The 229723-nt window shown below is 71.2% G+C and carries 203 protein-coding genes and 3 tRNA genes (2 of these 206 only partly in view); 138 read left to right on the top strand and 68 right to left on the bottom strand.

Annotated features, from left to right (window positions below):
• From AC3EU2_RS03425 to AC3EU2_RS03360, 14 genes are all read left to right on the top strand, one after another.
• Positions 1–28, top strand: the end of a protein-coding gene (locus AC3EU2_RS03425) for a hypothetical protein (RefSeq protein WP_488178345.1). 1373 nt of this gene lie to the left of the window's left edge; 28 of the gene's 1401 nt are visible here — the last part of the coding sequence; the start codon falls outside the window, past its left edge; the stop codon is at positions 26–28.
• A gap of 64 nt (positions 29–92) precedes the next feature.
• Positions 93–1580, top strand: a complete 1488-nt coding sequence (locus tag AC3EU2_RS03420) for an SCO6880 family protein (protein ID WP_488178344.1) — start codon at positions 93–95, stop codon at positions 1578–1580.
• Positions 1577–1789, top strand: coding sequence for a hypothetical protein (locus AC3EU2_RS03415; RefSeq protein ID WP_488178343.1), 213 nt, complete (start codon positions 1577–1579; stop codon positions 1787–1789). Before AC3EU2_RS03420 ends, AC3EU2_RS03415 begins: the two co-directional genes overlap by 4 nt.
• Positions 1777–3300 (top strand): ATP-binding protein, encoded by a 1524-nt coding sequence (locus tag AC3EU2_RS03410; RefSeq protein ID WP_488178342.1) that lies wholly within the window; start codon positions 1777–1779, stop codon positions 3298–3300. The genes AC3EU2_RS03415 and AC3EU2_RS03410 overlap by 13 nt, the downstream gene beginning before the upstream one ends.
• Before the next feature lie 14 nt (positions 3301–3314).
• Entirely contained in the window at positions 3315–4388 is a 1074-nt protein-coding gene (locus AC3EU2_RS03405) for a peptidoglycan DD-metalloendopeptidase family protein (RefSeq protein WP_488178341.1), read from the top strand.
• A gap of 30 nt (positions 4389–4418) precedes the next feature.
• The gene (locus tag AC3EU2_RS03400) at positions 4419–4892 is read left to right on the top strand and encodes a hypothetical protein (protein ID WP_488178340.1); all 474 of its coding nucleotides are present in this window, start codon (positions 4419–4421) and stop codon (positions 4890–4892) included.
• Positions 4889–6340 (top strand): type IV secretory system conjugative DNA transfer family protein, encoded by a 1452-nt coding sequence (locus AC3EU2_RS03395; protein ID WP_488178339.1) that lies wholly within the window; start codon positions 4889–4891, stop codon positions 6338–6340. Before AC3EU2_RS03400 ends, AC3EU2_RS03395 begins: the two co-directional genes overlap by 4 nt.
• Entirely contained in the window at positions 6337–6591 is a 255-nt protein-coding gene (locus AC3EU2_RS03390) for a hypothetical protein (protein ID WP_488178338.1), read from the top strand. The genes AC3EU2_RS03395 and AC3EU2_RS03390 overlap by 4 nt, the downstream gene beginning before the upstream one ends.
• Before the next feature lie 711 nt (positions 6592–7302).
• Positions 7303–8757 carry a type I restriction-modification system subunit M gene (locus AC3EU2_RS03385; protein ID WP_488178337.1) on the top strand — a complete coding sequence of 485 codons (1455 nt, stop codon included), beginning with the start codon at positions 7303–7305 and terminating at the stop codon, positions 8755–8757.
• On the top strand, positions 8754–9920 hold the full coding sequence (locus AC3EU2_RS03380) for a restriction endonuclease subunit S (protein WP_488178336.1): 1167 nt from the start codon (positions 8754–8756) through the stop codon (positions 9918–9920). Before AC3EU2_RS03385 ends, AC3EU2_RS03380 begins: the two co-directional genes overlap by 4 nt.
• 3 nt (positions 9921–9923) lie before the next feature.
• Entirely contained in the window at positions 9924–11009 is a 1086-nt protein-coding gene (locus AC3EU2_RS03375; protein WP_488178335.1) for a hypothetical protein, read from the top strand.
• A gap of 9 nt (positions 11010–11018) precedes the next feature.
• Complete coding sequence (locus tag AC3EU2_RS03370) at positions 11019–14369, top strand: DEAD/DEAH box helicase family protein (protein WP_488178334.1); 3351 nt, start codon at positions 11019–11021, stop codon at positions 14367–14369.
• On the top strand, positions 14366–16630 hold the full coding sequence (locus AC3EU2_RS03365) for a KAP family P-loop NTPase fold protein (protein ID WP_488178332.1): 2265 nt from the start codon (positions 14366–14368) through the stop codon (positions 16628–16630). Before AC3EU2_RS03370 ends, AC3EU2_RS03365 begins: the two co-directional genes overlap by 4 nt.
• A 294-nt stretch (positions 16631–16924) precedes the next feature.
• On the top strand, positions 16925–17638 hold the full coding sequence (locus AC3EU2_RS03360; RefSeq protein ID WP_488178331.1) for a hypothetical protein: 714 nt from the start codon (positions 16925–16927) through the stop codon (positions 17636–17638).
• Positions 17639–17880: 242 nt separating this feature from the next.
• Here the strand turns inward: AC3EU2_RS03360 and AC3EU2_RS03355 are convergent, their stop codons facing one another.
• The 4 genes from AC3EU2_RS03355 to AC3EU2_RS03340 all read right to left on the bottom strand — a co-directional run bounded on the left by AC3EU2_RS03355 (position 17881) and on the right by AC3EU2_RS03340 (position 26399).
• Positions 17881–18765 (bottom strand): hypothetical protein, encoded by an 885-nt coding sequence (locus AC3EU2_RS03355; RefSeq protein ID WP_488178330.1) that lies wholly within the window; start codon positions 18763–18765, stop codon positions 17881–17883.
• A 131-nt stretch (positions 18766–18896) separates the two neighbouring features.
• The gene (gene mobF, locus AC3EU2_RS03350) at positions 18897–24263 is read right to left on the bottom strand and encodes a MobF family relaxase (protein ID WP_488178329.1); all 5367 of its coding nucleotides are present in this window, start codon (positions 24261–24263) and stop codon (positions 18897–18899) included.
• Between the two features lie 270 nt (positions 24264–24533).
• Positions 24534–25730 (bottom strand): MFS transporter, encoded by a 1197-nt coding sequence (locus tag AC3EU2_RS03345; RefSeq protein ID WP_488178328.1) that lies wholly within the window; start codon positions 25728–25730, stop codon positions 24534–24536.
• A gap of 3 nt (positions 25731–25733) precedes the next feature.
• Positions 25734–26399 (bottom strand): GntR family transcriptional regulator, encoded by a 666-nt coding sequence (locus AC3EU2_RS03340; protein WP_488178327.1) that lies wholly within the window; start codon positions 26397–26399, stop codon positions 25734–25736.
• A gap of 261 nt (positions 26400–26660) precedes the next feature.
• On the opposite strand from AC3EU2_RS03340, the gene AC3EU2_RS03335 reads away from it, so the two are divergent.
• The 11 genes from AC3EU2_RS03335 to rraA all read left to right on the top strand — a co-directional run bounded on the left by AC3EU2_RS03335 (position 26661) and on the right by rraA (position 39795).
• Positions 26661–27833 carry an ABC transporter substrate-binding protein gene (locus AC3EU2_RS03335; protein ID WP_488178325.1) on the top strand — a complete coding sequence of 391 codons (1173 nt, stop codon included), beginning with the start codon at positions 26661–26663 and terminating at the stop codon, positions 27831–27833.
• 35 nt (positions 27834–27868) lie between these two features.
• On the top strand, positions 27869–29647 hold the full coding sequence (locus AC3EU2_RS03330) for an ABC transporter permease (protein ID WP_488178324.1): 1779 nt from the start codon (positions 27869–27871) through the stop codon (positions 29645–29647).
• Entirely contained in the window at positions 29640–30770 is a 1131-nt protein-coding gene (locus tag AC3EU2_RS03325; RefSeq protein WP_488178323.1) for an ABC transporter ATP-binding protein, read from the top strand. Before AC3EU2_RS03330 ends, AC3EU2_RS03325 begins: the two co-directional genes overlap by 8 nt.
• A 28-nt stretch (positions 30771–30798) precedes the next feature.
• A complete protein-coding gene (locus tag AC3EU2_RS03320) occupies positions 30799–31890 on the top strand; it encodes an isocitrate/isopropylmalate dehydrogenase family protein (protein ID WP_488178322.1) in 1092 nt (363 codons plus the stop codon).
• Positions 31891–31901: 11 nt separating this feature from the next.
• The gene (locus AC3EU2_RS03315; RefSeq protein WP_488178321.1) at positions 31902–32603 is read left to right on the top strand and encodes an aspartate/glutamate racemase family protein; all 702 of its coding nucleotides are present in this window, start codon (positions 31902–31904) and stop codon (positions 32601–32603) included.
• Entirely contained in the window at positions 32603–33856 is a 1254-nt protein-coding gene (otnK, locus tag AC3EU2_RS03310) for a 3-oxo-tetronate kinase (protein ID WP_488179429.1), read from the top strand. Before AC3EU2_RS03315 ends, otnK begins: the two co-directional genes overlap by 1 nt.
• Positions 33853–34509: a 3-oxo-tetronate 4-phosphate decarboxylase gene (gene otnC, locus AC3EU2_RS03305; protein ID WP_488178320.1), complete on the top strand. Its 657-nt coding sequence runs from the start codon at positions 33853–33855 to the stop codon at positions 34507–34509. Before otnK ends, otnC begins: the two co-directional genes overlap by 4 nt.
• Positions 34506–35573, top strand: coding sequence for an Ldh family oxidoreductase (locus AC3EU2_RS03300; protein WP_488178319.1), 1068 nt, complete (start codon positions 34506–34508; stop codon positions 35571–35573). Before otnC ends, AC3EU2_RS03300 begins: the two co-directional genes overlap by 4 nt.
• The gene (gene acnA / locus AC3EU2_RS03295) at positions 35570–38224 is read left to right on the top strand and encodes an aconitate hydratase AcnA (protein ID WP_488178318.1); all 2655 of its coding nucleotides are present in this window, start codon (positions 35570–35572) and stop codon (positions 38222–38224) included. The genes AC3EU2_RS03300 and acnA overlap by 4 nt, the downstream gene beginning before the upstream one ends.
• A 47-nt stretch (positions 38225–38271) precedes the next feature.
• A complete protein-coding gene (locus AC3EU2_RS03290) occupies positions 38272–39258 on the top strand; it encodes an amidohydrolase family protein (protein WP_488178317.1) in 987 nt (328 codons plus the stop codon).
• A 69-nt stretch (positions 39259–39327) separates the two neighbouring features.
• Positions 39328–39795, top strand: coding sequence for a ribonuclease E activity regulator RraA (gene rraA / locus AC3EU2_RS03285; RefSeq protein ID WP_488178316.1), 468 nt, complete (start codon positions 39328–39330; stop codon positions 39793–39795).
• 30 nt (positions 39796–39825) lie between these two features.
• On the opposite strand, the gene AC3EU2_RS03280 is transcribed toward rraA, so the two are convergent.
• Positions 39826–40278 carry an Lrp/AsnC family transcriptional regulator gene (locus tag AC3EU2_RS03280; RefSeq protein WP_488178315.1) on the bottom strand — a complete coding sequence of 151 codons (453 nt, stop codon included), beginning with the start codon at positions 40276–40278 and terminating at the stop codon, positions 39826–39828.
• 121 nt (positions 40279–40399) lie between these two features.
• On the opposite strand from AC3EU2_RS03280, the gene AC3EU2_RS03275 reads away from it, so the two are divergent.
• Genes AC3EU2_RS03275 through AC3EU2_RS03260 form a run of 4 tightly spaced genes read left to right on the top strand, consistent with a single transcriptional unit; the run spans position 40400 to position 43297 of the window.
• Complete coding sequence (locus AC3EU2_RS03275; RefSeq protein ID WP_488178314.1) at positions 40400–41032, top strand: LysE family translocator; 633 nt, start codon at positions 40400–40402, stop codon at positions 41030–41032.
• Positions 41033–41065: 33 nt separating this feature from the next.
• Positions 41066–41566 (top strand): PaaI family thioesterase, encoded by a 501-nt coding sequence (locus AC3EU2_RS03270; RefSeq protein ID WP_488178313.1) that lies wholly within the window; start codon positions 41066–41068, stop codon positions 41564–41566.
• Positions 41567–41604: 38 nt separating this feature from the next.
• The gene (locus AC3EU2_RS03265) at positions 41605–42537 is read left to right on the top strand and encodes an MBL fold metallo-hydrolase (RefSeq protein ID WP_488178312.1); all 933 of its coding nucleotides are present in this window, start codon (positions 41605–41607) and stop codon (positions 42535–42537) included.
• A 55-nt stretch (positions 42538–42592) separates the two neighbouring features.
• Entirely contained in the window at positions 42593–43297 is a 705-nt protein-coding gene (locus AC3EU2_RS03260) for an RraA family protein (protein ID WP_488178311.1), read from the top strand.
• A 517-nt stretch (positions 43298–43814) separates the two neighbouring features.
• Here the strand turns inward: AC3EU2_RS03260 and AC3EU2_RS03255 are convergent.
• On the bottom strand, positions 43815–44831 hold the full coding sequence (locus AC3EU2_RS03255; RefSeq protein ID WP_488178310.1) for a LacI family DNA-binding transcriptional regulator: 1017 nt from the start codon (positions 44829–44831) through the stop codon (positions 43815–43817).
• 357 nt (positions 44832–45188) lie between these two features.
• Between AC3EU2_RS03255 and AC3EU2_RS03250 the strand changes: the two genes are divergently transcribed.
• The 15 genes from AC3EU2_RS03250 (at position 45189) to AC3EU2_RS03180 (ending at position 66895) form a co-directional block, all read left to right on the top strand.
• A complete protein-coding gene (locus tag AC3EU2_RS03250; protein WP_488178309.1) occupies positions 45189–46286 on the top strand; it encodes a sugar ABC transporter substrate-binding protein in 1098 nt (365 codons plus the stop codon).
• A gap of 25 nt (positions 46287–46311) precedes the next feature.
• A complete protein-coding gene (locus tag AC3EU2_RS03245) occupies positions 46312–48006 on the top strand; it encodes an ABC transporter permease subunit (RefSeq protein WP_488178308.1) in 1695 nt (564 codons plus the stop codon).
• Complete coding sequence (locus tag AC3EU2_RS03240; protein WP_488178307.1) at positions 48006–48935, top strand: sugar ABC transporter permease; 930 nt, start codon at positions 48006–48008, stop codon at positions 48933–48935. The genes AC3EU2_RS03245 and AC3EU2_RS03240 overlap by 1 nt, the downstream gene beginning before the upstream one ends.
• A gap of 57 nt (positions 48936–48992) precedes the next feature.
• Positions 48993–50186 carry an ABC transporter ATP-binding protein gene (locus tag AC3EU2_RS03235; protein ID WP_488178306.1) on the top strand — a complete coding sequence of 398 codons (1194 nt, stop codon included), beginning with the start codon at positions 48993–48995 and terminating at the stop codon, positions 50184–50186.
• Between the two features lie 73 nt (positions 50187–50259).
• Positions 50260–51597, top strand: coding sequence for an alpha-amylase family glycosyl hydrolase (locus tag AC3EU2_RS03230; RefSeq protein ID WP_488178305.1), 1338 nt, complete (start codon positions 50260–50262; stop codon positions 51595–51597).
• A 244-nt stretch (positions 51598–51841) separates the two neighbouring features.
• Positions 51842–53512: an alpha-amylase family glycosyl hydrolase gene (locus AC3EU2_RS03225; protein ID WP_488178304.1), complete on the top strand. Its 1671-nt coding sequence runs from the start codon at positions 51842–51844 to the stop codon at positions 53510–53512.
• Positions 53493–54419, top strand: a complete 927-nt coding sequence (locus AC3EU2_RS03220; protein ID WP_488178303.1) for a glycosyl hydrolase family 32 — start codon at positions 53493–53495, stop codon at positions 54417–54419. Before AC3EU2_RS03225 ends, AC3EU2_RS03220 begins: the two co-directional genes overlap by 20 nt.
• A 1485-nt stretch (positions 54420–55904) precedes the next feature.
• The gene (locus AC3EU2_RS03215; RefSeq protein WP_488178302.1) at positions 55905–56810 is read left to right on the top strand and encodes a hypothetical protein; all 906 of its coding nucleotides are present in this window, start codon (positions 55905–55907) and stop codon (positions 56808–56810) included.
• A 466-nt stretch (positions 56811–57276) separates the two neighbouring features.
• A complete protein-coding gene (locus tag AC3EU2_RS03210) occupies positions 57277–57807 on the top strand; it encodes a hypothetical protein (protein WP_488178301.1) in 531 nt (176 codons plus the stop codon).
• A gap of 144 nt (positions 57808–57951) precedes the next feature.
• Positions 57952–58335 (top strand): DUF3311 domain-containing protein, encoded by a 384-nt coding sequence (locus AC3EU2_RS03205; protein WP_488178300.1) that lies wholly within the window; start codon positions 57952–57954, stop codon positions 58333–58335.
• Positions 58332–60014, top strand: a complete 1683-nt coding sequence (gene mctP / locus AC3EU2_RS03200; RefSeq protein ID WP_488178299.1) for a monocarboxylate uptake permease MctP — start codon at positions 58332–58334, stop codon at positions 60012–60014. The genes AC3EU2_RS03205 and mctP overlap by 4 nt, the downstream gene beginning before the upstream one ends.
• A gap of 88 nt (positions 60015–60102) precedes the next feature.
• On the top strand, positions 60103–62235 hold the full coding sequence (gene malQ, locus AC3EU2_RS03195) for a 4-alpha-glucanotransferase (RefSeq protein WP_488178298.1): 2133 nt from the start codon (positions 60103–60105) through the stop codon (positions 62233–62235).
• Positions 62236–62342: 107 nt separating this feature from the next.
• Positions 62343–63431 carry an SDR family oxidoreductase gene (locus tag AC3EU2_RS03190; protein WP_488178297.1) on the top strand — a complete coding sequence of 363 codons (1089 nt, stop codon included), beginning with the start codon at positions 62343–62345 and terminating at the stop codon, positions 63429–63431.
• Between the two features lie 15 nt (positions 63432–63446).
• On the top strand, positions 63447–65558 hold the full coding sequence (locus tag AC3EU2_RS03185; RefSeq protein WP_488178295.1) for a dehydrogenase: 2112 nt from the start codon (positions 63447–63449) through the stop codon (positions 65556–65558).
• Positions 65555–66895, top strand: a complete 1341-nt coding sequence (locus AC3EU2_RS03180) for a wax ester/triacylglycerol synthase family O-acyltransferase (protein WP_488178294.1) — start codon at positions 65555–65557, stop codon at positions 66893–66895. Before AC3EU2_RS03185 ends, AC3EU2_RS03180 begins: the two co-directional genes overlap by 4 nt.
• A 31-nt stretch (positions 66896–66926) precedes the next feature.
• Here AC3EU2_RS03180 and AC3EU2_RS03175 read toward each other — a convergent pair whose 3' ends face one another.
• The 8 genes from AC3EU2_RS03175 to AC3EU2_RS03140 form a co-directional block, all read right to left on the bottom strand.
• Entirely contained in the window at positions 66927–67649 is a 723-nt protein-coding gene (locus AC3EU2_RS03175) for a VIT1/CCC1 transporter family protein (protein ID WP_488178293.1), read from the bottom strand.
• A complete protein-coding gene (locus AC3EU2_RS03170) occupies positions 67642–67950 on the bottom strand; it encodes a 4a-hydroxytetrahydrobiopterin dehydratase (RefSeq protein ID WP_488178292.1) in 309 nt (102 codons plus the stop codon). The genes AC3EU2_RS03175 and AC3EU2_RS03170 overlap by 8 nt, the downstream gene beginning before the upstream one ends.
• 138 nt (positions 67951–68088) lie before the next feature.
• Positions 68089–68946, bottom strand: a complete 858-nt coding sequence (locus AC3EU2_RS03165; protein ID WP_488178291.1) for a trypsin-like serine protease — start codon at positions 68944–68946, stop codon at positions 68089–68091.
• Positions 68947–69062: 116 nt separating this feature from the next.
• Positions 69063–70223, bottom strand: coding sequence for an ABC transporter ATP-binding protein (locus AC3EU2_RS03160; RefSeq protein WP_488178290.1), 1161 nt, complete (start codon positions 70221–70223; stop codon positions 69063–69065).
• Positions 70220–71251 carry an ABC transporter ATP-binding protein gene (locus AC3EU2_RS03155; protein WP_488178289.1) on the bottom strand — a complete coding sequence of 344 codons (1032 nt, stop codon included), beginning with the start codon at positions 71249–71251 and terminating at the stop codon, positions 70220–70222. Before AC3EU2_RS03155 ends, AC3EU2_RS03160 begins: the two co-directional genes overlap by 4 nt.
• A 7-nt stretch (positions 71252–71258) precedes the next feature.
• Positions 71259–72269, bottom strand: a complete 1011-nt coding sequence (locus AC3EU2_RS03150) for an ABC transporter permease (RefSeq protein ID WP_488178288.1) — start codon at positions 72267–72269, stop codon at positions 71259–71261.
• 5 nt (positions 72270–72274) lie between these two features.
• A complete protein-coding gene (locus AC3EU2_RS03145; protein WP_488178287.1) occupies positions 72275–73285 on the bottom strand; it encodes an ABC transporter permease in 1011 nt (336 codons plus the stop codon).
• 86 nt (positions 73286–73371) lie between these two features.
• Entirely contained in the window at positions 73372–75057 is a 1686-nt protein-coding gene (locus AC3EU2_RS03140) for an ABC transporter substrate-binding protein (protein WP_488178286.1), read from the bottom strand.
• Positions 75058–75250: 193 nt separating this feature from the next.
• Here AC3EU2_RS03140 and AC3EU2_RS03135 point away from each other — a divergent pair, with 193 nt between their 5' ends.
• From AC3EU2_RS03135 to AC3EU2_RS03110, 6 genes are read left to right on the top strand one after another with little or no spacing between them, the layout of a single operon-like run.
• On the top strand, positions 75251–75688 hold the full coding sequence (locus tag AC3EU2_RS03135; protein WP_488178285.1) for a (deoxy)nucleoside triphosphate pyrophosphohydrolase: 438 nt from the start codon (positions 75251–75253) through the stop codon (positions 75686–75688).
• Positions 75689–75713: 25 nt separating this feature from the next.
• Positions 75714–77618: a translational GTPase TypA gene (gene typA, locus AC3EU2_RS03130; RefSeq protein ID WP_488178284.1), complete on the top strand. Its 1905-nt coding sequence runs from the start codon at positions 75714–75716 to the stop codon at positions 77616–77618.
• A gap of 41 nt (positions 77619–77659) precedes the next feature.
• On the top strand, positions 77660–79468 hold the full coding sequence (locus AC3EU2_RS03125; RefSeq protein ID WP_488178283.1) for an ABC transporter substrate-binding protein: 1809 nt from the start codon (positions 77660–77662) through the stop codon (positions 79466–79468).
• Complete coding sequence (locus tag AC3EU2_RS03120) at positions 79465–80331, top strand: PIG-L family deacetylase (RefSeq protein WP_488178282.1); 867 nt, start codon at positions 79465–79467, stop codon at positions 80329–80331. Before AC3EU2_RS03125 ends, AC3EU2_RS03120 begins: the two co-directional genes overlap by 4 nt.
• Positions 80328–80834, top strand: coding sequence for a flavin reductase family protein (locus AC3EU2_RS03115; RefSeq protein WP_488178281.1), 507 nt, complete (start codon positions 80328–80330; stop codon positions 80832–80834). The genes AC3EU2_RS03120 and AC3EU2_RS03115 overlap by 4 nt, the downstream gene beginning before the upstream one ends.
• A 37-nt stretch (positions 80835–80871) precedes the next feature.
• A complete protein-coding gene (locus AC3EU2_RS03110; RefSeq protein WP_488178280.1) occupies positions 80872–82590 on the top strand; it encodes a VanW family protein in 1719 nt (572 codons plus the stop codon).
• A gap of 18 nt (positions 82591–82608) precedes the next feature.
• On the opposite strand, the gene AC3EU2_RS03105 is transcribed toward AC3EU2_RS03110, so the two are convergent.
• Positions 82609–83625: a GNAT family N-acetyltransferase gene (locus AC3EU2_RS03105; RefSeq protein WP_488178279.1), complete on the bottom strand. Its 1017-nt coding sequence runs from the start codon at positions 83623–83625 to the stop codon at positions 82609–82611.
• 20 nt (positions 83626–83645) lie between these two features.
• Here AC3EU2_RS03105 and fdxA point away from each other — a divergent pair, with 20 nt between their 5' ends.
• The 3 genes from fdxA (at position 83646) to AC3EU2_RS03090 (ending at position 86507) form a co-directional block, all read left to right on the top strand.
• Positions 83646–83972, top strand: a complete 327-nt coding sequence (fdxA, locus tag AC3EU2_RS03100) for a ferredoxin (protein ID WP_035913128.1) — start codon at positions 83646–83648, stop codon at positions 83970–83972.
• A complete protein-coding gene (gene dapC, locus AC3EU2_RS03095; RefSeq protein WP_488178278.1) occupies positions 83969–85105 on the top strand; it encodes a succinyldiaminopimelate transaminase in 1137 nt (378 codons plus the stop codon). The genes fdxA and dapC overlap by 4 nt, the downstream gene beginning before the upstream one ends.
• Positions 85106–85208: 103 nt before the next feature.
• On the top strand, positions 85209–86507 hold the full coding sequence (locus tag AC3EU2_RS03090; protein ID WP_488178277.1) for a citrate synthase: 1299 nt from the start codon (positions 85209–85211) through the stop codon (positions 86505–86507).
• Between the two features lie 92 nt (positions 86508–86599).
• Here the strand turns inward: AC3EU2_RS03090 and AC3EU2_RS03085 are convergent, their stop codons facing one another.
• The 5 genes from AC3EU2_RS03085 to dapD form a co-directional block, all read right to left on the bottom strand.
• On the bottom strand, positions 86600–88960 hold the full coding sequence (locus tag AC3EU2_RS03085) for an MMPL family transporter (RefSeq protein WP_488178276.1): 2361 nt from the start codon (positions 88958–88960) through the stop codon (positions 86600–86602).
• Between the two features lie 65 nt (positions 88961–89025).
• Positions 89026–89607 carry a TetR/AcrR family transcriptional regulator gene (locus AC3EU2_RS03080; protein WP_488178275.1) on the bottom strand — a complete coding sequence of 194 codons (582 nt, stop codon included), beginning with the start codon at positions 89605–89607 and terminating at the stop codon, positions 89026–89028.
• Positions 89608–89730: 123 nt separating this feature from the next.
• Positions 89731–91752: an HNH endonuclease signature motif containing protein gene (locus AC3EU2_RS03075; RefSeq protein ID WP_488178274.1), complete on the bottom strand. Its 2022-nt coding sequence runs from the start codon at positions 91750–91752 to the stop codon at positions 89731–89733.
• A 186-nt stretch (positions 91753–91938) separates the two neighbouring features.
• On the bottom strand, positions 91939–92802 hold the full coding sequence (locus AC3EU2_RS03070) for a hypothetical protein (protein WP_488178273.1): 864 nt from the start codon (positions 92800–92802) through the stop codon (positions 91939–91941).
• A gap of 20 nt (positions 92803–92822) precedes the next feature.
• Positions 92823–93746 carry a 2,3,4,5-tetrahydropyridine-2,6-dicarboxylate N-succinyltransferase gene (gene dapD / locus AC3EU2_RS03065; RefSeq protein WP_488178272.1) on the bottom strand — a complete coding sequence of 308 codons (924 nt, stop codon included), beginning with the start codon at positions 93744–93746 and terminating at the stop codon, positions 92823–92825.
• Positions 93747–93839: 93 nt separating this feature from the next.
• Here dapD and dapE point away from each other — a divergent pair, with 93 nt between their 5' ends.
• The 9 genes from dapE (at position 93840) to AC3EU2_RS03020 (ending at position 102306) form a co-directional block, all read left to right on the top strand.
• The gene (dapE, locus tag AC3EU2_RS03060) at positions 93840–94946 is read left to right on the top strand and encodes a succinyl-diaminopimelate desuccinylase (RefSeq protein ID WP_488178271.1); all 1107 of its coding nucleotides are present in this window, start codon (positions 93840–93842) and stop codon (positions 94944–94946) included.
• The gene (locus AC3EU2_RS03055) at positions 94943–95737 is read left to right on the top strand and encodes an LOG family protein (RefSeq protein ID WP_488178270.1); all 795 of its coding nucleotides are present in this window, start codon (positions 94943–94945) and stop codon (positions 95735–95737) included. Before dapE ends, AC3EU2_RS03055 begins: the two co-directional genes overlap by 4 nt.
• A gap of 46 nt (positions 95738–95783) precedes the next feature.
• Positions 95784–96098 (top strand): cell division protein DivIVA, encoded by a 315-nt coding sequence (locus AC3EU2_RS03050; RefSeq protein WP_488178269.1) that lies wholly within the window; start codon positions 95784–95786, stop codon positions 96096–96098.
• Complete coding sequence (locus AC3EU2_RS03045) at positions 96079–96498, top strand: SRPBCC family protein (protein WP_488178268.1); 420 nt, start codon at positions 96079–96081, stop codon at positions 96496–96498. The genes AC3EU2_RS03050 and AC3EU2_RS03045 overlap by 20 nt, the downstream gene beginning before the upstream one ends.
• A complete protein-coding gene (locus tag AC3EU2_RS03040) occupies positions 96495–98675 on the top strand; it encodes a hypothetical protein (protein ID WP_488178267.1) in 2181 nt (726 codons plus the stop codon). Before AC3EU2_RS03045 ends, AC3EU2_RS03040 begins: the two co-directional genes overlap by 4 nt.
• Positions 98672–100039: a hypothetical protein gene (locus AC3EU2_RS03035; protein WP_488178266.1), complete on the top strand. Its 1368-nt coding sequence runs from the start codon at positions 98672–98674 to the stop codon at positions 100037–100039. The genes AC3EU2_RS03040 and AC3EU2_RS03035 overlap by 4 nt, the downstream gene beginning before the upstream one ends.
• A 129-nt stretch (positions 100040–100168) precedes the next feature.
• Positions 100169–100345, top strand: coding sequence for a DUF3117 domain-containing protein (locus AC3EU2_RS03030; RefSeq protein WP_082569572.1), 177 nt, complete (start codon positions 100169–100171; stop codon positions 100343–100345).
• An 84-nt stretch (positions 100346–100429) separates the two neighbouring features.
• Positions 100430–101944 (top strand): leucyl aminopeptidase family protein, encoded by a 1515-nt coding sequence (locus tag AC3EU2_RS03025; protein ID WP_488178265.1) that lies wholly within the window; start codon positions 100430–100432, stop codon positions 101942–101944.
• Positions 101941–102306 carry a hypothetical protein gene (locus AC3EU2_RS03020; RefSeq protein WP_035940423.1) on the top strand — a complete coding sequence of 122 codons (366 nt, stop codon included), beginning with the start codon at positions 101941–101943 and terminating at the stop codon, positions 102304–102306. Before AC3EU2_RS03025 ends, AC3EU2_RS03020 begins: the two co-directional genes overlap by 4 nt.
• A gap of 22 nt (positions 102307–102328) precedes the next feature.
• Here the strand turns inward: AC3EU2_RS03020 and AC3EU2_RS03015 are convergent, their stop codons facing one another.
• Positions 102329–102964, bottom strand: a complete 636-nt coding sequence (locus tag AC3EU2_RS03015) for an O-methyltransferase (RefSeq protein ID WP_488178264.1) — start codon at positions 102962–102964, stop codon at positions 102329–102331.
• 102 nt (positions 102965–103066) lie between these two features.
• Between AC3EU2_RS03015 and sigE the strand changes: the two genes are divergently transcribed.
• From sigE to AC3EU2_RS02995, 4 genes are read left to right on the top strand one after another with little or no spacing between them, the layout of a single operon-like run.
• A complete protein-coding gene (gene sigE, locus AC3EU2_RS03010; protein WP_488178263.1) occupies positions 103067–103714 on the top strand; it encodes an RNA polymerase sigma factor SigE in 648 nt (215 codons plus the stop codon).
• Entirely contained in the window at positions 103714–104301 is a 588-nt protein-coding gene (locus tag AC3EU2_RS03005; RefSeq protein ID WP_488178262.1) for a hypothetical protein, read from the top strand. The genes sigE and AC3EU2_RS03005 overlap by 1 nt, the downstream gene beginning before the upstream one ends.
• The gene (locus AC3EU2_RS03000; RefSeq protein ID WP_488178261.1) at positions 104298–105656 is read left to right on the top strand and encodes a S1C family serine protease; all 1359 of its coding nucleotides are present in this window, start codon (positions 104298–104300) and stop codon (positions 105654–105656) included. Before AC3EU2_RS03005 ends, AC3EU2_RS03000 begins: the two co-directional genes overlap by 4 nt.
• 25 nt (positions 105657–105681) lie before the next feature.
• Positions 105682–106086 carry a twin-arginine translocase TatA/TatE family subunit gene (locus tag AC3EU2_RS02995; protein WP_488178260.1) on the top strand — a complete coding sequence of 135 codons (405 nt, stop codon included), beginning with the start codon at positions 105682–105684 and terminating at the stop codon, positions 106084–106086.
• 97 nt (positions 106087–106183) lie between these two features.
• Here AC3EU2_RS02995 and AC3EU2_RS02990 read toward each other — a convergent pair whose 3' ends face one another.
• Genes AC3EU2_RS02990 through AC3EU2_RS02975 form a run of 4 tightly spaced genes read right to left on the bottom strand, consistent with a single transcriptional unit; the run spans position 106184 to position 109739 of the window.
• Positions 106184–107329: an Mrp/NBP35 family ATP-binding protein gene (locus AC3EU2_RS02990; protein WP_488178259.1), complete on the bottom strand. Its 1146-nt coding sequence runs from the start codon at positions 107327–107329 to the stop codon at positions 106184–106186.
• 9 nt (positions 107330–107338) lie between these two features.
• A complete protein-coding gene (locus AC3EU2_RS02985; RefSeq protein ID WP_488178258.1) occupies positions 107339–107923 on the bottom strand; it encodes a DUF1003 domain-containing protein in 585 nt (194 codons plus the stop codon).
• Positions 107916–109193, bottom strand: coding sequence for a magnesium transporter MgtE N-terminal domain-containing protein (locus AC3EU2_RS02980; RefSeq protein WP_488178257.1), 1278 nt, complete (start codon positions 109191–109193; stop codon positions 107916–107918). The genes AC3EU2_RS02985 and AC3EU2_RS02980 overlap by 8 nt, the downstream gene beginning before the upstream one ends.
• Before the next feature lie 9 nt (positions 109194–109202).
• A complete protein-coding gene (locus AC3EU2_RS02975; protein ID WP_488178256.1) occupies positions 109203–109739 on the bottom strand; it encodes a hypothetical protein in 537 nt (178 codons plus the stop codon).
• A 54-nt stretch (positions 109740–109793) separates the two neighbouring features.
• Between AC3EU2_RS02975 and AC3EU2_RS02970 the strand changes: the two genes are divergently transcribed.
• The 4 genes from AC3EU2_RS02970 to AC3EU2_RS02955 all read left to right on the top strand — a co-directional run bounded on the left by AC3EU2_RS02970 (position 109794) and on the right by AC3EU2_RS02955 (position 114164).
• On the top strand, positions 109794–110894 hold the full coding sequence (locus tag AC3EU2_RS02970; RefSeq protein WP_488178255.1) for an HpcH/HpaI aldolase/citrate lyase family protein: 1101 nt from the start codon (positions 109794–109796) through the stop codon (positions 110892–110894).
• Positions 110894–111781, top strand: coding sequence for an HpcH/HpaI aldolase/citrate lyase family protein (locus tag AC3EU2_RS02965; protein WP_488178254.1), 888 nt, complete (start codon positions 110894–110896; stop codon positions 111779–111781). Before AC3EU2_RS02970 ends, AC3EU2_RS02965 begins: the two co-directional genes overlap by 1 nt.
• 208 nt (positions 111782–111989) lie before the next feature.
• The gene (locus AC3EU2_RS02960; protein ID WP_488178253.1) at positions 111990–113189 is read left to right on the top strand and encodes an IS110 family RNA-guided transposase; all 1200 of its coding nucleotides are present in this window, start codon (positions 111990–111992) and stop codon (positions 113187–113189) included.
• Between the two features lie 264 nt (positions 113190–113453).
• A complete protein-coding gene (locus AC3EU2_RS02955) occupies positions 113454–114164 on the top strand; it encodes a L,D-transpeptidase family protein (protein WP_488178252.1) in 711 nt (236 codons plus the stop codon).
• Positions 114165–114175: 11 nt separating this feature from the next.
• Here AC3EU2_RS02955 and AC3EU2_RS02950 read toward each other — a convergent pair whose 3' ends face one another.
• Positions 114176–115027, bottom strand: a complete 852-nt coding sequence (locus AC3EU2_RS02950; RefSeq protein WP_488178251.1) for a serine protein kinase RIO — start codon at positions 115025–115027, stop codon at positions 114176–114178.
• A gap of 261 nt (positions 115028–115288) precedes the next feature.
• On the opposite strand from AC3EU2_RS02950, the gene AC3EU2_RS02945 reads away from it, so the two are divergent.
• From AC3EU2_RS02945 to AC3EU2_RS02935, 3 genes are all read left to right on the top strand, one after another.
• Positions 115289–116503: an acyl-CoA dehydrogenase family protein gene (locus tag AC3EU2_RS02945; RefSeq protein WP_488178250.1), complete on the top strand. Its 1215-nt coding sequence runs from the start codon at positions 115289–115291 to the stop codon at positions 116501–116503.
• A gap of 69 nt (positions 116504–116572) precedes the next feature.
• Positions 116573–117172: a YflT domain-containing protein gene (locus AC3EU2_RS02940; protein ID WP_488178249.1), complete on the top strand. Its 600-nt coding sequence runs from the start codon at positions 116573–116575 to the stop codon at positions 117170–117172.
• Positions 117173–117203: 31 nt separating this feature from the next.
• Positions 117204–117953: a PIG-L deacetylase family protein gene (locus tag AC3EU2_RS02935; RefSeq protein ID WP_488178248.1), complete on the top strand. Its 750-nt coding sequence runs from the start codon at positions 117204–117206 to the stop codon at positions 117951–117953.
• Between the two features lie 12 nt (positions 117954–117965).
• Here AC3EU2_RS02935 and AC3EU2_RS02930 read toward each other — a convergent pair whose 3' ends face one another.
• Positions 117966–119459, bottom strand: coding sequence for an aminopeptidase P family protein (locus AC3EU2_RS02930; RefSeq protein WP_488178247.1), 1494 nt, complete (start codon positions 119457–119459; stop codon positions 117966–117968).
• Positions 119460–119477: 18 nt separating this feature from the next.
• Between AC3EU2_RS02930 and AC3EU2_RS02925 the strand changes: the two genes are divergently transcribed.
• Positions 119478–120506, top strand: coding sequence for a DUF2332 domain-containing protein (locus AC3EU2_RS02925; protein ID WP_488178246.1), 1029 nt, complete (start codon positions 119478–119480; stop codon positions 120504–120506).
• Between the two features lie 92 nt (positions 120507–120598).
• Here the strand turns inward: AC3EU2_RS02925 and AC3EU2_RS02920 are convergent, their stop codons facing one another.
• The gene (locus AC3EU2_RS02920; protein WP_488178245.1) at positions 120599–122311 is read right to left on the bottom strand and encodes a glycerol-3-phosphate dehydrogenase/oxidase; all 1713 of its coding nucleotides are present in this window, start codon (positions 122309–122311) and stop codon (positions 120599–120601) included.
• A 29-nt stretch (positions 122312–122340) separates the two neighbouring features.
• Here AC3EU2_RS02920 and AC3EU2_RS02915 point away from each other — a divergent pair, with 29 nt between their 5' ends.
• On the top strand, positions 122341–123246 hold the full coding sequence (locus AC3EU2_RS02915) for a serine hydrolase (protein ID WP_488178244.1): 906 nt from the start codon (positions 122341–122343) through the stop codon (positions 123244–123246).
• A 23-nt stretch (positions 123247–123269) separates the two neighbouring features.
• Here AC3EU2_RS02915 and glpK read toward each other — a convergent pair whose 3' ends face one another.
• Positions 123270–124784: a glycerol kinase GlpK gene (glpK, locus tag AC3EU2_RS02910; RefSeq protein WP_488178243.1), complete on the bottom strand. Its 1515-nt coding sequence runs from the start codon at positions 124782–124784 to the stop codon at positions 123270–123272.
• Positions 124785–124918: 134 nt separating this feature from the next.
• Here glpK and AC3EU2_RS02905 point away from each other — a divergent pair, with 134 nt between their 5' ends.
• From AC3EU2_RS02905 to AC3EU2_RS02895, 3 genes are read left to right on the top strand one after another with little or no spacing between them, the layout of a single operon-like run.
• The gene (locus AC3EU2_RS02905) at positions 124919–125935 is read left to right on the top strand and encodes a type IV toxin-antitoxin system AbiEi family antitoxin domain-containing protein (RefSeq protein WP_488178242.1); all 1017 of its coding nucleotides are present in this window, start codon (positions 124919–124921) and stop codon (positions 125933–125935) included.
• Positions 125936–125993: 58 nt separating this feature from the next.
• A complete protein-coding gene (locus AC3EU2_RS02900) occupies positions 125994–126533 on the top strand; it encodes a MaoC family dehydratase (RefSeq protein ID WP_488178241.1) in 540 nt (179 codons plus the stop codon).
• Between the two features lie 23 nt (positions 126534–126556).
• Positions 126557–126961 (top strand): VOC family protein, encoded by a 405-nt coding sequence (locus AC3EU2_RS02895; protein ID WP_488178240.1) that lies wholly within the window; start codon positions 126557–126559, stop codon positions 126959–126961.
• Positions 126962–126964: 3 nt separating this feature from the next.
• Here AC3EU2_RS02895 and AC3EU2_RS02890 read toward each other — a convergent pair whose 3' ends face one another.
• The 6 genes from AC3EU2_RS02890 to AC3EU2_RS02865 all read right to left on the bottom strand — a co-directional run bounded on the left by AC3EU2_RS02890 (position 126965) and on the right by AC3EU2_RS02865 (position 130775).
• The gene (locus AC3EU2_RS02890; protein WP_488178239.1) at positions 126965–127981 is read right to left on the bottom strand and encodes a hypothetical protein; all 1017 of its coding nucleotides are present in this window, start codon (positions 127979–127981) and stop codon (positions 126965–126967) included.
• Positions 127974–128471: a SigE family RNA polymerase sigma factor gene (locus AC3EU2_RS02885; protein ID WP_488178238.1), complete on the bottom strand. Its 498-nt coding sequence runs from the start codon at positions 128469–128471 to the stop codon at positions 127974–127976. The genes AC3EU2_RS02890 and AC3EU2_RS02885 overlap by 8 nt, the downstream gene beginning before the upstream one ends.
• A gap of 88 nt (positions 128472–128559) precedes the next feature.
• Positions 128560–129441, bottom strand: a complete 882-nt coding sequence (locus tag AC3EU2_RS02880; RefSeq protein WP_488178237.1) for a hypothetical protein — start codon at positions 129439–129441, stop codon at positions 128560–128562.
• A complete protein-coding gene (locus AC3EU2_RS02875; RefSeq protein ID WP_488178236.1) occupies positions 129438–129944 on the bottom strand; it encodes a SigE family RNA polymerase sigma factor in 507 nt (168 codons plus the stop codon). Before AC3EU2_RS02875 ends, AC3EU2_RS02880 begins: the two co-directional genes overlap by 4 nt.
• 131 nt (positions 129945–130075) lie before the next feature.
• Complete coding sequence (locus AC3EU2_RS02870; protein WP_488178235.1) at positions 130076–130384, bottom strand: hypothetical protein; 309 nt, start codon at positions 130382–130384, stop codon at positions 130076–130078.
• A gap of 88 nt (positions 130385–130472) precedes the next feature.
• Positions 130473–130775, bottom strand: coding sequence for a hypothetical protein (locus AC3EU2_RS02865; RefSeq protein WP_488178234.1), 303 nt, complete (start codon positions 130773–130775; stop codon positions 130473–130475).
• Positions 130776–130907: 132 nt separating this feature from the next.
• On the opposite strand from AC3EU2_RS02865, the gene AC3EU2_RS02860 reads away from it, so the two are divergent.
• From AC3EU2_RS02860 to AC3EU2_RS02830, 7 genes are all read left to right on the top strand, one after another.
• Entirely contained in the window at positions 130908–131753 is an 846-nt protein-coding gene (locus tag AC3EU2_RS02860; RefSeq protein WP_488178233.1) for a PHP domain-containing protein, read from the top strand.
• Positions 131750–132643 carry a formyltetrahydrofolate deformylase gene (gene purU / locus AC3EU2_RS02855; protein WP_488178232.1) on the top strand — a complete coding sequence of 298 codons (894 nt, stop codon included), beginning with the start codon at positions 131750–131752 and terminating at the stop codon, positions 132641–132643. Before AC3EU2_RS02860 ends, purU begins: the two co-directional genes overlap by 4 nt.
• A gap of 51 nt (positions 132644–132694) precedes the next feature.
• Positions 132695–133576 (top strand): RecB family exonuclease, encoded by an 882-nt coding sequence (locus AC3EU2_RS02850; protein ID WP_488178231.1) that lies wholly within the window; start codon positions 132695–132697, stop codon positions 133574–133576.
• 88 nt (positions 133577–133664) lie between these two features.
• Positions 133665–137066: a formate dehydrogenase gene (gene fdh / locus AC3EU2_RS02845; RefSeq protein ID WP_488179428.1), complete on the top strand. Its 3402-nt coding sequence runs from the start codon at positions 133665–133667 to the stop codon at positions 137064–137066.
• Positions 137066–138175 carry a 4Fe-4S dicluster domain-containing protein gene (locus tag AC3EU2_RS02840; protein ID WP_488178230.1) on the top strand — a complete coding sequence of 370 codons (1110 nt, stop codon included), beginning with the start codon at positions 137066–137068 and terminating at the stop codon, positions 138173–138175. Before fdh ends, AC3EU2_RS02840 begins: the two co-directional genes overlap by 1 nt.
• The gene (gene nrfD, locus AC3EU2_RS02835; protein ID WP_488178229.1) at positions 138172–139314 is read left to right on the top strand and encodes an NrfD/PsrC family molybdoenzyme membrane anchor subunit; all 1143 of its coding nucleotides are present in this window, start codon (positions 138172–138174) and stop codon (positions 139312–139314) included. Before AC3EU2_RS02840 ends, nrfD begins: the two co-directional genes overlap by 4 nt.
• A 29-nt stretch (positions 139315–139343) precedes the next feature.
• Entirely contained in the window at positions 139344–140654 is a 1311-nt protein-coding gene (locus AC3EU2_RS02830) for an L-lactate MFS transporter (protein WP_488178228.1), read from the top strand.
• A 9-nt stretch (positions 140655–140663) separates the two neighbouring features.
• On the opposite strand, the gene AC3EU2_RS02825 is transcribed toward AC3EU2_RS02830, so the two are convergent.
• The gene (locus AC3EU2_RS02825; RefSeq protein WP_488178227.1) at positions 140664–141077 is read right to left on the bottom strand and encodes a rhodanese-like domain-containing protein; all 414 of its coding nucleotides are present in this window, start codon (positions 141075–141077) and stop codon (positions 140664–140666) included.
• A complete protein-coding gene (gene selD / locus AC3EU2_RS02820; protein WP_488178226.1) occupies positions 141074–142093 on the bottom strand; it encodes a selenide, water dikinase SelD in 1020 nt (339 codons plus the stop codon). The genes AC3EU2_RS02825 and selD overlap by 4 nt, the downstream gene beginning before the upstream one ends.
• A gap of 37 nt (positions 142094–142130) precedes the next feature.
• On the opposite strand from selD, the gene AC3EU2_RS02815 reads away from it, so the two are divergent.
• The 3 genes from AC3EU2_RS02815 to AC3EU2_RS02805 all read left to right on the top strand — a co-directional run bounded on the left by AC3EU2_RS02815 (position 142131) and on the right by AC3EU2_RS02805 (position 145460).
• A tRNA-Sec gene (locus AC3EU2_RS02815) sits at positions 142131–142226 on the top strand.
• A gap of 46 nt (positions 142227–142272) precedes the next feature.
• Complete coding sequence (gene selA, locus AC3EU2_RS02810; RefSeq protein WP_488178225.1) at positions 142273–143607, top strand: L-seryl-tRNA(Sec) selenium transferase; 1335 nt, start codon at positions 142273–142275, stop codon at positions 143605–143607.
• Positions 143604–145460 (top strand): SelB domain-containing protein, encoded by a 1857-nt coding sequence (locus AC3EU2_RS02805; protein ID WP_488178224.1) that lies wholly within the window; start codon positions 143604–143606, stop codon positions 145458–145460. The genes selA and AC3EU2_RS02805 overlap by 4 nt, the downstream gene beginning before the upstream one ends.
• Here the strand turns inward: AC3EU2_RS02805 and AC3EU2_RS02800 are convergent.
• Positions 145436–146437 carry a hypothetical protein gene (locus AC3EU2_RS02800; protein ID WP_488178223.1) on the bottom strand — a complete coding sequence of 334 codons (1002 nt, stop codon included), beginning with the start codon at positions 146435–146437 and terminating at the stop codon, positions 145436–145438. The genes AC3EU2_RS02805 and AC3EU2_RS02800 overlap by 25 nt on opposite strands.
• A 43-nt stretch (positions 146438–146480) precedes the next feature.
• Here AC3EU2_RS02800 and AC3EU2_RS02795 point away from each other — a divergent pair, with 43 nt between their 5' ends.
• The 3 genes from AC3EU2_RS02795 to AC3EU2_RS02785 all read left to right on the top strand — a co-directional run bounded on the left by AC3EU2_RS02795 (position 146481) and on the right by AC3EU2_RS02785 (position 148921).
• On the top strand, positions 146481–146915 hold the full coding sequence (locus AC3EU2_RS02795) for a VOC family protein (protein WP_488178222.1): 435 nt from the start codon (positions 146481–146483) through the stop codon (positions 146913–146915).
• A gap of 97 nt (positions 146916–147012) precedes the next feature.
• Positions 147013–147795 (top strand): ParA family protein, encoded by a 783-nt coding sequence (locus tag AC3EU2_RS02790; RefSeq protein WP_488178221.1) that lies wholly within the window; start codon positions 147013–147015, stop codon positions 147793–147795.
• A 64-nt stretch (positions 147796–147859) separates the two neighbouring features.
• The gene (locus AC3EU2_RS02785; protein WP_488178220.1) at positions 147860–148921 is read left to right on the top strand and encodes an NAD(P)-dependent alcohol dehydrogenase; all 1062 of its coding nucleotides are present in this window, start codon (positions 147860–147862) and stop codon (positions 148919–148921) included.
• 107 nt (positions 148922–149028) lie between these two features.
• Here the strand turns inward: AC3EU2_RS02785 and AC3EU2_RS02780 are convergent, their stop codons facing one another.
• The gene (locus tag AC3EU2_RS02780) at positions 149029–150654 is read right to left on the bottom strand and encodes a DEAD/DEAH box helicase (protein ID WP_488178219.1); all 1626 of its coding nucleotides are present in this window, start codon (positions 150652–150654) and stop codon (positions 149029–149031) included.
• Positions 150655–150853: 199 nt separating this feature from the next.
• On the opposite strand from AC3EU2_RS02780, the gene AC3EU2_RS02775 reads away from it, so the two are divergent.
• Positions 150854–151531 (top strand): ferritin-like fold-containing protein, encoded by a 678-nt coding sequence (locus tag AC3EU2_RS02775; protein ID WP_488178218.1) that lies wholly within the window; start codon positions 150854–150856, stop codon positions 151529–151531.
• 236 nt (positions 151532–151767) lie between these two features.
• On the opposite strand, the gene AC3EU2_RS02770 is transcribed toward AC3EU2_RS02775, so the two are convergent.
• From AC3EU2_RS02770 to AC3EU2_RS02760, 3 genes are all read right to left on the bottom strand, one after another.
• Entirely contained in the window at positions 151768–152037 is a 270-nt protein-coding gene (locus tag AC3EU2_RS02770; protein ID WP_035939695.1) for a GlsB/YeaQ/YmgE family stress response membrane protein, read from the bottom strand.
• A 192-nt stretch (positions 152038–152229) separates the two neighbouring features.
• Positions 152230–152466 (bottom strand): DUF3107 domain-containing protein, encoded by a 237-nt coding sequence (locus tag AC3EU2_RS02765; RefSeq protein ID WP_488178217.1) that lies wholly within the window; start codon positions 152464–152466, stop codon positions 152230–152232.
• Positions 152467–152518: 52 nt separating this feature from the next.
• Positions 152519–153160 (bottom strand): TetR/AcrR family transcriptional regulator, encoded by a 642-nt coding sequence (locus AC3EU2_RS02760; RefSeq protein ID WP_488178216.1) that lies wholly within the window; start codon positions 153158–153160, stop codon positions 152519–152521.
• 94 nt (positions 153161–153254) lie between these two features.
• Here AC3EU2_RS02760 and AC3EU2_RS02755 point away from each other — a divergent pair, with 94 nt between their 5' ends.
• From AC3EU2_RS02755 to AC3EU2_RS02745, 3 genes are read left to right on the top strand one after another with little or no spacing between them, the layout of a single operon-like run.
• Positions 153255–154475 carry a ThiF family adenylyltransferase gene (locus AC3EU2_RS02755; RefSeq protein ID WP_488178215.1) on the top strand — a complete coding sequence of 407 codons (1221 nt, stop codon included), beginning with the start codon at positions 153255–153257 and terminating at the stop codon, positions 154473–154475.
• Positions 154476–154522: 47 nt separating this feature from the next.
• Complete coding sequence (locus AC3EU2_RS02750) at positions 154523–157663, top strand: ATP-dependent helicase (protein WP_488178214.1); 3141 nt, start codon at positions 154523–154525, stop codon at positions 157661–157663.
• A gap of 8 nt (positions 157664–157671) precedes the next feature.
• Entirely contained in the window at positions 157672–161034 is a 3363-nt protein-coding gene (locus tag AC3EU2_RS02745) for an ATP-dependent helicase (RefSeq protein ID WP_488178213.1), read from the top strand.
• On the opposite strand, the gene AC3EU2_RS02740 is transcribed toward AC3EU2_RS02745, so the two are convergent.
• Positions 161000–162457 (bottom strand): macrolide 2'-phosphotransferase, encoded by a 1458-nt coding sequence (locus AC3EU2_RS02740; RefSeq protein WP_488178212.1) that lies wholly within the window; start codon positions 162455–162457, stop codon positions 161000–161002. The genes AC3EU2_RS02745 and AC3EU2_RS02740 overlap by 35 nt on opposite strands.
• 40 nt (positions 162458–162497) lie before the next feature.
• On the opposite strand from AC3EU2_RS02740, the gene nudC reads away from it, so the two are divergent.
• Positions 162498–163442 (top strand): NAD(+) diphosphatase, encoded by a 945-nt coding sequence (gene nudC, locus AC3EU2_RS02735; protein ID WP_488178211.1) that lies wholly within the window; start codon positions 162498–162500, stop codon positions 163440–163442.
• 10 nt (positions 163443–163452) lie between these two features.
• Here nudC and AC3EU2_RS02730 read toward each other — a convergent pair whose 3' ends face one another.
• A complete protein-coding gene (locus tag AC3EU2_RS02730) occupies positions 163453–163713 on the bottom strand; it encodes a mycoredoxin (RefSeq protein ID WP_488178210.1) in 261 nt (86 codons plus the stop codon).
• A gap of 58 nt (positions 163714–163771) precedes the next feature.
• Here AC3EU2_RS02730 and AC3EU2_RS02725 point away from each other — a divergent pair, with 58 nt between their 5' ends.
• The 7 genes from AC3EU2_RS02725 (at position 163772) to AC3EU2_RS02695 (ending at position 168721) form a co-directional block, all read left to right on the top strand.
• Positions 163772–165922, top strand: coding sequence for an ATP-dependent DNA helicase UvrD2 (locus AC3EU2_RS02725; RefSeq protein WP_488178209.1), 2151 nt, complete (start codon positions 163772–163774; stop codon positions 165920–165922).
• A gap of 166 nt (positions 165923–166088) precedes the next feature.
• Positions 166089–166316: a hypothetical protein gene (locus tag AC3EU2_RS02720; RefSeq protein ID WP_488178208.1), complete on the top strand. Its 228-nt coding sequence runs from the start codon at positions 166089–166091 to the stop codon at positions 166314–166316.
• Between the two features lie 144 nt (positions 166317–166460).
• Entirely contained in the window at positions 166461–166748 is a 288-nt protein-coding gene (locus AC3EU2_RS02715; RefSeq protein ID WP_488178207.1) for a WhiB family transcriptional regulator, read from the top strand.
• 58 nt (positions 166749–166806) lie between these two features.
• Positions 166807–166938, top strand: coding sequence for a hypothetical protein (locus AC3EU2_RS02710; RefSeq protein ID WP_488178206.1), 132 nt, complete (start codon positions 166807–166809; stop codon positions 166936–166938).
• Positions 166939–167206: 268 nt separating this feature from the next.
• Positions 167207–167704, top strand: coding sequence for a cysteine dioxygenase (locus tag AC3EU2_RS02705; RefSeq protein ID WP_488178205.1), 498 nt, complete (start codon positions 167207–167209; stop codon positions 167702–167704).
• Positions 167701–168114: a rhodanese-like domain-containing protein gene (locus AC3EU2_RS02700; RefSeq protein WP_488178204.1), complete on the top strand. Its 414-nt coding sequence runs from the start codon at positions 167701–167703 to the stop codon at positions 168112–168114. The genes AC3EU2_RS02705 and AC3EU2_RS02700 overlap by 4 nt, the downstream gene beginning before the upstream one ends.
• Positions 168115–168145: 31 nt before the next feature.
• Complete coding sequence (locus tag AC3EU2_RS02695; protein ID WP_488178203.1) at positions 168146–168721, top strand: HhH-GPD-type base excision DNA repair protein; 576 nt, start codon at positions 168146–168148, stop codon at positions 168719–168721.
• Between the two features lie 284 nt (positions 168722–169005).
• Here AC3EU2_RS02695 and AC3EU2_RS02690 read toward each other — a convergent pair whose 3' ends face one another.
• The 3 genes from AC3EU2_RS02690 to AC3EU2_RS02680 all read right to left on the bottom strand — a co-directional run bounded on the left by AC3EU2_RS02690 (position 169006) and on the right by AC3EU2_RS02680 (position 171254).
• Complete coding sequence (locus tag AC3EU2_RS02690) at positions 169006–170340, bottom strand: ABC1 kinase family protein (protein ID WP_488178202.1); 1335 nt, start codon at positions 170338–170340, stop codon at positions 169006–169008.
• On the bottom strand, positions 170337–170948 hold the full coding sequence (locus tag AC3EU2_RS02685) for a hypothetical protein (RefSeq protein WP_488178201.1): 612 nt from the start codon (positions 170946–170948) through the stop codon (positions 170337–170339). The genes AC3EU2_RS02690 and AC3EU2_RS02685 overlap by 4 nt, the downstream gene beginning before the upstream one ends.
• A 144-nt stretch (positions 170949–171092) precedes the next feature.
• Positions 171093–171254: a DUF5679 domain-containing protein gene (locus AC3EU2_RS02680; RefSeq protein ID WP_009775774.1), complete on the bottom strand. Its 162-nt coding sequence runs from the start codon at positions 171252–171254 to the stop codon at positions 171093–171095.
• A gap of 215 nt (positions 171255–171469) precedes the next feature.
• On the opposite strand from AC3EU2_RS02680, the gene AC3EU2_RS02675 reads away from it, so the two are divergent.
• Positions 171470–172069: a M48 metallopeptidase family protein gene (locus tag AC3EU2_RS02675; RefSeq protein WP_488178200.1), complete on the top strand. Its 600-nt coding sequence runs from the start codon at positions 171470–171472 to the stop codon at positions 172067–172069.
• Between the two features lie 6 nt (positions 172070–172075).
• On the opposite strand, the gene AC3EU2_RS02670 is transcribed toward AC3EU2_RS02675, so the two are convergent.
• Together AC3EU2_RS02670 and AC3EU2_RS02665 are read right to left on the bottom strand one after the other, a co-directional pair.
• Complete coding sequence (locus AC3EU2_RS02670) at positions 172076–172636, bottom strand: NUDIX hydrolase (protein WP_488178199.1); 561 nt, start codon at positions 172634–172636, stop codon at positions 172076–172078.
• A 46-nt stretch (positions 172637–172682) separates the two neighbouring features.
• A complete protein-coding gene (locus AC3EU2_RS02665; RefSeq protein ID WP_488178198.1) occupies positions 172683–174107 on the bottom strand; it encodes a zinc-dependent metalloprotease in 1425 nt (474 codons plus the stop codon).
• Positions 174108–174196: 89 nt separating this feature from the next.
• Between AC3EU2_RS02665 and AC3EU2_RS02660 the strand changes: the two genes are divergently transcribed.
• A complete protein-coding gene (locus AC3EU2_RS02660) occupies positions 174197–174652 on the top strand; it encodes a molybdenum cofactor biosynthesis protein MoaE (RefSeq protein ID WP_488178197.1) in 456 nt (151 codons plus the stop codon).
• Positions 174649–175788, top strand: coding sequence for a YlbL family protein (locus AC3EU2_RS02655; protein WP_488178196.1), 1140 nt, complete (start codon positions 174649–174651; stop codon positions 175786–175788). Before AC3EU2_RS02660 ends, AC3EU2_RS02655 begins: the two co-directional genes overlap by 4 nt.
• Before the next feature lie 12 nt (positions 175789–175800).
• Here the strand turns inward: AC3EU2_RS02655 and AC3EU2_RS02650 are convergent, their stop codons facing one another.
• A complete protein-coding gene (locus AC3EU2_RS02650; protein WP_035936626.1) occupies positions 175801–176337 on the bottom strand; it encodes a PPA1309 family protein in 537 nt (178 codons plus the stop codon).
• 89 nt (positions 176338–176426) lie between these two features.
• Here AC3EU2_RS02650 and AC3EU2_RS02645 point away from each other — a divergent pair, with 89 nt between their 5' ends.
• The 5 genes from AC3EU2_RS02645 to AC3EU2_RS02625 all read left to right on the top strand — a co-directional run bounded on the left by AC3EU2_RS02645 (position 176427) and on the right by AC3EU2_RS02625 (position 183895).
• Complete coding sequence (locus tag AC3EU2_RS02645; protein ID WP_488178195.1) at positions 176427–179543, top strand: UPF0182 family membrane protein; 3117 nt, start codon at positions 176427–176429, stop codon at positions 179541–179543.
• Positions 179544–179650: 107 nt separating this feature from the next.
• A tRNA-Met gene (locus tag AC3EU2_RS02640) sits at positions 179651–179727 on the top strand.
• 90 nt (positions 179728–179817) lie between these two features.
• Positions 179818–181203 carry an NAD(P)/FAD-dependent oxidoreductase gene (locus AC3EU2_RS02635; RefSeq protein ID WP_488178194.1) on the top strand — a complete coding sequence of 462 codons (1386 nt, stop codon included), beginning with the start codon at positions 179818–179820 and terminating at the stop codon, positions 181201–181203.
• A gap of 50 nt (positions 181204–181253) precedes the next feature.
• Positions 181254–182540, top strand: a complete 1287-nt coding sequence (locus AC3EU2_RS02630; protein ID WP_488178193.1) for a M16 family metallopeptidase — start codon at positions 181254–181256, stop codon at positions 182538–182540.
• Positions 182537–183895, top strand: coding sequence for a M16 family metallopeptidase (locus AC3EU2_RS02625; RefSeq protein ID WP_488178192.1), 1359 nt, complete (start codon positions 182537–182539; stop codon positions 183893–183895). Before AC3EU2_RS02630 ends, AC3EU2_RS02625 begins: the two co-directional genes overlap by 4 nt.
• A 13-nt stretch (positions 183896–183908) precedes the next feature.
• Here AC3EU2_RS02625 and hisN read toward each other — a convergent pair whose 3' ends face one another.
• Positions 183909–184691: a histidinol-phosphatase gene (gene hisN / locus AC3EU2_RS02620; protein ID WP_488178191.1), complete on the bottom strand. Its 783-nt coding sequence runs from the start codon at positions 184689–184691 to the stop codon at positions 183909–183911.
• 221 nt (positions 184692–184912) lie between these two features.
• Here hisN and AC3EU2_RS02615 point away from each other — a divergent pair, with 221 nt between their 5' ends.
• The 5 genes from AC3EU2_RS02615 to AC3EU2_RS02595 all read left to right on the top strand — a co-directional run bounded on the left by AC3EU2_RS02615 (position 184913) and on the right by AC3EU2_RS02595 (position 190936).
• Positions 184913–186553, top strand: coding sequence for a peptide ABC transporter substrate-binding protein (locus AC3EU2_RS02615; protein WP_488178190.1), 1641 nt, complete (start codon positions 184913–184915; stop codon positions 186551–186553).
• Between the two features lie 276 nt (positions 186554–186829).
• Positions 186830–187759 carry an ABC transporter permease gene (locus tag AC3EU2_RS02610; RefSeq protein WP_488178189.1) on the top strand — a complete coding sequence of 310 codons (930 nt, stop codon included), beginning with the start codon at positions 186830–186832 and terminating at the stop codon, positions 187757–187759.
• The gene (locus AC3EU2_RS02605) at positions 187752–188669 is read left to right on the top strand and encodes an ABC transporter permease (RefSeq protein WP_488178188.1); all 918 of its coding nucleotides are present in this window, start codon (positions 187752–187754) and stop codon (positions 188667–188669) included. Before AC3EU2_RS02610 ends, AC3EU2_RS02605 begins: the two co-directional genes overlap by 8 nt.
• Entirely contained in the window at positions 188632–189717 is a 1086-nt protein-coding gene (locus AC3EU2_RS02600) for an ABC transporter ATP-binding protein (protein ID WP_488178187.1), read from the top strand. Before AC3EU2_RS02605 ends, AC3EU2_RS02600 begins: the two co-directional genes overlap by 38 nt.
• Positions 189710–190936, top strand: coding sequence for an ABC transporter ATP-binding protein (locus AC3EU2_RS02595; RefSeq protein WP_488178186.1), 1227 nt, complete (start codon positions 189710–189712; stop codon positions 190934–190936). The genes AC3EU2_RS02600 and AC3EU2_RS02595 overlap by 8 nt, the downstream gene beginning before the upstream one ends.
• Positions 190937–190999: 63 nt before the next feature.
• On the opposite strand, the gene rsgA is transcribed toward AC3EU2_RS02595, so the two are convergent.
• Genes rsgA through AC3EU2_RS02580 form a run of 3 tightly spaced genes read right to left on the bottom strand, consistent with a single transcriptional unit; the run spans position 191000 to position 193879 of the window.
• Complete coding sequence (gene rsgA / locus AC3EU2_RS02590) at positions 191000–192055, bottom strand: ribosome small subunit-dependent GTPase A (RefSeq protein ID WP_488178185.1); 1056 nt, start codon at positions 192053–192055, stop codon at positions 191000–191002.
• Complete coding sequence (aroA, locus tag AC3EU2_RS02585) at positions 192055–193353, bottom strand: 3-phosphoshikimate 1-carboxyvinyltransferase (RefSeq protein ID WP_488178184.1); 1299 nt, start codon at positions 193351–193353, stop codon at positions 192055–192057. The genes rsgA and aroA overlap by 1 nt, the downstream gene beginning before the upstream one ends.
• Positions 193340–193879 carry a DoxX family protein gene (locus AC3EU2_RS02580; protein ID WP_488178183.1) on the bottom strand — a complete coding sequence of 180 codons (540 nt, stop codon included), beginning with the start codon at positions 193877–193879 and terminating at the stop codon, positions 193340–193342. The genes aroA and AC3EU2_RS02580 overlap by 14 nt, the downstream gene beginning before the upstream one ends.
• A 104-nt stretch (positions 193880–193983) precedes the next feature.
• On the opposite strand from AC3EU2_RS02580, the gene AC3EU2_RS02575 reads away from it, so the two are divergent.
• The 4 genes from AC3EU2_RS02575 to rsrA all read left to right on the top strand — a co-directional run bounded on the left by AC3EU2_RS02575 (position 193984) and on the right by rsrA (position 196610).
• Positions 193984–194826, top strand: a complete 843-nt coding sequence (locus AC3EU2_RS02575; protein ID WP_488178182.1) for an SOS response-associated peptidase — start codon at positions 193984–193986, stop codon at positions 194824–194826.
• Positions 194823–195461, top strand: a complete 639-nt coding sequence (locus tag AC3EU2_RS02570; protein WP_488178181.1) for an alpha/beta hydrolase family protein — start codon at positions 194823–194825, stop codon at positions 195459–195461. The genes AC3EU2_RS02575 and AC3EU2_RS02570 overlap by 4 nt, the downstream gene beginning before the upstream one ends.
• Before the next feature lie 217 nt (positions 195462–195678).
• Positions 195679–196305 (top strand): sigma-70 family RNA polymerase sigma factor, encoded by a 627-nt coding sequence (locus tag AC3EU2_RS02565; protein ID WP_488178180.1) that lies wholly within the window; start codon positions 195679–195681, stop codon positions 196303–196305.
• Positions 196302–196610 carry a mycothiol system anti-sigma-R factor gene (rsrA, locus tag AC3EU2_RS02560; RefSeq protein WP_488178179.1) on the top strand — a complete coding sequence of 103 codons (309 nt, stop codon included), beginning with the start codon at positions 196302–196304 and terminating at the stop codon, positions 196608–196610. The genes AC3EU2_RS02565 and rsrA overlap by 4 nt, the downstream gene beginning before the upstream one ends.
• A gap of 69 nt (positions 196611–196679) precedes the next feature.
• On the opposite strand, the gene AC3EU2_RS02555 is transcribed toward rsrA, so the two are convergent.
• Positions 196680–196754 (bottom strand): 50S ribosomal protein bL37, encoded by a 75-nt coding sequence (locus AC3EU2_RS02555; protein ID WP_009775747.1) that lies wholly within the window; start codon positions 196752–196754, stop codon positions 196680–196682.
• Positions 196755–196921: 167 nt separating this feature from the next.
• Here AC3EU2_RS02555 and AC3EU2_RS02550 point away from each other — a divergent pair, with 167 nt between their 5' ends.
• Genes AC3EU2_RS02550 through AC3EU2_RS02540 form a run of 3 tightly spaced genes read left to right on the top strand, consistent with a single transcriptional unit; the run spans position 196922 to position 199621 of the window.
• On the top strand, positions 196922–197065 hold the full coding sequence (locus AC3EU2_RS02550) for a hypothetical protein (protein WP_488178178.1): 144 nt from the start codon (positions 196922–196924) through the stop codon (positions 197063–197065).
• A 31-nt stretch (positions 197066–197096) separates the two neighbouring features.
• Complete coding sequence (locus tag AC3EU2_RS02545; protein ID WP_488178177.1) at positions 197097–198335, top strand: HD-GYP domain-containing protein; 1239 nt, start codon at positions 197097–197099, stop codon at positions 198333–198335.
• Positions 198332–199621 carry an HD-GYP domain-containing protein gene (locus AC3EU2_RS02540; RefSeq protein WP_488178176.1) on the top strand — a complete coding sequence of 430 codons (1290 nt, stop codon included), beginning with the start codon at positions 198332–198334 and terminating at the stop codon, positions 199619–199621. Before AC3EU2_RS02545 ends, AC3EU2_RS02540 begins: the two co-directional genes overlap by 4 nt.
• 17 nt (positions 199622–199638) lie before the next feature.
• Here AC3EU2_RS02540 and AC3EU2_RS02535 read toward each other — a convergent pair whose 3' ends face one another.
• The 4 genes from AC3EU2_RS02535 to AC3EU2_RS02520 form a co-directional block, all read right to left on the bottom strand.
• Positions 199639–200535 (bottom strand): dioxygenase family protein, encoded by an 897-nt coding sequence (locus AC3EU2_RS02535; protein ID WP_488178175.1) that lies wholly within the window; start codon positions 200533–200535, stop codon positions 199639–199641.
• Positions 200532–200855 (bottom strand): DUF2218 domain-containing protein, encoded by a 324-nt coding sequence (locus tag AC3EU2_RS02530; protein WP_488178174.1) that lies wholly within the window; start codon positions 200853–200855, stop codon positions 200532–200534. Before AC3EU2_RS02530 ends, AC3EU2_RS02535 begins: the two co-directional genes overlap by 4 nt.
• Positions 200856–201053: 198 nt before the next feature.
• Positions 201054–201455: a superoxide dismutase, Ni gene (sodN, locus tag AC3EU2_RS02525; protein WP_035936570.1), complete on the bottom strand. Its 402-nt coding sequence runs from the start codon at positions 201453–201455 to the stop codon at positions 201054–201056.
• A gap of 66 nt (positions 201456–201521) precedes the next feature.
• Positions 201522–201881 (bottom strand): S24/S26 family peptidase, encoded by a 360-nt coding sequence (locus AC3EU2_RS02520; protein ID WP_488178173.1) that lies wholly within the window; start codon positions 201879–201881, stop codon positions 201522–201524.
• A gap of 168 nt (positions 201882–202049) precedes the next feature.
• Here AC3EU2_RS02520 and AC3EU2_RS02515 point away from each other — a divergent pair, with 168 nt between their 5' ends.
• On the top strand, positions 202050–203207 hold the full coding sequence (locus AC3EU2_RS02515; RefSeq protein ID WP_488178172.1) for an NAD(P)-dependent malic enzyme: 1158 nt from the start codon (positions 202050–202052) through the stop codon (positions 203205–203207).
• A gap of 4 nt (positions 203208–203211) precedes the next feature.
• Here the strand turns inward: AC3EU2_RS02515 and mmuM are convergent, their stop codons facing one another.
• Positions 203212–204093 (bottom strand): homocysteine S-methyltransferase, encoded by an 882-nt coding sequence (gene mmuM / locus AC3EU2_RS02510; protein WP_488178171.1) that lies wholly within the window; start codon positions 204091–204093, stop codon positions 203212–203214.
• 59 nt (positions 204094–204152) lie between these two features.
• On the opposite strand from mmuM, the gene AC3EU2_RS02505 reads away from it, so the two are divergent.
• The gene (locus tag AC3EU2_RS02505) at positions 204153–205121 is read left to right on the top strand and encodes a zinc-binding dehydrogenase (RefSeq protein WP_488178170.1); all 969 of its coding nucleotides are present in this window, start codon (positions 204153–204155) and stop codon (positions 205119–205121) included.
• Positions 205122–205136: 15 nt separating this feature from the next.
• Here the strand turns inward: AC3EU2_RS02505 and AC3EU2_RS02500 are convergent, their stop codons facing one another.
• The 5 genes from AC3EU2_RS02500 to AC3EU2_RS02480 all read right to left on the bottom strand — a co-directional run bounded on the left by AC3EU2_RS02500 (position 205137) and on the right by AC3EU2_RS02480 (position 211869).
• Positions 205137–205823, bottom strand: coding sequence for a GDSL-type esterase/lipase family protein (locus tag AC3EU2_RS02500; RefSeq protein WP_488178169.1), 687 nt, complete (start codon positions 205821–205823; stop codon positions 205137–205139).
• 3 nt (positions 205824–205826) lie between these two features.
• Positions 205827–206003, bottom strand: coding sequence for a DUF6104 family protein (locus tag AC3EU2_RS02495; RefSeq protein WP_169744237.1), 177 nt, complete (start codon positions 206001–206003; stop codon positions 205827–205829).
• Positions 206004–206073: 70 nt separating this feature from the next.
• Positions 206074–209955 carry a multifunctional oxoglutarate decarboxylase/oxoglutarate dehydrogenase thiamine pyrophosphate-binding subunit/dihydrolipoyllysine-residue succinyltransferase subunit gene (locus tag AC3EU2_RS02490; protein WP_488178168.1) on the bottom strand — a complete coding sequence of 1294 codons (3882 nt, stop codon included), beginning with the start codon at positions 209953–209955 and terminating at the stop codon, positions 206074–206076.
• A gap of 115 nt (positions 209956–210070) precedes the next feature.
• Positions 210071–210877 carry an ABC transporter permease gene (locus AC3EU2_RS02485; RefSeq protein WP_488178167.1) on the bottom strand — a complete coding sequence of 269 codons (807 nt, stop codon included), beginning with the start codon at positions 210875–210877 and terminating at the stop codon, positions 210071–210073.
• A complete protein-coding gene (locus AC3EU2_RS02480; protein ID WP_488178166.1) occupies positions 210877–211869 on the bottom strand; it encodes an ABC transporter ATP-binding protein in 993 nt (330 codons plus the stop codon). Before AC3EU2_RS02480 ends, AC3EU2_RS02485 begins: the two co-directional genes overlap by 1 nt.
• A gap of 120 nt (positions 211870–211989) precedes the next feature.
• Between AC3EU2_RS02480 and AC3EU2_RS02475 the strand changes: the two genes are divergently transcribed.
• From AC3EU2_RS02475 to AC3EU2_RS02465, 3 genes are all read left to right on the top strand, one after another.
• The gene (locus AC3EU2_RS02475; RefSeq protein WP_488178165.1) at positions 211990–213339 is read left to right on the top strand and encodes a hemolysin family protein; all 1350 of its coding nucleotides are present in this window, start codon (positions 211990–211992) and stop codon (positions 213337–213339) included.
• On the top strand, positions 213336–214394 hold the full coding sequence (locus AC3EU2_RS02470; RefSeq protein ID WP_488178164.1) for a hemolysin family protein: 1059 nt from the start codon (positions 213336–213338) through the stop codon (positions 214392–214394). The genes AC3EU2_RS02475 and AC3EU2_RS02470 overlap by 4 nt, the downstream gene beginning before the upstream one ends.
• A 934-nt stretch (positions 214395–215328) precedes the next feature.
• Entirely contained in the window at positions 215329–215937 is a 609-nt protein-coding gene (locus AC3EU2_RS02465) for a hypothetical protein (protein ID WP_488178163.1), read from the top strand.
• Between the two features lie 227 nt (positions 215938–216164).
• On the opposite strand, the gene AC3EU2_RS02460 is transcribed toward AC3EU2_RS02465, so the two are convergent.
• Positions 216165–216239 (bottom strand) — tRNA-Arg (locus AC3EU2_RS02460).
• Between the two features lie 74 nt (positions 216240–216313).
• Between AC3EU2_RS02460 and AC3EU2_RS02455 the strand changes: the two genes are divergently transcribed.
• The 7 genes from AC3EU2_RS02455 to rho all read left to right on the top strand — a co-directional run bounded on the left by AC3EU2_RS02455 (position 216314) and on the right by rho (position 225626).
• Complete coding sequence (locus AC3EU2_RS02455) at positions 216314–216748, top strand: response regulator (RefSeq protein WP_488178162.1); 435 nt, start codon at positions 216314–216316, stop codon at positions 216746–216748.
• A gap of 9 nt (positions 216749–216757) precedes the next feature.
• Complete coding sequence (gene argS, locus AC3EU2_RS02450; protein WP_488178161.1) at positions 216758–218404, top strand: arginine--tRNA ligase; 1647 nt, start codon at positions 216758–216760, stop codon at positions 218402–218404.
• 11 nt (positions 218405–218415) lie between these two features.
• Positions 218416–219855, top strand: a complete 1440-nt coding sequence (gene lysA / locus AC3EU2_RS02445) for a diaminopimelate decarboxylase (protein WP_488178160.1) — start codon at positions 218416–218418, stop codon at positions 219853–219855.
• Positions 219856–219905: 50 nt separating this feature from the next.
• Complete coding sequence (locus AC3EU2_RS02440) at positions 219906–221237, top strand: homoserine dehydrogenase (RefSeq protein ID WP_488179427.1); 1332 nt, start codon at positions 219906–219908, stop codon at positions 221235–221237.
• Between the two features lies 1 nt (position 221238).
• Positions 221239–222327 carry a threonine synthase gene (thrC, locus tag AC3EU2_RS02435; RefSeq protein WP_488178159.1) on the top strand — a complete coding sequence of 363 codons (1089 nt, stop codon included), beginning with the start codon at positions 221239–221241 and terminating at the stop codon, positions 222325–222327.
• Positions 222328–222369: 42 nt separating this feature from the next.
• Positions 222370–223272 (top strand): homoserine kinase, encoded by a 903-nt coding sequence (thrB, locus tag AC3EU2_RS02430; protein WP_488178158.1) that lies wholly within the window; start codon positions 222370–222372, stop codon positions 223270–223272.
• 296 nt (positions 223273–223568) lie between these two features.
• The gene (gene rho, locus AC3EU2_RS02425; protein WP_488178157.1) at positions 223569–225626 is read left to right on the top strand and encodes a transcription termination factor Rho; all 2058 of its coding nucleotides are present in this window, start codon (positions 223569–223571) and stop codon (positions 225624–225626) included.
• Positions 225627–225716: 90 nt separating this feature from the next.
• Here rho and AC3EU2_RS02420 read toward each other — a convergent pair whose 3' ends face one another.
• The gene (locus AC3EU2_RS02420; RefSeq protein WP_488178156.1) at positions 225717–226220 is read right to left on the bottom strand and encodes an Lrp/AsnC family transcriptional regulator; all 504 of its coding nucleotides are present in this window, start codon (positions 226218–226220) and stop codon (positions 225717–225719) included.
• A 112-nt stretch (positions 226221–226332) separates the two neighbouring features.
• Here AC3EU2_RS02420 and AC3EU2_RS02415 point away from each other — a divergent pair, with 112 nt between their 5' ends.
• Positions 226333–227520 carry a trans-sulfuration enzyme family protein gene (locus AC3EU2_RS02415; RefSeq protein ID WP_488178155.1) on the top strand — a complete coding sequence of 396 codons (1188 nt, stop codon included), beginning with the start codon at positions 226333–226335 and terminating at the stop codon, positions 227518–227520.
• Between the two features lie 79 nt (positions 227521–227599).
• Here the strand turns inward: AC3EU2_RS02415 and AC3EU2_RS02410 are convergent, their stop codons facing one another.
• On the bottom strand, positions 227600–228538 hold the full coding sequence (locus AC3EU2_RS02410) for a hypothetical protein (RefSeq protein ID WP_488178154.1): 939 nt from the start codon (positions 228536–228538) through the stop codon (positions 227600–227602).
• A 312-nt stretch (positions 228539–228850) separates the two neighbouring features.
• Between AC3EU2_RS02410 and rpmE the strand changes: the two genes are divergently transcribed.
• Complete coding sequence (gene rpmE, locus AC3EU2_RS02405) at positions 228851–229066, top strand: 50S ribosomal protein L31 (protein ID WP_488178153.1); 216 nt, start codon at positions 228851–228853, stop codon at positions 229064–229066.
• Between the two features lie 102 nt (positions 229067–229168).
• Positions 229169–229723: the 5' portion of a peptide chain release factor 1 gene (gene prfA / locus AC3EU2_RS02400; protein WP_488178152.1), read on the top strand. It continues 528 nt past the right edge of the window; only the first 555 of its 1083 coding nucleotides appear in the window; it begins with the start codon at positions 229169–229171; the stop codon falls past the right edge of the window.

The raw sequence follows: 229723 nt of genomic DNA, 5'->3' as shown, positions 1-229723 counted from the left end.
CGCGGCCGTCCCCGTCGTTCCCGTCTGACCGAGCCCCCAACCCCGTCCCGTTCAGCGCTGTCCACGCCCACCACCGCTTGGAGGTCCTCGCCGTGTCCCACATCTACGCCGACTACGCCCGCGCCCGCATCGGCTTCTTCTTCGGGCTGACCGGTTGGCAGCTCGCCCTCCTCGCCGCTGCCGCGCTGCCGCCGCTGTGGACCCTCGGGGCGGGGGAGTGGCTGTCCACCGCTGTAATGACGACCGGGTGGGTCCTGCTCGTCGTCCTCGTCGTCACCCCGATCCGGGGCCGCTCCGCGACCGGGTGGCTGCTGGCCGTCGCCGCCCACACCACCGGGTCCTGGGCGGGCTGGACCGCCTTCACCAGCCGGGCCGCGTCCGGCACGGTCACCGACGAAGCGCAGGTGGACCTGCCCGGTGTCCTGGCCGGGATCGAGATCCACGACGGCCCACCCACCGGCCCGCACGGCCGGCGCGTCGCCCTCATCCAGAACCACGCGGTCCGCACGTGGGCGGTCACGGCCGCCGTCACCCACCCCGGGATCGGGCTGACCGAACCGGCCGACCGCGACCGGTACGGGGCGGCCCTGGCCCTCCTGCTCGACGCCGCCAGCCGTACCGAGCTCGTCGACGAGGTCATCGTTATGGTCCGCACTGTCCCTGACGACGGCGCCGAACGCGCCCACTGGCTGGCCCGGCATCGCAGCGCCGGCATCCCACCCGCCGTGCGCGCCATCACCGACGACCTGTCCACCGTGCTGGCCGGGGCGTCGGTGCGCACCGAGGCGTTCGTCACCGTCGTCGTCCCCGAGAGCCGGCTCGCCAAGCCCGCCAAGGAAGCCGGCGGCGGCATCGACGGCCGCGCCGTCGTCCTGCACGGGCTCCTCGGGGAGGTCGAGGCCCACCTGCGCGGCGGGCTCGGCATGACGAGCGTGGACTGGCTCACCTCGCCCGAGCTGGCGGCCGCATGCCGTACCGGGTTCGCCCCCGGCGACCGTGCCGCCCTCGTCGACGCCGCTGCGGCCACCGCTCCGGCCGTGCCGTGGTCGATGGCCGGCCCGTCCGGCGCCCAGAGTTCGGCGCGGCACTACCGCCACGACGCGTGGTCGTCGATCTGCCTCACCCTCACCCTGCCCGTACGGGGCGCGGTCATCGGGGCATTGGCGCCGGTGCTCGTGCCCGGCGTGGGGGAGCGGCGCACCGTCATGGTGTCCTACCCGGTGCTGTCCGCCCGCGCCGCGGACCGGCACACCGCCTCCACGCAGTGGTCCGCCGACATGGCCGACGGGCTGCGCACCAAGGCGAAGGTGCGCCAACGCACCCGATCCCGCCAGGAGACCGACAAGGCCCGCGGCCTGGACGCCAAGGTCGCCCGCGGCCATGCCCTGATTCGCCCGCACGCCATCTGCACCGTCACCGTCCCCGCGACCGCCCGCGTCGCCGACCACGGCCGGCGCCTCGACGCCGCCGTCCGCTCCGCCGGGTACGCCCCGCTGCGGCTCGACCTCTCCCAGGACGCCGCGTTCTGCTCCGCCGTCATCCCCCTCGGGGTCACCCTCGCCCGCAGGAGCGCGTCATGACCGGCTACCCGCACCGCTACGGCACCAGCGCCGACGCGAACCGCCACTACGCCATCGCCTGCGTCGCCTCCGCCGCGATCCTGCGCCGCGAGGGCCACCCCGACGCCGCCCGCGACCTCGAGACCGCAGCCCGCCACGCCGACCCCGACCGGGCCACCGACGAGCCCGCCTCAGGTGCGGGGCAGCAGGTGCCGTCGTGGAGGCGCTGACCCGGCGCCGCCCGCGCGGGCGGTCCCTGCCACAGCTGCTCGCCGACTTCGGCCACGACCTCCCACCCGCCCCGCCCACCCCGGCCCGGCGCGACGAGGGCCGCCTCTTCACCCGGGCGCCCCGCCGCGGACCCGCCACCCCCGGCCGCGGCTGGTCACCCTCGCCGGCCGCGCCGATCGCGACCTGGCGGATGACCTCCGACCAGACCCCCGTCCTGTGGCCCTTCATCGCCACCCCCGGCCTGCCACCGACCGGTGCCCCGATGGGCATCGACGTCCTCGCCGGAGGCGTGTTCCACGCCGACCCGTTCGGGTGGGTCCTGCGCGACGACGTGCCCGTCACCAACCCCAACGTCATCTGCTTCGGCAAACCCGGCCGCGGCAAGTCCGCCACCACCAAGGTCTTCATCCTGCGAATGATGGACGTCGGCTACCGCACCCTCGTCCTGGGCGACCCCAAGGACGAGTACGAGCCCCTGTGCCGGTTCCTCGGAGTCGACCCGGTCACCATCGGCCCCGGCCTGCCCGCCCGGATCAACCCCCTCGCGTTCGGCCCCCTCGGCCACGGCTGGGACCGGCTCGACCCACAGCAGGCCCAAGCCCGAGCAGGCATCGTGTTCGGGCGCTGGCTCACCCTCGTGCGCGGCCTCGTCGGCTCCCAACGCGTCGGCGCCGCCGCGGTCCCGTTCGGGCCGGTCGAGGAACAGGTCGTCAAGACCGCCCTGCGCACCCTCACCGGCTACACCGACGCCGCAACCCGCCTGCGCGAGACCACGATCCCCGACCTGTGGCACCTGCTGTCCAACCCCACCGACGACCTCGTCACCGCCTGCCGGTACGCCACCGCCCGCCAGCTCCTCGACGAGACCCGCCTGCTGCGCGACGCCCTCTCCCAGCTCGTCGACGGCGCCCTCCACGGCCTGTTCGACGGACCCACCACCATCGACCTCGACTGGGACGCCCCCATCCAGTCCCTGTCCCTGTCCCGGCTAATGCCGCTGGGAGACGAAGCGGTCGGCATCGCCCTGACCTGCCTGTCCTCCTGGGGACGCGGCATGCGTGAACACGCCACGGCCCGCGACCTGCGGGTCATCGTCCGCGACGAGGTGTGGAAGCAGATGCGGCTCGGAGCCGACGCGGTGAAGTCCTTCGACCAGGACCTGCGTCTGTCCCGCGCCGACGGCGACATCCAGTGGGCCAACGCCCACAAACCCGCCGACCTGCTCTCCGTCGGCGACGCCGGATCTCAGGCCGTCACCATCGCCAAGGACCTGCTGCACCTCACCGACATCCGCATCCTGCACGGCCAGGACCAAGCCGTCGCCACCGACCTCGACACCCTCCTCGGCCTCGGACCCCTCGCCCGCGACGTCGTCACCGGATGGGCCATGCACGGCAAGGGCCGAGCCCTGTGGTGCGTCGGCGACCAGCAGTACAAGGTTCAGACAGTGCTGCACCCCCTCGAGGCGCAGCTCACCGACACCAACGACGCCATCGCCGGCGCCGCCTGACAGTCATCCCACTGATGAGCAAGGCCTGGCTCGTCGCAGCCGCCGCAGTACTCACCCTCGCGGGCGCACCGCTGGCCGCCGCGCTGGTTGTCGCCACCGGCGCGACCGTCGCCGCGTCCGACCAGATGGGCTGCGAGACAGCCGCTCTCGCGGTGATCGGGGAATGGCAGGCACCGTTCCAGCAGCCGTACACCCGCACCTCACCGTTCGGGCGCCGCTTCCACCCCGTCCGCCACCAGTGGCGCCTGCACTCCGGGGTCGACCTCGCCTCCCTGCCCCGACCCGGCACCGTCCACGCCGCCCACACCGGCACGGTCACCGCCGCCGGGCCCCGCGGCAGATACGGCAACGCCGTCGACATCGACCACGGCGGCGGCATCACCACCCGCTACGCCCACCTCGCCCGCATCGACATCACCGTCGGCGCCACCGTCACCGCCGGGCAACGGATCGGGACCGAAGGCTCCACCGGCGCTTCCACCGGCAGCCACCTCCACTTCGAGGTCCGGGTCAACGGCACCCCCGTCGACCCCGAACCGTTCATGGCCGCCCACGCCGCACCCCTCGACGGCACCCCCGCCCCTTCCGCTGCGCCGGACCCCACTCTGACCTCCGCCGTGCTGCCGGCCGCGGGATCGCCCCGCCTGCACTCGCTGACCATGCCGCCCGCGCCCATCCCACCTGAGATCCTCACCCTTTACCGGGCGGCGGGGGAGCGGTACGACGTTCCATGGCCCCTGCTCGCCGGCATCGGGATGGAGGAGACCCGCCACGGCAGTATCGAGCACACCTCGCTGGCCGGCGCTCGAGGACTCATGCAGTTCATGCCCGCCACCTTCACCGCGTACGGCGTCGACGGCGACCGCGACGGACGGGTTGACATCACCTCTGATGCTGACTCCATCCACTCCGCCGCCCACTACCTCGCCGCCACCGGCGCAACCACACCCGGCGGGGTGCGGGCGGCGCTGTTCGCGTACAACCACGCCGACTGGTACGTCAACGACGTCCTCACCTACGCCCATGCCTACTACGGCACCGCACCGCGTGACTGCCCTCCGACCGAGGACGCCCTCGTCAACGGGTGACCCCCAAGAGCGCCACACCCGCCTAGGGAGGTGACGACCGACCACCAGGAGGAGGACCCGATGCAGCAGTCCCGCCGAGCCACCCCACACCCGCCCGGGTGGGAGATCCCCGCCACCTGCCTCCTCGCCGCCCTCACCATGCTCGCGCTGGCCGCGCACGCCGCCCGCGCCACCGCCAACGCCATCGCCGTGGGCAGCTGGACCTGGACCCCACGCGACCAGCTCGTCACTGCCCTGCCCGGCATCCTCGCCGGCGACGCCGGCGCCGGCCTTCCCTCCGGGGTCGGAGCCAGCGCCCGCCTGCTCTACACATGCCTGGCCGTCGCCGAGCTCGGGGCCCTGGCCGCCATCACCGTCACCGCCGTGGTGGGTATGCGGCGGTGGGGGCCATCCCGGCTGCGAGGCATGGCCAGCCGCGAGGACGCCGAGAACCTGCTCGGGCTCCGCCGGCTCCGCCGGGCCGCGCCCGTCATCCGCCCCGATCTGTACGGCCGCCGGCGATGACCCGCTTCCACCCCACAGACAGCGGCTGGCGCCTCGGCCACGCCCGCGAACCCCGCGGCGGAGACCTGTGGGTCCCGTGGGACCGTACCGCCGGCGTGATCGGCCCCCAGGGCTCCGGCAAGACCCTCGACCTGCTCATCCCCGCCCTGCTCAACGCCCCCGGTGCGGCGCTGGTCACCCTCACCAAGGTCGACGACCTCCTCCTCAGCCTCGACGCCCGCTCCACCGGCGAGCGGCCCTGCCTCGTCCTGGACCCCTTCGGCCTCGCCCCCGGCCTGCCCGAGCTCGTCTGGGACCCCATCGCCGGCTGCGTCGACCCCCTCGTCGCCGAACGACGCGCCAAGGCGTTCACCGCCGGCACCATCCGCGGTGCCGGAGCCCGCGGACAAGGCGACGACGCCGCCCGCTTCTACGCCGCCGAAGCCGCCAAGGTCATCCAGGGCTACTTCCACGCCGCGGCCCTGACCGGACGCAGCCTCGACGACGTCCTGCGCTGGGCCGCCCACCCCACCGCCGCTACCGAACCGACCGAGATCCTGCGCGCCCACCCACACGCCGCACCCTTCTGGCACGGCCTGCTCCACGGCGCCCTGCGCGGCGACGACCGCACCGCCGGCAACACCATCACCACCGTCCAACAGGCCTTGGCCCTGTTCTTCCAGGCCGACACCCGCCGCCGCTGCGTCCCTGGACCGGGACGGCCCGCCACCGACATCGCAGACGTCATCGCCGCCGGGGGCACCATCTACCTCCTCGGCCGCGACAGCCCCTACGAGTCCGCCTCGCCCCTGCTCACCGCCGTCGCCGAACACGTCCTCGACACCGCCCTGCACGCCGCCGGCAAATCGCCGTGGGGACGGCTGTGCCCACCGATGCTCGCCTGCCTCGACGAGCTGCCCTCCACCGCTCCACTTCCCACCCTGCAGACCCGCATGGCCAACGAACGCGCCCTCGGCATTTCCTTCCTGTGGGCCGCGCAGACCCGAGCCCAGCTCACCCAGACTTTCGGAGACCACGAAGCCCGCGCCGTCCTCGGCCTGACCAACGTCCTGGTCATGTTCGGCGGCTCCAAGGACGTCACCTTCAACCGCGAGATCTCCGACCTCCTCGGCCCCGTCCGCGTCCCCCGCACCACCTGGCAACACGGACACAGCCGCCGCTCCATCTCCGGCGAAGACATCCCCATCCTCACCGGAGCCGAGATCCGCCAGCTCCGCGACCGGCACGCGCTCGTCATCGCCGAGAACGGCAAACCCATCCTCGCCCGACTCCACCGCAGCATCGACGGACCCAACGGCAAGCGACTCCTGCACGCCCAAGCGGCTAACCGGGAACAACTCACCGCGGCTCGCGCCCACGCCATCCCCACCGAGGCCCGCACTACCACCGCGCTCGTCGAAGCCCAACGCGCCGGACTCACCAACACCCACGGAACAGCCGCACCATGAGCATCCACGACGCCACCACCCCAGAGTCCGGGGCGCCCCTCACAACGCCGTTCCCCAAAGCCGGCAGACTCATCGAACACGCCTACTGGGAACTCACCATCGCCGCCACCGGTACCCCAGAACAGCTCAAAGCCCTCGGCGACATCCGCCGACTCCCAAAACCCTGGGAACCACCCACCTGCACCCACCCCAACCTCCGCCTCGAGCTATGGGCCTGGCTCGACGACGTCGTCACCTGGATCAACCACTAACACATCTGGGACACCACCAACTACATCCCTTCGTGCTGGCCCAACCACCCCCACCTCATCCACGAACTCGCCGTTCTCACCGACCAACGACGCCGAGCCGGCAACGCCCACACCAGCGACGCTCTCGAAGACTGGCACCGCTACGCCCTCCCCTGCTTCCTCGACCGCATGCGCAACCAGCTCAAGACCCACTGCGAAGACGGCCACCAAACTTGGCCCTCCACCAGCCGCCACGCTCGCCACACCAGCGACGCCCACCGACGCCGACGGCATCAGTCCTTCAAGAGGGACCTCGAGGCGATGGCCCCCTTGACGAGCCCCGACGCCACCGGACAAGCCGGAGCCCGGTTGCACCTCGTTGACGGCGTCTTCCTGGACGGGGCAACAGGCGAGGTCCTCGAGTAGCGAACATGCCGATGGTCGCTAGTTCGCGAGACAGCGTCACTCCGCCCAGTATGGGGAACCGGCCAAGCCCGTGGGCGCTAATATCGCTCCGGCCACTGGGTGCCGCGTCACAGGGCCGCCCGGTCCAACGCGTAGACCCAAGCGACCATCCAAGGCGCGAGTTGCCCGACCGGGACTACTGCTGCACTTATAGGTGCCAGGTTGGGTCAGGCGGCCGCGCATCCTGAAGGGCTGCCTGGAAGACAGCGGGCCGCACGGGTCACCCATGTCCAAGTCCAAAGGCCCAGCTCTTACTAGAGTTCGCCTGTGATTACTGGTGAGCTGAAGAGCAAGATCGACCGCGTCTGGGACGCCTTTTGGTCAGGGGGCATCAGCAACCCGCTCGAGGTCATTGAGCAGATCACCTACCTGCTGTTCATCCGCCGCCTCGACGACATCCAGACGCTGGCCGAGAAGAAGGCGCGCATGACCGGCGGCGCCATCGAGAGCCCCATGTTCCTGCCCGGCCAGGCTCACCTGAGGTGGAGCCAGTTCAAAAACGCCTCCCCCGAGGTCATGCACAAGACCATCGCCGAGGAGGTCTTCCCGTTCCTGCGGACCATGGGCGACGGCACCACCTACACCGAGCACATGAAGGATGCCCGCTTCACCATCCCGACCCCGGCGCTGCTGTCCAAGGTCGTCGACATGCTCGACGACATCCCAATGGCCGACCGGGACACCAACGGTGACCTCTACGAGTACCTGCTCTCCAAGATCGCCTCCGCTGGCGTCAACGGACAGTTCCGTACCCCTCGCCACATCATCGACCTAATGGTGAAGATGACCGCGCCTCAGCCGGCTGACGAGATCTGCGACCCGGCCTGCGGCACGGCTGGCTTCCTCGTCGCCGCCAGCGAGTACGTCCGCGACACGCACGCCGACGCGCTCCTCGACCTTGTGCAGCGCAAGCACTTCCATGCCTCGATGTTCCATGGCTACGACTTCGACTCCACCATGCTGCGCATCGGCAGCATGAACATGTTGCTGCACGGCATCGAGTCCCCGGACATCCGCTACCGCGACTCCCTGTCCGAAGGGGCGAGTGAAGACGCCGACAAGTACACCCTGATCCTCGCCAACCCGCCCTTCGCCGGGTCGCTCGACTACGAGTCGACGGCGAAGGACCTTCAGCGGGTCGTGAAGACCAAGAAGACCGAGCTGCTCTTCCTCGCGCTGTTTCTCAAGCTGCTCAAGCCCGGTGGACGAGCGGCAGTCATCGTTCCCGACGGTGTCCTCTTCGGTTCCAGCACGGCACATAAGGCGCTGCGAAGGATGCTGGTCGAGGACCAGAAGCTTGACGCCGTGGTGAAGCTGCCGTCAGGTGTCTTCCGCCCGTACGCCGGCGTCTCGACCGCGATCCTGTTCTTCACCAAGACCAACTCCGGCGGCACCGACGACGTCTGGTTTTACGACGTCCACGCCGACGGCTTCAGCCTCGATGACAAACGCAACGCAGTCGAAGCCAACGACCTCCCCGACGCGCTCGCTCGATGGCAGAACCGCGGCTATGAGAAGAATCGCGCCCGCACCGAGCAGTCCTTCCTCGTGCCCAAGGACGACATCGTCGCCCAGGGCTACGACCTATCCATGAACCGCTACAAGGAGATCGTCCATGACGAGATCGAGCACCGTGCGCCGCTGGAAATCATCGCCGACATCGAGACGCTGGAGGACGAGATCGCCAAGGGCCTCGCCGAGCTGAAGGCGATGCTCTCGTGACCGCACTCGGAGAGGTGTGCTCAGTTCGTTCCTCGCTTGTCGATCCAACTCGGCCCGAAATCGCACGCCTTCCGCACATCGCACCAGATTCCATCGAAAAGGACTCAGGTCGTCTACTTGGCTATCGGACAGCCGGCGAAGACGGCGTGACCAGCGGCAAGTATCGATTCGAGGCAGGCGACGTCCTCTACTCGAAGATCCGCCCGAACCTGAACAAGGTGGCTGTCGTCGACATCGCCGGGGTCTGCAGTGCGGACATGTACGCGCTCGATGTTGACCGTGATCTCGCCACTCCCAAGTACGTCGCACACCTACTCCGCAGCCAAGGCTTCCTTGACTACGCGACGTCTTTGTCAAACCGCGCGAACATTCCGAAGCTCAACCGCGAGCAACTCCTCCGATTCGACCTAGATTTGCCGTCGGTCACCGAGCAGGGGCGCATTGCCACGATCCTCGACCACGCTGACGCGCACCGCACCAGGCGCCGCCAAGTGCTCTCCCACTTGGAGACGCTCCCTGTGGCGATCTACGAGTCGATGTTCGGCGATCCTGCGGTTAACCCACACGGATATGCAGTTGCCTCCATCCGGTCGCTCGCCACGAAGTTCAGCGACGGACCGTTCGGCAGCAATCTGAAGAGCAGTCATTACACGTCTGAGGGAGTGCCGGTAGTTCGCCTCCAGAACATTGGGGTGGGCCGCTACCTCTCGGCCGACAAGGCGTACGTGTCAGAAGCTCACTATGCGTCGCTCGCGAAGCATGACTGTCAGCCGGGCGACGTTCTCATCGGCACCTTGGGCGACCCCAACCTCCGGGCATGCCTTCAGCCTGATGACATGCCGATCGCTCTGAACAAGGCCGATTGCATCCAGTTGCGCGTTGACGATTCAAGGGCGAACGCGACTTGGGCGTGCTGGCTTCTGAACATGCCTGGGACCCTAAACCTCGCGTTGGCTTTCGCTCATGGCCAGACGCGGACCCGGATCGCGATGGGACAACTTCGCGAGCTTGAAGTGCCAGTGCCGCCGCTGGACCTTCAATGCGAGTTCGCCGAGCGGATGGAGCAGTTCAACACCCACAGGGCCGCCGTGCTGCGTGCCCTGGCGGCCGGTAACAAACTCTTTGCGTCCCTTCAATCTCGCGCCTTCCGAGGGGAGCTGTGACCGATGCCAGTTGAGATGAAGATGTGGCGCATCGATGACGATGAACCGCAGCCGCTCACGACAGCCGTCCTTCCGGCCGAGAAGGACCTTCACCAGTTCCTGGCCAAGGATCCTTCGCTCCTCGGCGAGCGCCTGCTGGTCATCGGCAGCGAGGTGCTGACGCCGTACGGCAAGCGCCTCGACCTGCTGGCGATCGACGGCGACGGCAATCTGCATCTGTTGGAGCTCAAGCGCGACAAGACTCCTCGGGAGGTTGTTGCCCAGGTTCTCGACTACGGCTCCTGGGTCACAACACTCTCCCGAGACGACATCATCGACCTCGCGAGCAAGCACCTGAAAACACCATTCGAGGCCGTGTTTGAGAAGACTTTCGGGAGCCCGCCTCCCGACGAACTGAACGGCGAGCTAAACCTCACCATCGTCGCCGCCGAACTGGATTCCAGCTCGGAGCGGATTGTCACTTACTTGCGCAACTTCGGCGTACCGGTGAACGCGGTCTTCTTCTCGTACTTGGAGGACCAGGACCGGCGCTATCTCGCGCGGAGCTGGCTGGTCGACGACCACGTCATTTCCACAGCGCCCGGGGCGAAGAAGGGCAAGCGAGCCCAGTGGAACGGCCAGGATTGGTACGTCAACTTCGGCACCCACGGTCGCGACTGGCAGGACGGCCAGACGCTCGGATTCGTCTCCGCTGGCGGATCGGCCCGTTCGTCGGGGACGCTGCGCACCATTCCCGCCGGCGACCGGGTAAACGTCTACATACCGGGAAGTGGCTACGTGGGAGTGGGCGTCACGCTCGCAGAGCCCAAGCGCTTCGACGAGGCGCTCATAGAGCAGAACGGGGCGTGGGTTCCGTTGGCACAGCAGACGCTTAACGGCAGCTATCGACACCTCGATCCGGGGCAGGTGGAGTCAGACGACATCTCCGAGTGGGCCATTCCGGTCCGATGGCTGGCCGCCGTCCCGCTGGCGGACGCGTTCTCGGAGGCAGGAATGTTCTACAACCCCAACACTTCTTGCAAGCTCCGTCAGGAGTTCACGCTGGCACGTCTCGCCGACCACTTCGGTCTCGACAAAGACGGCGAGTGATCGACGCTCATGGGGAACTTCGACTTCGTCCGCCAGACGCTGCCGTCACTCCATGACGACTGCGCTCGGGCTGAGTCGTACCTGTTGTCCGACCCGCGATCGGCCTGCTTTTACAGCCGTCGGGTCGTCGAGGAGCTCGTCGGCTACCTGTACGACGTCCTCTCGCTGCCCATCCCGTACCGCGACGACCTCGCGGCGAAGATCAACGATGCTGCATTCAAGGCCAAGGTGCCGCAGGGCATCACGCAGAAGATGACCGCGATCCGTCGCATCGCCAACACGGCCGTCCACGAGAAGCGGCAGATCCGCCCGGACGTGTCACTGGCCGTGCTGCGCGAGCTGTTCAACGTCGTCGTGTGGACGTCCTACCACTACTCCCCTGCGCCGACAGTGGTGCCGCTGCAGGCCCAGTTCGACCCTGCCCTCGCGGCCAAAGCCGCACCGCTGTCACTCGAGGAGGTCGCCCGCCTCGCGGCGAAGTTCAAGGAGCAGGACGAGACCCACGCCCGCGAGCTCGCCGAGAAGAACGAGCGGCTGGCCGCGCATGAGGCGGAGATCGCCGAGCTGAAGACTCAGATCGCAGCCGCTCAGGCAGCAGCCGCGCCGGACACGCGCGACTACGACGAGGCCGCCGCGCGGAACCTGTTCATCGACGTCTTGCTGCACGAGGCCGGGTGGACGCTGGATGAAGAGCGCGACCGGGAGTACCCCGTCACGGGGATGCCCAACGCCCAGGGGAGCGGCTTCGTCGACTACGTCCTCTGGGGCGCCGATGGTCTGCCGCTGGCCGTGGTGGAAGCCAAGCGCACCGCCAAGTCGCCGGAGGTGGGTCAGCAGCAGGCCAAGCTGTATGCCGACTGCCTGGAGAAGCAGTTCGGCCGACGACCCGTGATCTTCTATACCAACGGCTACGAGCACAGGATCTGGGACGACGCCGGCGGTTACCCACCGCGCGAGACCCAGGGCTTCTACACCCGCGACGAGCTGGAGCTGCTCATCCAGCGCCGCCAGACCAAGCTCCCACTGTCATCCGCGCAGGCGAACACCAACATCGCTGGCCGCCCGTACCAGGTGCGGGCCATCAAGGCTGTTGGTGACGCGTTCGACCGCAAGCAGCGCGAAGCCCTCCTCGTGATGGCAACCGGCTCGGGCAAGACCCGCACCACCATCGCGATCGTCGACCTGCTGCAGAAGGCGAACTGGGTCAAGCGCGTGCTCTTCCTCGCTGACCGCACCGCTCTGATCAACCAGGCGGCCAACGCGTTCAAGCAACACCTGCCGGGCTCGACGACGGTCAACCTCGTGACAGAGAAGGCGATCGAGGGACGGGTCTACGTCTCGACGTACCCCACGATGATGAACCTCGTCAACGAGATGGACGACGGTACTCGCCGCTTCGGGCCTGGCTACTTCGACCTCATCGTGATCGACGAGGCCCACCGCTCCGTCTACGCCAAGTACGGCGCGATCTTCGACTTCTTCGACTCACTACTCATTGGCCTCACCGCGACGCCCAAGGACGAGGTCGACCACAACACCTACCGGCTGTTACACCTCGAAGACGGCGTCCCCACCGACAACTACCCCCTGGACGAAGCAGTCGACTCCGGCTACCTCGTGCCCCCGAAGGGCATCAGCGTCGGCACCCAGTTCCTGCGCTCCGGCATCAAGTACGACGACCTCACCGAGGAGGAGAAGGACCAGTGGGACGCCCTCGACTGGGGCGAGGACGGTCCGCCCGACGAGGTCGGTGCCGAGGAGATCAACCGGTTCCTGTTCAACGAGGACACCGTCGACAAGGTCCTCAAAACCCTAATGGTGCAGGGCTACAAGGTGGCCGGCGGGGACCGTCTGGGCAAGACGATTATCTTCGCCAAGTCCCAGAAGCATGCCGAGTTCATCGAGAAGCGCTTCAACCTCGCCTACCCCGAACTCGCCGGCCACTTCGCTTGCGTGATCACCCATGGTACGCCGTACGCCCAGTCGCTGATCGACGACTTCTCGATCAAGGACAAGGCGCCGCACATCGCGATCAGCGTCGACATGCTCGACACCGGCATCGACGTACCCGAAGTGGTGAATCTCGTCTTCTTCAAGATGGTGCGCTCGAAGTCAAAGTTCTGGCAGATGATCGGCCGCGGCACCCGGCTGTGTCCTGACTTGTTTGCTCCCGGCGAGGACAAGCGGGACTTCCTGGTCTTCGACTTCTGCGGCAACCTCGAGTACTTCAGCCAGGACCTCCCCGGATCCCAGGGCCAGAGCCAGGCGTCCCTCTCCCAGCGCCTCTTCGAGGCGCGACTCGGGCTTGTCACAGCACTCCGCGACAACGAACCCGATCTGCGCTCGTCCACCGTGAAGACACTGCAGGAGGTCATCGCCGGGATGAACCTGGAGAACTTCGTCGTCCGCCCGCACCGCCGAGCCGTAGAGAAGTACGCGTCAGCAGACGCGTGGAACCAGATCGTGCCCGAGGACTCGGAGGAGTTGCTCACGCTCGCCGGACTGCCGTCCTCGGTCCGTGACGACGACGAGAACGCCAAGCGCTTCGACCTCCTCATTTTGCGTCGCCAGCTCGCCCAGCTCGACGGCGATGCCGTGCTGGCCGAGAGGCTGCGCGAGTCCGTCCAGCACATCGCCGCCGCGCTGCTCGGCAAGATCACAATCCCGAGCGTCGCCGAGCAGGCCGTTCTCCTGGAGTCGGTGGCCGGCGACGAGTGGTGGATCGACGTGACGCTGCCGATGCTGGAGCTCGCCCGACTCCGCATCAGAGGCCTCGCGCGGTTCATCGAGAAGACGGCCCGCAACCCGATCTACACCGACTTCGAGGACACGATCGGAGAAGGCGTCGAGGTGGTACTGCCCCGCGTCACCCCCGGCACCAACTTCCAGCGCTTCCGCGCCAAGGCCGAGGCGTACCTCCGCGACCACCTCGACAACCTCGCCCTCCAGCGCCTCCGCCGCAACAAGCAGCTCACCGCGAACGACCTCACCGAGCTGGAGCAGATGCTTGTCGCCTCCGGCGGCCAGCAGGTCGACATCGTCTGGGCGAATGAGCAATCCGGCGGTCTCGGCATCTTCGTCCGCAGCCTCGTTGGCCTCGACCGCTCGGCAGCGATCGAGGCGTTCGAGAACTACCTCGACAGCACGGAGTTCTCCGCTGATCAGGTCCGCTTTGTGAACCTCATCATCGACGAGCTGACCAAGAACGGCGTCATGGAACCTGCACGCCTCTTTGAGTCGCCCTACACCGACCACTCCCCCACCGGCCCCGACTACTTCTTCCCGGACGCAGACGTCGAGGTCATCGTCGAGACGTTGAGCGGCATCAAGCGCAAGGCCCTACCTGAGGAGGTCGCGTGAAATTCGATCGGAAGGATCCGGTCACCTCACGCGTGCCGAGGACACTCGCCCGGAACACCAAGTCGCTCTATGCCGACGACGCTGACGGTCTGGACCGCGACGTCCTCAATCGAAAGAGGCTGGCAACGCGGCTGGGGCGAGCCGTCAGAGACCTTGCGGAGGAGACCGAGAGCGCCGTTGTTGGTCTGGTCGGCCCGTGGGGATCCGGCAAGTCCAGCTTGCTCGGCCAGATCGAGAAGGACCTTGCCGAGCACGACTGGTACATCGGACGGCACAACCCTTGGGCCTATTCCGATTTAGCAGGCTCTGCCGCTGGCTTCTTTGCCTCTCTCCGCGACGCCGTTCCTGAGGATGTCCTCGGAAAGGAATGGCGCGCGGTCGTGGGCGAGTGGGTCTCCAAGGCAGCACCGCTCGGCGCGGCAGGCGGCGTCGCGGGCGTCGACGGGTCCGGCGCGATCGGCGCGGTCGGTGCCGTCATCACCGGCGACCGCAGCCCGGCACGTCTCCGCGAGACCGCAGCTGAAGGGCTGACCAAGATCGATCACCCAGTCCTCATGGTCCTCGACGACCTCGACCGACTAGCCCCCGACGAGCTGCTCTACACGTTCAAGCTCGTTCGACTCCTCGGCCGGCTGCCAAACGTCTACTACCTGCTCGCATACGACGAGGCGACCCTCACAGATCTTCTCGAATCGACCGATCTGGTGGGCAAGGGAACAGGTCGCGCGCAGCAGTACCTCGAGAAGATCATTCAGGTTCGCCTTGAGATTCCACCCATGCTGCCAGAGCAGCAGGCAGCACTGGCGAACGCCGCAATTGACGAGATTTGTGCGCGGCGGGGAATAACGCTGTCGGCCGGCACCAACCGTCGAATACAGCGGATCTGGCAGGACTGCCTGTCGACCTACCTAGACCAACCACGCTCAGTGAAGCGCCTCTTCACCCAGGTCGACGCTACGTGGCCAGACGTCGCCGGAGAGGTCGACTTCTCCGACTTCATCGCCATCACATTCCTGCGCGTCTTTGAGCGTCCGACACTTGACCTGGTCGTCAACCATCGCGCTGAGATCCTGCAGCAGGCCTCCGCCTTCAGCTTTGGAATGCGACAGGAGTCGCCGCAAGACCGATGGGCACGGTGGAAGCAACGGATCGCCGACGCTGGGCCGCGGCACCCCGGTGCGATCGAGGCCCTATTAGCGCACCTCTTCATCTCTATCCGCGGCGCCCGCGAGGGCACGACCTACGCGGGCTCCTCCTACCAAGACGACGTCACTCAGAGGATGGGTGTCGGCACCTCCGAGCACTTCGACCGTTACGTCCAAGTCGGCGTCCCAGAGTCGGACCTGCCCGAGTCGACCGTTAGAGCAGCAGCTGACGAGTTGCGGGCGGGCGAGTATGGCGCCGCGTTGGCTGAGCTCGTTCGTCGAATGGGCCAAGACGCCGCTCCCGGCTTACGCAAGCTGCGCCGAGAGCACCTTTCGTCGCCGCTGCCTGCATCGACGACCCTCCCCCTGCTCAACAGCCTCTACCTGCCCGCGATGGACCAGAAGAGCGGTCCACTCGGGCTCTCGCCGAACTTCGGCATCATCGGTCTAGCCATGGACGTGCTCGACAAGACCGAAACCGCGACCGCGACCACTTTGATCGAGCAGATGGCTCGCTCGGACGCAGACGGGCTCGCCCTGGCAGCGGACTGCGTGCGCATGGCGCTCAAGGAGTCGGACACGCCACACCCGTGGGCAGCAGGCGCGAAGGCTCCTGTCGCGGCTGCACTCAAAGACGCAATCAGGGCGTTCGCTAGTCAGCCGGCCAGATCCCAGCCTCGCCTGTTGTCCTACCTCTACGACCACCTCCACCTCGCCGAGCCGGCAAACACCCGCGAGCTGCTCTGGGAGGCCGTTGACTCCGGCGCGTGGGAACTGCGCGAGGTGCTCGGGCTGTTGATCCCTCTCGGGCAAGCCAGCAACGGCGAGGCCACATGGACCTCCATGGGCGACTTCTCCGAGAGCGCGATCGAGGACTTGCTCGGCGTTGACGCGGTGCTGGCCCGGATCCCCGAACAGCCGAACCTGCTCGAGCGCCACAACCCGAATGACTACTTCGATCGGCGAGTGGACGCCGACGATCTCGATGCGAGAATCGAGTACGCCCTCACCGGCTTGGAGCGCGTGCGGGCACGGCGGCGCGAGGAGACGGAGACCGCTGACGCCGAGTCGACACCAACACCCGACGAAGGCGAGCAGCTCAGATCAGACACCTGATCGCCCAATGCCGCTTGCGCCCACGAGCATTCGCACATGAGAGCTCGTCTTCGACGTCGACCTCCACTCAGCGGCCAGGGGCTTGGCCGCCTTCGAGCGAGCGCAGCGAAGGCTTCGGACACTGGGAGTTGACCCGCGTCACACCGCCGCTATCTCTCGGCATGTCGATCGGCTAGGTGACGGCAGGTAGGTGAGACCCGGGGTACCCCACGCTGAGACGGCGAAGGGTCCAAGTTTGAGGGGATGCGGGATCAAGCTCCAGCCCCACTCCTCGCGGCCAATTAGAGTTCTGGCATGCCCCGCGCCCGTCCACCCGACCACCCAATCCGGGGGCCACTGATCGGATGGGTGGTGGTCGCCGCCGGTGCAGTGATCGCATCCGTGTCGACCTTCGGTGACCGATGGGGGCGCGCACTGTCCATCATTACCCTGATGGTGGCCAGTACTACCACTTGGTGGGCCGTCATGGCTGATGGGGTGCGGCGCGCAGTCTTCGCTGGGGTGGCGGCTCTGGCTGCCGCGTGCTGGATCGCAACCGCCATCATCTTCTCGCCCGCGCAAGGAGAGGTGAAACCTGAGGCGGACGGCAAGACCTCGACGCCCACCCTCCAGACGTCAATTGCCCCGGACCCTTCCACGTCATCGACCTCACCCACACCGACGAGATCTCTTCCACCGGCCGTTGTTGGGGCCGAGGCCCCAGTGAAGCGAATGTCGGCCGGGCGATCCGCGGAGTTCTTCGATGGGCAGGTGCGCGTGGGCATGAAGGACGTTTTCGCCACCTCTGCGATTTTCACGACTGAATCACAGAATGATGCCTGCCGGGGCTATCCTGACATTGGCCAAACACTCGTCCTTCGGGGTGAAGACCCTTCGAACGCGAGCGTGGGAGAACCGCGAATTTGGTATCGGATAACGTTGCTCAGTTTGCAAAAGGCGAGCGCTGACCTCCGCATTGAACGTCTCATCCAGGTCGAGCCGCCTCATGCCTCAGCCACCTGCATTTGAGATCGCTGAGCCCAACTAGCGAATCGCTCTTCTCCCGGAATCGAGAAGGCCAACGTCGTCAGACCGTCACCGCCCGATCGGAGTTTGCGAAGGCCCATGGCGTGCGTACCGGGACGATGCGTCACATCGCCGCGAGTGACGCCCGTGCGGACGTGCTCACATGCCGCCGACGAGGCGGCGCACCGAGCCTTTCACTCCGACGGCAGCCTTATGCCCGATGAGTCGGACAGCAGCAAGCTCAGCTAGAGCAGGACCACATGCAACTTTTGCTTGACGTCCAGCCGCAGTGCCCGGTGCAGTTGAATGGCGAACCGCGGTTCCGTCTCCTCTTGCCGCTCGCCTTCAAGGTCCACGTTCTCACTCCAACGCGGCACCGCAGATTGGTAGTCAAAGTCCTCGTCACGCCCGGCTAGGTCCAACGGGTTGAAACGTCCGGCTAGCCAGGTGTAGGCATCGAACTCCCACGGCCACGTGGCCCCGACGCGGACAGTGTGGACGTGCCCGCGTCCCGAAGGGACCGGCGCCGCTAACACGCCGCAAGGCGAGAACGAACGAGGCAGGATCACGTTGTTGTAGTAGTTGATCGCATCACTTGCTCCAAGTGGCGCAGGACGGAACATTCCGCGCGGAAGTTGTACCAATTGGGGATTCACACTGAATCGGCGATGGTCAATCTGGTAAATGGCCAGTCGTCCCGAGACCGCGTAGGTTGTGCCGCCCACCTCTACAGATTGTCGACGCAGAAGTTTGATCTGATTCCTTGTGACGCGGGACTTCAGCGCCAAGTCTCCGGCCGCGTTGATGCCGCCCAACTTCGCTTGGTACAGGAGCATCCGTCGGGCGTGGACGTCAACGATGGCAATGTCAGCGCCGAAATGGTGCTTCTCCGCTGGCCCTGTAGTTGACGCGGCTGACATGACTGGCCCGCATCGCCACAACGGTGCCATCACAGAGTCTGTGACCCCAACCTCGTTGAGGTCGAGCACTGTCGGGGTTGTGATGGCCGGCGCTTTGCGTCCTGCCAGCGTCAAGCCAGCGGGGGCGGCAAGCGCGTAGTCGGACAGAGCCAGGTAGGCGCGCCACGACGCGAGGCCCAAGGCGCCGGCCAGTTGGTTCTCTCGACTCACGATGCCGATCCTGACATCGTCGGGTGCTTCTAACCTCCACGAGGCCCTTGCGTCTAAGACTCAAACGACCGAGCTGAATGCTCGAGCGAACGTTCGGACATGCCGCTGAGGACGCGTACGTACCGCAGTCGTCAGCGACGCGCGGGCGACGAGCTATTAGGCTCCGTCGGGGGAGGGGCAACTCGGTGTTCCGCTGTCATTGGCTTCGACGCTATCGACGAAGTTCTTCGCGTGATGACAAGGTCCGCAGTGTGCCGTGGGTCGTGGACCCAGAGTCCGGCGGTCGTAACCAAGGAGGTCGAGAGCAACGCTGGCGAAACGTGGGCCGCCCTGGCCGCCTCGTCGATCAGTTGCGGCCAGTGCTGGCTTGGGCTCGCGGCGATGATCATGGACAGATCTCGTGCGGCTTCTTGATCGCCGTCGTGTGCTGCGAGCTCGATAAGGTCGGAGGCAAATAGCCGCGAGGCGCTCAAAGCGTCAGCGAGGGCCTCGGGACCGCGAGCCATTAGAACGTCGCCGGGGTCCTTGCCGGAGGGGAGGCGGGACTTCCGAGGGACCACCCCGTGCTGCGCAAGGAGCCAGAAGGCACGTTGGGAAGCGGCCTGCCCCGCGGGGTCGTTGTCGGTCGCCACAATGAGTTCACTCGCGGTGCCGGCGAGCTGTCGTGCTTGGGTCTGGGTCAATGCGGTGCCCAGTGGAGCGACACCGATGTAGGCGCCGTTACCGGTTTGGTTGATGGCGAGGGCGTCCAGCGCGCCCTCCACGAGCACGGGGATTGCGCCGGCGAGGATGGCCCGCGAGTCGTGCCCGTAGAGCACGTCACCCTTGTGGAACAACGCGGTCGTCGGGGTGTTGAGGTACTTCGGCGCATCCGTGTCCTGGGCGTTGGGGTGGCGCCGGGCGACGAACCCCAAGATCTGGCCATTGGTGATGATGGGCAGGGTGAGCCGGTCGCGGAATCGGTCGATGAGGTGGCCGGTGCGGGCGCGACTTGAGATGCCGACCGCAAGCAGTTCGTCCTCCGTAACGCCGCTGCGGCGAAGGTGGTCGGTGATGTTGGTCCAGCCGGCCGGGGCGTATCCGCAGCCAGCCGGTGCGGTCGGGACGCGAAGGCGGTCGCGTACGTACGACTCGGCCCAGGTGTCAGCGAGATGCGACGCGTAGTAGGCCTGAGCCATCGCGTTGATCTCTACCGCGCGCTGTGGCGTGAAGGGTGCGTCGTCCCACGCTGCGGCTCGTGCGACCTCGTGCTCGATCTCGGCGTCACTGCGCTGGAGGACGCCCATCGCGGAGCGGGCCAGGCCGAGGGCGGACAGCTCCGATTCGGTTGCCTCCGTGGGAGTGGGCTGCGCTGCAGGAGTGATGTTCTCGACGGGGGGTATCCACGTCTCATCGTCTGTGTCCGTGACCGGTTCGAGGTCCAGGTGCTCGGGTGGGATGGGGTCGGTCAGCAGGCTGAGGCGCCACGCCATGGCCTGGCACTCGTCGACGTCGATGGTTGCCTCATGGGAGCTGGCCATGTTGAGGACCTCGGCGAGTGGAACTCCTTGAGCCAGTGCGTGGTCGGTGGCGGCGACGAGGGCCGGCCACCAGCGACTGGCCTGGATGGCGATCGCTTTCTCGAGCCCGACGCTGGTCTGGAGTTGCCCAGCCCAGGCCGGGGCCAAGGCGGTGGCCTGGTCGACTGCGGTGGTGGTGGCGGGAGTGAGGTGTCGGCTGATGCGCCACCACAGCGCCGCAGCGGGGTGGTCATCGGGCAGCGGCGCTGCGGCGGCGATGCGTAGCAGGGCGTGGGCGTCGATCCCGGCGCGGGCCACATCGCGCAGTTGTTGGGCGAGGCGAGGGGTGTATGGGTCGTTGACGGCGTCTGGGATCAGGGCATGAAGCCTCAGGGTCCACTCGGCGAGGGCGGGGGAGTCGGGGGTTCCGAGTCTGGCTTGCAGCGCGCGTTGCCAAAGGGCTTCGGTCCGGGAGTACAGGCGCGGCCCGGTGGGTCGCGTGTCAGCCGCCAGGATCCCGTGGGCTGCCCGCCAGACGGCAATCTCTGCGAGGACGGTGCGCGGAACGGGATCGCCTGCCCGAGCCCAGTCAGGTGCCTCTTCGGTGGCGTTCGCGGCGTCTGCGACTTCGCGGGCGAGCGAGGCGGTTAGGGCGGCTCGCTTGGCGAGGTATGGACCCCACGTGGGGTCTACTGCCAGGGCTGGAGGCACTCCTGGCATCCATGGCAGGGGTGCTCCGCGCGTGAGAGGGCTGTCGTCGAGGCGCCAGTCGATGACCGCGGAACGGTCGTCGGCGGTGTCGATCTCTCGCTGTGCGATGGCGGCGCGCAGATGCGCTGTGGGGTTGGCGCCCGTCGTGGCCAGGAGAGTGAGGTGGCTGCGAAGCGTCGGCCAGGCAGGCTCGTCGGTGATTCCCGGCAGGGCCTGTTCGGCGTCGGCGTCAAGGGCTGCGAGGGCAGCAGTCCCGAAGTGCTGTTCGGCGGCGTGGTGCAGCGCATCGCGGTAACGGGCGGAGGCTTCCGCGAGCCGAACGGTGGGGCTGCGCTGGTCTCTGAGCAGGGTGCTGGCCGAGACCTGGTGATCGTCTCGTTTGAGGATGCGTTCGAGGATGTCGGTGGCGGTGGACGGGTGGACGTTCTCGGGGCGGATGGTGCTGTGCGGGTCGCCGTCGCCGGCGGTCTGGAGGTAGACGTGGTTGGCAACGCCTCCGCGCGTGAGCATTGTGTAGAGCTGCTGGCGGGTCTCGGATCCGGTGGCGAGCCCATGCATGGTGCCGACGGACAGGCCTTGGGCTCCGTGGATGGTGGTGGCGTATCCGAGGTCGACGTGATCGGCGACGTACTCGGCCGGTAGTCGCACCTTGCGCGCGGCCGAGGCATGGCGCACGGTCATCGATTGGTCCGGGTGGATGGCCTCGATGGTCCATCGGTCGCCGTTCTTGACCCATTCGTGGGCGTCGAGCAGCAGACGGCGGTTGTTCTTCCGCGTAATGACGGCGTCGCCGGGATGGGCGGTGCAGCCGTCCGCAAGGATCACTGCTGAACCGGCTTGGGTGTGGATGCGTTGGTGGTGCTGAGCACGCCGGTTGAGGTCGCGGACGAGTTCTCGGGTGGGAGCGATCATGAGGCTGCTGAGGCCGTTGGCGCGGTCGGCGGCCCACGCCGTGAAGGCGTTGTCGGTAATGGTCGTGAGGCCGCCCACGTGCACGCGGTCGTGGTCGAGGTAGAAGCCGAGGGCCTCGGGGTGCCCTTCGCGCAGCGCTAGGGAGGCGGATCCTTCGGCCGGGTCTACGAAGCGGACCAGTTCGGTGAGGTGAACTGCTCCATGGGCGGTGGCGATGTCATGGAGGACGCCACCTGCCCCGATCGCCGAGAGCTGGTGCTGGTCTCCGACGAGTCGGACCTGCCCACCTCGGCCGGTGATGTAGGCGATCGCTGCGTCCAGGGTGAGGGTGTCCGCGAGGCCGGCCTCGTCGACGATCGCCAGGGTGGATGGCCCGATGTCCAGTGCCCAGTCGGGTAGGTCGTTGTGCGCGATGGACCAGGTCAGCTTGGCGAGAGTGTCGGTGGTCGAGCCGATGTGGTCGCGCAGCACGGCGGCTGCGGCGGCGGAGGGGGCAAAGCCGATGACGGTCCCGCCGCTGCTGGTCCAGGCAGAGGCGAGTGTGGACATGGCTGTGGTCTTGCCTGAGCCGGCTGGTGCGAGGGCAAGTTGGACGCGCAGTCTCGAGGTTGCCATTGCGCGTACCAAGGTGATCTGGGCGGCGTTGAGGGTGACCCCATTGGCGGCCTGTTCCAGCAGCGCGAGGGACACCGCGTCCTGACTCGCCGTGGGACGGTCAGCGATTCCGGCTGCGGCGACGACTCGCTGCTCCGCCTCGAGGACGTCGCGGCTGGAGTAGACGGCAGCTCCGGCAACCGAGTACACGCTGGCTCCGTCTTGGCGGCGCAAGGTGTCTGGCTCGCTGATCCCGTCGTCGGTGGGGGTGAGCCGGATCGAGCCCGTCTGCAGGACGTGGGAGGTAATGAGGTCGACCAGGGCTTCGACGTCGTCAGGTGCCGCTCCGCTGGAACGGATCTGGCGGTGGGCTTCGGAGCGCACGTGCCACACCTGCCACGTGGTGCGATGGGCCTGAATGGTGCGAAGGACCAGGTCGGCCATCGCCGGGACAGCCAGGGCATCGTAGTCAGGATCCGGCGCGTCGGTAGTTGGTGTGAGGGTTCGCTGAACCATCGCGGTCACCTCCTCGGCGCCGCCGAGCACCTCCTGCGCCTGAACAGCCCATGTGGCGCGCTGCTCGTTCAGGGTGCGTGGTTCGTGTTTGGCGTCGCGCGTCTCCAGGGTGGCGACCTGGGCGAGGTGGATGGACTCGACCACGGTCGGGGGCCGCCCGTGCTCGGACTGGAACCGTGCAGACAGCTCGTGGGTGCGACTGACGATGCCGGCGCGCCGGCTCGACCATCGGCTGATCAGGCGGGGCTCGACGCCGACGACCTCGCGCACGGGCCGGCGGGACGGGTCCGCTCCAGGGCGTTCGGCGAACCGAACGCCGAGGCGACGACGCAGGTGCGTCTCAAGGGCCGTGTTGTACGTCTCGGACGCGGCGACGTTCGCCTTGTATAGGAGCCGGCCGTCGATGGCCAGCCACTTGCCCGCGAGCGTCTGGACTTTGTTGGCCACAGCGACGTGGGTGTGCAGGTCCGGATCCCCGGCGCGTGAATCGCGGTGGACAAACGCGGCTCCCACGAGACCGGTCACGTCCACTTGCCGAACCCCGCCCTTGCCCTCCCTCGTGTAGAGCGCCTGCGTCTCGATGTACGCCAGGGCGTCCCGGACGGCGTCGTGGTGAGCCATTTCGACCTGGGCCGCGACCGCTGCTGGCGCGACGGCCCAGAGCGCGCTGACCGACTTCACGGGTGAGAAGGTCAGGTCGAAGCCAGCGATCGCGGTGGTACGTGGCCTCGAGTACCTCGCGATGGCGGATCCGAGCTCGCGAGCGTCGAACGGGTCGCGCCCCTTCTCGTTCCGGAACAATCCCAGAGCGACCTCGGTGCGAACACGGGCTTCCAGGTCCGGGGACGCAGGCGCCCTGTCGGCTCCGGGCGCCTCCGCGAGGAGGACGTCGATGCGACGCGCTACCTCTACCTGGAATCCGGTGACGTCACCCGCGTAGGTCGCGAATGGTGCACCCAGCCGGGTGACTGCCGTGCGGTTCCGGTCGGTGATGTCCGGGCCTGCGAGTGAGTCCGAGAACTTCCGGGCAAGGGGATGCAGGCCCTTTCCGTAGAGGGCTTCCATCTGGTCCTGGGTGACCTGGTCGCCACTCGCGAGTCCCTGCACGCCGGACATCCCGCGGCCGATCCACTGGCCCGGGGTTTCGCCCCTCTCGGAGTAGTAGGTCGCCAAAGGCTCCCGAGCGCCACCGGTGCGGTCATGAGCAGCGACCTGCTTGGTCAGGTAGGTGTATCCGGCCCCCGCCGTCAGCTTGTGCAGACTCATCGTCACGACCACCCAATGCCCGGCTGTCGGCCTTGGCGGTCACCTCATCAGGCAACTGGGGACCCGGGGTGCATGAGGTGTGTGGCCTTTGATCCGGCATCGACACTGGGCGAGACGAGGGCTCGGTCTTGCTAGGGGACGGGGAGTTCGAAGGTGGCGAGCGCCTATGTGCGGGACTGTCAGGCGAAGAGTGGAGCGCGATCGAGAGCGGGTCGATGCCAGTGGGCTCCGGCGCCGCGTCAACTCAATGGGCAAGCGCGGGTGCCGCCCTCAGTTAGGCGTACGAGAGCCGCTGGGGGGTAAGCGACGGGCCAGAAGGCTGACGACGGCCAGCCCGCCGGCCGTCACGAGCAGTACTCCGGCGGCGCCGGTTCCGGTGGCGACCACACCGGCGGCAGCCGGAAGCACCACCTGGCCGGCCCGGTTGCCGACGAGACGCAGCGACATCGCTTTTCCCCGGGCCCCTGCGGGTGCTGAGTCCGACAGCCACGACATCGTCAGTGGCTGTCCTACCCCGAGCCCGAACCCGGCCACGGCCAGGCACACCGCGAGCAGGGGGACGCCCACGGGTGCCGCGGCCGCCGCGAGGGCGGCGGCAGCAATGACGGTGAACGAGACGAGGAGGCGGCGGCGGCCCAGCCGGGACACGAGGGGGCCCAGCGCGATGCGCGAGGCCATGGACGCCAGTCCTCGAGTGGCGAGCAGGAGGCCGACGGTGCCGGCGGGGATGCCGCGCTCGGTGCCGAGGGCTGGGACGTACGCGAGGGTGATGTCGACGGCGGCTAGGACGACGCTGCTGGTGATCAGTGCCTTCGCCAGCCCGGGAATACGCACCAGCGACCGGGTGCTGACCCCGTCCTCGGCGCTCGAGGACGGGGCGGCAGGGGTTCGCCTGAGCCCGACTGAGATCGCGACCAGCGCGACCGCGGCGCCGCAGGCGGTGGTGAAGACGGCCATCGTGTCGGGGATGGCCCGGTCCGCGCCGAAGGGCAGCAGCAGTCCGGGTCCTATCGTCTGGCCCAGTGACGCGGCGAACGTGTAGCGACCGAAGGCCGAGTCGGCCCGGCCTCCTGCCGCCCGGTTGGCCACCCAGGTCTGCTCGGCGATGACGCTGCCCAGGTGTCCCATCCCGAGCAGGATCGTGCCGACGACGAGACCCGCGACGGCGCCGCCGGACAGCGTGAGCGTGAGGGCGGCCGCGAGGACAAGGGCCGCGCCGGCGAGGGCCATCCGTCGCTCTCCCACCCTGTCGGTCAGCGCGCCACTGGGCAGGGCCAGCATCAGGGGCGCCGCGGCGAAGGAGGCGGAGAGCAGGCCGAGGACGCTCCCATCGAGGCCGAGCTCGATGGCGCGGTAGCTGGTCGTGGGGCGCAGGACGAAGGTCAGGACCTGGACCAGCAGGGCGTGCGACAGCAGCACGAGCCACGGACCGCGCGGTGCCGCCCCGCGCCTGTCGACGGTGAACACCGCTCAGACGTCGAGCGACCCGTTGTGCCCGAGCCGCCACACGGCGGTCGCACCGAGGCTGGTGTCGATGTGCTCGCGCATGACCTCACCTGCGGCCTCGCTCTCGCCCGCCACGACGTACTCGACGAGCAGGGCGTGCTCTCGTGCCTTCTGGTCGCGGGCCGCCTGTCCACGGTCGGTCGTGAGGGCAAGGCGCCGGTAGCGGTCGGCCTTGTCCCACAGGCCCTCGAGGGTCTCGATCAGCAGGTCGTTGTGGGACGCCAGGTAGATGGCGGCGTGGAACCGACGGTGGGCCTTGAGGTGCTCAACGGCCGGGTGCGACGGCAACGGGTCAAGGCCCTCGGCGGCCGAGCGGATGGCGGCGATGTCAGCCTTCGTGCGCCGCTGCGCAGCCAGGGACGCGGCGAGGGGGTCGAGCGAGCGCCGCACCTCCAGCAGGTCGCGGGCCTCCTCTGCGCGCAGCGTGGAGATGCGGGCGTCGCGATGGGCATCGAGCTCGACGAGCCCCTCGCTCTTGAGCCGACGCAAGGCCTCGCGCAGAGGGGTGGTGCTGATGCCGATCTGCGCCGCGAGGTCGCGCTGCTGCAGCACGGACCCAGGGGCAAGCTCTCCGGACAGGATCCGGTCGCGGACCTGCCGGTACGCGAAGTCGCTCTTCGTCTCGTACATCTCCGCTGGCTGCGACACAGATGACCCTCCCTCTCGTTGCGTTATAACGTAGCGCACCGCTGCCGCGCCCACCAAGCACTCGAGCCCATCCATGCTGCTTGCGAGCGGTTCCTCGAGCGACGCGCGGCCCTCTCGAACCCGAGGAGAGGGCGGTCGTTGGCTGAGGAAATTCTTGTTCATGACTTGACGTCATAGGTTATAACCGTCACTCTGGTGCCAACGACCTGAGGCACTGGGCCTCGTTCTTCAAGGAGGAAGAGCATGAATCTTGTCGCAGTGGGTGCCCGCAGTGGCTTCCGTCGCCCGGCCCGTATGGCCCTGGCCCTGGGCGCTGCCGCGTCCCTGACCCTCGTCGCCGCCTGCGGCTCGGGGGACACCCCCGAGCCGGGTGCGAGCAACGTGGTCAAGACGGGCGAGGCGCCCGACTACTACCCCGCCGACTATGCGCAGCTCATCACGGCCGCCAAGGCCGAGGGCGGCGAGCTCACGATCTACTCGAACACCGACCAGGAGAACTGGGACCCCATCTTCCGCGACTTCAAGAAGAAGTACCCGTGGGTCACCAAGATCGCCGCGAACAACCTCGACAGCGACGAGGTGTTCCAGAAGGTGCTCAGCGAGCAGGCCACGAGTGGGTCACCGGCCGACATCCTCGTCTCCAACGCCGCGCAGGCGTGGGCCGACTTCGGTGAGCGCCCCGGCACCCTGATGGAGTACGCCTCCCCGGAGGTGGAGAAGCTCCCCGAGGTCGCCACCCTCATGCCCAACGTCTACGCGATGTCGACCGACCCCATGTCGATCGTCTACAACTCCACCCTCATGACGGAGAAGCCGACCGGCCTGAAGAGCCTGGCCGACATCGTCACCAAGGACCCGAACAAGTACAAGGGCAAGATCACCACCCGTGACGTCAGCGGTGCCTTCGGCTTCACCGTCTCGCACGGCTTCACCGAGGCGCGCCCTGATTCCTGGGCCTCGCTGGAGAAGGTCCTGCCGCTGGGCAAGGCCGAGTCGTCCTCGGGCACCCAGCTCGAGAAGATCACCGCGGGCGAGTACCTCGCCGGGTTCTTCGTCAGCGCCGCGCCCGCCTACCCCAAGGTGGCGCAGAGCGGTGGCCTCCTCGGCATCACCTTCCTCGACGACGGCACCGTGGTCCTCCCCCGTGGCATCGGCATCGCCGCCAAGGCGCCCCACGCCGCCACCGCCAAGCTGTTCACGGACTTCGTCCTCTCCGAGGAGGGCCAGCGCGCCGTCGCCGAGGGCGGGCTGACGTCCTACCGCGATGGCATCGAGGCCACAGACGGCCGTCACACCTACCAGGAGCTCGTCAAGACCGTCGGCGAGGCCAACGTCATCAACGTCGAGTACACGAAGGTCCCCGAGGACGAGGTGAAGGCCTTCACCACCCGCTGGGACGGCCTCCTCGGCCGCTGACGAGCAGCACGAGCCAACGAAGGGCACGCAGAGCCATGACTACGACAACGACGTCGCCGCAGAAGAAGAGCGGCAGCCCGCCGGCCCCAGGGGCCTACCCGGCACCTCGGTACCGGCGGGTCCTCGGACAGGGCCGGGAGGTGCTGCTCTTCTGGGCGGTCATCATCTTCCTGGCCGTTCTGGTCCTGGCGCCGGTGGTGCCCACGCTGTACCAGTCCCTGCTGGACCGGCCGCTGTACGAGGCCGGAGGCATCATCAGCTTGGACAACTACGTCCGGCTGTTCACCGAGGCCGGCTTCGGCCAAGTGGCGCTGAACACCCTGCTCTTCGCCGCACTGACCACCGTTCTCACCCTGCTCATCGCCGTTCCGATGGCAGTCGTGGTCGTGCGCACGAAGATCCCAGGTGGCCGCTTCTTCGCAGCCGCCATGCAGTGGCCGTTCTTCATCTCCTCGTTGATCCTCGGCTTCGGCTGGATCGCCATGTATGGGCCCGCCGGCTTCGTCAGCGTCAAGGTGCAGCAGTTGCTCGGCTTCGTGCCCTGGAACCTGTACTCCATCCCCGGCATGGCCCTGACCGAGGCCGTCGCTCTGGCGCCCATCGCCTACACGTTCTGTGCAGGTGCCCTGCGCCAGAGCGACGCCTCGCTCGAGTCGGCGGCCCAGGTCTGCGGCGCCGGACCGCTCCGGATCCTCTTCCAGGTCATCCTGCCCATGCTCCGACCCCCGATCGTCTACAGCTCGATCCTCGTGATCTCGATGTCCGTCGAGACCCTGAGCGTTCCCCTGCTGTACGGGCAGCCCGTCAACATCCAGGTCTTCTCGACCTTCCTGTACAAGAACGGGCTCCAGTCGATCAACCCCGACTACGGCGTGCTGGGTGCAGCCTCGGCGCTGATCCTCATGGTCACCGTCGGCCTCGTGGCCGTGCAGGCCAAGCTGCTCAAGGACGCCCAGCGCTTCGTCTCGGTGCGCGGCAAGGCCACCCGCCCCCGCAAGCTCGACCTGGGCTGGCTGAAGTGGGTCAGCGTCGCGGCCATCAGCATCTACGTCGTCATGGGTGCGCTGGTACCGATCGGCGGCCTGATCTTCCGGTCCTTCACCTTCGTCTTCAGCCCGCTGCAGTCACCGCTGAAGTCACTGACGATGGCCAACTACGAGCGGATCTTCAACTACGCGGCCTACATCCAGTCGATCAAGAACAGCCTCATCGTCGCTGCCGTCGGTGCGGTCCTGGTGAGCGTCGTCGCGCTGCTGGCCGTCATGGTCGCCCGCCGGTCCACCTTCCGGTACCGACGAGTCGCGGAGTACCTCGCCCTGGCGCCCCAGGCCATGCCCGGCATCATCGTCGGTATCGGTCTCTTCTGGGCCCTGGCCTACGCACCGTTCGGGTCGGGCGCCCTCATCCAAGGCACCCTCTGGGCCCTGATCATCGGGTTCGGGCTGAGAGCGCTACCCAGCGGGTTCGGTTCTCTCGCACCGTCCATCATGCAGATCGGGCAGGAGCTCGACAACGCAGCCCGCGTCTCGGGAGCCGACTGGATCAAGGCGTTCACCATGATCCTGGCCAAGCTCCTCACCCCGGCCTTCCTCGGCGCACTGGTCCTCACCTTCGTGACCATGCTCAAGGAGTACTCGCCGGCCGTCTTCCTCGGCTCCGCCGACACCAACATCATCGGCACGACCATGCTCGAGCTCTGGGTCCAGGGCAACACCGGGTCGGTCGCGGCACTCGCCGCACTGCAGATCGCCATCACCGCAGCCTTCGTCGGGCTCGCCGGACTCCTCCTGAAGGGACACAACAGAGATGCCTGACGTCAAGGTCTCCAACCTCAACAAGGTCTTCGGCGACAACGTCGTCCTGGACAACGTCGACTTCACCATCAAGGACGGTGAGTTCTTCACCCTCCTCGGCCCCAGCGGCTGCGGGAAGTCCACGACGCTGAACTGCATCGCCGGCCTCGAACAGCCGACCAGCGGCTCGATCGCCGTCGGCGACACCCCGGTCGTGGACACCGAGAAGAAGCTCTTCGTCCCCCCGGAGGGCCGCAACCTCGGCATGGTCTTCCAGTCCTACGCGCTGTGGCCCCACAAGACGATCGCCGCGAACCTCGCGATGCCCCTGCAGATCCGCAAGATCGACAAGGGCGAGCAGCGACGGCTCATCGACGAGGCCCTGGACAAGGTCGGACTGCTCCACCTGCGAGAGCGCTACCCCCACCAGATGTCCGGCGGGCAGCAGCAGCGCGTCGCACTGGCCCGGGCCCTGGTCTACTCGCCCAACGTGCTCCTCCTCGACGAGCCGCTGTCCAACCTCGACGCCAAGCTGCGCGAGCAGGCCCGGGCGTGGCTCAAGAGGCTGCAGGAGGACCTCGGCATCACCACCGTCTACGTGACGCACGACCAGGACGAGGCGCTGGCCCTCAGTGACCGCATCGCCGTGATGTCGCACGGCCACATGATCCAAGTCGGCTCCCCGACGGAGATCTACGAGACCCCGGCCACCGCCGAGGTCGCCGCGTTCGTCGGCCGCTGCAACTTCCTCGAGGCCACCGTCACCGAGACCACTGCTACCGGCATCGCCGTCACGCTCGCAGCCAACGGCCAGAAGATGACGGTGGACACCCCGGAGAAGCTGGCGGTGGGGGACCACGTCACCGTCGCGGTGCGGCCCGAGAAGCTGTCCGTCCTGCCCGCCGGCGAGACGGCCATGCCGGGGACGAACGTCGTCAGTGCCGAGGTCCTGACCACGTCCTACCTCGGGTCGCGCTTCGAGTACGACCTTAAGGTCGGCGACCACGTCGTCCAGGTCGTCAACGACCGCGGAGGTCTGGCGGGCCCGGTGAACCTCACCGTCGAGCCCGATGCCGGCCTCGTCTACCGCCAGGCCAACGTCCTCTCCGAGGACGCGCAGGCCCTCCTGACCGTCTCCCCCTGACCCACCTGCCAGAACGAAGGAAACCATCGTGACCACGACCACCACCCCGCGCCGGTACACCCTCGGCGTCCTGCACGGCGACGGCATCGGCCCCGAGATCGTCCCCGCGTCGGTGCTCATCGCCGACGCCGCGATCGAGGCCGCCGGCGCCGAGCCCATCACCTGGACCGAGCTGCCCCTGGGCTTCCAGGGCATCGAGGAGCTGGGTGAGGCCACGCCGAAGTCCACGCTCGCGGCCCTGGCCGAGACCGACGGCTGGCTGCTCGGCCCGCACGACAGCGCCGCGTACCCGGAGCCGTTCAAGTCCGAGCTCAACCCAAGCGGCACGATCCGCAAGCACTTCGACCTGTTCGCCAACGTGCGTCCGGCGAAGGCGTTCGAGGGCAGCACGGCCGTGGTGCCCGGCACCGACCTGGTCATCATGCGGGAGAACACGGAGGGCTTCTACGCCGACCGGTCGACCTACCGCGGCACGGGTGAGTTCATGCCCACCCCGGACGTCGCGATCGCGCTGGGCATCATCACCCGCCAGGCGTGTGAGCGGATCGCCAAGGAGGCCTTCGAGCTCGCGATGCGCCGGCGCAAGAAGGTCACCATCGTCCACAAGGCCAACGTCCTGAAGATGACGACCGGCCTGTTCCGCGACGTCTGCCGCGAGGTGGCGAAGGACTACCCGGAGGTCGCCCTCGACGACTTCCACATCGACGCCATGACCGTCCACCTGGTGCGCCGTGCCAACGAGTTCGACGTGCTCGTCACCGAGAACATGTTCGGCGACATCCTCTCCGACCTCGCCGGCGAGCTCGCCGGGTCGCTCGGCCTGGCGCCCTCGCTGAACGCGTCCCAGGACCGTGCGATGGCGCAGGCTGCGCACGGCTCCGCTCCGGACATCGCCGGACAGAACAAGGCCAACCCCATCGCGATGATCCTCTCCACAGCGATGCTGCTGGACTGGCTCGGGACGAGGAACGACGACGCCGCGCTCGTGCGCGCCGCGCGCCTCATCGAGGAGGGCGTGACCCAGACTGTCGTCTCCGGCACCGCCACCACGGACCTCGGTGGTTCGACCGGGTGCCGCGAGTTCGCCGAGGCGGTCGCCGTCTGCATCAAGCAGCTGTGAGCGTGGGCCTCGTGGACACCGCACACCCGGACCGGTGGCCAACCGTCGCCGTCATCAACGCCACCGCGGCGTCGGTGGCGCCGGCGAAGGCCGCTCTCGCAGCGGGGTTCCCCGAGGCCCGCGTCTGGAGCCTCATGGACGACCGGCTCGTCAGCGACGCCGAGGCCGCCGGGGGCCTCACCCCCGAGCTGTCGGCCCGGATGGCCCGCCTGATCGACTACGCCGTGGGCGGGGGAGCGGACGCCGTCCTGCTCTCCTGCTCGATGTACGGCCCCGTCGTCCAGCACGAGCGACTCTCGAGCACGACGCCGATGCTCAGCTCCGACGAGGAGCTGTTCTCGGAGGTGGCACGGCGCGGGTACGGCTCCGTCCTGCTCCTCGGGCCCCTGCCCCCTGCGGTGGAGGACTCCGTGGCGCGGCTGCGTGAGGTCCTGTCGGCCTCGTCGGTGAGCACCAGGGTCATCGGCGCGGTGGCAGCGGGCGTCCACGCCCTCGTCGTCGCGGGCGACGTCGACGGCCTCACCCGCCTGCTCGTCGACGTCGCCACGCCCTACCTAGGTGACGTCGACGCGGTGGTCCTCGGCAATTTCTCCCTAGCCCCCGCGCGCGACGGTCTCGAGCAGGCCTTGGGCGCAGCGGTGCTCAGCGCTCCTCTCCTGGCCGCCACCGCCCTTCGGGAGCGGGTCGTCGGTCCGCAGGGCGTGACCTCGTGATGGACACCGCGCGCTGGCTCGGCTGCGTGGCCGACGACTACACCGGTGGCTCCGATGTCGCCGCGGCCCTGCGCCGCAGCGGGCTGAGGACCGCGCTCTTGTTCGGCGTGCCGGAGGACGGGCACGCCGTCCCGTCCTCCGACGCCGTGGTCGTCGCCCTCAAGACGCGCACCGCCCCCGCGGAGGAGGCCGTCCGGCAGAGCGTCGACGCCGTGCGCTGGCTCGCGCGGACCGGTGTCGGTCGGTACTTCGTGAAGTACTGCTCCACCTTCGACTCCACGCCCGAGGGCAACATCGGCCCCGTGGTCGATGCCGTCCTCGACGAGCTCGGGGAGGTCTCGACCGTGCTGTGCCCGGCGTCGCCCGAGCACGGCCGCACCGTCTACCAGGGGCACCTCTTCGTGGGCGACGTCCTGCTGTCGGAGTCCTCGATGGCGACCCACCCCCTGACCCCGATGACGGACCCCGACCTGCGGCGGGTCCTCGCCTCCCAGACCCGCTACGCCGTGGCCCACCTCGACCACGGCACGCTCTCCGCCGGCGTGGGAGCGGCGCAGCAGCACCTCGAGGCGCTCCGGGACGACGGGGCGCGACACGTCATCGCCGACGCCGTCGACGACCGCGACCTCACGACCCTCGCCGCTGCAACCGCCGGGTGGCGCGTCACCACCGGCGGTGCGGGCCTGGCGCGGGCCATGGGTGAGCAGCGTGCCGCCGGGATGTCGCCCGCCGCACCGGCCGTCCTCCCCAGCGGTCCGTCGGTCATCGTGGCGGGCAGCTGCTCGAGCGCGACGCAGGAGCAGGTGGCCCGCGCCCGCGCGCAGTTCCCCTCGCACCGGATCACCCCGCGCGACGGCGACACCGCCGACTCGTTGTGGGACACGACCCGAAAGTGGCTCGAGTCCGCGCCCTCCGACGGGCCCGTCGTCGTCTACAGCACCGCCACCGCACAGGAGCGGGCCGCGAGCCAGCACGTCTTCGGCGCCAAGACCGGGGACGTGCTCGAAGAGCTGCTCGCCAGGGCGGCCCACCACGCGGTCGCCCGCGGCGCCCGACGGGTCGTCGTGGCGGGAGGGGAGACGTCTGGGGCCGTGGTCCAGGCGCTCGGCGTGCGATCCGTCGTCGTCGCCCAGGAGGCCGACCGTGGGGTCCCGTGGTGCCTGACCACCGACCACGACCCGATCGCGCTGCTGCTGAAGTCGGGCAACTTCGGCGACGCCGACCTCCTCGTGCGGGCGGTGACGCAGCCGTGAGCACCGAGTCCGACCTCCGTCGCCAGATCGCCGACCTCGGCGCGTCCTTCTTCTCCCGCCGGCTCACCTTCGGCCGCACCGGCAACCTCAGCGCGCGCATCGGCTCGACGATGTTGCTCACCCCGACCGGGGCCTCGCTCGGCGCCTTGGACCCCGATGCGCTGTCGGTGCTCGATGCCACGACGGGCGCCCACCTCGACGGCCCCAAGCCGTCGAAGGAGGCCTTCCTCCACGCGGCGACCTACCGGGCGCGGCCCGACGCCGGCGCGGTGGTCCACACCCACAGCACGTACTCCGTGGCCATCTCCTGCCTCGCGGACGTCGACCCCGCGGACGTGCTGCCGCCCATCACGGCTTACTACGTCATGCGCGTGGGCCGGCTGCCGTTGCTGCCCTACCACGCACCGGGTGACACCTCGCTCGACGCGTTGGCCGAGAGCACGGCCCGTGACCACCACGCGATGCTCCTGTCCAACCACGGGCCCGTCGTCGCGGGAGCAGACCTCGCCACGGCGGCTGACGCCCTCGAGGAGCTCGAGGAGACCGCACGCCTGTTCCTCCTCCTGCGCGGGGAGCGGACGCGGCCCCTGACGGCCGACCAGGCAGCGGCCCTCGGGGCGGCGGCTCCGCGCACGCCACCGGACGCGCGATGACGGCCACGACCACGGCCCTCCGCCCGGAGGCGCTGACCCGCGTGGCCGCCGCCGTGCTGGAGGCCGTCGGGGTCCCGGCGGCGGATGCCGCGTACGTGGCCGACAGCCTCGTGACCGCCGACGCCTGGGGCCACCACTCGCACGGCGTCCTGCGACTGGGCTGGTATGTCGAGCGGATCCGTTCCGGAGTCATGGACCCCGTCACCCGCCCCGAGGTGGTCGTCGACGGGGGTGCCGTCGGGGTTCTCGACGGACGGGACGGGGTCGGCCAGGTGGTCACCCGGACGGCCTGCGACCTGGCCGTCGCCAAGGCCGACGCCCACGGTGTCGGGGTCGTAGCCGTGCGCAACAGCAACCATTTCGGCACGGCTGCGTGGTTCACCCGGGCCATGGCCGAGGCCGGGTGCGCGGCCGTCCTCACGACGAACGGCAGCCCGGCCATGGCGCCGTGGGGCGGACGCGTCAAGACCGTCGGTGCCAACCCCTGGTCCGTCGCCGTTCCCGGTGGGCCCCTCGGACCCGTCGTGCTCGACATCGCCAACAGCACCGTCGCCCGCGGCAAGGTGTACGCCGCTCGCGAGAAGGGGACCGCCATCCCGCAGGGCTGGGCCATCGACGCCGATGGTGCCCCCACCACCGACCCGCAGGCCGCCATCGACGGCATCATCCTGCCCATGGCGGGCCACAAGGGCTACGCCATCTCCTTCATGATGGATGTCCTCTCCGGTGTCCTGACCGGCAGCTCGTCCGCCACCGAGGTCGCCGGGCCGTTCGTGCCCGACCGTCGCAGCGGGTGCGGGCACCTGGTCATCGCCATCCGCATCGACGCGGTGCGGCCGGCCGCGGATTTCGGCCACGACCTCTCCGGCCTGGTCGCCGGTACCAAGGCGGTGCCCCTGGCCGCCGGACACGACGAGATCTTCTACCCGGGGGAGATCGAGGACAGGAACCTGCGCACCGCCCAACGGGACGGGATCTCGCTGCCGCGGAACACCATCCGTAACCTCCGGGCCCTGGCCACACGGGTCGGGGTCGACGTCACCGGACTCGAGGACACCCGATGAGCCCCGGCCACCTCACCGGAACCCGCCGCGAGACCCCGCAGACGACGGGTCGGCTGGAGGTCGACGGACAGGCGCTCACCTACCACCGGGTCGACGGGATCGCCGGTACCGGTCTGCCGGTGAGCCGCCGCATCCTCCTGGAGAACGTCCTGCGCTTCCACGACGGCACCGCCGCGTCCGACGCGCAGGTCGACGCGGTCCTCCACGGCGGAACGGACACCCCGGTCGACCTGTACGCCTCCAGGGTCTTCCTCCACGACACCAACGGGGTCCCCACGGTCGTCGACCTCGCGGCCATGCGCGATGCCATGGCCGAGCTCGGCGGCGACCCGGGCAGGGTCAACCCCGTCATCGCCTCGGAGCTGGTCATCGACCACTCCGTCATCGCCGACGTCCACGGCCGTCCGGACGCGATGGCCCGCAACGTCGAGCTCGAGTACGAGCGCAACGGCGAGCGGTACCGGTTCCTGCGCTGGGGTCAGCAGTCGCTGGAGAACTTCTCCGTCGTGCCGCCGGGTACCGGGATCATGCACCAGGTCAACGTCGAGTACCTCGCCCGCGTCGTCATGGTCGAGGACGGGTGGGCCTTCCCCGACGTGTGCCTGGGCACTGACTCGCACACGACGATGGTCAACGGCCTGGGCGTCCTGGGGTGGGGTATCGGCGGAATCGAGGCCGAGGCGGCGATGCTCGGCCAGTCGATGTCGATCGTCGTGCCCCCGGTCGTCGGGGTGCGCCTGCACGGCACCCTCCCCGCCGGGACCACCGCGACCGACCTGGTCCTCACGATCACCGAGATGCTGCGCGGGTTCGGCGTCATCGGGAAGTTCGTCGAGTTCCACGGCGAGGGCCTGGCTGCCCTCCCCGTCGCCGACCGCGTCACCATCGCCAACATGAGCCCCGAGTTCGGCTCCACCTGCGCGCTGTTCCCGATCGACGACGAGACTCTGCGCTACCTGCGCTTCACCGGGCGGGACGAAGCGCAGGTCGAGCTCGTCGAAGCCTACGCCAGGGCGCAGGGCCTCTGGCACGACCCGGCCCGACACCTCGAGTTCGACGAGACGGTCGACCTCGACCTCGGCAGCGTCGTGCCTTCTCTGGCCGGGCCCTCGCGCCCGGAGGACCGGGTGCCCCTGACCCAGGCGCAGTCACGCTTCGCCGCGGCCCTGTGGACCTCATCGGGTCGTCCGGCCAAGGCCACCGCGACGCTGTCCCTCGACGGTGCCGATCACGAGGTCTCCGACGGCCTGGTGGCCATCGCCGCGATCACGTCCTGCACGAACACGTCCAACCCCTCGGTGATGGTCGCGGCGGGACTCCTCGCCCGCAACGCGGTTCGCGTCGGCCTGCGCAGCAAGCCGTGGGTGAAGACGACGCTGAGCCCCGGGTCCAGGGTCGTCATGGACTACTACGCCCGCGCCGGCCTCGTCCGCGACCTGGAGGCACTCGGATTCACCCTCGCCGGGTTCGGCTGCATGACGTGCATCGGTGCGTCCGGACCCCTTGTGAGCGAGGTGTCGGACGCCATCGCGAGCGAGGGCCTCACGGTCGTGTCCGTGCTGTCCGGCAACCGCAACTTCGAAGGTCGCATCCAGCCCGAGGTGGCGATGAACTACCTCGCGTCGCCGCCCCTCGTCGTCGCCTACGCGCTCGCGGGCACGATGGACATCGACCTCCACCGCGACCCCCTCGGGCACGACCAGGAGGGCAACCCGGTCCACCTGGCCGACCTCTGGCCCGACGCGGCCGAGGTCGAGGCGGTCATGGCCGAGACCATCGACCGGGCGATGTTCGGTGCGGCGTACGCGGACGTCTTCGGTGGCGACCACCGCTGGAAGGACATCGCCGTCACCTCGTCGGAGCGGTTTGCGTGGGACGAGGGCTCTACCTACGTCCGCCAGCCCCCGTACCTCGACGGGATGCCGCGCGAACCCTCATCCGTGCGGGACATCTCCGGCGCGCGCGTGCTCGTCAAGCTCGGCGACATGGTGACGACCGACCACGTCTCCCCGGCCGGTGCCATCACCGCCACCAGCGCCGCTGCCGCCCACCTGTCCGAGCGCGGAGTCTCGCGCAAGGACCTCAACACGTACGCGTCGCGCCGCGGCAACCACGAGGTGATGATGCGCGGGGCGTTCGCCAACGTCCGGCTCCAGAACCAGGTCGCCCCGGGCACCCGGGGGGCGCGCACCCTCGACTTCCTCGACGGCGGCGTGGAGACCTCGGTGTACGACGCCGCGAAGGGGTACCGAGCAGCGGACGTCGCCACGGTGGTCGTGGCCGGCCGCGACTACGGCGGCGGCTCCTCCCGGGACTGGGCCGCCAAGGGCCCGGCGCTGCTCGGCGTGAAGGCGGTCATCGCCCGGTCCTTCGAGCGGATCCATCGCTCCAACCTCGTCGGCATGGGCATCCTGCCGCTCGAGCTCCTCGACGCCGGACCCGACGACCTCGCACCCACGGGCGCGGAGGAGATCAGCGTCGTGGGCCTGACGGCCATCGGCCCCCACGACGTCCAGCCCCTGGTGACCGTGCGCAACGGAAGCTGCGAGTTCACGGCGCGAGCGCGCCTGGACACTCCTCGCGAGATCGACTACTTCCGCCACGGCGGCGTCATGCCCTACGTCCTGCGCACCCTCCTCGCCGACCACTGAGCCCTCGCCACACCACTCCGTCCACCGCACCCGAATCGAGGCCGACGATGTCCACGATCTCCCGCCGCACCCTGCTCACCGGTGCCGGCGCCGCCACCCTGGCGGCCGCGGCACCCACCGCGGCCCACGCGGGTCGACCCGCCCCGGCGCCGACCCCGTTCTCGGTCGGGACCAACCGACCGACCTTCGTCCCGCCGCACGGCAGCGTCGACAGCCACATCCACGTCTTCGACCCCCAGCGCTTCCCCTACCCCGTGCCGACCTCCACCCCGCCGCCGCGCGCGACGGTCGCTGACTACCGGCTCCTCCAGGCCCGGCTCGGCACCCAGAAGGCCGTCGTCGTCACGCCGTCGAACTACGCGACGGACAACCGGTGCACCCTCGACGCCATCGCCCAGCTGGGACAGGAGCGCGCCCGCGGGGTCGCGGTGGTCGCCGCCGACGTCACCGACGCCGAGCTGCGGACCCTGGACGAGGGCGGCATCCGGGGGATCCGGTTCAACCTCACCCGCCCCGGGGGTGCCGGGGCCGAGCTCATCCGTCCGCTCGCCGCACGGGTCGCGGACCTGGGATGGCACGTCCAGATCCACATGACGGCGGACGGCATCCTGCAGAACCTCCCGCTCCTCCGGGACCTACCCGTGGACCTCGTCGTCGACCACATGGGCCGCATCCCCGGCGCCGCCGGCACCAGCCACCCGACCTACGCCGCGATCCTCGGGCTCGTCGACCGCGGCCGCACGTGGGTCAAGGTGTCGGGGGTCTACCACGAGTCCGTTTCCGGCCCCCCGGCCTACGAGGACCGCTCCGCCGTGGGTCGCGCCTTCGTCAGGGCCGCCCCCGAGCGCGTCGTGTGGGGCTCGGACTGGCCCCACCCCACCGCGTCCCGTGGAGAGGTTCCGATGCCCAACGACGCCGACCTGCTCAGCCTCCTCGAGCAGTGGGCCCCCAACCACGGCGTGGTCCACCGTGTCCTGGTCGACAACCCGAACGCGCTCTACGGGTTCACCACCGGCCGGCACCTCGGCCGCTGATCCCGCGTCACCATCCGTCGGGGTCGCAGGTCCGACCTGCGCCCCCAACTCACCACCTAGGAGACCACGATGAAGCCCACTGCCGACCTGTACGACGAGCACGGCGACGCCCTCCAGTCCTGCACCACCCAGTTCCGCGACCTAGGAGGCCGGTCGGCGTTCGAAGGCGAGATCAGCACGGTCAAGGTGTTCGAGGACAACGTCCTCGTCAAGACGGCCCTCGGCGAGGACGGTTCGGGCAAGGTCCTCGTCGTCGACGGCGCCGGCTCGCTCGCGGCCGCGCTGCTCGGCGACAAGATGGCCGACATCGCCGCCGCCAACCACTGGGAGGGGGTCGTCATCAACGGTGCGGTCCGCGACGTCGACGCCCTCTCGGACGTCGACCTCGGGATCAAGGCGCTGGGCTCGAACCCCCGCAAGAGCACCAAGAACGGCATCGGTCAGCGGGACGTCGCCGTCACCTTCGGCGGTGTCACGTTCCGGCCCGGCCAGCGGGTCCACTGCGACACCGACGGCATCCTCGTCGCGGGGGAGTGACGACCCGCCGCCACCCTGCGCGGACGGGCCTCAGAGCGGGAGCGCCCCATGGTCGACGACGCTGCGCATGACCAGCGTGCTGCTGAGGCGCTGCACGCCGGGAAGGGCGGAGACGACGTCGTCGTAGAGCTGCTGGAACGCCGTGAGGTCTCGGGCGACGACGCGCAGCAGGTAGTCGGGGTCCCCGAAGAGCCGCTGTGCCTGCGTCACGTGGGGGACCTCCCGCACGGCGGCCTCGAAGGCCTGGACCGTGTCGCGGTCGGCGGCCCTCATCGTGACGAAGACGAGGGCCTCGAAGCCCAGGCCGAGTACTTGGGCGTCGAGGTGGGCGCGGTAGCCGCTGATCGCCCCTGACGCTTCGAGCGCTCGGACACGGCGGTGGCAGGGGGAGACGCTCAGGCGCACCCGTTCCGCGAGCTCGGTGACGGTGAGCCGCCCGTCCTCCTGCAGCTCTGCAAGGATCTTGCGGTCGATGGCGTCCATGAGAAAGATCATCCCCCGGGTGGCCGCTTGAGGAGCCAAAGAAGGGAACACCTTCGACGCGATTCCTCATAACCTTCCATCAGGTCCGGGTCGCGGGCCGTAAGTGGAGGAGGTGGTGGACGTGCCGGTGTCGAACCTCGTCGCGTTCTGGGGTGTCTCGATCCTGTTCGTCCTGACCCCGGGTGCCGACTGGGCCTACGCGATGGCCGCAGGCCTGCGCCACCGGTCGGTCCTACCGGCCGTCGGGGGACTCCTCGTGGGGCACCTCGTCGCGACGGCGGCGGTCGCGGCCGGGGTCGCGGTGCTCGTGGCGCGGTCGCCCGTCGTCATGGCCGTCCTCACTGCCGTCGGCGCCGGGTATCTGGTCTGGTTGGGCGTCGGCACGCTGCGTCATCCCCCCACACCGCACGCCGACCTCGACGTCGGGGACGGTGGCGGCTCCTGGGTCAGGAACGCACTCGAGGGCGCGGGCACGAGCGGGCTCAACCCCAAGGTCTTCCTCCTGTTCCTCGCCCTGCTGCCGCAGTTCGCGAGCCCGACCGCGGCGTGGCCGGTCTCGCTGCAGGTCTCCGCCCTGGGTCTCGTCCACGTGGCCAGCTGCGCCGTGGTCTACACCGCCGTCGGCGTCGGGGCACGGCGCGTGTTGCGGGCTCGACCCGCCGCGGCAAGGGTGGTCTCACGCGTCTCGGGCGCGGCCCTGGTCATCCTGGGCGTCGCCCTGCTCGTCGAGCAGGTCCTCGCTCGACTGCACTGAGGCCCCGTCCACCCACGACCAAAGAGGAACGAGATGAATCACGAGGCGAGTGTCGGCGCGGCTGGCGACGACGAAGCTGCGGACGTCACGAATGAGGTCCGTAACCGCATTCACGGCAGCTTCTCCCGGCAAGGGCTGATGGCGCTGCTGGGGGCGCGGTTGGGACATCTGGCGCCGGGAAAGGTCCACATCGTTCTGCCGACCCGGCCGGAGGTGAGCCAGCAGCACGGGTTCGTCCACGCCGGGGCGACGAGCGCCATCGCCGACTCGGCCGGCGGCTATGCCGCGCTGACCCTGTTTCCGCAGGGCTCGGAGGTGCTGACGGTGGAGTACAAACTCAACCTCCTCGCGCCCGCGGCTGGTGACCACCTCGAGGCGGTGGGCACGGTCCGCAGGGCCGGGCGGACGCTGACGGTCTGCCAGCTCGACGTGTACGGCGTCACCGACGGGGGACGGGCGCTCGTCGCGACCGGCCAGCAGACCCTCATCCGCGTGGATGCGTCCCCGGAGCCGGCAGCGCGGCCGCCGTCGTGACGTCGGCGAAGGGTGAAAGCCCGGAGCTGCCGGCGTGGATGACGTGGCAGCCGCGACCGTTCCCCGACGCCAACCTCCTGCTGCTCAACGGTGCGGTCCCAGCGCTGGTCGACAGCGGGTTCGTCGGCCACGCCGACGAGACCGCGGCCTGGGTCGCCGACCGCGCCGACGACCTCGCTCTCGTCGTCAACACCCACTGGCATGCCGACCACGTCGGCGGCAATGCCCTCCTCCAGTCGCGCGGGGCAGGCATCGCGGCGAGCGCAGCCGATGCCGACTCCCTCTCCCGACGTGACCCGGGCTGCTGCCTGGCCGAGTACCTCGACCAACCCGTGGCCGCCTACACCGTGGACCAGCCTCTGCGCGACGGTCAGCTCATCCGGCTCGGTGAGGCCGACTGGCAGGTCGTCGCCACCCCCGGACACACCCCGGGGCACCTGGCCCTGTGGCAACCCGACGAGGGCCTCCTCGTCGTCGGCGACGCCCTAAGCGACTACGACGTCGGCTGGGTTAACCTCGCCCTCGACGGACCGCAGGCCTCGGCCCTGGCCCTGGACTCACTGCACAGGCTCAGCGACCTCCATCCCCGGGTCGTCCTTCCCGCCCACGGCCCGCTGCCCACCGACCCGGCCGCAACACTCAAAGCCGCTCTGCGACGCACGCAACGCCTCGTCGACGACCCGGACGGCGCGGTCTGGTACGGCGCGCGACGCATCCTGGCCTACGCGCTGATGATCCGAAATGGCCTCCCCGACAACGAGATCCAGTCCTACCTCACCGCGCGCGCTTGGGTCCGGGACGCAGCCATCCTTCTGCGGAGAGACGTCGACGACCTCGCCGCCGAGCTCGTCAGCTCGATGGAGCGCAGCGGCGCCGTGACCCGGCAAAACGGACGACTCCTCGCAGCCGCCGAGCACACCGCCGTCCCACCGGCCGCGCTCCTGATCCCCCTCCCGCGCGAGTGGACCTGACAGCGCCCGCCCCACCCGACCAGACCCTTCCTCGACCCCAAGGAGCATCCGGACAGTGAATCCCTTCGAGCTGCAGCGCACCTACCTCGACCTGACCACACCCCACGTCGCCGACGCCGCCCTGCGTCTGGGCCTGCCCCTCAGGTGCGCCCCCGCGACCGTACGCGCTGTGTGGCCCGGCACCCATGTCGTCGGACGCGTCCTACCAGCCCGCCACTACGGCAGCGTCGACGTCTTCCTCGAGGCGTTCGAGCAGTCCGCCGCCGGCGACGTGCTCGTGGTGGACAACGCCGGCAGGGACGACGAGGCGTGCGTCGGGGACCTGATCACCCTCGAGGCGCGGAACGCGGGTCTCGCCGCGATCGTCATCTGGGGCCTGCACCGGGACACCCCGGAGCTGCGCACCATCGGGCTGCCGGTGTTCAGCCAGGGGGCGTTGCCCGTCGGCCCCCAGCGACTCGATACGCAGGAGGCGGAGGCACTGAACTCCGCTCGGGTCGGGCCGCACCTCGTGTCCGCTGAGGACGTCGTCCTTGCCGATGACGACGGCGTGGTGTTTCTCCCCCAGAGCCACGCCGCGGAGGTCGCCGCCGTGGCCGCCGCCATCCGTGACACCGAGCGGGACCAAGCCGCGCGGATGAGCCTCGGCACCAGCTTCCGTCAGCAGGCCCGGTTCGGCGAGTACCTGACTGCTCGAGATCGCGACGGCCTGACGTTCCGCGAGTTCCTGCGCACCATCGGCGGAGCCATCGAGGAGTGACGAACAGGGTCTGTGGCGAGGTCGGTACGCGTGCGGTTTCTCCACAGAGGAGTCAGCACCTGGTGGCCGTATCCACAGGAGTTGAGGGCTGAAGACCCCTGCCGTCTCCAGGTGTCGAGTTGCGGCACCTGCGGGGACGCTCGGCAGTCTCCTGCGGAGCTGTCTCGTGACGAACGGCGTCCGGTCCTGCTCGACGAGTTGCGTCCATGAGCCTCGGCCGCGTGCTGCCCCCTGCCTTGCCCCCTCGGGAGGTGGACGGTGCGCAGATGACACTCCGACGGCAAACAGACCCACTGCGCTCTCCGCTGAGCCCCGATCCTTCCTGCGCCCGAGCTGGGCTCGACGAGTGATGGGGACAGGCGCACGACTGGCCGGTCCGCGCCGTCCGGGTGTCAGCGATTGACCCGCGTGCCGCGTCGGGAGGTGCTGAGCAGCCGGCGTTCGCCGGACGCTTCCCTCACGGGGTCCGGATTCAGTCTCGCCCACGGGCGGGTTCTGCCGACCGTGGCAGCGCTCGCTACGAGCGGGGTGAGGCGATCGAGCCTCGCTCGCGGAGCTGCATCCGGACATGGGTGACCCCACGCCGCGCGTTGTCAGCCAGGAGCGTCTCGACAGCGAGCTTCCCCATCTCGAGATACGGCATGGCCACCGAGGTGAGCGCGGGTCTGAGCCACGCGGCGAGAGGTGAGTCGTCGAACGAGACCACCGACACATCTCCGGGGATACTGAGCCCAGCGGCCTCGAGCGCCTGGTAGGCGCCCAGCGCGATCCGGTCGTTGAGGCAGATGAGGGCACGGGGCCGTCCACCGCCGGCGATGAGCTGGGCGACGGCGTCGAATGCAGGCTCGGGCCACCACATGCAGGGAAGTGAACCGGCAAGTGCCGCACCCCCATCCGCCAACGCAGCCTCGATGCCGACGCGTCGCGAGTCGGTCGGCAGCTTGTCGGTTGGGGTCTCACCCACGAGGTAGATGCCCTCACGGTGCCCGGCCGCCAGGAGCACGTCGACAGCGGTCCGGCCCCCCTCGACGTCATCGGGGACGATCGCCGGCGTGGTGCGGCCAGCCGCACAGTTGAGCAGCACCACCGGCTGGCCGTTCAGGCTGTGGGGCAGCCGGATCCGACGAGTGGACATGCTCGCGTAGATCACTCCGTCGACCCGGTGGTCGAGCATGTGGCTGATCGCCTTCGCCTCGACTGTGGGGTCCAACGCCGTCTCGGCCATGTGCAGGAGGTGATCCATCCGGACGGCGGCAGCAAGGGCGCCGCGGACGAGGTCACCGGCGTACCCCTCGCCGACGATGGTGTCGGAGACCAGTCCGATGGTCCGGCTCAGCCTGGTGACCAAGCTGCGGGCGATGAGGTTCGGCCGGTAGTCGAGCTCGTGCGCGGCCCGCAGCACCTTGAGCCGGGTGGCCTCGGGAATGCGCATGTCCTCACGCCCACCGAGGACAAAAGAAACGGTCGTGGGGGACACGCCAGCGCGCTCGGCCACGTCCTTCTGCAGGGCCGGCTTCGGCGCTACACTGCTCACGGTCCCTCCTCGTCGTCGGGAACCTATCGCCTGGTGCCGATCCGTGAACAATCTCGTCTCGCCACTTGACGTGACCTGCGTCACGGCCTATAAACGCTAATGCGTATTAGCAAAGGTGCCTGCGCAGCCCGGGGCACCGCGTCGACCAGCCAGCAACACCTGCCCAGGGAGCGTCTGATGCAGCACAGAAGTCGCACAGTCACAGCGTCACTCGGTTTCGCCGTCGCAGCAGCACTGCTGGCGGCCTGCTCGAGCGGAGGTGGGACCAGTGGGAGCACCGGTGCAGCCAGCTCGACGGCTCCGGCCTCAGGGGGAGAGCTCCTCATCTGGTTCGGGGAGGGACCGGGCGGTGAGGCCATGAAGGCGTCCGCGGCCGCCTTCGGCCAGGAGAACGGGGTGAACGTCAAGGTCGAGCTCGTCCCCGGCGAGGACCTCCAGGGCAACTTCGTCACGGCGTCGCAGGCCAACAAGGCGCCGGACATCGTCTACGGCGCCCACGACTGGATCGGGAACCTCGTCCAGAACGGGTCGATCGACCCGATCCAGATCCCCGCGCCGACGCTGGCGACGTTCCAGGAGCTGGCGATCAAGGCCGTGACCTTCAACGGGCAGGTCTACGGGATGCCGCACTCGATGAACAACATCGTCCTGTACCGCAACACCGACCTCGTCCCCGAGGCGCCCACCTCGATCGAGGACCTCGTCGCCAAGGGCAAGGCCCTCAAGGCCGACGGCAAGGTCGACGAGGTGCTGGCATACCCCGTCGGGGCCACGGGCAACCCGTACTTCATCAACCCGTTGTTCACCTCCGGCGGTGGCTACATCTTCGGCACCAACGCCGAGGGGACCTTCGACCCCAAGGACCTCGGGGTCGGCAAGCCCGAGGCGATCGCTGCCTACAAGAAGATCGCGGCGCTCGGCGAGGGGGGCGAGAAGATCCTCAAGCGGTCGATCAGCGGTGACAACGCGCTGGGTCTGTTCACCTCGAAGAAGGCCGCCTTCCTCGTCGAAGGTCCGTGGCAGCTGCCGAACCTGACCAAGACCGACTTCAAGTTCGACGTCTCGCCCATCCCGGGCTTCGAGGGCGGCAAGCCGGCTTCCCCGTTCATCACCGTCGACGCCGCCTACGTCGCGAGCAAGGGCAAGAACAAGACCCTCGCCCAGGAGTTCGTCACCAACTTCTGGTCGCGCGCCGACGTGCAGCTGGCATACTACAAGAAGGCCCAGGGCGTGCCGGCCAACAAGGACGTCCTCGCGCAGATCCAGTCGAGCGACCCGCTCATCGTCAAGGTCGCGGAGTCGGGCGCCGCCTCCGGCCAGATCATGCCGAGCATCCCCGAGATGGCGGCGGTCTGGGACCCGCTGGGCAAGGCGGAAGCCGCGGTGATCTCGGGCAAGGACCCGGCGTCGACGATCGAGGCCGCGGCGAGTGCCATTCAGAAGGCGATCGGCTGAAGCCACCCACGGGCGCCGGCCGGCGGTGAGTGACCACCCGCCGGCCGGCGACCTGCCCCGGGCCGACCAGGCCCGCCGGCCCAAGCGCAGCATCCCTGACCCGACCGAGAGGATTGTCATGGCCGAAGTGTCCGCTGGCCCGACCCGCACCCGTGGTGGACCCAAGCTCGGGATCACCGCCGACGGCACGAGCAGCCCGCTCGGTCTCCTGCTGAAGATCGCCGCCCTCGCCATCCTCGCCGCCGTGGCCGTCTGGGCGGCCATGCCGCTCATCGCGCAGGAGAAGTGGATCGGGCTCGTCCTCCTCGCGATCGTCACGGTATTCGCCTTCTACGTCTACCTGTCACCGCGCACGATCCCCCTGAAGTACCTGCTTCCGGGAACGCTCTTCCTCATCGTGTTCCAGATCCTGCCCGTGCTGTACACGGTGTCGACCGCCTTCACGAACTTCGGCGACGGCCACCGCGGGAGCAAGGAGGAGGCGGTCACCGCGATCGAGGGTTCGTCGGTCACCCAGGTCCCCGGGTCCGCGATCTACACGCTGAGCATCGCCACCAACGGGGACCCCGCAACGGGAGACATCGTGTTCCTCCTCGCCGACCCCGCCAGCGGTGCCACCTTCGTCGGTGACGCCGAGGGTCTCGAGGACCTCCCAGCGGACCAGGTGCAGCGCGCGGCCACCGGCAAGATCACGCAGGCGGAGGGCTATACCGTCCTCAACATCGGACAGGCGTCGGAGCGGACCGCCGACATCACCGCCTTCAGCGTGCCCACCGAGAACGGCGCGATCAAGAGCCAAGGGCTGTCCCAGGCGTTCGAGGGGGCGCCGCAGCAGAAGTACGACGAGGGATGTGACTGCATCACCGACACAGCCTCCGGGGCCACCTGGAAGGCGAACGAGGAGCGGGGCAACTTCGTCGACGCGTCCGGCAAGGCCCTGGCTCAGGGCTGGAAGGTCAACGTCGGCCTGAAGAACTTCGCGTCGGTCGTGACCAACGAGACGATCCGCTCGTCGTTCCTGCGGATCGTCGTCTGGAACTTCGCGTTCGCGTTCCTGACCGTGGCCATCACCTTCGGGTTGGGCCTCATCGTGGCCATCGCCCTCAACAACCCTCTGCTGAGGGGCAAGACGATCTACCGGTCGCTCATCATCCTCCCGTACGCCATGCCGGCGGTCGCGATGTTCCTCGTCTGGCGCGAGATGTTCAACACCGACTTCGGCCTCATCAACCGGATGCTCGGGATCCAGTTCAACTGGTTCGGGAACACCGCGACCTCTATGGGCGCCATCCTGCTGGTGCAGCTGTGGCTCGGGTACAACTACATGTTCCTCGTCATCACCGGGGCGCTGCAGTCGATCCCGGCCGACCTCACCGAGGCCGCAGGGGTCGATGGGGCCAAACCGTTCTACGCGTTCCGGACCATCACCTTCCCGCTGCTCCTTGTGGCGCTCGCACCACTGCTGATCGCGTCGTTCGCCTTCAACTTCAACAACTTCGCTGGGATCTACCTCGTGAGCGAGGGCGGACCCTTCTCGCCTGACAACCCGGCCGCGGGTGGGACGGACATCCTCATCACCTACACCTATCGCCTGGCGTTCGGTGGCTCGGGCGCCCAGTACGGGTTCGCGGCCGCGATCTCGGTGTTCATCTTCCTCATCGTCGCCACCTTCTCGATCGTCAGCTTCCGTCGGACCCGCGCCCTGGAGGAGATCAACTAATGGCAATGCCAGCTAGCCAGACCGTGGCCGCCGGGCCCGACGTCGACGAGCCCGCCGAGGTCGTTCGCCTCGGCGGTGCCAAGGGTGGGTGGTTCCGTCGAGTCGGGTGGAGTCATGTCGTCGGCGTCCTCGCCCTCGCCTTCTCGCTGTTCCCGATCATCTTCGTGGTCTCTGCGGCGCTCAACCCCCTCGGGACGCTGAGCTCGTCGGAGCTGTTCCCGACGCGCGTCGGCTTCGAGAACTTTGGCGCGACGTTCAGCGGCCAGTTCCCGAGATGGTTCCTCAACAGCCTCATCATTGGGGTGACCTCAGCGGGAGCCTCGATGTTCATCTCGGCGTGCGCGGCGTTCGCGTTCTCCCGCTTCCGGTTCGCCGGACGGCGTCCCGGGCTCCTGGGGGTCCTGCTCGTGCAGATGTTCCCCCAGTTCCTGGCGATCGTCGCGCTCTACCTCATCTTCGCGGAGATCACCGACCTCTGGCCCGCCATCGGCCTCAACACCATCTGGGGCCTGCTGCTGCTCTACCTCGGCGGGGCGCTCGGTGTGAACACGTGGCTGATGAAGGGCTTCTTCGACACCATCCCCAAGGACCTCGACGAGTCGGCCAAGGTCGACGGTGCCAGCCACGCCCAGGTCTTCTTCGGGATCATCATGCCGCTGGTGACCCCGATCCTCGCCGTCACCGGGCTGCTCGGGTTCATCGGTGCCGTCAACGAGTTCCTCATCGCCAGCATCTTCCTCACGGACGAGACGCAGAAGACCGCCGCCGTCGGCCTTTACGGTCTCGTCGCGGCGGAGAACACGAGGAACGCGAACTTCGGGCTCTTCGCGGCGGGTGCCGTCATCCTGGCGCTGCCCACCGTCGCCCTCTTCCAGTTCCTCCAGCGCTACATCGTCGGTGGGCTGACCGCCGGCGCCGTCAAGGGCTGACCCAGCCTCCACATCCGATCGACCCTGGACGACCCGTCCGCCACCGAAGGAGCTGAGATGTCCGAGGTAGTGCTCGACAAGATCAACAAGCAGTACGAGAACGGCTTCCACGCCGTCCACGACCTCAACCTCGAGATCGCGGACGGGGAGTTCCTCGTCCTCGTCGGCCCCTCGGGCTGCGGGAAGACAACCGCCCTGCGGATGGTCGCCGGCCTCGAGGACATCAGCAGCGGCACCCTGCGCATCGGCGACCGCGTCGTCAACACGCTGTCGTCGCGCGAGCGGGACATAGCCATGGTGTTCCAGTCCTACGCCCTCTACCCGCACATGACCGTCGCCGACAACATCGGCTACGGCCTGAAGATCCGCCGGATGGACCGGTCGGAGATCGACAAGCGGGTCAAGCGGGCCGCCGACATGCTCGAGCTCGGTCCGCTGCTGGAGCGCAAGCCGAAGCAGCTGTCCGGCGGTCAGCGCCAGCGCGTGGCGATGGGCCGGGCGATCGTGCGCGAGCCGCAGGTCTTCCTCATGGACGAGCCGCTCTCGAACCTCGACGCCAAGCTGCGCGTGCAGATGCGCGCCGAGATCGGGCAGATCCAGCGCGAGCTCAACGTCACCACCATGTACGTGACGCACGACCAGACCGAGGCCATGACGATGGGTGACCGGGTCGCGCTGATGAAGGCCGGTGTCCTGCAGCAGCTCGGAAGCCCCCAGCACCTCTACGACCACCCCGACAACATCTTCGTCGCCGGCTTCATCGGGTCCCCGCCGATGAACATGGCCATCGCGCGCGTCGACCGCGACAGCACCGGGTACACGATCAGCATCGGGAGCACCGTCCTCCGGCTGCCGCAGACCACCGTCGCCGAGCGTCCCGCCCTCGAGTCCTACGTCGGACGCGACGTGGCGATCGGCATCCGCAGCGAGGACATGGAGGACGCCGCCCTGGCGCGCGACACCTCGCCCGAGGCTCGCCTGCGGACCAGGGTCAACCTCACCGAGGCCCTGGGCTCGCAGATCGTCGTCCACTTCGACGTCGAGGCGCCTCGCGTCGTCACCGCCGACACCAAGGAGCTGGAGAAGGACGCCCACACCGAGGACCTCCCCTCGGTCCAGCGTGCCAACACCTTCGTCGCGTCGTTCGGCCCGCGCTCGCGCGTCAAGGCCGGCGACGACGTCGAGATCGTCATCGACAGGGAGCGGCTCCACTTCTTCGACCCCGAGGACGGTCGCGCCATCCGCTCGTGACGTCCGACCCGACGGTCGGGGGCGAGCGACTCGTCCTCGTCCCCACCGCCGTCCAGCCACTGGAGGGAGATCAATGTCCAAGACGCCAGGCAACACCACGCGACCCGCGTCGCGGTTCGCGGGGGTCCGCCATCCCGAGTGGACGCGCAGCGCTGTCATCTACCAGGTCAACCAGCGTCACTTCACGCCCGAGGGGACATTCAGGGCAGCGGAACAGCACCTGCAACGGATCCGCGACCTGGGCGCCGACATCGTCTGGCTTATGCCGATCAACCCCATCGGTGAGGTCAACCGAAAGGGCTCCCTCGGCAGTCCGTACGCCGTCAAGGACTACTTTGCCGTCAATCCCGAGTTCGGCGACCTCGCCGACCTGAGGCACTTCGTCGACACGGCCCACGCGGTCGGGCTGCGGGTCATCCTCGACTGGGTCGCGAACCACACCGCGTGGGACAACGTCCTCGTCGACGCCCACCCCGAGTGGTACGCCCGCGACTGGCAGGGCTCCTTCCGACCCACCCCCTGGTGGGACTGGGACGACATCATCGACCTCGACTACGACAACACCGACCTGCGCGACTACATGGTCGAGGCGATGCGCTACTGGGTCGCGGAGGCGGACGTCGACGGATACCGCTGTGACGTCGCTGGTTTCGTCCCGCTCGACTTCTGGGAGCGAGTCCGGTCCGACCTCGAGGAGATCAAGCCGGTGTTCATGCTGGCGGAGTGGGAGACGCGCGACCTGCACTCCCGCGCCTTCGACGCCTCGTACGGCTGGTCGTGGAACGCCGCGGTCCACCTCGTCGCCCAGGGCAAGGCGGACCTCGAGCCCTTGCGGGTCTACTACGCCTGGAACTCCGGCTCCTGGCCGCGCGACGCCATGCGGATGACGTTCGTCAGCAACCACGACATGAACGCCTCCGTCGGAACGGAGTTCGAACAGTTCGGCGACGCCCTCGAGGCAGCGATAGTGCTTTCCGTCGTCGGCGAGGGCATCCCGCTCATCTACAGCGGACAGGAGGCGGGCAGCGACCGTCGGCTGCTCTTCTTCGACAAGGACGTCATCGACTGGCGCGAGCACGAGCTGGGCACGCTCTACCGGGACCTGTTCGCGTTGAAGAAGGCGCACGCTGCTCTGTGGAACGCGCGATGGGGTGCACCGATGGAGCGGGTCCCGAACTCCAGAGAGTCCTCCGTCCTCAGCTTCGTCCGTCATCGGCCCGGTGACGAGCTCGCCGGTGAGAGCACCGTGTTCGCCGCGATCAACTTCGACGCCTCGGAGCAGATCGTCACGCTGGGGGAGGCTCCCTACCCCGGCACCTACCTCGATGCGTTCACGGGGGAGGCGGTCGAGGTCGCGGCCGGGGTCGAGCTCACCCTTCCCGCCTGGAGTCATCGCATCCTGACCCGATGACGTCGTGGGCAGTCGTCGACGGCCGGCGCAGGGGTGCCGGAAGTCGACGGGGCTCGCAGCCCCAGGCAGACACCGTCCGGGCCTCATGAGGGGGGCCCGGACCGTCGGAGCAGCCCCGTGACGGCTGGTCCGGCGGGCCGGTCGGTGCGTCGCAGGACCTCCGGGTGACGCACCGGCCGGACCATCCATCGTCGCGCCCCTTCCGAGCACCGTGCCGGGCCCTCCTCCTCGAAAGATCCGACCCATGACCGCCGAGACCGACGCACCCACCGCCGGGGACACCTGGTGGCGCGAGGCCGTCGTCTACCAGATCTACCCCCGGAGCTTCGCCGACGCCGACGGCGACGGCGTCGGTGACCTCAAGGGCATCACCGACCGCGTGCCCTACTTGCGCGCGCTGGGGGTCGACGCCGTATGGCTGTCCCCGTTCTACCCCTCGCCGCTCGTCGACGGCGGGTACGACGTCGTGGACCACCGGGCGGTCGACCCCGTCATCGGCACCCTCGACGACTTCGACGACTTGGTCGGCGCCCTTCACGCCGCCGACATCAAGATCATCGTCGACATCGTCCCCAACCACACCTCCGACCAGCACCCGGACTTCCTCGCCGCGCTGGCGGCGGGTCCGGGTGCACCGGAGCGCGGCCGGTACCTCTTCCGGCCCGGACGAGGTGTCGACGGCGACGTCCCGCCGAACGACTGGCCTTCACACTTCGGCCCCACCTGCTGGACGCGGGCCGACGACGGTGAGTGGTACCTCCACCTCTTCGCTCCTGAACAGCCGGACCTGAACTGGGACGACAAAGCCGTCCACCTCGATCTCGAGAGGACGTTGGCCTTCTGGGCCGACCGTGGTGTTGACGGGTTCCGCATCGACGTCGCCCACGGGCTGGCCAAGGACCTGTCCGAGCCGTGGCCGACGATCGCCAGCCTCGACTCCGCCCTGATCCCGATGGACGGCAGCCACCCGCTCTTCGACCGCGAGGAACTGATGCAGATCTACCGGGGGTGGAGTGACCTCCTCGACCGCTACGAGCCTCCGCGCATGACGGTGGCCGAGGCCGTCGTCCCCCGCCAGCGGGCGCACCGGTACCTCACCGACGGCGGCCTGAGCCAGGTCTTCAACTTCGACTTCCTCGACACGCCCTGGGACGCGGCGGTGTTCCGGGAGGCCATTGACAGGGAGTTGCGGGCGTCGGCCCGCTCGACCGCGACGAGCACCTGGGTCCTCGGGAACCACGACTGCGTCCGGCCCGTGAGCCGCTTCGGTCTCCCGCTGGGAACGGACCTTCAGGGATGGCTGGTCGGTGACGGTCATGCACCGCGGGCGGATTCGGCCACCGGGTTGGCGCGTGCCCGCGCGGCCGCGACGGCACTGCTCGCCCTCCCAGGGTCGACGTACGTGTACCAAGGGGAGGAACTGGGCCTCCCCGAGGTCGCCGACCTCACTCCGGCGAGCCTCCAAGACCCGATCTGGCGCCGTTCCGAGGGAGCGGCCAAGGGTCGGGACGGGTGCCGGGTCCCGCTCCCGTGGGTCGACGCGGGGCCGAGCCTGGGGTTCGGTGACGGCCCGTCGCACCTTCCCCAGCCCGGCTCGTTCGCACTGCTCGCCGTCACGCTCCAGGAGCAGGACCCCTCCTCGACCCTCTCGCTCTTCCGGAGGGCGATCGTCCTGCGGCGCCAGCTCTTGCGGGGACGGCAGGCGTTCTCCTGGCTGGAGCAGCCGGCTCCTGGAGCGCTGGGGTTCCGCCGTGGGGCTGACTGGCTGAGCGTGCTCAACCTGGGCGAGGACGTGGTCCCGACACCCGCCGGTGAGGTGCTCCTGTCCAGCGGTCCGCTCGCTGACGCGGGCCTGCCACCCAACACGTGCGTCTGGGTGCGGACGGAGGGCGACCGTGGCGCTGGCGTTGCCTGACCAGTGGGTGTGGGACTCCTGGTACGCCCACGACGGCGGGACGCACCACGCATTCTTCCTCTGCGCACCACGGTCGCTGGGCCACCCCGACGAGCGCCACCTCAACGTCACGATCGGTCACGCGACATCCACCGACCTGGTGACCTGGACCGAGCAGCCGCCGGCCCTGCGCCCGAGCCCCACGCCGGCGTTCGACGACGCAGCGACGTGGACCGGCAGCGTCGTCCGGCACCAGGGTCTCTGGTGGATGTTCTACACCGGGGTGTCGGTCCGAGACGGCGCCCTTGTCCAGACGATTGGGCTGGCCACGTCCGGCGACCTGACGACGTGGGTCAAGCGGCCGGAGAGCCCTGTGCTGAAGGCGGATCCGCGATGGTACGAGGTGCTGGAGACCTCACCCGACCACGACGAACCCTGGCGCGACCCGTGGCTCCTCGAGGACGGCGGGCAGTGGCACCTGCTCGTCACGGCTCGGACCCCTCAGGGGCCGCGACGAGGTCGTGGTGTGCTCGGCCACTGCTCGTCCGACGACCTCGTCAGGTGGCACGTCCATCCGCCCCTGACCGCTCCCGGCGGGTTCGGACACGTGGAGGTGCCTCAGGTCGAGACCGTCGACGGCGTCAGGGTCCTCCTCTTCTGCTGCGACACGGCCTCGTTGGACCCCGAGGGCCCGCACACGAGCGGCGGGGTGTTCAGCGTCGACGCCGAGGGCCCGCTCGGGCCGTTCGACCTGCGGGCGGCGCGACGGTTCCCCCACGACTCGCTCTACGCGGCCCGTCTCGTCTACCACGACGGTGGATGGTGGCTGCTCGGCTTCCGCGACCGGGAGAACGGCCGCTTCGTCGGAGAGCTGAGCGATCCGGTCGCCGTCACCGCCGTGCGCGGCGTGGGCATCGTCGCCCGCTGAGATTGACGGCTGGCATGCGGATTTCCGCCATGGCGACCGCACGATGTGACTCTCGACAGACGCACAGTGCTGGCCGACGAGGATCCTCCAGTCGCACGCCGGCGCGCGCCGCGCGGGGGGCTGCACAGGTCCGCCGCCCGATGTCCTCGCCTATGGAGCGGCGGCGCGGGCGCGAGTCATGTACCCGCTGTATGTGTCCGCCACGCCGTGGTCCTCGCCGCCCGGCGCCGCCCTCGACAAAATCTCCGATGGTCGGGATCACGTAGAGGCGCGTTTGTGTGCGCCCATGGGGAACGAGACACCGAGTTCGTGCAAACAGCGGCGTTTGCTTCTCCATGCCCGCTTGCGGGCGCTCCGCCAATGCGCGCGCCTACCAGTCGTCACTGGTCACAGCTCGACATGTCAGGCAACTGGTATCGCACGCAAGTCGCATGCGTTCAGGAGCAGTTAGCACTGCGCATTGATCTCGAGCGAGGACCTCTGTCCACAGGAGGTCTGCTGATGACTCTCCTTCCACAGTTGGCGATCCGCCGTCCCGAACAGTGGTCCCGGCGCTCACTGTGGCGACGAGGGCTGTCCCTCAACGACGTCGTGAAGGCATTGGGGGGTCATGGGTATTCGAGAGGAAGTCGATGGCACACAGGGGGTTGCGGGACTGGTTCGAGCCCTTCGTGCCCTAGGCGAGGCGGCGTCTAACGCCCTGACGGCAGGAGGAGACGTCAGGCTGCATGTGATCGCCTGCAACGCACATCATCTCGCACATAGACTGGCGCCCGATGGTGCTTCGGATGGGGAGTTTGATGCGCCAGACCTTCGCGATGCAGCGCAGTCGCTGCGACGTGAGGTGCTCCTGCTGGCGCGCGGCAGGCCGGGGATCCGGCCCGTGCTGGTCCAGGCGCGGGGGCTCGTCCTTCTCGCGGACGCGGTTCGACGGTGAACCATCGAGATGTCCGCAGCGTGAGCGAGCTCCTCCTCGAGGCGGACCTCACGTCGAGGCGAATGCTCATGGATCCGGAACAGCTTGATGCAGCAGCGTTGGCCGCGGCTTGGTCCGGGCTCCTGCAGGCGGCCGAGGACCTCGTCAGCGTGCTTCCACGTCGAGGGGCTGGGCCAGGAACTGTCCTGCCCTCCATCGCTAGAGATCCCTGTCTGGGGCGCCTCCGAGCAGTTACGGATCGACTTGAAAGCCTTCGTCAGAAACACCAATGGCTCGCCTCGGCTGAAGCTGATGGAGAGCTCATGACATTGTCGGGCAACATGATTCGAGCCCGAGAGCTTGTCATGGCGCACCACCGGGCCCAGCCCGTGCCGCCAGAGGACGTCCTTCTCGATGGGGCTGCAGCGAGAGCGCGCGTCATTCACACCCTTTGGGTCTCGGCTCACGCAATGGGCCTTGCTGCGCGGCACGCCGCGCTAGCGCAGGACGCTGGCTCTCGGCGCCGTCCGGCATGGCGCGAACGAGAGGCGAGTACGCCGGGTGCCGTCATGAAGATTGCAGACGCCTTGGAGCAGCTGGCGGGAGACGAGGTCCGCCGGACCTTCCCAAAGGCGATGGCGGGGGAGTGGAGGGAGGTGCCCGAGGCTTCTCGGCTTCGGGAGAGCCTCGCCGCCTGGGAGATCGAGGCAAGGCGTGTCCTCGCAGGCACCCCGACCGCGGCAGATCGCTCGGAGGTCCTGCGCGTCCAAGGGGCCATCATGGCGATGGGACGGGTCCTCCTCGGTGTAGCTGCACACAACGGGGCAGTGGATCACGGAGGTTTCCAGGGCGATGTGGCACCTCGTCTCGTTGAGGTCGAGGAACGCATCGGGTACGTGCATGACTTGTTCCGGGACTTGGCTTTCCGCGGCGCGGGCCCTCTCGATGAGCGATTGTCCGCGTCTGGTTCAGAGGTCGTACTCGCGCACACCGAGCTCATCCTGGACGGGTCATCCGTGGCCTCACCATCCGTCATCGCCCGGCGTACCGATCTAGAGGTCACCGCACGCGACGTGCTTGAAGCTCTACCAGCCGCCGTCGGCGTGCTCAATCAGTTGGGCTCATCCTTGGCCGAGCCGGACCTACCACTACAGGCAATCGGCTTGCAGCAGCTCATCAACAGGCTGGAGGCGAGGAAAGGCCTTCAACACGAGAGTCCCGCGGTTCCTTGGATCAGCCCCAGGGACATTGCGCTGGGCCGGCCCGTGCAGCCCCCTGACTGGATCCGAGCCGAGCTCGACGGTGCGGTATCGGCCGCTTCCAGCGCGGTCTCGCATGCCCTGACTGCGTCCACAAACGCTGGGTTCATCAGTGGACATCACGACCCGACTCTCCCCGGCGAGCCGCAGGTGAAGGCTCGCCGACTGCCGCCTCCGATGAATAGCGAGCACGGTAGGTCCGCGCCAGGCCGGTAGGTCAGAGTCACTCGCGCACAGCCGGCCGGCAGCGTGGCGCCGCGTATGAGCGACTTGGCGCGGGGACCGTGACGCGCGAATGCGTGGTTCGACGTAGCGTCGGCTGCCCCACCTTGGTCGGCCCTACGATGACGGTGGCTCCGTGCGAGGCGTTGGCTTGTCAGCGTGTCGTTCTAGGGCGACGAACCTAGTCCGCAAAAAGTCCGCAGAACGCTCGGATCTGGCCGTGAGCGACCAACTTTGGCAGCGCCTAGTCAACAGTCGTTTATGCAGGTCAACGGGCATTTCCGCAGTTGACCAATCGCCACCACCAACGTCCAATCTTCGGCGTCAACGTTCCGCTTCAACGTCTGAGCCCTCCCCACCTCCCGGTCCTCACGAACGCGTGACATACGCCGCGTTCGTGAGGACCGGCAGAGCGTGGGGGAGGAGCGATAATGGGACCCGCCGCTGAGGGAGGTCGTCGATGCCGCGTCGTTCCGCCACCGTCAGCCTCGGGCTGACCCTGGCCCTGGGCCTGGGGGCGTGTGGGGAAGGGGTGGGCGCCGACATCGACAGCGGGTCGGAGCTCCCACCGAACCCGACGGCGAGCCGCACCGGGGCCCTGCCGGACGGCGCCGCCACCTCCTGCGTCGAGGGCTACTCGACGCAGACCCTGACCGGTCGTTCCTTCGCCTTCGACGGCGTCGTGACGAAGGTCGGCCCCTCCGTGTCCGACCGCGGCGGGAGCGCCGACCTCCGGCTGCCGGGAGTCACCTTCGCCGTGCGCGAGTGGTTCTCCGGCGGGCGGGCGGACACCGTCACCGTGGACCTGCAGGGGGCGACGGAGGGCTCCGCCGACGTCCAGGGGCGCGGCTACGACGTGGGTTCACGCCTGCTCGTCAGTGGTGAGCCGAGGTGGGGCGGCGCACCGCTGAGTGCGCCCATTGCCTGGGGCTGTGGGTTCACCCGGTACCACGACCCGGAGACCGCGGCAGCCTGGCGCGCGGCGTTCTAGCCGCTGACCCCGGGCTTGGCCGAGCCCGGCGGAGCCCAGGTGAAGAAGAGACCGTCCTGTTGGTGTGGCGCAGGACACGTGCACCGCTTAGGTTTCTCCCCGGTGCGCGCAACGGCGCCCGCTCCCCGATGAGAGAGGTATCTCGTGGACGAACACGAGTCGATCGACCACGACACGGTCCCACCGGCCAACAAGGGGCTGCTCGCCGCAGCCGGCGTGCTCCTGCTCGCCCCGATCGTCGCGCTCATGTGGGTGAGCTCCTACAGCAAGGTCGAGCCGAAGCTCTGGGGCTTCCCGTTCTTCATCTGGTACCAGTTCCTCTGGGTCTTCCTCTGCTCCGCGATGACCTACGCGGCGTACCGGCTGGTGCTCAAGGCCCGCCCGCACCGCGCGATGGGCGACGCCCAGCGCCAGCCGAAGAAGCACGGACGCCGCAGCCGCCACCAGCGGGGCGCGGCGATCGGTGACAGCACCGACGCCGACCTGCACGACGGCCAGCCCTTCGACGGACCGGAGGACGTCCGATGAGCCAGCTCAGCGCAGCACTGCCCACCGCGAACAGCGGTGGCGTCAACGTCGTGGCCCTGACGATCCTCATCGTCCTGTTCCTCGGTGTCACGGTCATGGGCTTCCTCGCGACGCGCTGGCGCCGCCCGTCGAGCATGGAGTCGCTCGACGAGTGGGGCCTGGGTGGACGGTCGTTCGGCACGTGGGTCACGTGGTTCCTCCTCGGAGGTGACCTCTACACGGCATACACGTTCGTCGCCGTCCCGGCGGCGATGTTCGCGCTCGGATCGGTGTCGGGCTTCTTCGCCGTGCCGTACACGATCGTGCTCTACCCGATCATCTTCGTCTTCATGGCCCGCCTGTGGTCGGTGAGTCACCGCCACGGCTACGTCACTCCGGCCGACTTCGTCAAGGGTCGCTACGGCAGCCGGGAGCTCTCGCTCGCCGTCGCGGTCACCGGCTTCCTCGCGACCATGCCCTACATCGCCCTGCAGCTCGTCGGGATCCAGGCGGTCCTCGAGGTCGCCGGCGTGGGTGGTGGCGACAACTGGCTCGCCAAGGACGCGCCGCTCTTCATCGCGTTCGCCCTGCTCGCGGCCTACACCTACAGCAGCGGGCTGCGCGCCCCGGCCATGATCGCGTTCGTCAAGGACACCCTCATCTACCTCGTCATCATCGTGGCGATCATCTACCTGCCGTCCAAGGTGGGCGGCTGGGAGGCGGTGTTCGGCGCCGCCGAGGAGAAGATGGCGGCGACCAACCCCGCGACGGGCAAGCCGAACGGCGCGTTCATCCCGGGGAGCCAGCAGATGTGGGCCTACGCCACGCTGGGCCTCGGCTCGGCGCTCGCGCTGTTCATGTACCCGCACTCGATCACGGCGAGCCTGTCGGCGAGCAGTCGCAACGTCATCCGGCGCAACGCGGCGATCCTGCCGGCCTACTCCTTCGTCCTCGGCCTCCTGGCCCTGCTCGGGTGGGTGGCGATCGCGGCCGGGACCAAGCCGATCGGCCTCGACGGGAAGCCGAACGCGCAGCTCGTCATCCCGCAGCTGTTCGAGGACATGTTCCCGAGCTGGTTCGCCGGCGTCGCCTTCGCGGCCATCGCCATCGGTGCGCTCGTCCCGGCGGCGATCATGTCGATCGCCGCGGCGAACACGTTCACCCGCAACATCTACAAGGAGTGGATCAAGCCGAACGCGACGCCGAAGGAGGAGGCGAAGGTCTCCAAGCTCGTGTCGCTGGTCGTCAAGGGCTTCGCGCTGATCTTCGTCCTGCTGCTCGACAAGCAGAACGCGATCAACTTCCAGCTCCTCGGGGGGATCTGGATCCTGCAGACCTTCCCCACGATCGTCTTCGGGCTCTACACCCGCTGGTTCCACCGGTGGGCCCTGCTCGCCGGCTGGGCCGTGGGGATGGTCTACGGGACGTGGTCGGCGTACAACGTCGTCAACCCGGTGACGGGAGCCCACTTCGGTGGCTCCATCGCCAACATCCCGGGGATCGCGCAGATGGGCTACATCGCGATGACGGCGTTCGTCATCAACCTCGTCATCTCCGGTGTCCTCAGCCTCGCCCTCAACGCGGCCAAGGTTTCGAAGGGCGTCGACGAGACGATCAAGGGCGACTACTTCGCCGACGAGGGTGACCCCCGCGTCGAGAAGCTCAACCTGGGTCCGCACGAGACCACGGCCAGCCCCTGAGCCGTTCCGGCCCAGCACCACAGGGCGTCGCCGCAGTCGCGGCGGCGCCCTGTGCGCGTTCCCGCCCGCCGACCGGCAGGATGGGGCAATGCCTCCGGTCGCCCCGTCCCCCGCACTCCTCGAGCTCGCGCGCGCCCACGGGGTGGCCACCGACTTCCACGACTGGAAGGGCGCCCACACCGTCATCACCGAGGAGACCCTGCGTGCCGTCCTCGGCGCGCTGGGCGTGGACGCCGGGACCCCGGACGCGGTGTCGGCCTCGCTCGCGGACGCGGCGGACCGTGAGTGGCGGCGCACCCTGCCCGCGACTGTCGTGTGCCGTGAGGCGTGGACCCCGTGGATCCACGCGCACGTTCCCCACGGCTCGTCGGTCCGACTGACGGTCGAGCTCGAGGACGGCGGCGCCCGCGACGTGCCCCAGGTGGAGCGGTGGGTGCACCCGCGCGTCATCGACGGTCGCGAGGTCGGCGAGGCGACCTTCGAGCTGCCCGGTGACCTGCCGACCGGGTGGCACCGCCTCGTCGCCCACCTCGACGCGGACCCCGTGGCGGCCGGCACGGAGGTGTCGACCCTGGTCGTCACGCCCGCCCGACTCGAGCTGCCCGAGACGCTGCGCCACGGCGGGGTCACCGGGCTGATGACCCAGATCTACCAGGTCCGCTCGGCCGGGTCCTGGGGGATCGGCGACCTCGGCGACCTCGGCGACCTCGCCTCGTGGGCCGCCACCGAGCTGGGGGCCGAGTTCGTCCTCGTCAACCCGCTCCACGCCGCCGAGCCGGTCGCCCCGATGGAGGCCTCGCCCTACCTCCCGTCGACGCGGCGCTTCGTCAACCCGATCTACCTGCGCGTCGAGGACATCCCCGAGGTCGTGCGCCTCGACGCCGCCGCGCGCACCCGGATGGAGGAGCTCGCCACCGAGGCGCGGGCGCTCAACACCTCCGACACCATCGACCGGGACGCCGCCTGGGCCGCCAAGCGGGAGGCGCTCGCGCTCGTCCACGCCGTCGGCCTCGAGGGCCGGCGCGCCCGGGACTTCGAGCGGTTCCGCGAGCGCGAGGGCGAGGGGCTGGCGACGTTCGCCACCTGGTGCGCGCTCGCCGACCGCCACGGTCTCCCGTGGTCGCAGTGGCCGAGCGAGTACCACGACCCGAGCGGCCCGGCCGTGGCCGAGTTCGCCCGGTCGCAGGAGGACCTCGTCCGCTTCCACATGTGGCTCCAGTGGCTCCTCGACCGCCAGCTCGGCGAGGTGCAGCGTGAGGCCACGGCAGCGGGCATGGCGCTCGGGGTCATCCACGACCTCGCCGTGGGCGTCAGCCCGCGCGGCGCGGACTCGTGGGGCCTGGGCGACGCGCTCGCCCTCGGCGTCACCGTGGGCGCCCCGCCGGACCAGTTCAACCAGCTGGGCCAGAACTGGTCGCAGCCCCCGTGGCACCCCGAACGCCTGGCTGAGCTCGGCTACGCGCCGTTCCGCGACATGGTGCGCACCGTCCTGCGCGACTCCGGCGGCGTGCGCGTCGACCACGTCATCGGGCTGTTCCGCCTGTGGTGGATCCCGCAGGGCCTGACGCCGGCCGACGGCACCTACGTCACGTACGACCACGAGGCGCTCATCGGCATCCTCTGCCTCGAGGCGCAGCGCGCCGGCGCCGTCGTCATCGGCGAGGACCTCGGGGTGGTGCCCGCCAACGCCCGCGACTACCTCCAGGAGCGGGGCGTCCTCGGAACGAGCATCATGTGGTTCGAGACCACGGACGGCGCCCCGACGCCGCCGGAGAGCTACCGCGAGCTGTGCCTGTCGTCGGTGACGACGCACGACCTGCCGCCGACCGCGGGCTTCCTCGCCCTCGAGCACGTCGACATCCGTGAGCGGCTGGGCCTGCTCACCCGCCCGGTGGCGGAGGAGCGCGCGGTCGAGGAGCAGTCCATCGCGAAGGTGCGTGACGCCCTCGCCGCCCGCGGGTGGCTGGAGCCGGGTGCGGGAGTCCCGTCGGTCATGGAGGCGATGCACCGCTGGCTCGGGCACACCCCGAGCGCGCTGCTCGCGATCTCGCTCGCTGACGCCGTCGGTGACCGCCGCGCCATCAACCAGCCGGGCACCGCGGACGAGTACCCCAACTGGCGCCTGCCGCTCACCGGTCCGGACGGTGCGCTGGTCTCCCTCGAGGACGCGATGCGGTCCGAGCTGGCTCCGGTGCTCTTCGATGCCGCTGACGGCCGCTGACCGCGACCCTCGCCCCCGGTCCCTCTTCCACGGGACGTTCGGCCCCTGACGCCCGCCCGCAGCGGTGACAGGCTGGGGATCCGACGAGGAAGTGGGTGGTGGAGCACATGGCCGCGCTCTTGATGACCGGGTTCCCCGGGTTCCTGGGCTCGGCGCTGCTGGCACGGCTGCTGGCCGGGCGCCCCGGGACCGACGCCGTGTGCGTGGTGCAGGAACAGCATCTCGGCGACGCGCGGGTGCGGCTGTCGGAGATCGAGGCCACGCAGGCCCACGTCACCGGCCGGGTCCGGTTCGTCGTCGGCGACATCACGCTCCCCGGCCTGGGTCTGACCGCCTCGGACACGCGGTCGCTCGAGGACGTCACCGAGGTGTGGCACCTCGCCGCCGTCTACGACCTCACGGTCGGCGAGGAGCTGGCCCGCCGGGTCAACGTCGACGGCACCGAACGTGTCCTCGAGCTGTGCCGAGGCCTCGCACACCTCACCCGGCTCCACCACGTCAGCACCTGCTACGTCAGTGGGCGCCACGAGGGGGACTTCCGCGAGGACGATCTCGACGTCGGCCAGGCCTTCCGCAACCACTACGAGTCGACGAAGTTCGAGGCCGAGCTGCTCGTGCGCCGGGCCATGGCGGGCGGCCTGCCCGCGACGATCTACCGGCCGGGGATCGTCGTGGGGGACTCCCGCACCGGCGCGACGCAGAAGTACGACGGGCCCTACTTCCTCGCCACGTTCCTGCGCCGACAGATGCTGTTGGCCGTCGTGCCCGCGGTGGCCGACCCCGACCGGGTGCGCTTCTGCCTCGTCCCACGGGACTTCGTCATCGAGGCCATGGACCGGCTGTCGCTGATCGAGGAGTCTGTGGGCCGGACCTACGCCCTCACCGATCCGGAACCGCCGACGGCACGCCAGCTCGTCGACAGGTTCGCGCACCGACTGGGCAGGCGCGTCGTCTGGGTGCCGCTGCCCCTCCTGCTCACCAGGGTGGCGATCTCGCTTCCGCTGGTCGAACGGCTCGCAGGTCTTCCGGCAGAGGCGCTCGAGTACTTCGCCTCACCGACCACCTACGACACCACGCACACGCTGACCGACCTCGCGGGCACCGGCGTCACGTGTGCCCGGTTCGAGGACTACGCCGACCGGCTCGTGGACTTCATGCTCGAGCACCCCGAGCTCGACTCCGCGGCCATGGTCTGACGACGAGGAAGAGACATGACACGAGCAGCACCAGTGGTCGTCAACATCAGCCTGATGGGCCCGGAGTGGGACCATGACACGAGGGTCACCTTCCTCGGGCAGCGCTTCCGGATCGTGCGCCGGGGAACGTCCGGTGACGTCGGGGCCGCCCGCGCGCAGGTGCGTCAATGGGCGCCGAAGTCGAGCGCCCTGGCGGTCACTGGCATACGGGACGCGCGAGCCGCCGGACTGTATGCCGGCCAGCTGCGCAACCACCGGCGGATCATGGCCGAGGCGGGGGACGTCCCCGCCACCGACGGCTCCGAGCTGCTCGAGGTGCTGCAGGAGTGGGCGGTCCGGCGGGTCAACAGCGAGATGCCGGGCCACTTCACGAACGCGCGCACCGTCGTGCTGGGAGGCAGGAACCACGGCCGGACCACCCGCGTCCTGCGCGAGTACACGCAGAACATCCAGTTCGCCGACCCCCTGCTCGGTCTCGACCTGCCCGGGCGGCTCCACAGCACCCCCATCCTGGGGCTGGCCGCCGACGCCGTCGGAGGGGCGACGGGGCTGGCGATGCGGATGGTGCCCGACGTGGTCAGGGAGCAGGTGGACCCGCCCGCCCGGCTGGCCGCGCGAGCGCTGGCGCGACGAGCCGCCAGGGACTGCGACGTCGTGGTCGGGACCTATGAGGAGCTGACCGGATTCGGTCTCGAGGACCTCGCCGGCAAGACCCTCATCACGTCCGCCGTCTCCGAGGAGCGGCTGGCCGACCTGGGCGACCGCGGGGTCGACCTCGTGGTGGACGTGACGCCGCAACCGTTCGACGTCATCGTGAACGCGGCGACGCTGCAGGCGCTGATGATGGCACGCGTGCACGGGGGCAGACCGCTCACCGACGACGACCTGCTCGACATGATCGTCGATGCCGGACTCGAGCCGCGGCTGCTCCACCCCAACGGTCCACGACGCAAGAGCCGCTTCGCGTTCGTCATCCACCCCCTGTCCCAGCAGTACCTCCGGAACGTCGAACCGCTGCGGTCGATCGCCCGCTTCGCCCCCGGTCCGGTCATGGACCTCGTCGAGAAGGCCGCGGCCTACAGCCCGCCCTTCACCTACAGCCACGTCACCGGCATCACGTCCCCCACCGGTGCAGAGGCGGAGGGCTGGCTCATCACGGTCGGTGGCACGCCGCGAGAGATGATGGCCCACAGCCCCGAGTTCACCTACCGGCGCCTGCTGACCGCTGCCGACACCGCTCGCAAGCTCGGCGCCCAGATCATGGGCCTCGGCGCCTTCACCAAGGTCGTCGGCGACGCCGGGGTGACGGTGGCGCGGCAGGCCCCGCTCCCGGTCACGACCGGCAACAGCTACAGCGCGTCCGGGGCCCTGTGGGCGGCCCACGACGCGCTGCGCCAGCTCGGCCTGGCGGAGGTGGACGACACCGGGGCGCTGCGGGGCAACGCCATGGTGGTCGGTGCCACCGGTGCGATCGGTTCGGTCTGCGCCCGGCTGCTCGCGGTCGCGGAGGCCAGGCTGTGGCTGGTCTCCCCAGAGGCCGGCAAGCTGCTGGCCCTCAAGGAGCTCATCGAGCGAGAGCACCCCACTGTCGAGGTGCACATCGCCGCCACCCCCGACGACGCCATCTCCGCGATGGACCTCATCGTCACCGCCACTTCGGGGGCCGGCAAGCGCGTCCTCGACATCGGGGCCGTGAAGCCCGGATGCGTCATCACCGACGTGGCCCGGCCGCTGGACCTGTCCGCCGAGGACGTCGCCACCCGACCGGACGTGCTCGTCGTCGAGTCGGGTGAGATCGAGCTCCCCGGCGACGTGCACATGGGCGACATCGGGCTGCCCAAGAACGTCGCCTACGCCTGCCTCGCCGAGACCGTCGTGCTCGCGCTGGAGGGGCGCTACGAGAGCTTCACCGTCGGGCGCAACATCGAGTGGGAGAAGGTCAAGGAGATCTACCGGTTGGGTCTCAGGCACGGGATGAAGCTCGCCACCATCTCCGGCGTCAACGGCGTCTTCACCCCCGAGGACATCGACCGGATCCGGACCCTCGCGCTGGCTGCGCGTGCGTCGGGCGGGACCGGCAGCAGGGCGGGGCGCGCCACCGCCCAGCCGGCCGGGGTGACGTCATGAGCTCCCGGACCCGACGGACGATGAGCGCCGCGGACGCCATGTGGCTGCACACCGACCGGCCGAACCACCTCATGGTCATCGACGGGATCATGTGGACCGAGCAGCCGCTGGACTGGAGCCAGCTGCGAGCGACGCTGCAGGAGAGGCTGGTCGACACCTACCCGGTGTTCGGGCAGCGCCCCGTGGACCCGGCCCGCCCGTGGGAGCTCCCGGGCTGGGAGGACGATCCCGACTTCTCACTGTCCAACCACCTGCACCATGCCCGGCTGCGCAAGCCGGGTGGCGAGAAGCAGCTGCGCGACTTCCTCGAGGCGAAGGTCAGCCGGCCTCTCGACCGGAGCCGACCGCTGTGGGAGGGCTGGCTGGTCGACGGCTACGGGGAGGGCTCCGTGCTCTTCCTACGCCTGCACCACGCCATGGCCGACGGCATGGCGCTGGCCCAGGTCATGCTCACCCTGACGGATCCCGCGCCTGACACCCGGGACGAGCCGCGCGACCTCGAGCCGGCGAACCGCGGATGGTCCGTCACGGCCCGGGCCACCAGCCTGGTGCGCGGCGCCCTGAGCCTGCCGTTGGTCCCTCTCACGATGCTCAAGGGGGTCCAGGTCACCCGCAAGCTCGTGCTGGGAGTCCTGCCGCAGACGCTGTTGAGCCGGGAGCCCGGCGTCGACAAGCTGCTGACGTGGTCACGGCCCCTGCCGCTGGCCGACGTCAAGGCGATCGGCAGGGAGACCGGCAGCACGGTCAACGACGTCCTCATGGCGGCGCTGTCGGGAGCCCTCGCGCGCTACCTCGCGTCGTTCGGCGAGTCGGTCGACCACCTGACGACCATGGTCCCGGTCAACATCAGGCCACCGGGCGAACCCCTGCCGCGTGAGCTGGGCAACAGGTTCGCCCTGGTCCTGCTCCACCTGCCGACGGCCGACCTGACAGTGGCGCAGCGACTGGCGGAGGTGCATCGGCGGATGGTGCAGATCAAGCACTCGCCCGAGGTCTTCATCACCTCGGCCGTCGCCGACGGCATCGGGTACCTCCACGCCATCGACAAGCCTCTCGTCGACTTCTTCGCCGGCAAGGCCATCGGGGTGACCACCAACGTCATGGGCCCGACGGAGCCGCGCTTCCTCGCCGGTGTCGAGGTCAAGGGAGTCCTCGGCTGGGTGCCCGGGTCGGGCGGCCAGACGCTGGGGGTGTGCCTCCTGAGCTACGCCGACACGGTCCGGATCGGGTTCAAGGTGGACGCGGCCTCGGTGCCGGTGCCCGACCAGCTCGTCGAGTTCTTCGAGGCCGAGCTCGACGCGCTGCGGGCCCTGGCCCCGGAGCGCGCAGCCCTCTGACCCCGAGGCCCGCGGCTCAGGGGCCAGCGGCTCAGATCTGGGTGCCGACCAGGGAGCCGATCGCATAGGTGACGGCCATGGCGATCACGCCACCGAGCACGACCCGCCCCACGGCGCGCCCGGCAGGGGCCGACCCCAGGCGGGCGCTCACGAAACCGGTGGTCGCGAGCGCCAGGATGACGGCGGCGACGGTCACCGGGACCCTGGCACCCACCGCGACGATGAGGATCGCCACCAGGGGCAGGGCCGCCCCGAGGATGAACGCGATGCAGGAGGCCCAGGCCGCGTGCCACGGGTTGGTGAGGCCGTCGGGGTCGATCCCCAGCTCGGCCTCGGCGTGGGCGCCGAGCGCGTCGTGCGCGGTCAGCTGCACGGCGACCCGATGGGACAGGTCGTGGTCGAGGCCCTTGGCGGCGTAGATCTCGGCGAGCTCCTGGAGCTCCGCCTCCGGCTCCTCGAGGAGCTCGCGTCGCTCCTTGGCCAGCAGCGACTGCTCGGTGTCGCGCTGCGTGCTCACCGAGACGTACTCGCCGACCGCCATGCTCATCGCTCCGGCCGCCAGCCCGGCAAGGCCCGCGGTGAGGATCGCGGTGCGGTCCGTCGTCGCCGCCGCGACGCCGATGACGAGGCCGGCGGTCGACACGATGCCGTCGTTGGCCCCGAGAACCCCGGCGCGCAGCCAGTTGAGCCGGGTGCCGATGGAGGCGTCGTGCGGCTCGTCGTGCTCGTCGATGCCCTGGGACGTGTCAGCCACCGTGCGTCGCTCCGTGTCGGCGGGCGATCTCGGTGATCCGGTGCGCCTGCTCGATGTCCAGCTGCGTCAGCCCGCCCGCGTCGTGCGTCGTCAACAGCCACGTCGTCGTGCGCCAGCGGATGTCGATGTCGGGGTGGTGGTTCATCTCCTCGGCGACCTCGGCCGCCTCGGTGACGATCGAGATGGCGGCGGGGAAGTCCGGCGCCTCGATCGTCGCGACGATGGCGTCGCCCTTCCGGGTCCACAGGGGCAGGTCGGCGAGCTGGCGCTCGACCTCCTCGTCAGTCAACTGGCGGCTCATGCCCCCAGCCTGTCCCGCACGTGGGGCGCCCGTCCAGCAAGGCGCGCCTTCGCGCGGACTCGTGCTCACGGCATACGACGTCGTATGCCGTGAGGCCGGCTCCGCAGTGCGGAACCGGCCTCACGGGTGGGAGGAGCGTCAGGCCGCGGCCTTGACGTCGAACTCGGCGAGCCAGTCCTGGACGACGGGGATGTCGATCCGCTGGAGGCCACCGAGGTAGCGGCAGTTCGCGGTGTAGCCGTAGCTCGTCACCGTGACCTGGTAGCCACCCTTGAAGGTCGGGCCACCGGAGTCGCCGAAGCAGGTGCCGCCGCCGCCGAACGGGTCGTTCTCGTTGCCGTTGACCTGGAGGATCTGCGGCATGAGCTTCTGGCCCTTCTCGTCCGTGACACGGCGCAGGAGGGGGTAGGACTGCGGCGTGGGCTTCTGGGGGCCGCCGTCCGCCTTGCGCACCTCGGTGCCGTAGCCGACCGACGTGAAGAGCGTCTGGTTGAGGATGCGGGGCGTGAACTGGTTGAGGTAGCCCTCGGGCGCGACCTCGACGGGGGCGATGTCGGTGATCGGCTCGTCGAGGACGATGACGCCGACGTCGTTCCAGTTCTTGAGGTCGGTGAAGTCCGAGTACTCCGGGTGGGTGTGCGCCGTGCCGGAGCGGTAGCCCGCCGCCTTGAGCTCGGCGGACGTGTAGCCGGCGGCGACGTCCTTCGCGACCGGGAGCGGAGACGGCGGGGCGTCGGCGATCTTCGTGTCGAAGGTGATGGCGGTCTTGCCGACGGTGCCGTCGGTGCAGTGGGCGGCGGTGACGAGGACGGTCGGGGAGACCAGGCTCGCGGTGCAGCGGAAGCGGCCGGTCGCGTCGTAGTAGGCGATGAGTGCGACGTTGGGGTGACCCTCGCCGTCGGGCTGGCCTCCGGTGATGGCGTGGGCCGCGAGCGCGGATCCCGCGACGAGTCCTGCGGCGAGGGCGCCGGCTGCAGCGATGCGTCGGATGCTCATGTGACCTCCAGGGTCGGGAGAGGTGTGGCAGGGGAGGGGGGCGTGCGAATGCCGGGACGAGCCCGGCCCCGCGGACGCTACCGCCCGTCAGGTCACGCGGGGCCTGAATCGCAGGATCAGAGCGCTTCCGAGATCGAGGCCGGGCCCATGAGGCTGTCGGGGCCGGTGTCGAGGTCGCCCGCCTCGGTCGCGGTCGCCGTGACGGCGTGCCGTTCGATCTCGCCCGAGGCGATCTGCTCGGTCCAGTGGCAGGCGACCCGCTGGCTGGGGTTCACGCCCTCGATCTCGGGCACGCGCAGCACCGGGCGCTCGGTCTCGCACTTCGTCTCCTGCCGCCAGGGGCAGCGGGTGTGGAAGCGGCACCCGGTCGGCGGGTTGGACGGTGACGGGAGGTCGCCGGTGAGCAGGATCTGCTCGCGCCGGTCCTCGATGAGTGGGTCCGGGACGGGCACGGCCGACATGAGGGCCCGCGTGTAGGGGTGCAGCGGGGCCGCGTAGAGGTCGTCGGCCTCCGCCTCCTCGACGAGGGCGCCGAGGTACATGACCCCGATGCGGTCGCTGATGTGCCGGACCACGGCCAGGTCGTGGGCGACGACGAGGTAGGTGAGGCCGAACTCCTCCTGCAGGTCTTCGAGCAGGTTGATGACCTGCGCCTGCACGGAGACGTCGAGGGCCGACACCGGCTCGTCCGCGACGATGAGCTTGGGGTTGACCGACAGCGCCCGGGCGATGCCGATGCGCTGGCGCTGGCCACCGGAGAACTCGTGGGGGTACTTCGCGAGGGCGGCCTCGGGCAGGCCGACCGCACCGAGCAGCTCGACGAGGCGGCTGCGGGCCTCCTTGGCGTTCTTCGCGAGGCCGTGCGCCTTCATCCCCTCGAAGAGGAGCGACTCGACCGACTGGCGCGGGTCCAGGCTCGACAGCGGGTCCTGGAAGACCATCTGGATGTCCTGGCGCTTGCGTCGCAGCTCCTCGCCCTCGAGCGTCGCGATGTCGACGCCGTCGAAGATGACCGAGCCGTCGGTGGGTGGCTCGAGCTTGAGGATCGCCCGGCCCAGCGTCGACTTGCCGCAGCCGGACTCGCCGACGAGGCCGTAGGTCTCGCCGCGGCGGATCTTGAGGTCGACCCCGTCGACCGCGTAGACGTGACCGATCGTCTTGTCGAAGATGACGCCCCGCTTGATGGGGAAGTGGACCTTGACGCCGCGCGCCTCGATGAGGACGTCACCGTCCGGTGCCGTTCCCTCGACGGTCGGGGTGGTGCTCTGCTCGCTCATCGGGACTCCTCGACGGGGTTGTGGCAGCGCAGGGCTCGGCTGTGCTGTTCCTCGAGCTCGGGCATGACGCGGGTGCACACCTCGATCGGCTGCGAGCAGCGCGGCGCGAACGCGCAGGCATGCGTCCAGGGCAGGTTGTCCGACACCGACCCGGGGATCGGCGTGAGCCGCTGGCCGCGGGGGGCGTCCAGCCGCGGGATCGAGGCGAGCAGCCCGTGGGTGTAGGGGTGGCGCGGCTGCGCGAACAGCTCGTGCCGCTCGCCCCGCTCGACGATGCGGCCGCCGTAGAGGACGTTGACCTCGTCGCACAGGCCGGCGACGACGCCGAGGTCGTGGGTGATCATCACCAGCGCCGTCCCGGTGTCCTGCACGAGCTCCTTGAGCAGGGCGAGGATCTGGGCCTGGATCGTCACGTCGAGGGCCGTCGTCGGCTCGTCGGCGATGAGCAGGCGCGGCTGGCACGCGAGGGCGATCGCGATGAGCGCGCGCTGGCGCATGCCCCCCGAGAGCTGGTGCGGGTAGTCCGTGAGCCGGCGGTCCGGGTCGGGGATGCCGACCCGGTCGAGCAGGTCACGGGCCACCGGCGTCGCGGCCTTGCGCGACATGCCGCGGTGGCGCTCGAGCACCTCGGTGACCTGGAGGCCGATGGGGATGACCGGGTTCAGCGAGGACAGCGGGTCCTGGAAGACCATCGCGATGTCCTTGCCGCGCTTGTCCCTCATCTGCTGGTCCGACAGCGTGAGCAGGTCGGTGCCGTCGTAGCTCACCGTGCCGGACACCCGGTTCCCGCGCGCGGGAAGCAGCCCCATGATCGCGAGCGAGGTGACCGACTTGCCGCAGCCGGACTCGCCGACGAGGCCGACCGTCTGGCCGGGACGGACGTCGAAGCTGACGCCCTGGACGGCCTCGAACGGCTCCTGCCCCTGGCGCTGGAAGGTCACGCGCAGGTCGCGCACGGAGAGCAGGGGCTCGGACGAGCCGGTCCTGCCGTGCGGGTGGGTGGAGGGTGACGTGCTGGTGCTGGTCATCTCCGGGTCACCTCCGGCTCTTGGGGTCGAGGGCCTCGCGCAGGGACTCGCCCATGAGCGTGAACCCGAGGGCGACGATGATGATGCAGATCGCCGGGTAGAACGCGAGGTGCGGGTAGTCCTGGATGAGCCGCTGGGCCTCGCCGAGCATCTGGCCCCACTCCGGCTGGCGGTCGTCGGAGTTGCCGAGACCCAGGAAGGAGAGACCGGCGGCGTCGATGATCGACGTCGCGAGGACGAGGGTCGACTGCACGATGACCGGCCCCAGCGAGTTCGGCAGCATGTGCCGGAAGATGATGGCCTGTGGCTTCACCCCGAGCGCGCGGGCGGCCAGGACGTGGTCGCTCGAGCGCTGGGCCAGCATGGAGCCGCGCAGCAGGCGGGCGAAGATCGGCACCTGCACGGTGGCGATCGCGATGATGACCGTCCACTGCGTGGGCCTGGGGGCGAGCGACGCGATCGAGACCGCGAGCAGCAGCGAGGGGATCGAGAGCATGACGTCGACGACCCGCATGACGAGCGAGTCGACCCACCCGCCGAGCGCCCCGGCAAGGGAGCCGAGGACGAGGCCACCGATGAGTCCGAAGATCGTCGCGAAGACGCCCACGATGAGCGTCTGACGGGCACCGACGAGCAGCCGGGAGAGCAGGTCGCGGCCGAAGTCGTCGGATCCGAGCGGGAAACCGGGCCTCGGTCCGGGGATGGCGCCCGGCCTCAGGTCGTCCAGCAGCTCCGGGATCCGCTTGCTGGCGTCGTGGGGGGCGATCCACGGTGCCACGACGGCGAGCACGACGAAGACGAGCGTGATGGCGGCCCCGAGGAGGAAGACCGGGTTGCGGCGCAGCCGATCCCAGGCACTCGCGATGAGCGAGACACCGCCGGTGTCCCGGACCTTGCCGGCCGCGCTGACGTGGACGTCCTTGACCGCGGTCGCGGTCCCGCCGCCAGCAGATGCGGCGAGCGAGTCGATGCGGTTCTTCTTCGCGCTGGGGCGCGGATCCATGGGGGAGGGGGTCATCCCGGTCACCTCGTTCGGACTCGGGGGTCGATCACGGCGTACATGATGTCGACCAGCAGGTTGACGAGCACATAGACGGCGGCCGCGGCGAGGATGATGACCTGCAGCACCGGATAGTCACGCCGGCTGAAGGACAGGGCCAGGGCCTCGCCGATGCCACCCCACGAGAAGACGGCCTCGGTGAGGACGGCGCCGCCCAGGAGTGCACCGATCTGCAGTCCGATCGTCGTCGTCACGGGGAGCATCGCGTTGCGCAGGACGTGGCGGCCACGGATGACGCGGTTGGTCAGACCCTTGGACTCGGCCGTGCGGATGTAGTCCTCGTCGAGGACGTCGAGGACCGAGGCGCGAGTGATCCGGAAGATCACCGCGAACGGGATGCTCGACAGCGCCAGCGCGGGCAGCACCAGGTGCTTGAGCGCGTCCAACGAGGCGTCGAACTCGCGGGTGAGCAAGCCGTCGATGACGAAGAACCCGGTGACACGGGTGGCTTCGAGGCTGCCGTCCTGGCGGCCCGACACGGGCAGCCAGCCGAGCTTGATCGCGAAGACGTACTTGAGCAGGAACGCGAGGAAGAAGACGGGGACCGCGACGCCGACGAGGGAGAAGACCACCGACGCGTTGTCGAGGAAGCTGGCCCGGCGCCGGGCGGCGAAGTAGCCCATCGGGATTCCGAGGGCGACCGCGATGAGCATCGCGAAGGAGCTCAGCTCGATCGTCGCCGGGAAGCGCTGGAGGAAGATGTCGAGGGCGTCAGTCCCGGGAAGCACGCTCGTCGAGGGACCGAAGTCGCCCTGAAGCACGCGTCCCACGAACTTGCCGTACTGGACCCAGACCGGCTCGTCGAGCCCGAACTGCTTCTCCATGGCCGCCCGCGTGGCGGGCGTGGCGCGCTCGCCAAGGATCGCGGAGACGGTTCCCCCGGGAAGGGAGCGCAACCACAGGAACAGCAGCAACGACAGGACGACGACGACGCCGACCATCTGTACGAAGCGCCTGACGATGAACCTCAGCACGCGAACCTCCTTGGATCATGGCGGTGGCCGCCCCGGCGATCCTTCGCCGGGACGGCCACCACGTCAACGATGGGGAGCGTGGATGCTCACTTGCCGCCGACGGTCACGCCACTGAACTCCTCCGCGGTGAGCGGCGAGGCGACGACGCCCTCGACGCCCTCACCGACGACGAGCGCCGGCGGGGAGTGGCTGATCGCGAGAGCCGGGAGGTACTCCTCCTGGATCTGCTGGTTCAGCTTCTCGTACGCCGCGGTGCGCTCGGCCTCGTCGACGATCGAGTCGGCCTTGGTCAGGTCGCCGGCCAGGGTGGTGCCGAACGACTGCTTGGCCAGGCCGAAGTTGTTCGCGGCCAGGCTGCCGAAGAAGGTGCCGATGAAGTTGTGCGGCGAGTCGTAGTCACCCGTCCACCCGAGCAGGAAGGCGTCGTACGCGTTCGCGTCGACCCCGTCGAGGTAGCCACCGTTCCACGGCTTGGTGACGACGTTGACCTTGATGCCGATGGCCTCGAGGTCCGCAGCCATCGCCTGGTGCAGCTTCTGCGGGTTGGGCATGTACGGACGCGTGACCTCGGAGGGGTAGGCGAACGTCAGGGCCATGCCCGTGGCGCCGGCCTCGGCGAGGAGCGCCTTGGCCGCGGCCGGGTCGTACTTCGTGGCCTCGAGCGACTTGTTGTAGCCGCTCACGGTGTCCGGCATCATCTGCGTCGCGACCTTGGCGCCCTCGGGCAGCTGGGTCTTGACGAGCTCCTCACGGTTGAGGGCCATGTAGATCGCCTTGCGGACCTTGATGTCGGTGAGCTTCGGGTTCTTGGTGGGGTTGAGGCCCAGGTAGAACACGTTGAACGCCGGGCGGATCTCGACCTTGTTGCCGGCCGTCTCCAAGCCCTTCCAGTCGGAGGCGTTCGGGTAGTCGTAGCCGTTGATGCTCTTGGCCTCGAGCTCCTGGCGACGGGTGCTCTCATCGGGGACGATCTTGAAGACGATCTTGGCGTTCTTGGCCTTCTCGCCCCAGTAGTCGTCGTTGCGCACGAGCGTGACCGTCTTGTTGGCCTCGTCGTACTTGTCGAGCTTGTAGGGGCCGGTGCCCACGCCGGCCTTGGCGTAGGCGGGGTAGACGAAGCCCTCGCCCTGCGCGACGACCTCGTTGGCCTTGCCCGCGTCCATCGCCTTGGGCGACTGCATGGAGAGCGAGTCGAGCGAGAGGAAGACCGGGAAGCCGGAGGTGGGGCGGGTGACGGAGAGGACCACGGTCTTCTCGTCCGTGGCCTCGCAGCCCTTGTAGAGCGACTCCGCGGCCTTGGCCTTGAAGGCGCCGAAGGTGCCGGCCCAGTACTCGGCGGCGACTTGGCCGGCCGGGTTCTGGTCGAACATGCGCTCGAAGTTCTTGCACACGGCGTCGGCGTTGAACGGCTCACCGTCGTGGAACTTCACACCGGTGCGGAGGGTGAACGTCCAGTTCGTCCCGGAGGCGTCCGGCTCCCACTTCTCGGCGAGCTCGGGCTCGATCTCGGCGCTGCCGGCCTTGATGCCGACGAGCCCCTCGAACATCTGACGGGTGACCCGGAAGGTCTCGCCGTCGGTGGCGTAGAAAGGGTCCATGACCTTGGGGGCGCCGGCGGCGCCGAAGGTGAAGGTGGACGTGCCCCCGTCGGAGCCGGAGGTGGAACCCGTGCCCGACCCGGAGTCGTCACGGTCGGACTGGGCGCAGGCCGTCAGGGCCAGGGCCGCAACCGCCAGCACGGCGACCGGGGTCGCCTTGCGCTTGAACGTCATCGATACCTCGCTTGGATGTGCGAACCTCGAGAGCCACGGTTGACCCCCGAAGGGTGGAGCGACCGTGCCGCGGGCACGGTGTGCCGTGCCGCGCTGCGTGGACGGGTTGACCCTAACCACATTCGTCGGGATCGGTCCCGCGCACGGGCATTGTTTATCGGAGTGAGACCGACCGGTCAGGAGGACCTGCGGCGTGAGCACGGAACCGAAGGACGGGGTCATCGAGGTGGTCGCAGCCGCGATCGTCGACGACCTCGCCGCGCCGACCCGCCTGCTGGCCGCCCGCCGCACCGAGCCCGCGGCACTCGCGGGCGGCTGGGAGCTGCCCGGCGGGAAGGTCGACCCGGGGGAGAGCACGGTGCAGGCCCTGCTCCGCGAGGTGGCCGAGGAGCTCGGGGTCGAGGTGGCCCTGGGCGACCTCGTCCCGGGTCCGCTCGACGGCGGGAGGTGGCCGCTCGGTGGCACCTACGCGATGACCGTCCATCTCGCCATCGTGACGTCCGGGGTGCCGGCGCCGGTGGAGGACCACGACAGCCTGCGCTGGCTGGCTCGCGACGAGCTGTATGCCGTCCCGTGGCTGCCCGCGGACCTCCCGGTCGTCGAGGCGATCGCCGCACGTTTTCGTCCCTGAGCGAAATCCTGAGAGACTGGCGGTTATGCCTATCACTACTCGCGACGACATCCGAAACGTCGCCATCGTCGCGCACGTCGACCACGGAAAGACCACACTGGTCGACAAGATGCTCTGGGAGTCCGGTGCTTTCGAGGCCCGGGCCACCGTCGAGTCGACCGGCGAGCGCGTCATGGACTCCGGTGACCTCGAGCGCGAGAAGGGGATCACGATCCTTGCCAAGAACACGGCGGTCCACTACGCCGGCAAGGCAGCGGCCGAGGCCGGCCTCGCCGACGGGCTCACCATCAACATCATCGACACCCCCGGACACGCCGACTTCGGCGGCGAGGTCGAGCGCGGCCTGTCGATGGTCGACGGCGTCGTCCTGCTCGTCGACGCGTCCGAGGGTCCGCTGCCCCAGACCCGCTTCGTGCTGCGCAAGGCCCTGACCGCGCACATGCCCGTCATCCTCTGCATCAACAAGGTCGACCGTCCCGACTCGCGCATCCAGGAGGTCGTCGACGAGGTCTACGAGCTCTTCATGGACCTCGACGCGACCGAGGAGCAGATCGAGTTCCCGATCGTCTACGCCTCCGCCAAGAACGCCCGCGCCTCGATGACGCGTCCGGACAACGGTGGACTGCCCGACGGTGAGGACCTCACGGCCCTCTTCGCCACGATCATCAAGACGATCCCCGCGCCGACCTACGACACCGAGACCCCCCTGCAGGCGCACGTCACCAACCTCGACGCGTCCAACTTCCTCGGCCGTCTCGCCCTCCTGCGCGTCTTCAACGGTGAGATCAAGAAGGGCCAGCAGGTCTCGTGGTGCAAGCACGACGGCTCGATCGAGCGCGTCAAGATCACCGAGCTCCTCATGACCGAGGCCCTCGAGCGCAAGCCGCTCGAGGAGGGCAAGTCGGCCCGTCCGGGCGACATCATCGCCATCGCCGGCATCCCCGACATCATGATCGGCGACACGATCGCCGACGCCGACAACCCCATCGCCCTCCCGATCATCACGGTCGACGAGCCGGCCATCTCGATGACGATCGGCACCAACACCAGCCCCATGGTCGGCCGCGTCCGCGGCTCCAAGGTCACCGCCCGCATGGTCAAGGACCGCCTCGACAAGGAGCTCGTCGGCAACGTCTCGCTCCGCGTGCTGGCCACCGAGCGCCCCGACGCCTGGGAGGTCCAGGGTCGTGGTGAGCTCGCGCTCGCCATCCTCGTCGAGCAGATGAAGCGTGAGGGCTTCGAGCTCACCGTCGGCAAGCCGCAGGTGGTCACCCAGCAGATCGACGGCAAGCTGCACGAGCCGGTCGAGCGCCTCACCATCGACACACCCGAGGAGTACCTCGGGTCCATCACCCAGCTCCTCGCCGCGCGCAAGGGCCGCATGGAGCAGATGACGAACCACGGCACCGGCTGGGTGCGCATGGAGTTCCTCGTGCCCTCGCGCGGCCTCATCGGCTTCCGCACGCAGTTCCTCACGGACACGCGTGGCGCCGGCATCGCGCACCACGTCTTCGAGGCCTACGAGCCCTGGTTCGGGACCATCACGACGCGCACGTCCGGGTCCCTGGTCGCCGACCGCACCGGGCCGGTCACCGCGTACTCGATGGTCAACCTGCAGGAGCGCGGCACGCTGTTCGTCGAGCCCGCGACCGAGGTCTACGAGGGCATGATCATCGGCGAGAACTCGCGAGCCGACGACATGGACGTCAACATCACCAAGGAGAAGAAGCTCACCAACGTGCGCGCCTCCTCCGCGGACAACTTCGAGAAGGTCGTCCCGCCCCGTCGCCTCACCCTCGAGCAGGCGCTGGAGTTCTGCCGCGAGGACGAGTGCGTCGAGGTCACCCCCGAGGCCGTCCGCATCCGCAAGGTCGAGCTCGACCAGACTGTCCGCGGCCGCACGGCGTCCCGCGCGCGCAACAAGTCCTGAGGCGCCGCGGCGTCCCCGCCCCACGCCAGGAGGCCCACGCAGTGACCACCAGCAGCCACCAGCCCTCCCGCCCGGCCCGTGCCGGGCGGGTCCGGGCTGCGGCCGCTGCCACGGCGGTCGTCCTCCTCGGGGCGCTCGCGGGCTGCAGCATCCTCGGCGGTGGCGACGAGGACGCCGCGACCCCCCGGGTCGCGGCCGCCGACGAGCGCACCGACGAGCCGGGCGGGACCCTGCGCGCGCTCTCGCTCGGACCCGTCCTCAGCTGGGACCCGCAGCGCATCGCCGCGCGTGACGACGCGGCCTTCGCCGGACGCACGTTCCTGCGGACCCTGACGGCCTACCAGCCCAGCACCGACACGCGCAACCAGTCGCGCCTCGTCGGTGACCTCGCCACCGACACCGGCACCCCGAACGAGGACCTCACGTCGTGGTCGTTCACGCTGCGTGAGGACATCGCCTGGCAGGACGGGTCCCCCGTCACCTGCGAGGACGTCAAGTACGGGATCTCGCGCACCTTCGCGACCGACGTCATCACGGGGGGCTCGACCGACGCGCTCGCCGTGCTCGCCGTCGCCAAGCAGCCCGACGGCAGGTCGGTCTACCTCGGGCCGTACGTGACCGGTGCCCCCGCAGCCGCCGGCATCGCCGCGTTCGACAAGGCGGTCGTCTGCCGCGGCACGACGATCACCTTCGCGCTGGCGTCGCCGGTGGGCGACTTCAACGAGATGGTGACGCAGGCGGCGTTCGCCCCGGTGAAGGAGAGCGCCGACGAGCGCGGTGACGGCACCTTCGTGGTGTTCTCGAACGGTCCCTACCAGCTGTCGGCACCGTGGCGCCCGTCGACCGGTGGATCGTGGGTGCGCAATCCGCACTGGAAGTCGACGAGCGACGAGGTGCGGCAGGGCTACCCGGACCGCATCGAGTACCAGGAGGGCATCGAGACCCAGACCGTCGCCCAGCAGATCATGGCGGACGGTGACAACGCCCGCGCCGCCGTGTCCCTCGGGTCCGCGCCCCCGGCGATCCAGCAGCACATCGTCACCGTCGACTCCCTCAACGACCGCGCCGTGACCGCCGGGACGGGCCTCGTCGACTACCTCGTGCCCAACGTGAGGAGCGCGGTCTTCGCCTCGGTCGAAGCCCGCCAGGCGCTCGCCGTCGCCACCAACCGCGCCGCCTACGTCACCGCACTCGGCGGCGCGAGCACGGGCCGGCCGGCGCCATCCCTCATCCCCGAGGTGCTCCCCGCCCACCACGACGAGAACCCCCTCGCCTCCGGTGAGCGCGGCGACCCCGACGCGGCCAAGGCACTCCTCGGCAAGGCCGGACTGACGGTCCCGGTGCCGATCCGCGTGGCGTACCGCTCGAGCCCCGTCGCCGACAAGGCGATGGCGGCGCTCGTGTCCGGCTGGACCGACGCAGGCTTCGCCCCGACGCTGGCGCCGCTCGAGGACGAGTACTTCTCGACGATCGCGCAGCCCGCCGCCGCGACCGCCTACGACGTCTTCTGGTCCAACTGGGCCCCGGCGTGGGCGTCGGCGAGCACGATCCTGCCCGCGCTGTTCGACAGCAAGGTCAACCTCAGCGCCGGCGGTCCCGGCCGTGACTACGGCTACTTCGCCGACGCGGGCGTCGACAGGGAGATCGCCCGCATCGGCACGATCGCCGACCGGGGCGAGCGCGAGAAGGCGTGGGCCGCGCTCGACGTCCGGCTCCAGACCCTCGGTGCCTACGTCGGCCTGGCCGAGCGCCGCTCGCTCTACATCGCCGGCAGCGACGTCCGCAACCTCTCCGCCAACGAGGTGATCGGCGGGGTCGTCGAGTTCGCGGACATCGCGGTCCGCCGATGAGCCGCCTGCTCTTCGTCCACGCCCACCCCGACGACGAGACCCTCGCCACCGGCGTCGCGATCCTGCACCACGTCGAGCGCGGGGACGACGTCCACGTGCTCACCTGCACGCTCGGCGAGGAGGGCGAGGTCATCCCGGCCGACCTGGCCCACCTCGAGGGTGCCGAGGGCGACCCGTTGGCCGTCCATCGACGGGCCGAGCTCGCCGGCGCCGTCGCGGTCCTCGGCGTGACCCACCACCTGCTCGGCGTGCGAGCGGACGGCGACGAGCCGGCATACCGCGACTCCGGCATGGTCGGCTCACGCGCCTTCGGGCACCCCCGCGCGTTCGCGGGGACGGAGCTCGCTCCCGTGGCCGCCCTGGTGCGCTCGACGGTCGCCGAGATCGCTCCGGACCTGGTCGTCACGTACGACCCGCAGGGGGGCTACGGTCACCCGGACCACATCCGCGTCCACGACGCGGTGCGCCTTGCGCTGGCGGAGATGCCCTCTCCGCCACCGCTGCTGGTCACCCTGACGCCGCGTTCGTGGGTGGCGGAGGACCGCTCCTGGCTCGCGGCCCACGTGCCCGCCGACACGGGGTATGCCGTCCCGTCACCATCCGATCCCGTCGCGCCCTCGGTCGTCGACGACGCGCTCGTCACCCACGAGGTGGTCGACCCGACCGTCGTGCCCCGGCAGATGGACGCGCTGCGCGCGCACGCGACCCAGGCCGTCGTTGGGGACGGGTGGTTCGCCCTCTCCAACGACGTCGTGTCGCGCCTGCCCGGGCGGGAGGGCTACGCCCTGATGGACCCGCGCACGGGCGAGCTCGTGCCCGGCGTCGGCGCGGCCCGACGTGGCCTCCTGGAGACGGACGCATGAGCGTCGCGGGGGAGGGGGACGGCGTCGACACCGGGACCTACCGGCACGTCATGGGCCGCCTGGCCAAGGGCGTCGCCGTGCTCACGACGACCGCCGGGTCGCAGGACCACGCGCTGACCGCGAACTCCCTGACCAGCGTGTCGCTCGAGCCCGTCCTGCTCCTCGTCTGCGTCGAGACCGACGCCCGCTTCCACGACGCCGCCCGGGAGTCCGGGGTCTTCGGGGTGAGCATCCTCGCCGCCGACCAGCGGGCCCTCGCGGCCTGGTTCGCGACGCCCGGGCGCCCCCTGCCCGGACAGATGGACCGGGCACCGCACCACCGGGCGGAGTCGGGTGTCACCCTGCTGGACGGCTGTCTTGCCACGCTCGAGTGCGACGTGCGCGACATCCACCCGGCGGGGGACCACAGCATCTTCGTCGGGGCGGTGCGCGCCGCCTGCCTGGCGGCCGATCCCAAGGCTGCCCTCGTACACTTCCGCGGACAGTACTCCGCCCTCACCTGACCGAACGCCACCTGCACGAGCCACAGCAAGGATCACGATGAACGACGACGACTTCGACCCGGAAACGGGCCAGCCGCGACGCCGACGAGGCGCGATCGTCGCGCTGCTGGGCGCCCTCGTCGTGCTCATCGGCGGCTACGTGGGGGTCGCGGCCTACGCGAGCGGGCGGGCACCCAGCGACACCGAGATCGGCGGGGTCCAGGTGGGCGGGATGTCCCCGGCGCAGGCTCGTGACGCCCTCGAGGGCGGGATCGCCGCGAGCGTCGCGGCCCCGGTGACCCTCTCGGCGGGGGGGAAGACGGCGACGTTCACCCCGGCCGAGGCCGGTCTCACCGCGGACCTCGACGAGTCGATCGCCGACCTCACCGGCTTCAGCCTCAACCCGGTCAAGGTCTTCGGCCACCTCACCGGTGGCGTCACCCGCTCGCTCGAGACCGACGTCGACGAGGCCAGGCTCAAGGCAGCGGTCACGGCCGCCGCCGCCACGCTGGACGTGGCGCCCAAGGAGGGCAGCCTGTCGGTCGCCGGCGGCAAGGTCGCGCTGGCCCCACCCGTCAAGGGCCTGACGGTCGAGGTCGAGCCCACGGTCGAGACGATCGCCTCGACGTGGCCGCGCAGCAGCCCGGTCGTCGCACCGGTCGAGGAGGCGGCACCCAAGGTCTCCGCAGAGGAGCTCGAGCGCGTCAAGACCGAGTTCGCCGACAAGGCGATGTCCGGCCCGATCGCCGTCAAGGTGGGCGACAAGGCCTTCGAGATCCCCGCGGCGACGCTCGCGCCGGCGATCAGCTTCCCCGCCGACGCGGAGGGCAAGATCACCCCGACGTTCGACGATAAGGTCATCGTCGCCACGGTGACGACGGCCGCGACCAAGGTCGGAGCCACGAAGCGGGCCAAGGATGCGAGCGTCACCTTCGCGAACGGCCAGCCCCGGGTCATCCCGTCGCAGACCGGCGTCGCCCTCGACGCGACGAAGATCGTCGCCCCCGTGACCGCCGCCCTCACCTCAGAGGAGCGGGCCGCCGCCATCCCGGTGACGGTCTCGCAGCCCGAGTACACGACCGCGAAGGCCCAGGCGACCCTCCCCAAGGGCCTCATCTCGACCTTCACGACGTACTTCCCGGCCAACGGTGGCGGGCGCGTCAGCAACATCCGGCTCGCGGCCCGTACGCTCAACGGCACGTTCGTCCCTCCGGGGGAGACGTTCAGCCTCAACGGTGTCCTCGGCCGCCGCACGCCCGACAAGGGCTACGTCAAGGGCGGCGTCATCTCGGAGGGGCGGCTCAGCGAGAACTACGGTGGCGGCATCTCGCAGGTGTCGACGACGTTGTTCAACGCGGCCTTCTTCGCGGGCGTCGAGTTCAAGGAGTACATGGCCCACGGGTTCTACATCTCGCGCTACCCCGAGGGACGTGAGGCGACGATCTCGTACCCCTACCCCGACAACCGGTGGGTCAACACGACCGACGGCGGCATCTACATCCGCGCATCCTCGAGCGGCGGCCAGGTGACCGTGGCGTTCTACGGGACCAAGAAGTGGGACGTCGCCGCGTCCAAGAGCCCGCGGCGCAACATCGTCCAACCCAAGAAGATCAGCGACGCCTCGCCCCAGTGCATCACCCAGAACCCCGTGGTCGGCTTCGACGTCACGGTGACCCGGATCTTCAAGCAGGGCGGCAAGACCGTGCGGACCCAGCCGTTCACCACCCACTACAACCCCGAGGACGACGTCACCTGCACGCACCCCGACGCCAAGTGACGTCGCTGAGGAGCGCGCCTACCCCGTGAGGTAGACGTACTCCGAGTGCAGCTCGAAGCCGATCCCCTCGTAGAGGCGGAGGGCGGGAGCGTTGTCGGCCTCCACCTGCAGGTGGACGAGCCGTATGCCGTCCGCCCCCGCCGCCGCCGCCAGCCGCGCGGTGAGGTGTCGGGCCAGGCCGCGACCGCGGTGGTCCGGGTCCGTCCAGACGGCACCGAGCCCGGCCCAGCCGTGCGCGACGGCGAGGCGGGCGATCGCGACCGGAGGCTGTTGCGGTGGCGCGTCGTCCGCGACGATGCTGCCGAACAGCTGCCGCGGGCTCCCGCCGAGGACGGCAGCCACGGCCGACTCGACAACCGTGCGGCTGCGCCGGTAGGCCTCCAGCCACGGGTCGAGGAGCTCCTCGGTGACGTCCACGCGCGGGCCGTCGGGGCTGCCCGGGGCGGTCGCGGCGATGGTCGCCGTCGCCGCGGTGAGCTGGTGGCTCCGGCCGCCGGCGGTCCAGCCCCGCGCGAGCAGGGCAGCCCCGACCGGGTCCTCTCCGGGGTCGAACCCGGTCGGCCCGGGAAGGGCCACGCGCGGGGGGAGCCCGCGGACGGCATACCACCGCTCGACCGCGTTGATCGCGGCCTCGAGCGGCAGCCCCGGGTCGCCGAGGACGAGTGCGGACCCGCCGCGCTGGGTGAAGCCGTGGGACGCGCGCAGCTCCCAGGCGCCGAGGGTCTCCCGCTCGATCGCACCCCAGCTGGGGGCGCTGACGCGCGCCAGGTCGGTGACCGACAGCGCGAGGTGGGCGGGGGCCCGGCGGGTCGGAGCGGGCGGGACCTCCTTGAGGGCCACCACCTGGTCACGCCGCACGGACACCCGGCCGCGGCGGGTCTCGACGACGAGGACGTCGTCGTCGCGCCGGACGAGGTCTCCGACGACGTCGGTCATGGTCGGACGGCCGGGGGTGGCGGCCGTCTCGGCCGGCTCGAGGCGGTACCTGACGACGACGCGCGCGCCGATGTGGAGGGCGTCGGGGGAGGCGGGCACGGTCGGCATACTATGGCCGCATGACGTACGTGATCGCGCAGCCATGTGTCGACCTCAAGGACAAGGCCTGCATCGAGGAATGTCCTGTCGACTGCATCTACGAAGGTGAGCGGTCCCTCTACATCCACCCCGACGAGTGCGTCGACTGCGGTGCGTGCGAGCCGGTCTGCCCGGTCGAGGCGATCTATTACGAGGACGACACCCCCGAGCAGTGGGCCGACTACTACAAGGCCAACGTCGAGTTCTTCGACGACCTCGGCAGCCCCGGCGGGGCCGCCAAGATGGGCCTCATCAACAAGGACCACCCGCTCATCGCCGCCCTGCCGCCGCAGGTGCACGACGAGTGACCGGACTTCCGGACTTCCCGTGGGACTCGCTCGCTCCGCTCAAGGAGCGGGCGAGTTCTGTTGCCACGGGTGACGGCCTGGGCCTGATCGACCTCTCCGTGGGGACGCCCGTGGACCCCACGCCGGAGGTCGTGCAGGACGCCCTGCGCTCCGCCGCGGACGCCCCGGGCTACCCGCAGACCTGGGGCACCCCGGCGCTGCGCGAGGCCGTCGCCGGATGGTTCGCCACGCGCCGCGGGGTCCCCGACGTCGACCCCGACGGCGTCATGCCGACGATCGGCAGCAAGGAGCTCGTGGCCTGGCTGCCGACCCTGCTGGGTCTCGGTCCGGGGGACGTCGTCGGGTTCCCGTCGGCCGCCTACCCCACCTACGACGTCGGCGCCCGCCTCGCCCGGGCCACCCCCCGGGTCGTGGACGGGCTGGCCGCCCTCGGGCCGCTCACTCCGTCGACGTCGCCGAAGCTGTTGTGGGTCAACAGCCCCGGCAACCCGACCGGCAAGGTGCTCGGTGTCCCGCACCTCGCCAAGGTCGTGGCGTGGGCCCGGCGGCACGGCGTCATCGTGGCCAGCGACGAGTGCTACGCCGAGCTCGACTGGCGCACCGACCGTGGCACCGAGACGGCACCGACCACGCCGTCGATCCTCGACCCGCAGGTGACGGGCGGCTCCCACGAGGGACTGCTCTGCGTCTACTCGCTGTCGAAGCAGTCCAACCTCGCCGGCTACCGCGCCGCGTTCGTCGCGGGCGACCCGCGTCTCGTCCGGCGGGTCCTCGAGGTCCGCAAGCACGCCGGCATGATCGTCCCGTGGCCGGTGCAGGTCGCGATCACCGCGGCCGTCGGGGACGCCGCGCACGTCGAGGCGCAGAAGGCCGTGTATGCCGCTCGGCGCGCGACGCTGCTGGCGGCGGTGCGCGCGAGGGGGCTGCAGGTCACCGACAGCGACGCCGGTCTCTACCTCTGGGTGACGGCCGACGAGGACGCGTGGGTGACGCTGGAGCGGCTGGCCGAGCGCGGCATACTCGCCGCTCCCGGCACCTTCTACGGTCCCGGCGGAGGGCAGCACGTCCGGATCGCCCTCACCGCGTCCGACGAACGGATCGAGGCGGCCGCGGCCCGTCTCAGCGCGGGCTGAACCCGGCCCTCGCTTTACGCCCACGTGGGCGTCTGGGGTAGCGTCACTCGTGCGCGAGCGGTGCCACTGCGAGCTCGCCCGAGACGTGAGGATTGATCTGACGATGAGCACTGATTCCGCCGCCGGAGCCACCTTCCAGGTGGAAGGCAAGACCCTCAACTTCCCGTACGTGAAGGCCACCGAGGGCAACAACGGCTACGACATCTCCACGCTGCTCAAGGAGACGGGGAACGTCACCGTCGACAGCGGCTTCGTCAACACCGCGTCGTGCTCGAGCGCCATCACCTTCATCGACGGTGACGAGGGCGTGCTGCGCTACCGCGGCTACCCGATCGAGCAGCTCGCCGAGAAGTCGAGCTTCCTCGAGGTGTCGTACCTCCTCATCTACGGCGAGCTGCCGAGCCAGACCGAGCTCGAGGGCTTCACCGAGCGCGTGCGCCAGCACACGATGCTGCACGAGGACCTCAAGGGCTTCTTCAGCGGCTTCCCCCGCGACGCGCACCCGATGCCGGTGCTGTCGTCCGCGGTCGGCGCGCTGGGCACGTTCTACCAGGACAGCCTCGACCCGTTCGACAAGGAGCACGTCGAGATCTCGACGATCCGCCTCCTCGCGAAGCTGCCGACGATCGCGGCCTACGCCTACAAGAAGAGCATCGGGCAGCCGTTCCTCTATCCGGACAACGAGCTGTCGCTCACCGAGAACTTCCTGCGGATGACCTTCGGCGTCCCGGCGACGGCCTACGAGATCGACCCCGACATGGTCAAGGCGCTCGACCAGCTGCTCATCCTGCACGCCGACCACGAGCAGAACTGCTCGACGTCGACGGTGCGCCTCGTCGGCTCGGCCCACGCGAACCTGTTCAACTCGGTCTCGGCCGGCATCCACGCCCTCTCCGGGCCGCTGCACGGTGGCGCCAACTCGGCGGTCCTCGAGATGCTCGACGGGATCCTCAAGGACGGCGGCAACGTCGACACCTTCGTCAACAAGGTGAAGAACAAGGAGGACGGCGTCAAGCTGATGGGCTTCGGCCACCGCGTCTACAAGAACTACGACCCGCGCGCGGCGATCATCAAGAAGACGACCGACTCCATCCTCGGCAAGGACGGCGTGCGCGACCCGCTGCTCGACATCGCCCTGCAGCTCGAGCAGCGCGCCCTCGAGGACGACTACTTCATCGAGCGCAAGCTCTACCCGAACGTCGACTTCTACACCGGCCTGATCTACAAGGCGATGGGCTTCCCGACGAAGATGTTCACGGTGCTCTTCGCCCTCGGCCGGCTGCCGGGCTGGATCGCCCAGTGGCGCGAGATGATCGAGGACCCGGCCACCAAGATCGGCCGCCCGCGCCAGATCTACACCGGCGCGACCGAGCGCGACTACAGGGCCATCACCAGCCGCTGACGCGTGCGAGCGGCGGCCTCCCGGCTGGCCGCACCGCAGACGAAAGCCCCGACCTGCACTGTGCAGGCCGGGGCTTTCGTGTGTGCGGGTGGTCAGGCCCGGTGGCGTCCCGCGCCGACGAGCTCGCGCTCGCCGTCCGGGCCGTCCGGGCCGGCCGCGTCCGGCCAGGTCTCCCGGGCCGGGGTCTGGCCCGGGCGGCCGAGCTGCTGACCCTCGACGTCGACGTCGGGGAGGATCCGGTCGAGCCAGCGGGGCAGCCACCACGCCTTGTCGCCCATGAGGTACATGAGCGCGGGGATGAGCGTCATCCGCACGATCACCGCGTCGAAGAAGACGGCGGCGGCCAGCGCGAACCCGATCGACTGGATGAGCGGCTCGTCCTGCAGCATGAACGCGGCGAAGACGGAGATCATGATCGCGGCGGCGGCGGCCACGACGCGGGCGCCGTGCCGGAAGCCGTCGACGACCGCCTCGCGGGCCGTGTCGCCGTGGACGAACGCCTCACGCATTCGAGTGACGAGGAAGACCTGGTAGTCCATGGCGAGGCCGAAGACGATACCGATGACGAGGATCGGCATGAAGCTCATCAGCGGGGCGCCGTCGAAGAGCCCGCCGACACCCTCCTGGAAGACGAGGATCGTCGCGCCGAGGGTGGCGAGCACGGACAGGAGGAAGCCGATGGTCGCCGTGAGCGGCACGAGGATGGAGCGGAAGACGACCATGAGCAGGATGAACGCGAGCCCGACGACGACCGCGAGGTAGGGCAGCAGGGCGTCCTGCAGCTTCTCGGAGACGTCGGTCTGGATGGCGGTGAGGCCGGTCACCCCGACGGTGACACCGGTGCTCGCCTCGATGTCCGGGCTGGTCGCCCGCAGGTCGTCGAGCAGCGTGAGGGTGGCCTCGTCGTCCGGGCCGCTGCGGGGGGTGACGAGCACCTGGGCGCCGGTGTTGTCGGCGTTGACACCGATGACCTGCGCGTTGGCGACGTCGTCCTGGTCGGCCGCCCACTGGGCGACCTCTCCGTATGCCGCGGAGCGCTCGGCCGGGTCGCTCACGTCGCGGCCGTCGACGACGACGAGGAGGGGGCCCTGCCGGCCGGGGCCGAACCCCTCGGTGATGAGGTCGGCCGCCTTGCGCTGGGTGGTCTCGGTCGGGGCGGTGGAGTCGGAGGGCAGGGCCAGGTGGAGGTCCTTCATCGGGATGGCGAGCGCTCCGAGGACGACGACGGCGAGCACGGCGACGAGGGCGGGAGCGCGACCGACGAGCCGGGCCCAGCGGACGCCGTTGCCGGTGGCGTCCTCGGACTTCTCGGCCCGGACGCGTCCGGCGAAGGCCTTGCCCTTGAGCATGCCGAGGATGGCGGGCGTCAGGGTGAGCGCGATGAGCACGGCGACGAGGACGGTGGCGGCGGCGGCGAGCCCCATCGTCGTGAGGAACGGGATCTGCACGAGGGCCAGGGCCGACAGCGCGATGATCACCGTCAGACCGGCGAACACGACGGCCGAGCCGGCGGTGCCCAGGGCGCGCCCAGCGGCCTCCGAGCGGTCGTCGGTGTGCCGGAGCTCGCTGCGGTAGCGGCTGAGGATGAACAGGGCGTAGTCGATGCCGACGGCGAGGCCGAGCATCGTGGCCAGGGTCGGTGTCATGGTGCCGAGCTCCCAGAACGCGGTGGCGCCGACGACGAGGAGCGAGCCGATGCCGACCCCGATGAGAGCGGTGACGATCGGGAGGCCGGCGGCCACGAGCGAGCCGAAGGTGAGGATGAGCACGAGGGCGGCGATGGCGATGCCGATGAGCTCGGAGCTGGCGCCCGGGGGAGCGAAGCTCTGCATGCCGGCGCCGTTGACCTCGGCGGTGAGCCCGGAGGCGCGGGCCTCGTCGACGACGGCGAGGACGGCGTCCTGGGTGGCGGGCTCGACGTCGGTCACCGTCGCGACGTCGAAGGTCCACGTGATCGTGCCGATCCGACCGTCCGCGCTCAGCGGGGCGAGGGCGGCCGCGTTGGCCTCGGCCCGGTCCACGGGAGTGCCCTGCTCGGCGGCGGCGTCGAGCATCTGCTGGAGCTGGCCCTCGGCGGCGTCGACCGGGCTGACGAGCTGCGCCGCCCCGGGGGTGCCGTCGGCGGGCATCTGCGGGAGCGCCCTGAGCTCGGTGAGGAGAGCGTCGACCCTGGCCGTGTTGGCGGGGTCGGCGAGCTTCTCGCCCTCCGGGGCCGCGACGACGACCGTGGCGCTGGCCTGGTCGAACGCGTCGCCGGCCTCGGGGAAGAGCTCCTGCTGGAGCTGCTGCGCCTGCTCGGAGGGGATGCCCGGGATCGAGAACGAGTCGACCATCGGCTTCGAGATGGTGGTCGCGACGCCCCCGATGCCGACGAGGGCGATGAGCCAGGCCGCGATGAAGTACGGCCAGCGGCGGTATGCCGTCCGGCCCAGTCGATAGAGGTGTGTCGCCATGGCGAGGTCTGCTCCCTGGTGGGGTGGGTGGGTGATGTCAGGTGCCGCGCGGCGCTGCGCAGCGGTCAGGCGAGAAGGCGGGTGGCCTCGTCGACACCGGCCATGAGCTCGGTCGGGAAGTCGCGGTCGTCGTCGACCAGGAAGCACGCCATCGAGTCGTGGAAGAGCCCGGCGATGAGCGCGACGGCCACGCGGGCCCGGGGGTGACCGGCGGGCAGGCCCTCACGGGCCTCGGTGGCCTGGCGGACCTCTGCGGCGACGCCCTCGAAGCGCTCCTTGGCGACGGTGATCAGCCGCGGGTTGCGCTCGAGGAGGGCGTGGATGCGCCGCCAGTCCTCGTGGGTCGTCTGCTCGCGGGCGTAGATGCTCGTGACGAGGTGACCGAGGTCCTTGAGCAGGTTTCCCTCGGGGCCGCCGGCGACGAAGGTCGCGAGGTCGCCCGGGTCGAGGGGGGCGGGTCCGTCGAGGACGGCCGCCTCCTTGCCCGGGAAGTAGTTGAACAGCGTGCGGCGCGAGACACCCGCCTGCTCGGCCAGGTCGTCGAGGGTGAACCCGTCGAAGCCGTGCTCGATGGCGAGGTCTTGGGCGCAGCGGGAGATGCGGCGCGACGTCTGCTCACGACGGGAGACTGCACTCTGGATGACCACAGTGCAAGTTTGCACTCCATACGCCCTCAGTGCAAATCAGCCTCGTTGACGGGCACGCCTCGAGCCGGGCCCGTCTGATCCTCGCTACCAGCGCTCCGGAGTCCGGGACCGTCAGGGTGTTGGTCAGAACGGCGGCGGGGCGGGGTAGGCCGGGGTGATGTCGATGGTGACGGGTGGTGGGGGTCCGTCGCGGTCGAGGAGCTCGAGGTGGCGCCGGAGGTGGTCCTCGAGGAGGGTGTGGACCTCGTCGAGGTCGAGCGGTCGCAGTCGCGTGGGGCGGTGGGTCGGGCTGGCGGTGGCGGTGGCGGTGGTGGCGGGGGTCGCGGCTCGCCGGGGCTCGGTCGACTGGGTGGGCTTGGTGGGTGTGGTCGGTGCCAGGGGCACGGTGGTGCGGTCGAGGTGGTCGATGGGGTGGGTGGTGGAGGTGCGGCCGGTGGGGTCGGTCCAGTGGGCGGTGCCGTCGGGGTCGAAGCGGACGGTCCAGCTGTGGCGTTGCTTGATGCGGTGGTGTCGGCGGCACAGGCACATGAGGTTGGTGGGGGTGGTGGCGCCGACGGGCCAGGCGATGACGTGGTCCTGGTCGGTGTACATGGCGTTGGTGGAGCAGCCGGGGAAGCGGCACCGGCCGTCGCGCAGGCGGACGAGGCGGGCCATGTCGGCGGGCACGACGTAGCCGTCGCTGCGGCGGGCGGCGTCCTTGCGGGCGCGTGTGGCCAGGGAGGCGGGGATGGTCCCGCCGGTCACGGCGCCGGTGTCGGGGTCGCACGTCAGTGGGCTCGAGGGAACGAGTCGGGTGGCGGCGGCGAGGGCGTCGAGGTCGAGCAGGGTGGGCACGGTGGATCCGAGCCCGCCGACCTCGGTCAGGTGTGGTGCCTGGGGCGGCCCGGTGGGTCGGTGCTCTTCACCGGGCGCCTCGGCGCATTCTGGTGCGGGCTCGGTGCACTGTCCTGCGGACCCCTCGGTGCCGGGGTGGGCGTTCGTCGGGGCGGGTGCCGCGGCGTCGGTCGAGTCCGTGCCAGCGGCTCTGGCACCGGCACCGGCGGCGGCGGTGGCAGGGGCTGGGGCTGGGGCTGGGGCTGGGGCTGGGGCTGGGTGCGACGGGGTCCTGCCAACGTCGGTGTCGGTCGAGACGGTGGCAGCGGTCGCGCGGTTCGAGGTTGCGGCCCTGCGTGTGTCGGCAGGGACGTCATCGGATCGGACCCCGGCTGCGGCAGTGGTGGCGGCCTGATGGTCAGCTGCGGCTGCACCGGTGTGGGCGTCGGTCGCGGCGGAGGGGGTGGCGGCGGTGGGGATGGCGGCGTCATGGGGTGCGGCGGGTGTGGGGGTGTCGGCGGGGACGGTGGCGTGGAGGTGGACGGTGACGGTGGCCTGGGCCAGGACGAGCTGGGCGAGGGCGTCGGCGCGGGCCTGGGCGAGGGTGAGGTCGGGGTGAGCGCGGCGCAGGGTGCGGGCGAGGGTGTCGACGGCCTGCCACATCGGGGCGGAGCGCTCGACGGGGAGCTCGGCCTCCCAGTGGTCGGTGCCCAGGGTGGCCGGGCAGCGGCGCACGAACCGTCCTTCGCGGGCGGCCTTGGCCTGTCCGGCGACGACGTCGGGGTGGGCGCGGGCGATCATCCGCCGGACCCGGGCCCGCAGGGGTCCGGTGGTCTCGTCCCACCGGCCTTTGGCGTCGTAGTGGGCGACGAGGGCGTCGACGATGGTGTGGGCGCCGTCGTCGGGGCAGATCTCGACCTCGGTGGTGACGACCCGGGCCCGCCAGGGGTCGAGGTCGCCGGCGAGCATCGCGGTGACGAGCTGGGGGGTGGTCGTCATCTGGTGCACGGCGACCTCGCACCGGGTCGTCGCGGCCTGGGCGGTGATCCCCAGGATCGGTCCGATCAGGCCGGGGGCGTCGAGGCACTCGTGGCCCAGCCCGCGGTGCTGCTCGCCCCAGGTCCCGTCCGAGCATGTGACGTCCTCGATCGCGGCGACGTGGGCGACCGCGACGGTCTGCACCCCGGCGAGGGTGTTGCCGACCCGGTGGGTGACCTCGACCACCGACAGCAGCTGCTCCCGGCCGGCCGAGCCGGGGTCGCTGTGCCGCAACGCCTCCACGACCGAGGCGGTGGCCGCCTCCAGGTTCGCAATCGCGGTGTCGAGCTCCATGACAGAACTCTAGAGGCCACCACTGACAGCCACCCCCGCCGCCAATCGGACTCCAGCACAACCGAACCGGCGCCGGAACGCGCAACCATGGAAGGAGCCTTCGTGGCCAGTACCCCTCGGGTGCAAGCGAACTCGCGACTCAACGGCAAGGCGAGCGGACGGCATACGCCATCGTCTTGCGCGCGGTCAGGTGAGGTGGAGGACGACCTGCTGGGCGGGTACGGGCTCGTCGGCCGTCTGCCAGGACCACGACGACGAGTCGCGGCTGCGGGACCAACGGCGGTCGCCGACGGTGACCCCGGTGATGCCGGTGTCGACCGCCTTGGCGACCGACCACGAGGCGATCGACGACGCGATCTGGTCGCTGGTCCCGGTGACGGTCAACGTCCCGTCGCCGGCGGTCGCGTCGAGTCCGTACTCGGTGTCGAGCAGCCGTCCGAGCATCGCGACGTCCGCCTCGCGCCCCGCGTCGTCGAGGCGGCATCCGAGACCGCCGGGGGAGTGCCCGGCGAGGGCGGAGGCGAGGATGCGGCCCTCCTGCTCGTGGTCGGCATACGCCTCGGGGTACGCGCTGCGCTGCACCTTCTGGGCGACGACGGTGATGGTGCCACTCTCCCAGTCGTCGACCTTGACGAGCGCGTCGTAGAACTTGTCGGTGGAGTACTCCGGGTCGAGGATCTGCTCGACCGTGCCCCACCCCTGCGACGGGCGCTGCTGGAACAGTCCCACCGAGTCACGGTCGCCGTAGCGGATGTTGCGGAGCTTGGACTCCTGGATCGCGGTGGCGAGCGCGATCGTCGCCGCCCGGGCGGGCAGCCCGCGTCGGAGCGCGAGGGCCGTGATCGTCGCGGCGTTGCTCATCTGCTCGGGGTCGAAGTCGACCGAGCTGCCCCCCGCCGTTGCCTGGCAGCGAGGACCGAGCGCGCCCTGGAGCAGCGAGCGTCCGCCGAACCAGGCGCCAAGGGCGACGAGAGCCACGAGCGTGAGGATGAGGGAGCGCGCGATCCACCGCGATGCCCCACCTCGGGGCTGCTCCTCCGCGAGGGTCACGGGTCGACGTCGTGCGCTCATCAGTGGTTGGCGTGCAGCGCCGAGTTGAGGACGATGCCGTGGCCGTCGCGCGGACGCGCCTGCACCGCACCCGTGACCGAGTTGCGCATGAAGAGGAGGTTGGACTGGCCCGAGAGCTCGCTGGCCTTGGTGACGGTGCCGTCGGGGAGCGTCACCTTGGTTCCGGCGGTGACGTAGAGGCCCGCCTCGATGACGCAGTCGTCGCCGAGGGCGATGCCGAGGCCGGACTCGGCGCCGAGCAGGCAGCGCTCCCCGATGGACACCCGCTCGGTGCCGCCGCCGGAGAGGGTGCCCATCGTCGATGCCCCCCCGCCGATGTCGGACCCGTCGCCGACGACGACCCCCTGCGAGATGCGTCCCTCGACCATGGAGGTGCCGAGCGTGCCGGCGTTGAAGTTGACGAAGCCCTCGTGCATCACGGTCGTGCCGCTGGCCAGGTGGGCGCCGAGGCGCACCCGGTCGGCGTCGGCGATGCGCACGCCGGAGGGCAGGACGTAGTCGGTCATCCGGGGGAACTTGTCGACACCGAAGACCTGGACCGGGCCGCGTGCCATCAGCCCCAGGCGCGTCGTCTCGAAACCGTCGACGGCGCACGGGCCGTGGTTGGTCCACACGACGTTGGTCAGCACGCCGAACAACCCGTCGAGTGAGACCGAGTTCGGCTGCACGAGGCGGTGGGACAGCAGGTGGAGCCGCAGCCACCCGTCCGCCGCGTCACCGGGGGCCTCGTCCAGATCGACCTCGACCAGCCGCACCTCACGCGTCACCCCGCGGACCTCGTCGGCCGCGGCGAGGGCCGACAGGCCGGTCGGCTCGGCGACACCCTCGGACCCGCCCAGGGCCGGTGCCGGGAACCAGGCATCGAGGACGGTGTCGCCGTGGAGGGTGAGCAGGCCGAAGCCGTGAGCGGTGCGCGCGGTCATGGCGTCAAGGGTAGGGGTCGGGTCTGTGCCGTCCCGAGGCCGTCCGGCTCGCCCACGACGAGCGGCCCTCGGCATCGCAGATAGGGTCGGCGTATGCCGCTCGACCTCACGTCCGACGTCGTCACCCTGACCGCCGCGCTCTGCGACATCGAGTCGGTGAGCCTCGACGAGACCGCCATCTGCGACGCCATCGAGGAGTCTCTGCGCCCGCTCGAGCACCTCACCGTCACCCGGATCGGCAACACCGTGGTGGCCCGCACCGAGCTCGGTCGCGGCGAGCGCGTCGTCCTCGCGGGGCACATCGACACCGTCCCGCTGACCGACCCGCCCAACCTCCCCACCCGTCGCCTGCCCACCGCGCAGGGCGAGGTGCTCTGGGGTCGCGGCACGGTCGACATGAAGGGCGGCGTCGCGGTCCAGCTGCGGCTCGCCGCGACGGTGCCCGAGCCGAGCCGCGACGTCACCTACGTCTTCTACGAAGGCGAGGAGATCGAGAGCGAGCACAACGGCCTGCTCCACGTCCAGGAGCAGCGGCCCGACCTCATCGAGGACGCCGACTTCGCCGTCCTCCTCGAGCCGACCGGCGCCGTCGTCGAGGGCGGCTGCAAGGGCACGATGCGGATCGACATCACGACCAAGGGTGCCGCCGCCCACTCGGCCCGCCCGTGGAACGGCCACAACGCCATCCATGACGCAGCCGAGATCCTCAGCCGGCTCACGGCATACGAGACCCGGACCGTCATGGTGGACGGCCTGGAGTACCGGGAGGCGCTCAACGCGGTCAGCATCTCCGGCGGCATCGCCGGCAACGTCATCCCGGACCGCTGCACCGTCTCGGTGAACTACCGCTACGCCCCGGACCGTTCCGAGGAGGAGGCCGTGGCGCACATGCACGAGGTCTTCGACGGGCTGACCTTCGAGGTCACCGACAACGCCGGGGGAGCACGGCCGGGGCTGGACCTGCCGGCGGCCAAGGCCTTCGTCGAGGCTCTCGGCACCGAGGTCATCGCCAAGCAGGGCTGGACCGACGTCGCCCGGTTCCAGGCGATGGGGGTGCCGGCCGTGAACTTCGGCCCGGGCGACCCCAACCTCGCCCACCACGACGAGGAGCGCTGCCCCGTGGACCAGATCGTCTCGGCCGAGGCCGCCTTGCTGCGCTGGCTCGCCGACGCGCCTGCCACACCGGGAGTGGGCCGATGAACGACACCCAGCAGCCGTGGGACGAGTCGCACGACTACCACCAGGGCCCGGTGGTGATGCGCCGCTCCCAGGTGCCCGCGGAGACGACCGACCAGCGGCTCCTCGACGACCGGGGCTCGGCCGACTGGGTGCACACCGACCCGTGGCGTGTCCTGCGCATCCAGTCCGAGTTCGTCGAGGGCTTCGGCGCCCTGGCCGAGCTCGGCCCGGCCGTGAGCGTCTTCGGCTCTGCCCGGACCGGACAGGACGACCCGACCTACGAGCTCGGTGAGCAGGTCGGCGCGGCTCTCGTGCGCGCCGGGTACTCCGTCATCACCGGCGGCGGCCCCGGCGCCATGGAGGCGGCGAACAAGGGCGCCCTGGAGGCCGGGGGCACGTCGGTCGGACTCGGCATCGAGCTGCCCTTCGAGACGGGGCTCAACGCGTTCGTCGACCTCGGAGTCAACTTCCGCTACTTCTTCGCCCGCAAGACGATGTTCGTCAAGTACTCGCAGGGCTTCATCGTCCTGCCCGGGGGGTTCGGCACGCTCGACGAGCTCTTCGAGGCGATCACCCTCGTGCAGACCCAGAAGGTCACGTCGTTCCCCATCATCCTCATGGGGCGCACGTACTGGCAGGGCCTGCTGGACTGGCTCTCCGACTCCGCGCTCGCCGCCGGCACCATCAACGCCAAGGACCTCGCGCTCATCACCGTGACCGACGACCCGGCCGTGGCCGTCGAGATCATCGTCGCCTCGGACCGCGGCAGCGCCCCCGAGCCGCCCTCGGGCAGTGGCACGCACCCCGAGTGAGGGGCATCGTGCGGCCCACCCCCGCGCTCGCACCTAGGATCGCGATGTGCAGTGGGTCGCCCTCGGATCACTCGCCGTCGCCGTCATCGCGGTCACGGCGCTCGTCGCGACGGGTCGGCTCGACCTCGCTCCGCTGAGCGACCCGGTCTCCACCCTCCCGCCGCTCGAGCTCCCGGAACGGCCCACGAGCGCCGACGTCGACCCCCTCCGCCTCGGCACCGCCGTCTACGGCTACGCCCCGGACGAGGTCGACGCGGCCCTGGACGCGCGACGCGACCGGCTCGCCGAGCAGGAGCGCGAGCTGTCCGCACCGTCGTCCACCCCCTCGCACCGGGAGGGTCATGTTCACCCTGACGCGTGAGAGCACCCTGTCGCCCGCCGAGCTGTGGCAGCGTCTTGCCGCCCTCGACGAGCACGCCGACTCCGTCCCGCTGACGACGACGATCGCGGACCCCGGTGCCCCGCTCGCGGGCTGGCGCTTCACCGCCCGGACCGCCTTGGGCCCGCTGCGCTTCGACGACGCGATGGTCGTCGAGGAGTGGGAGCCCCCCCGGAGGTGGCGCGTGCGCAAGACCGGGTTCCTCAAGGGCTGGGCCGAGGCGGTGGTCACGCCGGGTGCCGACGGGTCCCGTCTGACGTGGACCGAGGAGCTGTGGTTCGAACTGCCCGGGCTGACCGGTCTGACGCGGCGGGTCGGTGACGTCCTCGGCCCGCTGATCTTCGGACCGGTCGTGAACCGGCTGGCCCGGGCCGACCGGTGATCTGGGCGCTCGGGCTCAGCCTCCCTGTCGTCGCGTGCGCGCTGGGCCTCGCCTGGTTCCTCTCCCGTCGCGAGAACGCGGCGGTCGCCGACCCGGGTGACGCGATGGACGAGGACCTCGGGCGCCCGCCGTTCCGGCTCCAGGTCGTCGGCTACCGCACCGACCGGGTCGAGGAGGCCCTCGCCCGGCTCGACGCCCAGATCGCCGCCAACGACCTCCTCCTCCGCGCCGCCCCCTCTGCCCCCGCCCCCTCTGCCCCCGCCCCCTCCGCCCCCGCCTCCGACTCCCTTGCGTCCGCAACCCTGGTCGGAAAACCGACCACTGTTGCGGACGCTGCGACCCCGCGCTCCGTTGCGTCCGCAACCATGGTCGAGAAGCCGACCAGGGTTGCGGACGCAGGGGAGCGCGAGGGGGCGGAGGAGCCTGCGGCCCGCGTGCGTTGGGGCTGGCTCGACCTCGTCGTCGTCGCGGCCTACCTCGGCACGGCCCTCCACGTCCTCTCCGGCCTCGTCGGTCGCACGTCCACCGGCTACCTCTCCCAGGGGGTGCAGGACCACCAGGCGTTCGAGTGGTACTTCGGCGCGTCCGCGCACAACCTCGCCACCCTCTCCAACCCGCTGTTCAGCGACCGCCAGAACTTCCCCGAGGGCGTCAACCTCATGGCGAACGCCGCGGTCACCGGCCTGGGCATCCCGCTGGCCCCGCTCACCCTGACCCTCGGGGCCCACCTGACGTTCTTCGTCGTCGAGCTGCTCGGGCTCGCCGGCACCGCCGCCGCCTGGTACTGGTTCCTCCGCCGGCGCGGGCTCGTGCGGCCGGCCGCGGCCGTCGGCGGCTGGTTCACCGGCTTCGCTCCGGCGATGGTCTCCCACGCCAACGGACACCCCAACTTCGTCGCACTTTTCCTCATCCCGGTGATCGTCGACCGCGTCCTGCGGCTGGCGCAGGGCACGCACCGGGTGAGGGACGGGGTCGTCCTCGGGCTGCTCGTGACGTGGCAGGTCTTCATCGGCGAGGAGCCCCTGCTGCTCGCCGCCCTCGGCATGCTCGTCGTGGGCCTCGTCCTCGCCCTGCGCGGCCGTCTCGACCTGCGCCGCCTCGCACCGGGCGTGGGGATCGGCGCCTGGGTGTGCCTCGTGCTGGTCGCGGTGCCCCTGTGGTGGCAGTTCGCGGGACGGCAGAGCTACACCTCGATCTACCACCCACCCGGCGGCAACGACCTCGCTGCGCTGTGGGGTCGCGCCACCCGCACCTTCGGCGCGGACCCGTGGGCCTCGGCGGCGCTGTCGATGAACCGCACCGAGGAGAACGCCTTCTTCGGCGTCGGCCTGCTCGTCCTCGTCGGATTGATCGCGCTCGTCCTCATCCGCAGACCCGTCGTGCAGGCGCTCGCCGCCCTGGTCGTGCTGGCGTGCTGGCTCTCGCTCGGAGAGGAGGTCCTCCTGCGCGGGGAACCCACGGGCGTGCCCTCCCTGTGGGCCGCTCTCGACGCGCTCCCGGTGCTCGAGAACGTCCTCCCCACGCGCTTCGTCATGATGGCGATCCCCGCGATCGCCGGCCTGCTCGCCATCGGGATCGACGCCGCGATCCGGGCCGCTCCCCTGAGCGCGGCGGACGCCGACGAGGCGCGACTCCCCTCGTGGCAGCCGCAGGTGGGCGGATGGCTCGTCACCGCGGCGACCGTGGTGGCCCTGCTGCCGGTCCTGCCGACGTCCCTCCAGGTCGACGAGCGCCCGGTCGTGCCGACGTTCTTCACCGGGGACGCGTGGCGCGACTTCAGCCACGGTGGCTCGATCCTCGCCGTCCCCCCGACCGACATCGTCGACGCGCGGGCCTTCGACTGGCAGCTCGCTGCCGACACGATGGCGTTCCCCATCGTCGAGGGGTACTTCGTCGGCCCGAACGGGGCGCCGGACCGCGGCGGCCAGTACGGCGCGACCCGACGGCCGATGTCGCTGTGGCTCTACGACGTCAATGCGGCCAACGCGGTCATCCCGGCGACCGAGGCGCAGCGGCTCCAGTTCGTCGAGGACCTCCGGGCCTGGCGCACCGACGCCGTCGTCCTGCCCGCGCGGGCCCAGACCGCGGCGCTGCGCGACTCGCTCGCCACCGTGCTCGGCCAGCCGCAGGAGGTCGAGGACGTGCTGGTGTGGGACGTGCGGGAGCTGCGCCAGTGAGCGCATCCGCCCACCCGGCTGCGCCCTGGCGTCCCGAGGGCGGCGAGGGCCCCGAAGGCGTCGAGGGCTCCGAGGGCTCCACCGCCACCACCACCACCACCACCACCGCCACCACCGACCGGGTCGCCGGCAGCAGCCTCCTCGGGGGCAGGGCGCTGGCCCACCCCGTCCGCACGATCCTGGCCGTCTACGTCGTCACCCGGCTCGTCGCGCTCGCGGCGATGTGGGTGGCGGCGACGTGGTTCCAGAACCCCGCGGGAGTCGGCCACCTCGACCCCACGGTCGGTGACCTCATCGGCCTCTGGGACTCGGAGTGGTACGAGCGGATCGCCACCCAGGGCTACCCCGTGCCGCTCCCGGCCGACCCGACGACGGGCAAGCTCACCTACAGCGCGTGGGCCTTCTACCCGCTCTTCCCGTTCCTCGTGAAGGGCCTGATGCTGCTCGGCATCCCCTTCACCGCCGGGGCGGTGGCGCTCAACCTCGTCCTGGGGGCCGTCGGCGCCGTCCTCATCTGGAAGCTGTTCAGCCACGCGCTGCACGCCGACCCGCGACCCGGTCGCGACCGGCTCGCCCTCGTCGCCGCCTGCCTCTGGTGCTTCTACCCGACGACGGGGGTGATGCTCAAGGCGTACACCGAGCCGCTCGCCGTCGCGCTCGTCGCCTTCTCGCTGCTCCAGCTGATGAACCGCCGGTATGCCGCCGTCGCCGCTCTCGCGGTCCCGCTCGCCTTCACCCGTGGCGTGGCCGCGGCGATGGGCTGCGCGGTGCTCATCCACCTCGTCGTCCGCATCCGGGAGGACCGCCGGGCCGGGGTGGCTCCGCTGCGGGGGCAGCGGAGCACGGCGGCGCTCATGGTGCTCGTCACGGGGCTGTCCGGGCTCGCCTGGCCCGTCGTCGTCGGGGTCGTGAGCGGCATCCCGACCGCCTTCCTCGACGTCCAGGAGGCGTGGGGCCAGCAGCCCTCGGCCGGCCCGTTCGTCCTGTGGGTGCAGTGGGCCTGGGAGGGCCACGGCCTCGCCGGCCTCGCCGTGCTCGTCGGGCTGTGCGGCACCTACATCGCCCTCGTCCTCGGGCGGCACGGTCGCTGGCTCCCCGTCGAGGTCCGGGCGTGGGCGGTCGCCTACCCCCTCTACCTCTTCGCCGTCGTCCGGCCGATCACGAGCATGTGGCGCTTCCTCCTGCTCGACTTCCCCCTCGCCGCCCTCCTCGCCAGCGTCGCCATGCGCACGTCGACGGGGGAGCGGATCGTGCAGCACTGGCGCTGGCGCGTGGCCGTCCTCCTCGTCCCCGTGGTCCTCGGCCTCGTCTGGTGGACCTGTGCCCTGCTCACGTGGACACCGTGGGGCTCGCGACCCCCGTGAGTCTCGGGGGGACCCGATTTCGTCTCTGCCCTGCTCAGCGGGGATAATGGTCGCGACACCGGTGCACCAATGCCGGGAACGCGAACACGTGATGCACGATCGTGCGCCACGGCAACGAAGGGAACACCCATGGCGGCAATGAAGCCCAGGACGGGCGACGGCCCTCTCGAGGTCACCAAGGAGGGTCGCGGCATCGTGCTGCGCATGCCTCTGGAGGGTGGTGGCCGTCTCGTCGTCGAGATGACTCCGGACGAGGTGCGGGCACTGGGGCAGGCGATCGACGACTGCGAGGCGCTGAAGAAGTGACCGTCGGTCGTTGACGTGACGTTGACGTGACCGAGGGCCCCCACCGACATGGTGGGGGCCCTCGCCGTCTGTAGGGTCGGACGGGTGCCCTCCGAAGACCTCCTCGCCCCCTCCGTCGCCTCCTGGACCGGGAGGGACGGACCCCTCGCCGACGTCCTGGCCGACTCCGACCCGACGGACCTCGCGCTCGTCGTCGGCCTGCTCGCCGGTGGCGACCCCTGGGATGCGCGCACCCGCGAGTCGCTGACGGGAGTGGGCTTCGACCCCGACGAGATCCTCGAGACCCACGAGCCCTCCACGACGGTGGGGGCCACGACGACCGTGCGGGTCCCGCGGGGCCAGCAGCCCGTCCGGGTGCTCGTGTTCGTCGGCCTCGGCGACGCCGCACCGGCGGACCTGCGGCTCGCCGGTGCGGGGGCCGGCCGGGCCACGCGCGGCCGCTCCCTCGTCGTCCTGCTGGCCCCGCCCTCCGACGAGCCCGGCCACGCCGCCCTCGTCGAGGGTGGCGTCCTCGGGGGGTGGGCCCCGTCCCGCTGGACCGGTGGGAGCTGGCAGCTCGGGGCGGAGGTCGCCGGCGACGTCGTCGTCGTCGGTGTCGAGCCGGACGTCGTCGAGCGGGCCGTGCGCCGCGCCGTCACGACGCTCGTCGCCCGCAACCTCGCCAACACCCCCTCGAACATCAAGAACCCGGGGTGGATGGCGCGCCAGGCACGCACCCTCGGGTCGCGCAGCGGACTCGAGGTCACCGTCTGGAACAGGGCGGCCCTGGCCGCGGGGGGCTTCGGCGGGCTGCTCGCCGTCGGGCAGGGCTCGGCGACACCGCCGGCCATGGTCCGGCTCGGCTACACCCCGGAGGGCGCCGACGACGCCACCCCCCACGTCGTGCTCGTCGGCAAGGGCATCACCTTCGACTCCGGCGGCCTCCAGGTGAAGCCGGCCGACGGGATGCTCGCGATGAAGACCGACATGTCCGGGTCGGCGATCGTGCTGGCCGTGCTGGCCGCCTGCCGCGACCTCGGCGTGCAGGTCCGGGTCACCGGCCTCCTCGCCCTCGCCGAGAACATGGTGAGCGGGTCGGCCTACCGTCCGGGTGACGTCGTGACGCACTACGGCGGCACGACCACCGAGATCGGCAACACCGACGCCGAGGGGCGGATCGTGCTCGCCGACGCCCTGGCCTACGCCGACGCCGAGCTCGACCCCGACGTGGTCGTCGACATCGCCACGCTCACCGGCGCGGCCCGCGTCGCGCTGGCGCGCACCATGGCCCCGGTCTACGCGACCGACGACGAGCTGTCGTCCCAGCTCCGGGCCGCCGGTGAGACAGCAGGTGAGACGCTGTGGCCCTTCCCGCTCGTGCCCGCCTACCGTCAGGCACTGGAGTCCGACGTGGCCGACATCAACCACATCGGACCCTCGGTCGGGGGTGGCTCCATCACCGCGGCACTGTTCCTGCGCGAGTTCGTGGGGGAGCGTCGCTGGGCCCACCTCGACATCGCCGGCCCCGGCCGCTCCGATGTCGACTCCGGAGTCCACGGCAAGGGTGGGACGGGGTTCGGTGCACGTCTGCTGCTTCGATGGCTGGAAGGTCTGCGATGAACGCCGGATACGGACTGGCAGTGCGCTGGTCGCTCGAGAACGCTCCCGAGAACGCGCCCGACCAGCTCCGCGAGTACGTCGTGGGCACCTCGATCGCGAGGTTCATGTTCCTCGACGGGCTGGCCTTCAAGGTGTGGCGGATGCGTGAGGGCGAGTGGTTCGAGGGGACCTACGTCTTCGACACCGAGCAGGAGCGCAAGGTGTTCCGTGAGGAGTTCGAGGCCACCGCCGCCGAGTCGAAGGGCTCCGAGCTCATCGGGTCCTCACCCACGTCCATCGAGGAGTTCGAGGTCGTCGCGATCGCCGAGGGCCCGGCCGGCTTCCGTCGCGGTGCGGGTCCGCGCGTGGACGCCCACGCCTGACTGCCGCCCAGCCCCGTCGGCGTCAGCGCTTGACGGCGACGAGGAGCCCGTCGCTCACGGGGAGCAGCGTCGGCACCAGGGCGTCGTGGTCCCGGAGGGACTTGCCGAGGTCGCGCAGCGTCGTCGTGTCGGCGTCCCGCGCGGCCGGGTCGGCCACCTTGTCGTGCCAGAGCATGTTGTCGAGCACGAGGACGCCACCGCTGCGCAGCAGGCGGATGCCGTGCTCGACGTATGCCGGGTAGCTCGGCTTGTCGGCGTCGATGAGCACCATGTCGTAGGCGGCGTCGGTCATCCGGGGGAGCACCTCGGTCGCGCGACCGGTGATGACCCGGGTCCGCTGGGTCGGGTACCCGGCCGCGGCGTACGCCTCCCGGGCCGCCCGCTGGTGCTCGGCGGAGATGTCGATGGTCGTGAGGACCCCGTCCTGGGGCATCCCCGCGAGCATCCAGAGGCCGGAGGTGCCGGCGCCGGTCCCGATCTCGATGACGTGCTTGGCACCGATGGCCGCCGTGAGGACGCGCAGCGTCGCGCCGGCCCCGGTCCCGACCGGGGTGGCCGCGCCGAAGGCGAGTCCGCGGGCCCGCGCCTGCTCCATGACCTCGGGCTCGGGCACGAAGTCCTCGGCGTACGACCAGCTCGCGGGCTTGAGGGTGCTCATGGGCCGCAACCCTACTCGGGGAGGCCGGGTGGTCCGGACTCACAGGCGGCGTTCAGGGTCTTCAGGAACATTTCCCGGCTCCGGCACGTAGACACCTGTGACATGGACAGCCAGGTGGGCACCGAGCAGGGGACGACGATGACGAGCGCAGCAGCGGCGGCCACGGGGGAGTGGACGCCGCCGACCTGGGAGCAGGTCGTCGAGGAGCACTCCGCGCGGGTCTACCGCCTCGCCTACCGCCTCACCGGCAACGTGCACGACGCCGAGGACCTCACCCAGGACGTGTTCATCCGCGTCTTCCGGTCCCTGCACACGTTCCGGCCCGGCACGTTCGAGGGCTGGCTGCACCGCATCACGACCAACGTCTTCCTGGACAAGATGCGGCGCAAGCAGCGCATCCGCTTCGACGCGCTCTCCGACGAGTCCGCCGCGCGCCTGCCCAGCCGCGAGATCAGCCCCGAGCAGAGCTACGCCGACACGCACTTCGACGACGACGTCCAGCGCGCGCTGGACTCCCTCGCGCCCGACTTCCGGGCCGCCGTGGTCCTCTGCGACATCGAGGGCCTGTCCTACGAGGAGATCGCCGCGACCCTCGACATCAAGCTCGGCACCGTGCGCTCCCGCATCCACCGCGGCCGCTCCCAGCTGCGCGAGGCGCTGGCCCACCGCGCCCCCGAGCGCGCGACCGCCACGTCCGGCGCCACCGCCCGCCGCCCCGGTCTGCTCGCCCCCGCCGGTGGTGCCGTGTGATGCCACTGTCCCGCCCGAACCGGTGCCGCCTCGACGAGCTCCCCGACTACGTGTCGGGGCAGCTGTCGGCCCAGCGCACCCTCGAGTGGAACCGGCACCTCATCGCCTGCGTCGGGTGCCAGCACGCCGTCGCCGGTGAGCGGCGCCTCCAGGCGCTCCTGTCGGCGGGCTGCCCGTCGATGTCGGGGAGCCTGCACGCCCAGCTCGTCGCGCTCGCGTCGTCGATGCCCGCCCCGCCGCTCGCCGACGCGATGTCGGACCGAGCCCACACGTACGCCCCGCTCGAGATGGTCGCGCCCTCGGCGCCTCCGGTGCACCGCAGCCCGCTGAAGTCGGCCGCCATGGCCACCGCGGCGGCGGGCGCCACGGCTGCGGTGGCCTGGACCCTGACCCTCGCCGGACCGGGGGCGGTCGCGACGACCGTCGGCTCGGTCGGCGGTGGCGGGCCGTCCCCGTCCGTGCGTCCCACCGCGTCCAGCCCGGGCGTCGGGAGCGGCACCGTGCGGGTCCGCGGTGTCTCCACGGGGTGGACGGACAGCACCTCGGTTCGAAACCTCGTGCTGTGCGAGGCAGAATCACGGTCATGACTGAGGACAGGCCTCGCGACGACTCCGGCGAGCGCCCTCGCACCGACGCGCAGCACACCGACGAGCTCGACCTCTTCCGGACCCAGGAGATCGGGGCCGCGCCGGGTCGCGCACCGATGCTGCCGGCGCCCGAGCCGACCCCCGACGGTCCGCCGGACTGGCGCACGCCCGAGCACACGGCATACGGCACGAACCCGTATGCCGCGTCAGCGGCTCCCGGAGCCACCGCACCTGCGCGCAGGGGCGGACCCGGCTGGCTCGGCGTGCTCCTCATCGCCGGCCTGTCGGCGCTGCTCGCCGGTGTCGGCGGCGGTCTCTTCGGCGGGTGGCTGGGCGCCACCGACCGCTTCGACGGCCTCGACCTCACCGACGACAGCTCGACCGGCGCGACGCCGGAGCCCGGTGCGGGCGCGACGACGCGCCCCGAGGGCACCGTGGCCAACATCGCCGCGAACGCCACCCCGAGCGTCGTGACGATCCGGGTCGAGGCGGGCAGCGGCGACGGGACCGGCTCAGGCTGGGTCCTCGACGACAAGGGACACATCGTCACCAACAACCACGTCATCGCCGCCGCCGCCAGCGGTGGCGAGATCACCGTCGTCCTCTCCAACGGCAAGCAGTCGCCGGCGAAGATCGTCGGTCGCGACGTCTCCTACGACCTCGCCGTCCTCAAGGTCGAGCGCACCGACCTCGCACCGCTCCCGGTCGGGGACTCGAGCGCAGTCGTCGTGGGCGACCCCGTCATCGCCGTGGGCGCGCCGCTCGGCCTCGAGTCGACGGTCACGACGGGCATCGTCTCGGCGCTCAACCGTCCGGTCACGCCCGGCGACGCGGACGACCAGTCGTTCATCAACGCGATCCAGACCGACGCGGCGATCAACCCCGGCAACTCGGGCGGGCCGCTGCTGGACATGGAAGGGCGCGTCATCGGGATCAACACGGCGATCGCCCGGGTCGCCGGCACGGCCATCGGCGGGCAGAGCGGCAACATCGGCGTCGGCTTCGCCATCCCGAGCGCCCAGATGAAGACCACCGTCGACCAGCTCATCCGCACCGGCAAGGCCGAGCACCCGATCATCGGCGTCCTGCTCGACCGGGAGTACGACGGCGAGGGCGTGCGCATCGGCGCCGACTCCGGTGACACCCCGGCCGTGACGCCCGACGGCCCTGCCGCGAAGGCCGGGCTCCGGGCCGGTGACGTCATCACCGCGTTCGAGGGCCGCCCCATCAACGACCCTGACGCCCTCGTCGTCGCCATCCGCGCCAGGCCCGTCGGATCGAGCGTCACCCTCACCGTGCTGCGCGACGGCACCGCCCGGGATGTCAAGATGGTCCTCCAGGGCAGGAGCGACTGACGCGCCACGGCGTACAGGAGGACGAGTGTTCGGCATCAACGGGTGGGAGGTCGTCCTCCTGGCCCTCATCGCGGTGTTCGTGCTCGGACCAGAGCGGCTGCCCGAGTACGCCGCCAAACTCGCTCAGGGCATCAAGAAGTTCCGGGTCATGGCCGAGGGCGCCAAGGGTCAGCTCAAGGACCAGCTGGGCCCGGAGTACTCCGACATCAACTGGCGCCAGTACGACCCGCGCCAGTACGACCCCCGCCGGATCGTGCGCGAGGCGCTCATCGAGCCGCTCGAGGACGCCGCGTCGGGCCTGAAGTCCGGGGGCACCAACCCCGACATGGGCGAGGTCGACGCCCTCGGGGACGACGGGGTCTCGCTCGGCTCGGACCCGCGCGCGTGGGACCCGTTGCGCCCCACGCCCTACGACGTCGACGCGACCTAGTCGCGAGCCCGTCTCAGCGGGGACGACGGGGTCGGTGGGGGTACGCGCTCAGTTGCTCCTTCGTCGCAAACGCGCGCACCCCCACCGTCACCATCATCTAGCGGCCGCTGGGCGTGAGGCCGAGCGAGCGGCCGGCGAGCCCGCGGGAGCGGGTGCCGAGCTCGCGGGCGATGCCGCGCAGGGCGACGGCGGCCGGTGAGGTCGACCCGCCCAGGACGATCGGGGCCCCCTGGTCGGAGCCGATGCGCAAGGCCGTGTCGAGCGGGATCTGGCCGAGCAGCGGCACGGGCGCCCCGATGGTGCGGGTGAGCGAGTCGGCCACCGCCTGCCCGCCGCCGGAGCCGAAGATCTCCTGACGGGACCCGTCGGGCAGCTCGAGCCAGGACATGTTCTCGATGACGCCGGCGACCCGCTGGTGGGTCTGCACGGCGATCGCGCCGGCCCGCTCGGCGACCTCGGCGGCGGCCTGCTGGGGCGTCGTCACGACGAGGATCTCGGCGCCCGGGATGAGCTGGGCGACCGAGATCGCGATGTCGCCGGTGCCCGGGGGGAGGTCGAGCAGGAGGATGTCGATGTCACCCCAGAAGACGTCGGCGAGGAACTGCTGGAGGGCACGGTGCAGCATCGGCCCGCGCCAGACGACGGGCTGGTTGCCCGGGACGAACATGCCGATCGAGATGACCTTCACGTCGTGGGCGATCGGCGGCAGGATCATGTCGTCGACCTGCGTCGGACGCTGCTCGACACCGAGCATGCGGGGGATGGAGAAGCCGTAGATGTCGGCGTCGACGACACCCACCTTGAGGCCCTGCTGGGCGAGGGCAGCGGCGAGGTTGGCGGTGACGGAGGACTTGCCGACGCCGCCCTTGCCGGAGGCCACGGCGTACACCCGGGTGAGGCTGCCAGCCTTGGCGAAGGGGATCTCCTTCTCGGCCGTGCCACCACGCAGGTTCGTGCGGAGCTCGGCGCGCTGCTCCTCCGACATCACGCCGAGCGTGACGTCCACGGCGAGGACCCCCGGAACCCTGAGCAGCGCGTTCGTCGTGTCGTTGGTCAGGGTCTCCTTGAGGGGACACCCGGCGATGGTCAGCAGGATGGTGACCGCCACCCGACCGGAGGCGTCGCACTCGACCGACTCGACCATGCCGAGCTCGGTGATCGGCTTGCGGATCTCGGGGTCGTTGACGGTGGCGAGGGCGGCGCGGAGGGCGTCGTCGCTCACGGGTGCAGCGGTGACAGGCATTGCTCCATGCTAGGTCGGTTGCCCGCCACGACCGCCATCGGTCCGGCCCCGAGGGCTGTCTGACTGGTCACTCCGCTTCGTCGGGGCGGCCTTGCTGATCGTCAGGCCCCGCTCCTCCATCTCGTCGAGGAGGTCGCGCAGCTCGCCGCGGACGAAGTCGCGGGTGGCCGAGTCGCGCAGGGCGATCCGCAGGGCGGCCACCTCGCGGGTGAGGAACTCGGTGTCGGCGAGGTTGCGCTCGTCGCGCGTGCGGTCCTGCTCGAGCATGACCCGGTCGCGGTCGGCCTGGCGGTTCTGCGCGAGCAGGATGAGTGGGGCGGCATACGACGCCTGCAGGCTGAGCACGAGCGTGAGGAAGATGAAGGGGTAGTCGTCGAAGCGCCAGTCGGTGGGGGCCAGCAGGTTCCACAGCACCCAGACGAGGACGACGAAGGTCATGCCGATGAGGAAGTACGCGGTGCCCATGTAGCGGGCGAACTTCTCCGAGAGGACGCCGAAGGCCTCCTCGGTCAGCGACTCGGGCCGGGTGAGGAACCTGCGGCCGGCCTCGCGCGGCTGGTCGAGCCGCGGCGTGCGCTCGCGGCGGTCAGCCATGGGTGGTCACCTCATGGCGGTCGTCGCGCCAGTCGTCGGGCAGCAGGTGGTCGAGGACGTCGTCGACGGTGACCGCGCCGACGAGCAGGCCGTTCTCGTCGACGACCGGCAGGCCGACGAGGTCGTAGGTCGCGAGCAGCCGGGTCACCTGGCCGACCGTCGCGTCGGTCGTCACCGGCTCGACGTCCTTGTCGAGGATCGTGCCGATCGAGGCGTGCGGGGGCTCGCGCAGCAGCCGCTGGATGTGGACCATGCCGAGGAACTTGCCGGTCGGGGTCTCCAGTGGGGGGCGGCACACGAACACCGTGCAGGCGAGCGCGGTCGAGAGCTCCTTGCGGCGCACGACGGCGAGGGCCTCGGCGATCGACGCGTCCGGCCCGAGGATGACCGGCTCGGTCGTCATGAGCCCGCCGGCGGTGTCCTCGTCGTAGGTGAGCAGGCGGCGCAGGTCAGCGGCCTCGTCCGGCTCCATGAGCTGGAGGAGCTCCTCCTGGCGCTCGGCCGGCAGCTCGGCGAGGAGGTCGGCGGCGTCGTCTGGCTCCATCGCCTCGAGGACGTCGGCGACGCGGTCGTTCTCCAGGCCGGCGATGAGCTCGACCTGCTCGTCCTCGGGCATCTCCTCGAGGACGTCGGCGAGCTGGTCGTCGGCGAGTGCGGCGGCGACCTCGGCGCGGCGCTTGGCCGGCAGGTCGTGGATGGCTTCGGCGAGGTCGGCGGGCTTGAGGTCCTCGTAGTGCTCGAGCAGCCGGGCGGCGCTCTGCTCGTCGGAGGTGTCGCGCAGCCCCGAGACGTCCTCGATCGGCACGACGAAGGTCTCGCCGCGGCGCCGTCCGAGCCGGGAGATCGAGCGGGCGGACGTGCGCCGCACGAAGACCCGGGTGACCGACCAGCTGCGCGCGTGGTTCTGCTCGAGGCCGATGTCCTCGACGGTGGCGTCGATGAGCTCGCCCTGCTCGACGCGCACCCGGACGTGGCGCTCGATGAGCTCGGCGAGCACGAGGGTCTCGTTGGCGCGCTGCTCGAAGCGGCGCATGTTGACCAGGCCCGTCGTGATGACCTGTCCGCCCTCGACGGAGGTCACCCGCGTCATCGGGACGAAGACCCGGCGCCGGCCCGGCACCTCGACGACGAGGCCGATGACGCGCGGTCGCGTTCGGGTGGCGCTGAACGTGAGGACGACGTCGCGGACCCGCCCCACCGGGTCCCCCAAGGGGTCGAAGACGGCGAGCTCGGCCAGTCGGCCGACGAAGACGCGGGTGCTCGTGCTCACGCCGCAAGGTTAGTCGCGTCCGCGGCCCCGCCAGTGCCAAGGTCGCCAGCGCGCCGTCGTGCCGAGGCCGGGGGAGACGGTGACGCGTCCCGCCTCCTCGCCGTACGCTCCGGGCGCCTCGTCCGGTCGGCCGTGCGGCGCGAGGACGTGGAGGACGGCGCCCTCGCGCCAGCGGGCGAGGACGTCGCCGGTCGCGTTGAGCCGCCCGGCGCGCAGCACCTCGGCCGCCGCGTCCCACTCGGGCGTGCTCGGCGCGAGCTCGCGCACGGTGGCGCGCAGACGAAGCAGCCGTCCGCCGGTGTCCTTGCTGCGCAGGATGAGGGTCACCTCGGGCGGGAGGAACGGCAGCTGCTGCTCACCCGGGCCCGAGACGACGTACGCCGCCGGGCCGGCGCCGCGCGGGTCGTCGTCGTCGTGCCAGACGAACCAGACGGCGTGGCTGCCACCGCCGGGCACCTCGACCCACATCACGCCGGACTTGCTCGCCACCTCGGCGAGAAGGCGGGTGACATTGACCGGGGAGGGTGTCTCGGGCGAGCCGCTCACGGCGTGAACTCTGTCATAACGCCGCCCCCGCCCGCACTGCTAGCGTCCGGCAGCATGCGCTCACCCAAGGACTTCTTCGCCCCGCTCGCGGTCGGGGCCCCCGCTCCCGTGCGCGAGGTCCCGGCCCGTCCCAGCCGGATGATCCACTTCTTCGACCCGAGCAACGAGAAGATGGCGGCCAAGGTCCCCGGGATGGTCGGCTCCGTCGACGTCCTGCTCGGCAACCTCGAGGACGCCGTCAAGGCCGACCGCAAGGAGGCGGCCCGCCAGGGGCTCGTCGACATCGCGAAGGCCACGGACTTCGGTGACAGCACGCAGCTGTGGACGCGCGTCAACAGTCTCGACAGCCCGTGGGCCCTCGACGACCTCGTCACCCTCGTCACCGAGATCGGCGACCGGCTCGACGTCGTCATGGTGCCCAAGGTGCAGGGCCCCGAGGACATCCACTACGTCGACCGGCTGCTCGCCCAGCTCGAGGCCCGGGCCGGGCTCACCCGTCCGATCCTCGTCCACGCGATCCTCGAGACCGCCCGCGGCGTGGCGAACGTCGAGGCCATCGCGGGAGCGTCACCGCGGATGCAGGGCATCAGCCTCGGGCCGGCGGACCTCGCCGCGGACCGACGGATGAAGACGACCCGGGTCGGCGGCGGCCATCCCGGCTACCTCGTGCGCGCGGACCCGGCGACCGACCTCGGCGAGGGCGTCGACCCCGTCACCGCACCCCGCGCCACCCACCAGCAGGACCTGTGGCACTACACGATCGCCCGCATGGTCGACGCCTGTGCGATGCACGGGATCTTCCCGTACTACGGCCCGTTCGGGGACATCAAGGACGTCGTCGCCTGCGAGGACCAGTTCCGCAACGCCTTCCTCCTCGGCTGCGTCGGCACGTGGACGCTCCACCCGGTCCAGATCGACATCGCCAAGCGCGTGTTCAGCCCGTCCGCCGCCGACGTGGCCCACGCGCGACGGGTCAGGGAGGCGATGGGGGACGGCACCGGCGCCGTGATGCTCGACGGGCGGATGGAGGACGACGCGTCGCTCAAGCAGTGCCTCGTCATCCTCGAGTTGGCCGAGCGGCTCGGTGCCACCGACCCCGAGCTCGCCGAGCTGTATGCCGTCCGGTCACCGTCCGCCGAGGGTGAGGGGTCCTGATGGGCGAGCAGGCGGCATACACGCCTCGTCGTTCGGTGCTCTACATGCCGGGCTCGAACGAGCGCGCCCTCGAGAAGGCGAAGACGCTGCCGGTCGACGGCCTCATCCTCGACCTCGAGGACGCCGTCGGTCCCGACCACAAGGAGGCGGCCCGCGACGCCGTGTGCGCCGCGGCCCGGTCGGGGGCGTACGGCTCGCGCGAGCTGACGATCCGGGTCAACGGCATCGGCACCCCGTGGCACGACGCCGACCTCGCCGCGGCCGCGGCGGCCGGACCCGACGGGGTCGTCGTCCCCAAGGTCGGCTCGGCCGACGAGGTCCGCTCCCTCGTGGCCGCGCTGGAGGCTGCCGGTGCGCCCGAGCACACGCGGCTCTGGGCGATGGTCGAGACCCCCGAGGCGGTCTTCAACGTCCGCGAGATCGCGGCCGCGTCGCCGCGCCTGGCGGTGCTCGTCATGGGCACCAACGACCTCGTCAAGGAGCTGCGGGCCGAGCACGTCCCCGGCCGCGGACCCCTGCTCACCGCGCTCCAGCTGTCGCTGCTGGCCGCGCGCGAGTCGGGGATCGCGATCCTCGACGGCGTCCACAACGACGTCACGGACGCCGAGGGGTTCGAGGCCGAGTGCGTCCAGGGCCGTGACCTCGGCTTCGACGGCAAGACCCTGATCCACCCCGGGCAGATCGAGCCCTGCAACAGGGTCTTCGCGCCGAGCGAGGAGGCCGTTGCCGAGGCCCGCGGCATCGTCGAGGCGTGGGAGGCCGGCGCCGGACGGGGCGTCGTGACCCACCGTGGGCGGATGATCGAGAACCTCCACGTCGACATCGCCAAGCGGGTGCTCGCGACCCACGCCGTCATCGTCGGTCGGCTACTTGACGATTGTCGGTAGGGCCGGTGTCTGGCCAGACTCGGTCCAGGTGTTCGGCTGGAGGCTCTCTTTGCGGCTGCCCACCAGCGTGTTGGGTGTGGCTCTCTATCGGTTTGCTCTCCGGCCGGGCGCCGTTGCCGGTGCGTGGCTCCAGAGGGGTCTGCCCTGCTCTCAGTAGCAATGCCCGCCCGGCGTCAACCGATCAGTGACGGCGGGAAGGACGAAGCTCATGGCGAAGGTGTTCATCGGGGTCGATCCCCACCGGTTGTCGGCGACGATCGAGGTGGTCGACCGGCACGAGAGGGTCTTGGCGACCGGCCGGTTCGCCACGGACAAGGCCGGTTACGCGGCGATGCGCCAACACGTCGCTGGGTACCGGGAGCGGGTGTGGGCGGTCGAGGGCAGCAACGGCACCGGCCGCCCGTTGGCGCAGCGGCTCCTCGCGGACGGCGAGCACGTCGTGGACGTGCCGGCGAAGCTCTCAGCGCGGGCGCGGCTGCTCGACACCGGGCACAACCGCAAGACCGACGCGCATGACGCGCACGCGGTGGCGGTGGTCGCGGTCCGCACCAAGAACCTGCGGGCACTCGCCTACGACGCGGACCTGGAGGTGCTGCGGATGCTGGTCGACCGCCGCGACGAGCTGTCCCGGGCGAAGGTGCAGTGCATCAACCGGCTACACCGGCTGCTGTCGGAACTGGTTCCGGGACAGTCGAAGAAGGACCTGACCGCGTTGCAGGCCAAGGCGATCCTGGCCTCGGCGCGCCCCCGCGACTCGGTCCGCAAGACCCTCAAGCGGCTCGCGCTCGAGCAGCTGGCCGAACTGGTGGTCATCGAGAAGAAGATCAAGGACTCCAGCAGAGAGCTCAAGACCCTGGTCCTTGCCAACGGCTCGCACCTGATGGACCTCATCGGTGTCGGGCCCGTGGTCGCCGCCCGGATCCTGGCCGACGTCGGCGATGTCGCCCGGTTCGCCGATCGGAACCGGTTCGCGTCCTGGACCGGCACCGCTCCCCTGGACGCCTCCTCCGGGGAGCAGATCCGCCACCGTCTCTCGCGCGCCGGCAACCGCAAGGCCAACCACGTCATCCACATCGCCGCCGTCAACCAGATCCGCCTCGACAGTCCCGGCCGGGCCTACTACCGGCGCAAGCTCGCAGCCGGGAAGACCCCGATGGAAGCCCTGCGCTGCCTCAAGCGGCGCATCTCCGACGCCATCTATCGACAGCTGCGCGCCGATGCCGCCCTTCGCATGGAGGCGGGCCCGGGAGGGCACTGCGGGGCGGCACTCATATCCAGCGCGGCCGGCTTGCACCCGCACACCGGCACTTCGGATCAGCCACTCCCGGGACCCGCTCCAGAGACGCTACCCGCATCCCGAACGAGGTGGAAGACCGCGAAGGTAAGAGCCCTCCAAACCGCCCCTTGACATCAGAGGGGTGCCGGTAGGATCCCCACTGGTCGGCGCCGTCGAACGTGCCCGGCAATGCTCTGGGCGTCCGGCTTCGTCGCCATCGGACACAAGGTCTGGCTCTTGTGAACCATCGCCGGCGGGTCGGTCGCACGAGGCCGTAGTCACGTCGGGCCACCCCGCGACCGTTTCCTCTCGTGTCACGCAACCTTCTGCTGAACTGGAACGTCAGACACCTGACAACTTCAGGGCAGAAGGATGCACGGCGGAGGCAGGACCATCATGGAGAGAGAGGGCACCGGGGTCGCCCGTCGGACGATCCTCAGGGCTGGCGCCGGGGGCGGTCTCCTCGGCATCCAGGCAGTGGCAGCACCGGCGGCGGGGGCCGCCACACGGCCCACGCTCGTTCGCGGGTCCAGGGGTGCGTCCGTCGTCGCGGCGCAGAACCGGCTCAACCAGCTCAGGTACTGGTGCGGAACGGCGGACGGATCCTTCGGTGCACTGACCCAGCAGGCGGTGTGGGCACTCCAGAAGGTCGCGCACGTCTCTCGGACGGGCATGATCGACGCCGCGACGTGGGGGCTGCTCGACCGGGGGGTTCGCGCCAACCCGCGAACGACGAGTGGCACCGTCATCGAGTGCGACCTCGCCGAGAACACGCTCATGCTCGTCTCGAGCGGCAGCCTTCGCTACACGCTGAACACGAGCACTGGGAACGGTGCGCGCTACTACTCCCGAGGCATGTGGCGCACGGCCTACACCCCGAAGGGAGCCTTCTCGGTGTACTACCGCTACACCTCCGGATGGCAGACCGGGTCGTTGGGCTCGATGTGGCGTCCGGCCTACTTCAGGAGCGGCTGGGCCATCCATGGCTCCACGTCGATCCCCCCGTATCCGGCGTCCCACGGTTGCCTTCGGGTGAGCGTCTCGGCGATGAGCAAGCTCTACGCCGAGGGCTGGCCGATCATCGGCCGCCGCGTCTGGATCTACTGACCCGCTCGCCCTCACCAGGAGGACCCGGCGGCGACGGCGGCCACGTCACCGAAGACGAGGTCGTCGTCGACGGGCAGGCCACGCCTGCGGAACCACTCGCACATCGTGCGCACGTCGCGCTCGAGGAAGTCGAAACCGTGCGGGTTGCCGACGACGTCGACGATCTGCGGCCAGTCGATGACGACGAGCCGGTCGTCGTGCACGAGCACGTTGTAGGGCGAGAGGTCGCCGTGCGCCCAGCCCTCGCCCGCGAGGGTGACGACGACGTGGCGGAACTGCTCGAACAGCTCGGCGAGGAGGTCCGGCGCCGGACGCACCTGCACGAGCCGGGGTGCCGCCGTGCGGCCGGTGCCGATGAACTCCATGAGCATCTCGGCCTCGTCGAGCTGGACCGGGTAGGGGACGGGCAGGCCCAGCTCCCAGAGCCGGGTCAGGGCGTCGAACTCCGCCGCCGCCCACTGCCCGGCGATGAGGGCGCGACCGAACTCGGTGCGTCGGGCCATGGCCCGCATCTCGCGGCTCTTGCGGACGCGGCGGCCCTCGAGGTAGCCGCCGTCCCGGTGGAACAGCCGGTTCTCGGCGCCGCGGTACCGCTTGGCTGCGAGCAGGCTCGACCGCGCCGGCTCGTCGGTGCCGTCGGGGACCCAGCGATGGAGCAGGTGGACGTCGGCCTCCTTGCCCGTCTTGAGGACACCGAGGTCCTGCTCGACGGCGCCGAGCAGGGTGATGACCCAGTCGGGGCGGGGGTGGGGGCCGTGGGTCGCGCCGTCCCAGGTGGACCAGCGCTCGCCCTCGGGTGGGGCGTCAGGACAGGTGTTGCTCGCGAAGAGAGGCGACTCGGTCGCCAGCTCGTGGAACGTCATGGGGGTACTCCGAGGTGAGAAGGATCAGGGCGCGGGAACGGCCCGGGACAGTCGTGGACATGTCGCGCCTCCTCGGAGTCGTGCAGCGGCTCGGGTGCCGTGCGGTGGCCACCAGCGTGGCAGGTGTCGGGGCCGGCCCGCCACCCCTTTTCCCGTCGCGGGGTGGGGGGACTCACACCCCCGGTCGCTGGGGCGGGTCGGGCGCGGACGGCATACTTCCTAGGGTTGCAACGTCCCCCACGACCAAGGTGGCACCCGCGAATGTCCCGGCTCCAGCGCACAGACGGCCTCACCGACGAGCAGACCGAGCTCATCAAGCTCGTCCGGCGCTTCGTCGAGGAGCAGATCCTCCCGGTGGCGACGGAGCTGGAGCACCGCGACGAGTACCCGACGGAGATCGTCGAGGGCATGAAGGAGATGGGGATCTTCGGGCTGATGATCCCCGAGGAGTACGGCGGTCTCGGGGAGTCGCTGCTCACCTACGCCCTGGTCGTCGAGGAGATCGCCCGCGGGTGGATGTCGGTGAGCGGCATCATCAACACCCACTTCATCGTCGCCTACATGCTCCTCCAGCACGGAACCGAGGAGCAGAAGCAGCGCTACCTCCCGCGCATGGCGACCGGCGAGGTCCGTGGCGCCTTCTCGATGTCCGAGCCCGGGCTGGGCTCGGACGTCGCCGCGATCACGTCCAAGGCCGTCGCCGGTGAGGGGGAGGGCGTGGACCAGGCGTGGAGCGTCAACGCCCAGAAGATGTGGCTCACCAACGGGGGCAGCGCCAACCTCGTCGCCGTGCTCGTCAAGACCGACCTCGGTGAGTCGGACTCGCCGTACAAGAACATGACGACCTTCCTCGTCGACAAGGAGGCGGGCTTCGGGCAGACCGCCCAGGGCGTCACCGTCCCCGGCAAGATCGACAAGATGGGCTACAAGGGCGTCGACACCACCGAGCTCATCCTCGAGAACCACGAGACGACGTCCGCGCAGATCCTCGGCGGGGTTCCCGGCAAGGGCTTCTACCAGATGATGGACGGCGTCGAGGTCGGCCGCGTCAACGTCGCCGCCCGCGCCTGCGGGGTGGCGCGGCGGGCGTTCGAGCTCGGCATCACCTACGCCCAGCAGCGTGAGACGTTCGGGAAGCCGATCGCCCAGCACCAGGCCATCCAGTTCCGCCTCGCGGACATGGCCACCAAGGTCGAGGCCGGGCACCAGATGATGGTCAAGGCGGCCCGGATCAAGGACGCCGGGCAGCGCAACGACCTCGAGGCCGGCATGGCCAAGTACCTCGCCGCCGAGTTCTGCGCCGATGTCGTCGAGCAGTCGTTCCGCATCCACGGCGGCTACGGCTACTCCAAGGAGTACGAGATCGAGCGCCTCTACCGCGAGGCGCCGATGCTGCTCATCGGCGAGGGCACCGCCGAGATCCAGAAGATGATCATCGGGCGCCGGCTGCTCGAGGAGTACGCGCTCAAGCGCTGAGCGACGACGCGGGTATGCCGTGCCGTCGCCTCCCAGCGACTGTGCAGCCGCGGGTGGGACAATGACGGTATGAGCACCCAACCGACGCGCGGCCTCGGACCGGCCGCTGCTGCGCAGATCCTCACCCTCGAGTACCCCATGTCCCTCGGGGTGCACGACACGTACGCGTCCGCGCAGAAGGCCGTCGACTACCTGTCCGACCACGAGTTCCCGGTCGAGAACGTCCTCATCGTCGGGACCGACCTCAAGCAGCTCGAGCGCGTCACCGGACGGCTCACGCGCAGCCGCGTCATGCTCGGCGGGGTGCTGTCCGGCGCGTGGCTCGGCCTGCTCATCGGCCTCATCTTCGCGATGTTCGACACGAGCGGGTTCTCGTTGACCTCGGTGCTCGCGACCGTGGTGTTCGGGGCGGTGTTCGGCACCATCTGGGCCGCGGTGGGCTACTCGGTCACCGGGGGCCAGCGGGACTTCACGTCGGTCACCCAGGTCGTCGCCACGAAGTACGAGGTGCTCACCGAGCACAAGGACGCCGCCCGCGGCCGCGAGCTGCTTCGCGAGATGGACCCCATGGCCGCCGCCCAGGCCGAGGTGCGGCGGGCCCAGGAGGCCTCCCGGTCTGCCGCCGCGGCCGCTCCCACCGAGGGGCCGGCTTCGCAGAATCCCGTGTGAGGCTACGGCGCCCGGGTCTAGCCTGAGCCGCATGGATGCTCCCTCGTTCGGACCGCCGTTGGAACCGATGCCCGAGGACTTCGCGTCGGTCCTCTGCGTCGTCGCCCACCCCGACGACATCGAGTACGGCACGGCGGCCGCCGTGGCCCGGTGGACCGAGGCCGGTCGGACGGTGACGTACTTCCTCCTCACCCGGGGCGAGGCCGGCATCGACACCATGGCGCCGACGGAGGCCGGGCCCGTGCGTGAGGCCGAGGAGCGGGCCAGTGCCGCCGTCGTCGGGGTGACGGAGGTGGACTTCGGGAACCACCGCGACGGCAACGTCGAGTACGGACTCGACCTGCGCCGCGACATCGCGCGGGAGATCCGCCGGCGCCGCCCGGACCTCGTCGTCACCGGGGACTACGGCGACCGTTTCGTCGCGGGGATGCTCAACCAGGCCGACCACCGGGCGGTCGGGCTGGCCACGGCCGACGCGGTCGCCGACGCCGGCAACCGGTGGATCTTCCCCGAGCTCGTCGACGAGGGTTTCGAGCCGTGGAACGTCGCCGTTCTCGCCTTCGCGGGGAGCTCGCGGCCGACCCACTACGTCGACGTGGGGGACAAGGTCGCGGTGGCCGTCGAGTCGCTCGAGGCGCACACGGCATACAACTCCGCGCTCCCGGACGCGTTCCCCAAGCCCGACCAGCTCGTTCCGATGATCCTCGAGATGGGGGCCCAGGCGGCGCAGGCCGACGGCGTGACGCACGCCCTCGCCCTCGACGTGGTCAACCGGCGCTGAACCGACTGCGGCTCAGGCGTTCTCCTCGCGGACGTCGGCGATCCACGCCTCGACGTCGGCGCTCGTGCGCGGCATCGCGGCGGACAGGTTCTCGCACCCGTCCTCGGTGATGACGACGTCGTCCTCGATGCGCACGCCGATGCCCCGGAAGCGCTCGGGCACCTTGAGGTCGTCGGCCTTGAAGTAGAGGCCGGGCTCGACGGTGAGCACCATGCCCGCCCTGAGCTCGGCGTCCATGTACTCGCTGCGCGTCGCGAGGGCGCAGTCGTGGACGTCGATGCCGAGGTGGTGCGAGGTGCCGTGGACCATCCAGCGGCGGTGGTACTGGCCGTGGTCGGTGTCGAGGGTGTCCTCGACGGACACGCCCTCGGGCAGCAGGCCCCAGGCGTGCAGGTGCTCGGCGATGACGCGGATGGCGGCGGCGTGGATGTCGGAGAACTTCGCCCCCGGCCTCGCCGCGGCGATCCCGGCCTCCTGCGCGGCGTACACGGCGTCGTAGACCTCGCGCTGCGCCTCGCTGAACGTGCCGCTGACCGGGAGGGTGCGGGTGATGTCGGCGGTGTAGAGGGCGTCCACCTCGACGCCGGCGTCGAGCAGGACGAGGTCGCCGTCGGCGACGTCGCCGGTGTTGCGGATCCAGTGCAGCGTGTTGGCGTGGTCGCCGGAGGCGCAGATCGAGTCGTAGCCGACACCGTTTCCCTGGTGGCGGGCGTGGAGCCCGAAGACACCCTCGATCCAGCGCTCCCCGCGGCCGAGCTCGACGGCCGTCTCGAGCTCGGCGATGACCGCCTCGAAGCCGACGTGCGTGGCGGCGACCGCCTCGCGCATCTGCTCGACCTCGTACTCGTCCTTGACCATCCGCTGCAGCGAGAGGGCGTGCGACAGTGCGTCGTCCTGCTCGACGAGGCCCTCCTGCTCGGCGCCGTTCTCGACGCGGGCGGCGTCGAGGCGCGCGGTCAGCTCGCGGTCGGCCTCGCGCACGAGACGCACCGAGACCTCGCCGGCGTCCTTGGCGGCCGCGCCCTCGAACTCGTCGATGTGGCGCGCGGTGAGGCCGAGCTCGAGCTCGACGTCGGCGAGGGTCGGCCGGGCGCCGACCCAGAACTCGCCGTAGCGGGCGTCGGCGAAGAAGTCGTCGCTGTCGCGCTCGCCGAGGGGCCGGAAGTAGAGGATCGCCTCGTGCCCGTCGTCGGTCGGCTCGAGCACCAGCACGGCGTCCGGCTCACGGTCGGCACCGAGCCCGGTGAGGTGGGCGAAGGCGCTGTGCGGGCGGAAGACGTAGTCGGTGTCGTTGCTGCGGACCTTGAGACCGCCGGCCGGGACGATGAGGCGCTGCTTGGGGAAGGCGGCGCTGACGACGGCGCGGCGCTGCGCGGCATACGGTGCCGACGCTGCCGGCTCGGTCGCCTGCGGGCGGCGCTCGGCCCAGTCCTCGCGCACGAAGCCGCGGAACTCCTCGGTCGTGGGTCGGGCGCGGTTCTCTGCCTGCTTCTGCTCTTCGCTCACCCGCCTATGGTGGCACGCGTGTCCGCCTACGACGGGGTCACCCTGGGTGACCGCATGCGCCACCACTTCGGTGGCTCCACCGACCACCTGTACGGCGTCCTCGTCCGGGCGCTGGCAGACGACTGGGACCGTGGAGGCGTCGTGCGCGACCTGCTCGCAGGGCACGAGGACGCGCCGCCGGGGGACATGGTGCAGCTCCGGCTGCTCGCCGGCATTCACCGGGTGGTCCTGCGCGGGGACGCCCCCGAGCTGGCGCGCTTCTACCCGTCGGTCGGTGGGACGGCGGACCGGTATGCCGTGTGGCCGGCTCTCGCGGCGGTGCTGAGGGCGCACGGCGACGAGCTGCGCGCCGCGCTCGACGTCGCGCCTCAGACCAACGAGGTGGGTCGGTCGGTGGCCCTGCTCGCCGGCCTGTCGGCGGCGGTGCGCCGCACCGGGCTGTCGCGGGTGCGGCTCCTCGAACCCGGTGCCTCTGCGGGGCTGAACCTGCTCGTCGACCGTTTCCGCTTCGTCGGCGACGGGTGGGCGGCCGGGCCGGAGGAGGCGCACCTCGTCCTGGACGGCTGCGGCGCAGCGGGGCTCGCGCCGGCGCCGTTCGAGGTCGTGGAGCGCCGTGGCTGCGACCTGCACCCGTTGGACGTCTCGGAACCGGACACGGAGACCTACCTCAGGTCCTTCATCTGGCCGCACATGCCCGAGCGGGACGGGCGCCTCGTCGCCGCGCTCGCGACGGCGCGCGAGCACCCGGTGGTCGTCGACCGGGCGGCGGGGGCCGCGTGGGTGAGGGAGCAGCTGGCGTCACCCCCGAGGGCGGGGGTCCTGACCGTCGTGTGGCACTCGATCACGCGTCAGTACTGGCCGGCGGAGGAGTATGCGGCGATGCTCGCCGCCGTCGACGAGGCGCGCGGTCGGGTGCCGGTCGTCCGGGTCGCGCTCGAGGACCCCGACCCGCGGCCGTCGGACGGCACGTGGCTGCCGCAGGTCGAGGTGGACGACGACGTCATCGGCCACTGCACCCACCACGGCCCACCCCTCACCCTGCTCTGACGACTGATTGCGCATTCCGTTCAGGACCGCTGCCCGAAGGGCCGTCCGTGGTGAACGGAATGCGCCATCAGTCGGGGGGGTTGGGGGCTGGGTCAGAGAGCGGCGTCGGGGGCGAGCCGGCGGGCCTCGGCGGCGCTGATGTCGTCGGGCATCGTCTGGCTCGACATCTCGGCCTCCACCCGGCGGTGGTAGATGTCGATCTCCTCGGCGACCCGCTCGGCGTCCCAGCCGAGGATCGGCGCCGCGAGGGCCGCGGCGTGCGGGGCCGCGCTGAGACCGCGGTCCCGGGCCTCGATGGAGATGCGGGTGCGGCGGGTGAGGATGTCGGTGAGGTGCACGGCACCCTCGGTCGCCGCGGCATAGACGACCTCGACCTTGAGGTGCGTCTCCCCGCCCGGGAGCAGCTCGCCCAGGGTGGGGTCGGCGTTGATGAGGGCGATGAGCTCCATCGTCAGGGTGCCGTAGCGCTCGAGAAGCGTCTCGACGTGCTCCTGGTCGATGCCGGCGGAGCGCGCGAGGATCTGGGGCCGCTCGCTCAGCCACTCCCACCCGACGGCGCCGGCGAGCGGCACCTTGTCGGTGGACGACGGCGCCACCTCGGTCCCGAAGTCCTTGACCGCCTCGTCGACGGCGTCCTTGGCCATGATCCGGTAGGTCGTGTACTTGCCGCCGGCCACGAGCGTGAGCCCGGGGACCGGTGTGGCGACGACGTGCTCGCGCGAGACCTTGGTCGTCTCGTCCCGCTCGTCGCCGGAGATCAGGGGGCGCAGGCCGGCGTACACGCCGTCGATGTCGTCGCGGGTGAGCGGCGTGACGAGGACGGAGTTCACCGTCTCGAGGAGGTAGTCGATGTCGGCCGACGTGGCGGCGGGGTGCGCCTTGTCGAGCTGCCACTCGGTGTCCGTGGTGCCGATGATCCAGTGCTCGTCCCAGGGGATGAGGAAGAGGACGGACTTGTCGGTCTTGAGGATGACACCGGTCTCGGAGTCGATCCGGTCACGCGGGACGACGAGGTGGATGCCCTTGCTCGCGCGGACCTTGAGCGGCCCGTCGTGGCCGAGCATCGCCTGGATCTCGTCGGACCAGACCCCCGCCGCGGCGATGACGCGTCGGGCGCGGATGTCGAACTCCTCGCCGGTGCGGTTGTCGCGGGCCCGGACGCCGACGACCCGCTCGCCGTCCCGGAGCATGCTCACGGCGGCGACACGGTTGACGACGTGGGCGCCGTGCATCGCCGCGGTCCGGGCGAGCTCGAGGACGAACCGCGCGTCGTCGACCTGGGCGTCGTGGTACTGGATCGCGCCGGTGAGCGCGTCGGGCCGCAGACTGGGCATGAGGCGCAGCGCGGCCTTCTTGCCGAGGTGGCGGTGCCGGGGGAGGCCGGCGGTCTGGCGGACGCCGAACGCGAGCCCGTCGTAGAGCGCGATCCCGGACCCGACGTAGAAGCGCTCCCACGCGGGCTTGCTCAGCGGGTACATGAACGGCACCGGGCGCACGAGGTGCGGGGCGATCGTCGTGAGGAGGAGGCGGCGCTCCTGCAGGGCCTCGTGGACGAGGCCGAAGTCGAGCATCTCGAGGTAGCGCAACCCGCCGTGGATGAGCTTGCTCGAGCGCGAGCTCGTGCCGCTCGCGTAGTCACGCGCCTCGATGAGGCCGGTCGACAGGCCCCGGGTCACGGCGTCCAGCGCCACGCCGCAGCCGACGACCCCACCCCCGACGACGAGGACGTCCAGCTCACCACCGGAGCGGAGGCGCTCGAGAGTGGACGTGCGTGCCGCAGGCGAAAGGGTCACGGTCCCGAGCATAGGTGGAGGTCGGGCCTACCCTGTTGGGTGTGCCCGCACCCCGTCCGGACTCACGGCTCCCCTCCCGCCCGGTCTCCCGGCGCGTCGTCGTCGACTCCTCGCTCGCCCTCGTCGGGGTCGGCGTCCCGACCTGGCTCGCGTCCCGGGGCGGCTGGCTCAAGGGCGCGTCGGGGTCGTCCGCAGCCACGTCGGCCGCTGCGGCTGCGACCGTCGACCGGGCCGCGCTCACCACGCGCCTCGACCAGCACCGCACGACGCGCGGCGGGACCATGGGTCTCGTCGTCCACGACCTCCGCAACAACGCCCGCTTCTCCTGGCGCCCCTCCACGAACGAGTCGCTGAGCACGATCAAGGTCCTCATCCTCGTGGCGTGCCTGCGCAAGGTCCAGGACACCGGCGTGCGGTTCACCGAGACGCAGCACAGCCAGGCCCGGCGGATGATCCAGTCGAGCGACAACGCCGCCACCGACGCCCTGCTCGCCTGGGTCGGCACCCCCGACGTCCAGCGGGCGGCCGGCCTGCTCGCGATGAACGCCACCGTCGTGCGGGGCGGCTCGGCCGGAGGCTGGTGGGGCTACAGCACGACGACCCCCGCCGACCTCGTCACGCTGCTCGACGCGCTCGCTCTGGGCACCGCCGTCATCCACGCCGGGCACCGTGCCTACATCCGCCACCTCATGGCCGGCGTGGTCCCGGCGCAGCGCTGGGGCGTGGCGGACCCGCCGCTGCCGGAGAGCGTCTACACCGAGACCAAGAACGGCTGGGGCCCGCTCACCGGCGGCTACCGGCTCAACTCGATCGGGCGCGTCACCGGCGACGGGCGCAACTACACGATGGCGATCCTCACCCGCAGCCCCCAGGGTTTCGCGTACGGCAAGGAGACGATCAACGGCCTGTCCACGATCGTCCACGCCGCCCTCGTGCTGCCCCTCTGACGCAGGGCTCCTGACCAGCGGGGTCAGTCGACGTCGACCCAGTCGAGGGTGCGCTCGACGGCCTTGCGCCACCCGGCGTACCCGTCGCGTCGCTGTGCGTCGGACCACTCGGGCTCCCAGCGCTCGGCCTCGGCCCACTTGGCCCGCAGCTCGTCGGTCCCGGACCAGAAACCGGTGGCCAGCCCCGCGGCATACGCCGCCCCGAGCGCCGTCGTCTCCGCGACGACCGGCTTGCTCACCGGCACTCCGAGGATGTCCGCCTGGAGCTGCATGCAGAGCCGGTTCGCCGTGACGCCGCCGTCGACCTTGAGCGTGGTGAGGGTGACTCCCGAGTCGGCGGCCATCGCGTCGACGACGTCCCGGCTCTGATAGCAGATCGCCTCGAGCGTGGCCCGCGCCAGGTGCGCGTTGGTGTTGAACCGGGACAGCCCGACGATCGCGCCGCGGGCGTCGCTGCGCCAGTACGGCGCGAAGAGGCCGCTGAACGCCGGCACGAAGTAGACGCCGCCGGTGTCCTCGACCTGGGCGGCGAGGCGCTCGACCTCGGACGCGCCGGAGATGATGCCGAGCTGGTCGCGCAGCCACTGCACCGCGCTCCCGGTGACGGCGATGGAGCCCTCGAGCGCGTACACGGGGTCGGCGTCCCCGAAGCGGTAGGCGACCGTGGTGAGGAGCCCGTTGCTGCTGCGGACGAGCTCGGTGCCGGTGTTGAGCAGGAGGAAGTTGCCCGTGCCGTAGGTGTTCTTGGCCTCGCCGGGCTCGAAGCAGACCTGGCCGACGGTCGCCGCCTGCTGGTCGCCCAGGACCCCGGTGATCGGCACCTGCGCGCTCCCACGGTCCCCGGACGTCCTGCCGTATGCCGTCGCGTCGCTGCTCGCGTGGATCTCCGGCAGCATGCGGCGCGGGATCCCGAAGAAGCCGAGGAGCTCGTCGTCCCAGTCGAGGGTGGTGAGGTCCATGAGCATCGTGCGGCTCGCGTTGGTGACGTCGGTGGCGTGGGTGCCGCCCCGGGGGCCGCCGGTGAGGTTCCAGACCAGCCACGTGTCGGCGGTGCCGAAGAGGGCGTCGCCGCGCTCGGCCGCCTCGCGCACCCCGTCGACGTTCTCGAGGATCCACTGGACCTTGCCGGCGGAGAAGTAGGTCGCCGGCGGCAGACCCGCCTTGTGCCGGATCGTCTGCCCGCGCTCGTCCTGGTCCAGCGCCTTGGCGATGGAGTCCGTGCGGGTGTCCTGCCAGACGATGGCGTTGTGCAGCGGGCGGCCGGTGCGGCGGTCCCAGACGATCGCGGTCTCGCGCTGGTTGGTGATGCCGACGGCCGCAAGGTCGCTGCTCGACAGCCCGGCCCTGGTGAGGGCGCTGCCGATGACCGTCTGCGTGCGGTCCCAGATCTCCAGCGGGTTGTGCTCGACCCACCCGGCGCGGGGGAGGATCTGCTCGTGCTCGAGCTGGTGGCGCGCCACCTCGGCCCCGTCGTGGTCGAAGACCATGAACCGGGTGCTCGTCGTGCCCTGGTCGACCGCGCCGATGAAGTCCGCCATGGCGGTCACCCTATGACGGGGAAGTCTCGGATCGTCCCGGATGCCACCGGGACGATCCGAGGCTTCGGGGCGGGGCCGACGGGGGCTGTGGATGACGGCGGCACGGCGTGGGCCGGGTCCGCCACCATCGAGGGATGGTGCCCCGACTGCGCACCGTCGCCGAGGCGCACGGCGGCGTCTTCAGCACGGCCGACTCCCGCTCCGTCGACGTCGACGACCCCACCCTCAGGGCCTTGGTGCGCGCCGGTGAGGTGGTCCGGGTGCGGCGCGGCGCCTATGTCCTTTGCCAGGTGTGGGCGGCGGCCGAGCACGAGGAGGGCCTGCGGCTGCGCACCCTGGCGGTCCTGCGGACCCGCGGCGACGACGTGGCCACCCACCAGGCGGCACTGTCCCTGCACCGCCTGCCCCTGCACGGCGTCCGGCTCGACGTCGTCGACGTCCAGTCGCCCGTCAGCCGGGTGCGGCTCTCATCCGGGCTGAGGACGCAGCCGGGGACCCTCGCGCACACCACCGTCGGCGGGACGAGGTGCGTCGCGATCGAGCATGCGATCGTCCAGGAGCTCCTGCGGTCCGGGATGGAGGCGGCACTCGTGCCGCTGGACCACGCACTCCGCACCAGGGTCTGCACTCTGTCGCGCGTCGAGGCGGCACTGGGGGCCGTGGCCCCGACCAGCGCCCTGGCCCTGGGCAAGCGGCTCGTCGCGCTCGCCGACAGCCAGTCCGACTCGCCCGGCGAGACCCGCACCCGGCTGCTCCTGCACGACCTCGGCTTCTCACCACGGAGCCAGGTGACCATCTGCGACGAGCGGGACACCTTCGTGGCCCGGGTCGACTTCCTCGTCGAGGGGCGGGTCGTCGTGGAGTTCGACGGGTTGCAGAAGGACGCCGGCGCCGACGGCGGGCCGCGCTCGCCGCGGAGAAGCGGCGCGAGGACCGGCTGCGGTCGCTCGGCTTCGTCGTCGTGCGACTCGTGTGGGCGGACCTCACCCGTCCCGCGCACGTCGCGGACCTGCTCCGGCGGGCGCTCGCGCAGGCCGCGTCCACGTCGGCCTGAGCCCGACGCGGTTGGCGGCACCCGTCCCGGTTGCCACCGGGACGGGTTGAGGTTTCCGCGTCATGCGCGGCCGGGCACGCCGGCGTGGGGGTTGTGAGGGAACGCACGCGGCATACGGGGGGTGCCGGGGCGGGCGGCAGGCGAGGATGGGGCCCATGCAGTTCGGACGCAGCTACGAAGAGTTCGAGGTCGGAGCGATCTACCGGCACTGGCCCGGGAAGACGGTCACCGAGTACGACGACCATCTGTTCTGCCTGCTCACGATGAACCACCACCCGCTCCACCTCGACAGCAACTACGCCGGCGAGACGACGCAGTTCGGCAAGAACGTCGTCGTGGGCAACTACGTCTACTCGATCCTGCTCGGCATGAGCGTCCCCGACGTCAGCGGCAAGGCGATCGCCAACCTCGAGGTCGAGAGCCTGCGCCACGTCGCGCCGACCTTCCACGGCGACACCCTCTACGGCGAGACCCGCGTCCTCGACAAGTGGGAGTCCACCTCCAAGGACGACCGCGGCGTGGTCCACGTCGAGACCATCGGCTACAACCAGGACGGCACGGTCGTCTGCATCTTCCGCCGCAAGGTCATGGTCCCGAAGGAGAACTACCTCGAGGCGCGAGGTGGCGAGCAGCCCGGGCGCCCGGTCCCGCAGCCGGACAGGAACTGGCCCGGCCCGGAGGCTTCCACCGCCTGAGCTCGACTGGCACGCTGTCGCGCATGACGTCTCGCATCATGCACACCACGGTCGACTCCCGCGACGCCCACGCGCAGTCGCACTGGTGGAGCGAGGTCCTCGGCTGGTCGCAGGACCGTGAGGACCCCAACCTGCCGGGTCACGAGGAGTGCCTGATCTTCAGCCCGGACGGCCGGCAGCGGCTGCTCTTCATCGAGGTGCCCGAGGGCAAGACGGTGAAGAACCGGCTCCACCTCGACCTCACGCCCACCGACCGGTCGCGGGACGAGGAGGTCGACCGCCTCCTCGCCCACGGCGCCGTCATGCACCAGGACCTGCGCACGCCCGAGGGCGGCTGGGCGACGCTGCGCGACCCGGAGGGCAACGAGTTCTGCGTCCTGCGCAGCGAATCCGAGCGGCCGGACCCGTACGCGCACCTGCTCAGCTGAGCGCTACTCCACCGGATCCGTATGCCGGGTGCCCCCCTCGTCGGTCCAGCTCACCGACGTCACGGCCGGGCCCGAGCCGGCACTGGGCGCCGTGGCTGCGGCGAAGGCGACCTCGGCGTTGCCGAGGTCCCGCACCGTGACCTCGGTGGTCCGGGAGGCGTTGGCCCACTCGAAGCTGACGTCGTGCGCGCCTTCCGGAAGCAAGGTCGCCGAGCTCCACGTCCACGAGCCGCCGTCGGGCTTCTGGCCGTATCCCATCGTCGTGCTGTCGTCGGCGGTGAGCGGTCGGGTCGAGCCACCGCTGCCGTCGGCCATGAAGACGCCCATGACCTCCGCGTCGCGGGCGACGAAGAACCGGTCCCCGCCCGCGATCGGGACGCTCGGCAGGAGTGAGCCGTTGGCCGACCGGACCTCGCCGGCGTCGTCGATCCAGATGGTGTCGACGTAGCCGTCCACGTCGGTGGCCACATCGAAGTCGAGGGCGACCGCCTGGTACTTGGTGCCCGGCAACGGCTGGTGGTCCGTCTTGATCGCTCCGCGGCTCGAGCCGTCACGGGTGACGGTGAGGAACGCCGTGGCGTCGGCGGGGGCGGTTCCGAGCATGACGCCCTCGGCGCCGCTGCCCGTGCCCATCGAGACGACGTCGGGGCTGGCGTCCGAGCCGGCGAGCTGCTGGCGCCGGCCGCCCTCTACCGCGTAGAAGACGACGTTGGGCTGACCGGAGGGCGCCCCCGGGACGACCTCGACGGCATACCGTCCGTCGAGGACCTCTGCCGAGACGCGGCGCGCCGCGCCGATGGACGGTGACGGGCCGGCGGGCAGGGCGTCGCGGTCGGCGCCCGTTCCCAGTGCCGCGAACGCGATGGCGGTGGCCCCGACGACGCCGGCGACGCCGAGAACGGTGCGGCGCAGGGCGCGGCGACGGACCCGGCGGCGACCGCCGGCGTGCACCGCGTCCTCGTCGACGGACATCGACGGGTTCGGCGGTGCGGCGAGGAGCTCGAGGATCGGGTCAGACATGACGGTCTCCTTCGGGAACGAGCAGGGTCCGCAGGCGGGCGAGGCCGCGGGAGGTCGAGGACTTGACCGTCCCCGTGCCGATGTTCAGGGTGTCGGCGACCTCACGCTCGGAGAGGTCGGCGTGGTGGCGCAGGACGACGCACTGGCGCTCGCGGACGGGGAGCTTGGCCAGCGCCGTCGTCAGCTGGTCGGCGAGGGCGACCTGCTCGGACCGGTCGGCCCGTCCGTGCTCGGGCATCTCGGGGGTGAGGTCCTCACGCCAGCGTCGTCGATGGGAGTCCGTGTGGAGGTTGACGAGGACCCGGCGGGCGTAGTTGTGGGTGCCGCCCGCCTCGATCCGCGGCCAGGCGACGTAGACGCGCTCGAGGGTCTCCTGGACGAGGTCCTCGGCGCTGCTCGCACCGCCGGTGAGCAGCCACGCCAGGCGCAGCAGTCGCGGGGAGCTCGACCGCATGAACTCGTCGAACGACCCGTCGTCACGTCTGCTCACGACACCACCTCATCTCTCCACCATCGAACCGGACGCCCTTGGTACGGGCGTCCGGTCCGAAAGGTTGTCATGAGAGCTCGGGTATCCGTCAGAACTCCGGGTCGTCGTAGCCGAGGCCGTGGGTCTCGCCGCCGACAAGCACCATCAGCGACCTGAGATAGCCGTCGGCATTCCTCGTCACGGGCAGGGGCAGGGACACGATGGTGTAGACGATCGTCTTGTCGGTGCCGGGGAACGGCATGCGGAAGGTGCCGATGCCCTCGCCCTCCACGGGCTCGCCGTTTTCCGATACGACGTCCTGCACACCCTTGACGTTGTAGAGGAGCAGGACGTTGGGGCCGAGTCCGCGGGTCCCCCACTCGCCGTAGTCCTGACCGTTCTTGGTGAAGATGACCTGGCCGTCTGCTTCCACATCGACCGTGACCTTCATGTAGCCGCGGTCGTCGACGCTGGGATCGACGAGCCGGGTGCGGTAGGTGACGCCACCGATGGTCACCGGCTCGGTCCACTCGGGGCCGGCGGTCGGGGTGCCCCTCGGCCCGGGGTCGGTGGTCCCTGACGGGGTCGACGAGGCAGGGCTGGTCCGGCTCGGTGTCGCCGTGGGTGAGGGGCTCGAGGTGCGCGCAGTCGCCGTCGGGGCGGGTGGGGTGCTCGCAACCGACGGAGTGGTCGTGGCACTGGGCGTCGCGGTCGCCGTGATGGTCGGTGTGGGGTCCGGGGTCGGGGTGACGGTGGGTGTCGGCAGCGCGGGAAGCGCGTCGTTCTGGGCGCGGGGCGCGAGGACCCCGATCGTCCCGGCGATGGCGAGACTGGCGACGGCCGCCCCGACCACTGTGAGGATGCGTCGTCGCACGACGACCCGGTGGCCGCGGGCGAGCACGTCCTGGTCGTCGACGCCGAGGTGCTGGGGCGCGCCGGCAGCGGCGCCTCGGAGCTCGTTCCTGAGCAGGTCCTCGATGTCCGGGGTCATCGCTGGCTCCCTTCCGTGGAGACGTGGGCGGTGCGGAGGGTGGCGAGGCCACGGGAGGCCGCGGACTTCACGGCGCCGACGGAGATCCCGAGCAGGTCGGCGGTCTGCTGCTCGGACTGGTCCTGGTAGTAGCGGAGGACGATGACCGTCCGCTGCTGCCGGGGGAGCAGCCCGAGCATCCGCAGGATCTCGTCGCGATGCTCCACCGACCCGTCCGGCGGGGTGGCGCGCTCCGGCACGCCGTCCATGACGACCTCGCGCGACGTCCTGCGCCACGTGTCGGTCTTCTGGTTGACGAGCACCCGCCGCGCGTAGGCGACGGCGGACTCGCGACGCACCTTCGGCCACGCGGCATACGTCTTGACGAGGGCGGCCTGCACCAGCTCCTGCGACCGGTCCGCCGAGCCGCAGAGCAGCCACGCGGTGCGCAACAGCGACGGCGTCGCGTCCGTCATGAACGCCGTGAACGCCGCATCGCGCTCCGCCTTGGACTCTCGTCCCATGGATCCCCCCTGGTGGTGATGTCCCCCAGCACTACGTCGGTGTGCCAGAAAAGGTTGTCATCCCTCCCGATCCGGCCTGCGCCCGCCACGCCTCAGCCGGGAGACCGGCGCCACCGGGCGGCCAGTGACCGTCAGTCCGCCGAGAGGTCCCACCATGCACCGTCCTCGACCTGCACCACCCAGCCGGTGACCCCCTGCGAGTTCGGCGAGGTCGTGCGGACGATGGTGATGTGGAGGTCCATGTAAGGCTCAGCCGCCACGTCCACCCCGTCGGGCGTGGGCAGGGCGACGTGCCCGACCGCCTCGTCCTCGACCGGCTCGCCACCGACCGTCACCAGGTCGCTGACCCTGACGCCGCCCAGGTAGGACACGAGTCGCGGATCCGCCTCGTCGACACCCCAGCGGCCCTCGGTGTTGAACACGGAGTCCGGCGTGAACACCGTGGCTCCGTCCCGCTGCAGCACCACCTCCTGGTTGCGTCCCCGGGGCGCGCCACGAAGCATGCGCGGTACGTGCTCCCGGCGAACGTCACGGGCTCGGACCAGTCGTCGCCGGTGCTCCCCGGCCTCGCGACCGTGGCGGTCGGTGTCGGTGTCGAGGTCGAGGTCGCGGTCGCGGGGCGGACGCGGCGACCGTCGGCGTCGGGTCCGGCATGACGCTCGACGTCGCCTGCGGGAGGGCGGGCAGGGCGTCGTCGTCGGCGCGGGGCACGAGCACCCCCACGGTCCCGGCGATCGCCATGGTGGCCGCGGCGGCACCCGCCGCCGTGAGGATGCGCCGCCGGTGCGCCGCCGGTGTGCTGTCGCGCTCGGCCTTGGTCCCACGTCCCATGACGACCCCTTCCCGTGCCCTCATTCCCTACGACGGGCAGGGGCCGAGAAAGGCCGACTGCGGCGCCGGACACGCTCGCCGCCCGAGGGCGGGCGGACCCGTTCCGCGCGACGCCGCGCCTAGGGTGAGGGCGTGAGGATCGACCTGCACACGCACTCGACCGCGAGCGACGGCACCCACGACCCTGCCGACCTCGTCGCCGAGGCGAAGGCAGCCGGGCTGAGCGTGTTCGCGATCACCGACCACGACACGACCGCCGGGTGGCGCGAGGCGACCCGGGCGGCGGTCGAGATGGGCATCGACCTCGTCCGGGGCATCGAGATCTCGTGCAGCCGCCACCACGAGAGCATCCACCTGCTGGGCTACCTCCCGGACCCCGACGACCCGGAGCTGGCCCTCGAGCTGGCCCGGGCCCGTGAGAGCCGGATCACGCGCATGGACCGGATGATCCGGCGCATGGTCGACGGCGGGATCGACATCACCGTCGAGGAGGTCCAGGCGCAGGTCGCCCCCGGGGCCACCCTCGGTCGGCCGCACCTCGCCGACGCACTCGCGGCCAAGGGCGTCGTGGCCAACCGCGACGACGCGTTCCGGGAGCTCCTGCGCGACGGCAGCCCGTACTACGTGGGCCACTATGCCCCCGACCCGGTGACGGCGATCCGCCTGGTCCGCGCGGCGGGCGGTGTGCCCGTGCTGGCCCACCCGTTCGCGACGCGAATGGGCACGGTCACCGACGACATGGTCGAGGAGCTCACCGCCGCCGGGCTGGCCGGTCTCGAGGTGCACCACCGTGACCACACGGACGAGGACGTCGAGCGCGCCCTGCGACTCGCGCGCCGCCACGACCTCGTCGTCACCGGCAGCAGCGACTACCACGGAACCGGCAAGCTCAACCTCCTCGGTGAGCACACGACGGAGCCCGAGCAGTGGTCACGTATCGTCGAGCAGTCCCATGGCGTGGAGGTGGTCCGAGCATGACCGAAGGCGTCCAGCGCCCTCAGCACCCGGAGGACGAGGTCGGTGACCTCGTCCTCACCCTGTCGTGCCCCGACCGGCCGGGCATCGTCGCGGCGGTGAGCCAACGGCTCTTCGAGCACCGGGGCAACATCGAGGAGAGCCAGCAGTTCAGCGACCACCGCACCGGGCGCTACTTCATGCGGGTGCGGTTCGCGACGCCGGTAGACGGCCTCGACCTCGACGGGTGGCGTGAGGAGATCGCCTCCGTCGCCAGCGAGTTCGACATGACGTGGGAGCTGCGACCGGCGACGACGGCATACCGCGTGCTCGTCATGGTGAGCCGCTTCGGGCACGTCCTCAACGACCTCCTCTTCCGCTGGAAGTCCGGCCAGGTCAACGCCGACATCGTTGCGATCGTCAGCAACCACACCGACCTCGAGCCGATGGCGCGCTCCTACGGCATCCCGTTCCACCACATCCCGGTGACGCCGGACACCAAGCCCGAGGCGGAGGCGCGGCTGCGTGAGCTCGTCGTCGAGCACGACGTCGAGCTCATCACCCTGGCGCGCTACATGCAGGTGCTCAGCGACGACCTCTGCCGCGACCTCGGCGGGCGGGTCATCAACATCCACCACTCGTTCCTGCCGAGCTTCAAGGGGGCCAAGCCCTACCACCAGGCGTACGCGCGGGGCGTCAAGGTCATCGGCGCCACGGCGCACTACGTCACCCCCGACCTCGACGAGGGTCCGATCATCGAGCAGGACATCCACCGGGTCGACCACCGCATGGACGCCGACGACCTCGTCGCCGCCGGCGAGGAGGTCGAGTCGCGTGTCTTCGCCCGTGCCGTGACGTGGCACTGCGAGAGCCGGATCATCCTCAACGTCGACCGCACCGTCGTCTTCAGCTGACCCTGTGGACGACGGACGGACCGCGTCGGCGCGGCTGGCTAGGTTGGCCGCGTGAGCGTGGAGAGCGCCGGGAGACCGGTCCAGGCCGAGTTCGCCGGCATGCCGCCGAGGCTGTATGCCGCGAGCCCGTCACGCCTGCTCGCCCACGTCGACTGCCCGCGTCGCTATCGGATGCAGTACCTCGACCGTCCCCGGCCGGAGCAGCGGGCCCAGCGCGCCCACACGTCCTTCGGGCTGGCGGTGCACAACGCCCTGCGTGACTGGTGGGACCTGCCGCGCGAGCGCCGCACGCCGGAGGCCGGGCACGAGCTCGTCCGCAGCTCGTGGATCGACGTCGGCTTCCGCGACCCGGACCAGTCGGCACAGTGGCGACGGCGGGCGCAGGGGCACGTCACGGCATACCTCTCGGGGGTCGACCCGGACCAGCAGCCGACCGGGATCGAGCGCACCGTGGCGTTCGTCAGCGGCGCGCTGCGGGTCACCGGGCGGATCGACCGGCTCGACGACCGCGACGGCGAGCTCGTCGTCGTCGACTACAAGACGAGCCGCAGACCGCTCGGCGACGACGACGCCCGCACGTCGTTGCCGATGGCCCTGTATGCCGCGGCCGTCTGGAAGATGTTCCGTCGCCCCTGCCTGCGGGTCGAGCTCCACCACGTCCCATCGGGGGAGGTGCTCACCCACACCCACACCCCCGAGTCGCTCACCCGCAAGGTCGACGAGGCGAAGTCGATCGCCCGCGACGCGCAGCGCGCCGACGCGGACTTCGCCGAGCGGGGAGTCGAGTCGACCCTGTTCCCACCCGTGGTCGGGCCGCTGTGCACGTGGTGCGACTTCCGGGCCCACTGTCCCGAGGGCCAGGCGGCCGGGCCGGAGAAGTCGGGGTGGGCGGCCCTCGAGGGCGTCGACGCGCGCCGAGCGAGCGAGGTGTGAACAGGCCCGGGTCCTGGTCTCCCGTCACGGCTCTGAAGCCGCTACGGTGGGTCTGACCAGCGCAGACGTCGAGTCGAGAGGCATGACGATGGTCCCGAAGGACACGACCTTCCTCGGCTGGCCCGTGCTGCGCCAGCTCGCCAGCGGTGACTTCCTCGGGCGGGGCGCGTCGGTCACCTCGCGCCGTACCCGCCACATCGAGGCGAGGACGACCACCGCCGACCGCGTGGTGCAGAGCGTGTGCCCCTACTGCGCCGTCGGATGCGGTCAGCGGGTCTTCGTCAAGGACGAGAAGGTCGTCCAGATCGAGGGGGACCCCGACTCCCCGATCAGCCGGGGCCGGCTCTGTCCCAAGGGGGCGGCCAGCGAGCAGCTCGTCAACTCACCCTCACGCCAGACGCACGTGCTCTACCGCGCCCCGCGCGCGACGGACTTCCGGCGGATCGAGCTCGACGAGGCCATCGACATGGTGGCCGACCGGTTCCTCCAGGCGCGCAGCGACGGTTGGCAGGAGCTCGACGGGAAGGGCCGCAGGCTGCGCCGCACGATGGGCATCGCCTCGCTCGGGGGAGCCACCCTCGACAACGAGGAGAACTACCTCATCAAGAAGCTCTTCACCGCCGCTGGCGCGATCCAGATCGAGAACCAGGCGCGTATTTGACACTCCTCCACGGTTCCCAGTCTGGGGGCCTCGTTCGGCCGCGGTGGCGCCACGCAGTCCTTGCAGGACATGGCGAACGCGGACTGCATCATCATCCAGGGCTCCAACATGGCCGAGTGCCATCCCGTGGGGTTCCAGTGGGTCTCCGAGGCGAAGGCCCGGGGAGCGCGGGTCATCCACATCGACCCGCGGTTCACCCGGACGTCCGCGATCGCGGACACCCACGTGCCGATCCGCGCTGGTTCGGACGTCGTGCTCCTCGGCGCGCTCATCAACCACGTGCTGTCCAAGGACCTGTTCTTCCGCGACTACGTCGTCGCCTACACCAACGCGGCGACCCTGGTCAGTGAGGACTTCGTCGACACCGAGGACCTCGACGGGGTCTTCTCGGGCCTCGACCCGGCGACCGGCAAGTACGACATGACGTCGTGGGGGTACGCCGAGCGGGAGGACGCAGGTGGTGCGGTCGGGGACGGCGACACGATCGATGACCCGGGCGGCGACGACGGCGCGAAGGACTCCGCCCGGGCCGCTCCGCACGCCCTGGGCGCGGCCGGAGCGGCGATGGAGCACGCCAAGGTCATCCGGGACGAGACGCTCGAGCACCCGCGCACCGTCTTCCAGGTGCTCAGGCGGCACTACTCCCGCTACACCCCGGAGCTCGTCCGGGAGATGTGCGGCATCCCCGTCGCCCAGTTCCACGAGGTCGCCCGCGCCCTGACCGAGAACTCCGGCCGGGAGCGCACCACGTGCTTCGCGTACGCGCTCGGCTGGACCCAGCACAGCCTCGGCGCGCAGTTCATCCGCACCGCGGCCATCCTCCAGCTGCTCATGGGCAACATGGGTCGCCCGGGCGGCGGCATCATGGCGCTGCGTGGCCACGCGAGCATCCAGGGGTCGACGGACATCCCGACCCTGTTCAACCTGCTGCCCGGCTACCTGCCGATGCCGATGGTCGGGCTGCACGACGGCCTCGAGGAGTACCTCGGGTCGATCTCGTCACCGCGGCAGAAGGGGTTCTGGACCGAGGCGAAGGCCTACACGGCCAGCCTGCTCAAGGCGTGGTGGGGTGATGCCGCGACGCCGGAGAACGACTTCTGCTTCGACTACCTGCCGCGCCTGACCGGGGCCCACGGGACCTACCAGACGGCGATGGCGATGATCGACGACGAGGTCGACGGCTACTTCGTCCTCGGCCAGAACCCGGCGGTGGGATCGGCGCACGGGAAGATGCAGCGGGAGGCGCTCTCGCACCTCAAGTGGATGGTGGTGCGCGACTTCCAGCTCATCGAGACCGCGACGTTCTGGAAGGACGGACCCGAGGTCGCCTCGGGGGAGACCAGCCCCGAGGACATCGAGACGGAGGTCTTCTTCTTCCCGGCCGCCAACCACGTCGAGAAGTCCGGCACGTTCACCCAGACCCAGCGGATGCTCCAGTGGCACCACCAGGCGGTCCGGCCGGTGGATGACGTCCAGAGCGAGCTCGACTTCTTCCACGAGCTCGGGGTGCGCATCCGCGAGCGCCTGCGCGGGTCCACCGACGAGCGGGACCGCCCCCTGCTGGACCTCACGTGGGACTACCCCCGCGACGAGCACGGCGAGGTCGACGCCGAGGCGGTGCTGCGCGAGATCAACGGCCACCACCTCACCGGTGACCGCGCCGGCCAGCTGCTCGACAAGTTCGCCGACATGCGTGCCGACGGGTCCACCGCGGGAGGCTGCTGGATCTACACCGGCGTCTACGCAGGCGGGGTCAACCGGTCGGCCAACCGGGTTGCCGGACGTGACCAGGACGAGGTCGCGGCGGAGTGGGGATGGGCCTGGCCGATGAACCGCCGGATCCTCTACAACCGTGCCTCCGCCGACCCGCAGGGCCGCCCCTGGAGCGAGCGGAAGAAGTACGTCTGGTGGGACGAGACGGAGAGGAAGTGGGTGGGCAAGGACGTCCCCGACTTCCCGGTCGACCGCGACCCGTCGTTCCGCCCCGACCCGGACGTGGGCGGGCCCGCGGCCATCGCCGGTGACGACCCCTTCATCATGCAGGCCGACGGCAAGGGATGGCTCTTCGCGCCGAAGGGCATGGTCGACGGGCCACTGCCCACCCACTACGAGGCGCAGGAGTCGCCGGTCACCAACGTCCTGTACGCCCAGCAGAGCAACCCGAGCCGGCTGGTCTTCCCGCGCAAGGACAACCTGTGGAGCCCGTCCGGTGACGCTGCGGGTGCCGACGTCTACCCCTACGTGTTCACGACCTACCGGCTCACAGAGCACCACACCGCCGGGGGGATGAGCCGCTGGCTGCCGTACCTGTCCGAGCTCCAGCCGGAGATGTTCTGCGAGGTCGCCCCGCAGCTCGCCGAGGAGCGGGGCCTCGTCAACGGCGAGTGGGCGACGCTGGTGTCCGCCCGCAGCGCCATCGAGGCCCGGGTGCTCGTGACCGACCGGATGACCCCGTTGACGATCAACGGCTCCACCGTCCACCAGATCGGGCTGCCCTACCACTGGGGGGTCGGCAAGGACGCCGTCGTCGAGGGTGACGGCGCCAACGACCTGCTCGGCGTCGTCCTCGACCCCAACGTCCAGATCCAGGAGTCGAAGGTCGGGTCCTGCGACATCCGCCCGGGACGACGACCGCACGGCGCGGAGCTCCGGCGGTTCGTCGCCGAGTACCAGTCGCGGGCCGGCACCACCGCCCTGACCGGCTCGGAGCACGCCGACCCGGTGTCCACCGAGATGACGCAACGCCGCGCGGCGACCCGGGACACCGGGGACACGGAGGACACCGGGGACACCGGGGCCACCTCGGACGAGAGCAGAGGAGGGGACTGATGGGCTACCTCGAGCGACAGCTCAGCGGGCGCACGGACCCGGCCCGGGACGCCGGGTGGGTCGACGCGCCCAAGCGCAAGGGCTTCTTCACCGACACCTCGATCTGCATCGGCTGCAAGGCCTGCGAAGTGGCGTGCAAGGAGTGGAACGCCGTGCCGCTCGACGGCCTGGCGCTCTCGGCGAACTCCTACGACAACACCGGGGGGCTCGGCGCCAGCACGTGGCGCCACGTCGCGTTCGTCGAGCAGACCGCCGACCGGATCAGCGCCGCCCGGGAGTCGGGCCGGCGGCTCGTGGAACTTGGGATGCCCGGGGTCGGCGCGCCTGCCGAGCCGTCGTCCCCGACGGGGGCCGCCCCGGCGGGGTACGGCACGCTGCCCGCACCCGTCGACGGGCACGGGCCCGACCTGCGCGACATGCTCAGCGAGACCGTGGCGGTGGAGGACAGGTCCGCCCCGTCCGGCACGACGGTCGACGGCACGCCGATGGTGGGTGCCCTCCCCGAGTTCCGGTGGCTCATGGCCTCGGACGTCTGCAAGCACTGCACGCACGCCGGCTGCCTCGACGTCTGTCCCACCGGCGCCCTCTTCCGCAGCGAGCACGGCACCGTGGTCGTGCAGCCCGACGTGTGCAACGGGTGCGGGTACTGCGTGGGCGCCTGCCCGTTCGGCGTCATCGAGCGGCGGTCCGACAGCAGCACCACCGTGCGTGGCGACGGGCACGTGCCCAACATGGGGGTCGCCCAGAAGTGCACCCTCTGCTACGACCGGCTCGAGCACGACCAGATGCCGGCCTGCGCACAGACCTGCCCCACGACGTCGATCAAGTTCGGCGACCACGACGACATGGTCGCCACCGCCAGGGAACGGGTGGCCCAGCTCCACGAGCAGGGGTTCCCCGAGGCTCGGCTCTACGGTGCCAACGAGAACGACGGGGTCGGCGGCACCGGCTCGGTCTTCCTCCTGCTCGACGAACCGGAGGTCTACGGCCTGCCGCCGGACCCGGTGTGTGCCACCTCGCGCCTGCCCGAGATGTTCCGCACGGCCGGGTACGCCGGCCTCGGCATGCTGGGAGCGGCCGCGGTCGCCTTCCTCGGGAGGCGGGGATGACGACCTCGACCTTCGACAGCTACCGCCCGCCGGACGAGGAAGGTCGGCGCCGCCGGCGCCCGACGCTGCGCGACTCGGTGTCCGGTGCGGCCCGCAGTGTCGCCCGGGGTGGGAGCGGCTGGCTCACCGGGGACGGGGGCGGCCGCCGGGAGGCGCCGGCCGTGCCGGACGTGGAGTTCTCCAGCTACTACGGCCGTTCGGTGGTCAAGCCGATGCCCTGGAAGCACGAGATCCCGGCCTACCTCTTCCTCGGCGGTGTCGCCGCGGGCTCGGGTCTCCTCGGCACCGGTGCCGCCTTCACCGGGCGTGACGTCCTGCGTCGCCGGAGCCGGCTGACGGCGATGACCGCGGTGGCGCTGAGCGGGGCGGCCCTCGTGTCCGACCTCGGACGACCCGAACGCTTCCTCAACATGCTGCGCACGGTGAAGCTCACCTCGCCGATGTCCGTCGGTACCTGGATCTTCTCCGGGTATGCCGCGTGCGCAGGGGTGACGACGGCCGCGGAGGTCGCGCGGATGGTTCCGTCCGACGCCGGCGGAGCGGTGGGTGTCGTGCTGCGGATCCTGGGCGTCGTGGAGGGCACGGCGAGTGTCGGGCAGGCGCTCTTCGCGCCGCCGCTGGCCGCCTACACGGCGGTGCTGCTGTCCGACTCCGCCACCCCGGTGTGGCACGAGAGCCGGGCGCAGCTGCCGTTCGTCTTCGTCGGCTCGGCGGCCATGGCCTCGGCCGGGATCCAGATGATCCTCTCGCCCGTGGACCAGGCGGGGCCGGCGCGACGGCTGGCCCTGCTCGGGGCGGCGAGCGACCTGGTGGCGATGCGGCGCCTCGAGGAGCACCTGGAGTCCCTCGGGATCGATGAGCCGGTCGTCGGGGGAGAGGGCGGCCCCCGGCTCCGCCTCGCCAGGGCCCTGACCGTCGCCGGCGCGCTCGGGACCCTCGCGGCGGGCCGCAGCCGGTGGGTGGCGGTGGCCGCCGGCGCCGCGCTGGCGGGCGGCTCGGCGCTGACCCGGTTCGGTTTCGTCGACGCCGGGCTCGAGTCGGCCCGGGACCCCAGGTACACCGTCGACCTGCAGAAGGCGCGGCTGGAGAAGCGCCGTGCCGACGGCACCGTCCACGACAGCATCGTCACGGCGAGGTGACTCCTCGCCCCGTCACCCCAGGAGGTCGCATGAGCACCACCCGCACCCGTGAGCACGAGGGCAGGGGGGTCGCCGCCGGCAGCACCGGCAACCGGTGGGTCGTCCTCGCCGGTGGTGTCCTCGTCCAGCTCGCCATCGGAGCGGTCTACGCCTGGAGCACGTTCAGCAAGGCGATCCAGGCGGACCCGTCGGCCCTCGAGCTCACCAAGGTCCAGGCCACCATCCCGTTCGAGGTCGCCATCGGCATGATCTTCGTCGGTACCTTCCTCGGAGGTCGCATCCAGGACCGGCGAGGCCCGCGCGTCGTCGCCCTCGTCGGGGTGACGATCTACTCGATCGGGATCATGCTCGCGAGCCTTGCCCGGGACGCGAGTGACCTGTGGCTGCTCGTCCTCGGGTACGGCGTCCTCGGCGGCTTCGGCCTCGGTCTCGCCTACATCGTTCCGATCGCCATGCTCCAGAAGTGGTTCCCCGACAAGCGAGGCCTCATCACCGGCATCGCGGTCGGCGGCTTCGGCTTCGGTGCCGTCATCACCTCTCCTGTCGCGCAGCGGATGATCGAGGGCAGCGCGGACTACCAGCGCTACCCCACGAAGGTCTTCCTCTGGCTCGGCATGTCCTACCTCGTCGCCGGGCTCCTCGGCGCCTCGCTCTTCCGCAACCCGCCGGAGGGCTACACGGTGGCCGCCAGGAAGGGCGTCGACCCGGCCGCGTCCGCGAAGCAGGCGAATGCGGCGGGCCGCGACTTCACCCCGCAGGAGGCTCTCAGCACGCCCCAGTGGTACATCCTCATGCTCACCCTCACGATCTCGGTGACGGCGGGGATCTCGCTCATCTCGGTCGCCGCGGGCACGGCGACCGACGTCGCGGGCCTCAGCGCCGGCGCAGCCGCGACGCTGGTCGGCATCATGGGGCTCTTCAACGGCGGTGGCCGGATCCTGTGGGCAGCCATCTCCGACCGAATCGGCCGGCGCCCTGCCTTCCTCGGGATCCTCGCCATCCAGGGCCTCGCCCTCCTGGCCATCCCGCACGCTGGCAACGCGGCCATCTTCTATGTCCTCTGTGCCCTCGTCTACACCTGCTACGGCGGCGCGTTCGGGACCATGCCGTCCACGGCCGGCGACTTCTTCGGCGTGAAGAACGCCGGCGCGATCTACGGCCTCATGCTCGTCGGCTGGTCCATCGGTGGCGTCGTCGGCCCCTTCCTCATCTCCTGGCTCATCGGGGAGAACGAGGCCTACACCCGGGCCTTCACGGTCGTCGGGATCATCGCCCTCGTCGGCGTCCTCCTGCCGCTCATCGCCAGGCCGCCCGGGAAGGTGGAGACGGCCCCCGTATGAAACGACGGCTCACTCGCGCACGTCGGCCGGTCCGTGGCCGAGCGGAAGGCCGGCCGACCGCCACGCTTCGATCCCGCCGACCACGTCGGTCGCGTCCACCCCGAGCCGACGCAGCGACTCGGCGGCGAAGGAGGAGCTGTAGCCCTGCCGGCACACGAGGACGACCCGCTGCCCCGGGACGGCCTCGGGGATGCGGTGGGGCGAGCTGGGGTCGAGCCGCCACTCGAGGACGGTGCGGTCGACGACCACGGCGCCGGGCACCTCGCCCTGCCTGCAGCGCTGTACGGCAGTTCGGGTGTCCACGAGCAGTGCCCCCCGTCGCTGCGCCTCGACCGCCTCGGTCGGGCTGAGGCGTCCGAGGTCCCGCCGTGCCTGCTCGAGGGCTGCGGAGACCCGGGAGGGCGATGAAGAGGGCTCGCTCATGCCACTGCGACGACGACGCGCTCGCCCAGCGAGCCCGCGGGCACGGTCTCACCGACGACCGGGAAACCGGGCACCTCACCCACGACGAGCAACCCGCCGGAGGTCTGCGCGTCGGCCAGGAGGAGCAGCTCGTCCTCGTCGACCCCGGGGGCGACGGCCAGGTGCGGCCGCACCCAGTCGAGGTTGCGACGCGAGCCGCCCGGGACGTGACCGTCCGCGAGCGCCTCCCGGGCCCCCTCGACGTAGGGCACGGCGCTCGAGTCGACCCGGGCGGCGACACCGGAGGCTCGGCCCATCTTGAACAGGTGACCGAGCAACCCGAACCCGGTGACGTCGGTGGCGGCACGGACACCGGCCTCGAGGGCGGCTCGCGAGGCATCCCGGTTGAGGGTGGTCATGACGGCGACCGCCTCGGCACTCGTCTCCCCGGTCGCCTTGTGGCGGTTGTTGAGCACGCCGAGCCCCAGCGGTTTCGTGAGGCTGATGGGCAGCCCGGCCCGGGCGGCATCGTTGCGCATCAGCCGCTCCGGGTCGGCCGTGCCGGTCACTGCCATCCCGTAGACGGGCTCGGGTCCGTCGATGCTGTGCCCGCCGAGGACCGGGCAGTCGGCCTCCATCGCCACGTCGAGGCCGCCGCGCAGGACCTCACGCAGCAGCTCCATGGGCAGCAGCTCGCGTGGCCACGCCACGATGTTGATCGCCATGACGGGCGTGCCCCCCATGGCGTAGACGTCGGAGAGGGCGTTCGCCGCCGCGATCCTGCCCCAGTCGTATGCGTCGTCGACGACGGGTGTGAAGAAGTCAGCGGTGGAGAGGACCGCCAGGCCGCCACTGACCCGGACGACGGCGGCGTCATCCCCGTCGTCCAAACCGACGAGCACCTCGACGGCACCCCGCCACGAAGCATGCTGACGGCGCTCCTGCAGCTGGGCGACGAGCGCCTCGAGCTCACCGGCCGGGATCTTGCAGGCGCAGCCACCACCGCGCGCGAACTGGGTCAGGCGTCGGGCCTCCATGCGCACCGAGCCTAGCCACGTGTCTAGGCTGGGTGGCGGAGGCGTCTGGGTTCCTGGTGGGCCCCCCGGTCTTCAACACCGGTGAGACCGAGCACCTCGGTCTGGCGGGTTCGATTCCCGTCCGTCTCCGCCACACGTGGGGGATCCGTCGGTTCCCTCGTCGGACGAAGGGAGTGTGGGTGAACGACGCCGATCCACGTCGTGCGATTCCCCGCACCGACGTCCTCCTCGGCGAGGCGCGCCTGCTCGCCGCGGCGCACCACCTCGGCCCCGACACCGTGCGACGGGCGGTCATCTCCGCGCAGGGTCGCGCCCGACGCGGCGAGATCCTCCCGGCCGACGTGCTCGACGCCGCCGTCGCGGTCCTGCGGGGGAGTCCGTCCTCGCTGACGCCGGTGCTCAACGCGACCGGCGTGGTGGTCCACACCAACATCGGGCGGGCGCCGCTCTCACCCGCGGCGGTGGACGCGCTCACCGACGCCTCGGGCCACGTCGACGTCGAGATGGACCTCCGGACGGGTGAGCGGGGCCGCCGGGGAGCCGCGGCGGTGGCCGCGCTCCTCGAGGCCGTTCCTGATGCGGAGGCCGCCCTGGTCGTCAACAACGGTGCGGCGGCACTCGTCCTCGCCACCACCGCGCTGGCCTCCGGCCGCGACGTGGTCGTCTCCCGGGGCGAGATGGTCGAGATCGGCGACGGCTTCCGCCTGCCCGACCTCATCGCCTCCACCGGGGCCCGGCTGCGCGAGGTGGGGACGACCAACCGCACCCACTCACGCGACTACCTCGACGCTGTGGGTCCGGACACCGGGTGCATCCTCAAGGTACACCCGAGCAACTTCCGCCTCGACGGCTTCGTCGCCTCCGTCGGACTCGAGGGCCTGCGGGACGTGCGGCGACCCGACGGCTCGGTCGTGCCCGTGGTCGCGGACATCGGATCGGGTCTGCTCACCCACGATCCGGTCCTCCCGCAGGAGCCGGACGCCACGACGTCGCTGCGCGCCGGCGCGACGCTTGTCACCGCGAGCGGTGACAAGCTGTTGGGTGGACCGCAGTCCGGGCTCCTCCTCGGCGAGCGGGCGACCGTCGAGCGCCTGCGGCGGCACCCCCTCGCGAGGGCGCTCCGGGTCGACAAGCTCACCCTCGCCGCCCTGGAGGCGACGCTGCGCGGCCCGGTGACGCCGGTGACGTCCGCGCTGCACCTGACCGCCGACCAACTCCGTCCTCGCACCGACGCCCTCGCCCGCGCGCTCGGCCGTGAGGTCGTCGCCGTCGTGGGGCGTGTCGGCGGCGGGGGCGCTCCCGGCGTCCCCCTGCCGGGATGGGCGGTGGCGGTGCCGGTGGCCGTCGTGCCACGGTTGCGAGCACCGACGGAGGACGTCCCGGTCGTGCTCGCCCGGGTCGAGGACGGCCGTGGCCTCGTCGACCTGCGCTGCGTCCCGCCGGACCGGGACGCCGACGTCGAACGCGCCCTTCGGGCCGCGCTCGTGGCCACGGGCGGGTCCCCGGAACCATGAGGTGGGTCCTCGCCACCGCCGGCCACGTCGACCACGGCAAGTCCACCCTGGTGCGGGCCCTCACCGGACGCGATCCCGACCGGCTGCGCGAGGAGAAGGCGCGGGGGCTGACGATCGAGCTCGGCTTCGCCTGGACCACCCTGCCCGGGGGCGCCGAGGTGGCGTTCGTCGACGTCCCCGGCCACCAGCGGTTCGTCGGGACGATGCTCGCCGGGCTCGGGCCCGCGCCGGCCGTCGTCTTCGTCGTCGCGGCCGACCAGGGCTGGCAGGCCCAGAGCTCCGAGCACCTCGCCGCCGTGCAGGCCCTGGGGATCCGCGACGGGGTCCTCGTGATCACCCGGTGCGACCTCGCGGACGAGAGCCGGCAGTCCCAGGTCGCTGCCGAGGCGTCCCGCCGGCTGGCGGCTGCGGGGCTGACCGTCGCCACCGTCCGGGTGTCGGCGACGGCCGGATGGGGTCTCGACCTCCTCGTCGAGGCACTGGGCGCACTCACGACGCGCCTCCCGGCACCGGACACCGGGAGCCCCGTCCGGCTGTGGACCGACCGGTCCTTCTCGATCGCCGGCGCGGGAACCGTGGTCACGGGCACGCTGGGGTCCGGCGCCGTGCACGTGGGTGACCGACTCGCGCTCCTCGACGGCGGGCGGGTACACGAGGTCACCGTCCGCGGGCTGCACAGCCAGGACGTCCCGCGCCAGAGCGTGGGGCCGGTCTCCAGGGTGGCCGTCAACCTGCGCCGGGTCGGGTCCAGGGCGCTGGGCCGCTCCGCCGTCCTGTTGACGCCGGGGGCGTTCGCGCTCGGGACCGTCGTGGACGTCGAGCTGGCGGCCGTGGAGGAGAGCACGGAGGCCGCGTGGTCCTCCCGCCGAGGGCCCGGCGACGCGCCCAGGGCGGCCGTCCTGCACGTCGGGTCCGCTGACGTGCAGGTGACCGTGCGCCGCCTCGGCGACCGCCACGCTCGGATCACGGCGCAGGAGGTCCTGCCCTGGCGGGTCGGTGACCGCGCGATCCTGCGAGAGCCCGGCAGCCGCAGGCTCTGGTCCCTGAGGGTCGTCGACGTCGACCCGCTGCCGCTGCGCAGGCGCGGGGCCGGGTCCGCGCGAGGGTCCCACCTCTGCGCCGACCGGGCCCCGGCTGACCTCAGGCTCGAGGCGCGAGGCGGTGACCACCCGCTCCTCCTGCGACGACTCGGCCTCCCGGATCCGGACGGCGGAGTCCGGGTGGGGGCCTGGTGGTTCGACCCGGCGACCCTCTCGACGTGGACGGGCGTCGTATGCGAGACGGTGGCTGCGCACCAGGCCGCCCACCCGCTCAGCCCGGGCCCGGCCACGGTCGAGGTGCTGCACCTGCTGCGCCTGCCCGGCCATCTCCGTTCGGCCGCCGACGGCGGCACACTCGCCCCCGGAATCGCGGCGCCGGGGGCCGAGCTCGTGCGGCATCTCGCCGAGCGGGCAGGCCTGGCGGTGACCGCGGGGTGCGTCCACCCGTCGGGCGCGTCAGGCCTGGGCCCCGCCGAGCAGGGCGTCAGCACGGTCGAGCGGGCGCTGCGGGAGTCGCCCTTCGACGCGCCGGACCGGGACCGCCTCTGCGAGCTCGGACTCGGCGCCCGCGAGCTCGCCGCGGCACAGCGGACGGGACGGCTGCTGCGACTGGCCGACGACGTCGTGCTGCTGCCGGACGGCCCGGCCAGGGCGATGCGTGTCCTCACCTGCCTCGACCAGCCGTTCACTCTCAGTGCTGCCAGGCAGGCCCTGGCGACGACGCGCCGGGTCGCGGTCCCGTTGCTCGAGCACCTCGACGAGCGCGGCTGGACCCGCCGCCTCGACGGTCAGCTGCGCACCGTCGTCCGCTGAGCGATGGACCTCAGGGCGTCAGCGGGCGCAGCCGGGGCGTGATGACGACGTCGCCGGGGTCGAGCCAGGGGGAGACCACGCGGTGGATGGCCGCGACGGTGGCGGGGTCCGCGAGGGGTGACGCCGACCTGCAGTCGAAGGTAGGTCCCGGGGGCGCTGCCTAGGCACTGCGCCGGCGCCAGCGGTGCCTCGCCGAGCGCCTCCTGGGCGGCAAGCATGTCCGCGTGGGTGGCGACGTCGCGCTGCTCGACGCAGAGCGTGCCAGCCCAGAGCCGTCGGAGCCGGGCCCAGGCCGACCCGGCCTCGCCGGTGACGACGACGTTCATGAACGCCCGGCCGTCGGAGACCCACGAGGCGACGTAGCCGTCCATCCCCTCGAGGTGACGGCCCAGGGCGTCCTTGGCCCGGGTGTCGGCCCGGGCGCCGGCCGCGGCGCTCGCCTCGGCGCCGCGCAACGGGTGCTCGCAGAGCGCGGGGAACTCGTCGTGCTGCGCCGGCGTCTCGACAACCGCGCACGGGGGTGGCAGGTCGCTCGGCGGTCGGGTGAGGGTGAAGGTGTCGCCGTCGTAGGTCCCCGTGACGAACGTCCTGTCGACCCAGATGACCCCGGAGGCCTCGGTCGCGTCGGTGACGTCGGCCCAGTCCCAGCCGACGATCCGCGGCCCGCCGGACTGGGGCGGGTAGGACTGCGCGACGCCGCCGACGCAGAGCTCCGGCGGGGACGACGGGTCGCGCTGGAGCACCGTCGCCGCGGTCCAGACCTCATCCGACGGCGCGGGTGAGCCGCTCGCGGTCGCCGACGGCCGCGCCGGGGCGGGGGTGGGGCCCGTAGGGGCACCACCGCCACCGAGCGGCGAGACCGCGAGCACGATCGTGCCGACGACGGTGGCGCAGGTCCCGGTGCGGGTCGCGCCACTGGGACGCAGCCCGCCGCCCGACCGGTTCCCTGTCGTGAGCCGGTGCCACGATGGGCCCATGCACGCCTTCCACGCCGCCACCCACACCGCGGACTGAGTCGCCGTGGAGCAGCGCATCTCCTTCGTCACCCTCGGGGTGCACGACCTCGACGCGACCCGGCGCTTCTACGTCGACGGGCTCGGCTGGGAGCCCGAGCTCGACGTCGAGGGGGACGTCCTCATGTTTCGCGCAGGTCCCCAGCTCGTCCTGTCGCTCTGGGACCGCGGGCACTTCGAGGCCGAGGTCGGCCCGTTGTCAGACTCCACGGGCATCCTGCCCATCACCCTCGCCCACAACGTCTCCAACGTCTCCGAGGTCGACGCGGTCCTCGAGGTCGCCCGTGCCGCCGGCTCCTCGGACGTCGCCTCCGGCGTCGAGCGCGAGTGGGGCGGCTACACCGGGTACTTCGCCGACCCCGACGGGTTTCGCTGGGAGGTGGCGTTCAACCCCGGCCCGGTGGGGCAGCTCGTCCTCCCGGCCGTGTCCGACACCACCTGAGCGGTGGTCCGCGCGGGGCGGGGTGCCTGAGAGACTGGGGCGCGGGTCCCACGCTCTGCGGGGGCCGGCATACCCACTTTCGTTCAAGGACCTCCCTGTGCCCCCACGCAAGCGCCCCACGGGTGCCACGATCATCGCCGTCGCCAACCAGAAGGGCGGCGTCGCCAAGACCACGTCGGTCGCCTCGCTCGGTGCCGCCTTCGCCGAGCTCGGCAAGCGCGTGCTGCTCGTCGACCTCGACGCCCAGGCCTGCCTGACCTTCAGCCTCGGCGTCGACCCCGACGAGGTCGAGGAGTCGATCCACCACGTCCTCCTCGGTCAGGCCGAGCTGGCCGACGTCGTCGTCGAGTGCGAGGACGGCGTGCACCTCGTCCCCAGCTCGATCGACCTCGCCGGCACCGAGGCCGTGCTCCTCGGGCGCCCGGCGCGCGAGTACGTCCTGCAGACGGCGCTTGAGAGCGCCCGCAAGGACTACGACATCGTGCTCATCGACTGCTCGCCCAGCCTGGGGGTGCTCACCCTCAACGCCCTCACCGCGGCGGGCGGTCTCATCATCCCGATGCCCTGCGAGATGCTCAGCCACCGCGGCGTCGGGCAGCTGCTCGACACCGTCGCCGACGTCAAGAAGATCCTCAACAAGAAGCTCAAGGTCATCGGCATCCTCCCGACCCTCTTCGACGGACGCAGCAACCACGCGCGGGAGGTGCTCTCCGACGTCGGCGAGCGCTACGGCCTGCCCGTGCTCTCGCCGCCGATCCCACGCACCGTGCGCTTCGCCGAGGCCCCCGCGGTGGGGCGCTCGATCCTCGCGACGTCACGCACGTCCAAGGGGGCCCGCGCCTACCGGGACGTCGCGGCCTCGCTCCTGCCGCAGCTGTAACCGACACCCGAGAGGGCGGATCGCGAGGTCCAGAGCGGGCGCTCACCGGGGTTACGGTGGGGGCATGCCCACCAAGACCAACGCACTGTCCGTGCCCTCTGCCTCCGCGCCCTTCGAGGCCGTGGAGATCGACCGTCGAGACCTCCGCGACGACGACGTCCGCATCGACATCGCCTTCGCCGGCATCTGCCACAGCGACATCCACACCGTCCGCGACGAGTGGGGCGCCGCCCACTACCCGATCGTCACCGGCCACGAGATCGCCGGAACGGTCAGCGCCGTCGGCGACGGTGTCACGAGGTTCTCCGTCGGCGACCGCGTCGGCGTCGGCTGCCTCGTCGACTCGTGCGCCGAGTGCGAGAACTGCAAGAACGGCCAGGAGCAGTTCTGCTCCAAGGGCTCGGTCGGCACCTACAACGCCAAGAACTACGACGGTGAGTGGGCCGCCGGTGGCTACAGCCAGCAGATCGTCGTCACCGAGCGCATGGTCGTGCGGGTCCCCGAGGGCATCGAGCTCGACGAGGCGGCACCGCTGCTCTGCGCCGGCATCACGACCTACTCGCCGCTGAAGCGCTGGGGCTCCGGTCCCGGCCGCAAGGTCGCCGTCGTCGGTGTCGGCGGGCTCGGCCACATGGGCGTCAAGCTCGCCGCGGCCATGGGGGCCGAGGTCTCCACGCTCTCCCGTTCGGCCGCGAAGGCCGAGGACGCCAAGGCGCTCGGCTCGAGCAACCACATCGCGACGAGCGACAAGGCAGCGATGCGCGAGGCCCGTGGCAGCTTCGACCTCATCCTCAACACGGTGAGTGCCGACCTCGACATGGAGGCGTACCTGCGTCTCCTGCGCCCCAACGGTGCCCTCGTCAACGTCGGCCTCCCGCCGAGCAACCTCTCGGTCAAGCCGGGGAGCCTCATCATCGGCAACAAGGCGATCTCCGGCAGCAACATCGGGGGCATCGGCGAGACCCAGGAGATGCTCGACTTCTGCGCCGAGCACGGCATCGGAGCGAGCGTCGAGCGGCTGGACGCGAGCGACACGACGACCATCGACGCGGCCTACGACGAGGTCGTGGCGGGCACGGTGCGCTACCGCTACGTCATCGACACCTCGACGATCACCCCCGGCTGACCGCCCGCCACACCTTTCCCGCCCCCGGCGGGCCCGGGGCAAGAGAACAGTTCTCTTGCCCCGGGCCTCTTTGCGGTGCTCGGCCGGTCGTATGCCGTCCGCGCGCGTCAGTCGGTCGCGCCGGCGGGCCTGCCGCCACGCGTGCGGCGACGGCTCCGGCCCCGACCTGCGGCATCGCCGCCCTCGGCGCGAGGAGCGGCGGTCTCGGTGCGCGGACCGGCGGTCGAGGTGCGGCTCTCGCCGCCCCGTCCACGACCGCCGTCGCGCGACCCGCGACCGCCGTCACGCGAGCCGCCGTCACGGGAGGCGCCGTCACGCGAGCCACGGCCGCCGGTCGGGCGGCGCCCGCCGGACTTGCCGGTCTCGCCGAGGTCCTCGAGCACCTCGGCGTCGAGCCCGGCGCGGGTCTGCTGGGACTTCGCGAGGCGGCCCTTGGACCCGAGCGGGATGTCCATCTGCTCGTAGAAGTGGTCCGACGAGGAGTAGGTCTCCTCGGGGTCCGGGATCCCGAGGTCGAGCGCCTTGTTGATCATCGTCCAGCGGTGCAGGTCGTCCCAGTCGACGAACGTCACGGCGATGCCGGTCTGCCCGGCGCGACCGGTGCGGCCGATGCGGTGGATGTAGGTCTTCTCGTCCTCGGGGCACTGGTAGTTGATGACGTGCGTGACGTTCTCGACGTCGATGCCGCGGGCGGCGACGTCGGTGGCGACGAGGACGTCGACCTTACCTGAGCGGAACGCGCGCAGCGCCTGCTCACGGGCTCCTTGGCCGAGGTCGCCGTGGATGGCCGCGGCCGCGAAGCCGCGCTCGGCGAGGTCGTCGGCGACCTTGGCGGCCGTGCGCTTGGTCCGGCTGAAGATGATCGTCAGGCCGCGGCCGTTGGCCTGGAGCATGCGGGCGAGCATCTCGACCTTGTCCATCGCGTGGGCGCGGAACACGTGCTGCGTGACCGCCTTGACGGTCTGCGAGGTGTCGCCCTCGCCCTCCTGCATCGCCCGGATGTGGGTCGGCTGGGTCATGTAGCGACGGGCCAGCGCGACGACGGCGCCCGGCATCGTGGCCGAGAAGAGCATCGTCTGGCGGGCCGGCGACGTCATCGCCAGGAGCTTCTCGACGTCGGGGAGGAAGCCGAGGTCGAGCATCTCGTCGGCCTCGTCGAGGACGACGGTCTTGGCGTGGGAGAGGTCGAGGTGGCCCTGCTTGGCGAGGTCGATGAGGCGGCCGGGGGTGCCGACGACGACCTCGACGCCCTGGGCCAGCGCCTCGATCTGGGGCTCGTAGGCGCGGCCGCCGTAGACGGTGAGCACCCGGATGCCCCGCTTCTTGCCGGCGCGCTCGAGGTCGCTCGCGACCTGCACGGCCAGCTCACGGGTCGGCGCGACGGCCAGGGCCTGCGGCTTCCCGCGGTGCGTGAAGCCCTCCCAGGCGTCGTCGCCACGGGCGATGACCTTGTTGAGCAGCGGGATGCCGAAGCCGAGGGTCTTGCCGGTGCCCGTCTTGGCCTGGCCGATGATGTCGTGCCCGGACAGCGCGACCGGGAGGGTCATGGCCTGGATCGGGAACGGCGTCAGGATGCCGTGGCCGGCGAGCGCGGCGACGATGTCGGGGTGGATCGAGAAGTCGGCGAAGGTCTGCACGTCCGCCGTGGCCTGCTTCGTGGCCTCGATGGCGATCTCGTCGGGGATCGCCTCGGCGGTCATCGGGTCGGCAGGGATGGTCTGACTGTCGGTCATGGGAACTCTCTGATCGGCGGCGTCACGCGCGTGAGGCTCATCGCCGCTGTGGCGGGCCGATCGGAGTTCTTCGGGGTGGGCTCCCGAGCGGGGCCCGCACACTGATCTTTCGTCGTGCCGACCGGGCACCGTGGACTCGTCCAGCCTAGCGTGCGTATGCCGTCCGCCCCGCCACGCGGCCATGGCTAGGCTGCCCGGCATGGAGACGAACGCTGCGGCGGCACTCGAGGACCCGGCATACCGGGCAGCCGTGGTCGACCTGCTCGGCGTGCTCGCCTACGGCGAGCTGACGGCGTGCATCCGGATGGCGAGCGACGCCGACCTCGCGCCGTCGCTGCGGACCAAGGCGCAGATGGCGGGGTTCGCCGCTGCGGAGTACCGGCAGTACGAGCTGCTCGTCGACCGCCTCGTGTCGATCGGCGCCGAGGCCGAGGCGTCGATGGAGCCGTTCGTCGCGCCGTTCTCCGCCTTCCACACGCGCACGGCGCCGAGGGGCTGGGTCGAGGGACTGGTCAAGGCGTACGTCGGCGACGGCATCGCCAAGGACTTCTACCGCGAGATGGCCTCGTTCGTCGACGAGGAGACCCGTGGCGTCATGGACCACGCGCTCGACGACGCGGGCATGGGTGACTTCATCGTCCGGGTCGTGCGGGACGAGATGCGGACCGACCCGACCGCCAAGGGCCGGCTGAGCCTGTGGGGGCGACGGCTGCTCGGCGAGGCGCTCAGCCAGGGTCAGGCGGTGGCCGTGGAGCGCGACGCCCTCTCCGGGCTGCTCGTCGGGGGCGGGGCCGACCTCGCCGAGATCGGCGAGATGTTCACCCGGCTCACCGACCGGCACAGCGAGCGCATGGCCCGGCTCGGCCTCACCGCCTGAGGTCCTGCGCCGCCGGCTGCTCGGACGGCGTCGCTCTCGGACGGCGCTCGCGGGTTCGTGATGCACGCTCAGTTGCTCCTTCGTCGCAAACGCGCGCATCACGAACCCGTCAGCTCCGACGGCGTCGCCAACGCGCGCAGCACGAACACGTCAGCTCCACTTTCGTGGCACGGGAAAGGCCCCGGTTCTCGCGAGGAGAACCGGGGCCTTGCCGTTCGTGCGTGGACGCCTGGGCGTCAGACCTGCTTCTTGTTCGTGGCCATGCCGTAGCCCACGATGAGCAGGGCGGCGACGACGACGCCGGCGAGGAACGGGACGAACTGGAAGCCGCCGTTCTCGTTGTTGTATCCGAGCTGGTAGACGAGCCAGGACGCAATCAGCGAACCGAGGATCCCGAGGATCACGGTCACGACGACGGAGATGCTCTGCTTGCCGGGAAGGACGAGACGAGCGAGCGCTCCGATGATGGCGCCGACGATGATGGCGCCGATGATGGTTCCGATCATGGGAACCCTCCTTTCTGGCCCTGTTGGGCACGATGCAGGTCACCCTGTTGGGGACCTTGACAAATGAACCCTATGCCACATCAGGGCCCGGACCCGACCTGCGCGTCGGGCGAATCTCGAATCCGGCGCTGCCTGTATCACGGCTGTTCAGGCCCGTTTTTTCACCCCAAAGGGTGGGCTGCGGAGGCCGGTTCAGACCTGGCTGAAGCCGACCCGGCTCTTCTCGGACTCGCCGACGAGGACCCAGCCCAGGGCCCGGCCCGGGACGAGGATCTCGCGCCCCTTGGTGTCGGTGAGGCGAAGGACGCCACCCTCGGCGAGCGCCGCCTCGAGGGCCTTCGACACCTCGTCGGCCGACGCGTCGGTCTCGAGTGCGATCTCGCGTGCGACGTTCTGCACGCCGATGTTGACCTCCACGGTCTGGTCCACCTTTCGTTCACGGGTGAGCGCGCGGCACGGGCCGGCGATCAGTTCACTGAGGCTAACCCGGTGGGTCCTCGGAACGTTCCCCACCCACGCGCGGCAGGCCACCCAGACCGCGCCACGCGAGCGCGCTCGCCAGGCCGGCGGCCTCGTCTCGGGAGAGGTCGGACTCGGCCGCGAGCCAGTGCCGGGCGGTGATCTGCGACATGCCGGCGAGGCCGACGCCGAGGAGCATGGCCTGGTCGTCGGGGATGCCGGAGTCCTCGGCGATGACGTCGGCGATGGCCTCGGCGCACGCGAGCTCGAGGCTGTCGAGGCGGGTCCGCACCTGCGGGACGCTCGTGAGGTCGGACTCGAAGATCATCCGGAACGCGGCGCCCTCGCGGGAGACGAAGTCGAAGTAGGCGCTCGTCGTCGCGGCCACGCGCTCCTCGTTGTCCTCGGTGGGCCGGGCGAGGGCCTCGCGGACGAGGCGCTCGAGGGTGTCGCAGTGCGCGTCGAGGAGGGCGAGGTAGAGCTCGAGCTTGCCCGGGAAGTGCTGGTAGAGAACGGGCTTGGACACCCCGGCGTGCTCGGCGATGTCGTCCATGGCGGCCGCGTGGTAGCCGCGGTCGACGAAGACCGCCTGGGCCGACTCGAGGAGCTGGGCTCGCCGCTCGGATCGGGGCATGCGCTGTCCGCGGTGGGTGCTCGTATCCATCACATTCCTGTCTGGCGGGGGCGCTGGGGTGTGGTGCGGCTCATGGTACGGAACGCGCCGGGGGCTGATGGGCGTCGCGACGTATCGTGACGTGGTGGACCGCAACTCTGGAACAGGCGGGCGTGTGCCGCTGGCCCCCGTCGGTGGGGCGCTCTCGCCGTCCGAGCGAACCAGGTACGCGCGCCACGTGATCCTCCCGGGGATCGGGGACACGGGGCAGCGGCGGCTGCGTGCCGCCCGGGTCCTCGTCGTCGGGGCGGGCGGCCTCGGCTCGCCGGTCCTGCTCTACCTCGCTGCGGCGGGGGTCGGCCGCCTCACCGTGGTCGACGACGACACCGTCGACGAGACCAACCTCCAGCGCCAGGTGGTCCACGGTGTCGCCGACGTGGACCGGCCCAAGGCGCTCTCGGCCGTGGACGCACTGGCCGCGCTCGCCCCGGGCGTCGAGGTGGTGCCCGTCACCGCACGGCTGACCGCCGCCACCGTCCTCGACCTCGTCGCCGACCACGACGTGGTCGTCGACGGCGCCGACAACTTCCCGACCCGCTACCTCGTCGGGGACGCCTGTGCCCGGCTCGCGGTGCCGCACGTGTGGGGGTCGGTCTACCAGCACGACGCCCAGGTGAGCGTCTGGTGGGCGGGGGAGGGCCCCTGCTACCGCTGTGTCTTCCCCACCCCGCCGGCCCCCGGCGCGGTCCCGTCCTGCTCGACCGGGGGTGTCCTCGGCGCCAGCTGCGGGTCCGTGGGCTCGGTGATGGCCGAGGAGGTCGTCAAGCTCCTCGTCGGGGTCGGCGAGCCCCTCGTCGGGCGCCTGCTCCTGCACGACGCGTGGGCCCAGGCGTGGAGCACCCTTCAGGTCGTCGCCGACCCGGACTGCGTGGTCTGCGGCCGTGGCGCGGACCCGCGTCGGCCGCTCGGCATCGAGTACGACGCGGCCCCGAGCGACGACCAAGCTTCTGGCACCGACGAGCCGGCGCTGCCGTCGGTCTCCGTCGTCGCCCTGGCGCAACGTCTGCGGGAGCGCGACGCCGGCGCCGACGCGTTCGTCCTCCTCGACGTCCGCGAGCCGGGTGAGCGCGAGGTGGTGAGCATCCCCGGTGCCCTGGCCGTCCCGCTCGCGCAGGTGCGCAGCGGCGAAGGCGAGGGAATCGCCCGGGTCGGGACCGGCATACCCGTCCTCGTGCACTGCAAGACCGGAGCACGGTCCGCAGAGGCCGTGCGCATCCTGCGAGGCCGTGGCGTGGACGCGGTCGACGTCTCCGGGGGCGTGCTCGCCTGGGTCCGCGACGTCGACCCGAGCCTGCCCACCTACTGACGCACCGTGGCGGAAGCGGTGTCGGACCGGCGTGGTGGAGTTCGGGGGTGCTGACCCTGCGACGAGCCGCCTCGACCGAGGCCGCGCCACCGGACCTCGACGCCGTGCAGCAGTCGGTCGTCGACTGGCGCGGCACCGGCGTGCTTCGCGTCCTCGGGGCGCCCGGCACGGGCAAGTCCACGGTCGCGGTCGAGCTCGTGGCGGCGCACGTCGCGGACGGCCTCCGCCCCGACCAGTGCCTCATCCTCGCCGCGTCCCGCCGGGCCTCGGCCCGGCTGCGCGACCAGGTGACGTCCCGCGTGGGGGGCACGTCGACCGAGCCGCTCGCCCGGACCTTCCCGTCGTTCGGGTTCGGGGTGCTGCGCGCCGCGGCCGCCCTCGACGGTGACCCGCCACCGCGCCTGCTCAGCGGACCCGAGCAGGACGTCGTCCTGCGCGAGCTGCTCGCGGGCCACGCGTCGGGCGACACCCCCGGGCCGCGCTGGCCCGAGCGGGTCCGGCTGGCGCTGTCGACCCGGGCGTTCCGCGCCGAGCTGCGCGACCTGCTCATGCGGGCCGTCGAGCTCGGCCTCGACCCCGACGACCTCGCCCGCCTCGGAGCCGAGCACGGCCGGGACGAGTGGGTGGCGGGCGCCGAGCTCCTCCGCGAGTACGACGAGGTGACGGCGCTGCTCACCCCGGGCGCGTTCGACCCGGCGTGGATCCTCGGGGCCGCCGCGAGCGCGCTCGACGACGACGACGTGGCCGCCTCCCTCACGTCCGACCTTCGCCTCGTCGTCGTCGACGACGCGCAGGAGATGACGCCGGCGGCGCTGCGGCTGCTCGAGGTGCTGCGCCGTGTCGCCCCCTCCGCGGGTGTCGTCCTCATCGGGGACCCGGACAGCGCGACCCAGACGTTCCGCGGGGGTGACCCCACGCTGCTGGCCCGCGAGTGGGCCGTCCTCGGCGACGGGCCGACCGTGGCGCTGCCACGCAGCCACCGGCTGCCGCAGCGCCTGCTCGACGTGACGAGCGCCGTCGCCGGGCACGTGGGCGTCCTCGGCGACAGCGCTCACCGCCGGGTCGAGCCCAGCGCCGACGGCGGGGCGGTGGAGGTGCACCTGCTGAGGTCGGCCAGCCAGGAGGCGGGGTTCATCGCGTCGCGCCTGCGTGCGGCCCACCTGCTCGACGGCGTGGCCTGGGCAGACATGGCGGTGGTCGTCCGGGGGCAGTCCCGCAGCGCCGCCCTGCGCAGGGCCCTGCAGTCGTCCGGGGTGCCCGTGGGCGCCGCCGAGGCCGAGCTGCCGGTGCGCGACGAGCCCGCGGTGCGCCCCCTCCTCGCGCTGCTCCAGATCGTCGTCGACCTCGCGCTGGCCCGGACCGAGGACGTCCCGGTCGACGTGGCCCTCGACATCCTCGTCTCCCCGCTCGGCGCCGCCGACCCGGTCGAGCTGCGGCGCCTGCGGCGGGCCCTGCGTCGTGAGGAGCTCGACGCCGGAGGGTCACGCACGAGCGACGAGCTCCTCGCCGAGGTGCTGCTGCGCCCTGCCGTGCACGACCGGCTCGGCATCGAGGGCCGGTCCGTGCAGCGCGTCGGTCGGATGATCCGGGCCGGCATCGAGGCCTGCGGCGGTGAGGACGGCGGCTGGGCCGCCGGGGCCAGTGCCGAGGGCATCCTCTGGGCCATGTGGGAGGCCTCGCGGCTGGCCGCCGCATGGCGTGGGACCGCGCTGGCCGGGGGCGCCGCGGGAGCCCGGGCCGACCGTGACCTCGACGCCGTGCTCGCGGTGCTGCGCGCCGCGGCGACCTACGGCGACCGGCTGCCCGGCTCGTCGCCCGAGGCGTTCCTCCAGCACGTCCTCGGCCAGGACGTGCCCGGCGACACCTTGGCGGCGAGGGCGCCGTCCGGGGACTCCGTCGCCCTGCTCACGCCGCAGGCGGCCGCCGGCCGCGAGTGGCCGATGGTCGTCGTCGCGGGAGTCCAGGAGGGCAGCTGGCCCGACCTGCGCCTGCGGGGCTCGCTCCTGGGGTCGCAGGACCTCGTCGACGTCGTGCGCGGCCGGGCCGGGGGCCACCGGGCTGCCCTCGCCGCGGTCCGGCACGACGAGACCCGCCTCTTCCACGTCGCCGTGTCCCGCGCCACCCGGTCGCTGCTCGTGACCGCCGTGCGCAGCGAGGACGAGCAGCCATCACCGTTCCTCGACGTCGTCGACCCGCTCCCCGACGGCGAGGACCTGCGCCAGCCGAGCGACTGGGCCCGCCCGATGACCCTGCCGGCCCTCGTCGGCGCGCTGCGCCGCGACATCGTCTCGAGCGACCCCCGGCGTCGCGGGGGCGCGATCACCGGGTTGGCCCGACTCGCACGGGCCGGGGTTCCCGGTGCCGATCCCGCGTCGTGGTGGGTGCTGCACGCGCTCTCGGACGACCGCCCGCGCCGCGACCCCGACCGGACCGTCCGGGTGGGGCCGTCCTCGATCGACGGGTTCGCCTCCTGCCAGCTCAGGTGGGCGCTCACCAAGGCCGGTGGTGACGGCCCGATGATCGGCCAGCGCGACATCGGGACGCTCATCCACGAGATCGCCGCCGAGGGCGACGCCGACGCCCCGACGATGCGGGCCGCGCTCGGCGAGCGGTGGCCACGCCTCGGGCTGCCGGCCGGGTGGTCCACCGACCTCAAGCGACGCGAGGCCGGGCGCATGCTCGACCGGCTCGCGCGCTTCTTCGACGAGAACACGGCCTCCGGCTGGCGCCGGCTTGCCGCCGAGGAGTCCATGCGGGTCGAGCTCGGTCGGGTCGTGCTCAGCGGCACGGTCGACCGGCTCGACGTCGGACCCGACGGCGCCGTGCGCGTCATCGACTACAAGACCGGGTCGAGCAAGCCGAAGGGCGCCGACGTCCCCCGGCACGCGCAGCTGGGCTCCTACCAGCTCGCCGTCGAGGCGGGCGCGTTCGAGCACCTCGACGTGGCCCCGGAGTCCGCGGGCGCTGCCCTGCTGCACCTCGGCAAGGCGGCCGGCGTCGCGACGTCGATCCAGGTGCAGCCGCCGCTCGCCGACGACGAGGACCCGGCCTGGGCGCAACGGCTCGTCCTCGAGACCGGCGAGGGCATGGCCGGCACGACGTTCACGGCGACACCGAGCGACGACATCTGCCGCACCTGCCCGGTCCGCAGCTCCTGTCCCGCCCAGCCCGAGGGGCGGGCCCTGTGACCGGCTCCGTGACCACCCTTCCCGCCGTGCGCTGGTCGGCCGCCGAGGTCTCGGCGGCCATCGGACTCCCGCACCTCCCCACGCCCGAGCAGACTGCCGTCATCGAGGCGCCGCTGCGACCCCTGCTCGTCATCGCCGGCGCCGGCTCCGGCAAGACCGAGACGATGGCCGCGCGGGTGGTCTGGCTCGTCGCCAACGGCTTCGTCGAGCCCGAGGACGTGCTCGGGCTCACCTTCACCCGCAAGGCGGCCACCGAGCTGGCCGACCGGATCGGCAACCGCCTGGCCCAGCTGCGCCGCGTCGGGCTCTGGACGCCCGCGACCGTCGACGGCGCTCCGGCGCTCGGGGCGGCGGTGAGCGTGTCGACCTACCACTCGTATGCCGGCCGGCTCGTGCGCGAGCACGGCCTGCGACTGGGCTACGAGTCCGACACCCGCCTGCTGTCCGAGGCCGCCGCCTGGCAGACCGCGCACGAGGCCGTCGTACGCTACGACGGCCCGATGGACGAGGTCGAGAAGGCCGAGTCCACCGTGACGGCCGCCGTCGTCGACCTCGCCGGCGAGATGGCCGAGCACCTGCAGACGCCCGAGGCCGTCGCCGACCACCTCGACGCCGTCATCGCCCACCTCGAGACGCTCGAGCCGGGCGAGACCCGCAAGAAGGTCAACCCGGCATCCGCCGAGCTCGCCAACCTCCGCCTGCGTCGCGCCGTGGTGCCGATCGTCGACCGCTACGCCCGGCTCAAGCGCAGCCGCGACGCGATGGACTTCGCCGACCAGATGGCGCTCGCGGCCCGGCTCGCGATGACCTTCGACGACATCGGTGCCATCGAACGGGCCCGCCACCGGGTCGTCCTGCTCGACGAGTTCCAGGACACGTCCGAGGCCCAGCTCGCGCTGCTCAAGGCGTTGTATGCCGCGCCGGGGGAGTCGTGCGCCGTCACGGCCGTCGGCGACCCGCACCAGTCGATCTACGGCTGGCGTGGCGCGAGCGCGACGACCCTCACCCGGTTCGCGGTCGAGTTCGCCGACCCGGAGCCGGCGACCAAGCTCGACCTGTCGACGAGCTGGCGCAACGACACCGCCGTCCTCGAGGTGGCCAACCACCTCGCGGAGCCACTGCGCGCGGCGTCACGGGTGCCGGTGGAGCCGTTGGCCGCCCGTCCCGGCGCCGGGACGGGCTCGGTCGAGGTGGCCCGGCTGCTCACTGCCGCCGACGAGGCCGCCCACGTCGCCCGGTGGCTGGCCGACCAGCGGTCACGGGGAGCCGTCAGCGCAGCCGTGCTGTGCCGCAAGCGGGCCGAGTTCGCGACCGTCACCGCCGCGCTCGAGGAGCACGGTGTCCCGCACGAGGTGGTCGGGCTGGGAGGGCTGCTGCTCACGCCCGAGGTGGAGGACCTCGTCGCGCTCCTCCACGTCGTGCAGGACCCGGCACGGGGCGACCACCTCGTCCGCCTCCTCACCGGCCCGATGACCCGGCTCGGCATCGCCGACCTCGACGCGCTCGCCGCCTGGTCGCGTCACCAGCAGCGCCGACGCGGCGGCGACGTGGCCCGCCACGAGCGTGACCTCGCGCCCGACGCCGCCGACGCGCCGAGCATCGTCGAGGCGCTCGACGCCCTGCCGCCGGCGGGCTGGGAGGGCCCCGAGGGGGAGCGGCTCTCCGACCTCGCCCACCAGCGGCTCACCGGGCTCGCGGCCACCGTGCGCCGACTGCGTGGCCTGACGTTCCTGCCGCTCGCCGACCTCGTCCTCGAGGCCGAGAAGGCGCTGGGGCTCGACATCGAGGTCCTCTCGAGGCCCGAGTACACGCCGGCCGCCGCCCGCGCCCACCTCGACGCCTTCGGCGACGTGGCCGCACAGTTCTCGGCGAGCGCGGACCGGGCGACCCTCGGCGGCTTCCTCGACTGGGTCAAGGCGGCCATCGACGAGGAGCGAGGACTGGACCGGGGCTACGCCGACGCCACCCCCGACGCCGTGCAAATCATGACGATCCACGCGGCCAAGGGCCTGGAGTGGGACGTCGTCGCCGTCCCGGCCATGGTCGAGAGCACCTTCCCGGCGCACCACCTGCACTCGCCGAGCTTCAAGGCCGGGCAGTGGCGCCTCTCCGCACCCAGGGACAAGGGCTGGCTCGCCGGCCTGCAGGACGGCGGCCTGCCCTATGCCCTCCGCGGCGACCGCGACGGGCTGCCCGACTTCGGCTGGCTCCACGCCGACGGCTGGGACGACCTCGCCGCCCGCGTCGAGTCCTTCGCCGTCGCCGGCGGCGAGCACGCGGTCGCCGAGGAGCGCCGGCTCGCCTACGTCGCGGTGACGCGGGCGCGGCACGCGCTGCTGCTCACCGCGAGCGTCTGGAGCCGACCGAGGACGCCGCGGGTGACGTCACGGTTCCTCGACGAGGTGGTGGGGCTGGCGGATCCCGCCCGGTCGTCCGCCGGCCGGGCCACGGTCCGGCGCGGGCCGTGGGAGGAGCTGCCGGTGCCGCCCGAGGACGGCTCCCCGCTGGTGAAGCCGGGCACCGTGGAGGGAACGGAGTTCGTCTGGCCCGTGGACCACCTGGCGCACCGCCGCACCCGCGCGGCGGCGGCCGCGGGAGCCGTTGACGACGCGGTCGCGGCGATCGACGACGCCCTCGCCGCGACGGACGACGTCGCCGCCACGACGGACGGCGCCGGCACCTCGGCGCAGGGGACCGGACCGTGGGCGCGCGAGACGGAGGTCCTGCTCGCCGAGCGGGCGGCGCGGCAGGCGCGGCACGCCGACGTGGTCGAGCTCCCCTCCCACCTGTCCGCGTCGTCGCTCGTCGCGCTGGCCCGTGATCCCGCCCGGTTCACCGACGAGCTCCGGCGGCCCATGCCCTCGGCGCCCGCCGGGGCCGCCCGCCGGGGCACGGCGTTCCACGCCTGGGTCGAGGCGCACTACGCCCGCGCGGCCTTCGTCGACGTCCTCGACCTGCCGGGCAGCGCCGACGAGGACCCCATGAGCGACGAGGAGCTGCCCGCCATGCGCGAACGCTTCCTCGCCAGCCCGTGGGCGGGGCGCCACCCCGCCGAGATCGAGACCGCCCTCGAGACGGTCATCGACGGCGTCGCCATCCGCGGACGCGTCGACGCCGTCTTCGCGGACGTCGAGGGCGCCGACTGGGTCATCGTCGACTGGAAGACCGGGCGCAGGCCCGCCGGTGAGGTGGCCCGGGTGCGCGCCCTCCAGCTGGCGGCGTACCGGATCGCCTGGTCGCGGCTGCGTGGGATCGAGCCGGAACGCGTCCGGGGCGCGTTCTACTACGCAGGGAGCGGCGAGACGGTCTGGCCCGAGCTCGTCGGCGAGGCCGAGATCAGCGCTCTCCTGTCCGCGGTTCCGGGTCCGTGACCTCGGGTCCGGCGTCGTCGGACGCCGTTCCCCCGTCGTCCTCGTCGCCCTCGTCGCCGGGCCCCGCGGGCTCGTCGACGACGTCGTCGACGAACGCACCGTCGTCAGAATCGTCGGAGTCGTCGGAGTCGTCGGAGTCGACCTCGATCGCGACAGTCGGCTCGGAGCGCAGCGTGCGAGGCGTCCAGGCGACCTCGTCGTCGGGTGACAGGTCCTCGACGACGACGTCGTCCGGCTCGTGCGGCGCCACCGCCTCGTCGACCTCGTCCTCCGGGTCCCCGCCGGCGCTCTCGCCCCCCGGGTCCGCGGCGACGGCGGAGTCGCCCTCGTCGCCCGCCGCGTCTGCCGTGGAGTGGTCCTCGTCCGTGCCCGCGGTGGTCTGCTCGAACTCGACGCCGTCGTCCTCGTCGTCCTCCTCCACGATGGGCGGGGGAGTGGACCGGGCACGCAGCGCGACCGGCGTGAGCGACGTGCGGCGGTAGTCGTCGGCGGTGTCCTCCGTGTGCACCTCGTCGTCGAGCCGGCGCAGCCGCGTCGAGAGTCCCTCGATGGCGGCTTCGTCGCCACGGGTGTCGGCGCGCATCAGCTCGGCCAGGACCCCGAGCTCGGCCGCGAGCCGGGCCCGGACGAGCAGGTTGGGGTCCGGGCGCTCGACCCGCGCATGGGCGTAGGCCTCGGCGACCGTCTCGACGGTGGCCGGGTCGGCCTCGTTGACGAGGGCGGCAAAGTCGTCGGCCGGGTCCGCGACCTTGGCGTCCTCCCAGCCGGTGATCCCCCGGATCCGTCCGGTGGAGGCGTCGGAGTCGTCCTCGAAGACCGCGAGCACGTGTTCACCGGTGAGGGAGCCGTGCACGGGGGTCGGCGCGAAGCGCCAGAGGCCGACGTCCTCGAGGGCCCGCTCCCACCGCGCGAGCAGCCCGGTCGGCACGCGACCGGACTCGGCGGCGCGGTCGAGCTCGGCGAGTCGGCGGGTGCGGTAGGAGTCGGTGTCGTAGGTCGGCATCCCGGCCTCGTCGAAGAGGCGGACGTCGGTGTTGTGCAGGGCGGCGAGCGCGCGACCGAGGTCCGCTGCCGGCCCCGGTCCGGCGGGCAGCTCGTCGAAGGCGAGGTTGTGGCCGGGCAGGAACGGGTAGACCATCGCCCGGCCCCCGCCCTTGAGCTCGACGAACCCGCGGGGCACGGGGATGGCGAAGGGCACCCGCCGCGCGAGCATCTGCAGCAACGTCACGCTGAGGTCCATCCGGGCCCCGGCCGCCTCGGTGCGAGGCGCCCGCACGACCCAGCGCCGGTGCTCGCTGTCCTGGACGAAGGCGACGTCGTAGTCCTGCTCGGCGACGCTCGGGAGCGCCTCGACGCTCACCGGGTCCAGGCCGGGGACCGCGGCGCTGGCCAGGGCGGCGAGAAAGGTCGGGGTGCGTTCCACGCGCTCACCGTATGCCGTGTCGCGGCCTAGGGTGGTGAACGTGGCCAGAGCAGCAGCGAGTCTTCCCTCCTTGGCCCTCTCCCGCGGTGGTCTCGACCGCCGGAGCGAGCTCCGCACCGAGCCGGGACTGCTCCAGCAGCTCCTCGACGAACCGGGCACCCGCGTGCTCGAGCTGGTCGACGGGCGCGCCGACGTCGAGGAGCACGGCGACGACGCCGAGGTCTCGCTGCGCTACCGGTCCCCGGAGGCCGGGGACCGCGGCCGCTTCGTCGCGTACCTCGGCCACGACGCACCGGTGGGCGGGACGGCATACGTCCTCTCGGTCGCGGACGACAGGGCGACCCCGGACGACGACCGGCGCAGCGGACTGCGCGCCGTGGGCGCCCGGCTCGGGGACCTCGACGCGGGGGTCCTCACGACGGCGACGGGCCTCGCGAACTGGCACCGGAGCCACACCTTCTGTCCCAGGTGCGGGTCGCCCACGCAGCCGGCCCGGGCGGGCTGGATCCGGGTGTGCCCGGTCGACGCGAGCGAGCACTACCCGCGCACCGACCCGGCGGTGATCATGTCGGTGGTCGACGCCGACGACCGGCTCCTGCTCGCGCGCGGGGTCGGCTTCGCGGCGCAGGGCATGTCGGTGCTGGCGGGCTTCGTCGAACCGGGGGAGAGCCTCGCGGCGGCCGTGGCACGCGAGGTGTACGAGGAGGTGGGAGTGCCCGTGGAGGACGTGACCTACCTCGGGGACCAGCCGTGGCCCTTCCCGTCCTCGCTCATGGTCGGGTTCACGGCGCGGGCGGTCTCGACCGGGCTCCGGCTCCAGGAGGACGAGATCGAGGCGGCGCGGTGGTTCGACCGCGAGCAGCTCCGGGCGGCGGTCGAAGACGGGTCGCTGCGCATCTCCAGCCGAATCTCGATCGCCCGCCGGCTCATCGAGCACTGGTACGGCGAGGAGATCGACGTCGCCGACACGACCCTGAGGGGCTGAACGGACGGGCTCAGGCGCTGAGGCGCTGCTTGACCTCGGCGAGCGACGGGTTCGTGGCGGCGGTGCCGTCGGGGAAGACCACGGTGGGCACGGTCTGGTTGCCGCCGTTGACCTGCATGACGTAGACCGCGGCGTCCTCGTCGTGCTCGATGTCGACGACCGACACCTCGATGCCCTCGCGGTCGAGCTGGGACTTGAGCCGGCGGCAGTAGCCGCACCACGTGGTCGAGAACATCGTCACGGTTCCGGCGGCGGGCGTGTGGGTGCTCATGGGGCTCCTGTGGACGGTCGGGGAGGGCAGGTCGGACGCTCCACCTAGGATCTCATCGATGTCCCCGCTGCCCTCACACCCGTCCGCCGACGCGGTCCTCGACGGCCTCGACCCGGAGCAGCGCGAGGTCGCCGCCAACCCGTCCGGGCCCATGGTCGTGCTCGCCGGCGCCGGGACCGGCAAGACCCGCGCCATCACGCACCGGATCGCGTATGCCGTCCTCTCCGGTGCGCAGCAGCCGCAGCGCACGCTGGCGGTCACCTTCACCGCGCGTGCCGCGGGCGAGATGCGCACCCGCCTGCGCGACCTCGGTGTCGGCGGGGTGCAGGCCCGGACCTTCCACGCGGCGGCGCTGAGGCAGCTGCACTACTTCTGGCCGCAGGCCATCGGGGGCGCGGCGCCCGAGGTCATGCCGCACAAGGCCGGTGCCGTGGCCGAGGCCGCCGGGCGGCTCCGGCTGCGCTTCGACCGCACCGGGCTGCGCGACCTCGCGGCCGAGGTCGAGTGGGCCAAGGTGAGCATGCTCACCGCCGAGACCTACCCGGCCGCCGCCCGCGGCGCGGGCCGCGAGGCGCCCGGCCTGGACCTCACGGCGATGTCGCGAGTCATCACGGCCTACGAGGAGGTCAAGGCCGAGCGCGGGGTCATCGACTTCGAGGACGTGCTCCTCGTCCTCGCGGGCATCCTCGACGAGAACGACACGGTCGCGCGCGCGGTCCGCGAGCAGTACCGCAGCTTCGTCGTCGACGAGTACCAGGACGTCAACGCGCTCCAGCAGCGGCTCCTCGACCTGTGGCTCGCCGACCGCGACGACATCTGTGTCGTGGGCGACCCGGCCCAGACGATCTACTCGTTCACCGGGGCCTCCCCGGTGCACCTGCTCGGCTTCCGCTCGCGTCACGCGGGCGCCCGCCAGGTGGAGCTGGTGCGCAACTACCGCTCGACGCCCGAGATCGTCGGGCTCGCCAACCTCGTGCTCCGCTCGCCGAGCGGCGGGCGCCGCAGCGGGTCGGTCGTCCTCGAGGCGCAGCGGACGACCGGTGTGGTCCCCACCCTCACCCAGCACAGCGACGACCCGGCCGAGGCCGCGGCCGTCGCCGCCCAGGTCGCCGACCTCATCGCCGACGGCTCCGCCCCCGCCGACGTCGCGGTGCTCTTCCGCACCAACGGCCAGTCCGAGCTCGTCGAGTCCGCGCTCGCGGACCGGGGCATCCCCTACCTCGTGCGTGGTGGCGAGCGGTTCTTCCAGCGCAAGGAGGTGCGGGAGGCCATCGTCCTCATGCGGGGCGCCGCCCGCTCCGACGACGGGTCGGTGCCGCTGCCCGACCTCGTGCGCGACGTGCTCCTCGGCGCCGGGTGGTCGCGCGACGCGCCGGGCGCGGGCGGGGCGTCGCGCGAGCGCTGGGAGTCGCTGACCTCGCTCGCCGCGCTGGCCGACGACGTCTTCGCGGCCGACGGCGAGGCGCGGATGCCGGCCTTCGTCCGCGAGCTCGACGAGCGGATGGCCTCGCAGCACGCGCCGTCGGTGCAGGGCGTCACGCTCGCGTCGCTGCACGCCGCCAAGGGTCTCGAGTGGGGGACCGTCTTCCTCATCGGGTGCTCCGACGGCTACCTGCCGATCAGCATGGCGGACACGCCGGAGGCCATCGAGGAGGAGCGCCGGCTCCTCTATGTCGGCGTGACGCGGGCCCGGGACCGCCTCGTCCTGTCGTGGTCGGGGGCCCGGACGCCGGGGGCCCGGGCCACGCGGCGCCCGTCCCGGTTCCTCGACGGCACGGCGAGCATCCTCGGCGAGGGCGCTCGCTCGCAGCCCAAGAGGTCGTCCCGGGTCGGGGGCGCCGCCGGCGCCAAGGGCCCCAAGGTCCGCCGCCGCAGCACCTGTCGCACCTGCGGCGCCGACCTCGAGACCGCGGGCGAGCGCACGGTCGGGCGGTGCGCGTCCTGTCCGGCGACCTACGACGAGGCGACGTTCGAGCGGCTGCGCGAGTGGCGGCTCGCGACGGCACGCTCGGCGAGCGTGCCGGCATACGTCGTCTTCACCGACGCCACGCTGACGGCCATCGCCGAGCAGACCCCCGCCGACCTGGCTGCCCTGTCGTCGATCAGCGGGGTGGGCCAGCGCAAGCTCGACCTCTACGCGGGTCAGGTCCTGGCCGTGCTGAGCGGTGAGACGCCCGAGTCCGTCATCGTCGGTGCAGAAGATTCTTGACGCGAAAACGGCTCTCGCACAACATGACGGGGCGCATGGCGGTCCCCACGGAGAATTCAACTCATTAATTCCGTTGCACGCCCTCGGCGCGACCCCCTAGCCTGATCTCACAACATGGCAGCAGCCGTGCCGTGACAGCACCATTTCAGTGAGGAGGGTTGGCCGCATGGAGACCACGAAGAGCATCGCAACGGACCACTTCGTCCCGTTCCGCACGCGTGAGCACCAGGGCGCTCTGCCGACCCTCGCGGCCACCAACGTGCCGATCCAGGGGACGACTGTGCCCGCTGCCGGAATGACGGTCGCCGCTCGCGGCACCGGCCTCCGCGCCGATGCAGCCTTCGTCCCCACCACGGGTGTTCTGTCCGCCGCCTCCTTGGCGTCGCCGCTGTAGCCACAGCAGCGACTGGCCTGCAGGCCGCGGAACCCACCCGGGATCCGCGGCCTTTTCGTGCGTCCGTCGATCCACCGACATCACCAGACAACCGAACGAAGTACACGAACCGCCCCGACCGGGGCGGAGAAGGAGGTGACACCCGTGCAGCTGACCGATCTCATCGACGCACAGGAGTTCACTGCCCGACTCGGTGATTCCGTGCCCTGTCGCGAGAACGACGCCGAGCTCTGGTTCGCCGACACCCCCGTGGGCGTCGAGTTCGCCAAGGCCCTCTGCGGCACCTGCCCGATCAAGGACTCCTGCCTCGTGGGTGCCCTCGAGCGCCAGGAGCCCTGGGGCGTCTGGGGTGGCGAGCTCTTCGAGCAGGGCGTCGTCATCCCCCGCAAGCGGCCCCGTGGCCGTCCGCGCAAGGAGCCCGTGGCGGCATGACTGTCGACGACTCCACCACCTGACCACATGACCACACACCTGGATCCTTGGAGGAACCATGTACCGCAGGCGAATGCAGCAGGTTCGTCGCACCGCGCACGAGCGGGACGCCCACGAGGCGCAACGCCGCGCGCAGGCGCACCTCGAGCGAGAGCGAGTGCTCGCCGAGGTCCGCATGATCGTGCGATGACCGACCGAGTCGGCGCCGCTCCCCACGCCGGGAGCGGCGCCGTCCCATGTCCGGGCACGGGTCGCTGACCAGGTCCTGAGACACCGCCGTGTGGTGATGGACGACAGCAGGTTCGGGTGGTTCGCTCTTCCCATGTCGTCGACCGCAGCCGTCCGGATGTCCCCGGCCATGCCCGCTGCCGTCATGTGCTGTCGCTGTTGCCGCTGACGCAGGCACCCTGTCGCGCTTCCGGCGCGGCCCCGCAGACGACACCCCACCGGAGACATCCATGACCCTCGCACGTCCCGCATCCGCCCTTCCCGGCGTCAACACCTTCACCCCCGTCCAGCTGCTGCGCGTCGCCCGGCTCTTCGCCGCCGACCCGGAGCTGCCCGACCTGCTCCCCGCCCGCGTCGAGGACCCCGGCGGTCGCCGCTGGCACCAGCTCGCCGAGACCCCCCACCTCCAGCTCTGGGTCATCGAGTGGCCGCCCGGGGCCGGCACGGGGTTCCACGACCACGGCGGGTCGCGCGGCGCGTTCACCGTGGTCCGCGGCTCGCTCACCGAGCGCCAGGTCGTCCACGGCGACCTCCACGCCGGGGTGCTCCCGGAAGGGGAGGGCCGCGCCTTCGGCGCCAACCACCTGCACGACGTCCGCAACGACACGGAGGAGGCGGCCTTGAGCGTGCACGCGTACTCGCCCCGGCTGGACCAGATGACCCACTACGACGTCGTCGACGGCGCGCTCGTGCCGTCCGGTGTCGAGCAGCGGGGTGAGAGCTGGTGAGCGGGCACAGCATCGACGAGCTGCTCGAGCGGGCCCGAGCCGGCCTCGAGCGGGTCTCGGCGCGAGAGGCGTGGCGCGAGGTCCGCTCCGGCGCCGCGTGGCTCGTCGACATCCGCCCCTCCGGGCAGCGTGCCGCCGAGGGCGAGGTGGCTCCCGGCCTCGCACCGCTGGTGGTCGAGCGCAACGTCCTCGAGTGGCGCTTCGACCCCCGGCAGGAGGTGTCGCTGCCCGGTGTCGGGTACGACACCCGGGTGATCGTCATGTGCCAGGAGGGCTACACGTCCAGCCTCGCCGCCGACGCCCTGCGCTCCCTCGGACTGTCGAGGGCGACCGACCTCGTCGGCGGCTTCGCGGCCTGGCGCGGGGAGGGGCTGCCGATCGCGAGGCCGGCGTCGGACCGACCCGCCTGAGCCGGCACCCGCCGCGTCCTAGTCTGGGCGCATGGTCACGTTGACGATCGCCCAGGACGCTGCCGCCGACAAGGTGCTCAGCGAGGACCCGTTCGCGCTGCTCACCGGGATGCTGCTCGACCAGCAGTTCCCCATGGAGCGCGCCTTCGCCGGTCCTGCCAAGGTGCTCGACCGGTTCGGCACGCTCGACGTCGGCGCCATCGCGAGCGCCGACCCCGAGGCGTTCGCGGACCTGTGCGCGACCCCGCCCGCGGTGCACCGCTACGGCAGGTCGATGGCCGGGCGGATCCAGGCCCTGGCGACGGTCGTGCGCGACGAGTACGACGGTGACGCCAGCCGCATCTGGACCGGGGCGGACAGCGGCGCCGATCTCTTCACCCGGCTCACGACGCTGCCCGGGTTCGGTGAGCAGAAGGCCAGGATCTTCGTGGCCCTGGTCGCCAAGCAGCTGGGCGTCCGTCCGCAGGGCTGGGAGCGGGCCGCGGGGGCCTATGCCGAGGAGGGCAGCTTCCGGTCGGTCGCGGACGTCGTCGACGCGGAGTCGCTCCAGAAGGTGCGGGACTTCAAGAAGGCGGCCAAGGCCGAGGCCAAGGCGGCCAAGGCCTGACCGCCGTGGCCTCCGACCCCGCTCGGCGGGCCCGGTCACGAGGTCGTGTTCGTCCTCACCGGACGGCTCCACCGCACGGACGTCGTGCCACCGGAGGGTGCTCTGTTCTCCGACTCGGGCGGCCCGATGCCCGTCGAATGGCGGCCGGTCGACGATGCCGAGGCGGGGATTCCGTTGTACCCCAACGGCGCTGACGACCTCTTCAGGCGAGCGGTCGAGGGGCCGCGGGACTGAAGCGGTCGGCATACGGAGCCGTTCCGCTCAGGACGGCGTATGCCGTCCGCTCACGTCGCGGCCGGGAGCCGGTCCTCGTCGACGCCCGGCACATGGGCGACGATGAGGTCGCGCATGGGCACGGTGCCGCCGACCTGGCTGAGCACGCCGATGCAGCCGAGCCACACCCGGTGGATGAGCAGGTAGTCCGGGGGGAGGTTGAAGCGCAGGCTGACGAGGAACTCCTCGCGCCTCGGGTCCTGGATCGTCGCGGACACCGAGCGGAGCCAGCTCCGGCTGAACGTGAAGGTCTCGTGCTCGAGCGGCGCGACGAACGTCTGCATGAAGTGCATGAGCGCCGCGTCGGAGACGTCGACCTTGGGTCGGATGAAGCCGGCCCGGCGCAGCACCTCGCCGAGCGCCGGCTCGTCGCCGGCGAGGGTGGCGGTGATGATCTCGCCCATCGTCGACGGCATGCCGTCGGGCAGGCGGTTGACCGCGCCGAAGTCCATCACCCCGAGTCGTCCGTCCGGGGTGATCCGGAAGTTGCCCGGGTGGGGGTCGGCGTGGAGCAGGCGCGCGCGGTTGGGACCGCGCAGCAGGAACTCGAGGTAGAGGCTCGAGGCCTGGTCGCGCTCGGCGGGCGTCCCGTGGGAGATCACCTGCGAGAGCGGGCGGCCCTCCACCCACTCCGAGACGATGACCTGCGACGAGTGGGCGAGGACGTCGGGGACGAAGGCGTCGGCGTCGTCGCGGAAGGCCTTGGCGAACACCCTCTGGTGGCGCGCCTCGAGGTCGTAGTCGAGCTCCTCGCTCATCCGGGCCTTGACCTCGTCGAGGATCGGCCCCATCGCGATGCCGGGGATCCACGCCCCGGCCAGGCGGGCGACCCGCGACAGCTGGGTGATGTCGGAGAGCAGGGCCTCCCCGGCCCCGGGGTACTGGATCTTGACCGCGACCTCGCGGCCGTCGCGCCACACGGCGCGGTGCACCTGACCGATGGAGGCGGCCGCGACGGGCTTGTCCTCGAAGGACTGGAACTTCGCGGTGCGCCAGCGCGGACCGAGCTGCTCGGCGAGGATGGCGTGCACCCGGTCGACGGCCATCGGCGGGGCGGCGTCCTGGAGCTTGGTGAGGGTGGCGCGGTAGGGCCCGGCCAGCTCCTCGGGCATCGCGGCCTCCATGACGGAGAGGGCCTGGCCGAACTTCATCGCCCCGCCCTTGAGCTCGCCGAGCACGGCGAAGAGCTGCTCCGCGGTGCGCGCCTGGAGCTCGGCGGCGATCGCCTCGGCCGGAGCGCCGCCGACGCGGCGACCGAGTCCCACCGCGGCGCGGCCCGCGTGGCCCAGCGGCAGGCCGACCAGCTTCGCGGTGCGCTTCAGCGACCGCCGCGGGATCTCACTCACCCGGCCATTGTGTCCTGACCGGGACGAGGCCACGACGGCGCCACCCCCGGAGCGCACTCGGTGCAGAGCGGGTGCCTGCCCCAGTGCCGGTGCACCACGCTCGGGCCCTCGACCTCGATCTCCGTCGACACCCCCGCGAGACGCGCGGCCCCGGCGACGGCGGCGAGCACGACGGTGGCCGTCACCGCGGCGGTGAGGACTCCGAGACTGCCCGGGGGGAGCCGGACCCGATCGAGGGAGGCGTGCCTCGTGCAGGGATCGCCGATCGAGTCGAGGTCGTGCGCGGTGAGGGCGCGGCAGCGCCAACAGGCCCCGTTGCCGGGGACGACGAGGGGTCCGACGACGGCGACCCGCCCGTCGCACGTCACCGGGAGGTGCGGGACTCCGGCGCGGTGCCAGGGCGTGGTCGCCTCGACGGCCACCGTGTGGCTGTCGACGAGGACCACGACGGCCGGGCGCTCGCGCGGCGTGAGGGTGAGCAGGGACTCGGCGGCGTCGGCGGCGTAGGCCCCACCGTGGACCCGGGAGGCGCCGGCGAGCCGGAGCTGTCGGCAGATCTCGTCGGGGAGGCCGCCGCGGCCGTCCACGACGATCGCCGGCTGGGCCATCGATGCCTCCCGTGGACGTGTGGTTCCGCCAATCTGGCACAGCCAGACCGGCCGGCTGCGCCGTCGTCCACAGCCGTCGGTCCCGGACGCGACGCGGCCCCCGGTGGTCACCGGGGGCCGCGGGAGAACGAGAGGGCTGGGCGCTCAGGCCTTGCCGAGGATGCGGTTGAGGTTGGTCCCGCAGACGGGGCACTTGCCCTTGGCCATGCGGCGGCCGTTGTCGGACACGACGACGTTGCCCTCGGCCTCGCGCTTCTCCTTGCACTTCACGCAGTAGAACTCGCCCTTGTAGGTCTCGTCTGCCATTGCAACTCCTTGGTCGTGGTGCCGCGGTGAGCGGCGATGACCCTTGCACCCTAGACCAGGCTGAGCACGGATTCGTGCTCAGCCACGCTCGGTGACGGGGGGTTCGGAACGGGTCTGGTCACGGTGGCCCGCACCCCATCCGACCCACGGGTCGCACCCGACCCACCGGCCCCGTGGTCGGCGGCGGTCCGGCACGCCGCGCCCGCTCCGCAGGGATGACAGACGGCTGCCCTACCGTGGAGGACGTGAGCACCGAGGACGTCGAGGTCCGCCGCAGTGCGCGGCGTCGGCGCACCGTGAGCGCGCGCCGCGAGGCCGGCCGGGTGGTGATCCTCATCCCCGCGTCGATGAGCCGGAGCGAGGAGCGCGTCTGGGTGGCTCGGATGCTCAAGAAGCTCGAGGCGGGCGAGCGGCGTCGCCGCCCCAGTGACACCGACCTCATGGCCCGGGCGAGTGACCTCTCCGCCCGCTATCTCGGCGGGCACGCCCGGCCCGCGAGCATCAGGTGGGTGTCCAACCAGCGCTCGCGCTGGGGGAGCTGCACCCCCGCCGACGGATCGATCCGGCTCTCCGACCGGCTCCGGGGCATGCCCTCCTACGTCGTCGACTACGTCATCCTGCACGAGCTCGCGCACCTGCTCGTCGCAGGGCACAACCGGGACTTCTGGACGCTGCTGCGCTCCTACCCCCGGCTCGAGCGGGCGCGCGGGTTCCTCGACGGGGTCGCGCTCGCCCAGGGCCTCGACATGGCCGACGACGTCGACGACGCGCCGGACGACGCGACGGGCGTCGAGGACGTCACGGTCACCGCCTGACGGCGTTCAGAGGTCGAGGGCCAGCCGGGCCGCGTCGACCAGCTCGCCGAGCTCGACCCGGGTGGCCTCGGGCAGGTGCGAGGTCGGCCACCACGCCACGTCGAGCGACTCCTCGCTCGGGGCCGGGGTCGTGGCGCGGTCGAGCACCGCGGCGAAGCGCACGTCGAGGTGCTCCCGACATGGCCCGAAGTCACCGTGCAGGGTGTGCCGGTCGAGCTGGACGACGACGGGCGCGGGCATCACGGTCGGGATGCCGGACTCCTCGCGGGCCTCGCGCGTCGCCGCCGCGTGCAGGTCGACATCACCGACCTCGAGGTGGCCGCCGAACTGGAACCAGCTCCTGGCCCGTCGATGATGGGTGAGCAGCACGTGCTCGGCGTCCGGGCTGAGGACGAGGCAGCTCGCGGTGAGGTGCTCGGGAGGTCCCGCCCTGGCCACGCCGTCCGGGTGCCGACGGAGGTGCTCCAGGTAGGCCGCCCTGAGGGCGTCCTGTCGCTCGTCCGGCGCGTCCCACGACTCGAGCGTGGACCGGGCCTGCGCGTGCAGGTGCGCGAAGGCCGCGGTCACGGCCGGGTCGGCGGCGGAGGTGGCGGAACGGGGGAGGCGTCCCGGGTCACGAGCCGGGGCGGCCGTCGGGCGTGTCGCCGGGCGCCTCGCCGCGCAGCAACGCGTCGAGCTCGGCGTCCATGTCGCTCGTCGACGCGGCACCCTGGCGTTCGACGTAGCCCAGGGGGTCGTCGAGGTCGGCGGCGTCGGGGGCGACGTCGGGGTGGGCCCAGGCGGCGTCACGCATCGCCGCGCCACCGGAGGCCTCGAGGGCGGCGAAGAGGTTGGCGGCGTCGCGCAGCCGGCGGGGTCGCAGGTCGAGGCCGACCAAGGCGGCGAAGGTCTTCTCGGCGGGCCCGCCGCTGGCGCGGCGACGGCGCACCGCCTCGCCGAGGGCGTCCGCCTGGGGGAGGTGGGCCCGGACCGCGGCAGCCGTCACGACGTCGACCCACCCCTCGACGAGGGCGAGGAGGGTCTCGAGCCGGAGCAGCGCGGCCTTCTGGGCCGGCGACTGCTCGGGGGCGAAGAGCCGACCGGCGATCGCCTGCTGCATCGCGTCCGCGTCGGTGGGGTCGATCGAGCGCAGCCCTTCCTCGATCGCGTCGGTGTCGATGGTCGTGTCCCGGGCGTAGTCGCGGACCGCGGCGAGCACCTGCGGGGCCAACCACGGGACGGCGTGGAACAGGCGGGTGCGGGCGCTCTCGCGCACGGCGAGGTGCAGCCTGGCCTGCGGCACGTCGATCTCGAGCCCCTCGGCGAACGCGGCGATGGCCCCGGGCATGAGGACGACGTCGGGTGCCGCGACGAGCGGCAGCGAGACCTCGCAGCCCGTGAGGACCTCGTCGGCGAGGGTCCCGACGGCCTGGCCGAGCTGGAGCGAGAACATCGAGCCCTGCATCCGCCGGAGCAGGGGCCCCATCTGCCCCATGAGGGCGGCGGGGTTGGTCCCGGGCGGGACGAGGCCTTCGGGCAGGCCGCCCTCGCCGAGCGAGCCGAGCTGCTTGGTGATCGCGGCACCCATCGCGTCGCTCACCCCGACCGCGATCGGGTCGACGAGCTCGCGCCAGACGGGCATGGTCGCCTCGACCCACTCCGCGCGGCTCCAGGCCCGGCCGACGAGGCCCGAGTGGTCGACGTCCGTGACGGCGTCGAGCCAGAGGTTGGCGACGTCCACGGCCTGCCGGGTGTCGCTGACGGTCGACGCCCCGACCGTCGGGTCGCCCTTGGCGGCCACGGTCCTGCGGGCGATGTCGGTCGCGGCAGCCACGTCGACCGACCCGCTCTCGTCGGCGCCGGCGAACATTGCCTGCACCTGCCCCGCGACCATCTGGAGCATCTGCGGGTCGACCTGGTCCAGTCCCATCCCGCGCATCATCTCGAGCATCTGGGGATCGAGGGCCTGCCCACCGGTGAGGCCCTTGAGGACCTCCTCCAGCTCCGGGGGAATGCCCGAGTCCTCGGGCTCGTCCGGGCGGTCGGGCGAATCGGTCACTGCGGGACTCCTGGTGGTGGCGGTGAGAGGATGTGGTCTCATCAGTACCCAACCACGAATGGTCCGGCGATAGTTCCGAGGAGAAGCTCGTGCAGCACGACCCGAGCGGCGCCCCCGTGACCACAGGGACGGTCGCCCTCGCCGAGATCCGCGAGCAGCCCCTGTCGGTGGACGAGGTCATCGCCGCGGTGCAGGACCCGGGCTGCGGCGGGATCACCGTGTTCGTCGGTGTGGTGCGCGACCACGACCGGGGCCAGGACGTCTCCTCGCTCGACTACACGGTGCACCCGAGCGCCCAGGAGCGCCTGACCGAGGTCGCCGGGCTCGTGGCCCAGCGCTCGGACGCCGTCCGGGTCGCCGCGCTCCACCGGAGCGGACACCTCGAGGTCGGTGACGTGGCCGTCGTCGTCGCCGCCTCGGCTCCTCACCGGGACGCGGCGTTCGCGTCGTGCCGCGACCTCATCGACACCCTCAAGGCCGAGGTCCCCATCTGGAAGCACCAGCACCTCGGCGACGGCGCCACCGAGTGGGTCGGACTGACGTGAGCACGTCCGACCCCGCTGCCGAGGACCACGGCAGCGCCTCCGAGCGTGCGGCGGCGTCTGCCGAGGCGGACGCGCCGAACCGCTACGCCGTGAGCCGGCGGAGCGGGGGGCTGCTGACGATGCTCTTCCTCGCGATCGCGCTCGGTGCGGGCATCTCCCTCATCCCGTTGCCCTACGTCGTGCTCGTGCCGGGGCCGATCGCCAACACGCTCGGCGAGCTGGACGGCAAGCCGATCATCCAGGTGAAGGGCGCGACGACCTACCCCGCCAAGGGAGCGCTCGACTTCACCACGGTCCAGGTCCTCGGCGGCCCGGGCAACCGGGTCGACGCGTTCGACCTCGCCGTGGCGGCCCTGCGCGACGACCGCGAGGTCTTCCGCCGGGAGGAGTTCTACCCCGAGCCGGTGACCCGCGAGGAGATCCAGCAGGAGAACGCGGCCGAGATGGTCGACTCCCAGGAGGTCGCGGCCGCGATCGCGCTGCGGGAGTCGGGTCGGGAGGTTCCGGAACGGGTCGTCGTCTCGCAGCTGGCCGAGGGGTCGCCCGCCACCGGCGTCCTCGAGGCGGGTGACGAGTTCGTCTCCGTGGCCGGCACCGCGACCCCCGACGCGGCCGCGGTCCAGACCGCCGTGCGCGCCCAGAAGGCCGGCGAGGCGATCGCCGTCGTCGTCCGGCGCGACGGTGCCGAGAAGGCGCTGTCCGTCCCGACGCGGGACAACGACGGCACCACGGTCGTCGGCGTGATGCTCGGCCGGGACTACGACCTGCCCGTCGACGTGACGATCACGGCCGGTGGGGTGGGTGGGCCGTCGGCGGGGACGATGTTCACCCTGGCCGTCTACGACGTCCTCACGCCCGGCGACCTCACCGGCGGCAAGCGCATCGCGGGCACCGGAACCATGGAGCCGGACGAGTCCGTCGGCCCCATCGGCGGCATCCGCCAGAAGCTCTCCGGGGCCAGCGACGGGGGAGCGGAGTTCTTCCTCGCCCCCCAGGACAACTGCGACGAGGTGGTCGACCACGTGCCCGACGGCCTCACCGTCGTGCGGATCGGCACCTTCGACGACGCCCTCGGCGCGGTGAGGGCCATCGCGGCCGGCCGGGCCGACTCCCTGCCCGGGTGCTCGGCCGGCTGACGCGCCAGCCGGTCAGTCCGTCAGGGTCGCACGCAGCGCCGCGACGAGCCCGGGTGCGATGTCGCTCCCCGTGGCCACCCGGTCGTCGCTGTCGTGCTCCCGCTGGCGGAGCAGGCAGATGCTCGCGCCGTCCCGGGTGGCCGCCGCGAGCAGCCTGACGTCACGCCGGTCGGGGTGCCCGGCCAGCTCGGCCACCGCCGCGTCGCGGTCGGAGGGGAGGTCGCGCTCGGCGTCGGGTGGGACGACGAGACGTTCCACGACGATCGCGCAGCCGACCACGGTGTCCGGCCAGGCGATCTGGGCGAGCAGCGACTCGATCGAGTCGGTCTCGGGGAGGTCCTCCTGCTCGATGGCCGTGAGGGCGCCCTCGATCTGGTCCGACACGGTGAGCCCGGCGGCGAGCTGGGGCTCTCGGGTGAGCAGCTCGGCCGTCGGCACGAGGGCGAACAGGCGCGGCGGCTGGTCCCAGCCGGCCGACCCGACATGGCGTTCGGTGTCGAGGGCGGCGATCGAGAGCGGGTCGGTCACGGGCTGCGAGGCGCGGGTCACGGACCCATCGTGCCGCACACATCTTGGGAAGATAGGTTGGCCCCTCCAGCCCGGGCTCGCTCGGGGAGCTGCGCGATGTGGAGTCAGAAGTGAGCCGGCCAGAGTGGTTCGACGGGATCAACCCCGACGACGCAGACAAGGGAGCCGGAGCGCCGGGCGGGCGCGACGGTGAGGGATCGAGCCGTCCCGGCAACGGGGGCGCCGGCTTCAACAGGCCCGTGCGGCCGGGGGGGTCCGGGGCGCCGCCGAAGCGCGGACCCCTGGGCACGACGCTGGCGATCCTCGCCGGTCTCGCCGTCCTGCTGCTCATGGCCGCGGGTGTCGTCACCGACATCTGGTGGTACGACTCCGTCGGCTTCCGCGACGTCTTCGTCACCCAGCTCGGGACCCGCGTCCTGCTGTTCGTGGCCGCGTTCATCCTCACCGCCGGCGCGGTCGGCGCCAGTCTCGTCACGGCATACCGGACGCGTCCGCTGCGCATCGCGCCGTCGCCCTCCGCCCAGGTGCTCGACCAGTACCGCCAGGTGCTCGACCCCCTGCGTCGCCTGGCGACGGTCGTCATCCCCTCGATCCTCGGCCTGCTGGCCGGCGCTGCGGCCATGGGAGCGTGGAAGACGTTCCTGCTGTGGCGCAACGCCGTCCCGTTCGGCACCAACGACCCCCAGTTCGGCCTCGACGTGGGCTTCTACGTCTTCACGCTGCCGTGGCTGCGCTTCCTCGTCAGCTTCTTCACGGTCGTCCTGCTGCTCGCGCTCATCGCCGCCGCCTTCACCCACTACGTCTACGGCGGCCTGCAGCTGCCCGGCCGCGGCACCACGACCCGGGCCGCCTTCATCCAGATCGCGACGATCGCCTCGCTGCTGGCCCTCGTGCGGGCGGCCGCCTACTGGCTCGACCGCTACAGCCTCACGACGCACGAGTCCCGGCTCATCACCGGGATCACCTACACCGACGCCAACGCCGTCCTCCCGATCAAGGCGATCCTCGCGGTTGCGACGGTGATGTGTGCGGGCTTCTTCATCGCGTCCATCTGGACGCGCAGCTGGCGGCTGCCGCTCATCGGCGTCGGCCTGCTCACCGTGCTCTCCGTCGTCGCAGGCGGCCTCTACCCGGCCGCGGTCCAGTCGCTCAAGGTCCGCCCGTCGGAGAAGTCGCTCGAGGCCCAGTACATCCAGCGCAACATCGACGCCACCCGCAAGGCCTTCGCCATCGACGGCATCGAGAAGACGCCGTACACCGCGACCACCGACGCCGCGCCCGGCCAGCTGCGCGCCGACGCCGACACGATCCCCGGCATCCGGCTCGTCGACCCCAACGTCGTCTCGCCGACCTTCCGCCAGTTCGAGGGACTGCGCCAGTACTACGCCTTCCCCGACATCCTCGACGTCGACCGCTACGCCATCGACGGCAAGAAGAGCGACTCCGTCGTCGCCGTCCGCGAGCTCAACCTCGCAGGGGTGCCCGAGGGCCAGCGCAACTGGCTCAACGACCACACCGTCTACACGCACGGGTTCGGCTTCATCGGCGCCTACGGCAACCGCCGCACGAGCGAGGGCGACCCCCAGTTCTTCTCGAGTGGCTTCTCCACCAAGGGCCCCATGGGCGCGGACTACGAGCCGCGCATCTACTTCGGCGAGGAGTCGCCCACGTACTCGATCGTCGGGGCGCCGGAGGGTGCCAAGCCGCGTGAGTTCGACTTCCCGGACGACCAGGGCGAGGGCGGCCAGGCCAACACGACGTACGAGGGCAACGGTGGCGTCGCCATCGGCTCCTTCCTGCGCAAGATCGCGTATGCCGTGAAGTACCGCGAGCCGAAGTTCCTCCTGTCCGACGCGGTGAACAGCGACTCCCGCCTGCTCGACCACCGCCAGCCGCGCGAGCGCATCGAACGCGTGGCGCCGTTCCTCACCATCGACGGCAACGCCTACCCCGCCGTCGTCGACGGACGCGTGAAGTGGATCGTGGACGCCTACACGACCACCGCCCGCTACCCCAACAGCCGCCTCACCGAGCTCGAAGAGGCGACGTCGGACTCGGTGAGCGAGCGCTCCAACGTCGTCGTCGCCGGTGCCGGGCAGGTCAACTACATCCGCAACTCGGTCAAGGCCACGGTCGACGCCCACGACGGCTCCGTGAAGCTGTACGGCTGGGACACGACCGACCCCATCCTCAAGGCCTGGAGCAAGGCCTTCCCGGGAGCGGTGTCCCCACTGTCCGAGATGTCCGCCCAGCTGATGTCGCACGTGCGCTACCCGCAGGACCTCTTCAAGGTCCAGCGCCAGCTGCTCGCGAGCTACCACGTGACGGACGCCAACTCGTACTACGGCGGTGGCGACTTCTGGAAGGTCCCCAAGGACCCGACGCACGCCTCGCAGGACCAGCCGGTCTACTACCAGTCCCTCAAGATGCCGGACCAGAGCGCCCCGGCGTTCTCGCTCACGACGACGTTCATCCCGTCGGGCAGCGGGCGCGAGATCCTGCGCGGCTTCCTCGCCGTCGACTCCGACGCCGGCACGGCGGCGGGCAAGCCGGCTGCGGGCTACGGGTCGATGCGCCTGCTCGAGCTGCCACGCAACTCGGCCGTCGACGGTCCGGGCCAGGTGCAGAACCAGATCGAGGTCTCGACCGCCCGGTCACAGAGTCCCAGCGAGCCGCTCAACCTCAGCCAGTTCATCGCGCAGAACCGGCAGTCGGGCAAGACCCTCACCTACGGCAACCTCCTCACGCTCCCCGTCGGTGAAGGTCTGCTCTACGTCCAGCCGATGTACGTCCAGGCCTCCCGCGAGGGGGGCTCGTTCCCCCAGAACAAGGCGACCGTGGCCGTCTTCGGCAAGCGCATCGCCTGGGGTGAGACCCTCGACCAGGCCCTCGACGGGCTGTTCGGCGGCAACTCCGGCGCCAGCGCCGGGGACAGCGGCTCCGAGCCGACCACGCCGGGGACGACACCCCCCGCCCCCGGGGACGCTCCGGTCGAGACCGCGGCCGCCCAGCTGGCCGAGGTCATCCGCGACATCGAGGCCGCCAACGCCGCCGGCCAGGCGGCGCTCAAGAAGGGCGACTTCGCGGCCTACGGCGTGGCCCAGAAGGACCTCCAGGACGCGATCGCGCGGGCGGCCACCCTGAGCCCGCAGCTCGCCGTCCCGGCCCCGTCGGGCTCGGCCACACCGACACCGAGCGCGACACCCAGCCCCACCGCGTCACCGTGACGGCCGCCGGTCCGACCCGTGGCGAGGTCGGACCGGCACCGATTTGGACCTCGGCGCGACGTCACGTACCGTGGTGCTTACCGAGAGACCGCAAGGTCCTCACTCGTCGCGGGGTGGAGCAGCTCGGTAGCTCGCCGGGCTCATAACCCGGAGGTCGCAGGTTCAAATCCTGCCCCCGCTACCACATCGACAACGGCGGGTCGTCTCTGACGGCCCGCCTTTGTCGTCTGTCCGGCCGGGTGGAGGTCACCCGGCGCCCTCGAGGAGGCACAGCATGGCCCCGCACCGCGTCGTCGTCATCGGATCCGGTTTCGGCGGTCTCTTCGGCACGCAGGCGCTCAAGCGCCGCGACGACGTCGAGGTCACCCTCGTCGCGAAGACGACCCACCACCTGTTCCAGCCGCTGCTCTACCAGGTCGCGACCGGCATCCTGTCCGAGGGCGAGATCGCCCCGAGCACCCGCGAGATCCTGGCCCGACAGAAGAACGCCCGGGTCATCCTCGGCACCGTCACCGACATCGACCTCGACGCCCGCACCGTGACGAGCGAGGTGCTGGGCCGCCGGACCGTCTCCTCCTACGACACGCTGCTCGTCGCGGCCGGCGCCGGCCAGTCCTACTTCGGCAACGACCACTTCGCCGAGTACGCCCCGGGGATGAAGAGCATCGACGACGCCCTCGAGCTGCGCGGACGCATCTTCGGTGCCTTCGAGTGGGCCGAGCTGACGACGGCCCCGGCCGAGCGCGACCGCTACCTCACCTTCGTCGTCGTCGGGGCCGGTCCCACCGGGGTCGAGATGGCGGGCCAGATCGCCGAGCTCGCCCACCGCACCCTGCGTCGCGACTTCCGCGCCATCGACACGCGCACCGCGCGGGTCATCCTCCTCGACGCGGCGCCCCAGGTGCTCCCGTCCTTCGGTGACCGCCTCGGCGACGCGGCGAGGTCGCGCCTCGAGAAGATGGGCGTCGAGGTCGAGCTGGGCGCCAAGGTCGTCGGGGTCGACTCGACCGGCCTCGAGATCGAGAAGGCCGACGGCACCCACCAGCGCATCGAGAGCGCCACCAAGGTCTGGGCGGCCGGGGTCCAGGCCTCCGAGCTCACCACCCTCCTCGCCGCCCAGTCCGAGGCCGAGCTCGACCGGGCAGGACGGGTCAAGGTCCTTCCCGACCTCACCCTCCCCGGCCGCCCCGAGGTCTACGTCGTCGGCGACATGATGGCGCGCGACGGCCTGCCGGGTGTCGCCCAGGTGGCGATCCAGGGCTCGCGCTACGCCGCCAAGCACCTCAAGGCCCGCCTCGACGGCAAGGAGGCGCCGGAGCCGTTCCGCTACTTCGACAAGGGGTCGATGGCGACGATCTCCCGGTTCAGCGCCGTCGCCAGCATCGGCAAGGCCCGCTTCTCCGGCTTCGCGGCCTGGGTGCTCTGGCTCGCGATCCACCTCGTCTACATCATCGGCTTCAAGCACCGGGTCACGACCCTGCTGCACTGGGCGGTCAGCTTCATCGGACGCGGGCGCTCTGAGCGCACCGTCACCGCGCAGCAGATCCTCGCGCGCAACATCATCCGCAAGATGCCGCCGGAGGACCTGCCGACGCTGCCGGTCGTCGCGTCCGACCACACGTCCGCGGCCGACGCGCCGTCGGTCGAGCGGGCCGGCTGACCCCGCTCGCGCGGGCCCGGGCGGTCGATGAGGCCACGTAGGGTGGCCCAATGCCGCTCGACTACCCGGTCCACGAGCGCACCCTCACCAACGGGCTGCGTGTCGTCGTCTCACCGGACCCCAGCGTTCCGAACGTCACCGTCAACATCTGGGTCGGCGTGGGGTCACGCCACGAGGCGTCGGGGCGCACGGGCTTCGCCCACCTCTTCGAGCACCTGATGTTCCAGGGCTCCCGCAACGTCCGCAGCGGGGAGCACTTCGAGGCGCTCATGGCCGAGGGCGGTCGGCTCAACGCGACGACGTGGTTCGACCGCACCAACTACTTCGAGACCGTGCCGAAGGGGGCGCTCGAGCTCGCCCTGTGGCTCGAGGCCGACCGCCACGCCCACCTCCTCGACGCGGTCAACCAGGCCAACCTCGACAACCAGCGCGACGTCGTCAAGGAGGAGAAGCGCCAGCGCTACGACAACCAGCCCTACGGCAACGCGTTGATCGACGTCTACGCCGCGGTGTTCCCCGACGGCCACCCGTACCACCACTCGACGATCGGGTCGATGGAGGACCTCGACGCCGCCAGCGTCGACGACGTGCACGCGTTCTTCCGGGCGCACTACGCCCCGGACAACACCGTGCTCACCCTGTGCGGCGACGTCACCCCCGACGACGGGTTCGCCCTGGCGGAGCGGTACTTCGGCTCCATCGAGCAGAACGCACAGTCCCGTCGCGCACCGGTCGAGCAGCTCGGCCCGCTCACCGAACCGGTCCGGGTCGAGCGTCGCGAGGACGTCCCCAACGACCGGCTGCACATCGCGTTCCGGCTCCCCGTCGACGAGACCGAGGAGTTCAGCGCCGCGAGCCTGGCCCTCGACGCACTCGGTGGTCTTGCCTCGTCGCGCCTCGTGCGGCGACTGGTCCGCCGCGAGCAGACCGCGCTCGGCGTCCACGCCACCTCGTGGGGCTTCGTCGACGGCGTCTCCCTCGGTTTCCTCGTCATCGACGTGGCGGGCGAGTCCGACACGGACGCCGTCGAGGCGACCCTGCTCGAGGAGCTCGAGCGCTTCGCCGTCGAGGGTCCGACCGAGGCCGAGATGGACGCGGCCATGGCCCAGGCGGAGCGCGGCTGGCTGTCGATGCTGGCCAGCCAGGAGGAACGCGCCGACGCGCTGTCCCACTACGCCCTGCTCCACGGCGACCCGCGCCTCGTCAACACCCACCTCGACCGGCTGCGTGCCGTGACGCCCGAGCAGGTGCGGGCCGCCGCCGCTCGCTGGCTGCGCCCCGAGAGCCGCGCGGTGGTCGCCTACCGCGCAGACGTCGAGACCGAGGAGGTCGCATGAGCACGCTCGCCACACCACGGCCGGACGTCGCGCCGCCGGGCCCGTGGGCCTTCCCGCTCCCGCACGAGAGCGTGACCGGCAACGGCATCCGCCTCCTCTCGTATGCCGTCCCCGGCCAGTACGTCATCTCGCTGCGCCTCGTCGTGCCGCTGTCCATCACCGACGAGCCCGCGGACCGGGAGGGCGTCGCGTCGATGACGGCCCGGCTCCTCGACGAGGGGACCGCGACCCACTCCAGCGAGGAGTTCGCCGAGCTCATGGAGCGCACCGGGATGGCGCTCGGCGCCTCCGTCACCGACGGCGCTCTCAGCGTCGACGTCGATGTGCCGCAACGGTTCCTGCCCGCTGCCCTGGACCTGCTGCGCCAGGTCCTCTCGGAGCCGGCCTTCCCGCCGGCCGAGGTCCACCGCATCCTGCGCAGCCGGCTCGCGGAGATCGAGCAGGAACGGGCGTCCGCGCCGCACCGGGCCGCGCGCGAGGTGACGGCCTCGCTGTGGGCGCCCGGCGAGCGGGCGTCCCGCCCGACCGCGGGGACGACCGAGTCGGTCACCGCCATCACCCGGGACGACATCGTCGACTTCCACCGGACGCACGTGGGACCGCGGGGTGCCACCCTCGTCGTGGCGGGCGACCTCGACGGGATCGACGTCGCCGAGGTCGTGACCGCGGGTCTGGGCCGATGGGCCAACCCGGACCACCTGCCGGCGACGCCTCCACGGGCGCCCTCGCCCGCCGGCGGTGAGACCCGCGTCGTCCTCGTCGACCGACCGGGCTCGGTCCAGAGCGAGCTGTCGGTCGCCGCCCCCGGCCCCGACCGGTCGATCGCCTCCGGGTGGGCTCCCTACCCGGTCCTCTCGTTCATCATCGGCGGGTCCCCGAGCGCCCGTGTCGACGCGGTCCTGCGCGAGGACAAGGGCTACACGTACGGGATCCGGGCGGCCTTCCGCCCGCGCGCTCGAGGAGGCTCGTTCGTCACGGCCGGCTCGGTGCGCGCCGACGCCACCGTCGACGCCCTCCGGCTCCTCGTCGGGATCCTCGAGAAGGCCCGGGACGGGTTCTCCGACGAGGAGATCCGCTCCGGCGTCGACTACGTGGTGCAGACCGCTCCGGGTCGCTACGCCACCGCGGACGCCGTCGCCGACGAGGCCTCTGCGCTCGCCGTCGAAGGGCTGCCACTGGACTTCCAGACGTCGACCCTGGCGGCGATGCGGGAGCTGGACGCGGACCGGCTGACGACGGCATACGGAGCGGTCGCGACGGGGGAGTGGGTCGTCGTCGTCGTCGGCGACGCCGCGACCCTGCGTGAGGGGATCGAGGGGCTGGGCCTGGGTCCGGTCACCGTCGTGCCCAACTGAGGGAGGCCCCTCGTCAGAGCCCGATGCGCGACAGGACCTCGTCGTGGAGCAGTCCGTTGGTCGCGAGGGCGTTCCCGCCGAACGGGCCGTCCTCGCCCCGCAACGACGTGAACCGGCCGCCGGCCTCGGTGACGATCGGGACGAGCGCGACCATGTCGTGCAGGTTGAGCTCGGGCTCCGCAGCGATGTCGACGGCGCCCTCCGCGAGCAGCATGTAGGACCAGAAGTCGCCGTAGGCCCGCTCCCGCCAGCAGTCGCGGGCGAGGTCGAGCACCGCTTCCTGGCGGCCGACGGCGTCCCACGACGTCATCGAGCTGCACGACAGCGAGGCGTCGCTGACCTGCGAGACCTTCGAGACGGAGAGTCGGGTCGCGGACGTGAGGCTGCGTCCGGCCCACGCGCCGCTGCCCACGGCCGCCCACCAGCGGCGGCCCAGCGCGGGCGCGGCCACGAGGCCGAGGACCGGCTTGCCGTCGTCGATGAGGCCGATGAGGGTGGCCCACACCGGCACGCCGCGGACGAAGTTGTGCGTGCCGTCGATGGGGTCGATGACCCACTGGCGCGGCCCGTGCCCGGTGGGCTCCATCTCCTCGCCGATGACGGCGTCGCGCGGGCGGGTCCGCCTGAGCTGGCTGCGCACCAGCTCCTCGGCGCTGCGGTCGGCGTCGCTGACGAGGGTGAGGTCCGGTTTCGACTCGACGACGAGGTCCTCGGCACGGAACCGGGACACGGTCACCCGCTCCACGGCGTCGGCGAGGACATGGGCGAGTCGCAGGTCGTCGTCGTAGGTCGGCACGTCGTCACCGTAGCCGCTTCGGGAGAGTCACAATCGGGTCTCGTGTCGGTCACGTCCCTCCTTTCTGCGGCACATGTGAGGTTGGGTAGGGACCGCGCGCCCTCCCCGGGGTTCGCGGGGGCCACCCGACCGGGACCGGCTCTTTTGATGTCCGTCCACTTCCCTGGGACGGATCGACACGTAGGAGGACGTCCATGCGAGGAACCACTCGCACGGTAGCCGTGTCCGCAATCTCTGTGGCAGCGCTGCTGCTCGCAGGTTGTGGCGGCGGCGGCAACGACGATGACAGCGACGGCGACACCAGCGGAACGACGGGCAAGTCCGGCGGCGCCATCACGGTCAAGGGAGGTAATCCGGAGAACCCCCTGATCGCGGGCAACACGTCGGAGGTCAATGGCGGCAACGTGCTCGACATCGTGACCGCGAAGCTCGTCGAGTACAACGTCGACACCGCCGCTCCCGAGAACGACATCGCGGAGTCGATCGAGACGACGGACAACCAGACCTTCACGGTCAAGCTCAAGAAGGACTACAAGTTCCACGACGGCACCGTCGTCAAGGCCAAGAACTTCGTCGATGCCTGGAACTACACCTCTTATGGCCCCAACGCCCAGCAGGGCTCGTACTTCTTCACGCCCATCGAGGGCTACAACGACCTGCAGTCCGAGGACCCGGACGGTGCCGAGGGCCCCCAGAAGGCACCGGAGCCCAAGGCCAAGGAGATGACCGGTCTCAAGGTCGTCGACGACACCACCTTCACGATCACGACCACCGAGAAGGTCTCCAACCTCCCGGTCCGTCTCGGCTACACGGCCTTCGCGCCGCAGCCCGACGCGTTCTTCGCGGACCCGAAGACCTTCGGTGACAAGCCGATCGGCGCCGGCCCCTACAAGGTCGACGCGTGGACCAAGAACGCCGAGATCAAGCTCTCCAAGTTCGCTGACTACAGCGGCAAGAACAAGGGCAACCCCGACACCATCACCTTCAAGATCTACCAGGACGCCGAGGCGGCGTACGCCGACGTCCTGGCGAACCAGCTCGACGTGACCGATGCGGTCCCGCCCAGCGCGCAGATCGACGAGAAGTACAAGACCGACCTTCCCGACCGCAACCTCCAGAAGCCGGTCGGCGTCATCCAGACGATGACCACGGCCCCGTCGAGGGTGGACCCGAACTACGGTCCCGAGATCCGCAAGGCCATCTCCATGGCGATCAACCGTGAGGCGATCATCAAGGCGGTCTTCAACGGCACCCGTGAGCCCGCCACCGGCTGGGTCTCCCCGGTCGTCGACGGCTACAAGGCCGACGCCTGTGGCGAGTTCTGCAAGTTCGACCCGGCCAAGGCCAAGGCTCAGCTCGCCAAGGCGGGCGGCTTCAAGGGCGGCAAGATGACCCTGTCGTACAACGCCGACGGAGCACACAAGGAGTGGACCGAGGCCACCTGCAACAGCATCAAGCAGGCCCTCGGCGTGGACTGTGTCGCGACCCCGGTCGTCGACTTCGCCACCTTCCGGACCCAGATCGGTGAGGGGAAGATGAAGGGCATCTTCCGGAACGGGTGGCAGATGGACTACCCGTCGATCGAGAACTTCCTCGCCCCGATCTACGGCAAGGGCGCCTCGTCCAACGATGGTGAGTACGACAACCCCGCGTTCGACGCGAAGCTGGCCGAGGCCGCTGCGGCCACCGACCCGGCCGAGTCGAACAAGCTCTACCAGGAGGCGGAGGGAATCATCGCCCAGGACATGGCGAGCATCCCGCTGTGGTATGGCACCACCACCGCCGGCTGGTCGGAGAAGGTCACCAATGTCAAGGTCAACGCGTTCGGCGTGCCTGACTATGCGAGCATCACGCTCAAGTGATTCCCGCGTGTCGGGTGAGCACCTGACCTGACATCAGCAGGCTGTCGGCCTGTCGGCACTCGCCGACAGGCCGACAGCCTGCTCGGGGCACGTTGCCCCTCTTTCGTGTCCTCCTCAAAGCCGCACGCATGGCAGCGCCCGGTGCCGATCACGTTCAGGTATGTTCAGTTCTGGCCCGGTCCACGAGGCGCCCATCAACTTTCCGAGACGCGCACTTGCCGTCTCTCCGCGCTCCACCGTCACCACGGATCGGGGCCGAATGACACAGGAGGTGACATGGGCAAGTACATCGTCAGGCGAATCCTGCAGATGATCCCGGTGGTTCTGGGAGCCACCTTCATCATTTTCGCCATGGTCTTCGCCCTGCCCGGAGACCCCACCGCGGGCAAGTGCGGCGAGCGGCCGTGCTCCCCCGAGTACGTCGCGAACTTCCGCGAGGAGCACAACCTCAACGACCCGCTCCCGGTTCAGTACGGCAAGTACCTCGGCAAGTTCGTCCAGGGCGACCTGGGCACGAACTTCTACGGGATCCCCGTCAAGGAGGACCTCGCCAAGCGCTACACGATCACCGGTCGACTCGCGCTCATGGCGATCGGTTTCGAGATTGTCGTCGGCATCCTCGCCGGTGTCCTCGCCGGTGTGCGCAAGGGGAGGTTCATCGACAACCTCGTCACCGTGAGCACCCTGTTCGTCATCTCCATCCCGGTCTTCGTCATCGGCGTGCTGCTCCAGTACCAGTTCGGTATCAGGTGGGGACTGGTGCCTGCCACCGTGCCCAGCCTGGACGCGCCGACCTCCTCGCTCATCCTTCCCGCCTTCGTGCTCGGCTCGCTGTCGATCGCCTATGTCGCCCGCCTCACGAGGACCAACCTCGTGGAGAACCTCCGTGCCGACTACGTGCGGACCGCGGTCGCGAAGGGCCTGACCAAGCGGCGCGCCGTCGGCGTCCACACCCTGCGCAACTCCCTCATCCCTGTGGTGACCTTCATCGGTGCCGACTTTGGGGGCCTGCTCGGTGGCGCCATCGTGACCGAGCGGATCTTCAACATCCAGGGCGTCGGCGGCTACATCTGGAAGGGCATCAACGCTCGGGACGGAATCGCCGTCGTCTCCACGGTGACGGTGCTCGTCGTCGTCTACCTTTTCGTCAACCTGCTCGTCGACCTGCTCTACGGCGTGCTCGACCCGAGGATCAGCCATGACTGAGTCCATCGCCGCCTCGATGGCCCCCCCCGCCGACGACGTCGGCGAGGCGCGGTCACTGGGGCAGGACGCCTGGCGCTCGCTGCGCAAGAGCGTGATGTTCTGGGTGTCCGTCACCCTCATCGGTCTGTTCATCCTCATGGCGGTCTGGCCGTCGCTGTTCACCGACACCGACCCCGGCTTCGGTGACATCAACAACGTCCGCGAGAAGCCCAACGCCGATGCGTGGTTCGGCACCGACACCCAGGGCTACGACATCTTCGCCCGCACCATCTACGGTGCCCGGGCCTCGATCATCGTTGGCATCTGCGCGTCGCTGGCGACGCTGTTCGTGGGCGGTGTCGTGGGTGTGGCCGCGGGCTTCTACGGCGGGTGGTTCGACGCCCTCGTCTCGCGCATCACCGACATCTTCTTTGCCATCCCGCTGCTCCTCGGCGGCATCCTGTTCATGGCGAGCTTCCCGAACGACGCCGACACCCCGTACTTCCTCATCGTCGGCAAGGTCGTCCTGACGCTGACGATCTTCGGGTGGCCGTCGATCGCACGCCTCATGCGCTCGAGCGTGCTCCAGGTCAAGCCCAACGAGTACGTCCTCGCGGCGCGGGCGCTGGGCGCCGGTCCATGGCGCATCATCAGGTCGCACATCCTGCCCAACGCGCTCGCCCCGGCGATCGTCGTCTCGACGATCAACCTCGGTGCGTTCATCGTCGCCGAGGCCACCCTGTCGTTCCTCGGCATCGGCCTCACGCCGCCCGCGATCTCTTGGGGCGTGGCGATCAGCGACGCCCTCGTGGCGGTGCGCACCTACCCGCACATCCTTCTCTTCCCCAGTCTGTTCCTCAGCCTCGCGGTCCTGGCGTTCATCCTGCTCGGCGATGCCGTGCGTGACGCCTTCGACCCGAAGTCCCGATGAGCAGGAGGAGCACTCAGTGACCACCACCACCAAGTCCGTGGCGCCCGCGTCCACCTACAAGCCCGACTCCGAGGGCCGACTGCTCGAGGTCGAGGACCTCTACGTCGAGTTCCACACGGCCGAGGGTGTCGCCAAGGCGATCAACGGCGTCTCGTTCGACCTGCGCCAGGGCGAGACGCTGGCCATCCTCGGCGAGTCCGGCTCGGGCAAGTCCGTGACCGCCCAGGCGATCATGGGCATCCTCGACATGCCCCCGGCCGTCATCCCCGGCGGCGCGATCCGCTACTGCGGCCAGGACCTGCTCACCATGCCCGAGGAGCAGCGGCGCAAGGCGCGAGGCCCGGAGATCTCGATGATCTTCCAGGACGCGCTGAGCTCGCTGAACCCGACCTTCCCAGTCGGCTGGCAGATCGGCGAGATGTTCCGGCAGCACCGGGGCCTGAACCGGTCCGACGCCTACGCGCAGGCCGTGCGTCTCATGGAGCGCGTCGCCATCCCCGGCGCCAAGGACCGGGTCAAGAGCTACCCGCACCAGTTCTCGGGTGGGATGCGCCAGCGCATCATGATCGCGATGGCCATCGCGCTCGACCCGGCGGTGCTCATCGCCGACGAGCCGACGACCGCTCTCGACGTCACCGTCCAGGCCCAGATCATGGCCCTGCTCGCCGAGCTCCAGGAGGAGCGTCAGATGGGGCTCATCCTCATCACGCACGACCTCGGCGTCGTCGCGGACGTCGCCGACCGCGCCGCCGTGATGTACGCCGGCCGGATCGTCGCGAAGGCGGACATCGAGGACCTCTACGCCCGGCCCGCGCACCCCTACACCCGTGGGCTGCTCGAGTCGATCCCGCGCCTGGACCAGAAGGGGCAGACGCTGGCGGCGATCGGTGGCCTGCCGCCGAACCTCACCCGCATCCCCCCGGGCTGCACGTTCAACCCCCGCTGCCGCATGTCGCAGGACATCTGTCGCGAGAAGGAGCCCGACCTGCTCCCCATCGCCGGACAGATGTCCCGATGCCACTTCGCCGAGGAGGTCCTCAATGGCTGACGTCATTCTCAAGGCCGACGACCTGGTCAAGCACTACCCGATCAAGGGCGGTGTCCTGCGCACCACGGTCGGCCACGTCAAGGCCGTCGACGGCGTCTCGTTCGAGCTGCACCGCGGTGAGACGCTCGGCATCGTCGGCGAGTCCGGCTGTGGCAAGTCGACGCTGGGACGCGTCCTCATGCGGCTCGAGGAGCCCACGGCGGGCACGGTCAACTTCGACGGCGTCGACATGTTCTCGCAGGGCGGGTCCTCGATGCGCAAGCTGCGCCGCGACATCCAGATCGTGTTCCAGGACCCCTACACCTCGCTCAACCCGCGCAAGACGGTCGGCGACATCATCGGGGAGCCGTTCGAGATCCACCCGGACGTCGTGCCCAAGGGCGGCCGCAAGAAGGCAGTCAAGGAGCTTCTCGACCTGGTCGGGCTCAACCCCGAGCACATCAACCGCTACCCGCACCAGTTCTCGGGTGGCCAGCGCCAGCGCATCGGCATCGCCCGCGGCATCGCGCTGCGACCCAAGGTCCTCATCTGCGACGAGCCGGTCTCCGCGCTCGACGTGTCGGTCCAGGCGCAGGTCATCAACCTCATGGAGAAGCTCCAGGACGAGCTCGGCCTGTCCTACATCTTCATCGCGCACGACCTCTCCGTCGTCCGGCACATCTCCGACCGCGTCGGTGTCATGTACCTCGGACGCATGGTCGAGCTCGGCACCGAGGAGGAGATCTACCAGCGGCCGACCCACCCGTACACCCAGGCCCTGCTCTCCGCGGTCCCCGTGCCGGACCCGGCGATGCGTGGCAAGCGTGAGCAGATCGTCCTCACCGGTGACGTGCCCTCGCCGGCGAACCCGCCCAAGGGCTGCCGTTTCCACACGCGGTGCTTCAAGGCCCAGGAACGCTGCTCGGTGGACGACCCGGAGCTGATGGACCGCCCGGACGGCGTCGCGGCCCACCGCTCCGCCTGCCACTTCGCCGAGCCTCGGGTCATCGTCGAGACCGTCGACGTCAGCGACGTGGCGGTGGACACCCGCTTCGCGACGACCGATGTCGTCGATCACGACGCCTTCAGTGGCGACGGCGGGCTCCTTCCGGCGGACGCGTCGACGGTGGCCGAGCGTTCGCACGCCTCCGGTGAGTCCGAGGGCCCGCTGGACCGTCCGCACGACATCACCCGGCTCGTCGACAACGACCCGAGCGAGAAGCGCGACCCGACGATCTGAGCCCGACGTCACCGATGGCGCCCTCCGTTCCGGAGGGCGCCATCGGCACCCTCCGGGGGAGGCTCAGTCGCCGGTCTGGATCTGGCGGGTGCGCAGCAGGCGGCGCAGCGACTCCAGGCGTGAGGCGCCGGCCGGCCCGGCCCGCCCGCTCGCGACCCACGCGTCGAGGCCGCACTCCTCCTCGTCGTGGCTGCACCCCCGAGGGCACTCGTCGGTGCCCGCCTCGAGATCGGGGAAGTGGGTGATGATCCGCTCCGGGTCGACATGGGCCAGTCCGAACGAGCGGATGCCCGGCGTGTCGATGACCCAGCCGTCCCCGCCGGGCAGGCGCAGTGCCACGGCGGAGGTCGAGGTGTGGCGCCCGCGCCCCGTCACGACGTTGACGACGCCTATCGCGCGCAGGGCGTCGGGGACGAGGGCGTTGACGAGGGTGGACTTGCCCACCCCCGAGTGGCCGACGAGGACGCTGACGCGCCCGCGCAGGGCGTCACGCAGGCCCTCGAGCCCGTCGGTGCCGTCGGCGTCGGTGGTCGAGGTGACCACCGACGGCACCTCGAGCGGCGCGTAGCTGCGCAGGAAGGGCGCCGGGTCGGCCAGGTCGGCCTTGGTCAGCGCGAGCAGGGGCGACATGCCCGCGTCGTAGGCCGCGACGAGGCAGCGGTCGATGAGCCGCGGCCGGGGCTCGGGGTTGGCGAGGGCGGAGACGACGACCAGCTGGTCGGCGTTGGCCACGATGGCGCGCTCGACCGGGTCGGTGTCGTCGGCGCTGCGGCGCAGGAGGGTGCGCCGGGGGTGGACCCGCACGACGCGGGCGAGGGCATCCGGGCTGCCGGACACGTCGCCGACGAGGGCGACGTCGTCACCCACGACGATGCCCTTGCGGCCGAGCTCGCGGGCCCGCATCGCGGTGACGACACGCTCACCGTCGACACCGACCCCACCGTCGTCGGCGTCGCTGTCGTTGACGAGCACGGTGTAGCGACCGCGGTCGACGGCCGTGACCATCCCGGGCACGGCGTCGAGGTGCGCCGGGCGGTCCTTGGACCGGGGCCGGCTGTTGCGCTTGTTCGGACGGATCCGGGCGTCGGACTCGTCGTAGCTGCTCGTGGCCCTCGCCATCAGGCGGTGCGCTCCCGGGCGCCGTCGTGGCCGAGCAGGCCCGACCACAGCCCGACGAAGGTGGGCAGTGTCTTCGCGACCGTGTCGGGGTCCTCGACGACGAGCCCGGGGACCGCGAGGCCGAGCACGGCCCCGGCCATGACCATGCGGTGGTCGCCGTAGGTGTGGAACGTCGCGGGCGAGAGCGGACGCGGGGTGATGTGCAGGCCGTCCTCGGTCTCGGTCACCTCGGCGCCCAGGGCGCCGAGCTCCCGGGCCAGGGCGGCGAGGCGGTCGGTCTCGTGACCACGGATGTGGGCGACGCCTCGGATCCGGGACGGCCCGTCGGCGAGCGCGGCGAGGGCGGCGATGACCGGCGTCAGCTCGCTCGCGTCGTGGAGGTCGAGGTCGACCCCGCTGAAGCCGTCGGCGGCGCTCACCGTGAGCCCGTCGCGCGCCAGCCGGACCTCGGCCCCCATCTCGTCGAGGATGTCGCGAATCTCGTCACCGGCCTGGGTCGTGTGCTGCGGCCAGCCGGGGATGCGCACCCGCCCACCCGTGACGAGGGCCGCGGCCAGGAAGGGCGCGGCGTTCGAGAGGTCGGGCTCCACCTGGACGTCGAGCGGGTTGAGCGGGCCCGGCTCGACCCGCCACGTGTCGGGCTCGGAGTCGTCGAGGTCGGCTCCCGCGTCCCGCAGCGCCTCGACGGTCATGTCGATGTGCGGCTGGCTGGGGACGGGTCCGCCGCGGTGGCGGATCGTCACGCCCTCGTCGTAGTGCGCCCCCGAGAGCAGCAGCGCCGAGACGAACTGGGAGGACGCCGACGCATCCAGGGTGACCTCGCCGCCCCGGACCGACCCGGTAGCGCCCACCGTGAACGGCAGGGCGCCCCGACCGCCGTCGTCGACGGCGACGCCGAGGGCGCGCAGGGCCTCGACAGCGGGACCCATCGGTCGGGTGCGCGCGTGCGGGTCCCCGTCGAAGCGCACCGCCCCTCGTGCCATCGCCGCCAGGGGCGGGACGAAGCGCATGACCGTCCCGGCAAGGCCGCAGTCGATGTCGATGTCGCCGACCATGTCCGCGGGGGTGACGAGCCAGTCCTCGCCGTCGACGTCCTCGACCCCCGTGCCGAGGGCCCGCAGGGCGCCGGCCATGAGGAGGGTGTCGCGCGAGCGCAGGGGTGATCGCAGTCGCGAGACACCCGCCCCGCGCGCGGCGAGGACGAGGAAGCGGTTGGTCAGGGACTTGCTTCCGGGCAGGTCGACGGCCGCGTCGACCGGCCCGTCAGCGACGGGGGCGGTCCACTCAGGTGAGGGCATTCTTGGCCTGTGCCGCCTTGAGTCGTGCCTCGCGTCGCGCCGACCTGGTCGCGTGCCGCGCCTCGCGCTTCGTCGTCCGCGCCGTGCGCTGGACGCTCTCGCCCGCCCGGTGGGCGCGGTAGGCCAGGCTCGGGCGCCCGTCGGTGTCGACGGCGGCGAGAAGCAGGCCGCCGAGCAGACCGAGGTTCTTGAGGAACTGGATCTTCTGCTGGGCCCGGGTCTGCGGGTCGGTCTCGGTCCAGAACGGGTGTGCCGCGAGGGTCGTCGGCACGAGCGTGCCCGCCAGCACCGCCGAGGCGATGCGCGGGACGTGCCCGGTCGCGAGCAGGGCGCCACCGCCCACCATGGCGACGCCGTTGGCGCGCACGAGGAGCTCGGGGTCGTCGGGCAGGCCCGCCTGGGCGGCGCGGTCGAGCACCGGCCGGGCGGCCTTGGCCTTCGCGCCGGGGTGCTTGAGCTGGTCGAGGCCCCCGACGACGAACATGGCGGCAAGCATGGGACGGGCAACGCGACGCACGAGTGACATGCGTTCTCCTCACGGATCGGATCGGATCACGGACCTGCTCCTACCGTAGTTGCTGGGCCGCGGTCCGTGTCCGGGGTGGTCGACCGCTGCGTAGATTGGGACCCATGTGCGGGCGCTACGCGGCCACGGCCAACCCTGACGAGCTGACCCTGGAGTTCGAGGTCGACGACGATCGGAGCGCCGAGCCGGCGCGCAGCGTCCTCGTCAACCCGCAGTCGCCCCCGCCCGGCACCCCGGACCACAACATGGCCCCGACCAAGCAGGCGCCCGTCGTCCTCGCCCGCGCGCCCCGCGGGGAGGGCGACGCCGAGCCGCTGCGCCAGCTGCGCCTGCTCACGTGGGGGCTCGTCCCGAGCTGGTCCAAGGACCCGCGCTCCGGCGTGCGGATGATCAACGCGCGGGCCGAGTCGGTCCTGGAGAAGCCGGCCTACGCCAAGGCGGCCGGGCGTCGACGCTGCCTCGTGCCCGCGCGCGGCTGGTACGAGTGGCAGGCCTCCCCGACCGCCACGGACGCCAAGGGCAAGCCCCTCAAGCAGCCGTTCTTCACCTCACGGGCCGACGGCGCGACGTGCGCCTTCGCGGGGCTCTACGAGTTCTGGCGTGACCCGGCCGTGGCGGACGCCGAGGACCCGGCGGCGTGGCTCACGACCTTCACGATCATCACGACCGAGGCCGAGCCGGGACTGGACCGGATCCACGACCGCCAGCCACTGGTCCTCGACCGCGACGAATGGTCGGACTGGCTCGACCCCTCGCTCACTGACCCCGCGGCCGTCGCCGCACTGCTCGAGCCACGGCCACCGGGCCGCTTCACGGCACACCCCGTCTCCCGCGCGGTGAGCAGCAACCGGTCCAACGGCCCGCAGCTGCTCGAGCCGCTGCCGGAGTCGGAGCTGCACGGCGTCGTCGACCCGATGACAGGCGAGATCATCGGCGCCTCGTCGTGACGACGCGCCGGTTCCTCGAGGTGGCGACCCCGCTCGGTCCCGCGCACGCCCACGTCGTGCGTCCCGTCCGGGCCCGGGGGACGGTCGTGCTCACGCATGGGGCCGGCGGACGGCTCGGCGGTGTCGACCTCGACGCCGTGGCTGAGGGACTGGTCGACGCAGGCTGGGCGGTCGCGTCCGTCCAGCAGGCGTGGGGCGTGGCCGGACGGCGCATGCCGCCGCGTCCCGTCCCGCAGGACGAGGCCTGGCTGCCGGTGGTACTGGCCCTGCGCTCGGGCCGCACCCGCCTGCCCGGCCCGCTCGTGCTGTCCGGCAAGAGCAACGGCGCCCGGGTGAGCTGTCGGACCGCGGCCGCACTGGACGCCGACGGGGTCCTCTGCGTGTCCTTCCCCTTGCACCCACCCGGGAGACCCGAGGTCTCCCGGGCCGATGAGCTGCGCCTGCCTCGGACGGCGGGGATCCCGGTGCACGTCGTGCAGGGGGAGCGCGACCCCTTCGGCACCCCCGGCGAGGTGCGCGCGGAGCTGGACGACCCGGCATACGTCACTGCCGTCGACGGTGAGCACACGATCAGGGTCACCGGCCCGCTCGTCGCGGCCGCGCGGGCCTTCGTGGAGTCGCTCGGACAGCTGTGATGTCCACGGCCCCGCCGCAGGCCCCGGCGTCGTCCGGTCTTCCTGGGGCTTGCGCGCGAGGTGCTCGTCCACCGGTGTCGGGAATGGGTCTCCCCCGCCCCCTGTTGACATGGAGGTCCCCCACCGTGAACCGCCGGTGCCAGCCGTCCAGAGAGGTGTGCCCGTGCTCGTGCTGCACACGACGTCCCCCGCGGAGACGGGTCTAGGGTGGAGCGCGATGAGCACACCACAGACCACGTCCGACGAACCCGCAGTGGACGTCGCGACTGAGACACCCGCGCAGCGACAGGCCCGGTTCGAGGTCGAGGCGCTGCCGTTGCTGGACCAGCTCTACGCGGCGGCCCTGCGCACGACGCGCAACCCGGCCGACGCCGAGGACCTGCTGCAGGAGACGTACGCCAAGGCGTTCGCCGCGTTCCACCAGTACCGGCCGGGGACCAACCTGCGGGCGTGGATGTATCGCATCCTCACCAACACCTACATCAACACCTACCGCAAGAAGCAGCGGGAGCCCCAGCAGTCCGACGCCGCGGACGTCGAGGACTACCAGCTGGTGCGGGCCGAGTCCCACACGAGCTCGGGGCTGAAGTCCGCGGAGGCCCAGGCGCTCGACCACCTCCCCGACTCGGAGATCAAGCGCGCCCTGCAGCAGCTGCCCGAGGACTTCCGCATGGCGGTCTACCTCGCCGACGTCGAGGGGTTCGCCTACAAGGAGATCGCCGAGATCATGGGAACGCCCATCGGCACCGTGATGTCGCGTCTCCACCGGGGTCGACGTCAGCTCCGTGAGATGTTGACCGAGTATGCCGCCGAGCGCGGCTTCGGCAAGGAGGTCTCCTCGTGAACGAGCAGCACACCGATGGGCACGCCGAGGCGCGCGCCGACGCCCACTCCGGGTCCCACGCCGAGTGCTCCGAGGTCCTGCACCGGATCTACGAGTACCTCGACGGGGAGATGCAGCCCTCGGACGTGGCTCGCGTGGCCCAGCACCTCGAGGCCTGTGGGCCGTGCCTGCACGAGCACGACCTGGACCGGGCCGTGAAGGCGGCGGTGCGCCGCTCGAGCAGCGTGGGCGAGGTCTGTCCCGACCAGCTGCGCGTGCAGATCCGTCAGCGGATCACGATGGTGCGCCTCGAGCTCGACGGCTGACTTCAGGGGCGGACACGACGAAGGGACGACCACCGTGAGGCGGTCGTCCCTTCGTCACGTGCTGCGTGCTCAGGCGTTGGGCTTGCGGCCGTGGTTGGCCTTGTTGCCCTTGCGCGAGCGGCGCTTGCGGGCGCGCTTGCTCATGAGGACTCCTCGAGATCGGGGGTGTGAATCGTGACCACGTGCCGTGACGGTGCCGACGGCCTGACAGATCACATGTCCAGTACAGTGTCGCACACCCTCGTGACGTGCGAGGATGGAGTCAATCCAGATTCGGCCCGCCGGGCCGGGATCACCGAAAGGGTATTATCATGCGCGCTCTCCGCCTCGTCGTCGCTTCGCTCGCCATCGCCGCCCTCTCCGCCGTGGGTGCCTCGTCGGCCCAGGCCGAGAGCAAGGACAAGGGATCCGTCTCGGCGCAGGGCTGGAACTGGGCGCAGGGCTGGAACTGGTAGGCCCCGACGTCGCGGGCGCTCGCTCGACGCCATGGCGTCGGCCGCCGGGTTGATGCGAAAGCACGCCACCGACCTCTACATCGGCAGCGCCGTCCTTCTCTGGGCGGTGCTGTCGCTCATCTGTTTCTCGTTCCAGGGCTGGCCCACCGAGTGGGCCAGCCTCGGCGTGCTGGCCCTGCTCGGAGCGTTGACCTGGTGGCTGCCGACGAGCAGCGACGGTCGCAGCCACTTCACCGCTGACAACGTCGTGGTCCTCGCGGCGATCCCCGTCGTCGGCGTCCTCGGCGCCGGAATCGTCGGCCTGGTGATGACGGGTCTGACGACACGGCGCATCCCGATGCGCCGACGGGTCTTCAACATGGCGATGACCTCGGCGTCGGCCATGGTCGGCGGGCTGGCCTACGCGTGGGCCGGGGGGTCGTTCGACCCGGCGGCGCTCAGCGGCGCCGCCGACCTGACGTGGCACGTCGGGCTGCCCGTCGTCGTCGCCGACGTCGTCAACCTCGTCGTCAACGCGGTCCTGGTCGCGGGGGTCATCAGGGTCACGACCGGGGTGCCGGTGCGCCTGCAGCTCCGGGACATGTTCACCGGCTCGGGCCCGTCGCAGTTCGCCTACGGGATCATCGCGTTCCTCGTCGTCATCATGTGGCTGCCGGGCGACCTGGGTCCCGTCGCCATCCTCGTGGCGCTCGTCCCCCTCGCCGGCGCCCGGTGGGCCCTCCTCCAGTACGGCGAGGAACGGACGGCCCGCGAACGCGCCCTGGGCGCACTGGTCAGCGCCATCGAGACGCGCGCTCCGGAGCTGGAGGGCCACAGCGGGCGGGTCTCGGTGCTCGCCGCCGGCATGGCGCAGGACCTCGGCCTGGGGCCGAAGGAGGTGGCCGACATCCGGACCGCCGGTCTCCTCCACGACCTCGGGCGGGTCGTCGTCGCGCCCGGTCGCGAGGGCGAGGACGAGGTCACGAGCGCCCGGCTCCGCGGCGTGGCCATGCTCCAGGACCTTCCCTTCCTGCGCGGCGCCTCGTCCCTCATGGAGGAGGTCGCGCGCGCGGACCTCGACGACGCGCCGCCCTCCCTGGCCGCGGACCTCGTCCGGGTCGCGGACGAGTACGACCTCGTGCGCCATGGAGCCCATCCGGTCACCGCGCGGGACGCCTTCGAGGGGCTGCGCACGCTGCGCGGTGACGCCCAGGAGGAGCGGGTCTTCCAAGCCCTCTCGCGCGCCCTGCGCGACCAGGACCATGCCGACGCGGATGCCGAGGCGCCATGAGGGTGATTCCCCGCAGGGTCGAACGGCTGGTCGTGGGTCTCGCGGTCGCCACCGTCGTCGTCGCGCTGGCCACGGAGCACACGCAGCTGGCCGCTGCGCTCCGGCATCATGCGGTCCTCCTGGCGGCCTTCGCGGTCTCGATCGCGGCGGGGGAGATGCTGCGGGTCCGCATGCCGTCCGGACGCGTCGCGGCACCGGTGTCGTCGGGCTCGGCGATCGGCCTGGCCCTGCTGGGGCCGATGGACGGTCACGCCACCTTCGACGTGCCGGCGGGGGTCGTGACCCTCGTCGTCGCTGCCGCGCTCTGCCTCGGGCTGCTCGTGGGCCGGATGCTCGGACGGCCGTTCGAGTGGACGATCGTGGCGGTCCGCACGATCGGCGTGGGCGTGACGGCCGTCCTCTTCCGCAGCATCCCGATCGGCGGTGGCAGCGCCTGGACCTGGCTCGCGCAAGGGTTGCGCCCGCCCGCGGTGCTGGCCATCGCCATGATGCTCGTCGCTGCGGCGGGCCTCTATGCCGACCTGGCCCTGTCCGGCCTGGTTCGCGCCCGCCGGTCCGGTGTGCCCGTTTCCGGGGCCATCCGGCAGGAGCTCGAGGAGGCGCAGGCACTCACCTTCGGGGTGCTCGCCGCCGGCCCGCTCGTCGCCTTCCTCGCCCCCGTCATGGGCCTGCTCGCGCTGCCGCTGGGACTGCTCCCCATGATGCTGACCAACGTCGCGGTGCGCCGCTACGCCGCGAACCGGGCCACGTACCGACAGACCATCGCGACGCTGTCGCAGCTCACCGACGTGGCGGGCTACACGCCGACGGGACACGCGTCGCGGGTCGCCGAGCGCTCGGTGGCGGTCGCGCGAGCGATGGGTCTGCACGCCGACGAGGTGCGGGACCTCGAGTACGCGGCCCTGCTCCACGATCTCGGGCAGGTCGGGCTGCGGTCGCCGATCCCGGACGGTGCCACGGTGCTCGCCGCGCCGGACGACCAGCGCCGGATCGCCTCCGAAGGTGCGCGGATCGTGCGGCGGACCGAGGTCCTGGACCGGGTGGCCGACCTCATGGAACGCCAGGCGACGCCGTTCCGGCACGTGCGGGAGTGGGGGGAGGAGGTGCCCTTGGCCAGCCGGATCATCAAGGTCGCCAACGCCTTCGATGACTTCTCCCACGGCCGCACCGACCCGGCATCCGTCGAGGCCTCGCTGGAGCGCATCCACCTCGGCCTCGGCTACGAGTACGACCCCGAGGTGGTCGAGGCATTCATCCGCACGATCGGGACCCCCGGAGAAGGCTGAGCGGGCACTGACCGGGGTCAGGCGGCCTGGAAGGAGCGCTTGGCCAGGCCGATGGCGTAGCCGTCGATGGTCGTCGTCGGCGCCGCGGCGGGGTCGGCCGACGCCCCGAGGGTGACGAACAACGGCGTGAAGTGCTCGACGGTGGGGTGGGCGTAGGGCATGCCCGGCGCCAGGTCCCGAAACCCGGACAGCTCGTCGACGTCACCGCGCGCGAGCGCCTCGGCGGCCCAGAGGTCGAAGTCGGAGGACCAGCCCGGCACGTTCGACGGGTCGGACCAGTCGAGGTAGGGCAGACCGTGGGTCATGTAGCCGGACCCGATGACGAGCACCCCGGACTCGCGCAGCGACCGCAGCCGGCGCCCGAGGTCGAGGAGCCGCTCCGGCTGGTGGGTGGGCAGGCTCAGCTGGAGGACGGGGATGTCGGCGTCGGGGTACATGATCTTCAGCGGCACCCAGGCCCCGTGGTCGAGGCCGCGGCTGCGGTGCTCGTGGACCGGCTCGGTGTCCGGCATCAGGCGCGCGACCTGCTCCGCGAGCCCGGTCGCCGCCGGGGTGTCGTAGCGCATCTGGAAGTACATCGGGGCGAACCCGCCGAAGTCGTAGACCAGCTCGGTGGGCTCACTGCTGCTGATGCTCAGGGGCGCGGACTCCCAGTGCGCCGAGACGATGAGGATGGCCTTGGGCTTCGGCAGCGACCGGGCCCAGGTGTGCAGCTCGGTCATCCAGTCGGTCATCTCGAAGAGCATCGGGGCGCCGTGGCTGAGGTAGAGGCTCGGCAGCGGCCCGTGGTCGGGGGTCCAGAGCGCATGGGCACCGGCCCGCTCGGTCTCGGCAGCCCGGCGCAGGTGGACGGCGAACGGGTGGTCGGCGCGGATGCGGGCGTCGGCCGCGGCGGTCGTCGTCACGGCGCTCATGCGGACTCCTCGGCATCGACTGTGGCAGTGCGGACCCAGGCGACGACGAGCCCGGCGCGCTGCCCGAACGACTCGAGGTGGCGGCCGAGCACGTCCTCGACGGTCGCGAGCCCCCGCTCGTCCGTGCTGGTGGCGCGCAGGGTGAGGACGCCGTCGCCGACGGTGACCTCGGCGGTGGCGTCCCCGATGCGGGCGGTCGACGTCGCGCCGTGGGTCGTGAACTCGAGCTTGCGACCCAGGTGGGAGAGAAGCTGCTTGGCGTAGCGGGCGGGTGCGTCGGTGGCGACGTCGGCGCGCGCGGTGAGCAGGCGGTGCGGCATGGCGGGTCCGTTCGGGTCGGGTGGTGACGACGCCTCCACGCTATCCCAAAAAGGTTGAAGCAACAACTAAGACTCAGCCCTGGACGCGCCCGTCCCCACGACGCACGGACGCCGCCCCGGTCCCGCGGCCGGTGAGGGCTCGGGGAAACGGGGCGGCGTCCGGTCGACGACGGCGCGGGCCGAGGCCCGCGGTGGTCGTCAGGCCTGCTTGGTCTCCTTGAAGATCGCGTCGATCTCGTCGATCTTGGCGAGGAGCTCGTCGGCCTTGGCGGCGTCGAGCGTGCCCTTGGTGCCCGAGGCACCGGCGAGCTTGGTGGCCTCGTTGACGAGGGTGTGCAGCTGCGGGTACTTCTCGAAGTGCGGCGGCTTGAAGTAGTCGGTCCACAGCACCCAGAGGTGGTGCTTGACGAGCTCGGAGCGCTGCTCCTTGATGAGCACCGCCCGCGTGCGGAAGTCCGGGTCGTCGTTGTCGGCCACCTTGGCGATGATCGCCTTGATCGACTCGGCCTCGATGCGTGCCTGGGCGGGGTCGTAGACACCGCAGGGCAGGTCGCAGTGGGCGCTGACGTCGGTGACACGGAAGAGGGTGGGCAGGCGCATGAACGTCCCTTTCGTTGGGCGGGTGGTCGGCCACTGCCCAACCTACAACGCGACCGAGCGGCCCGGTCAGGGCGTCGGCCGGGCTCTCATCCGGCCGGGTCGGGGGGCGATGCGGCCGACGACGACGGCGAGGACGTCCTCACCGGGGACCGACCCGACGTCGAAGGAGGTCACCCCCTCTCGGGCGTTGTCGGAGTCGAGCCACCACCGGAGCGGGTCGTCCGGGTCACGACCGAGGATCCGCTTGACCGACACCGGTCGCGCGGCGCCGTGGGCGTCGTGCGGGAGCCGCACGACGGCGACGTCGCCGTCGCGGACGACGGCGCCCCACAGGGCGAGCAGGAGATCGCCCTCGCGCAGGGTCGGCTCCATCGACCGACCGCGCACCCGGACCACCCGGGGGCGGGGGAGCGGTCGTCGTCGCACGCGGCGATTGTGGCACGGCGCACGTCGCGTGCCGCGGACGCCGCGAGAGGCCGCGTGCGAGGATGACGAAGCGGCACACCTCCCGCTCCTGCCGTCCCACACCAGGGACTCGGCCCGTCGCTTCGACCTCGTCGGACGCGCCACCGTCTGTGACCCGGGAGTCCTGTCATGTCTGCGTCCTCGTCGTACCCGAGCTTCGACTTCGACGGCCCGGTGTTCCGGGCCCACGAGGGCGGCAAGCTCGCCGTACACGCCACGCAACCGCTCCGGGACCGGGACGACCTGTCCCTGCTCTACACCCCGGGCGTCGCGGACGTCTGCCGTGCCATCGCCGCGGACCCGAGTCTCTCCGCGCGCTACACGGGCAGGCGCAACACGGTGGCCGTCATCTCCGACGGGACCGCCGTCCTCGGCCTCGGCGACATCGGCCCGCTCGCGGCGATGCCGGTGATGGAGGGCAAGGCGGTCCTCTTCAAGCACTTCGCCGGGATCGACGCGGTCCCCGTGTGCATGGAGACCGGATCCGTCGACGAGCTCGTCGAGGCGATCGCTCGGCTGGCGCCGTCCTACGGGGGCATCAACCTCGAGGACATCTCCGCGCCCCGCTGCTTCGACATCGAGGCCCGGCTTAAGGAGCGCCTCGACATCCCCGTCTTCCACGACGACCAGCACGGCACGGCGATCGTCGTGCTCGCGGGGCTGCTCAACGCCGCCACGGTCGTCGGGCGGACCCTGCCCGACCTGCGGGTGGTCGTGGCCGGTGCCGGCGCCGCCGGCGTCGCGGTCACCGCCCTCCTCCAGCGGGCCGGTGTCCGCGACGTCGTCGTGTGCGACTCGCGCGGCATCATCTCGCCGTCACGCGCGGACCTCACCGGGCACAAGCACCGGATCGCGGCCTCCACCAACCCCCGGGGCCTCTCGGGCGCGCTCGCCTCGGCGCTCGTCGACGCGGACGTCTACATCGGCGTCTCCGGGGGGACGGTGCCCGAAGCGGACATCGCGCGGATGGCGCCCCGCTCGATCGTCTTCGCGCTCGCGAACCCCGACCCCGAGGTGCACCCCGACGTGGCCCACCGGCACGCGGCGGTCGTCGCCACGTGCCGGTCGGACTTCCCCAACCAGATCAACAACGTCCTCGCCTTCCCCGGGATCTTCCGTGGGGCCCTGGACTCGGGGGCGAGCCAGATCACCGAGGCGATGAAGCTCGCTGCGGCCTCCGCCATCGCGGCGCTGGTGCCCGAGCCCACCGCCGGGGAGATCGTGCCGAGCGTCTTCGCGCCGGGTGTCGCGGACGCGGTCGCCGAGGCGGTCGCCGCGCTGGCCTGACGGCTCAGGCGCGCACGGCATCGCCGATGCCGCGTATGCCGTCCGTGCCGATCCCGCAGCAGCCGCCGAGGTAGCGGGCCCCGAGCTCGTGCCAGCGGCGGACCGCCGCCCGGGGGAACTGAGCCGCCCCGTCCTCGGTCCACGTCTTGGCCCCGGCGTCGTAGGTCGCTCCCGCGTTGGGGTAGACGACGTACGGCACGCGCGCGTGCGCCGAGGCCAGCAGCTCCTCGACGTGCTGCGGCGCCGTGCAGTTCACCCCGACGGCGACGGCCGGACCGCCGACGACCGCGACCGCCTCGGCGAACGGTGCCCCCCCGGTGAGCCGGGCGTCGCCCGTGGCGGAGAAGGACACCCAGTAGGGCATCTCGGGCGCGAGCTCGGCCAGGAGGTCGACGACGACCTCGGCCTCGAGGAGCTCGGGGAGGGTCTCGACGGCGACGAGGTCGGGTCCGGCCGCGACGAGGCGCTCGAGCCGTCGCGCGTGGAAGTCCCGCAGCTCGCCCCGGCTCACTCCCGGGTAGCCCGTGTACTCGGACCCGTCGGCGAGGTGGGCGCCCCATGGGCCCACGGACGCCGCGACCCGGGCGCGGCCGTCCGCTCCCTCGCGCGCCAGCCGGACCGACGTCTCGAGGTCGGCGTCACACTGCTCGGCGGTGAGGCCGGCCCGCGCGTACCCGGCGTGGCTGGCCTGGTACGACGCGGTGATGACGACCTCCGCGCCGGCGTCGACGAACGAGCGGTGCGCGGCAACGACCTCGTCGGGGGCGTCCCGGAGCAGTCGCGCCGACCACAGCAGGCCGGACAGGTCGTGTCCCCGGGACTCGAGCGCGGTCGCGAACCCGCCGTCGAGGACGACGACCGGGGCGGGGCGCTCGTCGTTGCTCATCGACACATCGTCGCACCGGCCGCGGCCGGGTGTGGGAGCGCCGTGGGTAGGGTCGGTGCATGCTCGCCGCCTACGCCGTGTCGCAGTCCTCCACCGACCCGCTCTCGGGTCTCGAGGTGGGGGAGCGCCCCGACCCGCAGGCTCCGGAGGGCTGGGTCGTCGTCGACCTCGTCGCGTGCGCGCTCAACCACCACGACGTCTGGTCGCTGCGCGGCGTGGGCCTGCCCGCGGACCGCCTGCCGATGGTGCTGGGGTGCGACGGCGCGGGCCGCGACCCGGACGGCAACGAGGTCATCGTGCACGCCGTCATCCCCTCGGACGGCTGGCGCGGCGACGAGACCCTCGACCCCCGGCGCACGCTGCTCTCCGAGCTGCACGACGGCACGCTCGCGACGAAGGTCGCGGTACCACGCACCAACCTCGTGCCCAAGCCGGAGTCCCTGAGCTGGGAGCAGGCGGCCTGCCTCCCGACCGCCTGGCTCACGGCATACCGGATGCTCTTCAGCAACGCGGGGGTCCAGCCCGGGGGCACGGTCCTCGTCCAGGGTGCGGCCGGCGGGGTCGCGACGGCGCTGGTGCAGCTGGGCGCGGCCGCGGGCCTGCGGGTGTGGGTGACGAGCCGCGACGAGGCCAGGGGCCGGCAGGCGGTGGCGCTCGGCGCGGACCGGGCGTTCGCGTCCGGGGAGCGGCTGCCCGAGCGGGTCGACGCCGTGCTCGAGACGGTCGGGGCGGCGACGTGGTCGCACTCGGTCAACGCGCTGCGGCCCGGCGGGACGATCGTCATCTCGGGGGCGACCTCCGGTGACGCGCCCGCGAAGGCCGAGCTCACCAAGATCTTCTTCAAGCAGCTGCGCGTCGTCGGGTCGACGATGGGCACTGCCGACGAGCTCCAGCGGCTGGCGGCCTTCGTCGTCGGGCAGGGCATCGAGCCGCTCATCGACTCGGTCCTGCCGCTGGCGCAGGCCCGGGACGGGTTCGCGCGGATGGTCGACGGCCACGTGACCGGCAAGGTCGTCTTCACGACGTGAGCCGGCGCCCGCGGGTCAGATCCGGAGCCAGTCGTTCCAGCCGTTGTGCAGCACGAGCCAGGCGATGAGGCCGTAGCCGGCCTGCCCCGGGTGGTGACCGTCGTGGCTCGCGGCCAGCTCGGAGCGCCACTGGTCGTGGCCGAGCAGCGGCCGGAAGCAGTCGACGAAGGGCACCGAGCGGCGGGCGCAGACGTCGGCCTGCGACTCGACGAGGACCGCCAGCTTGTCGTTGAACGCCGGGTCGCTGCTCGGCGGCGGGCTGACGACGAACGACGAGACGCCCGTGCTCGCGGCCTCGTCGAGGATGTTGGCGAGGTTGAGCCGGTGCCGGGCGAGGGTGACCCCGGAGGCGATGTCGTTGGCGCCGACCTGGACGACGAGCCGCTTCTCGCCGCGGTCCTTCCACCGGGGCGGGCACTCGGTGTGCCAGCGGGCGAGCACGTCACCGCTGGTCTGCCCGCGCACCCCGAGGTTGTATGCCGTGAGCTCGAGGTCCGGGTGCGACGTGCGGCCGACGACCCGGGTGACCCAGCCCTGACCCTTGGGGTCGCCGACCCCGGCGACCATGGAGGCCCCGAGGAAGACGATCGCGACGTCGCGGGGCCCGTCGGCGTGGACGCTGAACTCGGCGCTCGGCCGGAACTCGAGGTCGCCGCCGTCACCCTCGTCGGAGGGGTGGGTGGGGCTGTGGGCGTTGCTCATCGGTCAGTCGTCCTCGTCGTCGAGCCGGGCCAGCCAGGTGGCGAGTCGCTCGACGGGGGTCTCGAAATCGGGGTGGAGGTCCACAAAGGTTCGCAGCTGTTCGGCGAGCCAGGCGAAGGTGACCTCTTCGTCGCCGCGCCGCGCCTCGAGCTCCTCGATCCCTCGGTCGGTGAAGTACACGACGAAACCCTAACGCGCGGCGCCCCACCGGTCGGTGACCGACGCCCGACAGCGCCCCACCTGCCTGCGGTCAGCGGGTGAAGGCCGCCGCGACGAGCTCGAGCTGCTCGCCCTGGTGCTTCTTCGACGATCCGGTCGCCGGCGACGCCGACGCCTTGCGCGAGAGCACGCGCAGCGGGCGCTGGACGTCGTGCTCGGCGAGGGCCGCGGGGAGGTTGAGCGCGAGGAAGGGCCAGGCGCCCTGGTTCTGCGGCTCGTCCTGGACGACGACGAGCTCGGCGTCGGGGTACTTGGCCAGCTCGTCCGCGATCTGCCTGCCGGGCAGCGGGTAGTACTGCTCCATCCGCAGGATCGCCGTCGACGTGTCGCCTCGCTTGGCCCGCTCGGCCTCGAGGTCGTGCACCACCTTTCCGGCGGCGAGGAGCACCCGGTCGACGGTGCCGCTCGTCGCGTCCGCGCGGTCGGGCAGGATCGGCCGGAACGTGCCGGTCGTGAAGTCCTCGGGCATGCTCGACGCGGCCTTGAGACGCAGCATCGACTTCGGGGTGAAGACGATGAGCGGGCGGCGCGGGCGGGCGTAGGCCTGTCGACGGAGCAGGTGGAAGTACGACGCCGGGCTCGACGGGTACGCGACGGTCATGTTGTCCTCGGCGCACATCTGCAGGAAGCGCTCGATCCGGGCCGACGAGTGGTCCGGACCCTGCCCCTCGTAGCCGTGGGGGAGGAGTAGCACGACCGAGCTGCGCTGGCCCCACTTCTGCTCCGAGCTGCTGATGAACTCGTCGATGATCGTCTGGGCGCCGTTGAAGAAGTCGCCGAACTGCGCCTCCCACAGCACGAGCGCGTCGGGGCGCTCCACCGAGTAGCCGTACTCGAAGCCCATCGCCGCGAACTCCGACAGCAGGGAGTCGTAGACCCAGAACCGGCCCTGGCCCTCGCCGAGGTAGAGCAGCGGGGTCCACTCCAGCGCGGTCTTCTTGTCGATGAGGACGGCGTGGCGCTGCACGAAGGTGCCGCGTCGGCTGTCCTGGCCGGCGAGACGCACCGGGGTCCCCTCCTTGAGGAGGGAGCCGAAGGCGAGGAGCTCGCCGGTCGCCCAGTCGATCCCGCCCTGGCTGACGCTCGCGACGCGCTTCTCGAGCATCTGCTGGAGCTTGGGGTGCACGGTGAACCCGTGCGGCGGGTTGGCGAACACCTCGCCGATCGCCTTGAGCTCCTCGGGGGAGATGGCGGTGTCGGAGGCGGAGCGGTCGGTGGCGTCCGCGGTCTGCGCGGTGGGCGGCTCGAGCCCGGTGTGGCCCTCGACGTCGGTGCCGGTGTAGTTGTCGTCGGCGGCCCGGGCGGCCTCCGCGTCGTTGGCCTTGAGGGCCTCCTTGGTCTCGACGAAGACCCGCTCGAGCTGCTGCTGGTAGTCGCGCAGCGCGGCCTCGGCGTCCTCGACCGTGATGTCGCCGCGCCCGATGAGGGACTCGGTGTAGAGCTTGCGGACGCTGCGCTTGGCCTCGATGAGGTGGTACATCAGCGGCTGGGTCATCGAGGGGTCGTCACCCTCGTTGTGACCGCGGCGGCGGTAGCAGACCATGTCGATGACGACGTCCTTGGTGAACTCCTGACGGAAGTCGTAGGCGAGCTCCGCGACGCGCACGCACGCCTCGGGGTCGTCGCCGTTGACGTGGAAGATCGGCGCCTGGATCATCCGGGCCACGTCGGTGGAGTACGTCGAGGAGCGCGACGAGCTCGGCGAGGTCGTGAAGCCGACCTGGTTGTTGATGACGACGTGGACGGTCCCGCCGGTGCGGTAGCCGCGCAGCTGCGAGAGGTTGAGCGTCTCGGCCACGACGCCCTGGCCCGCGAAGGCCGCGTCACCGTGGAGGAGGACCGGGAGGACGGTGAAGCCCTCGCCGGCGAGGTCGAGGCGGTCCTGCTTGGCGCGCACGATGCCCTCGAGCACCGGGTTGACCGCCTCGAGGTGCGACGGGTTGGCCGCGAGGTAGACCTTGGTGGTCGCGCCGCCCTCGGCGGTGAAGGTCCCCTCGGTGCCGAGGTGGTACTTGACGTCCCCGGAGCCCTGCACCGAGCGCGGGTCCTGCTTGCCCTCGAACTCGCGGAAGATCTGGCCGTAGGACTTGCCCGCGATGTTGGCGAGGACGTTGAGGCGTCCGCGGTGCGGCATCCCGATGCAGACCTCGTCGAGGTCGTCCTCGGCGGCACGCGACAGCACGCGGTCGAGCAGCGCGATGACGGACTCGCCGCCCTCGAGGGAGAAGCGCTTCTGACCGACGAACTTCGTCTGGAGGAACGTCTCGAACGCCTCGGCGGCGTTGAGCTTGCGCAGGATCCGGAGCTGCTCCTCGCGGGTCGTCTTGGCGTAGCCGACCTCGATCCGGGACTGGATCCACTCGCGCTGCTCGGGGTCCTGGATGTGCATGTACTCGACGCCGATGGTGCGGCAGTAGCTGTCCCGCAGGATGCCGAGGATCTTGCGCAGCTTGAGGAACGGCTCTCCGCCGAAGCCGCCCGTGGCGAAGAAGCGGTCGAGGTCCCACAGCGTGAGGCCGTGGTTCGTGACGTCGAGGTCCTGGTGGCTGCGCTGCTTGTACTCGAGTGGGTCGGTGTCGGCCATGAGGTGGCCGCGCACGCGGTAGGCGTGGATGAGCTCCTGGACCCGGGCGACCTTGTTGATGTCGTCGTCGTGCGAGGCGGAGATGTCCTGGACCCAGCGCACCGGCTCGTAGGGGATGCGCAGGCTCTCGAAGATCTCGTCGTAGAAGCCGTTCTCACCGAGCAGGAGCTGGTGGATGACGCGGAGGAACTCACCGGACTGGGCACCCTGGATGATGCGGTGGTCGTAGGTGCTCGTCAGCGTCATGATCTTCGAGACGGCGTTGCGGTTGAGCGTCTCGTCGCTCGCGCCCTGCCACTCGGCGGGGTAGTCCATCGCGCCGACGCCGATGATCGTGCCCTGGCCGGCCATGAGTCGCGGCACGGAGTGCACGGTGCCGATCCCGCCCGGGTTGGTCAGCGAGATCGACGTGCCCTGGAAGTCCTCCACGGTGAGCTTGCCACCGCGCGCCTTCTTGACCATCTCCTCGTATGCCGTCCAGAAGTGCGCGAAGTCCATCGTCTCGGCCGCCTTGATGGACGGGACGAGCAGGCTGCGCGAGCCGTCCGGCTTCTCGAGGTCGATCGCGAGACCGAAGTTGACGTGCGCCGGGGTCACGAGGACCGGCTTGCCCTTCTCGTCGGTCGAGTAGCCGTTGTTCATGGCCGGCATCGAGCCGAGCGCCTTGACGACGGCGAAGCCGATGAGGTGGGTGAAGCTCACCTTGCCGCCACGCGAGCGGGCGAGGTGGTTGTTGATGACGATCCGGTTGTCGACGAGGAGCTTGGCCGGGATGGCGCGCACGCTCGTCGCGGTGGGCACCGTGAGCGAGGCCTCCATGTTGGCGACGACCCGGGCGCTCGCCCCGCGGATGGGGGTGGTCTCGGGCTGGTTGACCGTCCCCTCGGACCTGGGCGCCCCCGCCTCGCGCGTCTTGGGCTCGCCCGACGCGGCGGTGGCGGTGGTCTCGGCCCTGGCGGCGGGAGCGGGCGTCTTGGCAGCGGGAGCGGGCGCCTTGGCCGCGGGCTGGCTCTTCGGGGCGTCACCCTTCGGCGCGTCGGCCCGGGGTGCCGGGGATGCCGCCGTCGTCCGGGGCGGTGCCGGCCGGGCCGAGGCCGAGGTCGTGGGCTGCGTGCCGGACCCGGTCGCGGGTGCCGGTGCGGGAGCCGCGGGCGCCCCGTTGCCGCCCCCGGGGTGACCGGCCGCCGGGTCGTAGTCCGCGAAGAAGTCCCACCACGCCTTGTCGACCGAGTTCTTGTCCGTCTGGTACTGCTCGAACAGCTCGTCCACCAGCCACTCGTTGGGTCCGAATGCGGTCAGGGGGTCCTGGGATGCGGGCTGGTCAGGCACGGCGGATACGCCTCTTTCTGCGTGTCGACATCGACGTTCACGTGTCCGACCAGCCTATCCCTCCGGGGTGGTCGAGCGAGCGTCGGCCCGCCCCGTCGCGTGGCGCGCGGAGGACCTAGGAGATGTCCTGACGCACGGTCCGCCAGGTGCCGATCGCCGTGAGCAGTGCGGCATACGCAGCGAGCACGAGGGCGGCGGCCCACCAGGTGAGGGGCTGCACGGCGTTGTCCCCGCCCTGGGTGACTCCGCTGACCATGGCGCCGGTGGCCTGGCTCGGCATGAACTTGGCCACGTGCTCCTGGCCGAAGTCCCAGAAGGTCAGCGCGAAGCCGGCCAGCGGCTCCACGATCTGGGCGACGCCGATGGCGATGAGCAGGGCGGCGACCTGGTTGGGGATGAGGATGCCGACCCCGAGGCCGATGAGAGCCCACAGGCCGAGGACGAGCAGGCTCAGCGCCAGCGCACGCAGGACCTCCGTGCTCGGGAAGGGGTCGAAGCCGCGCGCCTGCAGGACGATGGCTCCGGCGACGACCGAACCGACGAGCGAGATGAGCCCGTAGAGCGCGCCGATGCCGAGCAGCGAGACGATCTTGGCGGCCATGACGCGTGCGCGCCTGGGCGTGCTGAGGAACGTGCTCGTGATGGTCTTGTGGCGGTACTCGGAGCCGATCTGCATGATGCCGATGACGAGTGTGAGCGTGTACCCGATGGTCAGGCCCGAGGTGTAGACGCTGTTGGCGATCTGGAGCGGGGTGCCGGTCGGCTGGCCTGCGTCGATCGACTCCTGGGTCGGCGGGATGGTGAGCAGGAAGCCGAAGAGCACGGCGAACAGCGCCGCGGCGATGACCATGGCGATGGCCATGCCCCACCAGAGGCGGGTGGTGAAGAACTTCCGGAACTCCGACGTGATCGCGGCAACCATCAGTCGTTCGCTCCTTCCCGGCCGGTGATGGCATCTCGTTCGATCGGCGGTCGTGGCACGGAGGACCCGTCGCCGAGGTTGCGGTTGGTGCCCTCGGTGAGCTCGAAGAAGAGCGCCTCGAGGTCGGCCTTGCGGGCGCGCAGCTCCCAGACCGGGAGCCCGGCGCGCAGCGCCACGTCACCGACGAGGCGCAGGTCGGTGGTCTCGGCGACGACCGCGCCGTCGCTGCCGGGCGTGGCCATGACGTCGGCCACCCGCAGCGCCCCCGCGAGCCGGTCCGGGTCGGAGGTGCGCACGATCGTCGACGGCGCACCGCGCAGGTCGGACATGGCACCCGACCGGACGAGCCGGCCGTTGGCGATGATGACGACGTCGTCGACCGTCTGCTCGACCTCCTGCAGCTGGTGGCTCGAGACGAGGATCGTCTTGCCCTCCTCGCTGAGGTGGCGCAGGAAGCCGCGCAGCCACCGGATGCCCTCGGGGTCGAGACCGTTCGACGGCTCGTCGAGGAGCAGGACCCGGGGGTCGCCGAGCAGCGCCGCGGCGAGGCCGAGGCGCTGCCGCATCCCCATCGAGTACTCGCCGGCGCGCTTGCGCGCGGCAGCCGGTATGCCGGTGAGCTCTAGCAGCTCGTCCACGCGCTTGTCGGGGAGGCCGCCTGCGGCGGCGAGCACCCGCAGGTGGTCACGACCACTGCGGCCGGGGTGGAAGTTCGTGGCCTCGAGCGCGGACCCCACCATGGCCATGGGCCGGTCGAGGTCGCGGTAGTCGCTCCCGTCGATCGTCGCCGTGCCCGAGGTGGCGTGCACGAGCCCGAGCAGCATCCGCAGCGTCGTCGTCTTGCCGGCGCCGTTCGGGCCGAGGAACCCGGTGATCCGCCCCGGCTCGACCTCGAAGCTCAGCCGGTCGACGGCCGTGAAGCTGCCGAAGGTCTTGGTGAGGTCGCGCACCTCTATCCGTGCGCCGTCGGTCCGCTGTGCCGTCGTGGTCATCGTGGACCGCCCCCGTGGTCGTGTGTCGCCATGGCTGCAGTGTTGCAGGCCGGTGCGGCCGTGGGGTCAACCGAGGGGTGGTCCGGGCCGCTCACGCGCGGTCCCTAGGATGGCTCCACTATGACCGAGTGGTTACTCGTCCTCGCCGGCATCGCGCTGACGCTGGGGACCGCCGTGTTCGTCGCCGCCGAGTTCGCGCTCGTCGCCCTCGACCGCCCGTCGGTCGAGAAGAGCGTCGAGCGTGGTGACGCCCGGGCGCGGAGCGTGCTCGCCTCGCTTCGGAGCCTGTCCACCCAGCTGTCGGCGTCGCAGGTCGGGATCACCCTCACCACTCTCGTGCTGGGCTTCCTCGCCAACCCGTCGATCGGCACGCTCCTCCGCGGGCCGCTGGAGTCGGCGGGTCTCGCCGAGTCGGCCGCCTCGCGCGTGGCCGGTGTGCTCGCGATGGTGATCGCCACCGTCTTCTCGATGATCGTCGGCGAGATGGTCCCCAAGACCCTGGCGATCTCGACGCCGCTGAGCACGGCCAAGGTCGTCGCGGGCCCGGTGCGCTGGTTCGCGATCGCGCTCAAGCCGTTGCTCTTCTTCCTCAACGGCACGGCCAACTCCGCGCTGCGTGCGCTCGGGGTCGAGCCGCAGGAGGAGCTCTCGGCCGCGCGCAGCCCGGCCGAGCTGGCCTCGCTCGTCCGGACGTCGGCCGAGGCCGGCACCCTCGACCTGCGCACGGCTCGCCTCGTCACGGCGTCGCTGGGCTTCGGCTCGCAGACGGCCGCCGACGTCATGACCCCGCGCTCGCGGGCCACCGCCATCGACCGCTCCGCCTCCGCCCGCGAGTGCGTCGAGCTCGCCCGCCGGACGGGTCACTCCCGGTTCCCGGTGATCGACGACGACTGGGACGACGTCGACGGCGTCGTCCACGTCAAGAAGGCGATCGCGGTGCCGCACGACCGCCGCGTCGACGTGCCGGTGTCCGCGCTGATGACCCCGCCGCTCGTCGTGCCCGAGACGATCCGACTCGACCCCCTGCTCATCCAGCTGCGCGACAGCGGCCAGCAGTTCGCCATCGTCGTCGACGAGTACGGCGGCACCTCCGGCGTCGTGACGCTCGAGGACCTCGTCGAGGAGATCGTCGGTGAGGTCTCCGACGAGCACGACCGGAGCCAGACCACCGGCCGGCAGATGTCCGACGGGTCGTGGACCGTGCCGGGCCTGTGGCGACCCGACGAGATCCTGCGACGCACCGGCATCGCGATCCCGGAGGGGGCGGCCTACGAGACCGTGGCAGGGTTCGTCATGTCCGAGCTGGGCCGGGTCCCGGAGGTCGGCGACGTCGTCGAGGCGGACGGGTGGCGCATCACGGTGATCGACATGGAGGCCCGCCGGGTCGACCGACTGCGGGTCACCCCCATCGACCCGGACGCCGGGGACCACTCGAGAACGCGCGACGAGGACGAGGGGGCCCCGGCATGAGTCTCGGGACCGTCCTCATCACCGTTGTCCTGCTCCTGGCCAACGCCTTCTTCGTCGGGGCCGAGTTCGCCGCCATGTCCGCGCGCCGCAGCCAGCTCGAACCCCTCGCGGAGCAGGGCAGCCGTGGTGCCCGTGCCGCGCTGGACGCCCTCTCGCGCACCGGCATCCTGCTCGCGACCGCACAGCTCGGGATCACCGTCTGTTCGGTCCTCCTCGGCGCCATCTCCGAGGCGGCGCTGCACCATGCGCTCGTCGGTCCCGTCGAGGCGGTCGGCGCACCCGAGGAGGTCGCGGACGTCGTCGCCCTCGTGCTCGCCCTGCTCATCGTCGTGTTCCTCCACGTCGTCGTCGGCGAGATGATCCCCAAGAACCTCTCCATCGCGACGCCCGAGCGCGCCGCGATCGCCCTCGTTCCCGCGCTCGTCATGGTGTCCAAGGTGGTCAAGCCGATCATCAACGCGATGGACTGGATCTCCAAGCGCATCGTGCGGGCCCTGGGGGTCGAGCCGCGCGACGAGCTCGCCTCCGCCTTCACCGCCGAGGAGGTCGCCCAGATCGTCTCGGAGTCGCACAAGGAGGGGCTCGTCGAGCCCGAGCAGTACGGCCTGCTCGGCGCCGCCCTCGAGTTCAGCGACAAGGACGCCGGCGACGTCGGTGTGCCGCTCGACCGGCTGGTCTCCGTCGGCACGGAGACCACGCCCGACGACATCGAGCGGCTCGTCGCGCGGCACGGGTTCTCCCGCTACCCGGTCGTCGACGCGGCCGGAACGCTGTCCGGCTACCTCCACCTCAAGGACGTGCTCTTCGCTGACGAGCAGGAGCGGCTCCAGCCGGTGCCCGCCAAGCGGGTCCGCCGCATGGCCACCGTCCGCCGTGACGACGAGGTCGAGTCGGTGCTGGCGACGATGCAGCGCACCGGCTCGCACCTGGCTCGGGTCGTCGGAGACGACGGCGAGGTGCTCGGTGTCGTCTTCCTCGAGGACGTCATCGAGGAGCTCGTCGGCGAGGTGACGGACTCCTCGCACGGTGACCGCTGGACGCGACGCCGCGTCTGAGCCGACCGGTGCTTCGTCCGGATGGTGCCCCCGTTGTCGCTCTCACGTCGTCAGTGCCCCCGGCAGGATTCGAACCTGTCCTCTCACGGCTTCAGATCTGGCCGGTTTCACGCGCATCAACATCACGACGGTGTCGACTCTCAAGGCGGTGAACGGTGTCCTCGACAGTCTGGAAGCGCCGAGCTGCGTCCGCAGCCACATTGACTCACTCGCGCCCTGGACGGCCAGCAGACCGACGAACGGGACGACTACAGCGTGCAGGGCCGCGCCCACCGCGATCCCTGGCGGGCGCGACGTCCGCGATGAGAACGTCGCCCGCGTCGATCCCGAGCGTCAGTGGGCGGGAATGTGCTCGACGTTTCGCCGGGTGCCCGTGGCACGAGTCCAGGAACGCTCCGTCGTCGGTCAGATCGGGTCAGCCATCCAGCCAACTGACCAGTCGTCTCTCGGCAGCGTGTCGGGCGAGTCCGGGGGCAGGGGTTCGTGACACCACGCACAGACGACGGCGTAGGAGTGAATCGCGGTGTGCCCCCTGCCCACCACTCGGCACAACACTTGGTCGATCCAGATGGGGTAGTCGAACGGGTCCAGCCGGAGAGCCAGCTTGCGCCGCCGTTCTTGATGCTTAGTCGCTCTCACCCACGCGCGCGCCATCGGTCGTTCCTTCGTTGGGGTCGGTCAGGGGCGCCCGACCGTGGACGGTGGCGCCCGCTGCACCCGACGCGCCACCCTGCACCGCAAGTACATCAGGTTGTCGTCGCCGTCATGGTGGAATGGCGAATCTCGCTGCGCGCAACGGAGATTGGCCGGCATGCCTCGAAGTCGAGGCAGCCGCTGAAGCAGTTCTGGCCGTCGATGTAGGGCCTCGGCAGCCACGGACCTCACGATCAACGTCATCCCGACCCAGGTCGTCGTCGACCAAGCCTACGAGTGGGTGCCGTTCGCCATCGGCGGACCTGCCGCGGCGGACCTCAACGACATGTCGGCTGACCTCGAGCACGACGCGACGCGCGAGTACGTGGACGGGCAGCTCCTGGAAAACGGTGCGAAGTCCGGGAGGCTCCAGATCTACGACTGGCAACTCCAGCCCGGACGGCAGCTCGCCTCCATCGACCTCGCCTACGACAGCGAAGACAACCAGCTGACCGGCGGATCGGATTCGGTCGACATTCGCTTCGGCTCCAAGTCCTCGTTGTCCACCTCGCGCTCAGGTTCGACCGTGACGCTCAAGGGCACGGGAAAGCGTTACTCGCCTTTCGGGGAATGGCGATCGAATCCGTACACGACTGTGCAGTTCCAGGTGAAGCTCGCGACCGGCAAGTGTAGTGGGCTCGCCTACAAGAAGCTGAGTAGCACCGGTATCGCGGAGCGGGCAGAGCTGGGCAACCCCCCAAGGGACCGACCTCGCGTCGTTGCCGCGCCACGCCGTCCAGCCCGACCTCAAGCCGAGGGCAGGCTGTCCGGTGACCCGCGGCTGACCGTGCACGGTCCTGCTGGGGGCGATCCGTGGCAGCTCACGGACCCGAGAGGACGCCGCGGATGACCAGCTCCAGGAGGGATGGCGCGACGTGGGCGAGGGACTGCCAAGGGTCGGGCCGTGCGGGTGGGATCGCGTCCACGTTCGGAACCTCACCAGTTCTGTCGTCACGACCCCCCGAGCGTTCGCGCGCTGCGGGGGTCACTCTTTGCCGTGTCGACGCCTTCGAGGGCACACGAGAGGCACACAACAAGGCCTCCGACCTGTTTTTCGCAGGTCAGCGGCCTCATTGATGGTGCCCCCGGCAGGATTCGAACCTGCGCCCCCGCCTCCGGAGGGCGGTGCTCTATCCCCTGAGCTACGGGGGCCCGCACCACGCTGTCGCCAGCGGGTCCGCGCCTTGTGAGGCTGCCACGGAGAGTAGCAGCCTAGAGTTGCACCCATGGAATCCGGGGAGGTTGCGTCGACGGCCACCGACCGCCCCCTCGTCCTCGTGTGCGACGACATCGACTCGATCCGCGAGATCATCCGGATCAACCTCGAGCTCGAGGGTTTCGACGTCCTCCTCGCGGCCGACGGCCACGAGGCCATGAGCCACCTCATCGATCCCTCGTCCCGTACCCCCGACGTCATCGTCCTCGACGCGCAGACCCCCCGCCGGGACGGGTGGTGGGCGATCGCGGCGATCCGCTCGCACCCACGCCTTGCGCACGTGCCGAGCGTGCTCGTCACGGCCTCCACGACCGCCCACGACCGCAGCGAGGCCGCCTTGGCCGGGTTCGACGCGTTCGTCGCCAAGCCCTTCGACCCGGTCGACCTCGTCGAGGTCGTCTCACGGCTCGCGGTCGGCGGCAGGCCGCACGAGAGCGACCAATAGACTCCACGGGTGACTCCCGAAGAACTGTCCTCCGCGATCCGGGCTGCCCTGGTCGAGGCCGCCGCAGGCGGAGATCTCAGCACCTCCGTGCCGGACGAGGTCCGCGTGGAGCGCCCCCGCAACCGCGACCACGGGGACTGGTCCACCAACATCGCGCTCCAGCTCGCCAAGCCGGCCGGGGTGCCCCCGCGCGACCTCGCGACCACCCTCGCCGCACGCCTCCTCGACGTGCCCGGGATCTCCGCGGTCGACGTCGCCGGACCGGGGTTCCTCAACATCACGCTCGACACGGCGAGCGCCGGCGAGCTGGCACGGAGCATCGTCGACGCGGGGACGGCATACGGTCGCAACGACTCCGAGGCGGGCCACACGATCAACCTCGAGTTCATCTCCGCCAACCCCACCGGGCCGCTGCACATCGGCCACACTCGGTGGGCGGCCCTCGGCGACGCGATGCGGCGGCTGCTCGTCGCGTCCGGCGCGGACGTCACGGCCGAGTACTACATCAACGACGCCGGGACCCAGATGGACGTCTTCGGCGCCAGCGTCCTCGCCCGCGCCAAGGGTGAGCCCACGCCCGAGGGCGGCTACCCCGGTGCCTACGTCGACGACCTCGCCGCCGCGGCGCTCGAGCAGCAGCCCGACCTCCTCGACCTGCCCGAGGCGGAGGCGCTCGGTGAGGCGCGCCGGATCGGCTACGAGGCGCAGCTCGCCGAGATCCGGGCCACGCTCGAGAGCTTCGGCGTCCACTTCGACGTCTGGTTCTCCGAGGCGACGCTCCACGACGGCGGCGCGGTCGAGAAGAGCGTGGACCGGCTGCGCGAGCAGGGCCACGTCTTCGACGATGGCGGCGCGGTGTGGCTGCGCACGACCGACTTCGGCGACGACAAGGACCGGGTGCTCATCCGGGCCAACGGCGAGCCCACCTACTTCGCCGCCGACGCCGCCTACTACCTCAGCAAGAAGGACCGCGGATTCGTCGAGAAGATCTACCTGCTCGGCGCGGACCACCACGGCTACATCAACCGGCTCAAGGCCATTGCCGCCGCGGCGGGTGACGACCCGGCGCAGAACATCGAGGTCCGGATCGGGCAGCTCGTCAACCTCGGGGGAGCCAAGCTCTCCAAGCGCGCCGGCAACATCGTCGAGCTCGCCGACGTCATCCGCTGGATCGGCAGCGACGCCATCCGCTACAGCCTCGCCCGCTACCCCGCGGACAGCCCGCTGAGCCTCGAGGGCGAGGAGCTGCGCAAGCAGACCAACGACAACCCCGTCTTCTACGTCCAGTACGCCCACGCCCGCACCGCCAACGTGGCGCGGCTCGCGGCGGAGGACGGCGTCAGCGCCGTGGACGGCTTCGACCCGTCGCTGCTCGCTGACCCGACGGAGGCGACCCTGCTCGCCACCCTCGGCGACTTCCCGCGGGTCGTGGCCCACGCGGCGCAGCTGCGCGAGCCGCACCGGGTCGCGCGCTACCTCGAGGACCTGGCCGGCCGCTACCACAAGTGGTACGACACGTGCCGGGTCCGGCCGATGAACGCCGAGGAGGAGGTCACCGACCTCCACCGCACGCGGCTGCGGCTCAACGACGCCACCCGGCAGGTGCTCGCCAACGGTCTCGACCTGCTCGGCGTCAGCGCGCCCGAGCGCATGTGAGGGTCTGACCGATGCGTTCGCACGAAGCCGGCGCCCTCCACGCGGAGGGCTATGGCGGCCCGCCGCTCTACCTCCCGCACCCGGACGACGTCATGGCCCTGCTGCCGGAGCTGTGGCCGGAGACGGTGCAGCGCGACGCCGAGGGCCGCCTCACGGTGGCCGGCGTGGACGTCGTGAGCATCGCGCGCGAGTACGGCACTGCGGCATACGTCGTCGACGAGCAGGACTTCCGGTCGCGGGCGCGTGCGTTCCGCGACGGCTTCGCGGACGCCTTCGCGCAGGTCTGCGGGGGAGCCGACGTCTACTACGCGGGCAAGGCCTTCCTGTGCACCTCGGTCGCGAGATGGGTCGCGGAGGAGGGCCTCTCACTCGACGTCTGCAGTGGCGGCGAGCTCGCGGTCGCCCGCCGGGCCGGCTTCCCGCCGGCGCGGATCGGCTTCCACGGCAACAACAAGTCGGTCGAGGAGATCCGGGCGGCCCTCGAGTACGGCGTCGGGCGGATCGTCCTCGACTCCTTCACCGAGATCGAGCGCGTGGCGGACGTCGCCACCTCGCTCGGGGTCGTCGCGCCGGTCATGATCCGGGTGACCGTCGGTGTCGAGGCGCACACGCACGAGTTCATCGCGACCGGCCACGAGGACCAGAAGTTCGGCTTCAGCCTCTCCGAGGGGCAGGCCCTCGAGGCGGCTCGCACGGTCCTCGCCCACGACAGCCTCGACCTGCGCGGGCTGCACTCGCACATCGGCAGCCAGATCTTCGACACCGGGGGCTTCGAGCTGAGCGCCCGCCGGCTCGTGGGCCTGCACCGGCAGGTCGCGACCGAGCTCGGGCACCACAGCCCCGAGATCGACCTGGGCGGCGGCTTCGGCATGGCCTACACCTCGCAGCACACGCCGCTCCCGCCGGCGCTCCTCGCCGCGCAGCTCGCCGACATCGTCCGGCACGAGTTCGCCGCCTCCGGCGACGAAACCCTCTCGCGGGTCCCGCGGGTGTCCGTCGAGCCGGGCCGCGCGATCGTGGGCCCCTCGACGTTCACCCTCTACGAGGTGGGCACGGTCAAGGAGGTGCAGCTGGGCGACCTCCACTCGCGGGCCTACGTCTCCGTCGACGGCGGGATGAGCGACAACGTGCGGCCGGCCCTCTACGAGGCCGACTACTCGTGCACGCTCGCGAGCCGCAGCTCGGACGCCGCCCCGATGCTCGCCCGCGTCGTCGGCAAGCACTGCGAGAGCGGGGACATCGTCGTCCAGGACGAGTGGCTGCCCGCGGACACCCGCCCCGGCGACCTCATCGCCGTGCCCGGCACGGGCGCCTACTGCCGCGCCCTGTCGAGCCAGTACAACCACACCCCGCGGCCGCCGGTGCTCGCGGTCCGAGACGGCGCGGCACGCGTCCTCGTGCGCCGTGAGACCATCGACGACCTGCTCGCCCTCGACGTCGGGAGCAGCTGATGTCGCAGCACCGTGATGACCAGCCCGTGACGCCCGAGGAGAGGACCGAGATGGCCGTGCCCGTCCGACCCGCGGAGCCCGCCCTCAGGGTCGCCCTGCTGGGCTGCGGCGTCGTCGGCTCCGCTGTCGCGACGATGCTCGTCACGAACGCCGACGACCTCGCCGCCCGGGTCGGCGCCCGCCTCGACCTCATCGGCATCGCCGTGCGCCGCCCCGAGCGGGCGCGCCCCGACGTCCCGGTCGACCCGTCCCTGTTCACCGCCGACGCCGACACCCTCGTGCGCAGCGCCGACGTCGTCATCGAGGTCATCGGGGGGATCGACCCGGCGCGTGAGCTCATCCTCACCGCGATGAAGCACGGGGCGTCGGTGGTTACCGCCAACAAGGCGCTCCTCGGCGAGGACGGGCCGACGCTGTACGCCGCGGCGGCCGACGCCGGTGTCGACCTCTACTACGAGGCCGCCGTCGCCGGGGCGATCCCGATCGTGCGCCCCATGCGTGAGTCGCTCGTCGGCGACGACGTCCAGCGCGTCCTCGGTATCGTCAACGGGACGACCAACTTCGTCCTCGACAAGATGGACAGCTCCGGCGCCGGGTTCGCCGAGACCGTCGAGCAGGCACAGGCCCTGGGCTACGCCGAGGCCGACCCGACCGCCGACGTCGAGGGCTTCGACGCCGCCGCCAAGGCCGCCATCCTCGCGTCGCTGGCCTTCCACACCCGGGTGTCCAGTGCCCAGGTGCACCGCGAGGGCATCACCGAGGTGACGGCCGCGGACGTCCAGGCCGCCCGCGAGATGGACGCCGTCGTCAAGCTGCTCGCGATCTGCGAGCTCCTGCGCGACGAGTCCGGGGTCCCGAGCGGTGTGAGCGTGCGGGTCCACCCGGCGATGATCAAGCGTTCGCATCCGCTCGCGTCGGTGCACGACGCCTACAACGCCGTGTTCGTCGAGGCGCGCGCCGCCGGCGAGCTGATGTTCTACGGCAAGGGTGCCGGCGGTGACCCCACGTCGTCGGCGGTGCTCGGCGACGTCGTCGCCGTCGCGCGCCACCGCCTCGCCGGTGGTCACGGCCCGGCCGAGTCCGCCTACGCCGACCTCCCCGTCGTCGCGATGGGTGAGGCGATGACGAGGTACCACATCAGCCTCGCCGTGGCCGACCGCCCGGGCGTGCTCGCCTCGGTCGCGTCCGTCTTCGCCGACCACGGGGTCTCCATCGAGACGGTGCGCCAGCGCGTCCTCGGTGACGGCGAGAGCTCGCGCGCCGAGCTGGTCGTCGTCACCCACCGCGCACCCGATGCGTCGCTCTCCGCGACGGTCGCCGCACTCACGGGTCTGGACACGGTCGACGAGGTCGTCTCGTGGATGCGCGTGGAAGGAGCCTGACGTGGCACACCTGTGGCGCGGAGTCATCCGTGAGTATGCCGACCGTCTGCCGATGCTTTCCGGCTCACCGGTCGTGACCCTGCAGGAGGGGGGAACGCCGCTCATCCCGGCCGAGCACCTCTCCGGGCTGGTCGGCGCCAACGTCCTCGTCAAGTACGAGGGCCTCAACCCGACCGGCTCGTTCAAGGACCGCGGGATGACGACCGCCATCTCCCACGCCAAGGGGCGCGGGGCGAAGGCGGTCATCTGCGCGAGCACCGGCAACACGAGCGCGTCGGCCGCGGCATACGCCACCAAGGCCGGCATGACCTGCGCGGTCCTCGTCCCCGAGGGCAAGATCGCGATGGGCAAGCTCAGCCAGGCGATCGCGCACGGCGCGACGCTCATCCAGGTCGACGGCAACTTCGACATCTGCCTCACCGTCGCGCGCAAGCTCGCTGAGATCCATCCGGTGGAGCTCGTCAACTCGGTCAACCCCGCGCGCATCGAGGGACAGAAGACGGCCGCGTTCGAGATCGTCGACGCCCTCGGCGACGCCCCCGACATCCATGTGCTCCCGGTCGGCAACGCCGGCAACATCACGGCCTACTGGCGGGGCTACACCGAGTACGCCACGGACGCCGAGGGCCTGCCGGCGGTCGCGACGCGGACCCCGCAGATGTGGGGCTTCCAGGCCGCTGGTGCGGCGCCCATCGTCCTCGGCCACCCCGTCGACGACCCCGAGACGATCGCCACGGCGATCCGCATCGGGAACCCGGCGTCGTGGCGCCAGGCCGAGGAGGCTCGCGACCAGTCGGGTGGCCGCATCGAGTCGGTCACCGACGAGCAGATCCTCGCGGCGCACCGGCTCCTGTCCTCGACCGAGGGCATCTTCGTCGAGCCCGGGTCCGCGGCGAGCATCGCCGGCCTGATCCAGGCGAGCGAGCGCGGTCAGGTCCCGCCCGACGCGACGATCGTCTGCACGGTCACCGGCCACGGCCTCAAGGACCCGCAGTGGGCCCTGCGCACCGCTGACGGTTCGGAGATCGAGCCGGTCAAGGTGTCGGCCGAGGCCCAGGCCGTCGCCGAGGTCCTCGGCCTCGAGGGCTGACCCGTGGGGGAGTGGCAGCCGGGCGCCGGGGTGACCGTGCGAGTGCCGGCCAGCAGCGCCAACCTCGGACCGGGCTTCGACTCCGTCGGTGTGGCCCTCGGTCTCTGGGACCGTTGTCGCGCAACGGTGCTGGCCGACGACGGTCTCGAGATCACCGTGTCCGGGGAGGGAGCGGGCTCGGTGCCGACCGACGCCACGCACCTCGTCCACCGCAGCCTGGTCCACGCCTTCGAGGAGCTCGGCGAGAAGCCCCCGCCCGGTCTCCGGCTCGAGTGCGACAACGAGGTCCCGCACGGGCGCGGTCTCGGGTCGTCCGCGACGGCCATCGTCACGGGCGTCGCCCTCGCGCACGCGCTGCGCGCCCTGCGTGACGGCCGGCCCGTCGAGGGCATCGACCTCACCCCGGTCAACGACCTCGCGGCGCGGCTCGAGGGCCACCCCGACAACTCGTCGGCCAGTGTCCACGGCGGGGTCACCCTCTCGTGGTCCGACGACCCCGAGCGCGGGACGACGACGCTGCGGCTGGACCCGCACCCGGAGGTCGTCCCCGTCGTGTTCACCCCGGAAGTCCAGCTCTCGACCGCGACCGCGCGGGCCGTGCTGCCGGCCCAGGTGCGGCTGTCCGACGCCGCGGCCAACTCCGCCCGGGCGGCCCTCCTCGTCCACGCGGTCACCCGGGCGCCGGAGCACCTGCTCGACGGCACTCGCGAGTGGCTGCACCAGGAGCCACGGCGCGCGTCGTACCCCGCGTCGATGGCGCTCGTCGACGAGCTCCGGGCGGCCGGCCACGCGGCCGTCATCTCCGGGGCCGGACCCTCCGTCCTCGTTCTCGCCACCCGGGGGACGGCGGACGAGGTGAGCGCCGCCGGCGGTGCGGTGTGGCGGGTGCGGCGACCCGGCATACCGGATCGTGGGGTCGAGCTCGCGGTGTCGGACGCGCCGTGACACGGCGGTCGTGACCCGGCATCACCGCAGGTGAACCGACCCGAACGTCCTGCCGCGCGTCCCACGTGAGGCCGCGGGACAGGTGTTACCCTGATGCTGCGGTCGAAGTTGATGGCGGGGGAGCGTTCTGCCCCCCCGATGCCTACCGCGACATGCATCCACCACATTGGGCCGGTCGATCGGTGCAGCCTCGCGCTGACCTCGCCACCCGTGGATCAATCCGTCAGGTCCCTGACACCCATTTTCGGCCCCGCCCCGAGCGGGCGCGGGCCCACTGACGAGGGGAAGGATCCTTCGTGACAGACACCACCACCCTTGACGCGTCCTCGGCATCCGGGCAGAGCCCGCGCCGATCGGGTTCGTTGACGGCCATGCGCCTCGCCGAGCTCCAGGGGCTCGCGTCGAGCATGGGCATCTCCGGTACCGCCAAGATGCGCAAGGGCGACCTCGTCGCCGCCATCAAGTCCCGCCAGAACGGCGACAGCGGGCCCGTCGCCACCGAGCCCGCACCGGCGCAGCGCCCGCCGCGCCAGCGTCGGGCCGCGTCCTCGGGCCAGGGGGCCCCGCAGGTCGCCGAGCCCGCTGCCGACGTGGAGCCGGCCGCGCCCCGCGTCGAGCTGGCCGCCCGCGTCGAGCGTCCCGAGCGCACCGAGCGCACCGAGCGGACCCCTGCGACCACGCAGTCCCGGGAGGACGAGCGCGAGCAGCACGAGTCCACCCGCCCGTCGACCCGCGAGCAGCACGAGCCGCGCCAGCGCAGCCAGGACCGCGAGGAGCGCAGCACTGACCGCTCCGACCGCGGTGACCGGGGAGAGCGCACGAGCAACCGCGGCGAGCGCAGCGAGGACCGCCCCGAGCGCACGAGTGACCGGGCGGACCGCACCGAGCGCGCCGACCGCAACGAGCGTGCCGACCGCAGCGACCAGAACGACCGCTCGGGCCGCGCCGACGACAGCGGCGACCGCGGCACCGACCGCGCCGCCCAGGGCAGCCAGGGCGCCCCGGCGCAGGGCCAGCAGAACGGGCCGGACGACGACGACGAGGGTGGCCGCAGTGGTCGCCGTCGCCGCAACCGCAACCGCAACCGGGACAAGCGCCGCGGCGGGGCCCCGGGCGACGAGCGACAGGGCGACACCGAGAACGAGCCGCAGCTCGCCGAGGACGACGTCCTCGTGCCCGTGGCCGGGATCCTCGACATCCTCGACAACTACGCCTTCATCCGGACCTCGGGCTACCTCCCGGGCACCAACGACGTCTACGTGCCGCTGGGCATCGTCAAGCGCTACAACCTGCGCAAGGGTGACGCCGTCGTCGGCGCGACCAAGGCGCCGCGCGAGGGCGAGGACGCGCAGCAGCAGACCGTCGGGACGCGCAACACCCGGGCGAAGTACACGCCGCTGGCACACCTCGACACGATCAACGGCCTCAGCCCCGACGAGTCCCGCAAGCGCGCCGACTTCGGCAAGCTCACGCCGCTCTACCCGCAGGACCGCCTGCGCCTCGAGACCGAGCCGGGCATCCTCACGACCCGGATCATCGACCTCGTCGCGCCGATCGGCAAGGGCCAGCGCGGGCTCATCGTCGCCCCGGCGAAGGCCGGCAAGACGATGGTCATGCAGGCCCTCGCCAACGCGATCACGACGAACAACCCCGAGGTCCACCTCATGGTCGTCCTCGTCGACGAGCGGCCCGAAGAGGTCACCGACATGCAGCGCGCGGTCAAGGGTGAGGTCATCGCCTCGACCTTCGACCGTCCCGCCGAGGACCACACCACGGTCGCCGAGCTGTCGATCGAGCGGGCGAAGCGTCTGGTCGAGATGGGCCACGACGTCGTCGTCCTGCTCGACTCGATCACCAAGCTCGGTCGCGCCTACAACCTCTCCGCCCCGGCGAGCGGTCGCATCCTCTCGGGAGGTGTCGACTCGGCCGCGCTCTACCCGCCGAAGAAGTTCTTCGGCGCCGCGCGCAACATCGAGGACGGCGGTTCGCTGACGATCCTCGCGACGGCTCTCGTCGAGACCGGCTCGCGGATGGACGAGGTGATCTTCGAGGAGTTCAAGGGCACCGGCAACATGGAGCTCAAGCTCGACCGGGGCCTGTCCAACCGTCGCATCTTCCCGGCGGTCGACATCAACAACTCCGGCACCCGTCGCGAGGAGATCCTCCTCGCGCCCGAGGAGCTGAAGATCATGTGGAAGCTGCGTCGGGTCCTTTCGGGCCTGGACAGCCAGCAGGCGATCGAGCTGCTGCTCGACCGGCTCCGCAAGAGCAAGACCAACTACGAGTTCCTCAAGCAGGTCCAGCAGACCAGCTCGAACCGGCTCGAGGACGAGGACGACAGCTCCAGGGGCTGAGCGCCCGTCACCCTCCGTCCACGAGGCGGCCTCCCGACCCGGGAGGCCGCCTCGCGGCATACGGGGGTATGCCGTCCGCGCGCCTAACCGTCACACGACGACGCGTCCGGGGTGGGCGCGGAAGACGAGCGAGGTCTGGACGTGCGACACCCCGGGGCGGCTCGCGATGTTGTCGAGCACGAAGTCCCGGAGCTGATCGGGTGACTGGGCGCTGACGTGGACGAGGAAGTCGTCGGCCCCGCTGATGTTGAACGCCGCGAGGACCCCGGGCAACGATGCCATCTCGTCCCCGAACGCCTCGACCTGCGCGCGGTCGTGACCCGCGAGGCGGATGGCGACGACCGCCTGCAACGGCCGGCCCAGGAGTCCGTGGTCGACGGCGGCATGGACGCCGGTGACGACCCCCCGCTCGCGCAGGGCCCGGACCCGGCCGACGCAGGTCGACTCGGCGATGCCGAGCCGGCGCGCGAGCGCGGCGTTGGAGACGCGGCCGTCCTCGACGAGCGCCTGGACGAGGGCACGGTCCACCTCGTCGAGCAGGGGTGGCGTGGTGGGCGCGGGGCCCGGGGTGAGGGGGTGGGGATTCTTCGGCACGGCCTCACCGTACCCACCTCTCGGCCGCTGGTTCCGTGTCGTTCCCGTTTCTGATGAGGGTGATCGACGGGACTCTGGTGTTGAGTGGCGGATCCTGCGGACGATGAGTGGCATGACGACGTATCCCGTGCCCGGGCCCGACCTCGCGACCACCGCCGTCCACGCGGGGCGCGAGGACCTCGCCGCCCTCAGGCTGCACGTGCCGCCGATCGACCTGTCGACGACGTACCCGTTGCCGTCGATCGAGGCGGGCGGCGCCGCGTACGACACGCTGGCGTCGGGGGAGCGCCCCGACGACGGGGCGACCCTCGTCTACCAGCGGCTGTGGAACCCCGGGACCGACCGCTTCGAGCGGGCCGTCGCCGCCCTCGAGGGCACCGACTCCGCGGTGGCGTTCGCCAGTGGGATGGCCGCGCTCACCGCCGTGCTGCTCGCGGCGGTCGCCGGGGGCACGCCGCACGTCGTCGCCGTCCGGCCGCTCTACGGCGGGTCCGACCACCTGCTCGCCTCGGGACTGCTCGGCACGGAGGTGACGTGGGCGAGTCCCGAGTCGGTCGGCGACGCGATCCGCCCCGACACCGGCCTCGTCCTGCTCGAGACCCCGGCGAACCCGTCGCTCGACCTCGTCGACATCGCTGCCGTCGTCGCCCGGGCAGGTGAGGTGCCGGTCGTGGTCGACAACACCTTCGCGACCCCGGTGCTGCAGCAGCCAGCCCGCCACGGCGCCTCGATGGTGCTGCACTCGGCCACGAAGTTCATGGGTGGCCACGGCGACGTCATGGGAGGGGTGGTCGCCGCGGGACATGCGTGGACGGCGCGGCTTCGCCAGGTCCGGGCCATCACCGGTGCCGTCCTGCACCCCGTGGCCGCGTACGAGCTGCACCGGGGCCTGCAGACGATCCACGTGCGGGTGCGGGCCCAGCAGTCCGCGGCGACGACCGTCGCGGCGTGGCTCGCCGAGCGCACGGAGGTCTCGCGCGTGCACCACCCGAGCCTGCCCGGCTGCGACGCCCAAGGGCTCGTCGGGACCCAGATGGCCGGCCCGGGGGCGATCGTCGGCGTCCGGCTCGTCGGCGGGTACGCCGCGGCGTCAGCCCTCATCGCGCACCTCGAGCTCGTCACCCACGCCGTCTCGCTGGGCGGTGTCGACAGCCTCGTCCAGCACCCGGCGAGCCTCACCCACCGCATCGTCGCCGCGGACGCGCGCCCGGACGCCGACCTCATCCGGCTCTCGCTCGGCCTCGAGTCGGTCGACGACGTCATCGCCGACCTCGACAAGGCGATGGCCAACCTCCCCTGACGAGCCAGCACCAGCGCGGTGTGCTGCCCAGCGCGCGGCATGTCGCGCGTCCAGCAGCACACGGTGGCTGCGGTGCGGATCAGGCGGCGCGAGCCGTCAGAAGGGCGTGGGCCCGGACGACCTGGTCCATGAACGAGTCAGGGGTGAGCCTCAGTCCCAGCACCGGGATGCGCAGCACCACGTCGCCGCTCAGCGTGACGTCGTTCTGTCTCAGCGCGTCGTCGATGGGAGCGAGGGCCAACAGGTGGTGTCCGCCGTCGACCTCGACGACGAGGCCGATGTCCTCCCAGGCGGCATCGAGGTAGATCCGACCCCGTGGCCCACGGCGCACCACCTGCCTCGAGGGTGGAGGCAGGTGGTGCGCGCGGCACAGTCCCGTGAAGTCGAGCTCACCGAGTGACTGGACGCCGTCGCAGATGTCCGGGATCGACACGTCCAGCAGCCGCCACCGGCCGCGCCGAGGCGCGTCGTTCCAGGCCTCGAGCAGACGGGCCGGCTGCACGAGTCGCTGCTGCACCACGAGGCAGAGGACGAGGACTGCGGCCCGGTCCGACCTGGCCCACTCGGCCGCTCGCAGGGCAGCCGACTCCGGAGTGGCTCGGGGGATGCCCGCGCCCCGGGTGGGTCCGATCACGCGACGACGATGCACCCGGACACCGTCGAGTCGGTGGATCCGATGGTTCGCTGGGACGGCCACGTCGATGCGGTCGGGCGAGAACCCGGTGAGCCCGCCCGCGACCAGGGCGCTCGCTCCATCCAGCACGGCGCCGGAGCCGCACTCCCAGACGGCCTGCCACAGCAGCGCCTCCCCGCTCAGCGGGAGGCCGGCCGTGACGGAGACGGTGTGGCGTCCCGCCGTCGCCCAGCGTCCGGCCGAGACTTCGGTGCGGACGTCCGCTCGAGTGACTCCGGCGGGGAGCAGGTCGCGCCGGTGCGCCAGCCCCGCATGCAGTCCTGCGATCTCGAGGGCGCGGCGAGTCCGCTCCGCGCGGGGCAGACGGTGACGGGGCCCTTCCATCGACCCAGCGTGCATCCCGCGCTCGGGTGCGACCGCTCGTCATCCACAGGCGCGGACCGGTGTGCTGCCAGACGCGCGCCATGTCGCGCGCTCGGCAGCACACTCACGGGCCTCGACCGGGAATGAACGAGGGCGTCCTCGCCGTTTAGGGGATCGTGTGCCTGCTCTGGCACACTTGTTCGCTGGACCGGTTCACGGCACGAACGCGTTTCCTGAGCTCTCGCCCCCACGAGCGAGCGCAGGCGGGGCGCTACCGGGTCTGCATCATCGTGATGGGCCCGCCGACCCGGATACCTCCAAGGAGAAGACATCGTGAAGAAGGACATCCACCCGAGCTACGCCGAGACCACGGTCACCTGCACCTGTGGCGCGACGTTCACCACCCGCAGCACGGCCGAGAGCGGCCAGATCCACGCCGAGGTCTGCAGCCAGTGCCACCCGTTCTACACCGGCAAGCAGAAGATCCTCGACACCGGTGGTCGCGTGGCCCGCTTCCAGGCGCGCTACGGCAAGAAGGCCGACGCGTAGCACTCCCAATGCGCCGACCCGTCGATCCCGCAAGGGGTCCGGGTCGGCGCATTCGTGTTTCCAAGGGCCTGACCCCACTGCACCGTCCCGAGAGGACACCCGATGTTCGAGTCCGCCGCGGCCCTCGCGCAGGAGCACGCCGAGCTCGAGCGCGCCATGGGCGACCCCGCCGTCGCCTCCGACCCCGACCAGCTGCGCGAGCTCAACAAGCGGTACGTCGCGCTGGGACCGACGGTGACGGCATACGCGCAGTGGCAGGCGGTCACCGGTGACCTCGAGACTGCGCGCGAGCTGGGCGCCGACGACGCCGGCTTCGCGGCCGAGGTCCCGGCGCTCGAGGCGGCGGCCTCCGAGGCCGAGGACCGGCTCCGGCGCCTGCTCATCCCGCGCGACCCAGACGACGACCGCGACGTCATCCTCGAGGTCAAGGCGGGGGAGGGCGGCGAGGAGTCGGCGCTGTTCGCCGGCGACCTGCTCCGCATGTACCTGCGCTACGCCGAGCAGCGCGGTTGGCGCACCGAGGTCCTCGACGCCACCGAGACCGACCTCGGCGGCTACAAGGACGTCCAGGTGAGCGTCAAGGCCAAGCGGACGCCCCAGCCGGGCGAGGGGCCCTGGGCGAGGCTGAAGTACGAGGGCGGCGTCCACCGGGTCCAG

The sequence above is a fragment of the Knoellia sp. B-D-2 genome (assembly GCF_057714695.1).
The sequence above is the reverse complement of the archived record's forward strand: the minus strand, read 5'-3'. Positions and strand labels throughout refer to the sequence as shown.

What these genes read in the sequence shown, in the direction of transcription:
- AC3EU2_RS02920 (WP_488178245.1), bottom strand. Translation starts at nt 122,311, where the DNA reads ATGCTCGGGACCGTGACCCTTTCGCCTGCGGCACGCACGTCCACTCTC.
- AC3EU2_RS03170 (WP_488178292.1), bottom strand. Translation starts at nt 67,950, where the DNA reads ATGAGCCGCCAGTTGACTGACGAGGAGGTCGAGCGCCAGCTCGCCGAC.
- AC3EU2_RS02485 (WP_488178167.1), bottom strand. Translation starts at nt 210,877, where the DNA reads ATGGTTGCCGCGATCACGTCGGAGTTCCGGAAGTTCTTCACCACCCGC.
- AC3EU2_RS03330 (WP_488178324.1), top strand. Translation starts at nt 27,869, where the DNA reads ATGACTACGACAACGACGTCGCCGCAGAAGAAGAGCGGCAGCCCGCCG.
- dapD (WP_488178272.1), bottom strand. Translation starts at nt 93,746, where the DNA reads ATGACCGCGCGCACCGCTCACGGCTTCGGCCTGCTCACCCTCCACGGC.
- AC3EU2_RS02730 (WP_488178210.1), bottom strand. Translation starts at nt 163,713, where the DNA reads ATGAGCACCCACACGCCCGCCGCCGGAACCGTGACGATGTTCTCGACC.
- AC3EU2_RS02410 (WP_488178154.1), bottom strand. Translation starts at nt 228,538, where the DNA reads ATGGAAGGGCCCCGTCACCGTCTGCCCCGCGCGGAGCGGACTCGCCGC.
- AC3EU2_RS02955 (WP_488178252.1), top strand. Translation starts at nt 113,454, where the DNA reads ATGGAGAGAGAGGGCACCGGGGTCGCCCGTCGGACGATCCTCAGGGCT.
- AC3EU2_RS02985 (WP_488178258.1), bottom strand. Translation starts at nt 107,923, where the DNA reads ATGGCTGACCGCCGCGAGCGCACGCCGCGGCTCGACCAGCCGCGCGAG.
- AC3EU2_RS03000 (WP_488178261.1), top strand. Translation starts at nt 104,298, where the DNA reads ATGACTGAGGACAGGCCTCGCGACGACTCCGGCGAGCGCCCTCGCACC.
- AC3EU2_RS03155 (WP_488178289.1), bottom strand. Translation starts at nt 71,251, where the DNA reads ATGACCAGCACCAGCACGTCACCCTCCACCCACCCGCACGGCAGGACC.
- sigE (WP_488178263.1), top strand. Translation starts at nt 103,067, where the DNA reads ATGGACAGCCAGGTGGGCACCGAGCAGGGGACGACGATGACGAGCGCA.
- AC3EU2_RS03280 (WP_488178315.1), bottom strand. Translation starts at nt 40,278, where the DNA reads ATGGACGCCATCGACCGCAAGATCCTTGCAGAGCTGCAGGAGGACGGG.
- AC3EU2_RS03325 (WP_488178323.1), top strand. Translation starts at nt 29,640, where the DNA reads ATGCCTGACGTCAAGGTCTCCAACCTCAACAAGGTCTTCGGCGACAAC.
- AC3EU2_RS03190 (WP_488178297.1), top strand. Translation starts at nt 62,343, where the DNA reads ATGGCCGCGCTCTTGATGACCGGGTTCCCCGGGTTCCTGGGCTCGGCG.
- AC3EU2_RS02905 (WP_488178242.1), top strand. Translation starts at nt 124,919, where the DNA reads ATGGTGCCCCGACTGCGCACCGTCGCCGAGGCGCACGGCGGCGTCTTC.
- AC3EU2_RS02990 (WP_488178259.1), bottom strand. Translation starts at nt 107,329, where the DNA reads ATGCCTGTCACCGCTGCACCCGTGAGCGACGACGCCCTCCGCGCCGCC.
- AC3EU2_RS02545 (WP_488178177.1), top strand. Translation starts at nt 197,097, where the DNA reads ATGGCGTCGGCCGCCGGGTTGATGCGAAAGCACGCCACCGACCTCTAC.
- AC3EU2_RS02710 (WP_488178206.1), top strand. Translation starts at nt 166,807, where the DNA reads ATGTACCGCAGGCGAATGCAGCAGGTTCGTCGCACCGCGCACGAGCGG.
- AC3EU2_RS03340 (WP_488178327.1), bottom strand. Translation starts at nt 26,399, where the DNA reads ATGTACGAGACGAAGAGCGACTTCGCGTACCGGCAGGTCCGCGACCGG.
- AC3EU2_RS02935 (WP_488178248.1), top strand. Translation starts at nt 117,204, where the DNA reads ATGGATGCTCCCTCGTTCGGACCGCCGTTGGAACCGATGCCCGAGGAC.
- AC3EU2_RS02805 (WP_488178224.1), top strand. Translation starts at nt 143,604, where the DNA reads ATGAGGTGGGTCCTCGCCACCGCCGGCCACGTCGACCACGGCAAGTCC.
- AC3EU2_RS02840 (WP_488178230.1), top strand. Translation starts at nt 137,066, where the DNA reads ATGGGCTACCTCGAGCGACAGCTCAGCGGGCGCACGGACCCGGCCCGG.
- AC3EU2_RS03390 (WP_488178338.1), top strand. Translation starts at nt 6,337, where the DNA reads ATGAGCATCCACGACGCCACCACCCCAGAGTCCGGGGCGCCCCTCACA.
- AC3EU2_RS03030 (WP_082569572.1), top strand. Translation starts at nt 100,169, where the DNA reads ATGGCGGCAATGAAGCCCAGGACGGGCGACGGCCCTCTCGAGGTCACC.
- typA (WP_488178284.1), top strand. Translation starts at nt 75,714, where the DNA reads ATGCCTATCACTACTCGCGACGACATCCGAAACGTCGCCATCGTCGCG.
- AC3EU2_RS02625 (WP_488178192.1), top strand. Translation starts at nt 182,537, where the DNA reads ATGAGCACGCTCGCCACACCACGGCCGGACGTCGCGCCGCCGGGCCCG.
- AC3EU2_RS02970 (WP_488178255.1), top strand. Translation starts at nt 109,794, where the DNA reads ATGCGCTCACCCAAGGACTTCTTCGCCCCGCTCGCGGTCGGGGCCCCC.
- AC3EU2_RS02945 (WP_488178250.1), top strand. Translation starts at nt 115,289, where the DNA reads ATGTCCCGGCTCCAGCGCACAGACGGCCTCACCGACGAGCAGACCGAG.
- AC3EU2_RS02865 (WP_488178234.1), bottom strand. Translation starts at nt 130,775, where the DNA reads ATGGGACGTGGGACCAAGGCCGAGCGCGACAGCACACCGGCGGCGCAC.
- AC3EU2_RS02505 (WP_488178170.1), top strand. Translation starts at nt 204,153, where the DNA reads ATGCTCGCCGCCTACGCCGTGTCGCAGTCCTCCACCGACCCGCTCTCG.
- AC3EU2_RS03015 (WP_488178264.1), bottom strand. Translation starts at nt 102,964, where the DNA reads ATGAGCACCCTCAAGCCCGCGAGCTGGTCGTACGCCGAGGACTTCGTG.
- AC3EU2_RS03290 (WP_488178317.1), top strand. Translation starts at nt 38,272, where the DNA reads ATGTCCACGATCTCCCGCCGCACCCTGCTCACCGGTGCCGGCGCCGCC.
- AC3EU2_RS03045 (WP_488178268.1), top strand. Translation starts at nt 96,079, where the DNA reads ATGTTCACCCTGACGCGTGAGAGCACCCTGTCGCCCGCCGAGCTGTGG.
- AC3EU2_RS02830 (WP_488178228.1), top strand. Translation starts at nt 139,344, where the DNA reads ATGAGCACCACCCGCACCCGTGAGCACGAGGGCAGGGGGGTCGCCGCC.
- AC3EU2_RS02535 (WP_488178175.1), bottom strand. Translation starts at nt 200,535, where the DNA reads ATGAGCGCCGTGACGACGACCGCCGCGGCCGACGCCCGCATCCGCGCC.
- AC3EU2_RS02705 (WP_488178205.1), top strand. Translation starts at nt 167,207, where the DNA reads ATGACCCTCGCACGTCCCGCATCCGCCCTTCCCGGCGTCAACACCTTC.
- malQ (WP_488178298.1), top strand. Translation starts at nt 60,103, where the DNA reads ATGCCTCCGGTCGCCCCGTCCCCCGCACTCCTCGAGCTCGCGCGCGCC.
- AC3EU2_RS02825 (WP_488178227.1), bottom strand. Translation starts at nt 141,077, where the DNA reads ATGAGCGAGCCCTCTTCATCGCCCTCCCGGGTCTCCGCAGCCCTCGAG.
- AC3EU2_RS03250 (WP_488178309.1), top strand. Translation starts at nt 45,189, where the DNA reads ATGAAGGCGTCCGCGGCCGCCTTCGGCCAGGAGAACGGGGTGAACGTC.
- AC3EU2_RS02800 (WP_488178223.1), bottom strand. Translation starts at nt 146,437, where the DNA reads ATGGGCCCATCGTGGCACCGGCTCACGACAGGGAACCGGTCGGGCGGC.
- AC3EU2_RS03160 (WP_488178290.1), bottom strand. Translation starts at nt 70,223, where the DNA reads ATGAGCGAGCAGAGCACCACCCCGACCGTCGAGGGAACGGCACCGGAC.
- AC3EU2_RS03375 (WP_488178335.1), top strand. Translation starts at nt 9,924, where the DNA reads ATGCCAGTTGAGATGAAGATGTGGCGCATCGATGACGATGAACCGCAG.
- fdxA (WP_035913128.1), top strand. Translation starts at nt 83,646, where the DNA reads ATGACGTACGTGATCGCGCAGCCATGTGTCGACCTCAAGGACAAGGCC.
- sodN (WP_035936570.1), bottom strand. Translation starts at nt 201,455, where the DNA reads ATGCGCCTGCCCACCCTCTTCCGTGTCACCGACGTCAGCGCCCACTGC.
- AC3EU2_RS03265 (WP_488178312.1), top strand. Translation starts at nt 41,605, where the DNA reads ATGACGTGGCAGCCGCGACCGTTCCCCGACGCCAACCTCCTGCTGCTC.
- AC3EU2_RS02940 (WP_488178249.1), top strand. Translation starts at nt 116,573, where the DNA reads ATGAGCACCCAACCGACGCGCGGCCTCGGACCGGCCGCTGCTGCGCAG.
- AC3EU2_RS02530 (WP_488178174.1), bottom strand. Translation starts at nt 200,855, where the DNA reads ATGCCGCACCGCCTGCTCACCGCGCGCGCCGACGTCGCCACCGACGCA.
- purU (WP_488178232.1), top strand. Translation starts at nt 131,750, where the DNA reads ATGACCGAAGGCGTCCAGCGCCCTCAGCACCCGGAGGACGAGGTCGGT.
- AC3EU2_RS03395 (WP_488178339.1), top strand. Translation starts at nt 4,889, where the DNA reads ATGACCCGCTTCCACCCCACAGACAGCGGCTGGCGCCTCGGCCACGCC.
- AC3EU2_RS02475 (WP_488178165.1), top strand. Translation starts at nt 211,990, where the DNA reads ATGACCGAGTGGTTACTCGTCCTCGCCGGCATCGCGCTGACGCTGGGG.
- AC3EU2_RS02965 (WP_488178254.1), top strand. Translation starts at nt 110,894, where the DNA reads ATGGGCGAGCAGGCGGCATACACGCCTCGTCGTTCGGTGCTCTACATG.
- AC3EU2_RS03235 (WP_488178306.1), top strand. Translation starts at nt 48,993, where the DNA reads ATGTCCGAGGTAGTGCTCGACAAGATCAACAAGCAGTACGAGAACGGC.
- AC3EU2_RS03335 (WP_488178325.1), top strand. Translation starts at nt 26,661, where the DNA reads ATGAATCTTGTCGCAGTGGGTGCCCGCAGTGGCTTCCGTCGCCCGGCC.
- AC3EU2_RS02725 (WP_488178209.1), top strand. Translation starts at nt 163,772, where the DNA reads ATGTCCCCGCTGCCCTCACACCCGTCCGCCGACGCGGTCCTCGACGGC.
- AC3EU2_RS03270 (WP_488178313.1), top strand. Translation starts at nt 41,066, where the DNA reads ATGAATCACGAGGCGAGTGTCGGCGCGGCTGGCGACGACGAAGCTGCG.
- AC3EU2_RS02680 (WP_009775774.1), bottom strand. Translation starts at nt 171,254, where the DNA reads ATGGCAGACGAGACCTACAAGGGCGAGTTCTACTGCGTGAAGTGCAAG.
- AC3EU2_RS03370 (WP_488178334.1), top strand. Translation starts at nt 11,019, where the DNA reads ATGGGGAACTTCGACTTCGTCCGCCAGACGCTGCCGTCACTCCATGAC.
- AC3EU2_RS02470 (WP_488178164.1), top strand. Translation starts at nt 213,336, where the DNA reads ATGAGTCTCGGGACCGTCCTCATCACCGTTGTCCTGCTCCTGGCCAAC.
- AC3EU2_RS02565 (WP_488178180.1), top strand. Translation starts at nt 195,679, where the DNA reads ATGAGCACACCACAGACCACGTCCGACGAACCCGCAGTGGACGTCGCG.
- AC3EU2_RS02580 (WP_488178183.1), bottom strand. Translation starts at nt 193,879, where the DNA reads ATGTCACTCGTGCGTCGCGTTGCCCGTCCCATGCTTGCCGCCATGTTC.
- AC3EU2_RS03240 (WP_488178307.1), top strand. Translation starts at nt 48,006, where the DNA reads ATGGCAATGCCAGCTAGCCAGACCGTGGCCGCCGGGCCCGACGTCGAC.
- AC3EU2_RS02720 (WP_488178208.1), top strand. Translation starts at nt 166,089, where the DNA reads ATGGAGACCACGAAGAGCATCGCAACGGACCACTTCGTCCCGTTCCGC.
- glpK (WP_488178243.1), bottom strand. Translation starts at nt 124,784, where the DNA reads ATGGCGGACTTCATCGGCGCGGTCGACCAGGGCACGACGAGCACCCGG.
- AC3EU2_RS03115 (WP_488178281.1), top strand. Translation starts at nt 80,328, where the DNA reads ATGAGCGTCGCGGGGGAGGGGGACGGCGTCGACACCGGGACCTACCGG.
- AC3EU2_RS02515 (WP_488178172.1), top strand. Translation starts at nt 202,050, where the DNA reads ATGTCTGCGTCCTCGTCGTACCCGAGCTTCGACTTCGACGGCCCGGTG.
- AC3EU2_RS02500 (WP_488178169.1), bottom strand. Translation starts at nt 205,823, where the DNA reads ATGAGCAACGCCCACAGCCCCACCCACCCCTCCGACGAGGGTGACGGC.
- acnA (WP_488178318.1), top strand. Translation starts at nt 35,570, where the DNA reads ATGAGCCCCGGCCACCTCACCGGAACCCGCCGCGAGACCCCGCAGACG.
- lysA (WP_488178160.1), top strand. Translation starts at nt 218,416, where the DNA reads ATGCGTTCGCACGAAGCCGGCGCCCTCCACGCGGAGGGCTATGGCGGC.
- selD (WP_488178226.1), bottom strand. Translation starts at nt 142,093, where the DNA reads ATGGAGGCCCGACGCCTGACCCAGTTCGCGCGCGGTGGTGGCTGCGCC.
- AC3EU2_RS02880 (WP_488178237.1), bottom strand. Translation starts at nt 129,441, where the DNA reads ATGACCCCGGACATCGAGGACCTGCTCAGGAACGAGCTCCGAGGCGCC.
- AC3EU2_RS02415 (WP_488178155.1), top strand. Translation starts at nt 226,333, where the DNA reads ATGACGACGTATCCCGTGCCCGGGCCCGACCTCGCGACCACCGCCGTC.
- AC3EU2_RS03415 (WP_488178343.1), top strand. Translation starts at nt 1,577, where the DNA reads ATGACCGGCTACCCGCACCGCTACGGCACCAGCGCCGACGCGAACCGC.
- AC3EU2_RS03055 (WP_488178270.1), top strand. Translation starts at nt 94,943, where the DNA reads ATGAACGACACCCAGCAGCCGTGGGACGAGTCGCACGACTACCACCAG.
- mobF (WP_488178329.1), bottom strand. Translation starts at nt 24,263, where the DNA reads ATGAGTCTGCACAAGCTGACGGCGGGGGCCGGATACACCTACCTGACC.
- AC3EU2_RS02540 (WP_488178176.1), top strand. Translation starts at nt 198,332, where the DNA reads ATGAGGGTGATTCCCCGCAGGGTCGAACGGCTGGTCGTGGGTCTCGCG.
- AC3EU2_RS03215 (WP_488178302.1), top strand. Translation starts at nt 55,905, where the DNA reads ATGAAGATTGCAGACGCCTTGGAGCAGCTGGCGGGAGACGAGGTCCGC.
- AC3EU2_RS02895 (WP_488178240.1), top strand. Translation starts at nt 126,557, where the DNA reads ATGACGTCTCGCATCATGCACACCACGGTCGACTCCCGCGACGCCCAC.
- AC3EU2_RS02595 (WP_488178186.1), top strand. Translation starts at nt 189,710, where the DNA reads ATGGCTGACGTCATTCTCAAGGCCGACGACCTGGTCAAGCACTACCCG.
- AC3EU2_RS03140 (WP_488178286.1), bottom strand. Translation starts at nt 75,057, where the DNA reads ATGACGTTCAAGCGCAAGGCGACCCCGGTCGCCGTGCTGGCGGTTGCG.
- AC3EU2_RS02770 (WP_035939695.1), bottom strand. Translation starts at nt 152,037, where the DNA reads ATGATCGGAACCATCATCGGCGCCATCATCGTCGGCGCCATCATCGGA.
- AC3EU2_RS02775 (WP_488178218.1), top strand. Translation starts at nt 150,854, where the DNA reads ATGGAGACGAACGCTGCGGCGGCACTCGAGGACCCGGCATACCGGGCA.
- AC3EU2_RS02695 (WP_488178203.1), top strand. Translation starts at nt 168,146, where the DNA reads ATGGTCACGTTGACGATCGCCCAGGACGCTGCCGCCGACAAGGTGCTC.
- mctP (WP_488178299.1), top strand. Translation starts at nt 58,332, where the DNA reads ATGAGCCAGCTCAGCGCAGCACTGCCCACCGCGAACAGCGGTGGCGTC.
- AC3EU2_RS03020 (WP_035940423.1), top strand. Translation starts at nt 101,941, where the DNA reads ATGAACGCCGGATACGGACTGGCAGTGCGCTGGTCGCTCGAGAACGCT.
- AC3EU2_RS02890 (WP_488178239.1), bottom strand. Translation starts at nt 127,981, where the DNA reads ATGTCTGACCCGATCCTCGAGCTCCTCGCCGCACCGCCGAACCCGTCG.
- AC3EU2_RS02575 (WP_488178182.1), top strand. Translation starts at nt 193,984, where the DNA reads ATGTGCGGGCGCTACGCGGCCACGGCCAACCCTGACGAGCTGACCCTG.
- AC3EU2_RS03090 (WP_488178277.1), top strand. Translation starts at nt 85,209, where the DNA reads ATGAGCACTGATTCCGCCGCCGGAGCCACCTTCCAGGTGGAAGGCAAG.
- AC3EU2_RS03185 (WP_488178295.1), top strand. Translation starts at nt 63,447, where the DNA reads ATGACACGAGCAGCACCAGTGGTCGTCAACATCAGCCTGATGGGCCCG.
- AC3EU2_RS03405 (WP_488178341.1), top strand. Translation starts at nt 3,315, where the DNA reads ATGAGCAAGGCCTGGCTCGTCGCAGCCGCCGCAGTACTCACCCTCGCG.
- AC3EU2_RS02480 (WP_488178166.1), bottom strand. Translation starts at nt 211,869, where the DNA reads ATGACCACGACGGCACAGCGGACCGACGGCGCACGGATAGAGGTGCGC.
- AC3EU2_RS02550 (WP_488178178.1), top strand. Translation starts at nt 196,922, where the DNA reads ATGCGCGCTCTCCGCCTCGTCGTCGCTTCGCTCGCCATCGCCGCCCTC.
- AC3EU2_RS03230 (WP_488178305.1), top strand. Translation starts at nt 50,260, where the DNA reads ATGTCCAAGACGCCAGGCAACACCACGCGACCCGCGTCGCGGTTCGCG.
- AC3EU2_RS03225 (WP_488178304.1), top strand. Translation starts at nt 51,842, where the DNA reads ATGACCGCCGAGACCGACGCACCCACCGCCGGGGACACCTGGTGGCGC.
- AC3EU2_RS03075 (WP_488178274.1), bottom strand. Translation starts at nt 91,752, where the DNA reads ATGGAGCTCGACACCGCGATTGCGAACCTGGAGGCGGCCACCGCCTCG.
- AC3EU2_RS02630 (WP_488178193.1), top strand. Translation starts at nt 181,254, where the DNA reads ATGCCGCTCGACTACCCGGTCCACGAGCGCACCCTCACCAACGGGCTG.
- mmuM (WP_488178171.1), bottom strand. Translation starts at nt 204,093, where the DNA reads ATGAGCAACGACGAGCGCCCCGCCCCGGTCGTCGTCCTCGACGGCGGG.
- AC3EU2_RS03360 (WP_488178331.1), top strand. Translation starts at nt 16,925, where the DNA reads ATGCCCCGCGCCCGTCCACCCGACCACCCAATCCGGGGGCCACTGATC.
- AC3EU2_RS02900 (WP_488178241.1), top strand. Translation starts at nt 125,994, where the DNA reads ATGCAGTTCGGACGCAGCTACGAAGAGTTCGAGGTCGGAGCGATCTAC.
- AC3EU2_RS02780 (WP_488178219.1), bottom strand. Translation starts at nt 150,654, where the DNA reads ATGACCGACAGTCAGACCATCCCTGCCGACCCGATGACCGCCGAGGCG.
- AC3EU2_RS03300 (WP_488178319.1), top strand. Translation starts at nt 34,506, where the DNA reads ATGACGGCCACGACCACGGCCCTCCGCCCGGAGGCGCTGACCCGCGTG.
- rsgA (WP_488178185.1), bottom strand. Translation starts at nt 192,055, where the DNA reads ATGGCGAGGGCCACGAGCAGCTACGACGAGTCCGACGCCCGGATCCGT.
- nrfD (WP_488178229.1), top strand. Translation starts at nt 138,172, where the DNA reads ATGACGACCTCGACCTTCGACAGCTACCGCCCGCCGGACGAGGAAGGT.
- otnK (WP_488179429.1), top strand. Translation starts at nt 32,603, where the DNA reads ATGGACACCGCGCGCTGGCTCGGCTGCGTGGCCGACGACTACACCGGT.
- AC3EU2_RS02635 (WP_488178194.1), top strand. Translation starts at nt 179,818, where the DNA reads ATGGCCCCGCACCGCGTCGTCGTCATCGGATCCGGTTTCGGCGGTCTC.
- AC3EU2_RS03085 (WP_488178276.1), bottom strand. Translation starts at nt 88,960, where the DNA reads ATGGCGACACACCTCTATCGACTGGGCCGGACGGCATACCGCCGCTGG.
- AC3EU2_RS03180 (WP_488178294.1), top strand. Translation starts at nt 65,555, where the DNA reads ATGAGCTCCCGGACCCGACGGACGATGAGCGCCGCGGACGCCATGTGG.
- rraA (WP_488178316.1), top strand. Translation starts at nt 39,328, where the DNA reads ATGAAGCCCACTGCCGACCTGTACGACGAGCACGGCGACGCCCTCCAG.
- AC3EU2_RS02960 (WP_488178253.1), top strand. Translation starts at nt 111,990, where the DNA reads ATGGCGAAGGTGTTCATCGGGGTCGATCCCCACCGGTTGTCGGCGACG.
- AC3EU2_RS03120 (WP_488178282.1), top strand. Translation starts at nt 79,465, where the DNA reads ATGAGCCGCCTGCTCTTCGTCCACGCCCACCCCGACGACGAGACCCTC.
- AC3EU2_RS02675 (WP_488178200.1), top strand. Translation starts at nt 171,470, where the DNA reads ATGACAGACGGCTGCCCTACCGTGGAGGACGTGAGCACCGAGGACGTC.
- AC3EU2_RS03165 (WP_488178291.1), bottom strand. Translation starts at nt 68,946, where the DNA reads ATGAGCATCCGACGCATCGCTGCAGCCGGCGCCCTCGCCGCAGGACTC.
- AC3EU2_RS02600 (WP_488178187.1), top strand. Translation starts at nt 188,632, where the DNA reads ATGCCGTGCGTGACGCCTTCGACCCGAAGTCCCGATGAGCAGGAGGAG.
- AC3EU2_RS02950 (WP_488178251.1), bottom strand. Translation starts at nt 115,027, where the DNA reads ATGACGTTCCACGAGCTGGCGACCGAGTCGCCTCTCTTCGCGAGCAAC.
- AC3EU2_RS03210 (WP_488178301.1), top strand. Translation starts at nt 57,277, where the DNA reads ATGCCGCGTCGTTCCGCCACCGTCAGCCTCGGGCTGACCCTGGCCCTG.
- AC3EU2_RS02440 (WP_488179427.1), top strand. Translation starts at nt 219,906, where the DNA reads ATGGCCGTGCCCGTCCGACCCGCGGAGCCCGCCCTCAGGGTCGCCCTG.
- AC3EU2_RS02760 (WP_488178216.1), bottom strand. Translation starts at nt 153,160, where the DNA reads ATGGATACGAGCACCCACCGCGGACAGCGCATGCCCCGATCCGAGCGG.
- AC3EU2_RS02685 (WP_488178201.1), bottom strand. Translation starts at nt 170,948, where the DNA reads ATGGCCCAGCCGGCGATCGTCGTGGACGGCCGCGGCGGCCTCCCCGAC.
- AC3EU2_RS02785 (WP_488178220.1), top strand. Translation starts at nt 147,860, where the DNA reads ATGCCCACCAAGACCAACGCACTGTCCGTGCCCTCTGCCTCCGCGCCC.
- dapE (WP_488178271.1), top strand. Translation starts at nt 93,840, where the DNA reads ATGCCGCTCGACCTCACGTCCGACGTCGTCACCCTGACCGCCGCGCTC.
- AC3EU2_RS03005 (WP_488178262.1), top strand. Translation starts at nt 103,714, where the DNA reads ATGCCACTGTCCCGCCCGAACCGGTGCCGCCTCGACGAGCTCCCCGAC.
- AC3EU2_RS02875 (WP_488178236.1), bottom strand. Translation starts at nt 129,944, where the DNA reads ATGGGACGAGAGTCCAAGGCGGAGCGCGATGCGGCGTTCACGGCGTTC.
- AC3EU2_RS02610 (WP_488178189.1), top strand. Translation starts at nt 186,830, where the DNA reads ATGGGCAAGTACATCGTCAGGCGAATCCTGCAGATGATCCCGGTGGTT.
- AC3EU2_RS02455 (WP_488178162.1), top strand. Translation starts at nt 216,314, where the DNA reads ATGGAATCCGGGGAGGTTGCGTCGACGGCCACCGACCGCCCCCTCGTC.
- AC3EU2_RS03150 (WP_488178288.1), bottom strand. Translation starts at nt 72,269, where the DNA reads ATGACCCCCTCCCCCATGGATCCGCGCCCCAGCGCGAAGAAGAACCGC.
- aroA (WP_488178184.1), bottom strand. Translation starts at nt 193,353, where the DNA reads ATGCCCTCACCTGAGTGGACCGCCCCCGTCGCTGACGGGCCGGTCGAC.
- AC3EU2_RS02605 (WP_488178188.1), top strand. Translation starts at nt 187,752, where the DNA reads ATGACTGAGTCCATCGCCGCCTCGATGGCCCCCCCCGCCGACGACGTC.
- AC3EU2_RS03110 (WP_488178280.1), top strand. Translation starts at nt 80,872, where the DNA reads ATGAACGACGACGACTTCGACCCGGAAACGGGCCAGCCGCGACGCCGA.